General features: G+C 59.1%; 216 protein-coding genes, 8 tRNA genes, 3 rRNA genes, 1 other RNA gene, 4 pseudogenes and 1 riboswitch (2 of these 233 running past the window's edge). Of the genes and pseudogenes, 110 read left to right on the top strand and 122 right to left on the bottom strand.

The window, feature by feature from the left end:
- The 13 genes from murC to rsmI all read right to left on the bottom strand — a co-directional run.
- On the bottom strand, positions 1-1,184 hold the 5' portion of the coding sequence (gene murC / locus AB4N91_RS02235) for a UDP-N-acetylmuramate--L-alanine ligase (protein ID WP_077748991.1). It extends 277 nt beyond the left edge of the window; the window shows 1,184 of its 1,461 coding nt (coding positions 1-1,184); its start codon is at positions 1,182-1,184; its stop codon lies beyond the left edge, outside the window.
- Positions 1,177-2,247 (bottom strand): undecaprenyldiphospho-muramoylpentapeptide beta-N-acetylglucosaminyltransferase, encoded by a 1,071-nt coding sequence (gene murG, locus AB4N91_RS02230; RefSeq protein ID WP_102593544.1) that lies wholly within the window; start codon positions 2,245-2,247, stop codon positions 1,177-1,179. Before murG ends, murC begins: the two co-directional genes overlap by 8 nt.
- Complete coding sequence (ftsW, locus tag AB4N91_RS02225; RefSeq protein ID WP_010458121.1) at positions 2,237-3,454, bottom strand: putative lipid II flippase FtsW; 1,218 nt, start codon at positions 3,452-3,454, stop codon at positions 2,237-2,239. The genes murG and ftsW overlap by 11 nt, the downstream gene beginning before the upstream one ends.
- On the bottom strand, positions 3,451-4,797 hold the full coding sequence (gene murD / locus AB4N91_RS02220) for a UDP-N-acetylmuramoyl-L-alanine--D-glutamate ligase (RefSeq protein WP_102593543.1): 1,347 nt from the start codon (positions 4,795-4,797) through the stop codon (positions 3,451-3,453). The genes ftsW and murD overlap by 4 nt, the downstream gene beginning before the upstream one ends.
- 5 nt (positions 4,798-4,802) lie before the next feature.
- Complete coding sequence (gene mraY, locus AB4N91_RS02215; RefSeq protein WP_010458126.1) at positions 4,803-5,885, bottom strand: phospho-N-acetylmuramoyl-pentapeptide-transferase; 1,083 nt, start codon at positions 5,883-5,885, stop codon at positions 4,803-4,805.
- Positions 5,885-7,252 (bottom strand): UDP-N-acetylmuramoyl-tripeptide--D-alanyl-D-alanine ligase, encoded by a 1,368-nt coding sequence (locus AB4N91_RS02210; RefSeq protein ID WP_154912454.1) that lies wholly within the window; start codon positions 7,250-7,252, stop codon positions 5,885-5,887. The genes mraY and AB4N91_RS02210 overlap by 1 nt, the downstream gene beginning before the upstream one ends.
- Positions 7,245-8,708, bottom strand: a complete 1,464-nt coding sequence (locus AB4N91_RS02205; RefSeq protein ID WP_460112078.1) for a UDP-N-acetylmuramoyl-L-alanyl-D-glutamate--2,6-diaminopimelate ligase — start codon at positions 8,706-8,708, stop codon at positions 7,245-7,247. The genes AB4N91_RS02210 and AB4N91_RS02205 overlap by 8 nt, the downstream gene beginning before the upstream one ends.
- The gene (locus AB4N91_RS02200) at positions 8,708-10,447 is read right to left on the bottom strand and encodes a peptidoglycan D,D-transpeptidase FtsI family protein (protein ID WP_169857918.1); all 1,740 of its coding nucleotides are present in this window, start codon (positions 10,445-10,447) and stop codon (positions 8,708-8,710) included. The genes AB4N91_RS02205 and AB4N91_RS02200 overlap by 1 nt, the downstream gene beginning before the upstream one ends.
- The gene (gene ftsL, locus AB4N91_RS02195; RefSeq protein WP_010458132.1) at positions 10,447-10,740 is read right to left on the bottom strand and encodes a cell division protein FtsL; all 294 of its coding nucleotides are present in this window, start codon (positions 10,738-10,740) and stop codon (positions 10,447-10,449) included. The genes AB4N91_RS02200 and ftsL overlap by 1 nt, the downstream gene beginning before the upstream one ends.
- Entirely contained in the window at positions 10,737-11,684 is a 948-nt protein-coding gene (gene rsmH / locus AB4N91_RS02190; RefSeq protein WP_010458133.1) for a 16S rRNA (cytosine(1402)-N(4))-methyltransferase RsmH, read from the bottom strand. The genes ftsL and rsmH overlap by 4 nt, the downstream gene beginning before the upstream one ends.
- A complete protein-coding gene (gene mraZ / locus AB4N91_RS02185; protein WP_008025967.1) occupies positions 11,681-12,136 on the bottom strand; it encodes a division/cell wall cluster transcriptional repressor MraZ in 456 nt (151 codons plus the stop codon). The genes rsmH and mraZ overlap by 4 nt, the downstream gene beginning before the upstream one ends.
- 355 nt (positions 12,137-12,491) lie before the next feature.
- An RNA gene (gene rnpB / locus AB4N91_RS02180) (RNase P RNA component class A) lies at positions 12,492-12,843 on the bottom strand.
- A gap of 76 nt (positions 12,844-12,919) precedes the next feature.
- Positions 12,920-13,825 carry a 16S rRNA (cytidine(1402)-2'-O)-methyltransferase gene (rsmI, locus tag AB4N91_RS02175; protein ID WP_167362276.1) on the bottom strand — a complete coding sequence of 302 codons (906 nt, stop codon included), beginning with the start codon at positions 13,823-13,825 and terminating at the stop codon, positions 12,920-12,922.
- Positions 13,826-14,000: 175 nt separating this feature from the next.
- Here rsmI and AB4N91_RS02170 point away from each other — a divergent pair, with 175 nt between their 5' ends.
- From AB4N91_RS02170 to AB4N91_RS02155, 4 genes are all read left to right on the top strand, one after another.
- On the top strand, positions 14,001-15,812 hold the full coding sequence (locus tag AB4N91_RS02170; RefSeq protein ID WP_460112077.1) for a penicillin-binding protein activator: 1,812 nt from the start codon (positions 14,001-14,003) through the stop codon (positions 15,810-15,812).
- Positions 15,812-16,174 carry a YraN family protein gene (locus tag AB4N91_RS02165; protein WP_007904371.1) on the top strand — a complete coding sequence of 121 codons (363 nt, stop codon included), beginning with the start codon at positions 15,812-15,814 and terminating at the stop codon, positions 16,172-16,174. Before AB4N91_RS02170 ends, AB4N91_RS02165 begins: the two co-directional genes overlap by 1 nt.
- Positions 16,175-16,278: 104 nt before the next feature.
- Positions 16,279-16,872 carry a phosphoheptose isomerase gene (locus tag AB4N91_RS02160; RefSeq protein WP_008025961.1) on the top strand — a complete coding sequence of 198 codons (594 nt, stop codon included), beginning with the start codon at positions 16,279-16,281 and terminating at the stop codon, positions 16,870-16,872.
- Complete coding sequence (locus AB4N91_RS02155; protein WP_010458144.1) at positions 16,869-17,447, top strand: BON domain-containing protein; 579 nt, start codon at positions 16,869-16,871, stop codon at positions 17,445-17,447. Before AB4N91_RS02160 ends, AB4N91_RS02155 begins: the two co-directional genes overlap by 4 nt.
- A 99-nt stretch (positions 17,448-17,546) precedes the next feature.
- On the opposite strand, the gene AB4N91_RS02150 is transcribed toward AB4N91_RS02155, so the two are convergent.
- The 7 genes from AB4N91_RS02150 to rplM all read right to left on the bottom strand — a co-directional run bounded on the left by AB4N91_RS02150 (position 17,547) and on the right by rplM (position 22,434).
- Positions 17,547-17,960, bottom strand: a complete 414-nt coding sequence (locus AB4N91_RS02150; RefSeq protein WP_010458147.1) for a ClpXP protease specificity-enhancing factor — start codon at positions 17,958-17,960, stop codon at positions 17,547-17,549.
- A 16-nt stretch (positions 17,961-17,976) separates the two neighbouring features.
- Entirely contained in the window at positions 17,977-18,594 is a 618-nt protein-coding gene (locus tag AB4N91_RS02145; RefSeq protein ID WP_007905304.1) for a glutathione S-transferase N-terminal domain-containing protein, read from the bottom strand.
- Between the two features lie 150 nt (positions 18,595-18,744).
- Positions 18,745-19,527, bottom strand: coding sequence for a cytochrome c1 (locus AB4N91_RS02140; RefSeq protein ID WP_010458152.1), 783 nt, complete (start codon positions 19,525-19,527; stop codon positions 18,745-18,747).
- Positions 19,527-20,738, bottom strand: coding sequence for a cytochrome b (locus AB4N91_RS02135; protein WP_083375773.1), 1,212 nt, complete (start codon positions 20,736-20,738; stop codon positions 19,527-19,529). Before AB4N91_RS02135 ends, AB4N91_RS02140 begins: the two co-directional genes overlap by 1 nt.
- On the bottom strand, positions 20,738-21,331 hold the full coding sequence (petA, locus tag AB4N91_RS02130; RefSeq protein ID WP_007905300.1) for a ubiquinol-cytochrome c reductase iron-sulfur subunit: 594 nt from the start codon (positions 21,329-21,331) through the stop codon (positions 20,738-20,740). Before petA ends, AB4N91_RS02135 begins: the two co-directional genes overlap by 1 nt.
- Before the next feature lie 267 nt (positions 21,332-21,598).
- Positions 21,599-21,991, bottom strand: a complete 393-nt coding sequence (gene rpsI, locus AB4N91_RS02125) for a 30S ribosomal protein S9 (protein ID WP_002555064.1) — start codon at positions 21,989-21,991, stop codon at positions 21,599-21,601.
- 14 nt (positions 21,992-22,005) lie between these two features.
- The gene (gene rplM / locus AB4N91_RS02120; RefSeq protein ID WP_007905295.1) at positions 22,006-22,434 is read right to left on the bottom strand and encodes a 50S ribosomal protein L13; all 429 of its coding nucleotides are present in this window, start codon (positions 22,432-22,434) and stop codon (positions 22,006-22,008) included.
- Between the two features lie 245 nt (positions 22,435-22,679).
- Between rplM and AB4N91_RS02115 the strand changes: the two genes are divergently transcribed.
- Positions 22,680-23,720, top strand: a complete 1,041-nt coding sequence (locus AB4N91_RS02115) for an NADP(H)-dependent aldo-keto reductase (RefSeq protein WP_010458157.1) — start codon at positions 22,680-22,682, stop codon at positions 23,718-23,720.
- Positions 23,721-23,823: 103 nt separating this feature from the next.
- Here AB4N91_RS02115 and AB4N91_RS02110 read toward each other — a convergent pair whose 3' ends face one another.
- On the bottom strand, positions 23,824-24,960 hold the full coding sequence (locus AB4N91_RS02110) for an acyl-CoA dehydrogenase family protein (RefSeq protein ID WP_460112076.1): 1,137 nt from the start codon (positions 24,958-24,960) through the stop codon (positions 23,824-23,826).
- A 245-nt stretch (positions 24,961-25,205) separates the two neighbouring features.
- On the opposite strand from AB4N91_RS02110, the gene AB4N91_RS02105 reads away from it, so the two are divergent.
- A complete protein-coding gene (locus AB4N91_RS02105) occupies positions 25,206-26,102 on the top strand; it encodes a GlxA family transcriptional regulator (RefSeq protein ID WP_169857917.1) in 897 nt (298 codons plus the stop codon).
- A gap of 177 nt (positions 26,103-26,279) precedes the next feature.
- Here the strand turns inward: AB4N91_RS02105 and zapE are convergent, their stop codons facing one another.
- From zapE to AB4N91_RS02090, 3 genes are all read right to left on the bottom strand, one after another.
- Positions 26,280-27,374, bottom strand: coding sequence for a cell division protein ZapE (gene zapE / locus AB4N91_RS02100; protein WP_010458163.1), 1,095 nt, complete (start codon positions 27,372-27,374; stop codon positions 26,280-26,282).
- A 91-nt stretch (positions 27,375-27,465) separates the two neighbouring features.
- Positions 27,466-28,821, bottom strand: a complete 1,356-nt coding sequence (locus tag AB4N91_RS02095; protein ID WP_077748996.1) for a tryptophan--tRNA ligase — start codon at positions 28,819-28,821, stop codon at positions 27,466-27,468.
- Positions 28,822-28,845: 24 nt separating this feature from the next.
- Positions 28,846-29,475 carry an alpha/beta hydrolase gene (locus AB4N91_RS02090; protein ID WP_042932570.1) on the bottom strand — a complete coding sequence of 210 codons (630 nt, stop codon included), beginning with the start codon at positions 29,473-29,475 and terminating at the stop codon, positions 28,846-28,848.
- Positions 29,476-29,619: 144 nt separating this feature from the next.
- On the opposite strand from AB4N91_RS02090, the gene AB4N91_RS02085 reads away from it, so the two are divergent.
- Positions 29,620-30,054 (top strand): Z-ring associated ZapG family protein, encoded by a 435-nt coding sequence (locus AB4N91_RS02085; protein ID WP_010458168.1) that lies wholly within the window; start codon positions 29,620-29,622, stop codon positions 30,052-30,054.
- A gap of 173 nt (positions 30,055-30,227) precedes the next feature.
- On the opposite strand, the gene AB4N91_RS02080 is transcribed toward AB4N91_RS02085, so the two are convergent.
- The 8 genes from AB4N91_RS02080 to ehuR all read right to left on the bottom strand — a co-directional run bounded on the left by AB4N91_RS02080 (position 30,228) and on the right by ehuR (position 39,635).
- Entirely contained in the window at positions 30,228-31,613 is a 1,386-nt protein-coding gene (locus tag AB4N91_RS02080) for an aminotransferase (protein WP_460112075.1), read from the bottom strand.
- 11 nt (positions 31,614-31,624) lie between these two features.
- The gene (locus AB4N91_RS02075) at positions 31,625-33,097 is read right to left on the bottom strand and encodes an NAD-dependent succinate-semialdehyde dehydrogenase (protein WP_458724886.1); all 1,473 of its coding nucleotides are present in this window, start codon (positions 33,095-33,097) and stop codon (positions 31,625-31,627) included.
- Between the two features lie 246 nt (positions 33,098-33,343).
- Positions 33,344-33,823, bottom strand: a complete 480-nt coding sequence (locus AB4N91_RS02070; protein ID WP_083375771.1) for an Lrp/AsnC family transcriptional regulator — start codon at positions 33,821-33,823, stop codon at positions 33,344-33,346.
- Positions 33,824-33,891: 68 nt separating this feature from the next.
- Entirely contained in the window at positions 33,892-34,893 is a 1,002-nt protein-coding gene (doeB, locus tag AB4N91_RS02065) for a N(2)-acetyl-L-2,4-diaminobutanoate deacetylase DoeB (RefSeq protein ID WP_010458176.1), read from the bottom strand.
- 3 nt (positions 34,894-34,896) lie between these two features.
- The gene (doeA, locus tag AB4N91_RS02060) at positions 34,897-36,087 is read right to left on the bottom strand and encodes an ectoine hydrolase DoeA (RefSeq protein ID WP_083375769.1); all 1,191 of its coding nucleotides are present in this window, start codon (positions 36,085-36,087) and stop codon (positions 34,897-34,899) included.
- Between the two features lie 42 nt (positions 36,088-36,129).
- Positions 36,130-37,122, bottom strand: coding sequence for a cyclodeaminase (locus tag AB4N91_RS02055; protein ID WP_458724885.1), 993 nt, complete (start codon positions 37,120-37,122; stop codon positions 36,130-36,132).
- A gap of 39 nt (positions 37,123-37,161) precedes the next feature.
- Complete coding sequence (gene eutB / locus AB4N91_RS02050) at positions 37,162-38,133, bottom strand: hydroxyectoine utilization dehydratase EutB (protein ID WP_010458182.1); 972 nt, start codon at positions 38,131-38,133, stop codon at positions 37,162-37,164.
- 107 nt (positions 38,134-38,240) lie between these two features.
- Positions 38,241-39,635, bottom strand: coding sequence for a MocR-like ectoine utilization transcription factor EhuR (gene ehuR / locus AB4N91_RS02045; RefSeq protein WP_042932568.1), 1,395 nt, complete (start codon positions 39,633-39,635; stop codon positions 38,241-38,243).
- 280 nt (positions 39,636-39,915) lie between these two features.
- Here ehuR and ehuB point away from each other — a divergent pair, with 280 nt between their 5' ends.
- The 4 genes from ehuB to ehuA all read left to right on the top strand — a co-directional run bounded on the left by ehuB (position 39,916) and on the right by ehuA (position 43,030).
- Positions 39,916-40,773 carry an ectoine/hydroxyectoine ABC transporter substrate-binding protein EhuB gene (gene ehuB / locus AB4N91_RS02040; RefSeq protein ID WP_460112074.1) on the top strand — a complete coding sequence of 286 codons (858 nt, stop codon included), beginning with the start codon at positions 39,916-39,918 and terminating at the stop codon, positions 40,771-40,773.
- 69 nt (positions 40,774-40,842) lie between these two features.
- Positions 40,843-41,502 (top strand): ectoine/hydroxyectoine ABC transporter permease subunit EhuC, encoded by a 660-nt coding sequence (gene ehuC / locus AB4N91_RS02035; protein WP_010458187.1) that lies wholly within the window; start codon positions 40,843-40,845, stop codon positions 41,500-41,502.
- Complete coding sequence (ehuD, locus tag AB4N91_RS02030; RefSeq protein ID WP_010458188.1) at positions 41,499-42,155, top strand: ectoine/hydroxyectoine ABC transporter permease subunit EhuD; 657 nt, start codon at positions 41,499-41,501, stop codon at positions 42,153-42,155. Before ehuC ends, ehuD begins: the two co-directional genes overlap by 4 nt.
- Positions 42,156-42,235: 80 nt before the next feature.
- The gene (gene ehuA / locus AB4N91_RS02025; protein WP_010458189.1) at positions 42,236-43,030 is read left to right on the top strand and encodes an ectoine/hydroxyectoine ABC transporter ATP-binding protein EhuA; all 795 of its coding nucleotides are present in this window, start codon (positions 42,236-42,238) and stop codon (positions 43,028-43,030) included.
- A 137-nt stretch (positions 43,031-43,167) separates the two neighbouring features.
- Here the strand turns inward: ehuA and AB4N91_RS02020 are convergent, their stop codons facing one another.
- From AB4N91_RS02020 to AB4N91_RS01975, 10 genes are all read right to left on the bottom strand, one after another.
- Positions 43,168-43,899 (bottom strand): OmpA family protein, encoded by a 732-nt coding sequence (locus AB4N91_RS02020; protein WP_010458190.1) that lies wholly within the window; start codon positions 43,897-43,899, stop codon positions 43,168-43,170.
- A gap of 102 nt (positions 43,900-44,001) precedes the next feature.
- Positions 44,002-44,643, bottom strand: a complete 642-nt coding sequence (locus tag AB4N91_RS02015) for an MBL fold metallo-hydrolase (protein ID WP_154912447.1) — start codon at positions 44,641-44,643, stop codon at positions 44,002-44,004.
- Positions 44,644-44,732: 89 nt separating this feature from the next.
- Positions 44,733-45,284, bottom strand: a complete 552-nt coding sequence (gene dcd / locus AB4N91_RS02010; RefSeq protein WP_154912446.1) for a dCTP deaminase — start codon at positions 45,282-45,284, stop codon at positions 44,733-44,735.
- Position 45,285: 1 nt separating this feature from the next.
- Positions 45,286-46,623, bottom strand: a complete 1,338-nt coding sequence (locus AB4N91_RS02005; RefSeq protein WP_154912445.1) for a nucleotidyl transferase family protein — start codon at positions 46,621-46,623, stop codon at positions 45,286-45,288.
- A 90-nt stretch (positions 46,624-46,713) separates the two neighbouring features.
- Complete coding sequence (selD, locus tag AB4N91_RS02000) at positions 46,714-47,748, bottom strand: selenide, water dikinase SelD (RefSeq protein WP_154912444.1); 1,035 nt, start codon at positions 47,746-47,748, stop codon at positions 46,714-46,716.
- A 57-nt stretch (positions 47,749-47,805) separates the two neighbouring features.
- Positions 47,806-50,544 (bottom strand): LuxR C-terminal-related transcriptional regulator, encoded by a 2,739-nt coding sequence (locus AB4N91_RS01995; protein WP_460112072.1) that lies wholly within the window; start codon positions 50,542-50,544, stop codon positions 47,806-47,808.
- A 352-nt stretch (positions 50,545-50,896) separates the two neighbouring features.
- Entirely contained in the window at positions 50,897-52,261 is a 1,365-nt protein-coding gene (locus tag AB4N91_RS01990; RefSeq protein ID WP_010458193.1) for a DUF1329 domain-containing protein, read from the bottom strand.
- Between the two features lie 28 nt (positions 52,262-52,289).
- A complete protein-coding gene (locus AB4N91_RS01985) occupies positions 52,290-54,176 on the bottom strand; it encodes a DUF1302 domain-containing protein (RefSeq protein WP_172791632.1) in 1,887 nt (628 codons plus the stop codon).
- A 336-nt stretch (positions 54,177-54,512) separates the two neighbouring features.
- The gene (locus AB4N91_RS01980) at positions 54,513-56,195 is read right to left on the bottom strand and encodes a fatty acid--CoA ligase (RefSeq protein ID WP_077748998.1); all 1,683 of its coding nucleotides are present in this window, start codon (positions 56,193-56,195) and stop codon (positions 54,513-54,515) included.
- Positions 56,196-56,356: 161 nt separating this feature from the next.
- On the bottom strand, positions 56,357-56,986 hold the full coding sequence (locus AB4N91_RS01975; RefSeq protein ID WP_083375764.1) for a LysE family translocator: 630 nt from the start codon (positions 56,984-56,986) through the stop codon (positions 56,357-56,359).
- 286 nt (positions 56,987-57,272) lie between these two features.
- On the opposite strand from AB4N91_RS01975, the gene AB4N91_RS01970 reads away from it, so the two are divergent.
- From AB4N91_RS01970 to AB4N91_RS01960, 3 genes are all read left to right on the top strand, one after another.
- Positions 57,273-58,238, top strand: coding sequence for a 2-hydroxyacid dehydrogenase (locus AB4N91_RS01970; RefSeq protein ID WP_221107351.1), 966 nt, complete (start codon positions 57,273-57,275; stop codon positions 58,236-58,238).
- 33 nt (positions 58,239-58,271) lie between these two features.
- Positions 58,272-59,270, top strand: coding sequence for a class I SAM-dependent methyltransferase (locus tag AB4N91_RS01965; RefSeq protein ID WP_221107353.1), 999 nt, complete (start codon positions 58,272-58,274; stop codon positions 59,268-59,270).
- A gap of 40 nt (positions 59,271-59,310) precedes the next feature.
- A riboswitch (yybP-ykoY riboswitch) is annotated at positions 59,311-59,435 on the top strand.
- Positions 59,436-59,524: 89 nt separating this feature from the next.
- The gene (locus AB4N91_RS01960; protein WP_010458201.1) at positions 59,525-60,109 is read left to right on the top strand and encodes a TMEM165/GDT1 family protein; all 585 of its coding nucleotides are present in this window, start codon (positions 59,525-59,527) and stop codon (positions 60,107-60,109) included.
- A 136-nt stretch (positions 60,110-60,245) separates the two neighbouring features.
- Here the strand turns inward: AB4N91_RS01960 and AB4N91_RS01955 are convergent, their stop codons facing one another.
- The gene (locus AB4N91_RS01955; protein ID WP_010458203.1) at positions 60,246-61,064 is read right to left on the bottom strand and encodes a M48 family metallopeptidase; all 819 of its coding nucleotides are present in this window, start codon (positions 61,062-61,064) and stop codon (positions 60,246-60,248) included.
- A gap of 273 nt (positions 61,065-61,337) precedes the next feature.
- Between AB4N91_RS01955 and AB4N91_RS01950 the strand changes: the two genes are divergently transcribed.
- A complete protein-coding gene (locus AB4N91_RS01950) occupies positions 61,338-63,479 on the top strand; it encodes a methyl-accepting chemotaxis protein (protein WP_154912441.1) in 2,142 nt (713 codons plus the stop codon).
- 95 nt (positions 63,480-63,574) lie between these two features.
- Here AB4N91_RS01950 and AB4N91_RS01945 read toward each other — a convergent pair whose 3' ends face one another.
- Genes AB4N91_RS01945 through AB4N91_RS01935 form a run of 3 tightly spaced genes read right to left on the bottom strand, consistent with a single transcriptional unit; the run spans position 63,575 to position 64,686 of the window.
- Positions 63,575-64,198 carry an SOS response-associated peptidase gene (locus tag AB4N91_RS01945; RefSeq protein WP_010458207.1) on the bottom strand — a complete coding sequence of 208 codons (624 nt, stop codon included), beginning with the start codon at positions 64,196-64,198 and terminating at the stop codon, positions 63,575-63,577.
- 35 nt (positions 64,199-64,233) lie between these two features.
- Positions 64,234-64,494 carry a putative signal transducing protein gene (locus AB4N91_RS01940; protein ID WP_010458208.1) on the bottom strand — a complete coding sequence of 87 codons (261 nt, stop codon included), beginning with the start codon at positions 64,492-64,494 and terminating at the stop codon, positions 64,234-64,236.
- Between the two features lie 9 nt (positions 64,495-64,503).
- A complete protein-coding gene (locus AB4N91_RS01935) occupies positions 64,504-64,686 on the bottom strand; it encodes a CPXCG motif-containing cysteine-rich protein (RefSeq protein WP_010458210.1) in 183 nt (60 codons plus the stop codon).
- Between the two features lie 139 nt (positions 64,687-64,825).
- Between AB4N91_RS01935 and AB4N91_RS01930 the strand changes: the two genes are divergently transcribed.
- Positions 64,826-65,992 carry a 1-acyl-sn-glycerol-3-phosphate acyltransferase gene (locus tag AB4N91_RS01930; RefSeq protein ID WP_077749002.1) on the top strand — a complete coding sequence of 389 codons (1,167 nt, stop codon included), beginning with the start codon at positions 64,826-64,828 and terminating at the stop codon, positions 65,990-65,992.
- Between the two features lie 231 nt (positions 65,993-66,223).
- On the opposite strand, the gene AB4N91_RS01925 is transcribed toward AB4N91_RS01930, so the two are convergent.
- Positions 66,224-66,502 (bottom strand): hypothetical protein, encoded by a 279-nt coding sequence (locus AB4N91_RS01925; RefSeq protein WP_010458213.1) that lies wholly within the window; start codon positions 66,500-66,502, stop codon positions 66,224-66,226.
- A 192-nt stretch (positions 66,503-66,694) separates the two neighbouring features.
- Between AB4N91_RS01925 and AB4N91_RS01920 the strand changes: the two genes are divergently transcribed.
- Positions 66,695-66,901, top strand: a complete 207-nt coding sequence (locus tag AB4N91_RS01920) for a hypothetical protein (RefSeq protein WP_010458215.1) — start codon at positions 66,695-66,697, stop codon at positions 66,899-66,901.
- 97 nt (positions 66,902-66,998) lie between these two features.
- On the opposite strand, the gene AB4N91_RS01915 is transcribed toward AB4N91_RS01920, so the two are convergent.
- Complete coding sequence (locus AB4N91_RS01915) at positions 66,999-67,583, bottom strand: YajG family lipoprotein (protein ID WP_010458217.1); 585 nt, start codon at positions 67,581-67,583, stop codon at positions 66,999-67,001.
- Between the two features lie 205 nt (positions 67,584-67,788).
- Here AB4N91_RS01915 and AB4N91_RS01910 point away from each other — a divergent pair, with 205 nt between their 5' ends.
- Positions 67,789-68,022, top strand: a complete 234-nt coding sequence (locus AB4N91_RS01910; protein ID WP_010458219.1) for a hypothetical protein — start codon at positions 67,789-67,791, stop codon at positions 68,020-68,022.
- Positions 68,023-68,760: 738 nt separating this feature from the next.
- Positions 68,761-70,269, top strand: coding sequence for a malate dehydrogenase (quinone) (gene mqo, locus AB4N91_RS01905; RefSeq protein WP_154912440.1), 1,509 nt, complete (start codon positions 68,761-68,763; stop codon positions 70,267-70,269).
- Between the two features lie 202 nt (positions 70,270-70,471).
- Here the strand turns inward: mqo and AB4N91_RS01900 are convergent, their stop codons facing one another.
- Together AB4N91_RS01900 and AB4N91_RS01895 are read right to left on the bottom strand one after the other, a co-directional pair.
- Complete coding sequence (locus AB4N91_RS01900) at positions 70,472-70,759, bottom strand: PA4642 family protein (RefSeq protein WP_010458223.1); 288 nt, start codon at positions 70,757-70,759, stop codon at positions 70,472-70,474.
- A 63-nt stretch (positions 70,760-70,822) separates the two neighbouring features.
- Positions 70,823-71,308, bottom strand: a complete 486-nt coding sequence (locus AB4N91_RS01895; protein WP_010458225.1) for a hypothetical protein — start codon at positions 71,306-71,308, stop codon at positions 70,823-70,825.
- A gap of 151 nt (positions 71,309-71,459) precedes the next feature.
- Between AB4N91_RS01895 and dauA the strand changes: the two genes are divergently transcribed.
- On the top strand, positions 71,460-73,181 hold the full coding sequence (dauA, locus tag AB4N91_RS01890) for a C4-dicarboxylic acid transporter DauA (protein WP_010458228.1): 1,722 nt from the start codon (positions 71,460-71,462) through the stop codon (positions 73,179-73,181).
- A 9-nt stretch (positions 73,182-73,190) separates the two neighbouring features.
- Here dauA and AB4N91_RS01885 read toward each other — a convergent pair whose 3' ends face one another.
- Both AB4N91_RS01885 and AB4N91_RS01880 read right to left on the bottom strand, forming a co-directional pair.
- Positions 73,191-73,664 carry a WbuC family cupin fold metalloprotein gene (locus AB4N91_RS01885; protein WP_010458230.1) on the bottom strand — a complete coding sequence of 158 codons (474 nt, stop codon included), beginning with the start codon at positions 73,662-73,664 and terminating at the stop codon, positions 73,191-73,193.
- Between the two features lie 4 nt (positions 73,665-73,668).
- Positions 73,669-74,226 (bottom strand): hypoxanthine-guanine phosphoribosyltransferase, encoded by a 558-nt coding sequence (locus AB4N91_RS01880; protein ID WP_010458232.1) that lies wholly within the window; start codon positions 74,224-74,226, stop codon positions 73,669-73,671.
- A gap of 163 nt (positions 74,227-74,389) precedes the next feature.
- On the opposite strand from AB4N91_RS01880, the gene upp reads away from it, so the two are divergent.
- On the top strand, positions 74,390-75,028 hold the full coding sequence (gene upp / locus AB4N91_RS01875; protein WP_010458234.1) for a uracil phosphoribosyltransferase: 639 nt from the start codon (positions 74,390-74,392) through the stop codon (positions 75,026-75,028).
- Positions 75,029-75,030: 2 nt separating this feature from the next.
- Positions 75,031-76,305, top strand: coding sequence for a uracil-xanthine permease family protein (locus AB4N91_RS01870; RefSeq protein WP_010458235.1), 1,275 nt, complete (start codon positions 75,031-75,033; stop codon positions 76,303-76,305).
- Positions 76,306-76,409: 104 nt separating this feature from the next.
- Here the strand turns inward: AB4N91_RS01870 and hemH are convergent, their stop codons facing one another.
- Together hemH and AB4N91_RS01860 are read right to left on the bottom strand one after the other, a co-directional pair.
- A complete protein-coding gene (gene hemH, locus AB4N91_RS01865; protein ID WP_154912439.1) occupies positions 76,410-77,435 on the bottom strand; it encodes a ferrochelatase in 1,026 nt (341 codons plus the stop codon).
- Positions 77,436-77,448: 13 nt separating this feature from the next.
- Positions 77,449-78,351, bottom strand: a complete 903-nt coding sequence (locus AB4N91_RS01860; protein WP_460112070.1) for a TIGR01777 family oxidoreductase — start codon at positions 78,349-78,351, stop codon at positions 77,449-77,451.
- A gap of 196 nt (positions 78,352-78,547) precedes the next feature.
- On the opposite strand from AB4N91_RS01860, the gene AB4N91_RS01855 reads away from it, so the two are divergent.
- The 12 genes from AB4N91_RS01855 to AB4N91_RS01800 all read left to right on the top strand — a co-directional run bounded on the left by AB4N91_RS01855 (position 78,548) and on the right by AB4N91_RS01800 (position 88,673).
- On the top strand, positions 78,548-79,534 hold the full coding sequence (locus tag AB4N91_RS01855) for an NAD(P)/FAD-dependent oxidoreductase (RefSeq protein ID WP_010458243.1): 987 nt from the start codon (positions 78,548-78,550) through the stop codon (positions 79,532-79,534).
- A complete protein-coding gene (locus tag AB4N91_RS01850; protein WP_010458245.1) occupies positions 79,531-79,746 on the top strand; it encodes a TIGR02450 family Trp-rich protein in 216 nt (71 codons plus the stop codon). The genes AB4N91_RS01855 and AB4N91_RS01850 overlap by 4 nt, the downstream gene beginning before the upstream one ends.
- A gap of 203 nt (positions 79,747-79,949) precedes the next feature.
- A complete protein-coding gene (locus AB4N91_RS01845; RefSeq protein WP_154912438.1) occupies positions 79,950-80,912 on the top strand; it encodes a YbgA family protein in 963 nt (320 codons plus the stop codon).
- On the top strand, positions 80,912-81,853 hold the full coding sequence (locus AB4N91_RS01840; protein ID WP_010458249.1) for a MerR family transcriptional regulator: 942 nt from the start codon (positions 80,912-80,914) through the stop codon (positions 81,851-81,853). Before AB4N91_RS01845 ends, AB4N91_RS01840 begins: the two co-directional genes overlap by 1 nt.
- Before the next feature lie 11 nt (positions 81,854-81,864).
- Positions 81,865-83,310, top strand: a complete 1,446-nt coding sequence (gene phrB / locus AB4N91_RS01835) for a deoxyribodipyrimidine photo-lyase (RefSeq protein WP_010458251.1) — start codon at positions 81,865-81,867, stop codon at positions 83,308-83,310.
- Entirely contained in the window at positions 83,303-83,725 is a 423-nt protein-coding gene (locus AB4N91_RS01830) for a nuclear transport factor 2 family protein (protein ID WP_010458253.1), read from the top strand. The genes phrB and AB4N91_RS01830 overlap by 8 nt, the downstream gene beginning before the upstream one ends.
- Entirely contained in the window at positions 83,722-84,504 is a 783-nt protein-coding gene (locus AB4N91_RS01825; protein ID WP_010458254.1) for an SDR family NAD(P)-dependent oxidoreductase, read from the top strand. The genes AB4N91_RS01830 and AB4N91_RS01825 overlap by 4 nt, the downstream gene beginning before the upstream one ends.
- On the top strand, positions 84,501-85,748 hold the full coding sequence (locus AB4N91_RS01820) for an NAD(P)/FAD-dependent oxidoreductase (protein ID WP_154912437.1): 1,248 nt from the start codon (positions 84,501-84,503) through the stop codon (positions 85,746-85,748). The genes AB4N91_RS01825 and AB4N91_RS01820 overlap by 4 nt, the downstream gene beginning before the upstream one ends.
- Positions 85,745-86,560 carry a DUF1365 domain-containing protein gene (locus AB4N91_RS01815; RefSeq protein WP_154912436.1) on the top strand — a complete coding sequence of 272 codons (816 nt, stop codon included), beginning with the start codon at positions 85,745-85,747 and terminating at the stop codon, positions 86,558-86,560. Before AB4N91_RS01820 ends, AB4N91_RS01815 begins: the two co-directional genes overlap by 4 nt.
- Complete coding sequence (locus AB4N91_RS01810) at positions 86,547-87,818, top strand: SAM-dependent methyltransferase (protein WP_077749013.1); 1,272 nt, start codon at positions 86,547-86,549, stop codon at positions 87,816-87,818. The genes AB4N91_RS01815 and AB4N91_RS01810 overlap by 14 nt, the downstream gene beginning before the upstream one ends.
- Positions 87,811-88,314 carry a DUF2878 domain-containing protein gene (locus tag AB4N91_RS01805; protein WP_077749014.1) on the top strand — a complete coding sequence of 168 codons (504 nt, stop codon included), beginning with the start codon at positions 87,811-87,813 and terminating at the stop codon, positions 88,312-88,314. Before AB4N91_RS01810 ends, AB4N91_RS01805 begins: the two co-directional genes overlap by 8 nt.
- 53 nt (positions 88,315-88,367) lie before the next feature.
- Entirely contained in the window at positions 88,368-88,673 is a 306-nt protein-coding gene (locus AB4N91_RS01800; protein ID WP_102594936.1) for a YkgJ family cysteine cluster protein, read from the top strand.
- A gap of 129 nt (positions 88,674-88,802) precedes the next feature.
- Here the strand turns inward: AB4N91_RS01800 and AB4N91_RS01795 are convergent, their stop codons facing one another.
- The 6 genes from AB4N91_RS01795 to hemA form a co-directional block, all read right to left on the bottom strand.
- Positions 88,803-89,321 carry an acyloxyacyl hydrolase gene (locus AB4N91_RS01795; RefSeq protein ID WP_010458265.1) on the bottom strand — a complete coding sequence of 173 codons (519 nt, stop codon included), beginning with the start codon at positions 89,319-89,321 and terminating at the stop codon, positions 88,803-88,805.
- Positions 89,322-89,438: 117 nt separating this feature from the next.
- Complete coding sequence (gene murI, locus AB4N91_RS01790) at positions 89,439-90,230, bottom strand: glutamate racemase (protein WP_083375757.1); 792 nt, start codon at positions 90,228-90,230, stop codon at positions 89,439-89,441.
- Positions 90,223-90,978, bottom strand: a complete 756-nt coding sequence (locus tag AB4N91_RS01785; RefSeq protein ID WP_154914041.1) for a molybdopterin-synthase adenylyltransferase MoeB — start codon at positions 90,976-90,978, stop codon at positions 90,223-90,225. The genes murI and AB4N91_RS01785 overlap by 8 nt, the downstream gene beginning before the upstream one ends.
- A complete protein-coding gene (gene prmC / locus AB4N91_RS01780) occupies positions 90,972-91,802 on the bottom strand; it encodes a peptide chain release factor N(5)-glutamine methyltransferase (protein WP_154914039.1) in 831 nt (276 codons plus the stop codon). The genes AB4N91_RS01785 and prmC overlap by 7 nt, the downstream gene beginning before the upstream one ends.
- Positions 91,803-92,885 (bottom strand): peptide chain release factor 1, encoded by a 1,083-nt coding sequence (gene prfA / locus AB4N91_RS01775; RefSeq protein WP_010458272.1) that lies wholly within the window; start codon positions 92,883-92,885, stop codon positions 91,803-91,805. It lies immediately after the preceding gene.
- Positions 92,882-94,171, bottom strand: a complete 1,290-nt coding sequence (gene hemA, locus AB4N91_RS01770; RefSeq protein ID WP_010458274.1) for a glutamyl-tRNA reductase — start codon at positions 94,169-94,171, stop codon at positions 92,882-92,884. The genes prfA and hemA overlap by 4 nt, the downstream gene beginning before the upstream one ends.
- A gap of 182 nt (positions 94,172-94,353) precedes the next feature.
- Between hemA and AB4N91_RS01765 the strand changes: the two genes are divergently transcribed.
- The 8 genes from AB4N91_RS01765 to ychF all read left to right on the top strand — a co-directional run bounded on the left by AB4N91_RS01765 (position 94,354) and on the right by ychF (position 101,275).
- The gene (locus AB4N91_RS01765; RefSeq protein ID WP_077749018.1) at positions 94,354-96,078 is read left to right on the top strand and encodes a tetratricopeptide repeat protein; all 1,725 of its coding nucleotides are present in this window, start codon (positions 94,354-94,356) and stop codon (positions 96,076-96,078) included.
- Between the two features lie 4 nt (positions 96,079-96,082).
- Entirely contained in the window at positions 96,083-96,700 is a 618-nt protein-coding gene (gene lolB / locus AB4N91_RS01760; protein WP_102594939.1) for a lipoprotein insertase outer membrane protein LolB, read from the top strand.
- A gap of 2 nt (positions 96,701-96,702) precedes the next feature.
- Positions 96,703-97,554 (top strand): 4-(cytidine 5'-diphospho)-2-C-methyl-D-erythritol kinase, encoded by an 852-nt coding sequence (gene ispE / locus AB4N91_RS01755; protein WP_010458280.1) that lies wholly within the window; start codon positions 96,703-96,705, stop codon positions 97,552-97,554.
- Positions 97,555-97,590: 36 nt separating this feature from the next.
- A tRNA-Gln gene (locus AB4N91_RS01750) sits at positions 97,591-97,665 on the top strand.
- Positions 97,666-97,711: 46 nt separating this feature from the next.
- Entirely contained in the window at positions 97,712-98,653 is a 942-nt protein-coding gene (locus AB4N91_RS01745; RefSeq protein WP_010458281.1) for a ribose-phosphate pyrophosphokinase, read from the top strand.
- 141 nt (positions 98,654-98,794) lie between these two features.
- A complete protein-coding gene (locus tag AB4N91_RS01740; RefSeq protein ID WP_074880258.1) occupies positions 98,795-99,397 on the top strand; it encodes a 50S ribosomal protein L25/general stress protein Ctc in 603 nt (200 codons plus the stop codon).
- Between the two features lie 170 nt (positions 99,398-99,567).
- A complete protein-coding gene (gene pth, locus AB4N91_RS01735; protein WP_010458286.1) occupies positions 99,568-100,152 on the top strand; it encodes an aminoacyl-tRNA hydrolase in 585 nt (194 codons plus the stop codon).
- Between the two features lie 22 nt (positions 100,153-100,174).
- The gene (gene ychF, locus AB4N91_RS01730) at positions 100,175-101,275 is read left to right on the top strand and encodes a redox-regulated ATPase YchF (RefSeq protein WP_010458288.1); all 1,101 of its coding nucleotides are present in this window, start codon (positions 100,175-100,177) and stop codon (positions 101,273-101,275) included.
- A 176-nt stretch (positions 101,276-101,451) separates the two neighbouring features.
- Here the strand turns inward: ychF and AB4N91_RS01725 are convergent, their stop codons facing one another.
- A complete protein-coding gene (locus AB4N91_RS01725; RefSeq protein ID WP_010458290.1) occupies positions 101,452-102,669 on the bottom strand; it encodes an MFS transporter in 1,218 nt (405 codons plus the stop codon).
- A 332-nt stretch (positions 102,670-103,001) separates the two neighbouring features.
- Between AB4N91_RS01725 and AB4N91_RS01720 the strand changes: the two genes are divergently transcribed.
- The 14 genes from AB4N91_RS01720 to AB4N91_RS01655 all read left to right on the top strand — a co-directional run bounded on the left by AB4N91_RS01720 (position 103,002) and on the right by AB4N91_RS01655 (position 114,333).
- Positions 103,002-105,059 (top strand): methyl-accepting chemotaxis protein, encoded by a 2,058-nt coding sequence (locus AB4N91_RS01720; RefSeq protein ID WP_010458292.1) that lies wholly within the window; start codon positions 103,002-103,004, stop codon positions 105,057-105,059.
- A 116-nt stretch (positions 105,060-105,175) separates the two neighbouring features.
- Positions 105,176-105,252, top strand: a tRNA-Met gene (locus AB4N91_RS01715).
- Between the two features lie 169 nt (positions 105,253-105,421).
- Positions 105,422-106,654, top strand: a complete 1,233-nt coding sequence (locus AB4N91_RS01710) for a tyrosine-type recombinase/integrase (RefSeq protein WP_460112069.1) — start codon at positions 105,422-105,424, stop codon at positions 106,652-106,654.
- A 176-nt stretch (positions 106,655-106,830) separates the two neighbouring features.
- Positions 106,831-107,799 carry a hypothetical protein gene (locus AB4N91_RS01705; protein WP_460112068.1) on the top strand — a complete coding sequence of 323 codons (969 nt, stop codon included), beginning with the start codon at positions 106,831-106,833 and terminating at the stop codon, positions 107,797-107,799.
- A gap of 103 nt (positions 107,800-107,902) precedes the next feature.
- Positions 107,903-108,163, top strand: coding sequence for a helix-turn-helix transcriptional regulator (locus AB4N91_RS01700; protein WP_460112067.1), 261 nt, complete (start codon positions 107,903-107,905; stop codon positions 108,161-108,163).
- A complete protein-coding gene (locus AB4N91_RS01695; RefSeq protein ID WP_460112066.1) occupies positions 108,164-108,466 on the top strand; it encodes a helix-turn-helix domain-containing protein in 303 nt (100 codons plus the stop codon).
- Positions 108,463-109,110 (top strand): KilA-N domain-containing protein, encoded by a 648-nt coding sequence (locus AB4N91_RS01690; RefSeq protein WP_460112065.1) that lies wholly within the window; start codon positions 108,463-108,465, stop codon positions 109,108-109,110. Before AB4N91_RS01695 ends, AB4N91_RS01690 begins: the two co-directional genes overlap by 4 nt.
- A 463-nt stretch (positions 109,111-109,573) precedes the next feature.
- Positions 109,574-109,792, top strand: a complete 219-nt coding sequence (locus AB4N91_RS01685; RefSeq protein ID WP_460112064.1) for a hypothetical protein — start codon at positions 109,574-109,576, stop codon at positions 109,790-109,792.
- The gene (locus tag AB4N91_RS01680; RefSeq protein WP_460112063.1) at positions 109,789-110,322 is read left to right on the top strand and encodes a hypothetical protein; all 534 of its coding nucleotides are present in this window, start codon (positions 109,789-109,791) and stop codon (positions 110,320-110,322) included. The genes AB4N91_RS01685 and AB4N91_RS01680 overlap by 4 nt, the downstream gene beginning before the upstream one ends.
- Positions 110,323-110,334: 12 nt before the next feature.
- Complete coding sequence (locus AB4N91_RS01675; protein ID WP_460112062.1) at positions 110,335-110,616, top strand: hypothetical protein; 282 nt, start codon at positions 110,335-110,337, stop codon at positions 110,614-110,616.
- On the top strand, positions 110,616-111,494 hold the full coding sequence (locus AB4N91_RS01670; RefSeq protein WP_460112061.1) for a toprim domain-containing protein: 879 nt from the start codon (positions 110,616-110,618) through the stop codon (positions 111,492-111,494). The genes AB4N91_RS01675 and AB4N91_RS01670 overlap by 1 nt, the downstream gene beginning before the upstream one ends.
- On the top strand, positions 111,481-113,271 hold the full coding sequence (locus tag AB4N91_RS01665; RefSeq protein ID WP_460112060.1) for a DUF927 domain-containing protein: 1,791 nt from the start codon (positions 111,481-111,483) through the stop codon (positions 113,269-113,271). Before AB4N91_RS01670 ends, AB4N91_RS01665 begins: the two co-directional genes overlap by 14 nt.
- Positions 113,268-113,630, top strand: a complete 363-nt coding sequence (locus tag AB4N91_RS01660; RefSeq protein ID WP_460112058.1) for a hypothetical protein — start codon at positions 113,268-113,270, stop codon at positions 113,628-113,630. The genes AB4N91_RS01665 and AB4N91_RS01660 overlap by 4 nt, the downstream gene beginning before the upstream one ends.
- 394 nt (positions 113,631-114,024) lie before the next feature.
- Positions 114,025-114,333 carry a hypothetical protein gene (locus AB4N91_RS01655; protein WP_460112057.1) on the top strand — a complete coding sequence of 103 codons (309 nt, stop codon included), beginning with the start codon at positions 114,025-114,027 and terminating at the stop codon, positions 114,331-114,333.
- A 48-nt stretch (positions 114,334-114,381) separates the two neighbouring features.
- On the opposite strand, the gene AB4N91_RS01650 is transcribed toward AB4N91_RS01655, so the two are convergent.
- Positions 114,382-114,537: a hypothetical protein gene (locus tag AB4N91_RS01650; protein WP_460112056.1), complete on the bottom strand. Its 156-nt coding sequence runs from the start codon at positions 114,535-114,537 to the stop codon at positions 114,382-114,384.
- A gap of 807 nt (positions 114,538-115,344) precedes the next feature.
- Positions 115,345-115,866: a hypothetical protein gene (locus tag AB4N91_RS01645; protein WP_460112055.1), complete on the bottom strand. Its 522-nt coding sequence runs from the start codon at positions 115,864-115,866 to the stop codon at positions 115,345-115,347.
- Positions 115,867-116,149: 283 nt separating this feature from the next.
- On the opposite strand from AB4N91_RS01645, the gene AB4N91_RS01640 reads away from it, so the two are divergent.
- Positions 116,150-116,356, top strand: a complete 207-nt coding sequence (locus AB4N91_RS01640) for a hypothetical protein (RefSeq protein WP_460112054.1) — start codon at positions 116,150-116,152, stop codon at positions 116,354-116,356.
- A gap of 276 nt (positions 116,357-116,632) precedes the next feature.
- Here the strand turns inward: AB4N91_RS01640 and AB4N91_RS01635 are convergent, their stop codons facing one another.
- Both AB4N91_RS01635 and mobV read right to left on the bottom strand, forming a co-directional pair.
- A complete protein-coding gene (locus tag AB4N91_RS01635) occupies positions 116,633-117,142 on the bottom strand; it encodes a Panacea domain-containing protein (RefSeq protein WP_460112053.1) in 510 nt (169 codons plus the stop codon).
- Positions 117,143-117,508: 366 nt separating this feature from the next.
- Positions 117,509-118,459, bottom strand: coding sequence for a MobV family relaxase (gene mobV, locus AB4N91_RS01630; protein ID WP_460112052.1), 951 nt, complete (start codon positions 118,457-118,459; stop codon positions 117,509-117,511).
- A 244-nt stretch (positions 118,460-118,703) separates the two neighbouring features.
- Between mobV and AB4N91_RS01625 the strand changes: the two genes are divergently transcribed.
- The 3 genes from AB4N91_RS01625 to AB4N91_RS01615 all read left to right on the top strand — a co-directional run bounded on the left by AB4N91_RS01625 (position 118,704) and on the right by AB4N91_RS01615 (position 119,989).
- A complete protein-coding gene (locus AB4N91_RS01625) occupies positions 118,704-118,922 on the top strand; it encodes a hypothetical protein (RefSeq protein WP_460112051.1) in 219 nt (72 codons plus the stop codon).
- A 274-nt stretch (positions 118,923-119,196) separates the two neighbouring features.
- Positions 119,197-119,388, top strand: a complete 192-nt coding sequence (locus AB4N91_RS01620) for a helix-turn-helix transcriptional regulator (protein ID WP_460112050.1) — start codon at positions 119,197-119,199, stop codon at positions 119,386-119,388.
- 67 nt (positions 119,389-119,455) lie between these two features.
- On the top strand, positions 119,456-119,989 hold the full coding sequence (locus AB4N91_RS01615; protein ID WP_460112049.1) for a pyocin activator PrtN family protein: 534 nt from the start codon (positions 119,456-119,458) through the stop codon (positions 119,987-119,989).
- Between the two features lie 578 nt (positions 119,990-120,567).
- Here AB4N91_RS01615 and AB4N91_RS01610 read toward each other — a convergent pair.
- Positions 120,568-121,677 carry a DUF2817 domain-containing protein gene (locus AB4N91_RS01610; protein WP_304818012.1) on the bottom strand — a complete coding sequence of 370 codons (1,110 nt, stop codon included), beginning with the start codon at positions 121,675-121,677 and terminating at the stop codon, positions 120,568-120,570.
- A gap of 164 nt (positions 121,678-121,841) precedes the next feature.
- Between AB4N91_RS01610 and ggt the strand changes: the two genes are divergently transcribed.
- The 3 genes from ggt to AB4N91_RS01595 all read left to right on the top strand — a co-directional run bounded on the left by ggt (position 121,842) and on the right by AB4N91_RS01595 (position 124,598).
- The gene (gene ggt / locus AB4N91_RS01605) at positions 121,842-123,674 is read left to right on the top strand and encodes a gamma-glutamyltransferase (protein WP_460112048.1); all 1,833 of its coding nucleotides are present in this window, start codon (positions 121,842-121,844) and stop codon (positions 123,672-123,674) included.
- 246 nt (positions 123,675-123,920) lie between these two features.
- Positions 123,921-124,223 (top strand): type II toxin-antitoxin system HigB family toxin, encoded by a 303-nt coding sequence (locus AB4N91_RS01600; RefSeq protein WP_077749021.1) that lies wholly within the window; start codon positions 123,921-123,923, stop codon positions 124,221-124,223.
- A 3-nt stretch (positions 124,224-124,226) separates the two neighbouring features.
- Positions 124,227-124,598 carry a helix-turn-helix domain-containing protein gene (locus AB4N91_RS01595; RefSeq protein WP_077749022.1) on the top strand — a complete coding sequence of 124 codons (372 nt, stop codon included), beginning with the start codon at positions 124,227-124,229 and terminating at the stop codon, positions 124,596-124,598.
- Positions 124,599-124,674: 76 nt separating this feature from the next.
- On the opposite strand, the gene AB4N91_RS01590 is transcribed toward AB4N91_RS01595, so the two are convergent.
- The gene (locus AB4N91_RS01590) at positions 124,675-125,019 is read right to left on the bottom strand and encodes a gamma-glutamylcyclotransferase family protein (protein ID WP_460112047.1); all 345 of its coding nucleotides are present in this window, start codon (positions 125,017-125,019) and stop codon (positions 124,675-124,677) included.
- Between the two features lie 33 nt (positions 125,020-125,052).
- On the bottom strand, positions 125,053-126,147 hold the full coding sequence (ddlA, locus tag AB4N91_RS01585; RefSeq protein ID WP_460112046.1) for a D-alanine--D-alanine ligase: 1,095 nt from the start codon (positions 126,145-126,147) through the stop codon (positions 125,053-125,055).
- 186 nt (positions 126,148-126,333) lie between these two features.
- Between ddlA and AB4N91_RS01580 the strand changes: the two genes are divergently transcribed.
- Entirely contained in the window at positions 126,334-127,143 is an 810-nt protein-coding gene (locus tag AB4N91_RS01580) for an AraC family transcriptional regulator (protein ID WP_077749037.1), read from the top strand.
- A 76-nt stretch (positions 127,144-127,219) separates the two neighbouring features.
- Positions 127,220-127,588, top strand: a complete 369-nt coding sequence (locus AB4N91_RS01575) for a cupin domain-containing protein (RefSeq protein WP_077749023.1) — start codon at positions 127,220-127,222, stop codon at positions 127,586-127,588.
- A gap of 12 nt (positions 127,589-127,600) precedes the next feature.
- On the opposite strand, the gene AB4N91_RS01570 is transcribed toward AB4N91_RS01575, so the two are convergent.
- The 4 genes and pseudogenes from AB4N91_RS01570 to AB4N91_RS01555 all read right to left on the bottom strand — a co-directional run bounded on the left by AB4N91_RS01570 (position 127,601) and on the right by AB4N91_RS01555 (position 131,016).
- Positions 127,601-128,200 carry a flavin reductase family protein gene (locus AB4N91_RS01570; protein ID WP_221107371.1) on the bottom strand — a complete coding sequence of 200 codons (600 nt, stop codon included), beginning with the start codon at positions 128,198-128,200 and terminating at the stop codon, positions 127,601-127,603.
- Between the two features lie 57 nt (positions 128,201-128,257).
- Positions 128,258-128,695, bottom strand: a pseudogene (locus AB4N91_RS01565) (methyl-accepting chemotaxis protein); the annotation flags it as partial.
- Between the two features lie 150 nt (positions 128,696-128,845).
- A pseudogene (locus AB4N91_RS01560) lies at positions 128,846-129,484 on the bottom strand (PAS domain-containing protein); the annotation flags it as partial.
- A 218-nt stretch (positions 129,485-129,702) separates the two neighbouring features.
- Positions 129,703-131,016 (bottom strand): MFS transporter, encoded by a 1,314-nt coding sequence (locus AB4N91_RS01555; RefSeq protein WP_010458327.1) that lies wholly within the window; start codon positions 131,014-131,016, stop codon positions 129,703-129,705.
- A gap of 202 nt (positions 131,017-131,218) precedes the next feature.
- Between AB4N91_RS01555 and AB4N91_RS01550 the strand changes: the two genes are divergently transcribed.
- Positions 131,219-132,637, top strand: coding sequence for a short-chain fatty acid transporter (locus tag AB4N91_RS01550; RefSeq protein WP_010458328.1), 1,419 nt, complete (start codon positions 131,219-131,221; stop codon positions 132,635-132,637).
- Between the two features lie 35 nt (positions 132,638-132,672).
- Here the strand turns inward: AB4N91_RS01550 and AB4N91_RS01545 are convergent, their stop codons facing one another.
- Complete coding sequence (locus tag AB4N91_RS01545) at positions 132,673-133,017, bottom strand: HepT-like ribonuclease domain-containing protein (RefSeq protein WP_010458329.1); 345 nt, start codon at positions 133,015-133,017, stop codon at positions 132,673-132,675.
- The gene (locus tag AB4N91_RS01540; protein WP_010458330.1) at positions 133,014-133,304 is read right to left on the bottom strand and encodes a nucleotidyltransferase family protein; all 291 of its coding nucleotides are present in this window, start codon (positions 133,302-133,304) and stop codon (positions 133,014-133,016) included. The genes AB4N91_RS01545 and AB4N91_RS01540 overlap by 4 nt, the downstream gene beginning before the upstream one ends.
- 234 nt (positions 133,305-133,538) lie before the next feature.
- Between AB4N91_RS01540 and AB4N91_RS01535 the strand changes: the two genes are divergently transcribed.
- The 4 genes from AB4N91_RS01535 to AB4N91_RS01520 all read left to right on the top strand — a co-directional run bounded on the left by AB4N91_RS01535 (position 133,539) and on the right by AB4N91_RS01520 (position 138,917).
- Positions 133,539-135,236 carry a molecular chaperone HscC gene (locus AB4N91_RS01535; protein ID WP_077749025.1) on the top strand — a complete coding sequence of 566 codons (1,698 nt, stop codon included), beginning with the start codon at positions 133,539-133,541 and terminating at the stop codon, positions 135,234-135,236.
- Between the two features lie 11 nt (positions 135,237-135,247).
- Positions 135,248-136,969 (top strand): J domain-containing protein, encoded by a 1,722-nt coding sequence (locus AB4N91_RS01530; RefSeq protein WP_460112045.1) that lies wholly within the window; start codon positions 135,248-135,250, stop codon positions 136,967-136,969.
- Between the two features lie 73 nt (positions 136,970-137,042).
- Entirely contained in the window at positions 137,043-138,215 is a 1,173-nt protein-coding gene (locus AB4N91_RS01525; RefSeq protein WP_077749027.1) for a hypothetical protein, read from the top strand.
- A 177-nt stretch (positions 138,216-138,392) separates the two neighbouring features.
- Complete coding sequence (locus AB4N91_RS01520; RefSeq protein WP_102594945.1) at positions 138,393-138,917, top strand: SET domain-containing protein-lysine N-methyltransferase; 525 nt, start codon at positions 138,393-138,395, stop codon at positions 138,915-138,917.
- A gap of 6 nt (positions 138,918-138,923) precedes the next feature.
- Here AB4N91_RS01520 and can read toward each other — a convergent pair whose 3' ends face one another.
- Entirely contained in the window at positions 138,924-139,568 is a 645-nt protein-coding gene (can, locus tag AB4N91_RS01515; protein WP_010458342.1) for a carbonate dehydratase, read from the bottom strand.
- Positions 139,569-139,710: 142 nt separating this feature from the next.
- Here can and AB4N91_RS01510 point away from each other — a divergent pair, with 142 nt between their 5' ends.
- A complete protein-coding gene (locus AB4N91_RS01510; RefSeq protein WP_010458344.1) occupies positions 139,711-140,115 on the top strand; it encodes a hypothetical protein in 405 nt (134 codons plus the stop codon).
- A gap of 107 nt (positions 140,116-140,222) precedes the next feature.
- On the opposite strand, the gene rimI is transcribed toward AB4N91_RS01510, so the two are convergent.
- Both rimI and AB4N91_RS01500 read right to left on the bottom strand, forming a co-directional pair.
- Positions 140,223-140,675 (bottom strand): ribosomal protein S18-alanine N-acetyltransferase, encoded by a 453-nt coding sequence (gene rimI / locus AB4N91_RS01505; protein WP_008145534.1) that lies wholly within the window; start codon positions 140,673-140,675, stop codon positions 140,223-140,225.
- Complete coding sequence (locus tag AB4N91_RS01500; protein WP_427701049.1) at positions 140,668-141,414, bottom strand: energy transducer TonB; 747 nt, start codon at positions 141,412-141,414, stop codon at positions 140,668-140,670. The genes rimI and AB4N91_RS01500 overlap by 8 nt, the downstream gene beginning before the upstream one ends.
- A gap of 219 nt (positions 141,415-141,633) precedes the next feature.
- Here AB4N91_RS01500 and mksB point away from each other — a divergent pair, with 219 nt between their 5' ends.
- The 4 genes from mksB to AB4N91_RS01480 all read left to right on the top strand — a co-directional run bounded on the left by mksB (position 141,634) and on the right by AB4N91_RS01480 (position 147,705).
- Positions 141,634-142,911, top strand: a complete 1,278-nt coding sequence (gene mksB / locus AB4N91_RS01495) for an Mks condensin complex protein MksB (protein WP_010458351.1) — start codon at positions 141,634-141,636, stop codon at positions 142,909-142,911.
- The gene (gene mksE, locus AB4N91_RS01490; RefSeq protein ID WP_077749032.1) at positions 142,901-143,602 is read left to right on the top strand and encodes an Mks condensin complex protein MksE; all 702 of its coding nucleotides are present in this window, start codon (positions 142,901-142,903) and stop codon (positions 143,600-143,602) included. Before mksB ends, mksE begins: the two co-directional genes overlap by 11 nt.
- Positions 143,599-146,439, top strand: a complete 2,841-nt coding sequence (gene mksF, locus AB4N91_RS01485) for an Mks condensin complex protein MksF (RefSeq protein ID WP_460112043.1) — start codon at positions 143,599-143,601, stop codon at positions 146,437-146,439. Before mksE ends, mksF begins: the two co-directional genes overlap by 4 nt.
- A 318-nt stretch (positions 146,440-146,757) precedes the next feature.
- Positions 146,758-147,705: an IS110 family RNA-guided transposase gene (locus AB4N91_RS01480; protein ID WP_042932411.1), complete on the top strand. Its 948-nt coding sequence runs from the start codon at positions 146,758-146,760 to the stop codon at positions 147,703-147,705.
- A 124-nt stretch (positions 147,706-147,829) separates the two neighbouring features.
- On the opposite strand, the gene AB4N91_RS01475 is transcribed toward AB4N91_RS01480, so the two are convergent.
- From AB4N91_RS01475 to AB4N91_RS01410, 14 genes and pseudogenes are all read right to left on the bottom strand, one after another.
- Entirely contained in the window at positions 147,830-150,133 is a 2,304-nt protein-coding gene (locus AB4N91_RS01475; protein WP_460112042.1) for a PqiB family protein, read from the bottom strand.
- Complete coding sequence (locus AB4N91_RS01470) at positions 150,126-150,749, bottom strand: paraquat-inducible protein A (RefSeq protein WP_154914030.1); 624 nt, start codon at positions 150,747-150,749, stop codon at positions 150,126-150,128. The genes AB4N91_RS01475 and AB4N91_RS01470 overlap by 8 nt, the downstream gene beginning before the upstream one ends.
- Entirely contained in the window at positions 150,736-151,395 is a 660-nt protein-coding gene (locus AB4N91_RS01465) for a paraquat-inducible protein A (protein ID WP_424478301.1), read from the bottom strand. The genes AB4N91_RS01470 and AB4N91_RS01465 overlap by 14 nt, the downstream gene beginning before the upstream one ends.
- A 150-nt stretch (positions 151,396-151,545) precedes the next feature.
- Positions 151,546-151,661, bottom strand: a 5S ribosomal RNA gene (gene rrf, locus AB4N91_RS01460).
- Between the two features lie 158 nt (positions 151,662-151,819).
- Positions 151,820-154,711: ribosomal RNA gene (locus tag AB4N91_RS01455) — 23S ribosomal RNA — on the bottom strand.
- A 249-nt stretch (positions 154,712-154,960) separates the two neighbouring features.
- Positions 154,961-155,036, bottom strand: a tRNA-Ala gene (locus AB4N91_RS01450).
- Between the two features lie 27 nt (positions 155,037-155,063).
- Positions 155,064-155,140 (bottom strand) — tRNA-Ile (locus tag AB4N91_RS01445).
- Positions 155,141-155,222: 82 nt separating this feature from the next.
- A 16S ribosomal RNA gene (locus AB4N91_RS01440) occupies positions 155,223-156,761 on the bottom strand.
- The 16S, 23S and 5S rRNA genes sit together here with 2 tRNA genes alongside, the layout of an rRNA operon.
- Positions 156,762-157,305: 544 nt before the next feature.
- Entirely contained in the window at positions 157,306-157,926 is a 621-nt protein-coding gene (gene msrQ / locus AB4N91_RS01435; protein WP_010467642.1) for a protein-methionine-sulfoxide reductase heme-binding subunit MsrQ, read from the bottom strand.
- 9 nt (positions 157,927-157,935) lie between these two features.
- Positions 157,936-158,940 (bottom strand): annotated as a pseudogene (msrP, locus tag AB4N91_RS01430) (protein-methionine-sulfoxide reductase catalytic subunit MsrP); the annotation flags it as partial.
- 63 nt (positions 158,941-159,003) lie between these two features.
- Positions 159,004-159,861 carry a CDP-diacylglycerol--serine O-phosphatidyltransferase gene (gene pssA / locus AB4N91_RS01425; RefSeq protein WP_010467638.1) on the bottom strand — a complete coding sequence of 286 codons (858 nt, stop codon included), beginning with the start codon at positions 159,859-159,861 and terminating at the stop codon, positions 159,004-159,006.
- A 145-nt stretch (positions 159,862-160,006) separates the two neighbouring features.
- Entirely contained in the window at positions 160,007-161,023 is a 1,017-nt protein-coding gene (gene ilvC, locus AB4N91_RS01420) for a ketol-acid reductoisomerase (RefSeq protein ID WP_007948647.1), read from the bottom strand.
- A 48-nt stretch (positions 161,024-161,071) separates the two neighbouring features.
- On the bottom strand, positions 161,072-161,563 hold the full coding sequence (gene ilvN / locus AB4N91_RS01415; protein WP_003205610.1) for an acetolactate synthase small subunit: 492 nt from the start codon (positions 161,561-161,563) through the stop codon (positions 161,072-161,074).
- A 2-nt stretch (positions 161,564-161,565) separates the two neighbouring features.
- Complete coding sequence (locus tag AB4N91_RS01410; RefSeq protein ID WP_010467631.1) at positions 161,566-163,290, bottom strand: acetolactate synthase 3 large subunit; 1,725 nt, start codon at positions 163,288-163,290, stop codon at positions 161,566-161,568.
- Between the two features lie 399 nt (positions 163,291-163,689).
- Here AB4N91_RS01410 and AB4N91_RS01405 point away from each other — a divergent pair, with 399 nt between their 5' ends.
- The gene (locus AB4N91_RS01405; protein WP_169858188.1) at positions 163,690-164,103 is read left to right on the top strand and encodes a DUF4124 domain-containing protein; all 414 of its coding nucleotides are present in this window, start codon (positions 163,690-163,692) and stop codon (positions 164,101-164,103) included.
- 18 nt (positions 164,104-164,121) lie between these two features.
- Here AB4N91_RS01405 and AB4N91_RS01400 read toward each other — a convergent pair whose 3' ends face one another.
- Genes AB4N91_RS01400 through mrcB form a run of 3 tightly spaced genes read right to left on the bottom strand, consistent with a single transcriptional unit; the run spans position 164,122 to position 167,532 of the window.
- A complete protein-coding gene (locus tag AB4N91_RS01400; RefSeq protein WP_010467628.1) occupies positions 164,122-164,457 on the bottom strand; it encodes a YqcC family protein in 336 nt (111 codons plus the stop codon).
- Positions 164,457-165,191, bottom strand: coding sequence for a hypothetical protein (locus AB4N91_RS01395; RefSeq protein ID WP_010467627.1), 735 nt, complete (start codon positions 165,189-165,191; stop codon positions 164,457-164,459). Before AB4N91_RS01395 ends, AB4N91_RS01400 begins: the two co-directional genes overlap by 1 nt.
- Positions 165,192-165,207: 16 nt before the next feature.
- Positions 165,208-167,532 carry a penicillin-binding protein 1B gene (mrcB, locus tag AB4N91_RS01390; protein WP_077750439.1) on the bottom strand — a complete coding sequence of 775 codons (2,325 nt, stop codon included), beginning with the start codon at positions 167,530-167,532 and terminating at the stop codon, positions 165,208-165,210.
- A gap of 118 nt (positions 167,533-167,650) precedes the next feature.
- On the opposite strand from mrcB, the gene AB4N91_RS01385 reads away from it, so the two are divergent.
- The 3 genes from AB4N91_RS01385 to AB4N91_RS01375 all read left to right on the top strand — a co-directional run bounded on the left by AB4N91_RS01385 (position 167,651) and on the right by AB4N91_RS01375 (position 170,158).
- Positions 167,651-169,207 (top strand): bifunctional aminoglycoside phosphotransferase/ATP-binding protein, encoded by a 1,557-nt coding sequence (locus tag AB4N91_RS01385; RefSeq protein WP_314641111.1) that lies wholly within the window; start codon positions 167,651-167,653, stop codon positions 169,205-169,207.
- 90 nt (positions 169,208-169,297) lie between these two features.
- A complete protein-coding gene (locus AB4N91_RS01380; protein ID WP_460112041.1) occupies positions 169,298-169,642 on the top strand; it encodes a pentapeptide repeat-containing protein in 345 nt (114 codons plus the stop codon).
- A 243-nt stretch (positions 169,643-169,885) separates the two neighbouring features.
- Complete coding sequence (locus AB4N91_RS01375; protein WP_010467623.1) at positions 169,886-170,158, top strand: TfoX/Sxy family protein; 273 nt, start codon at positions 169,886-169,888, stop codon at positions 170,156-170,158.
- Between the two features lie 265 nt (positions 170,159-170,423).
- On the opposite strand, the gene AB4N91_RS01370 is transcribed toward AB4N91_RS01375, so the two are convergent.
- Genes AB4N91_RS01370 through AB4N91_RS01355 form a run of 4 tightly spaced genes read right to left on the bottom strand, consistent with a single transcriptional unit; the run spans position 170,424 to position 173,968 of the window.
- Positions 170,424-171,275 (bottom strand): ChaN family lipoprotein, encoded by an 852-nt coding sequence (locus tag AB4N91_RS01370; protein WP_460112039.1) that lies wholly within the window; start codon positions 171,273-171,275, stop codon positions 170,424-170,426.
- 19 nt (positions 171,276-171,294) lie between these two features.
- On the bottom strand, positions 171,295-172,062 hold the full coding sequence (locus tag AB4N91_RS01365; protein WP_010467621.1) for a heme ABC transporter ATP-binding protein: 768 nt from the start codon (positions 172,060-172,062) through the stop codon (positions 171,295-171,297).
- The gene (locus AB4N91_RS01360; RefSeq protein WP_077750436.1) at positions 172,062-173,099 is read right to left on the bottom strand and encodes a FecCD family ABC transporter permease; all 1,038 of its coding nucleotides are present in this window, start codon (positions 173,097-173,099) and stop codon (positions 172,062-172,064) included. Before AB4N91_RS01360 ends, AB4N91_RS01365 begins: the two co-directional genes overlap by 1 nt.
- Positions 173,096-173,968, bottom strand: a complete 873-nt coding sequence (locus AB4N91_RS01355; protein WP_460112038.1) for a heme/hemin ABC transporter substrate-binding protein — start codon at positions 173,966-173,968, stop codon at positions 173,096-173,098. Before AB4N91_RS01355 ends, AB4N91_RS01360 begins: the two co-directional genes overlap by 4 nt.
- A gap of 166 nt (positions 173,969-174,134) precedes the next feature.
- Here AB4N91_RS01355 and AB4N91_RS01350 point away from each other — a divergent pair, with 166 nt between their 5' ends.
- Positions 174,135-174,452 (top strand): Rieske (2Fe-2S) protein, encoded by a 318-nt coding sequence (locus AB4N91_RS01350; RefSeq protein WP_102595139.1) that lies wholly within the window; start codon positions 174,135-174,137, stop codon positions 174,450-174,452.
- Here AB4N91_RS01350 and sfsA read toward each other — a convergent pair.
- Both sfsA and AB4N91_RS01340 read right to left on the bottom strand, forming a co-directional pair.
- Positions 174,449-175,162 carry a DNA/RNA nuclease SfsA gene (gene sfsA / locus AB4N91_RS01345; protein WP_010467613.1) on the bottom strand — a complete coding sequence of 238 codons (714 nt, stop codon included), beginning with the start codon at positions 175,160-175,162 and terminating at the stop codon, positions 174,449-174,451. The genes AB4N91_RS01350 and sfsA overlap by 4 nt on opposite strands.
- Entirely contained in the window at positions 175,162-176,334 is a 1,173-nt protein-coding gene (locus AB4N91_RS01340; RefSeq protein WP_010467611.1) for a pyridoxal phosphate-dependent aminotransferase, read from the bottom strand. The genes sfsA and AB4N91_RS01340 overlap by 1 nt, the downstream gene beginning before the upstream one ends.
- A gap of 333 nt (positions 176,335-176,667) precedes the next feature.
- On the opposite strand from AB4N91_RS01340, the gene dksA reads away from it, so the two are divergent.
- The 15 genes from dksA (at position 176,668) to AB4N91_RS01265 (ending at position 196,681) form a co-directional block, all read left to right on the top strand.
- Positions 176,668-177,108 (top strand): RNA polymerase-binding protein DksA, encoded by a 441-nt coding sequence (gene dksA / locus AB4N91_RS01335; protein ID WP_007902025.1) that lies wholly within the window; start codon positions 176,668-176,670, stop codon positions 177,106-177,108.
- Positions 177,109-177,302: 194 nt separating this feature from the next.
- A complete protein-coding gene (gene gluQRS, locus AB4N91_RS01330; protein ID WP_145308748.1) occupies positions 177,303-178,199 on the top strand; it encodes a tRNA glutamyl-Q(34) synthetase GluQRS in 897 nt (298 codons plus the stop codon).
- Positions 178,200-178,276: 77 nt separating this feature from the next.
- Positions 178,277-178,453: a hypothetical protein gene (locus AB4N91_RS01325; protein WP_003176118.1), complete on the top strand. Its 177-nt coding sequence runs from the start codon at positions 178,277-178,279 to the stop codon at positions 178,451-178,453.
- The gene (locus tag AB4N91_RS01320) at positions 178,437-181,391 is read left to right on the top strand and encodes a sensor histidine kinase (protein ID WP_031319123.1); all 2,955 of its coding nucleotides are present in this window, start codon (positions 178,437-178,439) and stop codon (positions 181,389-181,391) included. Before AB4N91_RS01325 ends, AB4N91_RS01320 begins: the two co-directional genes overlap by 17 nt.
- Positions 181,392-181,413: 22 nt before the next feature.
- Positions 181,414-182,850: a sigma-54-dependent transcriptional regulator gene (locus AB4N91_RS01315; protein ID WP_010467604.1), complete on the top strand. Its 1,437-nt coding sequence runs from the start codon at positions 181,414-181,416 to the stop codon at positions 182,848-182,850.
- Between the two features lie 738 nt (positions 182,851-183,588).
- Positions 183,589-184,989 carry a polynucleotide adenylyltransferase PcnB gene (locus tag AB4N91_RS01310; RefSeq protein WP_010467601.1) on the top strand — a complete coding sequence of 467 codons (1,401 nt, stop codon included), beginning with the start codon at positions 183,589-183,591 and terminating at the stop codon, positions 184,987-184,989.
- A gap of 3 nt (positions 184,990-184,992) precedes the next feature.
- Entirely contained in the window at positions 184,993-185,478 is a 486-nt protein-coding gene (gene folK, locus AB4N91_RS01305; protein ID WP_010467599.1) for a 2-amino-4-hydroxy-6-hydroxymethyldihydropteridine diphosphokinase, read from the top strand.
- A 364-nt stretch (positions 185,479-185,842) separates the two neighbouring features.
- Positions 185,843-186,643: a 3-methyl-2-oxobutanoate hydroxymethyltransferase gene (gene panB, locus AB4N91_RS01300; protein ID WP_010467597.1), complete on the top strand. Its 801-nt coding sequence runs from the start codon at positions 185,843-185,845 to the stop codon at positions 186,641-186,643.
- Positions 186,640-187,500 (top strand): pantoate--beta-alanine ligase, encoded by an 861-nt coding sequence (gene panC / locus AB4N91_RS01295; protein ID WP_460112037.1) that lies wholly within the window; start codon positions 186,640-186,642, stop codon positions 187,498-187,500. Before panB ends, panC begins: the two co-directional genes overlap by 4 nt.
- Before the next feature lie 194 nt (positions 187,501-187,694).
- Positions 187,695-188,075: an aspartate 1-decarboxylase gene (gene panD / locus AB4N91_RS01290; RefSeq protein ID WP_003228271.1), complete on the top strand. Its 381-nt coding sequence runs from the start codon at positions 187,695-187,697 to the stop codon at positions 188,073-188,075.
- Between the two features lie 226 nt (positions 188,076-188,301).
- On the top strand, positions 188,302-189,966 hold the full coding sequence (gene pgi / locus AB4N91_RS01285; protein ID WP_200667024.1) for a glucose-6-phosphate isomerase: 1,665 nt from the start codon (positions 188,302-188,304) through the stop codon (positions 189,964-189,966).
- Between the two features lie 230 nt (positions 189,967-190,196).
- A complete protein-coding gene (gene acs, locus AB4N91_RS01280; RefSeq protein WP_460112036.1) occupies positions 190,197-192,134 on the top strand; it encodes an acetate--CoA ligase in 1,938 nt (645 codons plus the stop codon).
- A 175-nt stretch (positions 192,135-192,309) separates the two neighbouring features.
- Entirely contained in the window at positions 192,310-193,326 is a 1,017-nt protein-coding gene (locus AB4N91_RS01275; RefSeq protein ID WP_010467591.1) for a class I SAM-dependent rRNA methyltransferase, read from the top strand.
- Between the two features lie 104 nt (positions 193,327-193,430).
- Complete coding sequence (locus AB4N91_RS01270) at positions 193,431-196,385, top strand: DUF748 domain-containing protein (protein WP_154913025.1); 2,955 nt, start codon at positions 193,431-193,433, stop codon at positions 196,383-196,385.
- Positions 196,385-196,681, top strand: coding sequence for a DUF2845 domain-containing protein (locus tag AB4N91_RS01265; RefSeq protein WP_010467587.1), 297 nt, complete (start codon positions 196,385-196,387; stop codon positions 196,679-196,681). Before AB4N91_RS01270 ends, AB4N91_RS01265 begins: the two co-directional genes overlap by 1 nt.
- 285 nt (positions 196,682-196,966) lie before the next feature.
- Here AB4N91_RS01265 and AB4N91_RS01260 read toward each other — a convergent pair whose 3' ends face one another.
- Positions 196,967-197,320 carry a BON domain-containing protein gene (locus AB4N91_RS01260; protein ID WP_010467586.1) on the bottom strand — a complete coding sequence of 118 codons (354 nt, stop codon included), beginning with the start codon at positions 197,318-197,320 and terminating at the stop codon, positions 196,967-196,969.
- 312 nt (positions 197,321-197,632) lie between these two features.
- On the bottom strand, positions 197,633-198,040 hold the full coding sequence (locus AB4N91_RS01255; RefSeq protein WP_010467585.1) for a pilin: 408 nt from the start codon (positions 198,038-198,040) through the stop codon (positions 197,633-197,635).
- Between the two features lie 225 nt (positions 198,041-198,265).
- Here AB4N91_RS01255 and pilB point away from each other — a divergent pair, with 225 nt between their 5' ends.
- Genes pilB through yacG form a run of 5 tightly spaced genes read left to right on the top strand, consistent with a single transcriptional unit; the run spans position 198,266 to position 202,877 of the window.
- Entirely contained in the window at positions 198,266-199,966 is a 1,701-nt protein-coding gene (gene pilB, locus AB4N91_RS01250; protein ID WP_154913027.1) for a type IV-A pilus assembly ATPase PilB, read from the top strand.
- 2 nt (positions 199,967-199,968) lie between these two features.
- Complete coding sequence (locus tag AB4N91_RS01245) at positions 199,969-201,186, top strand: type II secretion system F family protein (RefSeq protein WP_010467583.1); 1,218 nt, start codon at positions 199,969-199,971, stop codon at positions 201,184-201,186.
- A 1-nt stretch (position 201,187) separates the two neighbouring features.
- Entirely contained in the window at positions 201,188-202,060 is an 873-nt protein-coding gene (locus AB4N91_RS01240) for a prepilin peptidase (RefSeq protein WP_010467582.1), read from the top strand.
- Complete coding sequence (coaE, locus tag AB4N91_RS01235) at positions 202,057-202,680, top strand: dephospho-CoA kinase (protein WP_042932554.1); 624 nt, start codon at positions 202,057-202,059, stop codon at positions 202,678-202,680. The genes AB4N91_RS01240 and coaE overlap by 4 nt, the downstream gene beginning before the upstream one ends.
- Positions 202,677-202,877: a DNA gyrase inhibitor YacG gene (gene yacG / locus AB4N91_RS01230; RefSeq protein WP_154913029.1), complete on the top strand. Its 201-nt coding sequence runs from the start codon at positions 202,677-202,679 to the stop codon at positions 202,875-202,877. Before coaE ends, yacG begins: the two co-directional genes overlap by 4 nt.
- A 3-nt stretch (positions 202,878-202,880) precedes the next feature.
- On the opposite strand, the gene AB4N91_RS01225 is transcribed toward yacG, so the two are convergent.
- From AB4N91_RS01225 to AB4N91_RS01215, 3 genes are all read right to left on the bottom strand, one after another.
- Positions 202,881-203,096, bottom strand: coding sequence for a hypothetical protein (locus AB4N91_RS01225; RefSeq protein ID WP_077750266.1), 216 nt, complete (start codon positions 203,094-203,096; stop codon positions 202,881-202,883).
- A gap of 63 nt (positions 203,097-203,159) precedes the next feature.
- On the bottom strand, positions 203,160-203,849 hold the full coding sequence (locus AB4N91_RS01220) for an energy-coupling factor ABC transporter permease (RefSeq protein ID WP_083375730.1): 690 nt from the start codon (positions 203,847-203,849) through the stop codon (positions 203,160-203,162).
- Positions 203,846-204,313, bottom strand: coding sequence for a hypothetical protein (locus AB4N91_RS01215; protein ID WP_010467572.1), 468 nt, complete (start codon positions 204,311-204,313; stop codon positions 203,846-203,848). Before AB4N91_RS01215 ends, AB4N91_RS01220 begins: the two co-directional genes overlap by 4 nt.
- A 129-nt stretch (positions 204,314-204,442) precedes the next feature.
- Between AB4N91_RS01215 and AB4N91_RS01210 the strand changes: the two genes are divergently transcribed.
- The 5 genes from AB4N91_RS01210 (at position 204,443) to AB4N91_RS01190 (ending at position 207,880) form a co-directional block, all read left to right on the top strand.
- The gene (locus tag AB4N91_RS01210; RefSeq protein ID WP_007970534.1) at positions 204,443-205,069 is read left to right on the top strand and encodes a DUF1780 domain-containing protein; all 627 of its coding nucleotides are present in this window, start codon (positions 204,443-204,445) and stop codon (positions 205,067-205,069) included.
- Positions 205,066-205,593, top strand: a complete 528-nt coding sequence (locus tag AB4N91_RS01205) for an MOSC domain-containing protein (protein ID WP_010467568.1) — start codon at positions 205,066-205,068, stop codon at positions 205,591-205,593. The genes AB4N91_RS01210 and AB4N91_RS01205 overlap by 4 nt, the downstream gene beginning before the upstream one ends.
- Positions 205,594-205,644: 51 nt before the next feature.
- The gene (locus AB4N91_RS01200; protein ID WP_008028730.1) at positions 205,645-205,818 is read left to right on the top strand and encodes a DUF3094 domain-containing protein; all 174 of its coding nucleotides are present in this window, start codon (positions 205,645-205,647) and stop codon (positions 205,816-205,818) included.
- 60 nt (positions 205,819-205,878) lie between these two features.
- Positions 205,879-207,177, top strand: coding sequence for an NAD(P)/FAD-dependent oxidoreductase (locus AB4N91_RS01195; RefSeq protein WP_010467566.1), 1,299 nt, complete (start codon positions 205,879-205,881; stop codon positions 207,175-207,177).
- Positions 207,178-207,481: 304 nt separating this feature from the next.
- A complete protein-coding gene (locus AB4N91_RS01190) occupies positions 207,482-207,880 on the top strand; it encodes an HvfA family oxazolone/thioamide-modified RiPP metallophore (protein WP_010467563.1) in 399 nt (132 codons plus the stop codon).
- Between the two features lie 163 nt (positions 207,881-208,043).
- Here AB4N91_RS01190 and AB4N91_RS01185 read toward each other — a convergent pair.
- The 7 genes from AB4N91_RS01185 to rluD form a co-directional block, all read right to left on the bottom strand.
- Positions 208,044-208,120: transfer RNA gene (locus tag AB4N91_RS01185), tRNA-Pro, on the bottom strand.
- A 95-nt stretch (positions 208,121-208,215) separates the two neighbouring features.
- Positions 208,216-208,291: transfer RNA gene (locus AB4N91_RS01180), tRNA-Lys, on the bottom strand.
- A 5-nt stretch (positions 208,292-208,296) separates the two neighbouring features.
- Positions 208,297-208,373: transfer RNA gene (locus tag AB4N91_RS01175), tRNA-Pro, on the bottom strand.
- Positions 208,374-208,382: 9 nt separating this feature from the next.
- A tRNA-Asn gene (locus AB4N91_RS01170) sits at positions 208,383-208,458 on the bottom strand.
- Between the two features lie 300 nt (positions 208,459-208,758).
- Positions 208,759-211,323 carry an ATP-dependent chaperone ClpB gene (gene clpB, locus AB4N91_RS01165; protein WP_010467561.1) on the bottom strand — a complete coding sequence of 855 codons (2,565 nt, stop codon included), beginning with the start codon at positions 211,321-211,323 and terminating at the stop codon, positions 208,759-208,761.
- A 156-nt stretch (positions 211,324-211,479) separates the two neighbouring features.
- Positions 211,480-212,199 (bottom strand): peptidoglycan editing factor PgeF, encoded by a 720-nt coding sequence (gene pgeF, locus AB4N91_RS01160; RefSeq protein ID WP_154913035.1) that lies wholly within the window; start codon positions 212,197-212,199, stop codon positions 211,480-211,482.
- Positions 212,196-213,158, bottom strand: coding sequence for a 23S rRNA pseudouridine(1911/1915/1917) synthase RluD (gene rluD / locus AB4N91_RS01155; RefSeq protein ID WP_007942311.1), 963 nt, complete (start codon positions 213,156-213,158; stop codon positions 212,196-212,198). The genes pgeF and rluD overlap by 4 nt, the downstream gene beginning before the upstream one ends.
- 151 nt (positions 213,159-213,309) lie before the next feature.
- Between rluD and AB4N91_RS01150 the strand changes: the two genes are divergently transcribed.
- From AB4N91_RS01150 to AB4N91_RS01135, 4 genes are all read left to right on the top strand, one after another.
- Positions 213,310-214,332 (top strand): outer membrane protein assembly factor BamD, encoded by a 1,023-nt coding sequence (locus AB4N91_RS01150; protein ID WP_010467556.1) that lies wholly within the window; start codon positions 213,310-213,312, stop codon positions 214,330-214,332.
- A 113-nt stretch (positions 214,333-214,445) separates the two neighbouring features.
- A complete protein-coding gene (locus tag AB4N91_RS01145) occupies positions 214,446-214,679 on the top strand; it encodes a PP0621 family protein (protein WP_077749386.1) in 234 nt (77 codons plus the stop codon).
- Positions 214,669-216,258, top strand: coding sequence for a sensor histidine kinase (locus AB4N91_RS01140; RefSeq protein WP_010467553.1), 1,590 nt, complete (start codon positions 214,669-214,671; stop codon positions 216,256-216,258). The genes AB4N91_RS01145 and AB4N91_RS01140 overlap by 11 nt, the downstream gene beginning before the upstream one ends.
- A gap of 2 nt (positions 216,259-216,260) precedes the next feature.
- Entirely contained in the window at positions 216,261-217,601 is a 1,341-nt protein-coding gene (locus tag AB4N91_RS01135) for a sigma-54-dependent transcriptional regulator (RefSeq protein ID WP_010467552.1), read from the top strand.
- 129 nt (positions 217,602-217,730) lie between these two features.
- Here AB4N91_RS01135 and thiO read toward each other — a convergent pair whose 3' ends face one another.
- Genes thiO through AB4N91_RS01100 form a run of 7 tightly spaced genes read right to left on the bottom strand, consistent with a single transcriptional unit; the run spans position 217,731 to position 224,499 of the window.
- A complete protein-coding gene (gene thiO, locus AB4N91_RS01130) occupies positions 217,731-218,831 on the bottom strand; it encodes a glycine oxidase ThiO (RefSeq protein ID WP_077749388.1) in 1,101 nt (366 codons plus the stop codon).
- A 58-nt stretch (positions 218,832-218,889) separates the two neighbouring features.
- Positions 218,890-219,291, bottom strand: coding sequence for a type IV pilin protein (locus tag AB4N91_RS01125; protein WP_083375726.1), 402 nt, complete (start codon positions 219,289-219,291; stop codon positions 218,890-218,892).
- 14 nt (positions 219,292-219,305) lie between these two features.
- Positions 219,306-222,416: a pilus assembly protein gene (locus AB4N91_RS01120; protein ID WP_083375725.1), complete on the bottom strand. Its 3,111-nt coding sequence runs from the start codon at positions 222,414-222,416 to the stop codon at positions 219,306-219,308.
- Positions 222,403-222,873: a pilus assembly PilX family protein gene (locus AB4N91_RS01115; protein ID WP_460112035.1), complete on the bottom strand. Its 471-nt coding sequence runs from the start codon at positions 222,871-222,873 to the stop codon at positions 222,403-222,405. Before AB4N91_RS01115 ends, AB4N91_RS01120 begins: the two co-directional genes overlap by 14 nt.
- Complete coding sequence (locus tag AB4N91_RS01110) at positions 222,870-223,583, bottom strand: PilW family protein (RefSeq protein ID WP_077749391.1); 714 nt, start codon at positions 223,581-223,583, stop codon at positions 222,870-222,872. The genes AB4N91_RS01115 and AB4N91_RS01110 overlap by 4 nt, the downstream gene beginning before the upstream one ends.
- The gene (gene pilV, locus AB4N91_RS01105) at positions 223,580-224,029 is read right to left on the bottom strand and encodes a type IV pilus modification protein PilV (RefSeq protein WP_077749392.1); all 450 of its coding nucleotides are present in this window, start codon (positions 224,027-224,029) and stop codon (positions 223,580-223,582) included. Before pilV ends, AB4N91_RS01110 begins: the two co-directional genes overlap by 4 nt.
- Complete coding sequence (locus AB4N91_RS01100; RefSeq protein WP_077749393.1) at positions 224,026-224,499, bottom strand: GspH/FimT family pseudopilin; 474 nt, start codon at positions 224,497-224,499, stop codon at positions 224,026-224,028. Before AB4N91_RS01100 ends, pilV begins: the two co-directional genes overlap by 4 nt.
- 131 nt (positions 224,500-224,630) lie before the next feature.
- Here AB4N91_RS01100 and AB4N91_RS01095 point away from each other — a divergent pair.
- A pseudogene (locus AB4N91_RS01095) lies at positions 224,631-225,158 on the top strand (GspH/FimT family pseudopilin); the annotation flags it as partial.
- Here AB4N91_RS01095 and ispH read toward each other — a convergent pair.
- The 3 genes from ispH to lspA form a co-directional block, all read right to left on the bottom strand.
- On the bottom strand, positions 225,156-226,103 hold the full coding sequence (gene ispH / locus AB4N91_RS01090; protein WP_010467539.1) for a 4-hydroxy-3-methylbut-2-enyl diphosphate reductase: 948 nt from the start codon (positions 226,101-226,103) through the stop codon (positions 225,156-225,158). The pseudogene AB4N91_RS01095 and the gene ispH overlap by 3 nt on opposite strands.
- 157 nt (positions 226,104-226,260) lie before the next feature.
- Positions 226,261-226,698, bottom strand: a complete 438-nt coding sequence (fkpB, locus tag AB4N91_RS01085; protein WP_010467538.1) for an FKBP-type peptidyl-prolyl cis-trans isomerase — start codon at positions 226,696-226,698, stop codon at positions 226,261-226,263.
- Positions 226,699-226,705: 7 nt separating this feature from the next.
- On the bottom strand, positions 226,706-227,033 hold the 3' portion of the coding sequence (lspA, locus tag AB4N91_RS01080; RefSeq protein ID WP_010467537.1) for a signal peptidase II. The gene runs 185 nt beyond the window's last position; 328 of the gene's 513 nt are visible here — the last part of the coding sequence; its start codon lies off the right edge, out of view; the stop codon is at positions 226,706-226,708.

The raw sequence follows: 227,033 nt of genomic DNA, 5'->3' as shown, positions 1-227,033 counted from the left end.
ACGTTGGCATCGGCCAGTACATTGACGAAATCGTCGTACAGGTCGCGGGTACGGCTGTAACGGTGCGGCTGGTAAACCATCACCAGACGACGCTCCGGCCAGCCACCGCGGACGGCCTGGATCACGGCCGCGACTTCGGTCGGGTGGTGACCGTAATCATCGACCAGCATGACGTTGCCGCCATCGACCGGCAGTTCGCCGTAGACCTGGAAGCGTCGACCGACACCCTGGAAGCCGGACAGGCCCTGGACGATGGCTTCATCGCTGACGCCCTCGTCGGTGGCGATGCAGATGGTGGCCAGCGCGTTCAGCACGTTGTGGTTACCCGGCATGTTCACCGAGACATCCAGCGGCTCGCGATCAGGGCGCAGTACGGTAAAGAAGGTCTGCATGCCTTGCTGGCGCACATTGATGGCGCGCACGTCGCAGTCATCGCCGAAGCCATAGGTGACCGTCGGGCGTTTCACCAGCGGCAGGATTTCACGCACCACCGGATCGTCCAGGCACACCACCGCCAGACCGTAGAACGGCAGGTTGTGGAGGAACTCGACGAAGGTTTTCTTCAGTTTGTTGAAGTCACCGTCATAGGTCGCCATGTGGTCGGCGTCGATGTTGGTGACCACGGCCACCAGCGGCTGCAAGTGCAGGAAACTGGCGTCGCTTTCGTCGGCTTCGGCGATCAGGTAGCGGCTGGTGCCAAGCTGGGCATTGGTGCCCGCGGCATTCAGGCGGCCACCAATGACGAACGTCGGGTCCAGGCCACCGGCCGCGAACACCGAAGCGATCAGGCTGGTGGTGGTGGTTTTGCCGTGCGTACCGGCGACGGCGATGCCGTGGCGATAGCGCATCAGCTCGGCCAGCATTTCTGCGCGTGGCACCACAGGGATGCGACGTTCCAGCGCGGTGGCGACTTCCGGGTTGGACGTGTTCACGGCGCTGGATACCACCAGCACGTCAGCGGCAGCGGCGTTTTCAGCACGGTGACCGATAAAGATGTGCGCGCCAAAAGACTCGAGACGCTCGGTCACGGGCGAAGCTTTCAGGTCGGAACCGGACACTTCATAGCCCAGGTTCAACAACACTTCGGCGATGCCGCACATGCCCACGCCGCCGATGCCGACGAAGTGGATGCGACGGATGCGGCGCATTTCCGGTTGCGGCATGGCTTTCTGTTTCTCAACCATGGGCCACCTCCAGGCAGGTATCGACCACGTTACGGGTGGCATCGGGTTTGGCCAGGCGGCGTGCCGCAGTGGCCATGTCGTTGAGTCGTTGTGGTTGCATCAGGACCTCTGTCAGGCGTGCGGCAAGATCCGCTGCGCCAGTCGTTCTTTGCGGCATCAGGAAGGCAGCGCCTTCACGGGCCAAATAATCGGCGTTGCGGGTCTGGTGATCGTCGATCGCGTGGGGCAATGGCACCAGTATCGAGGGCAGACCGGCGGCAGCCAGCTCACTGATGGTCAATGCGCCTGCGCGGCACACCACCAGGTCGGCCCAGCCATAGGCTTGGGCCATGTCTTTGATGAAAGGCTGCACTTGCGCCTCGACGCCAGCCGCGCGATAGCGCTCTGCAGTCACTTCATCGTGATTTTTGCCGGCCTGATGAAACACTTCCGGGCGCAGGTCGGGGGCGACTTGCGACAGGGCTTCAGGCAGCAACTTGTTCAACGGCTCTGCGCCCAGGCTTCCGCCCAGAATCAGCAAACGCGCCTTGCGACCCGCCAGGGCGGGGCGCTGTGTTTCGAGGAACAGCTCGGTGCGCACCGGGTTACCGGTGGTCCGACGGCTGTCCGACAGGGTAAAGGTGTCGGGGAACGCTTCACAGACTCGGGCGGCCAACGGCACCAGCAACCGATTGGCGGTACCGGCCACGGCGTTCTGTTCATGAACGATCACCGGCACGCCGGCCAGTTTGGCTGCAACGCCACCGGGGCCGGTCACATAACCACCGAAGCCGACCACGCACACCGGCCGCAGCTGACGAATGATCGCCCGCGCCTGCCAGACGGATTTGAGCACCATGAACGGTGCCTTGAGCAGGGACAACTTGCCCTTACCGCGCAGACCGGTGGCGTTGATCCGATGCAGCTCGATACCGGCCATCGGCACCAGGTCGTTCTCAATCCCGCGCGGGGTTCCGAGCCAGTGCACGGTGTAACCGCGGGCCTGGAATTCGCGGGCGCACGCCAGCGCCGGGAACACGTGGCCACCAGTACCGCCCGCCATGATCAAGACGTTAGCGCCCATGGGTCGGCTCCTCGGCGAAGTCGCTCTCATGGAACTCCATCTCTTCGCTGCCCAAGTGGGTTCGACTCTCCCACTCGATGCGCAACAACAAGCCGAGACAGGCACCGCAAATCACCAACGAACTGCCGCCATAACTGAGGAACGGCAGGGTCAGGCCTTTGGTCGGCAACAGGCCAACGTTCACCCCGATGTTGATCAGGAACTGGCCGATCCACAGGAACGACAGGCCATAAGCGATGTAGGCGGCGAAGAATTGCTTGGCCTTCTCGGCCCAATAGCCGATGTACATGCCACGCACGCAAACAAAGACGAACAACGCCACCGTGCACAAGGAACCCACGGCACCCAGCTCTTCGGCAAGGACTGAGAACACGAAGTCGGTGTGGGCTTCCGGCAGGTAGAACTGTTTCTGCACGCTGTTGCCCAGGCCAACGCCCAGCCATTCGCCGCGACCAAACGCGATCAACGCCTGCGACAACTGATAGCCGGCACCGAACTGGTCGGCCCATGGATCGGCAAAGTTGGTCAGACGCGCCATTCGATACGGCTGAACTTGAATCAACAGCACCACCGCCCCGACTGCCAGGACCACCATCAAGGAGAAACGGAACAGTCCGACCCCGCCGAGGAACAGCATCGCCGCCGCCGCGCCCATCATCACGACGGTGGCGCCGAAGTCCGGTTCCATCAGCAACAGACCGGCCATGGGCAGCAGCACGATGAACGGCTTGAAGAAGCCCATCCAGCTTTCCCGCACTTCTTTCTGGCGACGCACCAGATAACCGGCGAGGTAGATCACCACGAATACCTTGGCGATCTCGGATGGCTGGACGTTGAAGAAACTGAAACCGATCCAGCGCATCGAACCGTTCACTTCACGGCCGATCCCCGGGATGATCACCATCACCAGCAAACCGAATGCGCCGAGCAGCATCAGCCAGCCCAGGCGCTGCCAGGTGGCGATCGGAATCATCATGGTGACGACGCAGGCACCCAGGCCCAGCACGATGTAGATCAAGTGGCGAATCATGTAGTACAGGGCACTGCCCGACTGCACGGCCGCCACTTCGGTCGACGCCGAGGCAATCATCACCAGCCCGAGACCGATCAAGGCCAGGCAACCGGCGAGCATCGGGAAGTCGAGGTCGATCCCGCGTCCGGTGATGATCGGCGACGGATAAGGCTTGATGATGTTCATCAGGCTCATACCAGATCCTCCACGGCGCGGACGAACTGGTGACCACGGTCTTCGTAATTCTTGAACATGTCGAAACTGGCGCAGGCGGGCGACAGCAGCACGGCGTCACCCGGTTCGGCGACGGCGCGGCATTGGGCAACCGCTTCATCCAGCGAACTGACGCGAATCAGCGGCACGGCATCGCCGATGGCCTGGCCGATCAAGTCGGAGTCACGGCCCATCAGCACCACGGCGCGGCAATTGGCTGCCACCGGGTCACGCAAATCCTTGAACTCGGCACCCTTGCCATCGCCACCGGCGATCAGCACGAGTTTGCCGTCGATGTCCGCACCCAGGCCTTCGATGGCCGCCAGTGCGGCACCGACGTTGGTGGCTTTGGAATCGTTGTAATAGCTCACGCCGTCCAGCTCACGAACCCACTGGCAACGATGTTCCAACCCGGCGAAGGTGCGCAGGCTCGAGAGCATGGCGTCGAACGGCAGGCCGACGGCATGGCCCAGGGCCAATGCTGCCAACGCGTTGGACTGGTTGTGGGCGCCACGAATTTTCAACTCGCGCACCGGCATCAGGTTCTGGAATTCGAAGGCCAGGTACTTCTCGCCGTCTTCTTCGCGGATACCGAAAGCCTTGAAATCGGGCTTGCTCAAACCGAAGGTCCAGCAAGGCTGGCCCTCGCCCATCAGCGGACGGCTCAGGGCGTCCTGACGGTTGACCACAAACTGTTTCGCGCCACGGAAGATCCGGTGCTTGGCCAGGTGATAGGCCGGCAGACCGCTGTAGCGGTCCATGTGGTCTTCACTGACATTGAGCACGGTCGCCACTTCAGCGTTGAGTTGATCGGTGGTTTCGAGCTGGAAGCTCGACAACTCCATCACGTACAACTCGACGTCGTCGCTGAGCAAATCCAGCGCCGGCGTACCGAGGTTGCCACCGACAGCGACACGCTTGCCCGCCGCCACCGCCATCTCGCCGACCAGGGTGGTGACAGTGCTTTTCGCGTTGGAACCGCTGATGGCGACAATCGGCGCCTTCGCGTTACGCGCGAACAGCTCGATGTCACCGGACAATTTCACGCCACGGGCGGCGGCAGCCTGCAGGGCCGGAGTCGCCAGCGCCAGGCCGGGGCTCACGTAGAGTTCGTCGGCACGGCACAGGAACTCGACGTCCAGCTCGCCACAACGCACTTCCACGTGCGGATAGTCACGCTTGAGCGCGGCCAGTTCCGGTGGATTTTCCCGCGTATCGGCCACAGCAAACGACGTGCCCCGGTTCGCCAGGAAGCGAACCAGGGACATGCCGCTCTTGCCGAGGCCGACAACGATGCGGAAGTGGTCAGAAGCGATCAGAGACACTCGTTCTACCTCAGCTTCAGGGTGGCAAGGCCGACCAGTACGAGAATCACGGTGATGATCCAGAAACGGACGATCACACGCGGCTCGGGCCAGCCCTTGAGTTCAAAATGGTGGTGAATGGGTGCCATGCGAAACACACGGCGACCGGTCAGCTTGAAAGAAGCAACCTGGATAACCACGGACAGGGTTTCCATCACGAACACGCCGCCCATGATGAACAGGACGATTTCCTGACGGACGATCACCGCGATGGTGCCCAGGGCCGCGCCCAGAGCCAGCGCGCCGACGTCGCCCATGAAGACCTGCGCCGGATAGGTGTTGAACCAGAGGAAACCGAGGCCCGCACCGATCAAGGCACCGCAGAACACGATCAACTCACCGGCGCCCGGCACATACGGAATCAGCAGGTATTCAGCGAATTTCACGTTACCGGACAGGTAGCAGAAGATGCCAAGACCGCCGCCGACCATCACCGTCGGCATGATCGCCAGACCGTCGAGGCCGTCGGTCAGGTTGACCGCGTTGCTCGAGCCGACAATCACGAAATAGGTCAGAACGACGAAGCCTATGCCCAGCGGAATGCTGTAGTCCTTGAGCATCGGCAGGATCAGGGTCGTTTCCACCGGCGTCGCAGCGGTCATATAAAGGAAGATCGCCGCGCCCAGGCCGAACACGGACTGCCAGAAATATTTCCAGCGGCTCGGAAGGCCTTTGGAGTTTTTCTCGATCACTTTGCGATAGTCATCGACCCAGCCGATAGCGCCGAACAGCAACGTCACCAGCAACACGGTCCAGACATAACGGTTGCTCAGGTCAGCCCAGAGCAAGGTGCTGACGCCGATGGACGACAGGATCAGTGCACCGCCCATCGTCGGGGTGCCCGACTTGGACAAGTGCGATTGTGGACCGTCGTGGCGAACGGATTGACCGATCTGACGGTTCTGCAAAGTGCGGATCATCCACGGGCCATAGCACAGCGACAAAACCAGCGCGGTCAGCACACCGAGGATCCCGCGCAGGGTCAGGTACTGAAAGACCGCGAAGCCTTTGTAGAACTGTTGCAGATACTCCGCTAGCAGCAGCAGCATTAATGTTTCTCCGGACTGGACCCGCACAAAGCGGCGACGATGTTTTCCATCGCAGCGCTGCGCGAGCCCTTGATCAAAATGGTGGTGTTTGTGTCTTGCTCGGCGCCCAGGGCCTTGATCAGCTCAGCCTGAGTGCTGAAGTGAAAGGCCTGTGGACCGAAAGCGTTCACGGCGTGAGCCATCAGTGGCCCAACGGCGTAAAGCGCGGAAACCTTGCCGCGGGCGTACTCACCCACATCGCGGTGCCCCTGTTCTGCCCAATCGCCCAGTTCGCCGATATCTCCGAGCACCAGAACGGTGCGGCCGGAAAAGCCGGCGAGTATATCAACGGCGGCGCACATGGAGGTGGGGTTCGCGTTGTACGTGTCATCGATCACGCGCATGCCATTGCTGGCCAGTTGCGCGACGGTGCGGCCCTTGACCGGTTGCACCGCGCCGAGGCCGGTGGCGATGCCGAACAGCGACACGCCCAAGGCGTGTGCGGCAGCGGCGGCGGCCATGGCATTGGTAACGTTATGGGTGCCGAGCAGGTTCAGTTGAACGCGCTCCACACCTTCAGGACTGTGCAGGTTGAAGGCCGGGCAACCGCGCGCATCGCGATCCAGGTCGCTGGCATAGAAGTCGGCGCTTGGGTTGTTCAGGGCGAACGTCAGGACTTTGCGGCCGGCCGCACGGGCCTTCCAGATGCCGAACGCCTTGTCGTCAAGATTGAGCACAGCGACGCCATCGGCCTCCAGCCCTTCAATGATCTCGCCCTTGGCTTCAACGATTTTTTCCGGCCCGCCGAACTCGCCGACGTGGGCGGTCCCGGCGTTGTTGAGCACGGCCACGTGCGGCTTGGTCATGCCGACGGTGTAGGCAATTTCGCCGAGACGCGAAGCACCGAGTTCAATAACGGCGGAGGTATGTTCCGGCGCGAGTTCGAGCAGGGTCAGCGGGACGCCGAGGTCGTTGTTCAGGTTGCCACGGGTCGCCAGGACCGGACCGCGCGTGCGCAGGATGCTGGCGAGCATTTCCTTGACCGTGGTTTTGCCGCTGGAACCGGTGATCGCCGCGACCGGGTTAGTAAACGCGGCACGGTTCATCGCGCCCAGTTGGCCCAACGCCTGGCGGGTGTCCTTGACCAGCAATTGCGGCAGCGCGCTGTCGGCGACTTCGCGCTCGACCAGAGCGGCAACCGCGCCTTTGCTGGCGACGTCGTTCAAATAGTCATGACCGTCGAAGCGCGGACCGGCCAGGGCAATAAACAGTTGGCCCGGTTTGATCGCGCGGCTGTCGATGCTGACGCCATCGAACGTGGCATCGGCTGCGATCAATCGTGCATTCAGTGCGCCAGTCAGCTCACTCAGTTTCAACGCTTTAAGCATGGGCCACCTCCCATGCGGTCAAGGCGTGATCGGCCTCGACCAGATCGGAGAAAGCGTGACGCTCGCCGTTGATTTCCTGATAGTCCTCGTGACCTTTACCGGCCAGGACAATCACGTCATCCGCCGAAGCACTGGCGATCAACTGGGCAATCGCCTGCCCACGGCCAGCGACAAAGGTGACTTTATCCACAGCGGTGAAACCGGCGCGGATGTCATCGAAAATCAACGAAGGATCTTCGGTGCGAGGGTTGTCATCGGTGACCAGCACACCGTCGGCCAGACGTTCGACCACTTCGGCCATCAGCGGACGCTTGCCGCGATCGCGATCGCCGCCACAGCCAAACAGGCACAACAAACGGCCTTTGGCGTGTGGACGCAGGGCCATCAAGACTTTTTCCAGCGCGTCCGGGGTGTGGGCGTAATCGACGACCACCAGCGGCTGAGTGCCGCCGCCCAAGCGTTGCATGCGACCGGCCGGGCCTTCGAGTTTCGGCAGGACCTTGAGGATTTCGTCCAGCGCGTAGTCCAGGCCGAGCAAGGCGCCGACGGCGGCCAGCACGTTGCTCAGGTTGAAACGACCGAGCAAGGTGCTGCGCAAATGGTGTTCGCCCTGCGGCGTGACCAGCGTGGCGCGCACGCCTTCGTCATCGAACTGCGCTTCACGGCAATACAGGTAAGCGCTGGCATCTTCCAGGCTGTAGGTAATAAGGCGCGACTCACGTTTGTCCGCAGCCAGTTGGCGGCCGAACTCGTCGTCGAGATTGATCACCCGGCACTTCAAATCATTCCAGGCAAACAGCTTGGCCTTGGCTTCGCCGTAGGCTTGCATGGTGCCGTGGTAATCGAGGTGATCGCGGGACAGGTTGGTCATCACCGCCACATCGAATGCCAGCGCGGTCACGCGGCCTTGGTCCAGGCCGTGGGAAGACACTTCCATGGCGACGGCTTTGGCGCCGGCCTTTTTCAGGTCAGCCATGGTCGCTTGCACGGCGATCGGGTTCGGCGTGGTGTGCAGGCCACTTTCCAGTGCACCGTAGAAGCCGGTACCCAGGGTGCCGACAATGCCGCAATGCTGGCCGAGCAAATCCAGTGCTTGTGCAACCAATTGCGTGACGCTGGTCTTGCCGTTGGTGCCGGTCACGCCAACCAGGTCCAGGTGCCGGCTCGGGTCGCCATAAAAGCGACCGGCGATGTCCGACAGCTGCGCCGCCAGGCCTTTGACCGGAATCAGCGGCACGTCGGTGATCGGTAAAACGGTAGCGCCTTCGACTTCGTAAGCCACGGCAGCAGCACCGCGTTGCAAGGCATCGGCGATGTGCGCGCGCCCGTCGAGCTTGCCGCCGGGAACGGCGAGAAACAGATCGCCAGCCCGCACGTCACGGCTGTCCAGGGTCAGCTCGCGGATCAACAGATCGCGGCCGGCGTGGGCGAAAATCTTGTTCAGGCTCAAAGACATTAGCCGCGCCCTCCATTGGCTTTCAGTGGAACGACCGGTGTGGCGTTAGCGGTTTGCGTCGGTGGCAGGTTGTCCGGGGTGATGTTCATCAGGCGCAGCGTCCCGGACATCACTTTGCTGAACACCGGGGCCGATACCAGACCACCGTAGTAACCGGCTTTGGTCGGTTCATCGATCACCACCACGATTGCATAGCGCGGATCGCTCATCGGGCCGAAGCCGGCGAACAGCGATCGGTAGGAATTCTCGGCGTAGCCTTTGGTGCCCACCGACGTCTTGCGCGCAGTACCCGACTTGCCGCCCACGTGATACGCCGGCACTTGCGCACGGAATACACCGCGCGGGGCTTCGATCACCTGGGTCAGCATGGTCTGCATGGTTTTCGCGACGGCTTCCGGCAGCACTTGCGTGGTTTGCGCTGGTTTGTCGGTTTTGATCAGGGTCAGCGGTGCGAGACGACCGTTGTTGGCCAGGGCCGAGAAGGCGTGGACCAGCTGGATCGCGGTCACGGAAATACCGTAGCCGTAGGACAGCGTGGCGGTTTCAGCCTTGCGCCATTCGCGGTAGTTCGGCAGGTTGCCGACGCGTTCGCCCGGGAAGCCGAGACCGGTGTCTTGGCCGAGGCCGACTTTCTGCGCGAGGCGGAAGATGGTTTCGCCGCCGATATCGAACGCGACCTTACTCATGCCGACGTTACTGGAATTGATCAGGATGCCGGTCAGGTCAAGCACCGGGCCTTCGGACTTGGAGACGTCCTTGATGGTGTATTTACCAATCTGCAAAGTGCCCGGGTACACCTCGACGGTGTCGCTCGGTTTCCAGCGCCCGGTTTCGATCGCGGCACTCATGGAAATGGCTTTCATGGTCGAACCCGGCTCGAACACGTCGATCATGGCGCGGTTGCGCATCATCGCCGGTTGCAGGTTGCGACGGTTGTTCGGGTTGTAGGTCGGCTGGTTGACCATGGCGAGGATCTCACCGGTCTTCACGTCCATGATCACCAGGCTGCCGGCCTTGGCACCGTTCTCGATGATCGCGTTACGCAGCTCGCGGTTGGCCAGGTATTGCAGACGCAGGTCAATGGACAACGCCAAGGGCTTGCCGGCCTTGGCGTTTTTGGTGACCTGGACATCCTTGATAAGTCGGCCACGCCGATCCTTGATGACCTGTCGCTTGCCGGGGACGCCGGCCAGCCATTCGTCGTAGGCCAGTTCGACCCCTTCACGACCGTGGTCATCGATGTCGGTAAAGCCGACCATGTGCGCGGTGACTTCACCGGCCGGGTAGAAACGCCGGAACTCTTCGATGCCGTAGACACCCGGCACTTTCAGGTCGAGCACGGACTGGCCTTGCTCGGGAGTCAGCCCGCGCACCAGGTAGATGAATTCTTTGTTGGCCTGGGCTTCGAGACGCTCGGCCAGGGCTTTAGGGTCTTGGCCCAGCGCGGCCGCCAGGGCTGGCCATTTCTCTTTGGCCAGCTGCATTTCCTTGGCGTTCGCCCACAGTGTGGTGACCGGGGTACTCACGGCCAATGGCTCGCCGTTACGGTCGGTGATCAGACCACGGTGAGCCGGAATCGGAATGTGACGAACGCTGCGCGCATCGCCCTGACCTTTAAGGAAGGCACGGTCGACGACTTGCAGGTCGATGATGCGCCAGCAAATCGCCGCGACCATGATGCCGAGCAAGCCCAGCACCAGGCGGAAACGCCATGGGAACAGTGCGCCTTCGAGTTTCATCATGGCGCCACCATCTGCACTTCAGCGGCGCCGGGAATGCGCATCTTCAGTTGCTCGGTGGCCAGCACTTCGATACGGCTGTGCGCAGTCCAGGTGCTCTGCTCGAGAATCAACCGGCCCCACTCCGCCTGCGCCTTGTCGCGCACGCTCAACTCGGCGTACAGCGAGTTCAGCAACTGACGGTTCCAGTGGGCGCTGTACGACACGCCGATGGCCGACACGAGCACGCCAATAAACAGCAGCAGCATGAAAAAGCTTCCGCCGGGAAGAGGCTTGGCGAAAAGCTTGCTCACCGCAGCTTCTCCGCGACGCGCATGACAGCGCTCCGGGAACGTGGGTTGGCTTTGAGTTCGGCCTCGGAGGCGGACTGCGCTTTGCCATGGATTTTGATGATCGGTTCGAACGCGACGTGACGGACCGGCAGGTTGCGCGGCAGGTTGTCGGCTTCGCCTTTTACCAGCTTGCGCATGAACAGTTTGACGATGCGGTCTTCCAGCGAGTGGAAGCTGATGACGACCAGACGGCCGCCGATCTCCAGGCAGTCCAGCGCGGCTTCGAGGCCGGCTTCCAGGTCGCCCAGTTCGTTGTTGACGTGAATACGCAGGCCCTGGAACGCACGGGTGGCAGGGTTCTTGCCCTTTTCCCATGCCGGGTTGGCGACTTTCAGGACTTCAGCCAGGTCGGCCGTGCGCTCGAACGGCTTGATGTCGCGACGCTCGGCTACGGCACGGGCCATGCGGCCGGAGAAACGCTCTTCGCCGTATTCCTTGAATACGCGGGCGATTTCTTCCACCGGTGCGGTGTTGACGAATTCGGCAGCGCTGATCCCGCGGGACGGGTCCATGCGCATGTCCAGCGGGCCATCATTGAGGAAACTGAAGCCGCGCTCAGGGTCGTCGAGCTGTGGCGAAGACACGCCCAGGTCGAGCAACACGCCGCTGACCTTGCCGTGCAGGCCACGTTCGGCCACTTCCGAACCCAGCTCGGCAAAGCTGCGTTGTACAACGACAAAGCGGCCGTCTTCGGCCGCTAGCGTTTGCCCGGTGGCAATCGCTTGAGGATCTTTGTCGAATCCGAGGACCCGACCATCGGGGCCGAGCTGGCTGAGGATCAACCGACTGTGCCCGCCGCGCCCGAACGTACCGTCCAGATAGCAGCCATCAGGACGTACGGCGAGAGCCTCCACGGCTTCGTCAAGCAGTACGGTGATGTGGTTAAAGCCGCTATCAATAGTCACAGGATCAAATCACGCAGTTCATCAGGCATGGCGCCCGGTTGTTGAATAGCAGCCAGGTCAGCGGCAGAAACCGCATCCCAGGCATCCTCGTCCCACAATTGGAACTTGTTCAGTTGGCCTACCAACATCGCGCGCTTATCCAACCTGGCATATTCACGAAGACGCGGCGGAACCAGAAAACGACCACTGCCATCGAGCTCGAGGTCGACGGCATTACCAATCAGCAAACGTTGCAGGCGGCGGTTCTCTTCGCGAAGCGAAGGCAGTGCGCGCAGTTTGGTTTCGATAATTTCCCACTCATCGAGGGGGTAAACACACAAACACGGATCAACGGCATCAATTGTGACGATCAGTTGACCGGAACTACGCGAAACGAGCTCGTCACGGTACCGGCTCGGCATAGCGAGACGGCCCTTTGCGTCGAGACTGATAGCGTTAGCTCCGCGAAACACGTCAGCGTTTCTCCAAATATTAGCGTTTTACGCTCAAAAAACCCACTTCATGCCACTTTCCGCCACTTGCGCACACTATAGGAATGCGGCCACCGCACCGTCAAGGCGCGGTTTAAAGGAAAAGCCTTACAGAACTGAGATTTAGGAGGGTAAACGGAGGGGTAACGACAATCTGACGGCTGAATTTGCCCAATAACTTGAATCAGCACAGAAGGCTGCGTTCGAAAGTTAAAGTAGTTTGTTAAGAGTAAGATTTTTTCGGTATTACGAAAGTGTTCTGGCAACGATTCTGGAAGGAGGGAAAATGCTACTACCAGCGCCCTGCTTAAATGATTAAAGCAGGGAGGAGAAAAAGGTGGAGAGTCGATCTGTAAGCCGGGTTCTGTCTTGAACAGTCATTCGTCTACGATGGCCATCACTGGACATCTTTAGCAACCTACCCGGTCCCAGCGCGGGCCACGCCTTGGGACCCTATTTGGTCTTGCTCCAAGTGGGGTTTACCTAGCCACGAACTGTTGCCAGACGTGCGGTGCGCTCTTACCGCACCTTTTCACCCTTACCGGCGCCGAAGCGCTTAGGCGGTTATTTTCTGTGGCACTTTCCGTAGGCTCACGCCTCCCAGGCATTACCTGGCACTTCGCCCTATGGAGCCCGGACTTTCCTCCCCCCTAATTTTCATAGAGGGCAGCGACTGTCCAATCGACTCTCCGCCGCGAAGGTTAACGGCAGAGCGGCCGAAGAACAAGCGCTAAACGCCTTTGGCTGCTCCTGTGCGTCGGGTTTTTACTCGCCCTTCTGTTTATCCAGCGCCACCTGATAGAGCACATTCTTGCGCTCACCGGTAATTTGCGCCGCCAATGCCGCCGCACGCTTGAGCGGCATCTCTTCAAGCAACAGATTGAGGATGCGCATGGCCTCACTGCTGACCGCGTCCTCGGTCTCGGGTACAGACCAGCCCGCCACCAACACCACACACTCGCCACGCTGCTGATTGCTGTCCGACTCGACGAACTCACGCAGCTCGGCCAGCGGCAGGCCTTTGAGGGTTTCGAAGGTTTTGGTGATTTCACGGGCCAACAACGCCGGACGTTCAGGACCGAACACCAGCTCCATGTCTTGCAGGCACTCAAGGATGCGATGCGGCGCCTCATAGAAAATCAGTGTGCGCGGCTCTTCCTTGACCAGTTCAAGACGAGCACGACGACCAACGGCCTTGGCCGGCAGGAAGCCTTCGAAAATGAAACGGTCCGACGGCAGCCCCGCCGCCGACAATGCCGCGATCAATGCACAGGCACCCGGAACCGGCACCACATTGATCCCGGCGGCACGAGCCTGACGCACCAGGTGATAACCCGGATCGGAAATCAGCGGCGTGCCAGCATCGGAGATCAGCGCCACATCATCCCCCGCCAGCAATCGCGTAATAAAGCGGCTACCCTCGTCGCGCTCGTTGTGCTCATGGCACGCGGCCAGCGGCGTGGGAATGCCGAAATGCTGCATCAGGCGCTGTGAGTGACGGGTGTCTTCGGCGGCAATCAACGCGACGTCGCGCAGGATCTTCAGCGCACGCGCACTGATGTCGTCCAGGTTGCCGATGGGCGTCGCCACCACATAAAGCGAGCCAGCAGCGGAATTCAAAGCACCTGGAGCAGTCAAAGCGCACACCTCATGATCGGTAAAAGGCGACATTGTAGCGCGTAGCGGCGCTTGCGATCGCCCCGCCCTCCTCGGGTTTTTCAGGCGTTTGTGCAGCGCTGCAACATTTGTACGAGCTAAATTGATCGATTCACGCCAGTAACATCGCGCCCCGGCCAGTGCTTGGGTACAATTCCACGCTAATTTGATCGAGTATCAGGAACACTACATGATCGCTTGCCTGCGGCTGTTCACTGCCCTCTGCCTCGCTGCCTTGCTGGCGGCTTGCGCCAGCTCGCCCTCCTCCAGCCTTGGCGAACTTCCACGGACCCCTGACGCCAGTATCGAGCAGCTGCTCGAACAGGCCGCTCAAAGCAAGGACCCGGAAAAAGCTGCGTTGCTGCGCCTGAGCGCGGCCGACCTGGCCTATCGTCAGGGCAATGCCGGCCAGTCCGCGCAAATCCTGCAACAGGTTCCGGTGGAACAACTCAAGCCAGGCCAACAGGTCTTCGCCAGCACCCTGGCGGCTGAACTGGCCATGGCGCGCAATCAGCCCAAGGCAGCGTTGACTGCCTTGAGCCATCCGAGCCTGCAACGCCTGAGCGAGTTGCCGGTCGAGCAACAGGTTCGCACCGGCACTGTCCATGCTCGCGCCCTTGAGGCCGACGGACAGACGCTGGCCGCCGCACGGGAGCGCATTTTCATCGCACCCATGCTCGAAGGTGAAGCCGCCGCCAAAAACCACGAAGCGATCTGGACCCTGATCGCCTCGCTGCCAACCGATCAACTGCAGCCCACCACCAATGATGACCTCGGCGGCTGGATGGGCCTGGCACTGGCGGTGAAAACCGCCGGAACCCTGGAACAGCAGCAAGCCGCGATTGACAACTGGCGCGCCCAGAACCCTAAGCACCCGGCTGCCATTCAGTTGCCTCTGCCACTGACCAAGCTCAAGGAACTGGCCAGCCAGCCCCTGAGCAAGATCGCCCTGCTGCTGCCGCAAGACGGCCCGCTGGCGTCGGTCGGCAAAGCACTGCGCGAAGGCTTCATGGCTGCTCACTACCAGGCTCAACAAGCCGGGCAGAAGCCGCCTGCCATTGAGTTCTATGACAGCTCGAAACTGACTTCGATGGACGAGTTCTATCGCAAGGCCCAGGCCGATGGCGCGCAACTGGTGGTCGGTCCGCTGGAAAAGCCACTGGTCAAACAGCTCAGTGCTCGCCCGCAGCTGCCGATCACCACCCTGGCGCTGAACTACAGCGAAGGTGAACAAGGTCCGGCCCAGCTGTTCCAGTTTGGTCTGGCCGCTGAAGACGAAGCCCGTGAAGTGTCTCGTCGTGCTCGCGCCGACGGCCTGCATCGCGCCGCCATCATGGTGCCGAAAGGCGAATGGGGCGATCGCGTGTTGCGCGCATTCAGCCAGGACTGGCAAGCCAACGGCGGCAGCATTGTCGCGACCGAGCGCGTTGACCAACCGGTTCAACTGGCCCAGCAGATTGCCGACATGTTCCAGCTGCGCCAGAGCGAAGGTCGCGCCAAGAGCCTGCAAAGCACCGTCGGCTCGCAGATAGCAGCCCAGCCTTCGCGCCGTCAGGACATCGAGTTCATCTTCCTGGCTGCCACTCCGCAACAGGCCCAGCAGATCAAACCGACCTTGAACTTCCAGTACGCGGGCGATGTGCCGGTTTACGCCACCTCCCACGTATTCAGTGCCAGCGGCGACGTGAACCAGTACAACGACATGAACGGCATCCGCTTCTGCGAAACCCCATGGTTGCTGGACGCCAATGATCCGCTGCGCAAACAGGTCACCGCACAATGGCCGCAAGCCGCCGGCAGCCTCGGCCGCCTCTACGCAATGGGCGTTGACGCCTATCGCCTGGCACCGCGACTGGGGCAACTCAAGGCACTGCCGGACAGCCGTATTGAAGGTCAGTCGGGCAGCCTGGGCATGACTCAAAACCAGCGCGTGGTGCGCCAGTTGCCTTGGGCACAGTTCGTCAGCGGTCAGGTTCAACGCCTGCCGGATACCTCACGCTGATGCCTGACAGGTCACGCCAGCAAAGCGGTAAAGATGCCGAGCGCCATGCGCTCGAGCATCTTCAACAACAAGGTCTGCGCCTGCTGGCGCAGAACTGGTTGTGTAAACGCGGCGAGCTTGATCTGGTCATGCTTGATGGCGATACAGTAGTATTCGTTGAAGTCCGCTATAGAAAAAACACCCAGTGGGGTGGAGCGCTCGACAGCATCGATGGGCGCAAACGGCAGAAACTGATTTTCGCCGCGCAGTATTTTCTTCAGCGCGAGTCGCGTTGGGCCAATTCCCCCTGCCGCTTCGACGTGGTTGCCATCGACAGCAACCTCGATCAGTTGAACTGGTTGCAGAATGCCTTCGATAGCTGATCGCCTGCACCCCGAAGCGGACACCTTTACCCAACACTTTTGCTCTTTGCTTTGCGGGCTGCACATTCATGTGCCGAGTAGCCGCGCTAATTAAGGTCACACAGATGGACATGCAATCCCGAATTCGCCAGCTTTTTCAGGCCAGTATCGACACCAAGCAAATGGCGATGGACGTACTTGCACCGCACATCGAGCAAGCCAGCCAGGTAATGGTCAACGCCCTGCTCAATGAGGGCAAAATGCTTTCCTGCGGCAACGGCGGCTCCGCCGGTGATGCCCAGCACTTTTCGTCCGAGCTGCTCAACCGCTTCGAGCGCGAACGTCCGAGCCTGCCCGCCATTGCGCTGACCACCGACAGCTCGACGATCACCTCGATCGCCAATGACTACAGCTACAACGAAATTTTCTCCAAACAGATCCGCGCGCTGGGCCAACCGGGTGACGTATTGCTGGCGATTTCCACCAGCGGTAACTCGGCGAACATTATTCAAGCGATCCAGGCCGCACATGATCGCGAAATGATTGTCGTAGCATTGACTGGTCGCGATGGCGGCGGCATGGCGTCGTTGCTATTACCCGAGGACGTCGAGATTCGCGTACCGGCCAACGTCACCGCACGTATTCAGGAAGTCCACCTGCTGGCGATCCATTGCCTTTGCGATTTGATCGACAGCCAACTGTTCGGGAGTGAAGAATGACCCCTAATCGCCTAGGCCTTCTGGCCTTGACCCTGTGCCTCGGCATCAGCGGCTGCACTTCGGTGGTTAAAGCCAGCCGTGAAGCCCCCATTGAAGATGACCGCGGTACGCGCACCTTCGGCAGCAAGATCGATGACTCCCTGATCGACACCAAGGTCGGCGTAAACGTCGCCAAGGCCGATCCTGCCCTGGACAACGATTCGCACATCGTCGTCACCAGCTTCAACGGCGTCGTGCTGCTCGCCGGGCAAACACCGACTGCCGAACTCAAGGCCAAGGCCGAACAGGCTGCCGCCGCGGTCCAGCGCGTGAAGAAGGTGCATAACGAACTGCAGGTCCTGCCGCCCTCCGGTTTCCTTGCCCGTCAGAACGACACCTGGCTGACCTCCAAGATCAAAACCCAGATGCTCACCGACCCGAACATCCCGGGTTCGCGCATCAAGGTCGTCACCGAGAACGGCATCGTTTATCTGCTGGGCCTGCTGACCAAGCAGGAAGCGGCGCAGGCTACCAATCTGGTGCAAAGCGTTTCTGGCGTGCAGAAGATTGTGAAGTTGTTTGAGTACATTGACTGATATGGCTTATCGGCGATGGTGCTCTTAAAGACGCCTTCGCCGGCAAGCCTGGCGCCTACATGAAATAAAAAAGGGTGATCCTTGCGGATCACCCTTTTTTTATTTCACCACTTTCAAACTGGGTCGACCGCTGGGACGCGGTGGTTCGCTGTCGGGCGGCGGAATGTCATCATCCGGCTCGATATCTTCCACGTCTTCCATAGGCGATTCCAGATCGAACACCATGCCCTGACCATTCTCCCGGGCGTAAATACCCAGGATCGATGCGATAGGCACGTACAGAGTGTGCGGCACGCCACCGAAGCGCCCTTCGAAGCTGACCGCTTCGTTGTCCATGTGCAGATGACGCACGGCAGCCGGCGATACGTTCAGGACAATCTGTCCGTCACTGGCAAAACCCTGAGGCACCTGCACCGATGGATACTCGGAATTGACCAGCATGTGCGGGGTGCAATCGTTGTCCACAATCCACTCATAGAGCGCGCGGACCAGATAAGGTCGACTGGAGTTCATAGCGGCTCCTTAAGCCTTAGCGCATATCGCGTTCGACACCAGACAGACTCGCCTGGAAAGCCTCACGCGCAAACGAGCGCTCCATGTAATCAAGCAACGGCTTGGCAGGCCGCGGCAGTTCAATACCCAGAATCGGCAAACGCCAGAGTATTGGCAATAGGCAGCAATCCACCAGACTTTGTTCCTCGCTGAGGAAAAACGGCTTGTCGGCAAACAACGGCGACACGCCAGTCAGGCTTTCACGCAACTCTTTACGAGCCACGACGCGGGCGGCTTCCTTGGTCCGCGAATCCAGGATCAGATCCACCAGACCACACCAGTCACGCTGAATACGATGGATCAGCAGACGGCTGTTGGCACGCGCCACAGGATAAACCGGCAGCAAGGGCGGGTGCGGGTAACGCTCATCCAGATATTCCATCACCACGGTTGACTCCCACAACGCCAGGTCACGATCGACCAGGGTGGGCAGACTTCCGTAAGGGTTCACTTCAATCAGTTTAGGCGGCTGGCGACCAGCTTCCACGTAAATGATCTCTGCGCTGACACCCTTCTCTGCAAGTACGATGCGCACTCGGTGGGAATAGTGGTCGGCGGGGTCGGAGTAACAGGCCAACCGATTGGTCACGCCCATGGCGGTCCTCCTCGCTTGTTGAAATTATCGGAAGCGGAAAAACGCACGCGCCCAGAGGACGCCTCCCGTAACGTCTGGCTTGCCAGACTCGTTACACCTTCAGAGACGCCCCTGGGCGCGTGCGATTAACAGCAATTGCTTACAGCTTTATCAATGGACGTCTTTCCAGTATTCACGCTTGAGCAAGTAAGCGAATACGAAGAAGAACGCCAGGTACAGCAACACATAGGTACCGATGCGCTGATGCTCCAGCTTAACCGGGTTAGCCGAGTAAGCGAGGAAGGTTACCAGATTCTTGACCTTCTCATCGAACTGCTGTTCGGTCAGAGCACCGCTCTTCGGCACGATGGTCAGCTGATCGCACGCTTCATGTGTCAGCGCGTTACCGGTCAGCGGATCATATTGCTTCTTGCCGTCTTCGACGATCGGAACCTGCTTGCAACCGACAACCTGACGACCTTGCAGGCCAACCAGGACGTTAGGCATACCCACGTTCGGGAAAACCTTGTTGTTCACACCCCAAGGACGCGACGGATCTTCGTAGAAGGACTTCAGGTAACCATAAAGCCAGTCCGTACCACGAACACGCGCTACCAGAGTCAGGTCAGGCGGTGCGGCGCCAAACCAGGTCTTGGCGTCAGCCGGCTGCATGCCGATGCTCATGTGGTCGCCAATCTTGGCGCCAGTGAACACCAGCTTCGAGAGCATCAGGTCATGCGGGATGCCCAGATCATCGGCAACACGCTCGTAGCGCTGGAACTTGGCGCTGTGACAACCCATGCAATAGTTGGCGAACGTACGTGCGCCGTCCTGCATGGCCGCTTTGTCAGAAACGTCGATATCGACCTTTTCCAGTTCAGGAGCACCGGCCGTCGACGCGAAGGACAACACAGGCATGGCAGCAAGAATCAGTACAGCAAATAGCTTTTTCATCAGCCAGTCACCCTTTCCGGAACCGGTTTGGTCTTCTCGAGCCTGGTGTAGAACGGCATCAGAATGAAGTAGGCGAAGTACAGGAAGGTGCATACCTGCGACAGCAGCGTACGACCCGGCGTCGGAGCCAGAACACCCAGAATGCCGAGGATCACGAACGAGACGCAGAACACCACCAGCCAGATTTTGCTCAGCCAGCCTTTGTAGCGCATCGACTTGACGGGGCTGCGATCCAGCCACGGCAGGACGAACAGCACAGCGATGGCCGCGCCCATGGCGATAACGCCCAGGAGCTTGTCCGGAACCGCCCGCAGAATCGCGTAGAACGGTGTGAAGTACCAGACCGGAGCGATGTGCTCAGGGGTCTTGAAGGCGTTCGCCACTTCAAAGTTCGGCTTCTCGAGGAAGTAACCGCCCATTTCCGGGAAGAAGAACACGATCGAGCAGAAGATAAACAGGAACACCACCACGCCGACGATATCTTTCACGGTGTAGTACGGGTGGAAGGCAATGCCGTCCAGCGGTACGCCGTTTTCGTCTTTGTGTTTCTTGATGTCCACACCGTCCGGGTTGTTCGAACCGACTTCGTGCAGCGCCAGGACGTGCAGCACCACCAGACCGAGAATCACGATCGGCAGGGCAACAACGTGCAGGGCGAAGAAGCGGTTCAGGGTAATACCGGAAATCAGGTAGTCACCACGGATCCACTGGGTCAGGTCGTTGCCGATGACCGGGATCGCACCGAACAGCGAGATGATCACCTGGGCGCCCCAGTAGGACATCTGGCCCCACGGCAGCAGGTAGCCCATGAAGGCCTCAGCCATCAGCGCCAGGTAAATCAGCATGCCGAAGACCCACACCAGCTCACGCGGCTTCTGGTACGAACCGTAGAGCAAGCCACGGAACATGTGCAGATAAACCACGATAAAGAACATCGAAGCGCCGACGGCGTGCAACATACGCAGGATCGAGCCGTACTCGACGTCGCGCATGATGTATTCAACGGAAGCAAACGCTTCTTCCGCCGATGGCGTGTAACTCATGGTCAACCAGACACCGGTAACGATCTGGTTGACCAGAACGAGCAGCGCCAGGGAGCCAAAGAAATAGAAGAAGTTGAAGTTCTTCGGGGCGTAGTACTTGCTGAGATGGTCTTCCCACATTTTGGTCGCGGGAAAGCGTGCATCAACCCAATCCATGAACTTGCTCATCACGCTTTCTCCGTATCGACGCCAATGACAATGATGTCATCGGTCTCATAGGAATGCGGGGGAACTGGCAGGTTCAAAGGCGCAGGTTGCGACTTGTAGACGCGGCCAGCCAGATCGTAGTGGGAACCGTGGCAAGGGCAGAAATAACCACCTACCCAGTCCTTGCCCAGATCCGCAGGTGCCACTTCTGGACGGAAGGTCGGCGAGCAACCCAGGTGCGTGCAGATACCGATCAGCAGCAGAACTTCTGGCTTGATCGAACGCGTTTCCGGGTCGACATAGGTCGGTTGTGTCGAGTTCTTGGAGGTCGGGTCAGACAGCTGGCCCTCGATCTTTTTCAGATTCCCCAGGATTTCCTCGGTACGGCGGACAATGAACACCGGCTGACCGCGCCACTCAGCAATCATCTGCTGACCTGGTTCGATTTTGCTGACATTCACTTTCACCGGTGCACCTGCGGCTTTCGCCTTGGCACTGGGAAACCATGACCCCACGAACGGGACCGCAGCCCCCACCGCTCCTGCAGCACCCACCACGGATGTGGCTGCTACCAAGAAGCGACGCCGGCCTGCATTCACGCCGTCATTGCTCATTCAGTCCTCTCCCATCAGCTTTGTGGCCTGTTAAATCAGGCGTCTACTAAGTAAAAATCTGAACTTATAAAAATTTTGCCGAATGGTAATGAAAAGCCCCAATTCTGACAAGGTAATTACCGAGGGGCTTCACTGCCAAGCCTTGCAGTATAGGGCTTCTACGGCTGTGGCAAGTTGTCACAGCGCAATTCTTTGATAAATCGCGCCCATAAAAAAACGCCCAGCTTCGCGAGGAAACTGGGCGTTCTTTTTGAACGCGAAAGCGAATTAACGCTTCGAGTACTGCGGACGCTTACGCGCTTTACGCAGACCAACTTTCTTACGTTCAACTTCACGAGCATCGCGAGTAACGAAGCCAGCTTTGCGCAGAGCGCCACGCAGGGTTTCGTCGTACTGCATCAGAGCGCGAGTGATACCGTGACGGATTGCGCCAGCTTGACCACTTACACCGCCACCGATAACGGTGACGTAGATGTCGAACTTTTCAACTGTCTCGGTCAATTCCAGCGGCTGACGAACTACCATGCGGGCAGTTTCGCGACCGAAGAAATTATCCAGGGAGCGGTTGTTGATCGAGATGTTACCAGTACCCGGACGCAGGAAAACGCGTGCGGTTGCGGTCTTGCGACGGCCAGTGCCGTAATTTTGAGTCGCCGACATAATGAACTATTCCGTTAAAACTTCAGTTCTTGGGGCTGCTGAGCAGTATGAGGGTGTACAGCGCCCGCATAGACTTTCAGCTTACGATACATGTCGCGACCCAGCGGGTTCTTAGGCAGCATGCCTTTGACCGCGGTCTCGATCACGCGCTCAGGGGCTTTGGCGATCAGCTTTTCAAAGTTGATCGACTTGATGCCGCCCGGGAAACCGGAGTGGGAGTAGTAGATCTTGTCGGTGGTTTTAGCACCGGTTACACGAATCTGCTCGGCATTGATAACGACGATGTAATCGCCGGTGTCAACGTGAGGAGTGTACTCAGCTTTATGCTTGCCACGCAGACGGCTCGCGATTTCGGTGGCCAGACGACCCAGGGTCTGACCTGCAGCGTCGACGACAAACCAGTCGCGCTGTACTGTTTCCGGTTTAGCAGTAAAAGTTTTCATTCTTTATAGCCTCAGGGGCCGCCCTGTAAATTAGACGGCGGATCTTACTGAATAGTGCGTACTTTGACAAGTCAAAGGCAGCCGGATACAGACGCTTTCGGGGGCTCGGGTCGGCGCGTCCGTTCAACGGCAAGATTCTTCGGCGGCGGCGCATCACTTCCACTGCAGAAAGAGGTGCGCAATTATGCAGATTGCGAAAAATAATTCAACCTGCTTTTATGATTGTTTTGCCCAAGGAGCACCCGATGGACTATCGCCAGCTAGGCCGAACCAATCTGAACGTGAGTGCCATCTGCCTCGGAACCATGACCTGGGGCGAGCAAAACACTGAAGCTGAAGCCTTCGCCCAGATCGAACGGGCCAAGAACGCCGGGATCAATTTCATCGACACGGCCGAAATGTACCCGGTGCCGCCGAAGGCCGAAACCTACGCCACTACCGAACGCTACATCGGCAATTACTTCAAAAGTCGCGGTGATCGCTCCGACTGGATCCTCGCCAGCAAAATCGCCGGCCCCGGCAACACCATCGATTACATCCGCGATAAAAACCTGCGACACAACCGCCAGCACATCACTGAAGCCGTGGACGCCAGCCTCAAGCGCCTGCAAACCGACTACATCGACCTCTATCAGCTGCACTGGCCGGAACGCAGCACCAACTTCTTCGGCCAGCTCGGTTACAAACACCAGACCGAAGCCAACCTCACGCCGCTGGAGGACACCCTCGAAGCGCTGGACGAACAGGTCAAGGCCGGCAAGATCCGCCACATCGGCCTCTCCAACGAAACGCCATGGGGCACCATGCGCTTCCTCGCCCTGGCCGAAGCCCGTGGCTGGCCGCGCGCGGTGTCTATCCAGAACCCGTACAACCTGCTCAACCGCAGCTTCGAAGTCGGCCTGGCGGAAATCGCCATCCGCGAACAGTGCGGCCTGCTCGCCTATTCGCCGCTGGCGTTCGGTTTCCTGTCGGGCAAGTACGAAGGTGGCGCACGCCCACCAAAAGGCCGCCTGAGCCTCTACAGCCGCTTCAGCCGCTATTTCAACCCGCAGTCGGAAGCAGCGTGCAGCCGTTATGTCGCGCTGGCCCGGGAACACGGCCTGGACCCGGCGCAAATGGCGTTGGCGTTTGTCAATCAGCAGCCGTTTGTGACCAGCAACATCATCGGCGCCACAACCCTGGAGCAACTGGAGAGCAACATCGCCAGTTTCGAGCTGAAACTTTCCGATGAAGTGCTGGCGGGGATTGAGGCGATTCACAAGGATCACCCGAACCCGGCGCCTTGATCGACTCATAGTCCCCATCGCGAAAAGCTCACTCCCACAGGTTTTGCACAATCCCTGTAGGAGTGAGCCTGATCGCGATGAGGGCCTGACAGTCACCGCAAAATCAAAGCGACCGCGCAATAATCTCCTTCATGATTTCATTGGTCCCCGCATAAATCCGTTGCACCCGCGCATCGGCCCACGCTCGGGCGATCGGATATTCCCACATGAATCCGTAACCGCCATGCAACTGCACGCATTCGTCGAGCACCTTGCATTGCAGGTCAGTCCCCCAATACTTGGCCATCGCGGCGGTCGGCACATCCAGCTTGCCTTGCAGGTGCAGCTCCAGGCAGCGATCAACGAAGACCCGGCCGATCTGGATTTCAGTCGCCATCTCCGCCAGCTTGAAGCGAGTGTTCTGGAAATCGGCAATCGCCTTGCCGAACGCCTTGCGTTCACGGGTGTAATCGAGCGTCCATTTCAACGCAGCTTCGGCCGACGCCAGCCCGCCAATGGCGACGGTGAGGCGCTCCTGCGGCAACTCCTGCATCAGGTAAGCGAAGCCCATGCCCGCCTGCCCCAATAGATTCTCCTTCGGGACCCGCACGTCCTGGAAGAACAACTCCGACGTGTCCTGAGCCTTCATGCCGACCTTTTCCAGGCGCTTGCCCTTGTCGAAGCCCGGGGTGTTGGCCTCGACCAGAAACAGACTGGTGCCCTTCGCGCCGGCCTTCGGATCGGTCTTGGCCACGACAATCACCAGATCAGCCAAAAAGCCGTTGGTGATGAAGGTTTTCGATCCGTTGATCACGTACTCGTCGCCATCCAGCACGGCGGTGGTTTTCACCCCTTGCAAGTCGGAACCGGCGCCCGGTTCGGTCATGGCAATCGCGGTAACCATTTCGCCGGACACCAGTTTCGGCAGGTATTTGTGCTTCAGCGCTTCACTGCCGTAATGCAGGATGTACGGCGCCACAATGTCCGAATGCAGAGAAAAACCGATGCCAGTCAGGCCGAGACGACCGACCTCTTCGATCACGACAGCGCTGTAGAGAAAGTCCGCCCCCAGCCCACCGTATTCCTCCGGCAGGTGCGAACAAAGCATCCCCGCCTCCCCCGCCTTGTTCCAGAGTTTACGGTCGATGTAGCCTTGTTTTTCCCATTGCCCGTGGAACGGCACGGCCTTTTTTTCGAGGAACGTTCGCACGCTGTCGCGAAACAATTCGTGCTCGGAACTGAACAAGGTTCTGGGGATCATGCGGCACCTGTCATTAATTGTTGGAAGAAGTTGACCTTCAGAGACTAAGCCCCGCATCCGATACAGGACACTGGACACATCAGACAAAAAATAAGACGATCCAGCCGTCTGGTGACCACTTTCCCCTATAAGAATAAAGTTGAATTATGTCTAACCAAGTCTCCACGCCCTTGCGGCGCGTCAGCATCCTGGCTATCGACCGGGTTTTCGCTTCCACCCTCATGCAAGCCAAGGATTTCTTTCATCTGGCCAGCCTGCGATACGGCAAACAACTGGGCCAGGGCCTGACACCGGCGTTCGAAACCCGGCTGGTCAGCCCCGACGGCAAACCGGTGAACAGCTTCAGCGATGTGATCATGCCGGTGGACGGCGGCCTGGAAAATGCCGACGTCATTATCCTCCCCGCCTTCTGGGATGATTTCGATACCCTTTGCCAACGTTATCCACAGGTCCTGCCCTGGTTGCGTCAGCAACACGCTCGCGGCGCCGTGCTTTGCGGTGAGGCCACCGGGGTGTTCTGGCTTGCCGAGGCCGGCCTGCTCAACGGCAAGGAGGCGACCACCTATTGGCGCTTCTTCAACGCCTTCGCCGAGCGTTTCCCACAGGTTTATCTCAATCAGGACAAGCACCTGACGGACGCCGACAACCTGTATTGCGCAGGCGGCACCACCTCGGCATGCGACCTCTACATCTACCTGATCGAACGCTTCTGCGGCGCCAACGTCTCCCAGGCCGTGGCCCGGGACATTCTCTACGAAGTGCAGCGCAGCTATTCACCAGGACGCATCGGCTTCGGCGGACAGAAATTGCACCAGGACGTGATCATCCTGCAGATCCAGCACTGGCTCGAAGAACACTTCGCCGACAAATTCCGCTTCGAAGACGTCGCCCGCGAACACGGCATGAGCATCCGCAACTTCATGCGGCGCTTCCAGACCGCCACCGGCGACAAGCCCCTGCATTACCTGCAACGCCTGCGCATCGAAACCGCCAAGGGTTTGCTGTCGGGCAGCCGCAAGAGCATCAAGACCATCAGCTATGAAGTCGGTTATGACGATGCGAGCTTCTTTGCGCGGCTGTTCCGCCAGCACACTGAGTTGTCGCCGAATCAGTACCGGCAGCAGTTTCAGCAAGCCGCCTAAGCTGAAACCCAACACCCGTCCGATGTGGGAGCGAGCCTGCTCGCGAAAGCGATAAATCAGTCACATCAATGCTGGATGTGCCGCCGCCTTCGCGAGCAGGCTCGCTCCCACAGGAAATCTGCGGTGAACAAAAAAGGGCCTGCATGTGCAGGCCCTTTTTTTATTGTCCGAATCGTCTTACGGCTTGTGCGCCCGGGACAGGAATTCGTGCGACTGCATTTCCAGCAGACGGCTGAGCGTGCGCTGGAATTCGAAGTTCAGGCGACCGCCGGTGTAGAGGTCCTTGAGCTCGACTTCAGCCGAGATGATCAGCTTGACGTTACGGTCGTAGAACTCGTCGACCATGTTGATAAAGCGTCGGGCGATGTCGTCGGTGGTGACGCTCATCTGCTCGACACCGCTGAGCAACACGGCGTGGAAGATCTTGCCCAGCTCGATGTAATCGTTCTGGCTGCGCGGGCCGTCGCACAGTTCGCGGAAGTCGAACCAGGCCACGTCATCGCAGGTGCGCACGGCGCGAATTTCGCGGTTCTCGATCATCAGCACGTCATTCTCGATGGCGGCCGTGCATTCCGGAGTCAGGGCGCGGAAGCTTTTGCGCAGGCTTTCCTGAGCGGCTTCGTCCAGCGGGAAGTGGAACAGCTCGGCTTGCTCGAGGTGGCGCAGACGATAGTCGACGCCGCTGTCGACGTTGACGATGTCGGTGTTCTGTTTGATCAGCGCGATGGCCGGCAGGAAGCGCGCACGTTGCAGGCCATCCTTGTACAGACCGTCCGGCACGATGTTCGAGGTCGCAACCAGGGTCACGCCATTCTTGAACAGCTCTTCCATCAGCGTGCCGAGGATCATCGCGTCGGTAATGTCGGACACGAAGAACTCATCGAAACAGATCACCCGGGCTTCGTCAGAGAAGCGCTTGGCGATGATGGTCAGCGGGTTCTTCTCGCCGCCGAGGGTCTTCATCTCTTCGTGCACGCGCTTCATGAAGCGGTGGAAGTGAGTGCGGACCTTTTCCTTGAACGGCAGCGCTTCGAAGAAGGTGTCGACCAGGTAAGTCTTGCCGCGACCCACGCCACCCCAGAAATACAGGCCCTTGACCGGTGCCTGATCTTTCTTGCCAAACAGTTTGCCGAGCAGGCCCGGCTTGGTGTTCGACGCAGCGACCAGATCGTCGTACAGGCGCTGCAAATGACGCACGGCGGTTTCCTGCGCGGCGTCATGGAAGAATTCCGGGCGTTTCAGATCAGCTTGATATCGTTCTAGGGGCGTCATAATTCGTTAGCAAGGCAACAAAAACGGGCCGTCACTGTAGCGACGGCCCGTGGGAATGGCAATCGGCCCTTGGTCGGGTCGAGCCGTTGATTTATTCCTGAACCGGTGTCAGCGCAACCCGCAGGGCGTCGATGGCGACGTCGCGAGCGGCGTTGTCAGCAAAGGTCGGGCTGTCGGCCACGCACTCGCCTTCCAGCCAGACGCTGAAGCTCTGCTCTTCACTGCGCACATCCAACGGCTGGCCCGATTGCAGCTGCTTGGTCACTTGACCAGCGGTTTTGCCGTCGGCGAAGTTGCGCGACAACAGCAGTTGCTCGCCATCGGCCGCCAGCAGACGGAAGCGGAAACTGCTGTCTTCTTCGCGGAAGCTGACAAAACGCGCGGCTTTCGCAGCTTTCTTCTTGGTGGTGGCAGCGACCTGAGTCTGGGCGACGAAAGAGCGCAGGCCGACCGCTTCGCGCAGTTCGTGGAGGAACGGTGTAGCCACCGAACGCGCTTTTTTCGCGCCGAGTTGCAGCATGTCTTCCAGGTCCGCCGGGCGTTCGATCAGTTGGTGATAACGCTCGCGGGACTCGCCCAGCTCGCTATCGAGCAGTTGGAACAGGCGATTCTTCGCCTCGCCCCAACCCAGGCCCTGCAACAGTTCGCTGCGGAATTCATCGGACTGTGCCGGCGTGGCAAACGCCTGGAACAGGGTGAACAGGTGCGAGTTGTCCGGATCCTTGGCTTCGCCCGGCGCGCGGGAGTCGGTGACGATCCGCGAGATCGCGTCCTTCATTTCCTTGGCGCTGCTGAACAACGGAATGGTGTTGTCGTAGCTTTTCGACATCTTGCGACCGTCGAGGCCTGGCAGCGTGGCGACGCTTTCTTCGATCAGCGCCTCCGGCATGGTGAAGAACTCTTTGCCCTGGCCGAACAGGTGGTTGAAGCGCTGGCCGATGTCGCGGGCCATTTCCACATGCTGGATCTGGTCACGACCGACCGGCACCTTGTGGGCGTTGAACATCAGGATGTCCGCGGCCATCAGCACCGGATAGCTGTACAAGCCCATGGTGATGCCCGCATCCGGGTCTTCGCCGGTCTCGACATTCTTGTCCACCGAGGCCTTATAGGCATGGGCGCGGTTGAGCAGGCCCTTGGCGGCAACGCAAGTCAGCAGCCAGGTCAGCTCGGGGATTTCCGGGATGTCGGACTGGCGATAGAACGTCACACGATCCACATCCAGGCCACCGGCCAGCCAGGTCGCGGCGATTTCCAGACGCGAGCGCTGGATGCGCAGCGGGTCGTCGCATTTGATCAGGGCGTGGTAGTCGGCCAGGAAGTAGAACGAATCGGCATTGCTGTCACGGCTGGCCAGGATCGCCGGGCGGATGGCGCCGGCGTAGTTGCCCAGGTGCGGCGTGCCGGTAGTGGTGATGCCGGTGAGGATACGGGTACGAGTCGTCATGGGTAATCGCTTGTCAGACTGCAATCAATTCGAAAGGCGCGGCAGGATCAGATCCTTGAGATCGGTCAGCTTGCCATGAAAAAAGTGTCCGCATTCTGCCACTTTCAGCAGCTCATGGGGGCGTTCGAGCTTGTCGGACCATTCGTAAACAAGTGGCGGATCGATCACTTCGTCGGTTTCCGGCTGGATCAGGGTCAGTTCACCCTGCTGCGGCAGTTGATCCTGATCGCCCAGGCGCATGACAGCCGGCGCGACCATAAACAGATGCTTGAGCTGTTCGCCCTTGGCTTCCAGGCGTCCGCCGAGACTTGCTGCAACAAAACCACCAAAGGAGAAACCGAACAGGGTCAGCGGCAACTCGGGGTGTTTGGCCCGTAGCCATTCGGCAACGGCTTGGGCGTCGTCGACTTCGCCGGTGCCCATGTCGTGGGTGCCTTCGCTGGCACCGACGCCACGGTAGTTGAAGCGCAAAGTAATCAAACCGGCGTCGCGCGCGGTGCGCTGCAGGGTCGAGACGACTTTATTGAGCATGGTGCCGCCCTGCACCGGGTTCGGGTGGCAGATCAGCGCGATGCCGCGCGGCTGCTCATTATCAAGATAAAGGGCTTCCAGTTGGCCGACCGGGCCATCAATCACTACAGGGGTTTCGCGCATAAGCAAGGAAGGAACTCCGTGACCTCGAATCGGGTCGACTCGTCTAGCAAATTGTCTGTGCCAATCTATTGCGAGTGAATCGCGGTATACAGCGCAGGTTCGAGCCGTTAACGTAAAGCAAAGCCGTTTATAGAGGAAGGACTCGTGGAACACTCGCTCTTAGTTTGGTTGTTGCCGACTCTTGCCCTGGTTGTGGGTGTCGCCATTGGTTTCCTGATCGCTCGTTTGGTGCCGAATGCCGCGCCTAGCAGCACCCAACGTCAGCTGGATGACATTCAGGAACGTTTCGACAGTTATCAGAACGAGGTGGTCACCCACTTCAACAGCACTGCAAACCTGGTCAAGAAGCTGACGGCGAGCTATCAGGAAGTGCAGGATCACCTCGCCGAGGGTGCCAACCGCCTGGCCCTGGACGAGCAGACTCGTCAACGATTGCTGGCCGCCCTGCACGCCGATTCGGCACAGGCTCCACGGGAACGCCTGACGCCACCGCGCAATCAGGAACCGCCTCGCGACTACGCCCCCAAAGCTCCGAACGCGCCGGGCATGCTCGATGAGCATTACGGCCTGAAGAAGTAATCAGGTCTCGCGCGACACAAAAAACCTCGGACGAGTGATTGTCCGAGGTTTTTTTGTTTCTGATCGAGGATTTTTGGTGCCTGTCAGGGCCTCTTTGCGGGCCTGAACAGGCGACGCAAAAAAAGCCCGCCCGATCTGAGAATCGGACGGGCCCTGTTCAACCAGGCTGGGGATCAGCCAAGCACTTCGCTGGCCACCTGATCCACCGCGCTCTTGGTGATGTCGACGATCAGGTCGGCTTCTTCCTCGGTCAAAATCAACGGCGGCGCAAAGCCGAGAATGTCGCCGTGAGGCATCGCCCGGGCAATCATGCCGCGCTCGAGACAGGCCGCCGAAACTTTCGGGCCGACCTTCAAGGCGGCGTCGAACGGCGTGCGCTGCTCGCGATCGGCCATGAACTCGACGGCGGCAAGCATGCCGTCACCGCGCACTTCACCCACCAGCGGATGGCCTTCCAGGGTTTCGCGCAACCGGCGGTTCAGGTAGCTGCCTACTTTCTCGGCGTTGGTGGTGAGGTTTTCCCGCTCCAGAATATCGAGGTTGGCCAAGGCCGCGGCGGCGCAGATCGGGTGACCGGAGTATGTCCAGCCATGGCCCATCGCACCTTGTGATTCAGAGGCTTTTTCGATTACGTCCCATACTTTTTCGCCGACGATCACTGCCGACAACGGTGCATAGGCGCTGGTCAGGCCCTTGGCGGTGGTGATCAAGTCTGGCTGCATGCCGTAACGCTGGCTGCCCATCTTCGAACCCAGCCGACCGAATGCGCACACCACTTCATCGGCGATCAGCAACACGTCGTATTTGTTGAGCACCGCTTGAATCGCCGCCCAATAACCCGCCGGAGGAACGATGATGCCGCCGGTGCCCATCAACGGCTCGCCGATGAACGCGGCCACGGTGTCCGGCCCTTGGGCGAGGATCATTTTCTCCAGTTCGTCGGCGCAATAGCGCACGAACGCCGCTTCATCCATGCCGGCCGGCGCCTTGCGGTACCAGTGCGGGCAAACGGTGTGTTTGACGCCTTCGGCCGGCAGGTCGAAGTGCTGATGAAAAGTCGGCAGGCCGGTGAGGCTGCCGGTCATGATGCCCGAGCCGTGATAACCGCGATCGCGGGAGATGATTTTCTTCTTCTGCGGGCGACCCAATACGTTGTTGTAGTAACGCACCAGTTTGATCTGGGTCTCGTTGGCGTCAGACCCGGACAGACCGTAATAGACCTTTTTCATGCCCTGCGGCGCCCAGTCCATGATGCGGCTGGACAATTCGATGATCGCCTCGGTCGAATGCCCCACATAGGTGTGGTAATACGCCAGCTCCTTGGCCTGCTTGTAGATCGCATCGGCGACTTCGGTACGGCCGTAGCCGATGTTCACGCAGTACAGGCCGGCGAAGGCGTCGATGAAGTCGCGGCCCTCGTGGTCGCGGATGCGAATGCCCGACGCACTCTTGATGATGCGTCCCTTGAGCGCGCCGCTGGCGTGGTCATGGGCGTGGGTCGAGGGGTGCATGAAGTGCGCGCGGTCTTGTTCGAACAGGGTATCGAGCTCTTGGTTCATGACATGTCTCCTTAGAACTGGCCTTGATGGTGCAGGCAAAAGTATTTGGTTTCGACAAAGGCTTCGAAGCCCTCGGTGCCGCCTTCGCGGCCCAGACCCGAGGCTTTCATGCCACCGAACGGAATTGGATGGCCGGTGAACTTGACGCCGTTGACCGCGACCATGGCGTGGTCGAGGCGGCGAATCAGCGGGTAGATCAGGTCCAGGCGATTGGAACAAATGTAGGCGGCCAAACCGTATTCGGTGTCGTTGGCCATTTCGATGGCGTGCTCAAGGGTGTCAAAAGGCATCACCCCCGCAATCGGCGCGAAATTCTCTTCGCGATAGATGCGCATCTGCGGGGTGACATCCGCGAGCACCGTCGGCTGGTAGAACAATCCCCCCAGGGCGTGAGCCTCGCCGCCGACCAAGCGTTGCGCACCGAGTTGAAGGGCGTCAGCCACACGCTCGGCCGTCACCTCGAAAGCGGCCCGGTGCATCAACGGGCCGATGTCGACAGGTTGTTCTTGATCGCCCACCAGGGCCGGACCGACCCGCAGCTCGCGAACCGCAGCGGCAAAGCGCTGGAGGAATTCCGGGTAAATCGAGCGCTGCACCATGATCCGGTTGGCCGCGCAGCAATCCTGACCCGAGGTCTGGAATTTGGCTTCTACGGCGACTTTCACCGCCAGCGTCAGATCGGCATCGGCGCAGACGATGAACGGCGCATTGCCGCCCAGTTCCAGCGAGACTTTCTTCACGTCCTGCGCTGTCGCTTGCAGCACCAACTTGCCGACGCGGGTCGAGCCGGTGAAGCTGACCGAACGCACGCGGCTGTCCTGCACCAGGGTTTGCATGGTCATCTGCGGCTCGCCCAGCACCACGTTGAACACGCCCGCCGGGAAGCCCGCCTCCTCCGCCAGTTGCGCCAGCGCCAACGCTGAAAAAGGCGTTTCATGGGCCGGTTTGATCACCACGGTGCAGCCAGCGGCCAAGGCGGCGGCCGCTTTGCGGGTGATCATGGCCGACGGAAAATTCCACGGTGTCAGCAGTGCACAGACGCCGACCGGCTCCTTGAGAGTGCCCAGATGTGCACCAGGAATGTGGCTGGGAATGTTTTGCCCATAAAGACGCCGTGCTTCCTCGGCGAACCAGGGAATGAAACTCGCAGCGTAAGCGATTTCCCCACGAGACTCGGCCAGCGGCTTGCCTTGTTCCTGACTGAGGATGCGCGCCAGGTCTTCCTGATGCTCAAGGATCAACGCCGCCCAGCGCCGCAAAATCGTCCCACGCGCATCGAGGCTTTGTTCGCGCCAGCCGGCAAAAGCCCGGTGCGCGGCATCGACAGCCGCGACAATCTGCGGCTGATCGAGCATCGGCACGTGGCCGATCAATTTCAGGTCGGCAGGGTTATGCACGGCGACACTGTGACCACTGTCGCTGTGGACCCAATGCCCATCGACGTAACACAGTGCCTTGAACAGCAGCGGATGTTTGTATGTCATGGCGGTTACTCCAAACCGTGTGCGTGGAACCATGCTAGGGCAGCTCGGCTCGGGTTATTGGGTGTTTGGCGGGGCTTGGCAGGCGGTTTTTTCTGATTGAACAGCGCAAAACCGAAGATTTTGCGGTGACCCTTAACGAACACTGTTCTTTCAGTCAGACAAACAGTCATGTGGGAGCGAGCCAGCTCGCGAAAGCGGCGTGTCAGTCAACGTGAGCAAGCCCGCTCCCACACGGATCTGTCGTGTTCAGGGCTCTTGTGCCAGCTCCGCCGGCAAGGCGCCGGCGGTCTTGATGGTCTTGGTCACGATGTAGGTGAAGTAACGCTCGATGCCCAGATCGTCGAGCAGCAGCTGGTCGATAAACCGCTGGTAGTGATCGATGTCCGGCGCCTGGATCATCGCCATGTAATCCACCCCGCCACCGGTGGCGTAACAGAACGCCACTTCAGCCGCCTCGCACATGCGTTGCTCGAACCGGCGCATATCCTGTGCGGTGTGTCGGGCCAGGGTGATTTCGACCAGGACCTGCTGACTTTTGAATACCGCATTCCAGTCAATCTGCGCCCGGTAGCCCTTGATCAACCCAAGCGCTTCCAGTTTGCGCACGCGCTCCCAGGCCGGGGTCACCGATAGATTGATCGCGTCGGCCAGGCTCGACTTGGTGATCCGCCCGTCTTCGGCAAGGATTCGCAGGATTTTCAGGTCGTAGCGATCAAGCTTGTGCATGGGCCGAGGAACTCCTGTGCCATTGGGACCTTGTGGGAGCTGACGTGCCCGCTCCCACAAGGAATGTGTTACGCCAATACTTCGGCGATGACTGCCACGGTGTCACCGCACTGCACCAACCCGGGAAAATGCCGCGCCGCCAGCAAACCGCTGCGGGCCGCACGATACTCCACCGGGGCAACACCGCTGCGGGTGGCGTCATAAACCCGGGCAATCACCTCGCCCTTACTCACGTTGTCACCCAGATCGCGACACATTTCCAGCAAGCCGTCATGTTCGCTGGCAATGAAGCAATCAGCATCCGGCATGTCGAGCATGATCGACGCAGCGGTCTGGACCTCGCCTTCGAGAATCCCGGCATGCACCAGCAGATTGCGCACCCCGCGCTCGGCGATCGCCACACTGCGTGCGCTGGACGAACCACCGCCACCCAGTTCGGTGGTGACGAAAACTTTGCCCTGTCGCTCGGCGGCTGTGTCGTACATCGCCCCCGCATCCAGCTCCAGCATGCGCATGCTGTACGGGGCATTGAACGCGCGCATGCCGGCTTCGCATCGGGCCTGCTGGTGTTTATCGGGCAGCACATGACACGCGGCGAACGGCAGGAAATCCAGGGTGCGGCCGCCGGAATGAATGTCCAGCACGATATCGGCCAAAGGCAACAAGGTCCGGTTGAAGTAATCGGCGATTTTCTCGGTCACCGTGCCGTCCGGCTTGCCGGGAAAACTGCGATTCAGGTTGCCCTTGTCGATGGGCGACGTGCGCCGTCCGGCGTGGAACGCCGGGGTATTCATGAACGGGACGATGATCACCCGCCCGCTCACTTCACCAGCCGTCAGGCCCTGCGCCAGTTTGCTCAGCGCAACCGGGCCTTCGTATTCGTCGCCGTGGTTACCGCCGGTCAGCAGCGCCGTCGGTCCCTGACCACGCTGAATCACCGTCAGCGGAATCATCACCGCGCCCCAGGCCGAATCGTCCCGCGAATACGGCAGTTTGAGAAACCCGTGCTGCACGCCTTCGCGGGCGAAATCCACCGTGGCGCTGATCGGGTTATCAGGCAATTCGCTCATGGCTCAATCCTTCACGAACAGTTGGCGTGGCACGTTGCATAACGTTTCGACACCGGTCTCGGTGATCAAAATGCTCTCGGTGATTTCCAGCCCCCAATCGTCCATCCACAGGCCCGGCATGAAGTGGAAGGTCATGCCCGGTTGCAACACGCTGGTGTCGCCGGGACGCAAGCTCATGGTGCGCTCGCCCCAATCCGGCGGATAACTGATCCCGATCGGATAACCGCAACGGCTGTCCTTGTGGATGCCGAACTTCTCCAGCACTTTGAAAAACGCGACGGCAATGTCACCCGTGGTGTTCCCTGGCTTGGCCGCTTCGAGCCCGGCGGCGATGCCTTCGACCACGGCTTTTTCGCCGTCGAGGAAATGCTGCGGCGGTTTGCCCAGGTAAATGGTGCGCGACAACGGGCAGTGATATCGCTTGTAGCAACCGGCGATTTCGAAGAACGTGCCGGCGCCCTTCTCGAATGGCGTGTCGTCCCAGGTCAGGTGCGGCGCGCTGGCATCGGCGCCGGTCGGCAACAGCGGCACGATGGCCGGGTAATCACCGCCATGACCGTCGGCGCCGAGAATGCCGCTGCTGTAGATCTCGGCCACCAGTTCGTTTTTGCGCATGCCCGGCTCAATGCGTTCAAGGATCCGCGCGTGCATGTTTTCGACGATGCGCGCGGCGATGCGCATGTAGGCGATTTCCTGGGGCGACTTGATCGCCCGCTGCCAGTTCACCAGCCCGACCGCGTCGATCAGCGTGGCCTTTGGCAGGTGTTTCTTCAGCGACAGATAGGCGGCGGCGCTGAAGTAATAGTTGTCCATTTCCACGCCAATGGTCAGCGCGTCCCAGCCGCGAGCGCTGATGACTTCGCGCGACAGGTAATCCATTGGATGGCGTTCCCGGGACTGCACATAAATGTCCGGGTACCCGATGATGTTTTCATGCTGCATGAACACGGTGCGCTTGGCGCCGTTGGCATCTTGCCCGCGCCCGAACCAGACCGGCTCGCCGTCGAGCGCCAGCAACACACATTGATGGACGTAAAACGACCAACCGTCATAGCCGGTCAGCCAGGCCATGTTCGATGGATCAGTGACCAGCAGCAACTCGATGCCCTGAACCTGCATGGCCGCTCGAACCCTGGCCAGACGCTGGGCGTATTCCTCCCGTTCGAACGGGAGATTGACGACTATCTGAGACATGCACATGCCCTCTGATAAATGACGCACGGATGAAAAAACGGCTTAGCTGCCGAACTGGAAACCCTTGCCGGCCGAGCGCGCACGCTCGAAGGCCAGATTGGCGATGGCGGTGTCTTGAGCACCGGTACCGGTGAGGTCACACACGGTGATCTGTGCCGCATCGGTGCGGCCGGGACGTTGCCCGGCCAGCACCTGACCCAACTCGACCAGGCGCGATTCCTCGGCCATGACGCCGGCCGCCAAGGCGTGATGCAATTCACCGAGGAGGCGGGTCTGGCTCAAGCGATCAGCCACGTAGAGGTCGGCCTGCGCCAACGCCTGGGGCGAAATTTCGTTTTTGTGTTCGGCGTCGGAGCCCATGGCAGTGATGTGCAGGCCGGGATGCAAATGGCGCGTTTCAATCAAGGGTTCACGACTGGGCGTGCAAGTGATCGCAATGTCCGCGTCGGCCATGGCCTCTTCGATACTCGCGCAAGGCGTCACCGCCAGACCGCTGCTGCGCGCCAGTTCTGCGCTGAAGCTGTTTGCCTTGGCGCTGTCACGCGCCCAGACCCGCACCGATTTAATCGGACGCACCAGGCGCAAGGCCTGCAACTGCAGCGCGGCCTGCTCGCCGGCCCCGATCAGCGCAACGTTGCGACTGTCGGGCCGCGACAGGGCCCGCGCCGCCACCGCACCCGCCGCCGCAGTGCGCACGGCCGTCAGGTAACCGTTATCCAGCAACAAGGCCTCCAGCAAACCGGTGCGCGCCGACAACAGCATCATCATGCCGTTGAGGCTCGGCAGGCCGAGTGCCGGGTTATCGAAAAAGCCCGGACTGACCTTGATCGCAAAACGCTCCAGACCCGGCAGATACGCGGTCTTCACGTCCACTTCGCCGTTGTGCTCCGGGATGTCCAGACGCAGGATCGGCGGCATTGCCACGGCGGCCGTGGCCAGCAGCACAAAGGCTTGCTCGATGGCTTCGATACTCGGCAAATCCAGCGCCACACAGGCGCGCAAATCCGCTTCGCTCAATAAAGTAATGTCACTCATCAACGCAGCGCTCCAATCGGATGGTTATTGTTGTGGGGTTCACGCATCGGCTCCGGCGAGCACGCGTAAATGCTGATCGACATCGACGTTACGGCCGCTGACCACCACCACGATCGGCCCACGCGGCTCAATCAATCCGTCGAGCAACGCGGCAATACCGACCGCCGCCGCGCCTTCGAGCACCAGACGCTCTTCGCGGTAGGCATGGCGGATGGCATTGGCGATAGAGGCTTCGCTGAGCAAATGCAGGTGGTCGCACAGGTTGCGGGTCATGTTGAAGGTGTAACGATTGTCCAGACCGATGCCGCCGCCGAGCGAATCGGCCAGGGTCGGCAACTCCTCGACTTCGACCGGATGCCCGGCTTCAAGGCTGGCGTGCATCGCCGCGCCGCGCTGCATGCTGATGCCGTGAGTGACGATGTGTGGATTGGCGCTTTTGATCGCCAGTGCCACGCCGGCAAACAGACCGCCGCCGGATAACGGCACCAGCACTTGCGCCACCTCTGGCTGCTGCTCGAGGATTTCCAGCCCGAGGGTGCCTTGCCCCGCGATGATCGCCGGATGGTCGAAGGGCGGCAGCAATGTCGCGCCCTGCTCGCTGGCAATCCGTTCGGCTTCGCGCTGGGCATCGTCCTGAGAGTGACCGACGATGCACACCTCGGCCCCCAGATCCCGAATGGCCTGCACCTTGTTCGCCGGCACCAGGCGCGACAGGCAAATGGTCGCCCTCACACCTTGCCGGGACGCGGCATACGCCAGCGCCCGACCGTGATTGCCGGTCGAGGCGGCCACCACGCCACGGGCCTTTTGCTCGACATCAAGCTGCGCCACGGCATTGCTGGCGCCACGCAACTTGAAGCTGCCGGTCAGTTGCAGGGATTCGAGCTTGAGAAACACCGCCACACCCAAGCGCTGCGAGAGGCTGGGTGAATACTCCATGGGCGTGCGCCGAACCAACGATTCGATCCGCTGGCGAGCGAGGTAAATATCGTTCAATTGCAGTGCTGACATGACCGCATCCCAACCGAGGTGTTGGGCGCAGTCTAAGAGGGCTGGATTGTCGCGATGAATGTACTAGGGCAATTTAGCCGACAAACTTTTCGCGAACTTTTTCTCGCTCAAAAGTCATGGATCTGCGGGTACTGGCCGAAGATCTCGCGCATGCCGATCAGCGCAACACGCATTTCTTCATCACTGCATTCGGCGCCCACACAGACCCGCACCGCTCGCGGCCGAGGCGTGCCGCGCACGGTGAACGGGTCAGGTGAAGTGACGGCAATGTGTTTGTGGCGCAATGCCCGGACCAGGCTGTCGATTTCCCAATGGGGCGGAATTCCGATCCAGGCGTTCAAGGCATAGGGGTGCTGGGCGATCAGGTATTCGTCCAGATACTCAGTGACCAGCGCCTGGCGGCCCGCCAGGAGTTTGCGCTGCAGGCCCACCAGGGTGTCGGCGCGACCATCACGAATCCAGCGCGCCGCGATCTCGGACACCATGGGCGTGGCCATCCAGCTGTTGACCCGCAAGATACTCTCGGTGCGCAGCGCCAGCCGCTTGGGCACGACCAGATAACCGATGCGCAAACCGGTGAGCACCGACTTGGTCATGCTGGTGCAATAGAACGACAGCTCCGGCAGGTAATGACTGATCGGCGGCGCGCGTCGCTCATCGAGCAACGGGCCGTACACATCGTCTTCAATGATGTGCACACCGAAGCGCCGGGCGATCTCGGCGATTTCACGCCGGCGGCTATCCGGCATCAGGCTGGTGGTGGGGTTGTTCAGGTTCGGTGTACAGACCAGCGCGGTGATGCGCTCGTTACTGCACATGTCTTCAAAATGCTCGGGGTCAATGCCGTAACGGTCCATCTCCAGGCCTTTGAGGGTAAACCCCAGCACCTGGGAATTACCGATCACACCGTGGTCGGTGACGCCCTCGCACAGCACCACATCGTCCGGGCCGGCCAAGGAAGCCAGCGCGAGAAAGATGCCGTGGGCCGCGCCGTTGGTGATCAGGATGTCGTCACGCTCGACCCGTAACCCTTGTCGCCCGATCCAGTGCATGGCCGCTTCCCGGTGCGATTCGAACCCGGCAATCGGACGAAATGCATGAATCCACGGCTGATCCTCTTCGGTACTGAGTTCGCGGCAGGTCTCGCGCCAGAACTGGTCATGCTCACGGGTGTGCATGATCCGGGTGATGGAAAAATCCACCAGGGCCCGCTCGGGGCTGTCGAGAATATAGGTGGCGACCCGATCGCTCATGCGTCGCGACACAAAGCTGCCGCGCCCGACTTCGCAACGCACCAGACCCTGGCGCTCCAGCTCCTTATAGGCGTTGGTGACCGTCTGCACGCTGATGCCCATCGCATCGGCGACGTGCCGTTGCGGCGGCAGGCGCTGATCGTTGGCCAACACGCCTTGCTCGATGTCATCGGCGATGGCCTGCACCAGGATCTTGTATTTGGACTCACCGCTGCGAGCGACGTCCAATGCTGCTTTCCACTTATCCATCGGCGCTAAAACCCGCGTAGGTGCCAGTGCGCACAGCATCCCGCGAGAATACATGCAAAGCAATTGTCCTAGTGCAATGCCACGATGCCTGAGGCTTTTGTATGCTCGGTCCAAGGTCGATGCCCGGGCACGTTTCAAGCCCCTACAACAAAACCAATCGACCTGTATCGGAACTGCGTCCCGCGTCATGGATCAGTCCTTATACGTTTTGCTCTTGTCACACTGCCTCCTACCACAGAGCCGTCACAGACGGGTCCACAAGAAACAGGAGATTTTATCGATGAGCAATTTCCCCACCCGCACCCCCCATGTTTTGCGTCGTCTGTTCGTGGCGTGTGCCTTGTTCGGCCTGGCTGCCAGCGCCCACGCCGCCAATACGCTGGAAACCGTCAAACAGAACAGCAGCATTCGCATCGGTTACGCCAACGAAACCCCTTTCGCCTATACCGAAACCGACGGCAAGGTTACCGGCGAATCGCCGGAAATCGCCAAAGCGATCTTCGTGAAGATGGGCATCAAGAAAGTCGACGGCGTGTTGACCGAATGGGGCTCCTTGATCCCGGGACTGCGCGCGGGGCGATTCGACGTGATTGCCGCCGGCATGTACATCACCCCGGCTCGTTGCAAGCAGGTGCTGTTTACTGATCCGCAGTACCAGCTGCCGGACGCCCTGCTCACGGCCAAAGGCAACCCGAAGAACCTGCACAGCTATGAAGACATCGCCAAGAACCCTGATGTGAAGCTGGCGATCATGGCCGGCACGGTGAACCTGGCCTATGCGCGCGACTCCGGCGTGAAGGATGCGCAAATCCTTCAGGTGCCGGACACCACCGCGCAGCTGCAAGCCGTGCGCGCCGGCCGTGCCGACGCGGCAGTGGGCACGCAACTGACCATGAAAGGCCTGGCCGCCAAGGGCGGCGAGAAAGTCGAAGCCGTCACTGAGTTCAAGGACGATCCGTCGCACATCGGCTACGGCGCCCTCGCCTTCCGCCCGGAAGACAAGGACCTGCGTGATGCGGTCAACGCCGAGATGAAAAAGTGGCTGGGCTCCGAAGAGCACCTCAAGGCGGTCGCCCCTTTCGGCTTCGACAAATCCAACGTGACAAGCAAAACGGCTGCCGAGCTCTGCGCTCAATAGTCGAAACAGGCATGGCGCCACGGCGCGATGCCTATTTCCCCTGCTTACTCCGGATGGCCAGGTTGAATCATGGGTGAATTACTTCCGCTGTTGATACAAGGCGCCTGGGTAACCCTCCAGGTGACATTCTTCGGCTCGCTGCTGGCGATTGTCGCCGCCATTCTGGCGGCACTCGGGCGCATGTCGCCATGGCGGGCACTGCGCTGGTTTTCGATTGCTTACATTGAAGTGTTCCGCGGCACGTCGTTGCTGGTGCAATTGTTCTGGCTGTTTTTTGTGCTGCCGTTGCCGCCGTTCAATATTGAGCTGAGCCCCTACAGCGTGGCCATTGTCGGCCTCGGCCTGCACATCGGCGCTTACGGCGCCGAGGTGATGCGCGGCGCGATCAGCTCGGTCGCCAAAGGTCAGTACGAAGCGTCCACGGCGCTGAACTTCAGCGGCTACAAACGCTTTCGGCGGATCATCCTGCCGCAGGCCTTACTCGCGGCCATCCCACCCGGCACCAACCTGCTGATCGAATTGCTGAAAAACACCTCGCTGGTGTCGCTGATCACGTTGTCGGACCTGAGCTTTCGTGCCCGGCAACTCGATCAGGCAACCTTCCAGACCCTGGAAATCTTCAGCCTGGCGCTGGTGATCTACTTCGTCCTGGCGCAAGCCATCAATATCGGCATGCGCCAGATAGAGCGGCGTCTGGCTCGCGGGCGGATGCGTGGAGGTCTGTCATGACACTGTTCGACTGGACCTACGCCTGGCAAATCCTCCCCGATTTGCTGCGCGCTTCGCTCAACACCGTGGGGATTACCCTGATCGGTTTCCTGATCGCCATTGTCCTGGGGCTGTTCCTGGCGATTGGCCGACGCAGCCGCAGAGTCTGGTTGTCGTGGCCGGCAACCGGGGTGATCGAGTTCATCCGCAGCACGCCGCTGCTGATCCAGGTGTATTTCCTCTACTACGTGCTGCCCAATTACGGCGTCAGCATGACGGCCATGCAAGTCGGGATTCTCGGCATCGGCCTGCATTACGCCTGCTACATCGCCGAGGTGTATCGCGGTGGCCTCGACGCCGTGCCGCGAGCGCAATGGGAAGCGGTCACGGCGCTGAACATCGCGCCCTATAGCGCCTACCGCAACATCATCTTGCCCCAGGCCCTGCGGCCGATCCTGCCGCCATTGGGCAACTACCTGGTGGCGATGCTCAAGGACACACCGGTGCTGTCGGCGATTACCGTGGTGGAAATCATGCAACAGGCCAAAAACATCGGTTCCGAGAACTTCCGCTACCTGGAGCCGATCACCATGGTCGGTCTGTTTTTCCTCGCCCTGAGCATCGCCTTGGCTTATCTGGTACGGCGCCTTGAAGTGCGCCTGGAGCTACGCTAATGACTTCTCCACTCTCGACACCTACCGACCTTTCCCGGCGCAGCCATCCGTCACCGCTGCATCCGCAGGAGGCCACGGCCATGCATGAACCCAATCCGGTCAAGCCGATTGTCAGCTTCCAGGACGTCACCAAGAGTTACGGCAATTTCACCGTACTCGACCACCTGAACCTGGACGTTACGCCAGGGGAGAAAGTCGCGATCATCGGCCCCAGTGGCTCCGGCAAATCCACGCTGCTGCGGGTGTTGATGACGCTTGAGGGCATCGATGACGGACTGATCCGCATCGAGGATGACCTGCTGACCCACATGCCTAACCGCAATGGCGTGCTGGTACCGGCCAATGATCGGCATATCCGTCGCGTTCGCGGCAAGATCGGCATGGTGTTCCAGAGCTTCAACCTGTTCCCGCACATGACGGCGCTGCAAAACGTCATCGAAGCGCCGGTGCAGGTGCTCGGCATGAAACCGGCCGAAGCGCGGGAACGGGCGGCAGATTTGCTGGAACTGGTCGGGCTGGGCAGCAAACTGGGGCATTACCCTTCGCAACTGTCGGGCGGGCAGCAACAACGGGTCGCGATTGCCCGGGCATTGGCGATGCGGCCCAAGGTCATGCTGTTTGACGAAGTCACCTCGGCGCTCGACCCGGAATTGTGCGGCGAAGTGCTCAACGTGATCCGCAAACTCGGTGCCGAGCACAACCTGACCATGCTGATGGTCACACACCAGATGGGGTTTGCCCGGGAGTTCGCTGATCGCGTGTGCTTCTTCTACAAGGGCCAGATCCATGAACAAGGCACGCCGCAGCAGATCTTCGAGCACCCGCAACAGGAACGTACTTGCGCGTTTCTCAGCGCGGTAAAAGAAGCCAACTAGGAAAGTCGCGACAGGCCAAAACCAAATGTGGGAGCGAGCCTGCTCGCGAAAGGCGGCGTGTCAGCCCAACCTGATTGTTGTCTGACACGCCGCCTTCGCGAGCAGGCTCGCTCCCACAGTTTTTTATTGCGCAGATGTTACGGGTATTGCTGAACCGTACCTGGCTGTTGCTGACCACCGTACTGCTGACCCGGAATCGCCTTCAGGTTGACTTCAACGCGGCGGTTCTGCGCCCGGCCATTGACGTCGCCGTTGCTGGCAATCGGATTATCCGGCCCGGCACCGCGAGCCGACAGGTTGGCGCCGCTGACACCTTGCGAGGTCAGGTAGGTCGCCACGCTCTGCGCACGACGTTGCGACAGGTCCATGTTGTGCTGGCGGCTGCCGGTGCTATCTGTGTAGCCGACGATTTCGATCTGGTTCTGGCTGAACTCCTTCAGCGAGCCGGCCAGATTGTTCAGCGGCTGATAGAAGCTGGAGGCGATATTTGCCGAATCGGTGGCAAACGTGATGTTGCCCGGCATGATCAGTTTGATCTGGTCACCCTGACGCTGCACCTCGACACCGGTGTTGGCCATGCTGGCCCGCAGCTTTTTCTCTTGCTGGTCAGCGTAGTAACCGTAACCGGCAGCGGAAGCACCCACGACGGCAGCGCCAATCAGCGCGCCCTTGCCCCGGTTATCATGACCGATGGCGGCACCAGCCAAGGCGCCAGCCAGAGCGCCGAGGCCACCGTATTTAGCGGTTTTGCTCATGCCCGTGGAGCCACTGTCAGCCTGGCCCTGGTTGTCATAAGGGTTAGGCGAGGCGCAGCCAGACAGCAAGGCCACAGCCGTAGCGACAATAATCAAACGCTGCTTGGTGAACATGAAGAGCTCCTACTTTTTGCATTCTGGGGTGCAACGGACAAAGGCAATGGACCTTTGCGGGTGTTGGATCGTTTTGGCCGACGAAAATTCCGTCGATTGCCTTCAAGCCCGCACAAACGGGTTCTCGCGCATTTCATCGCCCAAGCGCGTGTCCGGACCATGCCCGGTCACCACCGTTGCTTCTTCGTCGAGCGTATAGAGTCGCTGCTTGATTGACCGCACGATGGTCGCTTGATCGCCACCCCACAAATCCGTACGCCCTACCCCGCGACGAAACAACGTGTCACCGGCAATCAGCAGCTTGGCCTCGGAAAACCAAAAGCTCATGGAACCCGGGGTATGACCCGGCGTGTGCAACGCCACGCCGCAACCGCAAGCCAGCTCTTCATCGTCGGCCAACCAGCGATCCGGCGACGGCACCGGCGTGTAGGGCACACCGAACATCTGGCACTGCATCTCCAGATTGTCCCAAAGGAACTGATCTTCTTTGTGCAGGTGCAGGGTCGCGCCGGTTTTCTCCTTGAGCTGACCGGAGGCCAGGAAGTGATCCAGGTGCGCATGGGTGTGGATGATGCTCACCACCTTCAGGCCCAAGGCATCGAGGCGCGCGAGGATCAGTTCGTGGTTGCCGCCCGGGTCGACCACGATGGCTTTTTTGGTGATCGGGTCGCCAATGATCGTGCAGTTGCACTGCAAAGGGCCGACGGGGAAGGTTTCGCGGATCAGGGTTGGAATTAAATTCATCCTAAACTCCAGGGCATGAAGTAGAAGCCTTATGTGCATATCCATACAGCAACAATAACAACCGACGGCACAGCAATATAAAACGACTATCACCCCATATATTCAGATCCTGAAGGAGCCAGTTCATATTTTCCAGGCACGAAGTCGTCATATCCAATACTGGCAGGCGAAGCCATTTTGTGAAGAACGAGATGACAAATACGCATACCTGGTCGCAAAACGACTGCGAAAGGAGCGTTATTATATACTTCAAGAGTAAATGCGCGAGCTTTATTGCCACCGTAACCAGGGGCAACATGCGTTGAAAGCAAAACATTCAACCCTAATCGTGCAAGTCCTGACAAATTAGAAAGAGAACCGCCTAATGCCTCACTAAGCCCCACTTTTTCAAGAGTGGCGACCAAAACAAATTCACTAGGCTTCAAAGTATATCCATCAACATCACAGATTTTTTTTCTTACTAGTTTCGGATAGGTTTCAGGCCGAGAGAAATCCACGGAACTCAATGAGACCTCATAAAAAAGCAAATCATTCGATAGATGCAAGCAAATAGAACCAGGCCTCACGGTTAGATTTTTTTCACTTTCAACGACTAACGATCCGTCTATAAGCGCCAACTGAAGATCTTTATCAGAAAGCATTTTACTTCCTCGTAGATTTAACCTTACTTGAAATAACCGATTTTGTACCTACAGGAACAAAATCCCGCCAATTCCTATCTGACGCAATCAACTCCCTAACGAGAGTACCTGTAACATTTTTTGTAGAATACTGACTTGATTCACTACGAACTATCTTAACTTCCATACCCGAGTCTTCGAACAGCTTTTTCTTATGAAGTTCCCAGTCACTAAACAACCTCATAAACTGCACGACTCCGCCATACTCACTGCGCAACTTACCTATGGACTCTTCTGGCTTATCTACATCAAAGGGAATAATCTCAAAGCGGTCTTCTTTAACTCCCCACTCCAAAAGAGAGAGCTTAATCATATCAGCACGCTCTTCAAAGGAGTATGGATTCCCCTCAACTGTTCCTCTATGGGGTAACAACTCACAATCAGTGATGCTTCCTATGTTTGGCTGCGTGATGCCTATCACACATTTTTCTGATTTAGACACCCCATACAGAACATATTCAAAGTGCTCATGATGAAATGGCTGAAATCTACCATGAACCATACCAATTTTAACCTGAGAAGAATCAGGACCTTTTTTTTCGAATGATGCTAACGCCATAGATCTTTGGCTCAAATTGAAATTTAAACCCCGCTCCCACAAGTCGTTGAACAGTTCAAAAAAATAAGGAGCCAATGAATCGGGACAATTCTTAGCATCGAATATCAACTGTGCATTTCTCCAGCCATCCGTACCAGGAGAGTAAACAGACATCGCAGTAACTGTATTATCCGAAATCAAAAGTCTCAAAGGGGGAGTTTTTGGATAAAGTCGAACTTCAAATTTATAACCTTTTAACTGAAGGTCGTGCAGCAGTTTTATGGTAGAAATAATTCTAGCCCTGTTCGTACTAGGACTATCCTTCCCCATCGAAAGACGCGACATATCATCGCTAAACGGATCCATAAGCATAATCCGTACAGCTTGCGAGTTTGAGTTCGACCTAAAAAAAATCCCAGTCTCCAATGCAACCTTTAAAAACTTTTCACCTGCAATACCCATGAACTGCATGCTGATTTTTGTTTGCAAGGCGATAGTTTCAGGCGGATTCTCAGAAAGTTTCTTAATAGATATCAGACCAATACTTGTAGAACCTATAATAACCTCTCGAAAATGGGAAAGGGCACCATCCAAACCGGCACTCCTAGCAAAAATAAATGAAAGTATTACGCCTGAAAAAAACAAAAACGCGGATACCCAATACGCAGGCAGATCAGAAATCTTAAAATAATAGCTAGCCACTGCGACAAAAAACATACAAATCATCAGTGCACCCCATAAAGGCCCTGAAGTCTTTGCCACCTTTACCAACCTTCGCCCGAAATCAAACATATGCCCCCCTATCATCAATTTTCCACCACAGGCAAATAAGCAACTTCCTGCTTGGCACCTTCAAACAACCTCAACAGCATGTTCGCCTTGCGCTATGAACTCTCCAATGAAGCTGAGATTCAGCCCCAAAATCCCAGCCTCAACAACAAAATCACCCTCACTATTTTCGTCGACAGCAATTAGCAATCCACCATTTGTTTGTGGATCACACATCAATAAATTCTCACCATCTAAAAATGGAGTAACCCGGCTGCCATAGCTCTCATAATTGCGACGAGCCCCAGAGGGAAGACATCCTTTTCTTAAATAGTATTCAATGCACTCCAATCGCGGCACAGCTGAGTATTTAATACGAGCGGTTAGCCTACTCCCTTCAGCCATTTCTATCAGGTGACCAAGCAATCCAAAGCCAGTAACATCAGTCATAGCCTTGACGCAATCCAACCTACCAAACCTTACACCTGCACTATTAAGCTGGCACATTAGATCACGCGCCGTTCCTTGATCCACAGAACGAAGAAGACCTAACTTTTCCGCAGTAGCAAGAACACCAACCCCTAACGGCTTACTTAGATAGATCCGACAACCTTCTTCCGCAGTATTGTTCCGCTTCATAAACTTTCGATGAACTGTTCCTGTTACACATAACCCGAAAATTGGTTCTAGAGAATCTATGCTATGTCCCCCCGCAAGCGATATTCCTGCCTCCGCACACATACTCCGCCCTCCCCAGATAACTTGCTGAGCCACTTCTGGTGGGAGATCATTAATAGGCCATCCAAGAATCGCTATTGCTACTAGTGGCTCGCCGCCCATAGCATAAATATCGCTGATAGCATTAGCTGCCGCAATCCGCCCAAAATCGAATGGGTCATCGACTATTGGCGTAAAAAAATCTGTACTAGTGACAATTCCGCGCTCTGCATCTAACCCAAACACCGCTGCATCATCTCGAGATTCATTCCCAACCCATAAATTTGAGTCAGAGCGACTTACGTTGCTGTCGGAAAGAATCTTTTCCAAAACTGCAGGGGAAATTTTACATCCGCAACCACCAGCACGACTGTATTGAGTAAGACGGTACTGCTTGTTCATAGTAGCCCTTCGGCATCTGATTCCGTTCATCGTCATCGTAACAGCTTGAGTCGAGAACTACCCCAGAACACCCAACTCCTTCGCCCGCGCCACCGCCTGCGTCCTTCGCTCAACCCCGAGTTTGCTGTTGATGTGACTGGCGTGGGTCTTGACCGTGTGCAGCGAGATGAACAGCTGATCGCTGATTTCCTGGTTCGAGCAACCTTGAGCGATCAGACGCAGAACGGCCAGTTCACGCGCGCTGAGCTGTTCTGTTGCGGGGGATACTTCCAGTGTGGGGCGAGCGGCCATGGCTGGTAGTTTTTCGGTCAGTTCCTGCGAAACGACTGTAGGAGCGCATAGTTGCAGTTGCCCGCGCAGCCAGTCCGGGTGTTCGGCCAGCAATCGGTCGAACGGTTGCAGGACGCCACCAGCTGACGCTTCCAGTGCCTGGGCAAACGCCTTGCGCGCCTCGGGCTCACGCCCGACCGAAAGCAACAGGGTGATTTTCTGCGTCAGCGCCATCACGCTGAGCATTTGCCGTCCCGATTTCTGCCCATGCTCAAGCAGCGCGTTCAAACGCCCCTCGGCCAGCATCGGCTGCCCCTGGATCACTTCCAGCAAGGCTTGCTGCAATTCGATATGCAGCGGCAGCTGTGGATGGAATTCCGGCGGCGCTGCCGCGTGCTCGCCGTTGTAGGTCTGTCCCAATCGCGCCAGCCAGGCTTCGGCCAGATCGGTACGGCCCTGGGCCAGCCAGAGCTCGCATTTGACCAGGGTAATCATCGCCAGGTAGTAGATCGGCGGCACGTCCCAGATGTGCATCAGGCGCTCGGCTTCGGCGAGTTCGGCGAAGGCTTTGGCGAACTCGCCGCTGCTGCCCTCGAGCCGGGCGATCACGCAGTGGCCGATCAACACGCTGATATCGCGACAGGCTCGGGCTTCATTCAAACCGGCTTGTAGACGCACCCGCGCGGCTTGCGGCTGCAAGCGCACGGCCAGCAAAAAGCCCTCGTACAAGGTCAGGCGTGCACGCACGGCGTAAAGCCGTTGCGGGGATAACCCTTGCAGGCGTTGCAGCCCCTGACGGACCTCCTGCAACGAGCGCAGAATTTCTCCGCGCGCTTGCAGAACACGTGCGCGGTCGTAATGGGCCAGCGCTTCGAACAGTGGGTTGCCGACCCGTTGCGCCAATTCCAGCGATTCGCGGTTCAAGCTGCGTGCACGCCACAGGTCGCCGTCGGCGATCGCCAGGTTGGACAGCGTCGAAAGACACATCAGCCGTTGCCCGTAGCGCTTGGCCGGCAGACTATCCAGCGCTTCGGTGCAGTAAAGTTGCGTGAGCGCGCGATTGCCTCGCCCCCGGGCGATGATGCCACTCAGGGCCAGCCATTGCGCTAGCATGGACTTCTGCGCAGTGGCCGACGGGGCTGGCAGGAAACGACTCAAGTGCGCCGCCAGCTCCTCCGCAGCGTCCAGCTGACAGGCCAGTCCCAACGCCCAGCTGTAGAGCACAATCAGGCGCGGCGTGCTGATCAGCAGGCTGTCGGGCAAGTCCATCTTCCAGCGCAGCAGCATGCCGACATTCTGTTCGGCGAGCAGTTGTTCTTCAGAGAGGTTTTGCACCAGGTTCGCTGCAACGTCCAGGTGTCCGGCGCGCAGTGCCTGCTCCACCGCTTCGTCGAGCAACCCCTGCGCATTGAACCAGCGACAGGCGCGCAGATGCAGGCTGGCGGCCGGCACGATTGACTGGGCGGCGGGCCGGGTACGCAGCAGGTCGGAAAACAAATGGTGATAGCGATACCAGTGCCCATGTTCGTCCAGCGGCACCAGAAACACTTGGTGCGCCTGAAGGAAACGCAGGATTTCGGCACTGTCATGGGCCTCGCGGACCGCGTCGCAGAGCTCGCTGCAAAAACGTTCCTGAGGCGCGGTGTCGTACAGGAACGACTGCACTTCGGCGGGCAGGCAATCGATGACTTCTTCGAGCAGGTAATCGCGAATCAGACCTTCTCCGCCGTGCAACGACTGCGGCAATGCACCGTCGGTACCGGCTTCGGACGCCGCCAGCAACCAGAAACGCAGGCCGGCGACCCAGCCTTCACTGCGTTGGATCAGGTTTTCCAGTGCCTCGCCACGCAATGAACTGCTGTGCCGATCGAGCAACGTGAGGGCTTCATCGTGGGTCAGTCGTAGGTCCTGCTCATGCAACTCAAGCAATTGCCGCGACAAGCGCAAACGCGCCAGATGCCAGTCCGGACGCTGTCGGCTGGTCACCATGACCAGCAAGCCATCGGGCAAATGATTGAGGAAAAACTGCAAGCAACGATCCAGCACAGGCCCCTGCGCCAGGTGATAGTCATCCAGCACCAGCAGCAAAGGTGTCATCGGCGAAAGGTGGATGGCCAGTTCATCGAGCAACCCGTCCAGCCATTCTTCGAAGGCGAAGGGCTGATGGCGCTGGCGCATTTTCAACAGACCCAGGGCCTGGCTGCCGAGCTTCGGAAAGTAATCCTGAAGACCTTCGAGCAACCGCTCGAGGAAACGCCCCGGATCGCTGTCTCGAGGACTCAACCCCAACCACAGACTGTGCCAATGGGCCGGCAGCCCCTGACAGAACTCCACCGCCAGTGAGCTCTTGCCGAACCCGGCGGGTGCACTGACCAGCAACAGCCTGCCACCGAGGCCAGCACTCAGGCGCTCGCACAGGCGAGGCCGCAGCACATGGCCGTCGGGCAACGGGGGCCGAAAAAAGCGCCCGTCCAGTGCCGCGACGGCAACGCTTGCAGGGCCCGGGAGTGGGGACAGATCAGTCATGGCCGGCTCTTGTTTGAATTGCGGGTGGCGGCGTTGCAGATGTCCGCAGACTATCGGTAAACGAAGAGGGAATGAAGGTTATTGCTACAAATGGCTACAAAAAGAATACAAGCAGAAGTTGCGGGGCTTGAGATGGCGTTTTCCTGACAGACCGTATCGCGTCTCCATCGCGAGCAGGCTCGCTCCCACAGTTGACGGCGTTCTCATGGAACAGCGCGCTACCTGTGGGAGTGAGCTTGCCCGCGATAGGCCGTCATCGACACTGAAGATCCACAGTGAGAAATCCGGGCAAAAAAAACGCCCCGAACCAGTCGGGGCGTTTTTCGAGGATGCGGCCTCTGTTCAGTGCAGGTTAACGAACCCCGTCCTGACGCAGCGCAGCGGGGGTGAAATCGCTGGTGGTCGCGGTGAAGCCGAAGTCATATGCCGACTTCTCTTCGTTCTTCATGCCCAGTGCCAGGTAACGGCCCGATTGCAGGTCGTACAAGGTTTCCAGGGCGTACCACGGCACTTGCTTGTCGTAGTAGTTCTCGGCGTGAGCTTCCGCCACTCGCCACAGTTGATTACGGCCGTCGTAGTGGTCGATCACCGCGGCTTGCCAGGTGTCTTCGTCGATGTAGAAGTCGCGCTTGGCGTAGATGTGACGCTGACCTTCCTTCAAGGTAGCCACCACATGCCAGACCCGGCGCAGCTCGTAGCGAGCCAGGTCCTGGTTGATGTGACCGGCCTTGATGATGTCGTCGTACTTCAGTTGCGGTGAATCGAGCTTGTAGCTGTCGGAGGCAATGTACATCTCTTTCTTGCCTTCGAGTTTCCAGTCGTAGCGATCCGGCGCACCGTTGTACATGTCCAGGTTGTCGGAGGTCCGCAGGCCGTCAGCCGCAGTACCCGGCCCGTCATAGGACACTTGTGGCGCACGACGCACGCGACGTTGACCGGCGTTGTAGACCCACGCCGAACGTGGCTCTTTAACCTGATCGAGGGTTTCGTGCACCAGCAGCACACCACCGGCCAGACGTGCCGGCGCAGTCACTTTCTGCTTGAAGTAGAACAGGATGTTGCCCGGATTCGCCGGATCGTAGTCCTTCATCTTGTCGCGGAACACGAACTGATCCTGGAAGTACACCAGGCTGTACGAACCGTTCGGTTGCGGCGTCGCCTGGGTCACCAGGCGGGTCACGCTGCCTCCGCGATAACGGGTGATGTGGTTCCAGATGACTTCAACGCCGGTCTTTGGAATCGGGAACGGTACGGCGGTTTCGAAGTTTTCCAGGCCGTTGCCGCCAGACACGAGGTTGGTGTTGGTGGCGTTTTTCTTGATGGAGGCGAACACGGCATCCGGCACGGTCGCGCCACGATGGGACGGGTAAACCGGCATCTTGAAGGTTTCCGGGTAGCGCTTGAACATCGCGTACTGGCCCGGAGCGAGCTTGTCTTTGTATTGGTCGACGTTCTGCGCAGTGATGGTGAACAGCGGTTTTTCACTGGCGAATGGGTCAGACAGGAAGCCTTTGCCGTCGACGGTGCCGGCGTTTTTCGCCATCGGTTTCCAGGCCGGGATCGAACCGTCAGCGTTGCCCGCCATCTCGGCGCCCATCGGCGTCAGGCTCTTGCCCAGTTTGTCCGCTTCGGCAGCAGGCACTGCCGCCATGACGCTGGTCGCCAGCAGCGAAAGCCCCAGAACTCCAGCGTGGAACAGACTCTTTGTTATTTTCATATGTGTGTTCGTCCTGAAAAAACAGTGCTTAGAAGTTCACGCCGAAGCTGAGCGCAACGAAGTCGCGGTCATCGACGGTGGTGTACTTGCCATCAAAGAAGTTGGTGTAGGCCAGGCTCGCGGTGTAGGTGTTCTGGTATTCGGCATCGACACCCAGGCTCACCGCTTTGCGACCTTCTTCGAAGTTGCCGCCAGGGCCTGGCGAGTAACCGTCCACGTCGTGGGACCAAGCCACGTTCGGCTTGAGGTTCACACCGGCGAACACGTCGTTGTATTCCCAGATGGCGCGACCACGGTAGCCCCACGAAGTCGACGTGGTGAAGCCGTCACTGTTGCAGTTGCGGCTGCGGTTGTTGGTTGGAGTGCCTGGGCCGGCACCGTTGATGGTGCTGGTGTTGAGGGCCACACACGTATTCGCCCCGCCAGTGGCTGGCAATGCACCCGGACCGTAGACCGGATCGCGGCCATAACGGAGGTCGGAAGTGCTTTCCAGGCCGCCGACGTGAGTCACGCCCACTTCGCCCACCAGGGTCAGACGGCTTGCGCCCATGACCTGGTCAAAGAAGTGCGTCAGGGTGGTCTGGAATTGGGTGATTTCTTTACGACGATAGCCGTGCAGGTCTTGACCCGGGCCGGCAGAGAGCAGCGAAGCGTTACCCAGGGCACCGCCCAGAGGTCGTACACCGGCGAACAGAATGTCGGTGGAGTTGAGCTGCACCGGTGCGTTCGGACGGTAGCTCAGTTCACCGCTCCACGCCGTACCGGTAGGCAGGGTGGTAGAGAAGCTCAGGCCGTAGAGGCGAATGTCTTCAGGGTATTCGATGAAGTATTTCGAATTACCTGCCACCAGCAGCGGCGCGAGTGCGGCGAACGGTCCTGGCAGAGAAGCCGCGGTGTTATAGACCGACTGCGGCGCACCCGTGGCGCTGAAGATCGGCGCACGGCTGTGGTAGTTCATGAAGTAGGCACCGAACTCGGTGTCCAGCGGCTCGAACATGTACTTGAGGGACGCGCCCCACTGGCCGCTGTCGCGAGCATCACGATCGCCGCCACGCTGGACCAGCACACCTTCCTCGTTGACATTGACGCCGTTGGCGGCCAATGGACCCAACGCCACGGCTGGAATCTGCGAACGCTTGTTCAGCACGCGAAGGTTATCGGTGCAACCATCGGCAACGATGTCCGGCTGCGAGAAGAACGTGCCGCAGTTATCGACAACGGTCTGGTCCCATTCCAGCTGGTAGAAGGCTTCTGCCGACAGGTTTTCGGTCAGGCTCTGGGACACATAGAACATGTTGACCGGGATCAGGCCTTCCTTGATCTCGGCACCCGGACGACGGAACGCAGACACGTCGATCGGGTTGATCGAGTTGATGCCGCCGCCGATGAAGGTACTTTCACCCCAGCTCACTACCTGCTTGCCCAGACGCACGGAACCCGGCTGATCGGCAACGGAGTAGTTGTGGTAGACGAAGGCGTCGAGGATTTGCCCGCCGGAGGACTTGGCGCCTTCCTTGCGGTTGTTGTCGCTGATGTCCTTGAACGGACGGCTTTCGTCCTTCAGTTCAAAGTCGTACCAGTATTTGCCACGGACGAAAACGCCAGTGTCGCCATATTTCAATTCAAGGTCATGGATGCCCTTGAAGATCTTCGAGAAGGTTTTCCCGCTTTCGAAGTTCAGGTGACCGTCATCAGAGGTCTGGGACAGGCCGCTGCCACCGTTGTTCACGCCAATGAGGTTCTTGTTGGGACTCTCGGTAGACCAGCTGGAACCGATCGAGAGGGAAGAATCGAACTGACCTTCGATTTCACCAACGTTGAAACTGACGCCGAATGCAGGCCCGGCGAGCGAAGAGGCGAGACTGACCGCCAGGGGCAATTTCGCCCGGCGCCAGAACGTGTTTACTGATGTCATCGACGCTACTCCATGTGCATTATTGTTATGGCAGTTAGCACTTCTAAAAACGTTGTGGATGACGGGGAGCCAAGGCGTCCCGAAGTCACTCCAAATTGCATCGCCCCGTTTTGTGCGTGCGCTCCGTTCTTAAAAATCCTTGAGCGGACTATAGCCAGCAGGTAGTAGAGCTTGATCCCTCTAAAGTGTGATTTGCAGCTGCCGGCCACTCTGGAACAGTCCTTTCGCCAGTCCGACACATGTCGGCATGCCAAGGATGGCTGAAAATTCGGATTTCACAAGCCAAGCGCTTGCTTGGTGGGGCTGGCGTGCCCTTTCGGGCACACCAGAAGGCGCTTAAAGCGTCGAGAGGAAGGTGCTGTTGTTGGCCTGCCATTCAGTGATGTCTAGGCGGATGCGCTTCTTGTCGAGTTTGCCGACACTGGTCTTGGGAATTTCAGTAACAAGGGCGATCTGGCTCGGGATCGCCCACTTGCTCAGGTGGCCCAACTCTACGAATGGCTTGAGGTGTTCCTTGAGCTCTTTAGCCCCGATCTCATGCCCTTCGCGGATCACCAGCAGCGCAAACGGGCGCTCGCCCCACTGTGGATCGGCGATGCCTACCACTGCTACTTCGCGTACCGCCACGTGACGGCTGATCAGATCTTCGAGGTCCAGGGACGAGATCCACTCGCCGCCGGTCTTGATCACGTCTTTGATGCGATCACGAATGTCGATCACGCCCATGCTGTCCAGCGTCGCCACGTCGCCGGTGTGCAGCCAGCCCCCGGCCCAGAGCTCGGCGCCCTTTTGCGGTTCGTTGAAGTAGCCCTCGGTGAGCCACGGCGCACGCAGCACCAGTTCGCCCTGAGTCTCGCCATCGGCGGGCAGGAAGTTGCCGTCGGTGTCGACGATCGCCGCCTCCACCAATGGCCCCGGTACGCCGGCCTTGATGCGATACGTGGTGCGTTCGTCTTCGGTGCCGGCCATCAGCTCATCGTTGAGGTGGGCACAGGACACCAACGGCCCGGTTTCCGACATGCCATAAGCGGCGGTCAGCTGAATGCCCTTGGCCTTGGCCGCTTCGTACAGTGCACGGTTCAGCGCACTGCCGCCGATGACGATTTTCCAGCCGCCGAAATCGGTGCTCTGCGCCGCCTTGGAATTGAGGACCATCTGCAGGATGGTCGGCACGCAGTGGGAAAAGGTGACCTTCTCCTTGCGCCACAGCTCCACCAGGTACTCCGGGTCGTAACGGCCGGGATAAACCTGCTTGAGCCCAAGCATGGTCGCCACATACGGCAAGCCCCAGGCATGCACGTGGAACATCGGCGTGATCGGCATGTACACGTCGTTGGTGCCCAGCAGCCTCACGCTGTCGATGGCGCCCATGATGGTCGACACGCCCATGGTGTGCAGCACCAGTTGCCGATGGGTGAAGTACACGCCTTTAGGGTTGCCGGTGGTGCCGGTGGTGTAGAACGTGGTCGCGACCGAGTTTTCGTCGAAATCCTGGAAGTCGTACTGCGTGCTCGCGGCCGCCAGCAACTGCTCGTACTCGCCTACCAGGTTCGGCAAGTCGGCGGTTTTTTCCGGCAGGTCTGTCAGAAGCAGGGTTTTCTCGACCGTGGTCAGGTGCCCGGCAATCGCCTGGTACAGCCCGACGAATTCGCTGTTGACCAGCACGAAGCGGTCCTCGGCGTGGTTCATGGTGTAGAGGATCTGTTCCGGTGACAGGCGCACGTTGATGGTGTGAATCACCGCGCCGATCATCGGGATGGCAAACATGCATTCCAGATACCGATGGCTATCCCAGTCCATCACAGCCACGGTATCGCCGGCCTTGACCCCGGCCGCCGTGAGCACGTTGGCCAGTCGCGCGACCCGCTCGATCAGGGTCGGATAGCTGTAACGCAACTGGTCGCGGTAAATGATCTCGCGAGTTTTCTCGTAACGAGCGCCGGACATCAGCAGCCGTTTGATCAGCAGCGGATACTGGTAAGCGCCTTCGGCTGGGGGGATAACGCGAGTCTGCAACATAAGAATCCCTTTTCTGACTGCACGGTGTTGGCTTCAAGAGGCAACCACTCTAGAACCCTTATACGCCGGCCAAATCAGCCAAAGGAATGATTTGCAGAGCCGTACAAATGCTAGCTTTGCGCCAGCATTTGCGGGAGTTCGTTATCCAGGGCGCTGCGCGATCAATGCATCTCGGTAAAAGCGAGTTTGACGCCGATGGCGATCAGCACCACACCCATGGTCCGGTCGAACCAATGGCCCATCCGCGCAAAACCGGCGCGCACGCGCTGCTGGCTGAACAGCCGCGCCACCAGGCAGAACCACACGGCCGTCGCCGCCGCGAGATAGAGCCCGTAGCCTGCCTGTACCGCCAACGGCGTGTGCGGGTTGATCACCACGGTGAACAGCGACAAAAAGAACAGCGTGGCTTTGGGGTTCAGGCCGTTGGTCACGAAACCTGAGGTGAAGGCACCGCGGGGTGTGCGCTCGCCGGCTTCCTTGTGCAAGTCGTCGGTGACGGCTTTAGCCGGTTGCGCGCGCAAGGCCTTGTAGCCGATGTACAGCAGATACGCGGCAGCCGCCCATTTCAAGGCGTTGAACAGCACGATCGACTGCGACACGATCAGGCCGATGCCGAGCAATGAATAGCCGACGTGCAGGAAAATCGCCGTACCGACGCCCAGCGCTGTCCAGGTCCCGGCGCGACGGCCATGAGTCACGCTTTCACGCACCACCACGGCGAAATCCGGGCCGGGGCTGGCGACGGCGAGCAAGTGAATCAGGGCAACGGTCAAGAACTCTGTCCAGTACATGGGGGCTCCTTTGGGGCGGATCGGTTTGATTGATCAATTCTGAAGCGAACTCAATCTCTGTGGCGAGGGAGCTTGCTCCCGTTCGACTGCGAAGCAGTCGTTAAAAAGGATGATGCGGTACTCCTGACAAACCACGCCCACATGGGTTGGAGCTGCTACGCAGCCCAGCGGGAGCAAGCTCCCTCGCCACAGGTTGTGTGTCAATCCAGCTATTGGGTAACCATTTGTTTCATCTGGTAGGCTCGGCAGATTACGCCTTCAGTTCACCGCACAAAAGGTACAGTTGATGACGAACTCTCGCCGCGCCGTTTTCCTCGACCACCCTTCCCTGGACCTGGGCGACCTCGATCTCAGCCCGTTGCGCGACTGCTTTGACGACTTGCAGCTGTTCGCACAGACCACGCAGGAGCAGGTGATCGAACGCCTCAAGGGCGCCACCGTGGCCATCAGCAACAAGATTCTGATCGACGCCAACGCCATCGCCGCCAGCCCTGATCTGAAGCTGATCCTGATCACCGCTACCGGCACCAACAACGTCGACCTCGCGGCCGCTCGTGCCCACGGCATCACGGTCTGCAACTGCCAGGGCTACGGCACACCGTCGGTGGCGCAGCACACGATCATGTTGCTGCTCAACCTGGCCACGCGCCTGGCGGACTATCAGAAAGCCGTGGGTGAAGGCCGCTGGCAGCAAGCGAAACAGTTCTGCCTGCTGGATTACCCGATTGTCGAACTCGAGGGCAAAACCCTCGGCCTGCTCGGCCATGGCGAACTGGGCGGCGCCGTCGCACGGCTGGCCGAAGCCTTCGGTATGCGCGTGTTGCTGGGGCAGATTCCGGGGCGCCCTGCCCGGCCGGATCGCTTGCCGCTGGATGAACTGTTGCCGCAAATCGATGCGCTGACCCTGCACTGCCCGCTCAACGAACACACCCGCCACTTCATTGGTGCCCGCGAACTGGCCTCGATGAAACCCGGCGCGTTCGTGGTCAACACCGCACGCGGTGGCTTGATCGATGAACAGGCACTGGCCGATGCCTTGCGCAACGGTCATCTGGGCGGCGCGGCGACCGATGTGCTGAGCGTCGAGCCACCGACCGCCGGCAATCCGTTGCTGGCCCACGATATTCCACGGCTGATCGTCACGCCGCACAACGCCTGGGGCAGTCGCGAGGCGCGGCAAAGGATCGTCGGTCAGTTGACCGAAAACGCGCAGGGATACTTCAGCGGTAAAGCGCTGCGGGTCGTCAGTTGATAGACTGCGGCACTTTTTTTCACAGGAGCAGTTATGGATCCGCGCAGTGAAGTACTGCTTCGTCAGGCCGACTTATTTCAGGGTTCGGTGCTGCTGGCCGGTTTGCCCGCCGACGACTTGCTCGGCCGTCTACCCGACGCCCATGGCTGGTGCTGGCATGCCGGTGATCAAGCGGCGCTGGAGGCGCGTTTTGCCGAGCGCAGCCATTTTGGTGTGACCGCACCCGAGCGTGAGTTCGAGACGGCGGTGGTGTTTTTACCCAAGTCCAAGGACCTGACCGATTACATTCTCAACGCCCTCGCCTCTCGCCTGGCCGGTCGCGAGTTGTACCTGGTGGGTGAAAAACGCAGCGGCATCGAAGGCGCGGCCAAGCAACTGAACCCCTTCGGAAAGCCACGCAAGCTCGACAGCGCGCGGCATTGCCAGCTTTGGCTGGTCACCGTGGCCAACGCGCCAGCCGCCAAGTCGCTTGAAAGCCTGGCCCAGACCTATGAATTGCCGCTGGCCGAAGGTCCACTGAAAGTCATCAGCCTGCCGGGCGTGTTCAGCCACGGCCGGCTGGATCGCGGCAGCGCATTGCTGCTGGAACACTTGGACAAGTTGCCGAGCGGCCACTTGCTCGACTTCGGTTGCGGTGCCGGTGTACTGGGTGCGGCGGTGAAACGTCGTTATCCGCACAATCAGGTGACGTTGCTTGACGTGGACGCCTTCGCTGCCGCCAGCAGCCGTATGACGCTGGCTGCCAATGGCCTGGAAGCGGACGTGATTACCGGTGACGGCATCGACGCGGCACCGATGGGTTTAAGTGCAATTCTGAGCAATCCACCGTTCCATGTCGGCGTCCACACCGACTACTTCGCCACCGAGAACTTGCTGCGAAAAGCGGCTAAACATCTGAAAAACGGCGGCGAACTACGCTTGGTTGCAAACAGCTTCCTGAAGTATCAGCCGCTGATCGAAGAGCACTTGGGCGTGTGCGCGATCAAGGCCGAAGGACAGGGCTTCAGAATTTATCGGGCCAAACGAGGCTGAAAAATAAGTGCTTGCCTAACGGGTTTTGCCTAGGCAGAATCCGCTCCGTCCTAGGGGAGTAGTCTCCCACGAGCGCCATGCTCGTCCGGCATACGTCAACATACTTGGTCAACAGACCATGGCGTATGCGACCCAAGCGTCCGCATCAGACGGATCGCAGGGTTTGACAAGACCTATGACACGAACACCTTACCCGGGGCGGGAAGGCTGTACGTGTCATAGCCGTGTCGACCCGCCCCTTAGGAAAATCCCTGATGCTGGACTCTTTGCTCGTTCCCACCGCAATCGTTGCCTTGGCCGAAATCGGCGACAAGACGCAACTGCTCGCGCTCATTCTCGCTGCCCGCTTTCGCAAACCCTGGCCGATCATCGCCGGCATCGTCGCCGCGACCCTGGCCAACCATGCGGCGGCCGGTGCGGTCGGCGCCTGGTTCGGCAGTTTCTTCTCGAATGCTGTGTTGCACTGGATCCTGGCGGCGAGCTTCGCCGCGACCGCACTGTGGACCCTGGTGCCGGACAAGATGGACGACGATGAAGCCAGCACCGCCCGCAAGTTCGGGCCGTTCCTGACCACGCTGATCGCGTTTTTCCTGGCAGAAATGGGCGACAAAACCCAGGTCGCCACGGTGATGCTCGCCGCGCAATACCCGGATTTGTGGCTGGTGATCATCGGCACCACCGCCGGGATGTTGATTGCCAACGTGCCGGTGGTACTGGCGGGTAACTTTGCGGCGGATAAATTGCCGCTCACCCTGATCCGTCGCCTGGCGGCGTCGGCGTTCTTTGTCCTGGCGATTGTGGCGGTGTACAAGGCGATGCAGAGCAGCGGGTGGGTTTGACGCCGTAGGTTGATAGACCGCGTTATCGTTCCTCGCGGGCTAGCCTCGCGCCTACAGATTTTGTGTCGTAATCGACCGAAAACCTGTAGGAGCGAGGCTAGCCCGCGAAGGCGTCAGCGGCATCACCGCCTGACCATCAGGATTTCGGCGCTTTCTCGTACAACGGCATCACCTTCGGAATCGCCGCCTGCAACGAAGCAATCCGGCTGGACGAAGCCGGGTGCGTACTCAAGAACTCAGGTGGAGCGCCTTCCGAGGCTTTGCTCATTTTGTTCCACAACGTGATCGCCGCATTCGGGTTGTAACCGGCGCGGGCCGCCAGCTCGAGGCCGATCAGGTCCGCCTCGTTTTCATTGCCACGGCTGTTGGGCAAGGTCATGCCGTATTTCGCCACGGTGTCCGCCAGGGCCAGGCTGTCCTGACCCAGACCGAGCAACGCACCTGCGCCTTGCTTGGCCATTTCGACACCGTATGCCTTGGACATCGCTTCACGACCATGCTCGCGCAGGGCATGGGCGATTTCATGGCCCATGATCGCGGCGATTTCATCGTCGGTGAGTTGCAGTTTGTCGATCAGCCCCGTGTAGAAAAAGATCTTGCCGCCAGGCCCGCAGTTGGCATTGAGTTCGTCGCTCTTGATCAGGTTGACTTCCCATTTCCACTGGGCCGAATCCGGACGAAACACCGGCGCCTGGGCAATCAGCCGATCGGCAATCAGCTGGACGCGTTTGGCGTCGTTACTGGTCTTGTCCAGCACACCCTTGGTGCTCGCCTCTCCGACAGTCTTCTGATAAGACTGCGCGTACATCTGGTTGACTTCGTCGGTGGACAACATGCTGAACATGTACTGCTTACGCTCTACGCCAACAGCCCCACCGCTGGTGGTATTGACCGACTGACAACCGGCAAGCAACAAACCTGCGCTCAGCGCACACACAACCAATGTCTTGTTCATCAAAAAACTCCCTGAAAACATGCCGGGTATCCTAGGCGGGTAACTGTATCCGCACCAGATACAACTGACGTGTAGACGCTCATTTCAGATAAAGCTCTCATTGCCGTAGGAAAAAATTCACATAACGGCGCTCGCCACGGCCGCCAACGCCCGGCAATGATTCATTTACGACATCAACCACTCCAAAACAGCCATTTCGCGCTGCCTCGCTCATGGCCCTCCAGCATCCTGCCGATACACCACCGCAGACGTCCTCTTGCGTGCGGAGCACCCATGAAATTCAAGTCGATCCAGTTTTCCGTGGCCGCCCTCGCCGGCGCCATCGTCCTTAGCGTAGTCGCCGCGCTGGTGCTGTACGCACTGTTTTCCGGCGCCCGGACGCAAGACATGGTCCAGGAGCGGACCCAGGCGCAATTCGAGCAAGTCATCGAGCAGCGCCTGACCTCTCTGGCGCAAACCCAGGTCAGCCAGATCCAGCGCGAACTCGAAGCGCCGCTGCTGATCGCTGGCGGCCTGGTGCGGGTCAACGCGCTGATCGGTACGCCGGGGGCCGATGGCCAGCCGACATTGAGTCTGAGCCGGGAGCAGTTGATCAGCCTGATCAAGGAAAACGTGGCCAAGAACCCGAAAATTCTCGGCACCTATATAGGCTGGGAAAAAGACGCGCTCGATCACAACGATGCGGCCTACGTCGACACCAAGGTGGTCGGCATCGACGCCAGCAACGGGCGCTTCCTGCCGTGGTGGTTTCGCAACGAGGACGGCACCCTGGGCCTGGACAAACTGGTGGACGTCGATGACCAGAAAACCCTGTCCACCGGCGTGCGTGCCAGCGAGTACTACCTGTGCTCGAAAGAAACCAAGAAGTCCTGCGTGATCGATCCGGCGCCCTACAAGGTCGGCGACAAGATCGTCATGCTCGCCTCCTTTATTGAACCGATCATGCTCAACGGCGCCTTCCAGGGCATCGTCGGCGCCGACCTGTCGGTGAACTTCATCCAGGAAATGTTGCTGGGGGCGAATCAGAAACTGTACAGCGGCGCAGGGGAAATGGCGCTGATCGGTGGTAATGGCCGGATCGTTGCCTACACCAAGGACCCGAGCAAATTCGGCGAAAAGGTCAGCGACATTCTCGACAGCAAGCAGATCGCCAACATGGCCCACCTCAAGAGCGGCGAAGTGACTTACACCGTCGACAAGGCCCAGGGCCGGATCGAGTTGTACCTGCCCTTCGGCATCGGCCAGACCGATGCGCGCTGGACCTTGATGCTGCAATTGCCGCTGAACGCCGTGATGGCCGACCTGCAAAAACTCCAGGGCGACCTGGACGCTCAGCGCAAATCCGACACCTTCGGCATGGCCATGGTCGGTTTGTTGATCGCCGGTATCGGTCTGCTGGTGATCTGGCTGGTGGGCCACGGCATCGCCCGCCCGCTCAAGCAAATGGTCGCGATGCTCGACGATATCGCCAAAGGCGAAGGCGACCTGACGCGCCGCCTGACCAGCGACCGCGCCGACGAACTGGGCTCGATTGCCAAAGGCTTCAATACGTTCCTCGCCAAGCTACAGGCGATGATCACCCAGGTCGTGACCTCGGTGCAGAGTGTCAGCGATTCATCGGAACACACCGCCGACATTGCCATCCGCACCAACATCGGTGTGCAGAAGCAAATGGCCGAGATCGATCAAGTGGCGACGGCGGTGCATGAAATGACCGCCACCGCCCAAGACGTGGCACGCAACGCCACCCAGGCCGCGCAAGCCGCCAGCCATGCCGATCAGGCAGCGGCCCAGGGTATGCAAATTGTTCGGGATACGTCGAATTCGATTGGCGTCCTGGCAATTGAAATCGGCAAGGCTGTGGGCGTGGTGCAAACCCTGGCCAAGGACAGCGAGAACATCAATGCGATCCTGACCGCCATTCGCGGGATCGCTGAACAAACCAATCTGCTGGCCTTGAATGCGGCCATTGAAGCGGCACGCGCGGGCGAACAGGGCCGCGGTTTTGCGGTGGTGGCCGATGAAGTGCGCAACCTGGCGCAGAAGACTCAGAAAGCCACTGAAGAAATCCAGACCATGATCCAGCAACTGCAACAAGGCACCCGCGATGTAGTGCGGGTCATGGAGGACAGCCAGAACCGCACAGACGAAAGCGTTCAACATGCGGCGAAAGCGGCCGAGGCCCTGGAGACCATTACTCAGGCGGTGTCGGTGATCAATGACATGAACACCCAGATTGCCAGTGCGGCCGAAGAGCAGAGCGCGGTGGCGGATGACATCAACCGTAACGTGATCAACATCGGGCAAGTGGCCAATGAAGTGGCCGGCGGGGCGGATGAATCCAGTGCGGCGAGTGCGGATCTGACCAAGTTGGCTGAGCAGCAGCGGCGGCTGATCAATCAGTTCAAGGTTTGATCCAAAAAACCCTTCGCGGGCAAGCCTCGCTCCTACAGAACACTGCGGTCCGTAGGAGCGAGGCTTGCCCGCGAAGGCGTCAGCACAGGCAACCTTTAACCAGGGGTCAGACACTCCGGCCCATTCAGCTTCGGATCATTCACCAGATTTGCCAATACCCGCTCGCGCAACGCCGCGGGTTCACTGGCCAGCAACCCTTGCAATACATGCAGCGGCGTCTCGGGATCAAGCCACGCCGCCTGCCCTGCCTCATCCAGAATCAATGGCCGACGCTGACTCGCGGCCGGCTGGGTGATCACCGCCGTGCTCAGCCACACCTGCTCCTGCACCGGATACGCTTCCCAGATCGCCGCAAAAAACAAGGTCGAGCCTTCTCCCGGCGTCAGCCAATACGGGCGCTTGCGGGTCGTGCCGCGCCATTCGTAGAAACCGTTGGCCGGCAGCAGGCAACGGCGTTCGCGCAGGGCCTGGCGAAACATCGGTTGTTCAGCGACGGTTTCGGCCCGGGCATGGGCCGGGGTGCGGGAAAGATCAGTCAGCCACGGCGGCGTCAGCCCCCAACGCGCCCGCGCCAACTCACGCTGAGCGTCTGCGCCGGCACGCAGCATCAGCACCGAATCATTGGGGGAAATATTCCACTGGGCCTGCTGATCGGCGGGGAAGCCAGGCAGGGCCGCGAAGGCGGGGTTCCAGCGAAACAGGGCATAACGTCCACACATGGGGCAACACGACTCTCAATAAAACGAACGCCAGCCTAACAGACCAGCGTGCCGGGAAAGCTGTCCGGTTCATCACCGGGCAGTGGCAGCGCGGCATTGTACGCGGTGATCAGCTCGCGGGCGTATTCGGCCTGGTCGTTGTCCACCGACAAACCCAGCAGGCCGTAGATCGGCAGTTCACCGGTCCCGCCGATCAAATCGCGGCCCACCAGATGCGCCTCAATGCCCTCGCTGGCCAGCATGCCTTGCAGCAACTCCCCTTCCATCAGGTTTTCCGGCTCGTAGATTCGCTGCATAGACGCCCCTTACTCGTTTTCGCTGAACACTTCGAGATGCCATTCCTCTCCGTCTACCTGCAACACAAACGTTATCGGCCGACAGCACACCTGACAGTCCTCGATATAGGTCTGATCGCCACCGGACAGGTCCACCGTCGTCTCGACCTCTTCACCACAATACGGACATTCGTACAACGCAGGTTCCAGCATCGCGGTCTCCCAAGTGACTTGTGCGTATAATCGCCGGTCTATTTGCAGGGCTATTTTTGTCTGGCTAACTTTTCAGACCGTGCCCCGTTGGTTTTCGATCAAAACCTTTACTTACCCTAGCCGTTTCTAACAAGAGAGCATGATGGGCGAATTCGATGCCATCCGACCTTACAATGACAGCGAAGTCCCTGCGGTGCTGGACCGACTGCTCGGCGACAAGGCGTTTCTAGATATCCTCATCCATTTCCGCTTCCCGCGTTTTGCCGGTGCCTTTGGCTGGGCGCTCAAACCTCTTATAGCTCATCGGCTGCGCCGTGAGTTCGCCAGCGTCACCTCGGTGGCGACGTTGCAGGATAAAGTCGAGATGTATGTCGACCACACCATCGAACGAGCCACGGACGGTGTGACGTACACCGGCGTCGAGCAGTTCAAGTCCGGCAGCGCCTACCTGTTCATCGCCAACCACCGTGACATCGTGATGGACCCGGCCTTCGTCAACTACGCCGTGTACCACGCCGGCCTGCCGACACCGCGCATCGCGATCGGCGACAACTTGCTGCAAAAGCCCTTTGTCAGCGATTTGATGCGCCTGAACAAGAGCTTCATCGTGCACCGTTCGATCACCGGGCGTCGCGAGAAGATGGCGGCGTATCAGCTGCTGTCCGCCTACATCAACCACTCGATCCGCAACGATTGCGCCTCCATCTGGATCGCCCAGGCCGAGGGCCGGGCCAAGGACGGTGATGACCGCACCGAGTCGGCGATCCTGAAGATGTTCCACATGAGCCGCAAGGACGAGCCGTTCGGCGAAGTCATCCGCTCGCTCAACGTCAGCCCGGTGTCGATCAGCTACGAATACGACCCGTGCGACCAGGCCAAGGCCCGCGAGTTGTTCATCCGTGCCACCACCGGCAGCTACACCAAAGTCCCGGGCGAGGACGACGTCAGCATCGCCAAGGGCATCACCGGCTACAAGGGCCGGGTGCACGTGAACTTCGCCGCGCCGATCACCGAACTGTTCGACGACACCAAGCAATTGGCGATCGAAATAGACCGGCAGATTCTCGGCGGCTACCGGTTATTCCCGGTGCATTACCTGGCTTACGCGCAGTGGAAAGACGCTGACCCGCAATTGCAGGTGCCAAAAGCTGCCGAGGTGTTTGCGGCCGACGAACTGGCCAAGGCCCAGGAAGAATGGCAACGCCGACTGGAAGCCTGCCCTGAGGAACATCGGCCGTATCTGGTGCTGCAATATGCGACGCCGGTGCGTAATCAGTATCGGGTCAAGGCTGGTTTGCCGCTGTAATTGACTGGATACGACAACGGCGCCTTCGAGGCGCCGTTTTTATTTGCCTCGACGCGGTAGGTGGGCGAGGCACTGTCCCCGTGGCGAGGGAGCTTGCTCCCGCCCGACTCAGCAGCAGTCGAAACATCGGTGCTCGCGGTTTGCCTGACGCTACAAGGATGGCTGGTTGTGGGGCCGTTTCGCAGCCCAGCGGGAGCAAGCTCCCTCGCCACAAGGTTCTGCGTCAAAGATTCAGAACCAGGTGCTGATCCAAGACACCAGCAACGCCAACCCCAGGCACGCGAAGCCGAAGCGGTAGAAGAAACGGTTCATGCGCAACGTCGCCCAATCCAGGGTGGGCTCTTCGTTCGGGCGGCTCTGGCGCTGGGCGACAAGGCTCGCCATGGCGCGTTGTTCACGGCGACGCGTGGCATGCAGCAGCCAACTACCCGGGAAGGCCAACAGCAAGGCCAGCAGGTTGATCAACTTGGCGGGATGGTGGGTGAACAGCGAAATCAAATGCAACGACATCACGGACCTCGGCAAAACAGGTGTGGCAGACGCCGAACCGACGACCGCGGCGCGAATTCTACCGAAAGCCTGTCCCCCTGCCCTGCCTTTCCGACAAATAACGAACCATCTGACCAAATGCTGCCCTGTGTCACGGCTCCGTCATCTGAATACGCCAGTCTGGCGGCCCTCGAAACCGACACGGATACCGTCATGCTGCACGCCGAAAACCAGGACCGCCTCTACCTCATCGCCCAGAGTGACGAACAACAAAACCTCGTAGGAAGCCTCGCCTTTAACGTTCAGGACCGCCATTGGCTGGTTTATTGCGCACTGGGCGGGCATCAGCATGCGGATTTGCCAGAGACGGATTTGCTGACCGGCGTGAGCGTGCTGGATTTCTATTCACAAGCGGCCTGACCCCACCAGCCTCGCGCCTGCTGGTGATCGGTAATCAGCAGGCATGAAAAAGCCCGGAGCCATTGCTGGCACCGGGCTTTTTTGAATCTCGCGAAAGTTACTCGCCGAGAATCTGACCAATCGTCGGGTCCTTGAACAGACGCGTCAACGCATCGCTCAACACGTCGCTGACCAGCTTGGTGTTGGTTTCCTGATTCGGCGCCATACCGAAACGCTGGTCCAGGGATGCGCCGTAACGGCCGCTGTAGCGACGGTTGGCGTTCTGCACATCCGAGCGGAAGGTTGCGCCGATGGTCGCTTCAGTCACGTACATGCCTTCTTTAGGCGACTGATACTTCAACTCGGCCAGGGTCACGGTCAATTGCGGGGCATTCAGCGCATTCGAGGTCGGGGTGAAGCCCAGCAACCGCACGGCCGCCTCGGCCTGTGCCTGCAATTTCGGCAGGATCTGCGCGCCCTGCACGGTGATCGCGCTGGTCTCGGGGTACAAACCACCACGGGTGCCCAGGGTCGGCGACGGACGACCATCCACCACACGCACCACCACCGGCTGACCGCGGCCGACCGGCGCCAGCTGAGCTGTCAGCTTGGGTTCAGGGTTCAGTTGTTGCGGGCTGTGGGCGCAGCCGACGAGGGTCAAACTGGTCACAGTGATCAAACCGAACAACAGGCGTTGCAACATGCTCTTCTCTCCAGAATCAGGCACAAACAGGCCCGCAGTATAGCCGTGCGCCACTGCAGCGAACTAGGGCGCTGCAATGATTGAAGTAATTTCCTACAAACCCATCAGAAACCCCCTCGTGTCACAGATCTGTCATCGCCCATACACTTTCACGTCACGGCTTGCTGGCAACCTTCTCGGCAGGTCACCCACAAGGTACTTTGTCATGCGTTATCTCATCTCGCTGTTCGCGCCACGCCCCTTGCACCGCAGTTTTGCCCTGCTCGACCGCAATGGTCATTGCCAGGCGTTCAAGCAGTGCAGCCTCCAGCCGATGGGCGATGGCTGGGTCGAAATCGAAGAAATCCGCCTCAACTGGTTGCACCATCCCCTGCCCCCGAGTGCCCGTGTCAGCCAGCGCCGGCCACGTGCACGGGTGCAACATCTGTTGACCACCTGACCAGACGCCTAATAAAAGTCATTAAACACGTCCATTTCCCTGCGTTTCTTAGATACAATCTCCCCCCGATTATAAGGACGTCTCCTGATCGGGCCTCGCAGCATCGTCAATGCTTCGGTATTGGCACCCCGCACCGCCCACAGAGAGCCGCCCACACAGATCGAGTGAAGCTGGCGCGCTTGCTGTTCCTTGAGCAAAAACCCCACTTTTCGCGAATCTGCAGAGCTGTCATTACGCTCGGTCACTGAGCTGTTTGCCCGTTTTGCCTGTCATGTACCCCATGACGGCAATCCATCCGGGCACGGTGCCAGGCTGGGACAGCCCTTTTTTGAGGTTCACGTCTTCAAAAGAGCGTGAAAAAAACGGGTTTTCACAACTTCACAAGAGTGTGGCGAGCAAATGAATAGTTTTGCGTCTGAACATGCACCATTAGCGTCTGAAACAGCCCAACGACACAGGACCGAGTACTCCTCGAACACCGGAGCCTGAAGCCTGTCCGCTACGGATTTGGTTGCACAAACGGATGTCTCGACCATAAGTCGAATTGCCAGCCGCGCGCTGAGATGAGTTCATGTAACTCTTTAGGCCCGGCCGCATGCATCCGTCGAAGTTGCGAAAAATTGCGAAGATTCGGACATGGCAACACTGACCACGGGTACCTGGGCATCACTGACACGCCCCGGAACGCCTGGCAGCCATGCCGACAATTTGGTGCTGCAGATTTTGGAGACGCGTTAAATGGCGCATAACGAAGCAGTCGACGTAGTACTGGTTGGGGCCGGCATCATGAGTGCCACCCTTGCCGTACTGCTCAAAGAACTCGACCCCGCGATCAAGCTGGAAGTCGTCGAGCTGATGGATTCCGGTGCTGCGGAGAGTTCCAACCCATGGAACAACGCCGGTACCGGTCACGCCGGGCTGTGTGAGCTCAATTACACGCCGCAGGCGGCCGACGGCAGCGTCGACATCAAGAAAGCCGTGCACATCAACACTCAGTTCGAAGTGTCGAAGCAGTTCTGGTCCTACCTGACCAAAAAAGGCACGTTCGGCTCCTGCAAGACGTTCATCAGCCCGGTGCCGCACCTCAGCTTCGTGCAGGGCAATGATGGCGTTTCCTTCCTCAAGGAACGCTTCAAGACCCTGAGCAAGCACCATGCCTTCTCGGACATGGAATACACCGAAGACAAGGCCACCATGGCCGACTGGATGCCGTTGATGATGCCGGGCCGGCCAGCCGACGAAGTCGTCGCAGCCACCCGCGTAATGAACGGCACCGACGTCAACTTCGGCGCCCTGACCAATCAATTGCTCAAGCACCTGACCAGCGCACCCGATGCCCAGGTCAAGTATTGCAAGCGCGTGACGGGCCTCAAGCGTAACGGCAGCGGCTGGACCGTCAGCATCAAGGACGTCAACAGCGGCAACACCCGTGAAGTCGACGCCAAATTCGTCTTCCTCGGTGCGGGCGGCGCGGCACTGCCACTGTTGCAGGCCTCGGGTATCGAAGAAAGCAAAGGCTTCGGCGGCTTCCCGATCAGTGGCCAGTGGCTGCGTTGCGACAATCCGGAAGTGGTCAAGCATCACCAGGCCAAGGTCTACAGCCAGGCTGCGGTGGGTTCTCCACCGATGTCGGTGCCGCACCTGGATACCCGCGTGGTCGATGGCAAGAAGTCGCTGCTGTTCGGACCTTATGCCGGTTTCACCACCAAGTTCCTCAAGCATGGCTCCTTCATGGACCTGCCGAAGTCGGTTCGCGCCGGCAACATCGGCCCGATGCTGGCCGTGGCGAAAAACAACATGGACCTGACCAAGTACCTGGTCAGCGAAGTGATGCAGTCGATGGAGCAGCGTCTGGACTCCCTGCGTCGCTTCTACCCTGAGGCGAAAGCCGAAGACTGGCGCCTGGAAGTGGCCGGCCAACGGGTGCAGATCATCAAGAAGGATCCGAAAAAAGGTGGCGTTCTGCAGTTCGGTACCGAACTGGTCGCGGCCAAGGACGGTTCCCTTGCCGCCCTGCTCGGCGCCTCCCCAGGCGCTTCGGTGACTGTTTCGATCATGCTTGAGCTGATTGAAAAATGCTTCCCGAACAAGGCATCCGGCGAATGGGCTGCCAAACTGGCGGAAATCTTCCCGGCCCGGGAAAAAGTTCTGGAAACCGACGCTGCGCTGTATCGCAAGATCAATGCGCACAACAACGTCGCCCTGGAACTGGTTGAAGCCAGTAACGAGACCGAAAGCTACGCTTGATTCGGCCCCAAGAAAAACGCCCCGTTCTCAGTGAGAGCGGGGCGTTTTTTTTAGGACGCTGAAATTATCTTTGTGGCGAGGGAGCTTGCTCCCGCTGGGCTGCGAAGCGGCCCCAAAGCTCTGCGAACGGCATAGATTTTGTGAGCGCTGCGCACTCAAGCGGGAGCAAGCTCCCTCGCCACATATTCCGGTGTGTCCGGGATCAGCCGCGCGCCTTGGCAATCAACTCGATGTACTCGGCGGCATTGCGCTGATCCTTGATCAGGGCGACGAAGTCATTGCCGTGCTCATCCTTGCCATCCAGGTCCAGGCCGGCTGCGACGAAGAATGTCAGAAAACGCTCGAAGTCATCGATGCGCAGGCCACGGTAGGCCTTGATCAGCTTATGCAGGGACGGCGAAGTGGCGTCGACCGGTTCGAAATCGAGAAACAACTTGATCTGCTCATCGCCGATCTCGTCACCAATCACTTGTTTCTTATCTTTACGCATTGCCGACTCCAGCTCGCAGACATTTCACGGGGCGGGCAGTTTACCCCTGCCCGGGCACAAGGCTCAACGCGGACGAACAGCGCCCGTGTGCAGATCGGCCCAGACATGGCCGTTGGCGTAGCTGAGGAACTGGCAATAGACCGTGCCATTGCGCAACAAATCGATCACCACCCGGTACTGCGCCATCGGGTAAAACAGCGTCAGGGTTTTGCTTTTTTCGTCATAGATCGGCTTTTTCAGGCTTTTGCTTTCGCCGTCGAAATTGACCAGCACCTGGTTGATGGTCGCGCCCTTGTTCAAGGATTTGCCCTTGAGGCGGATCATCATCGGAGACGTGACCGGAATCGGTTGTTGATTGGACTGACGCTGGCTGCCAACCACCACCGAATATTCGGTGACCTGCAACAACTGTTGCTGCTCGGGCTCCGCGTCACGCAGGGTCAGGTCGTCAGGCGGCAGAAACTGCGCGTGCATCGGCGCCGGGGCGGCCGCCAGAGGCAGGCTGAGGGTCAGCAACAGGACGGCGCAGCTGCGGATCAAAAGGCTCATGACGGGCTCCGAAGACGAGGCCAAGCACTCTAGCATGAGGATCAACCGCGCGAATTGGCGATATAGGTCAATACTTCGCAGTACGAGGTTGGCCATGCTGGACGAGCTTTCAGCCGTCGTTCAACAGTGCATCGTCTTCTAGGGAGTGTGCATGACGTTCTCCGTCCCCCCGTTGTTTGCGGCCTGGCGTCAGACCTGGCGCGCCGGCTACACCCTCAGGCGCTTACGCGGCGACATCAGTGCCGGGGTGACGGTAGGGATTATCGCCATCCCGTTGGCCATGGCCCTGGCGATTGCCGTAGGTGTACCGCCCCAGCAAGGGTTGTATACGGTACTGATCGCTGCGCCCCTGATCGCCCTGACGGGAGGTTCACGTTTCAATGTCAGTGGGCCGACCGCCGCGTTCGTGGTCATTCTGTTGCCCATCACCCAACAATATGGCCTGGGCGGCCTGCTGCTTTGCACCATGCTTGCCGGCGTCATTCTCATTGCCTTGGGGCTGATTCGAGCCGGGCGGTTGATTCAGTACATTCCGTACCCGGTCACCCTGGGCTTTACCGCCGGGATCGGCATTGTCATTGCCACCCTGCAATTGAAGGATTTGCTGGGCCTGACCACCGCCGGCCAGGCAGAACACTACATCGAACAACTGGGCGTATTGATTCTGGCGTTGCCCAGCGCCCGACTAGGGGACGGGATCATCGGCCTCACATGCCTGGCCGTTCTGATTGTCTGGCCACGGTGGGTGCCGAGGATTCCGGGGCATCTGGTGGCGCTGACAATCGGCGCGCTCCTGGGGGTGGCGCTGGAGCACGGCGGGCTGGCGGTGGCGACATTGGGTGAGCGCTTCAGCTATATGGTCGACGGCGTCAGCCATCCCGGCATTCCGCCGTTCCTGCCAAGCTTCGATTGGCCTTGGAATCTACCCGGCCCCGACGGCCAGCCGCTGCACCTGTCTTACGATTTGATCCGTCAGTTACTGGCGCCCGCGTTCGCCATTGCCATGCTCGGCGCCATCGAATCCTTGTTGTGTGCGGTGGTGGCGGATGGCATGACCGGCAGCAAACACGACCCCAACGCAGAACTGCTGGGCCAGGGCCTGGGCAACCTGATCGCCCCGTTGTTCGGTGGCATTACCGCCACGGCGGCCATTGCCCGAAGTGCCACCAACGTGCGCAGCGGCGCCTTTTCGCCACTGGCCGCCATTATTCATAGCGCCGTGGTGCTGATGGCAATACTCGTCCTGGCACCGCTTTTCAGCTACTTGCCGATGGCGGCACTGGCCGCGTTGCTGGTCATGGTGGCGTGGAACATGAGCGAGGCCCGGCACGTGCTCCATACCTTGCGCATCGCGCCTCGCAGCGATGTGCTGGTCTTGCTGACCTGCCTGAGCCTGACGGTGTTGTTCGACATGGTGATGGCCGTCGCCGTCGGCCTGCTGCTGGCCGCCGGGTTATTTATCAAGCGCATGAGCGATCTCACCGACACCGCCGAACTGCCTCGCGGCTTCCATCAAGCCTTGCAGGACATGCCGGAGCACGTTCGCTGCTACGCGATACGCGGGCCGCTGTTCTTTGGCGCGGCTGAAAAAGCGCTGGGGGTGCTACGCAAATTCAACCCGGAGGTCAAAGTGGTGATCGTCGAGATGAGCGCCGTGCCGATGCTGGACATGACGGCGCTGGCCGCCTTCGACAATATCCTGAGGGATTACCGCAAGGACGGCATCGGCCTGATTCTGGTGGCGACCGCTCCACGGGTGCGCCTGAAGCTCAGGCGCGCGGGCATCCATCGGGAACAGCGTCAGCTGGCCTACGTGAACAACCTGGAACAGGCCCGTCGCAAAAGCGAACGCTGGCTGGCCGAGGAAAATTGAGCGCACGGCTCAATCAAACTGTGCGCGCATCCACGCCTGATACTCGGCCACACCCGGCTCGCCTTCACGTGGTGCCCAGTGCGCCAGCTCACCCTCACCGACCGGCCGATAAGGCCCGGCCTTGCATTCGAACATCAGGCTATCGGCTTCCAGCACGACTAGGCCATGGAACACGCCTGTTGGCAGGTCCACGCCGACACAATCACCACCGGCGACGAGGACTTGCTTCGTCACGACCACGCCAGACTCATCAAAGATCAGCAAACCGAGCCGCCCTTTGAGGACCAGCAATGTTTCTGCCTTGTTGTCCCCCAAGTGTCGGTGAGGCGGGATATACGTGTTTGGCTGCAACCCCACCGCCATGCGATGGCAAGCCTCTTCCATCTGATGGAAGTTGTGATGCTGACGCCCGCGAGGACTCGCGGCCGCTTTCTCGGCCAATCCGGCGAACAACGTTTGATCAAGAAAGCTGGGCACGGTCATGTTCTTACATTCCTTTAACAGCAAAAATCCCGTTGGCGTTACGCCAGTAACCTTTGTAGTCCATGCCGTAACCGAAGATGTAACGGTCGATGCACGGCAGGCCGACGAAATCGGCTTTCAGGTCCGGGCGAGCCTTGCGGTCGTGGTCCTTGTCGATCAGCACGGCGGTGTGCACTTTGCGCGCGCCAGCGTGTTTGCAGTAATCGATGATCGCGCCCAGGGTGTGACCTTCATCGAGGATGTCGTCGATGATCAGCACGTCGCGGTCGAGGAACGAAACTTCCGGCTTGGCTTTCCAGAACAGGTCGCCGCCGCTGGTTTCGTTGCGATAACGGGTGGCGTGCAGGTAGGACGCTTCCAGCGGGAAGTGCAGATGGGTGAGCAGCTTGCCGGCGAAAATCAGGCCGCCGTTCATCACGCAGAACACCACCGGGTTAGTGTCAGCCAGCTGTTCATTGATGTGTGCACCGACGCGGGCGATGGCCGCCTCGACTTCAGCTTCGGTGTACAGGCAGTCAGCCTCTCGCATGATTTGACGGATATGCTCGAGATCAGCGGACATGGCGCTCTCCAGGGGGGACGGATTCGGGAAAAGCGGGCAAAGGTACGCATCCCGCACGGCCAGATCAAGCGTTTGTGGACTAACGTACTGTATGTCTATAGGACAACACCCTCGGATAGATTAATCTAGGCCGGTTTTTTTGCCCGCCGCCGGAGCCTTTCCCATGCCCATCCTCGAGATCCGCCATCCGCTGATCCGTCATAAACTCGGCCTCATGCGCCGCGCCGACATTAGCACGAAGAATTTCCGTGAGCTCGCTCAGGAAGTCGGTGCCCTGCTGACCTATGAAGCCACCAAAGACCTGCCGCTGGAAACCTACGACATCGAAGGTTGGTGCGGCACCGTGTCGGTGGAGAAAATCGCCGGCAAGAAAATCACCGTAGTGCCAATCCTACGCGCCGGCATCGGCATGCTCGAAGGCGTGCTGAGCCTGATCCCGGGTGCCAAGGTCAGCGCCGTCGGCGTGGCCCGCAACGAACAAACCCTGCAGGCCCACACCTACCTGGAAAAACTGGTTCCGGAAATCAACGAGCGCCTGGCAATGATCATCGACCCGATGCTCGCCACCGGCAGCTCCATGGTCGCCACCATCGACCTGCTGAAAAAGGCCGGTTGCCGCGACATCCGCGCCATGGTCCTGGTTGCCGCGCCGGAAGGCATCGCCGCTGTAGGCAAAGCGCACCCGGACGTGATGATCTACACCGCCTCCATTGATGAAAAACTCAACGAACACGGTTACATCATCCCAGGCTTGGGCGATGCCGGTGACAAGATCTTCGGTACCAAGCAGAAGGACGCTTGAGCATGCAGCAAGAGTTCAACGATCCGCTCTGGCGCACGGTTCTGTCTGGCGCACAGATGCTGTTCGTGGCCTTCGGCGCCCTGGTGTTGATGCCGCTGATTACCGGCCTTGACCCTAACGTGGCGCTGTTTACCGCAGGCCTGGGGACGATTCTGTTCCAGATCGTCACCGGGCGTCAGGTGCCGGTATTCCTCGCATCGAGCTTCGCTTTCATCACCCCGATCATTCTCGCCAAGGGCCAGTTCGGCCTCGCGGCGACCATGGGCGGCGTGATGGCGGCGGGTTTCGTCTACACCTTTCTCGGCCTTGCGGTGAAGATCAAAGGCACCGGTTTCATCGACCGTCTGCTACCACCGGTAGTGATTGGTCCGGTGATCATCTCGATCGGCCTGGCCATGGCGCCGATTGCCGCCAACATGGCGATGGGCAAGGCTGGCGACGGCACCGAGCTGATTCCCTATCAGACCGCCATGCTGATCTCGATGCCGGCGCTGCTCACCACGCTGATCGTCGCCGTGTTCGGTAAAGGCATCTTCCGCCTGGTGCCGATCATTTCCGGCGTGCTGGTCGGTTTTGCCATGGCGTTCTATTTCGGCGTCGTCGACACCGCGAAGATTGCCGCCGCACCGTGGTTTGCGATTCCGCACTTCACCGCGCCGGAATTCAACTGGCAGGCGATTCTGTTCATCGTTCCGGTAGCCCTGGCGCCAGCCATCGAGCATATCGGCGGGGTAATTGCCGTCGGCAGCGTGACCGGCCGCGATTACCTGAAGAAACCCGGCCTGCACCGCACCCTGCTCGGCGATGGCATTGCCACCACCGCTGCCGGTCTGTTCGGCGGCCCGCCCAACACCACCTACGCCGAAGTGACGGGCGCGGTGATGCTGACCAAGAACTACAACCCGAAAATCATGACCTGGGCGGCGATCTTTGCCATCAGCCTGGCGTTCGTCGGCAAGTTCGGCGCACTGCTGCAAAGCATCCCGGTGCCGGTAATGGGCGGGATTTTGTGCCTGTTGTTTGGCTCGATCGCTGCGGTGGGGATGAACACGCTGATTCGCCACAAGATCGACCTGGGCGAAGCGCGCAATCTGGTGATTGTGTCGGTGACGTTGGTGTTCGGGATTGGCGGTGTGCTGGTCGGCACTGGCACCGGCCCCGATGACTTCGGCCTCAAAGGCATTGCGTTGTGCGCGGTGGTGGCGATCGGGCTGAATCTGTTGCTGCCGGGCAATGACAGCTGGAAGCACAAGAAGGCGGATGAGCCGTTGTTGTAGTCAGCCTTGAGAATGCCTTCGCGGGCAAGCCTCGCTCCTACAAGTTGTGTGTCGCTCGACACAACGACGCAATTCTGTAGGAGCGAGGCTTGCCCGCGAAGCTTTTAAAGCGCCAACGGCGCCCTTTCACACAAGGCACTCAACGCCCGCGCCCACTGCGGATCATCGTTGAGACACGGCACCAGCACCAATTCCTCGCCCCCCGCCTCGCGGAACAATTCCTTCCCGCGATCACCGATTTCCTCAAGCGTCTCGATGCAATCAGCAACGAACGCCGGGCACATCACTAGCACCTTCTTCACGCCCATTCCCGCCAGCTCATCGAGGCGCGCTTCGGTGTAGGGTTCGATCCATTTCGCCCGGCCCAAACGCGACTGGAACGACACCGACCACTTGCCATCCGCCAGCCCCATGCGCTTGGCAAACTCGGAGGCAGTGCGCAGGCATTGGGCGCGGTAGCAGGTCGCCAATACTTCTGGCGAAGCGTTCTGGCAGCAATTATCGCTTTGGAAGCAATGGTGACCGGTAGGGTCGATCTTCTTCAGGTGCCGCTCCGGCAAACCATGGAAGCTCAGCAACAGGTGATCGTAATCCTGCTGCAAATAAGGTTTCGCGCTGGCGACCAATGCGTCGAGGTATTCCGGCTGATCGTAGAACGGCTGGAGAATCGAAAACTGCACATCGAGCCGCTTCTCACGCACCACCCGCTTGGCTTCTTCAATCACCGTGGTCACGGTGCTGTCGGCGAATTGTGGATAAAGCGGTGCGAGGGTGATTTTTTTGTGGCCCTGAGCCGCCAGCTCAACCAGTTTCGTCTCAATCGACGGCTCGCCGTAGCGCATCGCCAGCTCAACCGGCCCATGGTGCCATTGCGCAACCATGGCCTCGCGCAGGCGACGGCTGAGCACCACCAGCGGCGAGCCCTCCTCCCACCAGATCGACGCGTAGGCGTGGGCGGACTGCTCCGGACGCTTGATCAGGATCAGCGACACCAGCAAGCGTCGCACCGGCCATGGCAGGTCGATCACGTAGGGGTCCATCAGAAATTGATTGAGGTAACTGCGCACATCCACCACCGATGTAGAGGCAGGTGAACCCAGGTTAACCAGAAGCAATGCGTGATCGGTCATGCAACGTCCTATTTCAAAGGCGGCTGGACAGGTCGTCCAGGGCCGCGCGCAAATCGGTGAACTGGAACGTGAAACCCGCTTCCAGCAAGCGCGCCGGTACGGCCTTCTGGCCACCCAGCAACAACAGTGACAACTCGCCCAGACACACTTTCAAGGCCAGGGCCGGCATCGGCATGAACGCCGGCCGGTGCAGCACGCCGCCCAATGTTTTGGCGAACTCGCGGTTGCGCACCGGTTTTGGCGCGCAGGCATTATATGGACCGCTCGCGTCAATGCGATGCAGAAGAAAATCAATCAGGGCGATTTGATCGTTGATATGAATCCAGGGCATCCACTGCCGACCACTGCCCAAAGGCCCGCCCAGCCCCAGTTTGAATGGCAGCAACAGCCGCGACAAAAAGCCGCCCTCGGCAGACAGCACCAAACCGGTTCGAATCAGGATCACCCGAATACCCATGGCCTCGGCGCGCTGGGCGGTTTCTTCCCAGGCAATGCACAACTGACTGGCGAAATCATCGATGGACGGCGGAGACGCTTCGGTCAGTTCGCGCTCGCCACTGTCGCCGTACCAGCCGATGGCAGAACCCGAGATCAACACCTGCGGTTTCTGCGCGCGGGTCTCGAGCCAGGCCAGCAAGGTTTCGGTCAGGGTGATGCGACTCGCCCAGAGCAAGGCTTTGCGCCTGGACGTCCATGGCCGATCAGCAATGGGCGCGCCCGCCAAATTGATAATTGCGTCCACCGGTTCTTGCCCGAGGTCTTCGAACAACGCGACGCCGCGAACCTGGGCACCGCAGATTTTCGCGACTTTTTCCGGCGTGCGGCTCAAGACTGTCAGGCGATGTCCCTGACTCAACCAGTGTCGGCAGAGTTGACGTCCTATCAAACCAGTACCGCCGGTCAGCAATATGTGCATGACTTCTTCCTCGCGTGGCGTTTTACCCTGATCACTAGTCTATTTTTATAAGCAGGGATCTTTGGTATCGGGCAGTGTCTGTGTTTAACAATAGGCCAAGCTGTCAGATCGAGAACGCTAAAAGTTATACCAAAAAACAATATTGTACAGGTTTAAACCACGGCGTAGTCTGTACAGAAAGGTAAACGAGGCCCCTATGACTGTACCTATCGCAATCATCGGCACCGGCATCGCCGGGCTCTCAGCCGCTCAGGCCCTGACAGAAGTCGGGCACAGTGTTCAACTTTTCGATAAAAGCCGCGGCAGTGGCGGACGCATGTCGAGCAAGCGCAGTGATGCGGGTGCCTTGGACATGGGCGCGCAGTATTTCACTGCCCGCGACCGGCGCTTCGTCACCGAGGTCCAGCGTTGGCAATCCAACGGCTGGGTCGCCGAGTGGACGCCGCAGCTCTACACCTTCCACGGCGGCCAGCTCAACCTGTCGCCGGACGAACAGACACGCTGGGTCGGGACACCGCGCATGAGCGCCATCACCCGCGGCCTGCTCGGCGACCTGGAAGTGCATTTCGCCTGCCGGATCACCGAGGTCTATCGCGGTGAAGAACACTGGCACCTGCAAGACGCCGAAGGCTTCACCCATGGTCCGTTCAGTCACGTGGTGATCGCCACACCGGCGCCTCAAGCCACAGCACTGCTGGCCTCCGCGCCGAAACTCGCCGGGGCCGCCGCCGGGGTAAAAATGGAGCCAACGTGGGCGGTGGCGCTGGCGTTCGATACGCCGCTGGATACCCCCATGGAAGGTTGCTTCGTGCAGGACAGCCCGCTCGACTGGCTGGCGCGCAACCGCAGCAAACCCGGGCGCGACAACACCCTCGACACCTGGGTACTGCATGCGACGAGCGCCTGGAGCCGGCAACATATCGACCTGCCCAAGGAGGCGGTGATCGAGCAACTGCACGGTGCATTTGCCGAGCTGTTGCACAGCGCCATGCCCGCCCCGACCTTTAGCCTCGCGCACCGCTGGCTTTACGCGCGTCCCGCCAGCAGTCACGAATGGGGTGCCTTGGCCGATGCCGACCTGGGACTGTATGTATGCGGCGACTGGTGCCTGTCCGGGCGTGTCGAAGGCGCCTGGCTCAGCGGCCAGGAAGCTGCACGACGGTTACACGAGCACTTGCAGTGAATAGAATCAATCCGAGTAAATTGCTGCTGTCGAAATGGACAGCAGCCCACCCGCGAAACCGCGAGAAACATTTTCTGGTGACCGAACTGTTCCGCGATGAGGAAGGCACGGTGCTGGACGTCGAATTGCAGGCGGTGCTGACCCAACGCAGTGAGCGTCTCCCATGGCAATCGCTGAAAGCCAGCGACGACTGGATACTCGGCTGGAAATAGATCCTGCCCGCGGATGCGGTGTGTCAGCTACCCATGTGTCGCCTGATCCACCGCTATCGCGAGCAAGCCCTTTCCCACAAGGGAATGCACTCCCCTCCCGAAAACCTATACAAATAATTTGACTTGTACACCTTTGAATCTATGATGAAGACAAAGTTGTACAGAGTTACCGCTCTGTACAGGTCTGGATTCGAGGTGTTCCGATGCATGTACAGCCAGCGACTCTACCGAAAATCGCCATCAGCGCCTGCTTGATGGGAGCGGAGGTGCGTTTCAACGGTGGGCACAAGGAATCGCGCCTGTGCAGCCGAACCCTCACCGACTATTTCGAGTTCGTACCGGTGTGCCCGGAAGTCGCCATTGGCTTGGGCATTCCTCGCGAACCGATCCGCCTGATCGGCGACCCCGAAAATCCCGAAGCCGTTGGCACCGTCAACCCTGAGACTAACGTCACCCGGCAGCTCGCCGAGTACGGTCAGAAAATGGCTGCGGAGCTGGACGATATCTGCGGCTACATCTTTATGCAGAAATCCCCTTCCTGCGGCCTCGAGCGGGTCAAGGTCTACCAGGCCAACGGGTCGCCGGTGGACGGAGGTGGACGTGGTATCTACGCCCAGGCGTTCTGCGCCCTGCACCCCGACTTACCGGTGGAAGAAGATGGCCGCCTCAACGACCCGGTATTGCGCGAAAACTTCCTGACCCGCGTGTTCGCCTACAGCGCCTGGCAGCAGCTATTGCGAGAAGGAGTGACACGACGCGGCCTCATAGAATTTCACTCGCGCTACAAATACTTGCTGATGGCCCATAACCCGGTGCAATACAAAACCCTGGGCAACCTGCTGGGCAACATGGGCCAGACCGATCCTGCGGAACTCGGCCCGCGCTATTTCAGCGAACTGATGGCGGCATTGAAAAAATGCGCGACGCGGCGCACCCACACCAATGTCCTGCAGCACATCAGCGGTTATCTCAAGCAATTCATCAGCCCTGAAGACAAGCAGGAAATGCAGCACGTCATCGGCCAGTACCGGCACGGCATCGTGCCGTTGGTGGTGCCTCTGACGCTGCTCAAACACTATTTCCGTCAACACCCGGATCCGTATATCGCGCAGCAGGTTTACCTTCAGCCGCACCCGGAAAACCTCAGCCTGCGAAACGCCATCTAATGAAAAGCCCAATCGACACCAGCGCCAGCGAAGACCTTGGCGCCGACTTCAAGAAAGCCCTGGACGAAGGCTGGTTGCCGATTCGCGAAGTGGCGCGCCAGACCGGCGTGAACGCCGTGACCCTGCGTGCCTGGGAGCGACGCTACGGGCTGATCGTGCCCCAGCGCACGCCCAAGGGGCATCGCCTGTTCTCTGCCGAACACGTGCAACGGATTTTGACCATCCTCACCTGGCTCAATCGCGGCGTGGCCGTCAGTCAGGTCAAGCAGCTGCTCGACACGCCACAGGCCTTTACCGAAACCGTCGAAAACGATTGGCAAGTGCTGGGCCAGACATTGCTGCAAGCGGTGACCCAGCTCAATGAACGCACGCTGGATGACACCGTCAATCAAGCCATGGCGCTGTATCCGCCTCGTACCTTGTGCGAACAACTGCTGATGCCGTTGCTGGCGGAGCTGGAGCAACGCTGGCAGGGCCAGTTCGGCGCGCAGATGGAGCGGGTGTTTTTCTTTTCCTGGCTGCGTAGCAAATTCGGCGCACGCATCTACCATAACAACCGTCAGTTACGCACCGCGCCGTTGCTATTGATCAATCACTCGGACCAGCCACTGGAACCTTGCCTGTGGCTGACCGCGTGGCTGATCAGCAGCGCCGATTGCCCGGTGGAAGTCTTCGACTGGCCGCTGCCGCCAGGCGAACTCGCGCTGGCGGTCGATCACCTGCAAGCCCGCGGCGTACTGCTGTATTCCAGCAAAGCCATGAACATTTCGCAGCTGCCGAAACTTTTGAATGGCGTCAGTTGCCCAAAAATGATTGCCGGACCAACGGTATGCATTCACCACGCCGAGCTGTCCGCAAAAACGTCTGAGAGTGTTGATTTGTTCCTGGCCGAAGACCCGCTATCGGCTCACCAGGAACTGGTCAAGCGTGGGCTTATTTAATGGACACTTCCATGCATTTGATCTGGTTGCGTAGCGACTTGCGCCTGCACGACAACACCGCCCTGTCGGCTGCTGCCGCTCGCGGCCCGACGGTGGCCGTGTACCTGTTGAGCCCGGCGCAATGGCTGGAACACGATGACGCGCCGTGCAAAGTGGATTTCTGGCTGCGCAATCTGGGTGAACTGAGCGACGCGCTGGGCGAACTGAACATCCCCCTTCTGATTCGCCACGCCCCTCGCTGGGATGAAGCGCCGCAGGTTTTGCTCAAGCTGTGTCAGCAATTAAACGCGGAGGCGGTGCACGTCAACGAGGAATACGGGGTTCATGAAAGCCGTCGCGATACGGCAGTCGCCGAAACGCTCAAGGCCCATGGCATCGACTTCTTCAGCTACCTCGATCAGTTGTTGTTCAATCCGGGCACCGTGTTGACCAAGACTGGCACCTACTTCCAGGTCTTCAGCCAGTTCCGCAAAGTCTGTTACGAACGTCTGCACCGGTCGCTTCCGGGACGGGTGGCCAAACCGGCCGTACAGGATCCGTTGCCCATCAGCAGTGACGACATTCCATCGAGTGTTAAAGGGTTCGACATGCCCAGCGAGAGCTTGCGCCAGCTCTGGCCCGCCGGCGAAGCCGAAGCTCAACGCCGTCTCGACACCTTCGCCGACGCACAAATCGATTACTACAAAAGCGAGCGCGACTTCCCGGCCAAACCCGGCACCAGCCAGCTCTCGGCTTACCTCGCTGCCGGGGTGATTTCCCCGCGCCAGTGTTTGCACGCCGCCCTGCACAGTAATCAAGGCGAGTTCGAAAGCGGCAAGGTGGGCGCGGTCACCTGGATCAACGAGTTGCTGTGGCGCGAGTTCTACAAACACATTCTGGTGGGCTACCCACGGGTCTCGCGTCACCGTGCCTTCCGCCCGGAAACCGAAGCCCTAGCCTGGCGCGACGCCCCGGAAGAACTGCTGGCCTGGCAGCAAGCCCGTACCGGCCTGCCGATCATCGACGCAGCGATGCGTCAATTGCTCGAAACCGGCTGGATGCACAACCGCTTGCGCATGGTGGTGGCGATGTTCCTGACCAAGAACCTGCTGATCGACTGGCGCGAAGGCGAACGCTTTTTCATGCGCCACTTGATCGACGGCGACCTGGCGGCGAACAACGGTGGCTGGCAGTGGAGTTCGTCCACGGGCACTGACTCGGCCCCTTATTTCCGTATTTTCAATCCGCTGAGCCAATCGGAGAAATTCGACGCTGAAGGCGTGTTCATCAAGCACTGGCTGCCGGAACTGGCTGGGCTGAACAAAAAAGACGTGCACAACCCGGCGAACGTCGGCGGTCTGTTCGGCGTGGCGGATTATCCGTCGCCGATCGTCAACCTGAGCACTTCGCGCCAGCGAGCCTTGGCCGCGTTCAAGAACTTGCCCTCGCGACACGATGCCGGAGGCGCTCATGAGTGATTTCCTGCGGCAGTTTGCCCGGCAATTCGCGCAGCTGGATAAAAACAGTTTGCAACGCCTCGGCGAGCTGTACACCGAAGACGTGCACTTCACCGATCCGCTGCATGAAGTGCAAGGGCTCGGACAGTTGCGCAGCTACTTCACGGAGCTCTACGCCAACGTCACCGAACTGCGTTTTGATTTTCACGGTTTCGACCAGACCGGCGAAGGCCAAGGTTATCTGCGCTGGGTCATGAGTTACCGCCATCCGCGCCTGAGCGGCGGCCGGTTGATTCGTGTCGACGGCTGCTCGTACCTGCTCTGGCGCGACAAGGTTTATCGTCACCGGGATTACTTCGATGCCGGGGCACTGCTTTACGAACATTTACCCGTATTGGGTCGGGCGATTGCCTGGCTGAAAAGGAGAATGGGATGAGTCTTACACCTCCACGGCGATACTGGCTGACGGGTGCCAGCAGCGGCATCGGCGCCTCGCTGGCTGAAGAAATCCTCAAAACCGGTGCTCATCTGGCCGTGAGCTCGCGCTCTACAGCGGTGCTGAAAGTCTTGTCCCAGCGTTATCCGGGGCAAGTGCTGGTCGTGCCCGGCGATTTGACCAGCAGTCAGGCGGTGCGCGAAATCGGCGAACAGATCGCCCATGAATGGGGCTCGCTGGACACGGTGATCCTCAACGCCGGCACGTGCGAATACGTCGACGTCAAGCAGTTCGATTCCTCGATCGTCGAACACGTGGTGCGCACCAACCTGCTCGCGAGCGCCTATTGCATCGAGGCCGCGTTGCCCTTGTTGCGCAAGGGCACCGCGCCGCATCTGGTGGGCGTCGCCAGTTCGGTGACCTACCTGCCGCTGCCACGGGCCGAAGCCTATGGCGCGTCGAAGGCCGGGCTGCGTTATCTGTTCGAATCCCTGCGCATCGATCTTGCGCCGGAAGGCATCGAAGTCACGGTGGTCAGCCCGGGGTTTGTCGAGACCCCACTGACGGCGAAAAACGACTTCCCGATGCCGCTCAGTTGGCCAGTGGCGAAAGCCGCCCGGCACATCTTCGCCAAACTCAAGAACCGTCCCCTGGAGATCGCTTTTCCGGGATTGTTCATGGCGGCTCTCTGGCCCCTGTCGAAAATGCCCAATTGCGTGAAACTGGCCATCGGCAAACGCATGGTGCGCAGCAGCCCACCGATCAGGGACGTGCCGTGAACATTGCGATCATTGGCAGCGGAATCTCGGGGCTCACCAGCGCCTACCTGCTCAATCGCAGGCATGAGATCACCCTGTTCGAGGCCAGCGACTGGATCGGCGGGCACACCCATACCGTGGACGTGACCGTGGATGGCCAGCGCTACGCCGTGGACACCGGTTTCATTGTGTTCAACGACTGGACCTACCCGAATTTCATTCGCCTGCTCGGCCAGATCGGCGTGGTGTCGAAACCGACTGAAATGAGTTTTTCAGTGAAGGATCCGGACTCGGGCCTGGAATACAACGGCAATAACCTCAACAGCCTGTTTGCCCAACGGCGAAATCTGTTGTCACCCGGCTTCTGGGGCATGTTGCGCGACATCCAGCGCTTCAACAAAGAGGCGCAGCGTGACCTGGCCGAGGGTCGGATCGCCGCCGACACCACGCTGGACGACTATCTGAAAAACGGCCGCTATGGCGAACGCTTCATCCTGCATTACATCGTGCCGATGGGCGCAGCAATCTGGTCGATGTCCATGGCTGACATGCTCGGTTTCCCGCTGCAATCCTTCGTCAGGTTTTTCAAGAATCACGGCCTGCTGTCCATCAGCAATCGTCCGCAGTGGCGGGTGATCGAAGGTGGCTCGAGTGCTTACATCGAGCCATTGACGGCGACCTTCAAAGAGAAAATCCGTCTCGGCTGCCCGGTGACCCGGGTCGAGCGGGATGAGGAAGGCATCGTTATCCACAGCACCGCCGGAAGCGAGCGATTCGACAAAGTGGTGTTCGCCTGCCACAGCGATCAGGCCCTGAAACTGCTGGCCAAGCCGAGCGATGCCGAACAATCGATCCTCAGCGCCCTGCCCTACGCCGACAACGAAGTGGTGCTGCACACCGACACACGCCTGCTGCCTACTCGAAAACTTGCGTGGGCCAGCTGGAATTACCGCCTCGGTGGCCCGGGTCATACACGGGCCGCCGTTACCTACGACATGAATATCCTGCAAGGCATCCAGAGCGACACCACGTTCTGCATCAGCCTCAACCAGAGCGCAGGCATCGACCCGAGTAAAGTGCTCGCCAGATTCACTTACGCCCATCCGCAATTCAGCCTGGCGGCCGTTGCTGCGCAAAGCCGTTGGGAGGAACTGGACGGCGCGCAACACACTTATTATTGCGGCGCCTATTGGGCCAACGGTTTCCATGAAGACGGCGTGGTCAGCGCGTTGCGCGTTGCTCGCTCGTTTGGTGAAGTGTTGTGAACAGCGCCCTCTATAGCGGCTGGATCGCCCATCGGCGGTTCGCCCCAAAGCCTCATGCCTTCCGTTACCGGATCGGTCTGTTGTACCTGGACCTCGACGAACAGGAGGCCGTGTTCGACCTGTCGCCGTTCTCGGGCAACAGTCGCTTCGCACCGTTCTCGTTTCGCGAGAGCGATTACCTCAAAACCTATACCGGCAGCGGCATGCGCCTGATTGACGCGGTGCGCCAGCTCGTCGGCCAGGCCATCGGTCATGCGCCCCAAGGTTCGATCTGCCTGCTGACCCAGCCGCGCAGTTGGGGTTTGTCGTTCAACCCGGTGAGTTTTTTCTACTGCCATGAGGCTGATGGGCAACTGGCGGCGATTCTTTGCGAAGTCACCAACACCCCGTGGCGCGAGCGTTATCACTATGTATTGCCGGCCAAGGCCCCGGAGAATCTCGGCGATTTCCATCAACATTTTGCCGTGGCGAAGGCGTTTCACGTTTCGCCGTTTCTACCGCCGGACCTGGAATACCGCATGAGTTTCAGCCCCGCCGCGAAAAGGCTCGGCGTGCACATGGCGGACTGGCAGGGCGAGCTGAAGTTGTTCGACGCCACGCTCAGCTTGAAACGCCAGGCACTGGACCGTGCCAGCCTGCATCGTTACTTGCGGCGCTTTCCATGGATGACGGCGAAAACCTGCCTGGCGATCTATTGGCAGGCCCTGCGCCTGCTGCTCAAGCGCGCACCGATATTTGCTCATCAGGCTGCCGTTGGCAGCGTTCAAACCGCCATCGTTCCTCCCAAGGATCACCGTCATGAAATCCTCTAGCGCCTCGGCCAAAGTCAATCTGCTCAGCACCAACGGCCTGACCGGATCGTTGCTGCGCCGTGGTGTACTGCGGCAACTCACGCAGCTCAAACATGGACAACTGGTGGTCATCGAAAACGGCGAACGACAAGTTTTCGGGACCGCAGGCAGCCCATTGATCGGGGAGATCCATATCCTCGACGCGGCGGCGTGGGGGCTGGTGGCGGGTAACGGCTCGATCGGCGCTGGCGAAGCGTTTATCCACGGTTATTGGAGCTCGCCGGACTTGACCGCGGTGGTTCGCGTGTTCGTCAGTAACCTTGAGGTGCTGGATGCGCTGGAGGGTGGCCTGGCGAAACTCGGCCGCCCTTTCGTTCAAGCGCTGCACTGGCTCAATCGCAACACGCGCAAGGGTTCGCAGAAAAACATCGCCGCCCACTACGATCTGGGCAACGATCTGTTCGAACAGTTTCTCGATCCCACCATGATGTACTCCGCCGCACAGTTCCTGACGGACGAAGACAGCCTGGAACAGGCGCAGTTGAACAAGCTGGAACGGATCTGCCAGAAACTCGCGCTCAAACCCAGTGATCACTTGCTGGAAATCGGCACCGGCTGGGGCAGCATGGCGCTTTACGCGGCGCAGCATTACGGCTGCAAGGTCACCACCACCACGCTTTCAAAAGAACAGTACGCCTTCACTGCCCAACGCATTGAAGCCCTCGGCCTGCAAGACCAGGTCACGCTGCTGCTCAAGGATTACCGCGACCTCACCGGGCAGTACGACAAACTGGTGTCGATCGAGATGATCGAAGCGGTCGGCCATCGCTTCCTGCCGGTCTATTTCAAGCAATGCGCGCAGTTGCTCAAAAGCAACGGCTTGATGCTGTTGCAGGCCATCACCATCCGCGAACAGCGCTACGAACAGGCCAAGGGCAGCGTCGATTTCATTCAGCGTTACATTTTTCCTGGCGGTGCCCTGCCCTGTGTGCAGAAGATGCTGGAAGTCATCAGCCGCGACACCGACATGAATTTGCTGCACATGGAGGATTTCGGCCTGCACTACGCCCGAACCCTGCGCCTGTGGCATGAGAATTTTCGCCGAGCCCAGGGCCGCTTGAGCGAGTTGGGCTACGACGATTATTTCCTGCGGTTGTGGGAATTTTATCTGTGCTACTGCGAAGGGGGGTTTCTGGAGCGCACCATCGGCACCGCGCAAATGGTGCTGGCCAAACCGTCGGCAATGCCCGCGCCGCTGCTGGGGCGCTTCGATGCGTGAGCGCTTGGCCAATGCCGCACTGTTTCAGCTCGGCTGGTTTGCCTGTGTGATGGGCGGCGACAGTTTATGGTTGCTGGTGGCGTTGGCGGTACTGGTGATTCATCTGCTGTGGATAAGTCGCTGGGCGGATGAAGGCCGACTGATTCTCAGCGTTGTGCTGCTGGGCACCACCGTCGACAGTTCGTTGCGCTGGCTTGGTGTGTTCGATTTCGCCGACGTCGCGCCCTTGATCCCGCTGTGGCTGATGCTGTTGTGGGCGTTACTGGCAACCACGTTGCGCCACTGCCTGCAATGGACCGCCAAACCTTGGTGGCTCGGCAGCCTGCTGGGCGCCGTGGGTGGGCCGTTGTCGTATTACGCCGGTGGACAACTGGCCGGCGTGCAGTTTCCTTACGGTCAGATGCCCACGCTGCTGGGTATCGGCCTGCTCTGGGCCATGCTGTTCCCAACGCTGCATTTCATGGCGCAACGGCTGGCGGCGGACACCCGCAGCTAAGCGTCCGTCAGGCCTTTAACACAGCCAGGGCGCACTGCCTTACACTGCCCGCCATGAAAACCATTCCCCACACGCAAATCACCGAACCGGCCGTCACGTGCTCGACTTGCGCAGCCTGTTGCTGCCAGCTCGAAGTCATGCTGATCACCGACACGGGCGTGCCTGAACGTTTTATCGATACCGATGATTGGGGCGGGGAAGTCATGCTGCGTCTGGATGACGGCTGGTGCGCTGCGCTGGATCGCAACAGCATGATGTGCACCATCTACGAAAAACGCCCGCTGATCTGCCGGGAGTTCGAGATGGGCGCACCGGAGTGCCTCGAAGAGCGCCAGGGGATTACCACGGCGTATCGCTGAATTTGAAGTCGACGCAGATCCAGTGTGGGAGCGAGCCTGCTCGCGATGGCTTCCTGTCAGTCAACACTGTTGCTGAATGGCAGACCGCAATTGCGAGCAGGCTCGCTCCCACACTTAAAGGAGCGAGTCTCAGAGCGGCATCGTGTAATGCAACGCGTAACTTTCTACACCGTTGTTCGGGCTACTGAGCCCGGCATTGGAATAGTGCGTCGCACGAATGCCGACTTCATGTCCGCCGGTAAAGCGCAGGCCAAAACCGAACCGGTCTTCAAACTGAAAAGCACTGCCGAGTTGATTGTTTTCGACTTCGGTATTGGCGAATACCGCGACGCCGACCCCCAACTCCACATAAGGCTTGACGGTCTGGCCAGCAAATTCGTAAACCAACACCGGCGCGAACGACAGGCTGTGGTTGCTGGAAGTCTTGTCGCCGTCCCAATAGGTGTAGGCACCGCTCCAGTACCCCGTCAAACGACCGATATCACTCTGCAACCAGCTCTTGTCCCAATCGAATTGCATGCCCAATCGATAGGTCATGGTCGACTCGCTGGTCTGTCCGACCGCGAATTCCACACCTGCCGCCTGCGCGGTAAAACTGTGCCCCATCAGTGCGGCCGCAATCGCGGCCAAGCAGAATAGTCGCTTCACTAGAAACATCCTTTTCCGAACGATTTCATATGGTTTTTTTGTTGCTCACCGCTATAGAAGTCGACGATTAATCAGAAGTTCAGCCCAATTATTCGTTTTCGCCCACTTTTTTTTTAGTTATCTATCGAAGCTTTGCACAACACCGCCGCTGTTCCACAGCGTCGGCAAAATAGTCCTGAAATGCTCCGGATCGGCACTCGTCCAGAACTGCGCAGCACGTGCCGGCCCCTCGGCAAGTAACTCACGCTCGGCCAACAAACGCTGGAGTTGCCGCGCAACAGCGGCACCGGTGTCGATCAAGCTGATGTCTTCAGGGATCATCTGCTTAAGCAAAGGCTTTAGGAAGGGATAATGCGTGCAGCCCAGAATTATCGTGTCGCACCCGGCGCCGAGCAGCGGCCCGACGTACCCGGCCAGCAACTGACGCAATGCCTCGCTGTGCAGATCGCCGTTTTCAATCAGCTCCACCAGGCCAGGACACGGTTGAGTGATGACGCGAACATCGGTAGCGAACCGGTCGAGCAAGGCTGCAAACTTGGCGCTCTGCAACGTGCCGGTGGTCGCGAGCACACCGACCACACCACTGCGGGTGGCGGCAGCGGCAGGTTTGACGGCGGGCTCCATGCCGACGATGGGCCACGCAGGGAAATCGCGCCGCAAGTCCGCAACACCGGCGACGGTCGCCGTGTTGCAGGCCAGCACCAGGGCCTTGGCCCCCTGCTGCTGAAAGAATTCGGCCATCACGCTGCAACGCTGCTGGATGAATTCAGGGGTTTTTTCGCCGTAGGGAACATTGCCGCAATCGGCGACGTACAGCAGCGACTCGTTGGGCAGCAAACGCTGGATCTCGGCCAATACCGAAAGCCCGCCGACGCCGGAGTCGAACACGCCGATTGGCGCTTCACGCATGTGTCGAACCACAGACGCTGCAGCCCGGATCACGCTTGACCCGCAATTCACGGAAGCGCGAACCCAGGGCATCGATCAGCAACAGGCGCCCCACCAATGGCTCACCGAAACCCACCAGCAGTTTCAGGGCTTCCAGCGCCTGGAGGCTGCCCACCAGCCCAACCAGTGGACCGACAACGCCGGCCTCACTGCAGGTCAATTCGGCTTCGCTGCCGTGACCGTATAGACAGTGGTAGCACGGGCTTTCCGGGCGGCGCGGGTCAAACACCGACAACTGCCCTTCGAGGCGAATCGCCGCGCCGCTGACCAGCGGTTTGCCGGCAGTAACGCAGGCCGCGTTGACCGCTTCACGGGTCGAGAAATTATCGGAACAGTCCAGCACCAGATCCACCGCCGCCACGGCGGCCGCCAGGGAATCTTCGTCCAGTGCGGTGCGATGGGCGATCAGTTGGATCTCGGGATTGATCGCGCTCAGTCGGCGGATCGCTGAATCGACCTTGCTCGAGCCGACGCTGTCAGTGTCGTGAACGATCTGGCGTTGCAGATTGGTCAGGTCGACCGTATCGAAATCCGCCAGGTGCAGCTCGCCGACACCGGCCGCGGCCAGATACAGCGCCACCGGTGAGCCAAGACCGCCGAGACCGACGATCAATACGCTGCTTTCTTTCAGTCGCAACTGGCCGTCGATATCGACGTGTTGCAACAGAATCTGCCGGCTATAGCGCAACAATTCCTGATCATTCAGCACGGCAGGCGCCCCAGGCTGATACGTTCGTGACCGCCCAGATCGGTGCGGCTGTGGACTGCTTCAAAGCCGCGGCTCAGCAGCAAGTCGCGCACGGCTTCGGCTTGATCGTAACCGTGTTCGAGCATCAGCCAGCCACCGGCCTCCAGATAATCCGGCGCCTGGGCGACGATCAGGCGCAAATCATCGAGTCCGTCGATGCCAGCCACCAGAGCGCTGGCCGGTTCGAAGCGCACATCGCCTTCTACCAGATGCGGGTCGGCGGAGGCGATGTACGGCGGGTTGCTGATGATCAGATGAAAACGCTGACCTTCCAGGGCGCTGAACCAATGGCTGCTCAGCACCATGGCATTGTTCAAGTGCAGGCGCTGACGATTGCGTTCGGCCAGCGCCACGGCCTCAAGTATGCGATCCACCGCAGTGACTTTCCACGCCGGACGCTCGCTGGCCAAAGCCAGGGCAATGGCGCCGCTGCCGGTGCCAAGATCGAGCACTTGGGCCGGTGTGGCTGGCAGCAATTCCAGCGCCGCTTCCACCAGCAATTCGGTATCCGGGCGCGGGATCAGCGTGTGCGGCGCGACTTCCAGATCAAGCTTCCAGAACCCTTGCTGCCCCAGAATGTAGGCCACCGGCTCACCGCCGCGACGACGTAGCAGGTACTCGGCAAACTTCAGCGCGGCTTCGCTCGGCACAATGCGTTCCGGCCAGGTGTGCAGAAAGCTGCGGGACTTGCCCAAGGCCGCGGCCAGCAATAATTCGGCATCCAGACGCGCCGTGGGCGAGTCGGGCAAATCGGCGGCGCGCAACAAACTGGCAATGATCGTCATTTACTCACCTATCGCTGCCAATTGATCGGCCTGGAACTCGGCCAGTAACGGTTCAATCACGGCCTCGACGCCGCCCGCGAGGACTTCGTCGAGGGAATACAGCGTCAGGTTGACCCGGTGGTCGGTCACCCGGCCCTGGGCAAAGTTGTAGGTGCGGATGCGCTCGGAGCGATCCCCCGAACCGACCAGCAGCTTACGCTCGCTGGCGATGGCGTTCGCGGCGGCGCTGGTTTGTTGATCGTTGAGCTTGGCCGACAGCCAGGACATCGCCCGGGCACGGTTCTTGTGTTGCGAGCGTTCTTCCTGGCATTCGACGACGATACCGGACGGCAAGTGCGTGATGCGGATCGCCGAGTCGGTCTTGTTGACGTGCTGGCCGCCGGCCCCGGAGGAACGATAGGTATCGACCCGCAGATCCGCCGGGTTGATCTCGATCGTTTCCTGCTCATCCGGCTCAGGCAACACCGCCACGGTGCAGGCCGAGGTGTGGATGCGACCCTGGGATTCGGTGGCCGGAACCCGTTGCACGCGGTGCACGCCGGATTCGAACTTCAGTTTGCCGTAGACGTTTTCGCCTTCAACACGGGCGATGACTTCTTTATAGCCGCCGTGCTCACCGATGTTCTCCGAGAGAATTTCCACCCGCCAGCCACGCCGCTCGGCATAACGCGAATACATACGGAACAGGTCGCCGGAAAAAATCGCCGCTTCGTCACCGCCGGTGCCGGCACGAATTTCGAGGAACACGTTACGCCCGTCATTCGGGTCCTTGGGTAGCAGCATGCGTTGCAGGCTGGCTTCGATGTCGATCAGTTGCTCTTTGGCTTCGCGAACTTCTTCCACGGCCATTTCGCGCATGTCCGGGTCGCTGTCCTTGAGCAGTGCCTGGGCACCTTCGAGGTCGCCTTGCACTTTGAGCAGCTGTTTATAGGTGGCGACAATCGGTTCGACTTCCGCGTATTCCTTGGAATAGGTGCGGAATTTGTTTTGATCGGAAATGACTTCGCCATCGCCAAGCAGGGCGGTCAATTCCTCGAAACGGTCCTGGAGGATGTCCAGCTTATTGAGCAGTGACGCTTTCATTGCGGTTTCTTATCCGAAAAGCTATCCGATGAGCCCTCATTCAGGGCAAAGAGTTCCTGGGCCATGGCCAGCGCATCGAGGCGGCCTTCGGCAGAAAGCTTTTTCAACTGCACACTCGGGGCGTGCAAAAGTTTGTTGGTCAGGCCACGCGCCAATTGCACCAGCACCTCTTCGGGGCTGCTGCCATTGGCCAGCATGCGCTGGGCCTTCTGCAATTCTTCGTCGCGCATGCGCTCGCTTTGTTGGCGATAGGCCTTGAGCACATCCACCGCCGCCAGTTCACGCAGGCGGACCATGAAATCTTCGGCACCGACCAAGACCATATCTTCCGCCGCCTGGGCAGCGCCCTGCCGGCTCTTGAGGTTCTCGGCGACCACTTCGTGGAGATCGTCGACGCTATAGAGGTAAACGTCGTCCAACTCGCCGACTTCCGGCTCGATATCCCGAGGAACAGCGATGTCTACCATGAAGATCGGTTTGTGCTTGCGCAGTTTCAACGCGCTTTCCACGGCGCCTTTGCCAAGGATCGGCAACTGGCTGGCAGTGGAACTGATCACGATGTCGCTGCGCACCAGCTCTGCCGGGATGTCCGAGAGCAAAACGGCATGGGCACCAAACTGCTCGGCAAGGATGCTCGCGCGTTCCAGGGTTCGGTTGGCGACCACAATGCGCTTTACACCCAGTTCATGCAGGTGGCGGGCGACCAGGGTGATGGTCTCTCCGGCGCCGATCAGCAAGGCCTGGCTGCGCTGTAAATCGCTGAAAATCTGTTTCGCCAGGCTGACCGCGGCAAACGCCACGGACACCGGGTTCTCCCCGATGGCCGTGTCGGTGCGCACTTGCTTGGCGGCGTTGAACGTCGCTTGAAACAAGCGCCCGAGCAGCGGACCGATGGTGCCGGCCTCACGCGCCACGGCGTAGGCCGATTTCATCTGGCCGAGGATCTGCGGTTCGCCCAACACCAGCGAATCGAGCCCGGAAGCCACCCGCATCATGTGACGAACTGCCGCATCATCTTCGTGCACATAAGCGCTCGCACGCAGCTCTTCGAGGCTCAAATGATGATAATCGGCCAGCCAGCGCAAGATGATGTCAGCCGAAAGGTGATCCTGTTCTATATAGAGTTCACTGCGATTGCAGGTGGAGAGGATCGCAGCTTCGCGGCTGTCGGTAAGTCGGCAGAGCTGCTGCAAGGCCTCCACCAGCTGCTCAGGGGTAAAGGCCACGCGCTCGCGGACGTCTACTGAAGCAGTCTTGTGGTTGATACCGAGTGCAAGGAAGGCCATTCAAGGTCGCTGATGGTGACGTGAAGCCGGCAATTGTCCTACTTCGACAGAGCCAGAACAACTACCGCTGACTATTGTCCCAATGACCTGCCTCTATAAAGGCATCCATCGAGACTCGGTTATGTTTGGCCGAAGGCTTGTGTCATGATGATCCGACCGCAGGTTAGTCGTCCTCTTCCTATATGAATAGATCCTCCGCGTTGCTCCTCGCTTTTGTCTTCCTCAGCGGCTGCCAGGTCTTGGCACCCGTTTCGTCGGACGGTACGCCGCCGGTCGAAGACAGCACTCCGGCCCCTGAAAAGCCCAAGGTTTACAGCTCATTCAGTGAAGAAACCGTCTTCAGCCTGTTGAGCGCCGAACTGGCTGGCCAGCGCAATCGTTTCGACATTGCCCTGGACAACTACGTCACCCAGGCCATCAACACTCAGGATCCGGGCATCTCCGAGCGAGCCTTCCGCATTGCCGAATACCTTGGCGCCGATCAGGCTGCCCTGGATACCGCGCTGATCTGGGCAAAAAACGCCCCGGACGATCTCGAGGCGCAACGCGCGGCTGCCGTGCAGCTGGCGCGCGCCGGGCGTTATGACGACTCCATGGTCTATATGGAGAAAGTCCTGCTCGGCAAAGGCGACACGCATTTCGACTTTCTTGCTCTGTCCGCGGCCGATACCGACCAGGACACGCGCAACGGCCTGATGAAAAGTTTTGACCGCTTATTGCAGCGCCACCCGAACAACAACCAGTTGATTTTCGGCAAGGCTTTGCTGTTGCAACAGGACGGTGACGCCAAAGGCGCGCTGACCTTGCTTGAAGACAATCCGCCGGACGACGGCGAAATTGCCCCGATCCTGCTGCGCGCGCGCCTGTTGCAAGTGCTCAACCGTGGCGATGAAGCCTTGCCACTGCTGCAAAAAAGCATCAAGAAATACCCGGACGACAAACGCCTGCGCCTGACCTATGCACGCATGCTGGTTGAACAAGACCGCATGGACGACGCCAAGGTCGAGTTCTCAAGCCTGGTCCAGCAATACCCGGAAGACGACGAACTGCGTTATTCCCTGGCGCTGGTGTGCCTGGAAGCCAAGGCCTGGGACGAGGCCAAGGGTTATCTGGAAGACTTGGTCGCCCGGGAAAGCCACGTCGATTCGGCGCACCTGAACCTCGGCCGTATAGCTGAAGAGCGCAACGACCCACAAGGCGCACTGATCGAGTACGCCCAGGTCGGCCCCGGCAATGACTATCTGCCTGCGCAACTGCGCCAGACCGACATTCTGATCAACAACGGCAAGACCGCCGAAGCCCAAAGCCGTCTGGCTACGGAACGCGACGAGCAACCTGATTACGCGATCCAGTTGTACCTGATCGAAGCCGAGACCTTGTCTGCCAACAATCAGCCCGACAAGGCGTGGAAGGTTCTGCAAACCGCGCTGCAGAAGTACCCGGACGATTTGAACCTGCTTTACACCCGCGCCATGCAGGCGGAAAAACGCAATGACCTGGCGCAGATGGAAAAAGACCTGCGCCTGATCATCAAGCGCGACCCGGACAATGCAATGGCGTTGAACGCCCTCGGCTACACCCTGTCGGACCGCACGACGCGTTACGCCGAAGCCAAGGCCCTGATCGAACAAGCGCACCAGATCAACCCGGAAGACCCGGCGGTACTCGACAGCCTCGGCTGGGTGCACTTCCGCCTGGGCAATCTCGATGAAGCCGAGCGCTATCTGCGTCAGGCCCTGGATCGCTTTCCCGATCAGGAAGTTGCCGCTCACCTGGGCGAAGTCCTGTGGGCCAATGGCAAACAGCGGGAAGCCAGGCAAATCTGGAGCAAGTTCCTCAAGGAACAACCCGACAGCCCCATCCTGCGCAGCACCATCAAGCGCCTGACCGGATCAGAGACTCTTTAAGATTATGTTTTTGCGCCACCTTATTGTTTTCAGCTTCATCGCCCTGCTCGCCGGTTGCGCGGGCTTCGGCGCCCGCGAATCGGTCCAGGGCCAAGGCAACACGGCCCAATGGCGCGATTACAAACAGCAGCTGACCAGCCTTGATGGCTGGCAGATCAACGGCAAGATCGGTATTCGTGCGCCAAAAGACTCGGGCAGCGGCACGTTGTTCTGGCTGCAGCGACAGGATTACTACGACATTCGCCTCTCCGGCCCGCTGGGTCGCGGCGCGGCTCGTTTGACCGGCCGCCCGGGCAAAGTCTCGCTGGAAGTGGCCAATCAGGGCCGTTATGACGCCACGACCCCCGAAGCGCTGGTTGAAGAACAGCTCGGCTGGAAGCTGCCGGTGTCCAATCTGGCGTGGTGGGTTCGCGGGCTTCCGGCCCCGGACAGCAAAAGTCGCCTGACCCTGGACGCCGACAGTCGGCTGGCCAATCTCGAGCAGGACGGCTGGCAAGTCGAATACCTCAGTTACGCCGAGCAAAACGGCTACTGGCTGCCCGAGCGGATCAAACTGCACGGCACCGACCTTGATGTCACGCTGGTGATCAAGGAATGGCAACCACGCAAACTGGGGCAGTGAACATGACCGTTGCGCGCTTGACGCTGCCCTCCCCGGCCAAACTCAATCTGATGCTGCACATTCTCGGGCGCCGTGAAGACGGTTATCACGAGTTGCAGACGATTTTTCAGTTTCTCGATTACGGCGATGAAATCACGTTTGCCGTTCGTGACGACGGTGTGATTCGGTTGCACACCGAATTTGATGGCGTTCCTCACGACAGCAACCTGATCGTCAAAGCCGCGAAAAAACTTCAGGAGCAATCCGGTTGTTCGCTCGGCATCGATATCTGGATCGAAAAAATCCTGCCCATGGGCGGTGGAATCGGTGGCGGCAGTTCAAATGCCGCGACGACTTTGCTCGGCCTCAATCATCTCTGGCAACTGGGTTGGGATGAGGATCGACTGGCTGTGCTGGGCCTGACACTGGGCGCCGACGTCCCGGTTTTCGTGCGTGGGCACGCGGCTTTCGCCGAGGGCGTAGGGGAGAAACTCACCCCTGTAGACCCCGAAGAACCGTGGTATCTCGTGCTTGTGCCGCAAGTATCTGTAAGTACAGCAGAAATTTTTTCAGATCCGTTGTTGACACGTAACTCTTCTCCCATTAAAGTGCGCCCCGTTCCCAAGGGAAACAGTCGAAATGACTGCTTACCGGTGGTAGCAAGGCGTTATCCAGATGTACGTAACGCATTGAATTTGTTAGGTAAATTTACCGAAGCAAAACTCACCGGAACTGGAAGTTGTGTGTTTGGGGGCTTCCCAAGCAAAGCTGAAGCTGATAAAGTCTCGGCCCTTCTTACAGAGACCCTTACAGGGTTTGTAGCAAAAGGAAGCAACGTTTCGATGTTGCATCGCAAGCTGCAAAATCTGCTCTAAAGGAATCGATTACTGGGTAATCGTTGCAACAGATACAGGGGCGTCGCCAAGCGGTAAGGCAGCAGGTTTTGATCCTGCCATGCGTTGGTTCGAATCCAGCCGCCCCTGCCATTTTCCTATACTCATCCAGGTTACCCTCAGCCTTCAGGTACTGCGCGTGTCCAAGATGATGGTCTTTACGGGGAACGCTAACCCCGATCTGGCTCGGCGTGTTGTACGTCAGCTGCATATCCCTCTCGGTGACATCTCTGTCGGTAAGTTCTCCGACGGCGAAATTACTGCCGAGATCAATGAAAACGTCCGCGGTAAAGATGTTTTCATTATTCAGCCGACTTGCGCTCCGACCAACGATAACCTGATGGAACTGGTAGTGATGGCTGATGCCTTCCGCCGCTCCTCGGCTACTCGTATCACTGCTGTTATTCCTTACTTTGGTTATGCCCGTCAGGATCGCCGTCCGCGTTCCGCACGTGTGGCTATCAGCGCGAAAGTCGTTGCTGACATGCTTACCGTAGTCGGCATCGACCGTGTTCTCACGGTTGATCTGCATGCTGACCAAATCCAGGGTTTCTTCGATATTCCGGTAGATAACATCTACGGCTCCCCGGTTCTGGTGGATGACATTGAAGATCAGCGCTTCGAAAACCTGATGATCGTGTCCCCGGACATTGGCGGCGTCGTGCGTGCACGTGCTGTTGCCAAATCCCTGGGCGTGGATCTCGGGATCATCGACAAACGCCGTGAGAAAGCCAATCACTCTGAAGTGATGCATATCATCGGTGATGTCGAAGGGCGTACCTGTATTCTGGTCGATGACATGGTCGATACCGCCGGCACTCTGTGCCACGCGGCCAAGGCCCTGAAAGAGCATGGCGCCGCCAAGGTTTTCGCCTACTGCACACACCCTGTGCTGTCCGGTCGGGCGATCGAAAACATTGAAAATTCCATGCTGGACGAACTGGTGGTGACTAACACCATCCCGTTGTCCGCTGCTGCTCAAGCCTGCACGCGTATCCGTCAACTGGATATCGCGCCGGTCGTTGCCGAGGCGGTCCGCCGCATCAGCAATGAAGAATCGATCAGCGCGATGTTCCGTTAAGGGCCCTGCCCTTCTCGACTGTCTCGCTGACGAAAAGCGCCCCGCCCCGGCATTCCTGCCGGGGCGGGGCTTTTTTGCCCATATCGCCTTTAGCGCTGGTCGCAACCGCTGGGGCGAATGTGGTTATTTTGGAGATACAAAATGAACGAATTTACTCTGAATGCTGAAGTGCGTTCCGACCTGGGGAAAGGTGCGAGCCGCCGCCTGCGTCGTCTCGCAAGCCTGGTTCCAGCTGTAGTTTACGGTGGCGAAAAAGCCCCTGAATCCATCAGCATGCTGGCTAAAGAAGTTGCCAAACTGCTCGAAAACGAAGCGGCTTACAGCCACATCATCGAGCTGAACGTTGGCGGCACCAAGCAAAACGTAATCATCAAGGCTCTGCAGCGTCACCCGGCCAAAGGCCACGTACTGCACGCTGACTTCGTGCGCGTTGTAGCTGGCCAGAAACTGACCGCTATCGTGCCTGTACACTTTGTTGGCGAAGAAGCCCCGATCAAGAAAGGCGGCGAAGTTTCGCACGTTGTTTCGGAAATCGAAGTGACCTGCCTGCCAAAAGACCTGCCTGAATTCATCGAAGTCGACCTGGCTAACGCCGAAATCGGTTCGATCATTCACCTGTCCGACCTCAAAGCCCCTAAAGGCGTTGAGTTTGTTGCTCTGGCACACGGCGATGACAAGGCTGTTGCCAACGTCCACGCTCCACGTGTTGCTCCAGAAGCTACTGAAGAAGGCGCAGCAGAGTAATTCACTCTGTCATGCCGGAGTGATCAAGTAACATCGCGGACTGGAACGTAGCGAGAAAGCGGGCGAGAACGCGGAGTTTACATAATGGTAAATGAGCACTTTTCGTCCACTTTCGCCGCACACACTGATTGCGGCGATGTTATCCACCACTCCAAAGAAGGGCCCCTATCGTGACTGCCATCAAACTGATCGTTGGCCTGGGAAATCCAGGCGCTGAATACGAACAGACCCGGCATAACGCAGGGGCCCTTTTTGTTGAGCGCATCGCGAACGCGCAAGGCGTCAACCTTGTGGCCGATCGCAAATATTTCGGCCTGACCGGGCGCTATTCGCATCAGGGTCAGGATGTTCGTCTGCTGATTCCCACCACCTACATGAACCGCAGCGGCCAAGCCGTCGCGGCACTTGCCGGCTTCTTCCGCATTACGCCTGAAGAAATCCTGGTGGCGCATGACGAACTCGACCTGCCACCTGGCGTTGCCAAGCTCAAACAGGGCGGCGGCCATGGCGGTCACAACGGGTTGCGCGACATCATCGCGCAACTGGGCAATCAGAATACCTTTTACCGCTTGCGGCTTGGCATTGGCCACCCGGGCGTTGCCAGTATGGTTTCAAATTTCGTCCTGGGTCGTGCGCCACGCGCCGAACAGGAAAAACTCGATGCCAGCATCGACTTTGCCCTCGGCGTGCTGCCGGATATCCTCGCCGGTGAATGGAACCGCGCGATGAAAAACCTGCACAGCCAGAAGGCCTGACTCACTCCTCGGGGAAAACACCATGGGATTCAATTGCGGCATCGTCGGCCTGCCTAACGTCGGCAAGTCCACCCTATTCAACGCCCTGACCAAATCCGGGATCGCGGCCGAGAACTTCCCCTTCTGCACCATCGAGCCGAACACCGGTATCGTGCCGATGCCGGATCCACGCCTGGAAGCCCTGGCGGCCATTGTCAATCCAAAGCGCATCTTGCCAACCACCATGGAATTCGTCGACATCGCGGGCCTGGTGGCCGGCGCCTCGAAAGGTGAAGGCCTGGGCAACAAGTTCCTCGCCAACATCCGCGAGACCGATGCTATCGCTCACGTGGTCCGCTGCTTCGAAGACGAGAACGTGATTCACGTCTCCAACAGCGTCGACCCGAAACGCGACATCGAAATCATCGACCTGGAACTGATCTTCGCCGACCTCGACAGCTGCGAGAAGCAACTGCAGAAAGTTGCCCGTAACGCCAAGGGTGGTGACAAGGACGCCGTGGTCCAGAAAGGTCTGCTGGAGCAACTGATCGCTCACTTCACCCTCGGCAAGCCAGCGCGCACGCTGATGAAGAACATGGGCGCCGACGATAAAGCGGTGATTCGTGGCTTCCACCTGCTGACCACCAAGCCGGTCATGTACATCGCCAACGTCGCTGAAGACGGTTTCGAGAACAACCCGCTGCTGGACATCGTCAAGGCCATCGCCGAAGAAGAAGGCGCCATGGTGGTTCCGGTCTGCAACAAGATCGAAGCCGAAATCGCCGAACTCGAAGACGGCGAAGAGAAAGACATGTTCCTCGAAGCCCTGGGCCTCGAAGAGCCTGGCCTGAACCGCGTGATCCGCGCCGGCTACGAAATGCTGCACCTGCAGACCTACTTCACCGCCGGTGTCGAAGAAGTCCGCGCCTGGACCGTCCGCGTAGGTGCTACCGCGCCACAAGCCGCTGGCGTGATCCACACCGACTTCGAAAAAGGCTTCATCCGTGCCGAAGTCATCGCCTACGACGACTTCATCCAGTACAAGGGCGAAGCCGGCGCTAAAGAAGCCGGTAAATGGCGCCTGGAAGGCAAGGACTACATCGTTAAAGACGGCGACGTGATGCACTTCCGTTTCAACGTGTAAAAGCCGCCGCACAAGAAAAAGCCGCGTTTAATACGCGGCTTTTTTGTGCCTGAAATCCGGGCGAGACCTAATCCTGCAGGAGCGAGGCTTGCCCGCGAAGAACGATGACGCGGTGTTCCTGGCAAACCGCGTAATGGCCTTCGCGGGCAAGCCACGCTCCTACAGATGGAGCAGTGCTACGCCTTTTTGGTTCTTGGCAGGAAGATCGCCAGTACGCCAAACAATGGCAGGAACGAGCACAGAAAGTACACGTATTCGATGCCGTGGACATCCGCCAGATGCCCGAGCAACGCCGCGCCAATCCCGCCAAAACCGAACATCAATCCAAAGAACACCCCGGCAATCATCCCGACATTGCCCGGCACCAGTTCCTGTGCGTACACCACGATGGCCGAAAAGGCTGACGCGAGGATAAAGCCGATCAGCACGCTCAGAATGCTGGTCCAGAACAGATCAACGTGAGGCAGGATCAGCGTGAATGGCGCCACGCCAAGGATCGAGAACCAGATCACCGCCTTCCGCCCGATCTTGTCGCCAATCGGCCCACCGAAGAACGTCCCCGCCGCCACGGCGCCCAGGAACAGGAACAGATGCAGCTGCGAACTGGCCACCGACAGGTCGAACTTCTCGATCAGGTAGAAAGTGAAGTAGCTGGTGAAACTGGCCATGTAGAAATACTTGGAGAACACCAGCAGCCCGAGCACCACCAGCGCGCTGATCACCCGGCGTTTTGACAGGCCGTGCGTTGCCGCCTGACCTTGTTTGAGCTTGAACAGGTTTAAGTGGTTGGCGTACCAGCGGCTGATCCGATAGAGCACGAACAGCGCAAACACGGCGAACAATCCAAACCACGCCACATGGCCCTGGCCGAAGGGAATGATGATCGCCGCTGCCAGCAACGGGCCGAAGGCCGAGCCGGCATTGCCGCCGACCTGAAAGGTCGATTGCGCCAGACCGAATCGCCCGCCCGAGGCCAGTCGAGCCACGCGAGAAGCTTCCGGGTGAAAGGTCGACGAGCCGATGCCAATCAACCCCGCCGCCAGCAGAATCAGCGGAAAAGTACTGACCACCGACATCATCAAAATACCGATCAGCGTGCAGACGGTTCCCGCCGGTAGCAGCCAGGGCTTGGGATGGCGATCGGTGTGGTAACCGACCCATGGCTGCAACAGCGAAGCCGTCAGCTGGAACGTCAAAGTGATCAATCCAACCTGGGTAAATGTCAGGCCATAGTTGGCCTTCAACATCGGATAAATCGACGGTAGAACCGACTGGATCAGATCATTGATCAAATGCGCCAGCGCCACCGCGCCAATGATGCGCATGACCAGAGGGCTGCTTTGTGAAGTCGCGGGTGCCGACGTCGTGCCGGTCTGAACATTGCTGATAGCCATGAGAATTTCCGTACAGCAGATGGGTGCACGCAGGCAGGTGCGTCAATGTGCCATTTTTCAGTGCGGCAGCGCCATCCCCTTAGCCTGCTAACGACCTCGACACTCATCGCCAAGAAGGTGATAGCGCAACGCCATGGTCTGAATCTTGCCTTGTTAATCCGCTTAAACGCGGCCCCTTACAAAGGGGACCGAGAATGGGAAGTTTCGCTACAGAGTCGGCCTACAGAGCTGACAAGGGTGAACTTTCGAGGCCTTTTAAAAGGGCACAAGTCGCGGTCGCAACGGCCTCGACGCACGCCATTGGTGCGTGGTGTCCAGAGGAGTCATGGGGCATGCAGGCTTTTTTATCACCGGGGATCGGATTGCTGGGGCGTTTTGGCTTCGCACGCAAATTTCAGTTGTTGTTTCTGCTGTTTATCCTGCCGCTGGCAGGCAGCCTGGTGATGATTGGTCAGGACTATCGCGCCAAACTTAACCTGATCTCCGGCGAACGTGCCGGTGTTCGGCAACTGCTCGCCCTGGATGCGCTCGATAACCTGCTCGCTGCCCAACGCGACCGCGCCGCCCGCTGGCGCGCGACGGAAACCAATCGCCAGCCAACGCCTGCAACCCTTGCCGCGATGGCTGGGTTCGATGCGGTTCAACCCGCCGTCGCCCAAGCCACCTCGGACCTCGGTGATGCGCTGAAAACCGAAGGCGCCGAGGGCGAAACCCTGACCCGTTATCAGGCCCTGCAAACCGCCCTCAACGGCCTCGACTCGAAAAGCCTGAGCAGCGTTGGTTGGTGGCCGGATGGCTACGATCGTTTCACCAATGCCTTGAGTGCGCTGCAAGCCCTGCGCGAGCAGATCGCCATGGACAATCGCCTGACCCTCGCGCCGTGGCTGGAAACCTACTTGCTGACGCAAATCTCGACACAGCATGCGCCGGACCTGATTGAGCGGGTTGGCCGCCTGGCCAGCGTCGGTCAGGCATCGGTGGTGTCCGGGCAGTTCACCCTGCAAAGCCGGCTGCAATTGCGCGATTTGCGCAGTCGTATCGGCGATGCCCGGGAACAGCTGGCGAAAACCGCCAGCCTGCTGGAAGCACGCCTGCCCAGCGCGTTGCAAAGCTGGGCCGGGCAATACCACGACAGCCTCAAGCATCTCGATGCTGAACTGAAAGTCCTCGATGACGGCGTCTTCGGCGGCAGCATCAAGCTCAAGCCGGAAGAATTCGAACGCAGCCTCGACAGCCTGCTCACCGACCTCGCCTCGCTGCGCCAGCAGTCATTGGTTTCGCTGGATCAACGCCTGGATTACTACCATGGCTCGGCGATCAGCCAGTTTATTCTGGTGGCGACGATCTTTGGCTGCCTGCTGCTGGCCGCGCTGTACCTGTTCATCTGCTTGCAGGCCTCGATCCGTCGCAGCGCCAGCGGCATCACCCTGCTGGCCGAAGCATTGCGCGACGGCAACCTAAGCCTGCAAGTGCCGGTGCAGGGGCGCGACGAACTGGCGGCCATCAGCACCGCCCTGAATGTCGCCGTGGTGCAGCTGCGCAACAGTTTGCTGGGGGTCGATCACGAAACCTTGCAGGTGAGCAACGCGGTGCGCACCCTCAACCATCACTCCAGCGGCGCCTTGGGCGAAGTTGAAGCGCAGCAATTGCAGATCAGCCAGATCGCCGCTGCGGCCACGCAGTTGGCCGCGACCTCTCAGGGTGTCGCCCAGAGTTGCGAACAGGCGTCCGGCAGCGCTCAACACACCCAACGCATTGCGGCCGACAGCAGCCGCGACAGCCAACGCACCACGGCGAGCATTCAGCAGCTCAACCAGCGCTTGAACGACACGGCGGCGGCACTCGGCCGGGTCAGCGAACAAGGCCAGCAGATTCAATTGGTGGTCGACACCATTCGCGGCGTGGCCGAGCAGACTAATCTGCTGGCGCTCAACGCGGCGATCGAGGCGGCTCGCGCGGGCGAACAGGGTCGCGGCTTTGCGGTGGTGGCGGATGAAGTGCGCAGCCTCTCGCAACGCACTCAGTCCTCCACCGCGCAGATCGCCGGCACTGTCGACAGTCTGCGCAGCACGGTGAATGAGGCGGTCAGCCTGATGGAAGCGGCCTGTAGCCAAGCGCAAAGTGATGCTCAGTCGGTCACCGGCCTGGGCGAACGCCTCGGGGAAATTGCCCACGCGGTGCAAGGCGTTACCGACACCTTGGCGCAGATCGCCACGGCGGTTGAGGAACAGGCCAGCACCGCCGATGAAGTCAGCGGCAACATCCAGCAGGTCGATCAGGCCGCGGTAAGGTTGCTCGAAGGCGCGCGGGCGGTGAACCTGGCGGCGGACACCTTGAGCCAGGGCAGCAAGGCCTTGAGTGCCAATACCGGGAGATTTCAGCTCAGTTGACGCCCTCACCCGGCCCTAATATTCGGCTCAGGTGGATAAGCGGTTGAAAGCGTAGAGAAATATTTTGGATTTACGCTTGACGCATCTGCATTACCGGTGAATAATGCGCGCCACTTGGCTACATAGCTCAGTTGGTTAGAGCATAGCATTCATAATGCTGGGGTCCGGGGTTCAAGTCCCTGTGTAGCCACCAAGTACCGATTTACAGATGTCTCAGGATGTCTATAAATCAAAACAAGAAGCCCGCCTCGTGCGGGCTTTCTTGTTTCTGGCTGTTCCTCCTTGTATCCCCCTATACCTTCCCTCCTTGTATCCCTCTGTGTATCCTCGACAAATAATTGAACCGAAGGGATACAGGTCAAATGAAGCGTTCAGAGATAAAGCGCCGCCCCCTCTCCGACACCGCTTTGGCCGGGCTAGAGCCTGACGCCAAGGAGTATCGCGAGCTCGATGGGAACAGTCTTTATTTCCGCGTGAAAACTAACGGTCAAAAGTCCTGGCAGCTCCGATACAAGAAGCCCGACGGGGAATGGTCATGGCTCGGGCTGGGCGGTTATCCCGATGTGAGCGGGTCAGTGGCCAGGCAGAAAGCTGCCGAGCTGCGCGCCGACGCTGCTGATGGAAAGAACCCGATCGTCACAAAGCAGGCTCGCAAGAAAGCGGAAAGGAACACTGCCGCCGAAACATTCGAGCCGCTGGCAAGGGAGTGGTACACCTCACGACTCACCAACTGGGACGCAGGCACGTCGAAGCGAATCATGGGCGCCTTCGAGCGACATGTTTTTCCCGTGTTCGGTAAGCGCCCATATGCAGACATCACCCCGCTCGAATGGATGGAGTTTCTTCGGGGCATGGAGCAGCAGGGAATCCTTGAGCAGATGAGCCGGGTTCGCTCGTACTGCAGAGACGTCTACGACTTGGCTAGGGTGACCGGCCGCGCAACTCATAACCCGCTTGAAGGCCTTCAGAAATACCTCCAGTCGGGCAAGGCAGAGAACTACGCCCACGTGTCGCCTGACGAACTACCAGGACTGATCCGCGCCATAGCCGCTTACCCTCATGCCCACGACGTGCGCCTCGGCCTGCGCCTGCTGAGTCTCTTCGCCGTGCGACCCAGCGAGTTGCGCGAGGCACGCTGGTCAGAGTTCGATTTTGCCAAGAAGATTTGGACGATCCCCGTAGAGCGTAAAGGCCGCAAGAAAGGCCTTGAGCACCTAGTGCCGCTCTCTTCCCAAGCGATCGCCGCGCTGGAGGAATTGCGTCATTACACCGGCAGCTATCCCCTTCTCTTCCCGGGTCGTAGCGATCACACCAAGCCACGCAGCGACACGGTGTTCCTGATGGCACTGCGTCGGATGGGATACGAAGGTCGGCAAACTGGCCATGGGTTCCGGCATATCGCGTCAACGGTGCTCAACGAAAACGGGTTCGATGAGAACCATATCGAAGCTCAACTCTCACACAAGAAACCTGGTGTCGCTGGCGTCTACAACAAGGCCCAGTACCTGCCGCAGCGCACGACCATGATGCAGTGGTACGCCGATCACCTTGACACCTTAGCCGAGGACAACGTGGTATCGATTAAGCGGGCCTAATGCGGGCCTTCCATTGCGCGCATAGACAGATATAGACTGACAGCCATCACTGTTCGGATAGCCAGTAGCAAAGTATTTAAAGAGTTTCAGCCAGCCTAGCCCGACGGGGCGAAAATCGGACACCCATCCGCCTGGCTGGCTGATCTATTCAATGGGCAGCGCCTGGGGAGGCGTGAATGGAAAAGCTCTATAGATTCAAAGAGTTCCTCACATCAAAAGAAGCGAGCAATTGGCTTCAGTCATTGACCTCAACACCTATAAGTGCAGCGGACTTTGCGCAGCTATGGTACGACGGGCATTGTGATGTTTATCTGGACTGCTGTGGCGATGCGGGATACCTCAGCACGCCAGATGAGATAGAGAAAATCACTGATGTTATTGGGGCTGATATGGCCCGAGTAGATGAACCTTGGCGACTCTCAGAGATGGGGGCGATTGGTGTGGTTGGATCACTACGAAACAGAGGGGAAAAAGAGGTTCTTTGGTTCATAGATAGGCCACCAGATCAACGCATCCCAAAATTCAGACCAGCAGACATACAAGCCCTTGCCGATAAGATGAACGGTACGGTGCCGCAGCCAAGCGCCGGCGCTGCCGAGTTGGAAAACCTGCGTCTGCAACTAGAGCAGGAGCGCTCAGCTAGGGAGGCTGCCGAAGCTGAGCTTTCTAGGCGCTGCGCCGATGATGGGAAAAGGGCTCTGAATGACATCCGGCACATGCTGATGCATGACCACGCAGAGTTTTCAGCCATGCAAACGCGAGCAGAGCAGGCCGAAAAAATGGTGGTCGCCATGGATAGGCAACTGGCAGAACAAGCCGAAGCCAAGCGCCGAAATGATGAAGCATTTAATGCGATGGCAAAACAGATTAAGGATATACGCACAGTTAGGCCTGACCACCAACCCGAAGCCAATGCAGGCGGCCTGACCTTCCCGTACGCCACCAAAGAGCTTGAGGTCATGTGCAGAGTTGCCCAAGAGCATTGGTCGGGCCATACGCCAGACAAGCGACAACCCAAGCAGGACGCCATTCAGCGGGCAATTTGCAAGGAGCTTGGCCTGGACGTGCCAGCGACTAAAACACCACCCAACAAAGCAATCTATCTGGCAATGGCCATCAAGCCGGACGGCCTACCGAAAGCATGACAAAAGGATCTGACATGGTGTCATGACACTATGTCACCCCTATCTGACATATCGCCTGGCTCTATTAAATCTGTTCCGTCGCTAACAACAACGGGAAACAGATATGAACAACATCCGCTCAATCGAGTTCGCCAGCGCTCCACAGTTCGACCCGTCCACAGTCATCATTCGTATGCCCGAGCTGGAGACCATCACCGGCCTAGCCCGTGCCACTGTGTACAAACGGCTCAAGGATGATCCAGCCTTCCCCCGCCCGGTATCGCTGAGCAACAGCAAATCACGCGGATCTCCTGTTGGATTCGTGTTGGCGGAGGTTCAAGCCTGGGTTCGCCAGCGCATCGCACTTCGTGGGGAGGCTGCGTAAATGACAGACAAAAAAATGGCCGACCAACAGGCCAGCCACGAAAATACTCATGTAGAGAATACCAGCGGAAACGCACAACGTGTTCGCCTTTTGGCTCGCTTGAAAGTCGGGCCGATTGACACCTTCACCGCCATTCGCGAGTTGAACATCGTTCGCCCTGGTGCTCGCATCAACGAGTTGCGCGCCCTGGGCCACAAGATCCTCACACACCGCTTGACCTTGACCGATGATCAAGGTCGTAGTCACGGTCGCGTGGCGCTGTACTACCTCAGCTCCAATCCGCCTGCCGGGGTGACCGTATGAGCGCCCGCATTATTCCCTTCGCCTACGAAGGCCAGGCTGTGCGCTTCAATGCAGACGGCTGGATCAACGCCACTGAAGCTGCCGCGCGCTTTGCCAAGCTCCCACACGAATGGCTGCGCCTTCCCGAAACTGCTGCCTACCTGGAGGCCTTGGTTAAATGCGGGAAGATCCCGCAATTAGTCCGCACTCAGCGCGGACGCAACGGCGGCACCTGGCTCCATCCCAAGCTGGCAGTAGCCTTTGCCCGATGGCTTTCTGTCGACTTCGCCGTCTGGTGCGACGAGCAGGTAGACGCACTGCTGCGCGGCGAATCCAAGCCGTGGGCCAGTGCTCGCCGCGAGGCTGCGATCGGGCACAAAGCCGTCTGTGACGCCATCGCTTTCAACTGCGAAGCCCAAGGCAAGACGCCACAGCGGCACCACTTCATCAACGAGGCGCGGCTTATCAATGAGGCCATCACGGGGGCTTTCGCTGGCCGCAACCGTGACCTTCTGAGCGCTGAGGAGTTGGAGCTTGTCACCATGGTGGAGATTCGCGACGTACTACTCATGGGCCAGGGCCTGAGCTTTGCCGAGCGCAAGGCGGCATTGCTTCAATACGTCCGTCACCAGCAGAGCAAGCACCAACGGAGGATTGCTGCATGACCCTCATGCCTCGCGATCAATGGTCTATAACTTCTCTTGCCAGCAATCACGTCCGCCGGTATCGTTTGATTTGTCACATTGCTGACAACGACCTTGGCGGGTCGAATAGTAAAGGCGCAACAGCGCCCCCATTACGACTGCAGGCGCTTTTTTTACGCCCGCATTCTTGTGTTATGGCGGGTTGCGCAGGAGCACCTTCGGGTGCGTCGGGCTCCTTTACCCCGATCCGCCAATCCTGTGCGACTCGCCACCCTTCCCTGCTTGGCGGCAGAAAGGAGTGGCTCCAAAGTAAAGGAGCTACACCCATGAAACACGCCCTCATTCCGTCCGCAATCCGCGCTTTTGCTCACCGCCGTATGGCCCTGAGCGCTCTCCGCGCGAGCTCGTCCCTGTCTACTCGCCTCGCCCGCTACAACGCCAACATGGTCATCGCCCGCGCTCTTGAAGCTGATGGGGGTGTCGTATGAACACCCCTATCCTCATGCCCACCGCTCCCCAAACCGACGACCTGAGTGACGTGCAGGACATCCTCGTATTGCTGAGTCTCGCCCTTGCCCTCATTGCCTCGCCCACCACCCCCATCATCGTCGCGCGTGTCACCGCCGTCATGGCGCAGCACACGGCTATGGCCTGGGCAGAGCTCCTCGACGATCTGATCGCCGCGCAAGGAGGTGAGAAATGAGTCGCCTACTTTCGGAGTCAATCCACGATGAACGAGAACACGCATCTCTGTGGTGGGGCGTCCTCAATCAGCTCCGCATCTCCAACGAGCTGCCGGAGTGGGTTCGCACCAAGGGCATTGGTACCGATGCCGACTATGAAGAGTCGATGATCGAAAGAGGCATCGTCAATCAGGCCTTATTTGGCATCGACGAAATTCGACTGGGAGACGACCTCCAGCCATGTGCCTTTGAGTATCAGAGTCTCATTGACCTGATGGAGTTGGAGCGCACCCGTTATCTGACCTGGTGGACAATGCTCAATGAAATGAGAGCACGTAAACAGCTGCCGGAATGGGTTGTGACTAACCGCATAGGTCACGGCCCGGATCATGAGCGGTGGTCTGACAAAGCGACCAAGGTCAACCTGATGCTGTTTGGCCAACCTCATGTTCGCCACTTGGCGACGCAGCTTCGGGTACCTGAGGGGCCACGACCAGATTCTCGCCGGGCGCACAGCCTCGCTGACTCCCGTGAATTGCTGATTCGCTAAAGGTTTAAGCACATGAAAATTCAAAATGGCGCGCAAGCGTCAGCGGGATCGGCTTGCCCGAAGAAAGCCACTGAGCTGTTTTACGTGACTCACCCAAAGGCGCCCAAGGCGCTGCTGGGCCCATTCTTGACCGAGGCCGACGCCGAGTGTGGCCGCGTAGTTATGCGTAGTGATGACGCCCAGGTGACCGTGTGCTTGGTGGAATCAATCGACAAAATTACCCACTGGCACGCGCTGAATAATGGGCAAGTTTGTCGGGCCTTTGCTGGCGCTAATCGCGAGGGAGAGGCCTGATGAAAGACATTACGATTTTGTTCCATGAAGCCCTCCAGGCTAGCTATGGGCCACTCGACTGGATGCCAGTGCCGGATGGCGCAATTCATCGTTTCCGCGCGCCAGGCGACAAACCAAACAGCCTCAACGGTTGGTACGTTCTTTTTCTTGATGGCATCGCATCCGGGGCCTATGGGAGTTGGAAAGACGGCAGCTCCCACACGTGGTGCAGTCGAGAGCCAAAAGACGCACATGAAGCCGCGCGAGTGCGCGAACGAATCGAGCAAGCGCGCCGTCAGCGCGAGGCCGAACAGAATCAGCGCCAACAGCAGACCGCCGAGTGGGCCCAACGCTGGTGGGGGGATGCTCGCCGCGCCGACCCTGAACACGCCTATTTGATCGCCAAGAGCGTTCGCTCCCACGGTCTACGCCAGCGCCGTGACGAACTGCTGGTGCCGCTGTACTCCGGCGGCGTGCTGGTCAACCTTCAGCGGATCGCCTTGGACGGCAGCAAGCGTTTTCTGTTTGGGGGCCGAATCAAGGGCGCTTATTCGCCGCTGGGGCGTATGACGCCGGGCAAACCGCTTTGCATCTGCGAGGGCTGGGCCACGGGCGCAACGCTGCACGAAAGCGGCTACACGGTTGCCTGCGCCATGAATGCCGGAAACCTCAAGCCGGTGGCACTGGCGCTTCGGGCTGATCACCCCGACGCGGAAATCATCATTGCATCAGATGACGACCGCCAGACAGTAGGCAATCCCGGACGCACCGCTGCCAATGCCGCCGCTGCCGCTTGTGGTGGGCTGGTAACGTTTCCCGAGTGGCCCGCCGACGCTCCGCTAACCCTTACAGACTTTAACGACCTTGCAGCCTGGAGCCGCCACCATGCGCACGCCTGAAAACAACGTAATCAACTTGCGCCCCGAGGCGCCTACGGTCGAGCCTGAGCGCCCGTGCTGGGGTGTTTACGATCACTGGGTGACGAATGAGAAAGGCCGCAGGCTGCGCCCCGGCGTCTACTGGCATGGCTTTAAACGCTCCGCCACCGACGATGACAGCGACGACGACAAGACAGAACGCCCTATCTCTGACGAGTGGATCGCCACCCCCGTGACGGTCGTCGCTCGCACCACCAATAGCGATGACGGCAGCGAGGGGCGTTTCCTGCGCCTGGTCACCGAGAGCGGCACCAAGGAGTGGATCATTCCCATGGAGGTGTTCGGCGGTAGCGGAGAGGACGCCAGACGCCAGTTGTTCGGCATGGGCGTCATCATCGCCCTCAAGAAGCGGGGCCAGTTCATGGAGTACCTGTTGGAGCAACGCCCCGCCGAAGTGTTCGCCACAACCTGCCGCCCGGGCTGGCATGAGTCGGGCGCCTTTGTACTGCCAGGCCGCACCATTGGCAGCGATAAGGTGCGTTATCAGGCCAGCGGTAAAGGTCAGAACCTGTTCAGCCAGCGCGGTGATCTGGAGGGCTGGAAAACCGAAGTAGCCGCCAAGTGCGAGGGCAATCCGGTACTGACCCTAGCCATCGGTTGCGCACTGGCTGGCCCGCTGCTGAGTCTGGTCGGCGTGCTGGGTGGCGGCGTTCATCTGGTGGGCGACAGTTCGAGCGGCAAGTCACTTGCGCAACTGATCGGTTCTTCGGTATGGGGCGACCCGGGCGTTTTCGCCGCCAGCTGGGACATGACCAAGGGGGGGCTTGAGATCGAAGCGTCGAGCCGTAATGACACCATCCTCCCTCTGGACGAGATCAAACGCGCCGACCCCAAGCGCGTGCAGGAAATGGCCTACTCCCTCGCCAATGGGCAGGGCAAAGGCACCATGACCCGCGAGCGTGAAGGCCGGGCCAAGCTGAGCTGGCGCCTGCTGACGCTCTCCAGCGGTGAGCGCTCCCTATCCGAGCACGCCGCCATTTCCGGCAATGCCGCCCACGCTGGCGCCGAGTTGCGCATGGTGGACGTGAACGCAGGTAATCGCACCCACCGTGCCTTCGATGAATTGCACGGCCTGGCGGGCGCGGACTTCCACCGCCTGCTGACCGTTGCTGTCGGCACCCACCATGGGCACATCGGGCCAGCTTTCGTGGAAAAGCTACTCGCCCGCAATGATCGCCCAGGCCTGCTGGAAGATTTTGCCGGTATCCGCGCTAGCTTCACTGAGGACAACGCTCAAGCCGGACGTGTAGCGGATCGCTTCGCCGTTATTGCCTTGGCGGGGGAAATGGCCATTGCCTTCGGCCTGTTGCCCTGGACGCCTGGAAGCGCCCTTACTGACTGCCAGTTGCTTTATGGCGAGTGGTTGAGCCGGGTTGGCAGTGGTAATGCCGAAGACCGTCAGATCCTGTCCAGCATCCTGGACTTTATCGACAAGCACGGCAGTAGCCGGTTCTCCGATGTGGACGATCAAACGCCCGACACCAAGGTATTCAACCGCGCTGGGTACTGGGCGCTAGCAGCAGGCAAGCGGCTCTACTTGTTCAACAAGTCTGCGCTGATCGAGGCCGCGCACGGACACGGCCTGACTCGCATCATCAAAGCGCTTGAGGGCGCGAACGCTCTCGCAGACCGCAATAACGAACGCAAAACCAAAAACTACCGGCTCCCTGGTGGCGGGCAGGCTCGACTTTATGTGGTTGATCCAGATGCCTTAGACACCGAGGCGCAAAACGCATGATCACCATCAAAGCGCTGCTTATCGAGTTTGCCCAAGTTCACAGGAACTTAGAATTACTGGCAACGCTGGCAACACCGGCAACAGCCTTATGGAACGTGGCTGTCAGCCGTTGCCACCCTATAAAAAAAGTGGCAACAACTGGCAACACACACATCAGTTTCAATATAAGAGGCTGGCCAAATCATTCCACTTGGTTATCACCGTTGCCAGTAAAAAAGCGGTGGCAACAATTTGGAAGCACAGGCAACGCCTGGAAGCCGCGGTTTACGGGGACGTTGCCACTGTTGCCACTGTTGCCGGTGTTTTTGAAATCACAGGAACATTGGATCAGGAGCAATTCGGGCGAGGTGGTGCAATGAGCCTACTTTCTGGCCTGCTCGATCACATGCCGCTAGCCGTTATCGGTACTGACTCGCCAAGAGTGGATAGTCGACCTCGCCCACGCCTGGTGCTGGCCACTCGGGTCGAACGCCCTGCTCGGTTTATCACCGGCCCACACGCAAACGCCGCCACCGCTACGCCTGAGTGGCGCCACGTCCGTGACCTATACCTTAACCACATCATGGTGTGTAGAGCCTGCTACGCGCCCACAGGCCGCCATTGCACGGCTGGTTCTAATCTGCGAATGGACTACGAAAACACACCGATGGAAGCGCACTTCTAGGTGCGCGCGACAACGAGCAATGCCACCGGGGCATTCCGCCCCTACTCAGCCAAAGCCAGCCGCAAGCAGGCGCCCTGTAGGAAACACATATGACTATCCCATCAACGACCAATCACCTTTCGATTCCACTCGGCATCACCGACCCACTGCTACTGCGCGTACTGCGTGAGCACACCAATCAGGTTAATCAGCTCGCAGAAGGGCGCATAACAGCCTTTTACTCTGCGCTCACTGCTGCGCCATCCAGCGGCCCTTGGATGCAGGGCGACTCAGTGAAGAACTCGGCGCCGTCAGAGCTTGGCACCGCCGGCTCGAAATATGTCATCGAGGGTTGGGTCTGTGTCGTCTCGGGCACGCCCGGCACCTGGGTGCAAAAACGATTTCTGACGGGTAACTGATGATGTCTCATGGCGCGGAAAAGGCGAGCAAAGTGGCGCCCCAGGTGGTCAACGACCGGTGAGACCCAGCCAGAAGCCGTAGATAGCTGCTGCAATCACGATCGCAATGCCTTTCCAGATCATGAAGTCGATCATCGTAAAATTCGAGAAATCCACCAAGACCTCCGAGCCCGCCATGTGCGGGCTTTTTACTCGGATGACCAAGACATCGATCCCTCCTTCGATCAAAGCTTTCCACAACAGCGGGCACTACCTGCTCGGACGGCACCGAGTTAGTCATTGAGTCTAGTGGTTCCGCGGCGCCATGAAGGTCAATTAGGTTGACCTTTAATCAGACTGGTCACGCTTCGGTAACCAGTAAAGGTAACCACCTCTACTGGTTACTCTCCGTCGCCCGGTATCCACACTGGTATCCATGGTTCGGCCATTCCAGGGGCGGATACCGAAGATGGTGACCAAGCGCGGTGACCAGCATCAGTGACCACTTTCGCTTGGCGGCCCATCATCGAGACGGATACCGGCGCCGTGGTTAACACAGCGGTTAACAGGGAAATTCGAGTTTTCAGAGGCCATAAAAAGAGATAGCTCCGAAATCAGACCGGTCTAGCTGGCAACCTGTGACAAGGCAGGCTGTTACAGAGGGTGTTACAGCAAAACGTGCTGTTTCACGCAGCCCTTCACTCAGTGATTTCACGCACTTGGATTGTGTGAAATGCCCTCCCGGCCAGATATACACGCCATTGGTACGCAGCAAAAGTACGCATCTTGCTTTGCGTAACGGGCGCAAGATTGCGGCGTTCGCACAGAGGTTCGCACCATAAGTTCGCAGTGCTGGTGCGCGAACCTAGCTGGTGGTTGCCAGTGTGGTTGCCACGGTTGATTGCCACCTAGGAGCGGCAACCAGGCAAGGTTGCGAGAGCCATGGTTTCCAGCAAGGTTTCCACTGAACTGATGCTGTGACCATCGTACGCTCACTGCTTAATAGCGAACTTTTTGATGGTGGGAGCGATATCAAAACTGGGCGGTGGGCGCTTTCGAGCAATGGTAAGTCGGTGGCGCGCGGCTATAGAGCACGCCATCCTCGTAAAAACGATAGTCGCCGTTTAGCCGGCTCAAAGTGTGATGCTCCAACGTTGGCTTGCCAGTCACCGGATTTTGAACGCCAGAAGTCCATTTGACCTCGTCCTCGGTGACGGCTGCGACCAGTCCATTCGCGGCTTTCGAAGCAATATCCAGATGGATCGTTTGTGTAAAGCGCTGTCCGTCAATCACTGCCTCACAAAGCAAGACAAGCGGCCCAGAAGTGGGGACGGCGGCCGAAGAGGCAGAAGAGGCAGAAGAGGCAGAAGTGTTTGGTGCTGGCTCTTGCGAAGAAACTACCAGGCCTGCAGCCTTTATAACGGCGATTGCCTTTTCTAGAGGGATGGGCTTTTCAGCACCCAGTATGCAACTTTGAATGTCGTCAAATTTGTGGTCGCACCCGCTTAGGGCCAGCAACATACAGGCCCCTCCGAGAATAATTATTTTTCTCATGTGATCTCCATTGAAAAATTACGGGCGCAGACCCCACAACCTCCGCCTTTTAACATGTCCGGGGCAGTTGCCCCGGCCTTATTCGGGCCCGCTTTCAAAAGGCCTTTACTACCCATAAAAGGGATCTCCGTTACGGGGGCGCATAAGCAGTTGTTAGCAGGCTGTCGGGCTGATCAGGTGCCGGCGTTTTCAATGTCAGGTTTTGTCAGGTTCATGCGTGTAGAAAACGACACTCTGTGTAGGAATCAACACGGAGCGCCGAACACGAAAAGGTGAGATCTTTATGCTTAAAACCAAGGAAAAACAGGATCAGGGGAACTGCCAAGCGGCAATTGCCTGGCTATTTCACGGTTTGTTTTTACCCTTGCCTTTCCCGCGCTTTTTGGTTTTTGGCTTGCTGGGGGCTGAAGGGAACAAGCCGCGAATTACCCACAGCAAGGCTGCGAAAATATTAAGTGTTACCCCAGTGGTGACAACGGCGATTGTTTGATCAGAGAAAGCCGGCTGGTCGTAATACTTCGTCCAGCCGGCAAACAGCAGGAAGGTAGCCCATCCCCATAAACAGCCCACTACGATGTAACAAGCTTTGTCGGCGTATGACTCTCGAAGAAGTCGGTCGGACTTCAACGAATTGACTCTTTCTCTCCTCTCATCGTCCTTAACATGAGAGGGGTTCTCGTTTATCGGCTGTTCGTCTTCACCGCTGGGAGCTTCTGGAACATTCGATAGGTCGAGGGATAGTAGGCTGCGCTGGGGAGCTGGGTTCTCAGGCACGCATACGACTCTCAGGGTGAATATGTTGCGCCATCTGCTCCCAAGTGATCGCTGAGCCATCGGCCTCGCCATTCACTAGCCCTAGCTCCCATGCCGTACCTGGTTCATGGGTTAGGTAAGACAGCTGCGTACCGGACAGTCCACCGTATTTGCTGATGATCTGATCGATAAGCTTGTGCGTGTCCGCGTCTGATGCCGGAATGGAAGGGGTCACGAGCATAAGCTCGCCATCCTCATCAAGGTCAACATTACTGAGCGTGGATGCAATCGACTTGGCGCCATACGTCTTTAGCTCGTGATAGAGCGACGGAATCACTGGGCCATACTTCCAGCGAGCAAAGTTGTCATCGAAGAGAGGCGTGCTCTCTCCTTTGTTTCGCAGATGCCAAGACTGAGCAAAAAATAGAAGCTTTTGCAGCTTCATCGGCGTCAGATTGGGGATTTTCCCTCTCAGGCCTTGCTCAATGAAGGCGTTCGCTACCGCTAGAGCTGAGTAAGCCATGAGCACCTCCTCTTGGTTGACTGGTTTCCATCCTATAGATGGGGTGTCCCAGTCGGATTGTCAAATGAGCCGCCGATTATTACCACAAGCTAGGTTCTGTCAATGGTAATTCATCTATATCTGTGTCCAGTGTACAGCTACCTATTGCCAAGATATGTAAGCTTTGGGCCGTCGCTGCGTAGGTAACATCTCATCATCCGCTGACGTTAGCAGTCTGCCGGCCACTTTGCCTGGCGCAGCGGGATTTCCTCACTTCGACACTTCGACCTACATACCAGGAATTCCGGATATCTAATCCCCCCTGAATCGGGGTATTTGAATGTCCACCCAATGCCCTCGGGTCTAAGGGCATTGGGTGAGAACGCCTCAGTGTGGCGTTGTTGCCACGTCAGCCTCGGTCATTCGCCTGGTCAAATCGGCGAGCTGCTTGGCCAGCCGGTCAGCGCGTTCCTTTTCCCGCCCAGCTTTCAGCAGAGCTATCTCTAATGCCTGATCAACCTCGGCCAGACTGTTGGCTCGCTTTTCTAGTGTGACCTCCAGATCCTCAAGCGCCCGCTTGGCCTGCCGGAGTTCGACCGCGTGCCGATCCAACCCCGCCTGTCGCGCATGTAGCGCCTCAGCGGCTGAGCGCTGAATCTTTTCCTGTATGGTCGAAGTCTTGGCCTTAAGCAGCAGCGCCTTGAAGTTGGGCGTCTGTATCCCGATGACAGCAGCGGCCAGATCTGACCGTTCAATAACCGGTTCATCAGTAGCGAGCGCCTGGTAATACTGGCTGACCTTCTGGTGGGTGGCTTTCGATCCTTCGATGCCGCGCAGCAGCCCGTAAGGCTTCCCGCACCAATGATGGAAGTCGGTCTGCATCTTGCGCAGCTTGGCGGCACCGCCAAGGAAGTCACGCGCCGACAATCTTCCGTCCTTGGTCAGCGGCAGGACATACGCGATGAGGTGAGGTGTTCTCTCGTCCAGGTGAATGGTTGCGCTGACAATGTTCGCACCGCCGTGCCGAGCTTTTAGCCAAGCTATGGCCCGATCAAAGTAGCCGCCCGTGTCTGGAATCGTTCCGCCATGCCGGGCGAATGCCTCGGGGCTCGCGGTGATCAGATATTCAATGCAGAGCACCGCGCCTCTACGTCTGCGTTCCGGCAGCTTGGCCAAGAATGCGTTGGCTAGACCGGCAGCGGTCGACGCTCCACCAACGTGCACATTGGCCGCGCCATTGGAGTTCGGTGTGGACGTCTCTCGGAATGTGTGTCGGCCTGATCCAAAAATCCCGGCGACCGACTTCAGCTTTTTTGTTCTTAGTATCGTGTAAGGCATGGCAGCCTCCCCCGTGCTGAGTGTTCTCATCTTCAGCGTGCGGGTGGAGCGAAGGCCGGCGCAACTCACCCCAAGCGCAGCTTGTGTACTCACTACACAAACTGCGTTTGTTGTTCGCTTCCTTCGGAAGAAAAGCAGCTCCGTAGCTCACTGCCCCCAAACGACCAGCGTTGAATTAACGCCATGAGCGCCCCCGATTGAATAGCGCTGCTACGCTTTCGTTTTCTCGAATGGAGTCGATGCGATGCCCTACCCTGAATACTCTCTCCCTGATGTCCTGGAACGCATGTATCACAACCAGCTCGCCTTGGAGGCTGCGCTGATGGAGCTGACCTTGCTAGTCGAAAGCCAGGGTCATGCTGAGGTCGGGGACAATATTAGGACTGCCTTGGACGCGATCGGCGAAAACGCCGGGCATATCAATCAGGGGCTGGCCAGACTCAAGTCACAAGGCACTGCTTGAACCAACGTCAGCAGGGAGCGCGTATGGACGATGACTGCGAAGTGTTGTTTGTTGCCGACTTAGCAACGATGCTTGGCCGAACAGAGGCGTCGGTCAGAGAGGGAATGCGCCGGGGAGTGGACTGGCTGCCGAAGAGCTTCAGGATGGGCACCAGGCACTGCTGGCTGAAGGCGGATGTTTGGGAGTTCCTGCGCGCCTGCCGGGACGGCGAGAACAAGGCGCGGAAGGTCGGTAGACCGAGACAGGCACCGCCAACACTGAGAGATATCAGGAGATGACAGCGAGCATCGATCGCTTCATGCGCCTCGACGAGGTACTTCACATCACCGGCCTTGGTCGAAACACGGTTTATCGCCGGATCAGGGAGGGCACCTTTCCCAAACAGGTCAGGATAGGCCCCAACTCGGTGGCTTGGCGTCAGTCAGCAATCGCTAAGTGGATGTTCGATCTGAGCCCAAGCGACTGACGGATTTGACGGCTGGAATTTATCGGTTCGCGCGTGGGTTGACGACGTTGTTGCGAGGAGTAGACCGATGAATACCATTTTCCTTCTGATGGCTCAGTATGACGGCCAGGTCATTGTTCCATTGGATCGTGTTTGCGCCGACTACTTCACTCATCTCACACCTGAGAAGTTAAAAATGAAGGTGGCGGCCGGCCAGATTGACCTCGTAATTGTTCCCATTGAGCAGAGCCAGAAATCTGCGCGTGGAGTACACGTGAACGACCTAGCGGACTATCTGGACATTCAGCGCGATAAGGCCAAAACGGAGCATGATCGGCTGATGGGACGTCGACCCAAAACGCTGCCCCGTCAGTCGGTCAGCAAGGTGGAAATTGGGAATGATCGACCTGCTGAACCTGCTGAACAATCAATACAGTTCATTAGGCTGCCGGAAGTGAAACGGATTACAGGAATGAGCACTACCACGATTTATGAGATGGCCAATGCTGACCAATTCCCCAAACAGGTAAAGCTGGGTGGTCGGGCTGTGGCCTGGGTTAAGTCAGATGTGCTGGCCTGGTGCGCGGACAAGATCGAAAGGGCAAAAGAGTCGGATCTCTAGCCAATAGGTCAGTCGACCGAAATTGTGGAGTGCACGAGATGCGCTACTTGACCGTAAGGAAGTTTTCCAGCGAGTCGGGATACACAGAGGCAGCTATCCGATCAAAGATTGCTGACGGCACCTGGAGAAAAGATTACGTTTGGCGGAAGGCCCCTGATGGGCGCGTGCTGATCGACGTCGACGGCTACGAAGCTTGGGTGGAGGCGGGCAAACAATCAAAAGCCCACCGAGGAGGCAGGTTCCGGCCAGGTAAAAGCCCCGAGCCGCGGATGAGCATAGGGCCAGAACTTGGAAGTCCAAAGCCGCTGGTTTGATACCGTTCGTCGGAGCGAACCACCTTACCAAATGGTCACTTCCGAGCACCTTCTGGTGAGGCGGAAAATGGCAAAAATCGACCTAGCAACGAGCACCGTGTATCCCCACATGTATCCCAGCTAAAAATACGAACAATAAACCCCTTAAAATACATAACGTTAATGCTCAGGTTCAAATGTCTGTGTACCACCAAGTACTAAAAACGGCTTACCGAAAGGTAGGCCGTTTTTTTATGCCTCGCGAAAAGTGCCCCTAACAGCACTTCAAGAACGAACCGTCGGCAACGCCGATAACGCGCGCTCCCAAATCTGCCACGTCCGCAGCCAGACCATCGCCTGCCAGTCGCTGTCGGCAGGATAGAACTGCTCCAGCAGATTCAGCTTGATCTCGCGCCCCACCGCATCACTTGGATTGCCGTGCAGATGCAGCCAGTGGTCATCGCGCAAATGACGATGAACGTCCGGCCCCGGATACGTCCCGCACTCGATCACGAACGGCATCAGTTTGACCTGCGGCAGCGCATTGATCAGTGCCTGCGAGGTGTAGCCCGTCGCGGTGGCCGCCACGCCGGTTTCGCTCAAGGTGTCGGCACCGGTCAGCAACGTGTAGAGCCAGGGTCCATAAATGGCCTGCGCATCGGGTAGCGCCGGATAAGCCGCCTCGGTGATGGTCAGCAACATCGGATGACCGTACTCGCCAGCGCCGGTGTGCAAATCGAAACACATCGCGACCTCGGCGTGAGCAACATGCGTTTGCAGGATTTCGTGCAGCGTGCGGTTCGACCAGCTCGGCGCCAGGCCGCCATAAAACAGGCCATCGGGATGACTGTGCTGGCCGCCCTCGACGATCGACATCACCGCTGGCCAGCCGTGTTCGCGAATCTGTCCGTCGAGCAAGGCGTCGGCGCGCTCACGTTCGGGCCCCCGCAACTCAGTGAACGCATAGATGTCATGCAGCGCTGCGTAAGCCTGATTGTCCGGCAGCGGACGTTCGAAGTTCAGGTGATTGCGGTTCAGATCGATGTTGTCTTCGTTGACCCGACGCAGCCATGCGGTGCCCCAGGGATTGATCAGGTGGATCATCACCACCGCGACATCGGCCGGCAGTGAACGCTTGCCCAACTCCTGCATCCACTTGATCTGGCATCCCGAGCCATAGAAACCTTCCACCCCATGGGTGCCGCTCAACGCAATCAGCAATCGCTTGGCACCTGGATCACCCAACACCGCCACATCGGTGCTCAAGGGTTCACCGAAAGGTCCTTTGAGGGGATGCGGATATTCAGTCAACGTCGCTCCGGCCGCGGTCGCTGCGGCGAGGAATTGCTCACGCTGAGTGCGATAACTCGGCTGGGTGGGAAACTCGGTCTGCATGGCTGCCTCTTGTTGATTTTCTGACCCGTCTGATGCCCTCGACCCTACAGAAAATCCGTCAATTCATGAAGGGTAAAAGCGTCTTGGCTGTCATCCGTGGTTTGCACCACGCCCTGTCGGCCGATAAAGTCCCCTGATCTTTTCCCACGGACGGAGTGCCCAACGTGTTCTCAGCCTTCCGCTTGAGCCGCTATCGCCTGTCAGCCTTTTCGCTGATCGCCACCGCGCTGACCCTTGCAGCGTGCAACGCCCCGCCCACGTCGACATTGCCGATCGCGCCGGAAGTCGCCTCGGGTTATCGCACCGACCTGCAAACCCGGCACGCCTCGAAACACATGGCGGCGGCAGCCAACCCTCTGGCGGCCGAGGCCGGGCGCGAGATGCTGCGTCAGGGCGGCTCGGCGGTGGATGCCGCGATTGCCATGCAAGCGGTGTTGACGCTGGTGGAGCCTCAATCCTCGGGCATCGGCGGCGGCGCGTTCATTGTGTTGTGGGATGGCAAGAACGTGCGCACTTACGACGGTCGCGAAACCGCACCGGCCGGCGCCACGGAGAAGCTTTTCCTACAAGCCGACGGCAAACCGATGGCCTTCACCCAGGCGCAGATTGGGGGTCGCTCAGTGGGCACGCCCGGTGTGTTGCGAGCGCTTGAGCTGGCACATCAGAAACACGGTCGTCTGCCATGGGCGCAACTGTTCGAACCGGCCATCCGACTCGCGGAGCAAGGTTTCGCCATCTCGCCGCGCTTGCATCAGCTGATCGCTTCAGATTCCTCCATGCGTCGCTCGCCTGACATGATGGCGTACTTCCTGAATGCCGATGGCAGCCCGAAAGCCGCCGGCACTCAGCTGAAAAACCCGGCACTGGCCGCCGTACTCAAACGCATCGCCACAGAAGGTCCCGATGCGTTGTACAAAGGGCCGGTTGCGCAAGAAATCGTCGCCAAGGTTCAGGGCCACGCCAACCCTGGCACTCTGTCGCTGAACGATCTCCAAGGCTATACGGCCAAGGAACGCGCGCCGCTATGCACCGACTACAAACGCTGGCAGGTCTGCGGCATGCCGCCGCCGTCGTCGGGCGGGATCGCCGTGGCGCAGATCCTCGGCACACTCCAGGCGTTGGAAGTACGCGACCAGCGTTTTGCCTTGGCCTCAATGAAACCGGTCAAGACCGGCAAACCCGCCGGCACCGAGCCGACGCCAGAAGCCGTGCACCTGATTGCCGAAGCCGAGCGCCTGGCCTACGCCGACCGCGCGCTCTATCTGGCCGACGCCGACTTCGTTCCCGTCCCTGTCAAAGGCCTGGTGGACCCGAGCTATCTGGCCAGCCGCGCCGCCCTGATCGGTGACCGCAGCATGGGCACGGCCAAACCCGGCACCCCGCCGGGCATCAAGATCGCCTACGCACCGGACCGTTCACCGCTGCGCATCTCGACCTCGCAAGTGGTCGCGGTCGATGACGAAGGTGGCGCGGTGTCCATGACCACCACCGTCGAATCCGCGTTCGGTTCGCACGTGATGGTGCAGGGCTTCCTGCTCAACAACCAGATGACCGACTTCTCGTTCATCCCGGAAGAAAACGGGCAGAAAGTCGCCAACCGCGTCGAACCCGGCAAACGCCCCCGCTCGTCCATGGCCCCGACGCTGATCTTCGATCGCCAGAGCGGTGAATTCCTCGCCACCATCGGCTCGCCGGGCGGTTCGCAAATCATCGAATACGTCGCCAAATCCACCATCGGCCTGCTCGACTGGAACCTCGACCCGCAAGCCGCCATCAGCCTGCCCAACTTCGGCAGCCGCAACGGCCCGACGGAACTGGAAGAGGGGCAGTTCAGCGCCGGGCTGATGCAGGCGCTGAAGGACAAAGGGCACAGCGTGAGCGAGATCGACATGACCAGCGGCACCCAGGCGATTGTCCGGGTGAAGGATGCGCAGGGGAAGGCTTCGTTGGCGGGCGGGGCCGATCCTCGGCGTGAGGGGGCTGCGTTGGGGGATTGATTCCTACAGAGGGTGGAAAAGGCTTACCGGGAGGTAGGCCTTTTTTGTATGTAATGAGTCCTGTTCGGCTACCTCGCGCCGACTTTTCCTACCTGCACACCACTGCTTCTTCGATAGAGTTCAAAGATCATTTTTCGCATCAGTTCAGCCACCCGAAGCACCTAGGTACAAAGTCGAGTCCGCACCTCCCATCGGCCACACCTCCACAGACTTGCATCAGTCCCATCACGGGACTAGGATCACGCCATGAGAATTATCGCCATTAGTCAGCTTAAAAGTTTTTGGGAGCGCTACCCGGACGCAGAACAATCCTTACTAGCTTGGATTGACGAGGCAAGAAATGCCGAGTGGAAAACACCTGCGAACATAAAAGCGCACTTTGCTACCGCCAGCATTCTCAAGAGCCGTAGAGTCGTGTTCAACATCAAGGGTAATGACTTTCGGCTGGTAGTCGCTGTGGCTTATCGCTTCGGCGCCGTTTACATAAAATTTGTCGGCACTCACAAGCAGTACGACGCAATCGACGCCGATACCGTCGAGATGGAGTAACCAATGAACATTCGTCCGATTCACACCGACGAGGACTACCGCGCAGCCCTCAAGACTGTATCTGCCCTTTTCGACAATGAGCCAGAGCCTGGCACGCCTGAAGGGGATTATTTCGACATCATGATCACACTGATCGAAGCTTATGAATCGAAGCAGTTTCCAGTTGATCTGCCCAATCCAATCGATGCGATAAAATTTCGCATGGAACAATCAGGTCTGTCCGCAGCGGACCTTGCGCCTGCCATTGGCCGGACAAACCGGGTTTACGAAGTGCTTAATGGCAAGCGTGCGTTGACGCTCCCGATGATATGGAAACTACATGATCTGTTCGGAATACCAGCAGAGAGCCTGATTAAACCTATGAAACAAGCTTGATCAAACGTCGGTCGAAGCGTACTGGCCGACGCTGAAAATCTCCCCTCCCCGGCTCATCGGATATCACGCAGGCACACTACACGCTCACGTACACCCACGCTTCAATCCCGGATTGAAGGACTACGCTGACACGCTTGTAATCCGATACCTCATAACTGTCGGCGGCGGCTAGTTCCTCGGGTGTGATCTGGAACACCATGCCGGGAATCGGGACGCTGCTATCGCTTCCCGGACGAAGAATCGGATGGTGAGTCTTGCCGCTGGTGGCCAACACCTCTGGGTCGGTGATTTCGACCCAGGACTGCTCGTACCCCAGCATCGCATCGGCACTGCCGCTGAGCTCGCGCCCGAAGTTGGACAGTTGCACGACTTTGTCCTGCAAGGTGCCGTAGGAAAACAGGTACTCCGTTTTATCGCTCATCCATAAATCCTTGTTTGAATAGTCCCGAGTAGCTTATCGGGTGATCTTCAACGCTTGCCGTGCCTTGTGCTTCTCCAGCGCCAGATCGATCAAGCGGCTGACCAGCTCGCTGTAAGTCATGCCGGTGGCTTGCCAGAGCTTGGGGTACATGCTGATTCGGGTGAAGCCGGGCAGTGAGTTGATTTCGTTGATCAGCACTTCGCCGCTGTCGGTCAGGAACACATCGACCCGCGCCAGCCCGGAACAGCCGAGCACCTGAAACGCCTCGACAGCCAAGGCGCGGATGCGCTCACTGGCCTCGCTGCTGATGTTGGCCGGCACCACGACCTCTGCCGCTTGAGCGTCGATGTATTTGCTGTCGTAGGAATAGAAGCCGCTGCGCACCACGATCTCGCCACAACCGCTGGCGATGGCATCTTCGTTGCCCAGCACCGCGCACTCGATCTCGCGACCGTTGACGGCGGATTCGATCAATACTTTTTCATCGAAACCCAGGGCCAGTTCCACTGCCGCCGTGTACTCGGCTTCGTCACTGACCTTGCTGACGCCCACGGACGACCCCTGGTTCGCCGGCTTCACGAACAGCGGCAGACCGAGTTTGGCCTGGACCTCGGCGAACCCGGTGCGCTCGGCGCTGGCACGAGTCAGGGTCACGAAGGGCGTGACTGCAATCCCGGCGTCACGCAACAGCCGCTTGCTGATGTCCTTGTCCATGCACACCGCCGAGCCGAGCACATCGGAGCCGACAAAGGGTAAATCCGCCATGCGCAACAGGCCTTGCAGGCAACCGTCTTCACCCAGCGTGCCGTGCACGATCGGGAAGATCACATCGACGTGGCCCAGCATTTCCTGACTCGAGGTTTCGACCAATTGCTGGCTGGCCTTGCCCGGCACCACGGCCAGTTCCCGGTTGGACTGGTTGAGGGCGATCAGGGCCGGATTTTCCTGGTTGAGCAGGAAGTTCGATGGATCATTGAGGTGCCAATGGCCTTGCTTGTCGATACCGATCAGCACCGGTTCGAAGCGCGACCGATCCAGCGCATCGACGATGTTTTTCGCCGATTGCAGCGACACTTCGTGCTCCGCCGAACGACCACCAAAAATAATCCCTACCCGTAGTTTGCTCATACCAGACACCTCGACGAACGATCAAACGCACCCGCGCCTCGATGGCTTACAGGGTGCAGAGAATGCTCGATACCTTGCTACATTTGCATGCGGTTTTCTACCAGCCCCATGGGTTTTGTCGGCCAGCAGACAGGTGGCCGGTCCCTGGGTTACCGTGGTCGACATTGCGCTCAAGACAACGACACCATGGCCAAGCACACGCCTCCCATCGACTGGTTCCATCGCGCCCCCGACGTGGGCGGGGTTCAGCGTTTCGAGGCATTTTTTGCCGGCCACGGCTACGACCTTCACCGCCATGACACCTACGCAATCGGCCGGACCCTGGCCGGCGTGCAGAGTTTTCAATACCGCGGCGGCTGGCGCCACAGCCTGCCCGGCGGGACCCTGGTGCTGCACCCGGACGAAGTCCACGATGGCGAGGCTGGCACCGAGGCCGGCTTCAAGTACCGGATGATGTACATCGAGCCGGCGCTGATCCAGCAGATACTCGGCGGGCAACCGCTGCCGTTCATCAAGACCGGATTGTCGACCGACCCACGCCTGTTCGCCGCCACCGACGTGCTGCTGCGAAGCCTGGATTGCCCCCTCGATCCCTTGGAAGAGCAGGACGCGCTGTTCGATCTGGCGCAGGCATTGAGCACTGTCTCCGGCGCGCCCGGTAAACGCCAACGCTTCGACTACGTGGCGGCGGAGCGCGCGCGGGAGTTCATCCACAGCGCCCTGGATCGCACGGTGACACTGGAGGAACTGGCGCAGCACAGCGGTCGGGATCGCTGGAGTCTATCGAGGGATTTCCGCCTGTTGTTTGGCACCAGCCCTTATCGATACCTGACCATGCGTCGCCTGGACCTGGTCCGCGCCCTGCTGATCCAGGGCCAGTCTCTGGTCAGTGCCGCACTGATCGCCGGTTTCACCGACCAGAGCCACATGACCCGGCAATTCAGCAAGGCATACGGCCTGTCACCGGCCCGCTGGATGAAAATGCACCGCCGCTGAGCGCGCACAATCGTACAAGAAGCCCGCTGCCGTGCTGACTATCGTGGCTTCACGATCAACCACGAGAGCATTCTTCATGAACGCCTACCAAAGCCTGAACTTCGCTGAAAAAATCGCCCGGATCGACTCGCACTGGAGCCCTCGGGTCATCGCCGAGATGAACGACTACCAGTTCAAAGTGGTGAAACTGCTGGGGGATTTCATCTGGCACGATCACCTGGACACCGACGAGACCTTCATCGTGCTCGAGGGGCAGCTGCGCATCGACTTTCGCGATGGCCACGTCCTGCTGAACGCGGGCGAAATGTATGTGGTGCCGAAGGGTGTCGAGCACAAACCCTCTGCCGCGCAAGAAGTGAAACTGCTGCTGATCGAGCCCAAGGGTGTGCTGAATACAGGCAGCGAAGGCGGCGAACGCACGGCGCAGAATGACGTCTGGGTGTAAAAGGCAGCCGGTTTACGGCTGCAGAGTCTTGCCGTCCACCGGCTCGCCGATCGTCAGGAAATGCCCGCCCGCCACATGATGCAGGGTGCGTAGCGCATCGTGTCCCGCGAAGTGCCAACGGCCTTCACTGAACACGCGTTCATCGGCCTGGGCGGCAATCACCTCGGCCAGGAACAGGTCGTATTGCTGATGGTTGTTGGGCTCCGGCAGCAGTCGGCACTCCAGCCAGGCGACGCAACCTTCAAGCATCGGCGCATCGATCAGCTCGCCACTGAACGTCTGCAGGCCGTAGACCTGAAACTTGTCCAGGCCCTGGCCCTGAGTCAGCTCCAGGCCCGACGTCGAGCCCACAGTCTGGGCGATGTCGGCCTGGGCCGCGCAGGGAACGTTCAGCACGAAGGTGCCCGACGCTTCCAGCAGTTGTCGGGTCCAGGTGGACTTGTCCAGCACCACGGCGATTTTCGGCGGTTCGAAGTCCAAAGGCATGGCCCAAGCCGCGGCCATGATATTGCGCTGGCCTTCATGCGCCGCGCTGACCAGCACGGTCGGCCCGTGATTGAGCAAGCGATAAGCCTTGGACAAGGGAACCGGACGGCGGTGAGAAACGCTCATGAGGGCTGCTCCTGGGGAAAACGCCGATTGTAGCGATTTCCACCTAGAGGTCAGTTATCAAGTCGCCAGTTGATTGGCAAACTGCCCGACCGCGTTCACCACTTTCTGCGCGCCGTCCTGAATCTCGACGATCACCGTGCCCGCTTCCGCCGCCAGCGCCAGGCCTTGTTCAGCCTGAAGTTTGCCGTCGGTCATCAGGGCCACGGCATTGCGCGCCATGTCCTGGTTCTGGCGTACCACGCCAACGATTTCATCGGTGGCCTGGCTGGTACGGGACGCCAACTGCCGGACTTCATCCGCCACCACCGCAAAACCTCGCCCCTGTTCACCGGCGCGCGCCGCTTCGATGGCCGCGTTAAGCGCCAGCAGGTTGGTCTGTTCGGCAATGCCGCTGATGGTTTTGACGATGGTGCCAATCACCAGCGACTGCTCGTTCAACGCTTCGATGCCTTCGCCGGCGGTTTGCATGTGCCGGGCTAGGTCACGCATTACGTCCACCGCCTGAGTCACCACGGCGGTTCCACGCTGAGCGCTTTGATCGGTTTGCTGGGAGGTGCTGTAGGCGATGTTGGCCGCTTCGGCGACCGCCTGCTCCTGATTGACCTGATCGGTAATCACCGTGGCGAATTTCACCACTTTGTAGAGCGTGTTGTTGGCATCCACCACCGGGTTGTAGGACGCCTCCAGCCAGACCACACGACCGTGGTTGTCCACACGCTTGAAGCGGCCTGCCACGAATTCGCCGGCGTTCAGGCGGCGCCAGAAGTTCTGGTATTCCGCGCTGTTGTACTCTTCAGGCTCGCAGAACGTACGGTGATGTTTGCCCTTGATTTGCGCCAGGCTGTAACCCATGCCGCTGAGGAACCGCTCGTTGGCCGCCAACACATTGCCATTGAGATCGAACTCGATGACCGCCGTCGAACGCACCAGCGCGCCGATCAGGTTCTCATGCTCGCGGGACGCCTCGATGGTGCGGGTCAGGTCGCTGGAATAAATCGAGAAGTGCTTGATCCGCCCCTCCGAGGACAACACGGGCTGCACAATCGAACGCAACCAGGCTTCCTTGCCATTGCCCCGCAGCAAACGCACGGCGCCGGCAAAGTGCTCACGGCGGGTCAGCGCAGCCTTGAAGCGGAGGTGGAATTCGTCCGATTTCACATGGGGCGGGACGATGTCTTCAATGTGCCGGCCGATCAGGTCGCTGCTTTTGTAGAGCATCTCGCCGAGGAAGTTCTGGTTGACCAATTGAATCCGTCCATCAGGATCCAGGGTCAGGACCAGCATCTCGCTTTCCAGACTGTCCTTCACTTGCTGAAGGCTGGAGAGTTCTTCGCGAAGAGCCGACAGCTCCTGCTTCAAGCGTTTGTTGAACATGGAAAGCACCGATGGACAGGAATGGAAAGCGGCATGCAGCCTAGCCATCGGCCTTGCGGATATTTTCTGAAGAGTGTTTCAGGGTTGTCCTACAAAAATAGTTGCGGCACGCCTGCGTGACCTTGCGCTCATGCCGTGCCAGCGGCCGGGCAATGTTCAACCCGGGGCATCCGTGTACCGAAATAAGCAGCGCTGCTCACGCCCACCGCGCCCATCACCGCACTGAAGATCACGCAAATCCACGGACTCCACGGCATCAGACCGATCAGCAACAACGGTGTGACACTCGCCCACGCTGCGTAGGCAATGTTGTAGGTGAAGGAAATCCCCGAGACGCGAATTCGCGCGGGAAACAGGCTGATCATCACCGACGGCACCGCGCCGACGACCCCGCAACCGAGTCCGGCAATCGCGTAGGCCAAGCCGATCCATTGGCCCCCGGTGATCAGGCACGTATAAAGCACGCCGATGCCCAGCGGCAGCAGCAGGCTATAGAGCATGACCGTGCGCCAGGCGCCGATGCGATCGACGAGCAGCCCGGCGAGTACACAGCCGATGTTCAGGAACACAATGCCCAAGGCACTCAAGGCGAAGGTGTGGCTGGCAGTCATGCCGAAGGTTTTCTGCATCATGGTCGGGGTGATGACCACGAACACCACCACCGCCGACGTCAGTACGCAGGTGAGGAGCATCGCTGGCAATATCGCCAGGCGATGTTCGCGCAAGACCGTGCGTAGCGGCAGTTCGACAGCGGCCTCGCGCTTGGCCTGCATGGCCATGAACACAGGGGTTTCGCTAAGCCAGCGGCGCAGCCAGACGCCAATCACCCCGAACACGCCGCCCAGCAGGAACGGGTAACGCCAGGCGTAATCGAGGATTTCCGTCGGGGTGAACGCCTGCGCCAGAAAGGTCGCGGTCAGGGCGCCGATCAGGTAGCCAAAGGTCAGCCCGGCTTGCAAGAAGCCCAGGGCATAACCGCGATGCCCGGCCGGCGCGTGCTCGGCGACGAACACCCAGGCGCTCGGCACTTCACCGCCGACCGCAGCGCCCTGCAGGACCCGCAGGACCAACAGCAGCAGCGGTGCGAAATAGCCGATCTGGGCGTAGGTCGGCATGATGCCGATCAGCAGGCACGGCAGCGCCATCATCAGGATGCTCAGGCTGAAGACCTTCTTGCGCCCCAGCCGGTCGGCGAAATGCGCCATCAGAATGCCGCCCAATGGGCGCGCCAGATAACCCGTCACGAAAATCCCGAAGCTTTGCAGCAAGCGCAGCCACTCGGGCATTTCCGGTGGGAAAAACAGCTGGCTGAGGGTCAGCGCGAAAAAGACGAAAATGATGAAATCGTAGATTTCCAGGGCGCCGCCAAGGGCCGCCAGGCCAAGGGTCTTGTAGTCCGAGCGGCTGAACGGCGTCGGGCGCGAATCGGTATTGGCAGTCATGAAAAGAACTCTGGCACGGGCAAAAAACCAAGGCGCCCATGGTCTACGCAAACGCGTCCACCGACAACCCGTTAGACCAAAGTCTCAGACGGGTTAATCTTCGTCACAAAAAAATGACCGATTGAATTACTGTTGGCACCTGTCCAGACGGGCCTTTGCCGCCCCAAAGACCACAATAAACATAAAAATTCGAGGTACTCCCGTGGCCGCTGATATCGAAGATACCCGCTCCGCCCGCTTTGCCCTGCGCTGTTCAAGTTTTGCCGAACGCTGGTTCCCCGACTCGTGGGTGTTTGCCGCGCTGGCGGTGATCATCGTGGCCGTGGCGACCCTGTTCATGGGCGCCAAACCCACTGACGCGGCCATGGCTTTCGGTGATGGGTTCTGGAGCCTGATCCCGTTCACCATGCAGATGGCGTTCGTGGTCATCGGCGGTTATGTGGTCGCCAGCTCCCCGCCCGCGGTGAAACTCATCGACCGCCTGGCCCGGATCCCGAAAAACGGCCGCTCGGCCGTGGCCTGGGTCGCGTTGATTTCCATGGTGGCGTCGCTGCTGAACTGGGGCCTGTCGCTGGTGTTCGGCGGTCTGCTGGTGCGCGCCCTCGCTCGCCGCACCGACCTGAAAATGGATTACCGCGCCGCCGGTGCTGCCGCGTATCTGGGCCTTGGCGCCGTGTGGGCCTTGGGCCTGTCGTCGTCCGCCGCGCAATTACAGGCCAACCCGGCCAGCCTGCCACCCTCGATTCTGTCGATCACCGGCGTCATTCCGTTCACCCAGACCATTTTTCTCTGGCAGTCCGGCGTCATGTTGCTGGCACTGATCGTGATTTCGCTGATCATCGCCTACGCCACCGCGCCGGGGCCGAAAACAGCCCGCGACGCCGAAGCCTGCGGCATTGACCCGAGCTTCAACCTGCCACCGCTGCAACCGCGCACCCGCCCCGGCGAATGGCTGGAGCACAGCCCGCTGCTGACAATTTTGCTGGTGCTGCTGGCAGCGGGGTGGCTGTTCCACGAGTTTTCGACTAAACCGGCGATCAGCGCGATCTCGGGCCTGAACACTTACAACTTCCTGTTCATCATGCTCGGCGCGCTGCTGCACTGGCGCCCGCGCAGCTTCCTCGATGCCGTATCGCGAGCGGTGCCAACCACCACCGGCGTGCTAATCCAGTTTCCGCTCTACGGCTCGATCGCTGCGCTGATGACCACGGTCAAAGGCACTGACGCGCAGACCCTGGCCCACCACATCTCGACCTTCTTCGTCAGCATTGCGTCCCACGACACTTATGCGCTGCTGATGGGCGTTTACTCGGCGATTCTCGGTTTCTTCATTCCATCCGGCGGCGGCAAATGGATCATCGAAGCGCCTTATGTCATGCAGGTGGCCACCGACCTGAATTACCACCTGGGTTGGGCCGTGCAAATCTACAACGCGGCTGAAGCCCTGCCGAACCTGATTAACCCGTTCTACATGCTGCCGCTGCTGGGCGTGCTCGGGTTGAAGGCGCGGGACTTGATTGGCTTCTCGTTCGTGCAATTGCTGGTGCACACGCCGCTGGTGCTGTTTTTGCTGTGGGCGCTGGGGACGACGCTGACGTATACGCCGCCGGTGATGCCGTAAACGAAGTTGATTGCACCTGTGCAAAGCAGGTGCAATCAGATTTGATCGGAGGGTAAAACCTTCAACAACTCAGGCAAGGCCGTCTGAACGGTATCCCACACCACTTCGAGATTGATATCGAAATAGCCGTGAGCAATGCGGTTGCGCATACCTCGCATGCTGCGCCATGGCACTTGTGAATTTTCGCTCGCAAAATCCGCATAGCCATCCATTACTTTGGTGGCTGCTTCACCAATAATGATGAGGCTCATGATCACAGCTTGCTGGGTACGTTTGTCTTCGGAAAACTCTTCTTTACTCAAGCCTTCGACAAAAATCAGCGCATCGCTTGCGGCTTGCCGCATATGGTCAAGGTAATCTGCGAGACGGTTAACAGTCATACGGGACGAGCCTGTTCGAGTACCTGCTGACGAAACTTCAACGGAAGATCTCCCGGCGTCAGCAGATCAACACTGACCCCCAGCAAATCTTCGAGCTCGACTTGAAGCCCTCCGAGATCGAAAAGCGTGGCCCCTGGGAGAGCGTCCACCAGTAAATCAAGGTCACTCCCTTCTTTATCTGTCCCGAGTAACGCGGAACCAAATACACGAGGGTTGGACGTACGAAATCGACCGACGACCTCGCGGACGGCTGCTCGTTTTAGATCCAGTGCAGTAGAAGGTTTCATGGGTGACCTTTGCCAAGTCCAATACTGCGCCAGTCTAGCAGTGCTCGAGAACGGTAGACACTGCACCTCTTGTAACCCTCTGTCACATCCCACGCTTGCGGACCAAACCACGTCCCGCCGCAAATAATAGCTCAGTGCCACTACTTTCCTTTACCGTCCCGCTGCTCCGGTAATATCCTTGCGCGAATATTATCTGTATCAACTTTTTGCAGGCCGGAAAGGGAGTTCATCGCCATGATCGTAGGGATTGACCTGGGAACCACCAACAGCCTCGTTGCCGTCTGGCGCGGGGAGTCCAGCGAGTTGGTGCCCAATGCACTCGGCCAGTTCCTCACTCCCAGCGTGGTGGGTCTCGATGATCAGGGCCGGGTTCTGGTCGGTCAGGCTGCCCGCGAGCGCTTGCACACTCACCCGCGCCAGACCGCTTCGCTGTTCAAGCGGCACATGGGCAGCGCTACGGAAGTGCGTCTGGGAGACCGGTCATTCCGTCCCGAGGAGCTTTCGGCGCTGGTGCTCAAGAGCCTGAAGGAAGACGTCGAGCGGGCCTTCGGCGAAACCGTGCATGAAGCTGTGATCAGCGTGCCGGCCTACTTCAGCGATGCCCAGCGCAAGGCCACGCGCATTGCCGGTGAGCTGGCGGGTCTGAAGGTTGAAAAACTGATCAACGAGCCAACCGCTGCGGCGCTGGCGTATGGGCTGCATCAACGGGACAAGGAAACTTCGTTCCTGGTGTTCGACCTCGGCGGCGGCACCTTCGACGTGTCGATCCTGGAGCTCTTCGACGGGGTCATGGAAGTGCGCGCCAGCGCGGGCGACAACTTCCTGGGTGGTGAAGATTTCGACAGCGTGCTGCTTGAGCATTTCCTTGAGCATCATCGCAACACCGACAACTTTCCTGACCGCAACAGCATCATCCAGCCTTTGCGTCGCGAGGCCGAGCGCGTGCGCAAAGCCCTGGGCCAGGACAGCAGCGCCGAATTCAGCCTGCGGGTCGACGGCCAGCAATGGACGCAAACCATCACCCAAGCGCAATTGGCCACGCTCTACACGCCGCTGCTCGAACGCCTGCGCACACCGATCGAGCGGGCCCTGAGAGACGCGCGGATTCGGGTCAGTGATCTCGACGAAATCCTGCTGGTGGGCGGTACGACGCGCATGCCGCTGGTGCGCAAACTGGCGGCCGGCCTGTTTGGGCGTTTCCCTTCGATCAGTCTCGATCCGGACGAAGTCGTGGCCCACGGTGCGGCGATCCAGGCTGCCTTGAAAGCACGCTCCGCCGCGCTGGAAGAAGTGGTGCTGACCGACGTCTGTTCTTACACATTGGGCATCGAGACTTCGACCCAAATCGGCCAGCAGTACGAAAGCGGGCATTACTTGCCGATCATCGAGCGCAACAGCATCGTGCCGGTGAGCCGGGTCAAGACGGTGTACACATTGCAAGATAACCAAGAGCACGTGCTGCTGAAGATCTTTCAGGGCGAAAGCCGCCTGGTCAAAGACAACGTGGCATTGGGCGAACTGGACATCAAAGTGCCGAAACGCAAGGCCGGCGAAGTCGCCCTCGACGTGCGTTTCACCTACGACAACAACGGTTTGCTCGAAGCCCAGGTGGTCATTCCCCTGACGGGCGACAAGCATTCGCTGGTCATCGAAAACAACCCCGGCGTGCTCACACCCGAAGAGATTCAGGAACGCCTGGAGGGCCTGGCGCTGTTGAAGATTCATCCGCGCGATCAGCAGGTCAATACGGTGTTGACCGCACGTCTTGAGCGTCTCTATCAGGAAAGTCTGGGGCAGATGCGTGAACAGATTGCTCATTGGGCCAAACAGTTTCAGCACGTGCTTGATTCGCAGGATGAACGGCGGATCCGTGAAGCGCGCAGTGAACTGACCCAGCAACTGGGCACGCTGGACAACGGTCTCTGGCACTAAGGAGCAGCAATATGGATTGCTGGTCTGTGCTGGAACTGCCCGAAGACGCTGATGCGCGCACCCTCAAGCGAAGCTATGCAAGGCTGCTGAAAACCTTCCGGCCCGATGAAGATCCCGAAGGCTTTCAGCGCTTGCGTGAAGCCTATGAGCAGGCGCTGGGTGTTGCGCAATGGCGAGCCGAATACGCCGCCGAAGAACATGAAGTCGCAACGGTCGACATTGTCGAGAAGCCCAATCACACCGACCTCCAGGCAGGGTCCGATGTGCTCGGCGTGCGTCCGTTGAGCCTTCAAAATCCGCCTCCACTTCGGCCCTTAAACCTTGAAAGTCCGCCCCCTCTGCGCTCGCTGAACCTTGCACCGTCCAACCCCGAGCCCCTTCACGAACCGGTTGCAGCGCCGGACGAACTCGCGGCGCGCACCTTGCTCGACGGACTCTCCGAGCAGAATCTGTCCGAGCGCTGGGCCCAAGCGCAACAACAGCACTGCGCCAAAGCGTTTGAGCAGCGATTACTGGCGTTGTGCTTCGATCATCCGGGCTTGCGCAATTCGATTGCCGCCTGGGCGGTCCAGCACCTCGATTGGCTCGCGCCCTGGCAAAACGTCGAAATGACCGATTGGCAGCGAGACGCTCTCGCCAGCGGCTTGCTGCAGGATTATCGGCAGGTGTTGCAGGAGTTGCTCGAAGCCAGCAAGGAGCGGGAATTCCTGACACAGCTCAAAAGTTACACCGTACAACCCTGGCTGCAGGTGTTCGATCGACGTCAGGAGTGGCAGCGGATCCTCCTGCAATTGTTCAACGACACCGAATGGAGCCTGCCACTGTTCGATCGCGTCGGTCAGGTGTTTGGCTGGGACGATAAAAAAGGCATTCATCCTGAACCGATGTCGCTCTGGCAGGCACTGATTGAGCGCTGCAATCAGGAAAGCTTCTACGCAAGCCTGCAGGCCAAGGCCCAAGACAACCGGACCTGGGCCGCTGACGTTCAAGCCGCGCACTTGCTGATGAATCCGATGCAGCCTGGCCAACAAAAGAAAATGATCGACGGCTTTGGCCAGAACGAATGGCAGGCCTGTCATGACCTTGCGCAAACCCTCAAGTGGCGTTATCCGCAATTGCGTTTGCGGTTGCCCCACGCCGATGTTTTTCACTGGCGACGTTTCCTGCCGCGCCCCATCGCCGACGAAACCTGGGTGCGTGTCTGGGCGGGCATCGCACTGGCGCTGTTTTTGTTTTATTTCCCGACCGAATACAAATCCAAAGGCTTCAGCATCAGCATTCCAATGATATTTATCCCGTTGGCATTCGCCTGCGTGCCGGTCTGGTTCTTCCGTTTCGCCATGAGTTGGTGGGTGCCGATCATCTCGCATGTCGTTGTCCAGGACCTGTGGCTGACCGAAGGCCTGGTCCCCCGCCACTGGAACCCGGATACCCGTTGGTTGGTGATGCGACACGGTGTTCCGCAAGCCGTCCTCACGTTGCTGTTCGGGCTTCTGTTGGGTTGGCCGGGCATGGCGACTTATGTCGGTTTCATGCTGATCGGTCTCTTGCACAAACGCCGTATCGGTCAGCTCGATCCTGAACTGGCCGCTCGGCGTCCCTGGCTGACGGCGCTGCATTGGGCGCACTTCAGTCCGTTGCAGTTGGTGTTTTTGCTGGTGATGGTCGGCGTCATCTTCGTGTGTCGGATGTATTTTCCGGAATATCACCTGACTCATTTGATGTTCAGGTGAGCGATTGCCGGCCGATCTGCTTAAGTAACTATCGCCCGCGATCAACGCGGCCCACGCTGAAAAGGATCTGAGCATGTTCAAACTGACAGGACTTACCCTCGCGGCCCTTACCCTGAGCGCCGCCGCCCACGCCAATGTCGATCTGAAACTGGGCAGCACCGAACGCGTCACGCGGCTGTTCGCCTACCCCAACAACTGCAACGTCGTCTGCTTCCGCAACTGGACGCTTGAGCAAACCGTCGAGCACTACCTGACGCAAAGCGTACAGCGCGATGGCTACAGCACTGCGAAAGTGCGGGTCAAAACCGATAACGGTCAGCTCTACGCCGACATCAGCGGCGTGCCGAAGGGTTACGAAAAACCGTTGTCCGCGCTGCTCAATGCCGGTGATCTGGCCTACACGGGCGCCAAAAAGCTCAACGTTGATGGCAAGTGGGCTTACAGCTGGTATCTGTTCCTGCCACTGGGCATGGCCCTGGAAAACCGCAAGAGCGTCGAGCTGCTGCATTTCCCGCCGGATTACTCCCTGACACAGGCCCAGGATTACCTGCGCTCCGCCACCACGGATCGCTGGGCCACGCTGCTGACCGACAACGGTATCCCCGCCGATCAGACGCCGGGTTACCAGACCATCATTGATATCGCGCCGATTGCGGCGCCAGCCAGTGCAGGCAAGGATCTGGAAGGTGTCTACGACTACTTCAAGGACTACCAGACCACCATGGTCAAGGAAGTCAGCCAGAACGCCAGCGGTGCCACGTTGCCGATGGTCGCGTTTGGCGCACCGGTGCGTAACTGGATCAAGCAGCAATACGGGCCGACCGTGAATGTGCTGGGTCTGGCCACGATCAGCCCGAGCGCCGGGGTGAAGGTGCCGGTGCTGGGCTCCAACCACCCGAGCTACATCTGGTACGCCGCCAACCCAGAGAGCTACACCGGCGACGATGCTCAGGCCAAGGCCGATGCCGCGGGCCTGAAAGTCATGGGCCAGGATTTGAGCGCCGCCTGCTGGCAGGCCGGTATGGGCAGCAAACCCGGGACCGACCCGACCGCTCAGCTGAAAGGCTGCACACAGACGTGGCAAGTGACCCAGAAAGAAAAAACCTGCGAGCTGTTCTACACCTCGATCCGTAACCTGACGCCTGAACAAGCCGTGGCCAAATGCGCGACGACGCCGATCCAGTCCGAGCTCAAACAGCTGCAAGCCCCGGCACCTGTGACTGCGGCTCCGGCGCCTGCGCTGTAAACGCCCTTGCACGTTTGCGTGTGAGCGAAGGCTTACGCGCAAAAGCGCACTTTCCTTCTGTCAGTTCTGACAGTAGACCCGTCGTTTCATTTGCGAGATCTTGAGGTAACCCCCTGTGTTGCAGGGCTGACAGGACGTCAGTTGGGAAATCGCAACGCGCTGCCGACAAGGATCGTTATGAAACCTCATTCCCTGCACGGGCCCCTGGCGCAAGCTCCCGATGGATTCTATCCATTCCCGGAGCTACCGCCAGGCCTTGGATTTCCTTCCCGGGTCGATTTCGAGATTATCTACAACGCGAGTGGATTGGCCGCGGCCATCGTAGCCCTGCGCGAATTTCCACAGATCAGCCGAATCTGCCGCGTGTCGGGGCATCTCGTGCCTTATCGCCATCGACATACCCGGCAACTGGCGCCTGGTATCCACGTCTACGACCCACACTTCAGCGGGCTGCTGAGGCACTCCTGCGACCCCAATGTCTTTCTCGACATGAGCGAAATGTGGTTGTGGGCACTGACGGATATTAATAAAGGCGACAACTTGACGATGGATTACGCCACGACCGAAGACAAACTGCTGCGCCAGTTCGCCTGTCAGTGCGGGTCCCCGGAGTGTCGAGGCTGGATCTGCGGCTACGATGAACAGCCGAACGCCGACGGCCAGTTGTATTTCCACCACTGGCGTCGGCGCAGTCTCTGTTGAACCGTTTTACAGCGTTTCGACCGGACGCAGTCGGTACTGCGGCGGCAATTGCTCAAAACCGCTGATGGTCGTGTTCAGGCTTTTCCACCGGCCATCCTTGATGCCGTAGATGCAACCATGGATCGACAGGTTCTGCCCGCGATGCCAGGCGTTTTGCACAATGCTGGTATGGCCGACGTTGGCCACTTGCTGGATCACGTTGAGCTCGCAGAGACGGTCGACCCGTTCTTCTTCGGTCGGCAACCCGGCCAGTTCTTCACGCTTCTCGTAATAGAGATCACGGATCGAGCGCAGCCAGCCGTCGATCAGGCCCAGCTGGCGATCCTGCATCGAAGCGCGCACACCGCCGCAGCCGTAGTGGCCCGTGACGAGGATGTGTTTGACCTTGAGCACGTCGACCGCGTACTGAATCACCGACAGGCAGTTGAGGTCAGTGTGCAGCACCACGTTGGCCACGTTGCGGTGGACGAACAGGTCGCCGGGCAGCATGCCGACGATCTCGTTGGCAGGCACCCGGGCGTCGGAACAGCCAATCCACAAGTATTCCGGCGTCTGTTGGCGAGCCAGCTTGGAGAAGAAGTCCGGATCTTCCTGTTTGATCGCCTCGGCCCAGCGTTCGTTGTTATCAATCAGATCTTGTAATTCGTTCATGCTGTAAAGCCTCAAGAATGATGCGCTGGTTTGACAGACAACCGCCCGTCGGGGTCACGCGCTTGATGCAAGTAATGCCGGGTGGAATTCTCAGGAGTTCAGCGGGTCCACCCTAGTAAGGCCCACAGTATGAGGAATTGCCATGACTGATTCACGACGTCCGTACGATGCGGTGCAGCCCGAGCCCATCGACGACAACGAAGACCGCATGGGTTCGATGCATGAACTGGATTTCGACGAGGAAGAACCCAGCGCGAAAATAGGCGACGAACTGCCGGAAACCGAGCGCGAACGGCTGATGCCTCGGGAACGTGTGCGTGAAGCGGGCATGACGGGGGCCTCGACCGATGACCATGAGTCTACAGATGATGACATGAGCCCGGAAACGTTGATCCGTGAAGACGGTGCGCGGGATGCCCATGAGGCCGGTGAGGGCAATCAGGCGGATTGGGATTTGAGTATTGTCGATGAAGACGATATTGGCGGGGGCAATGGGCTGGATGAGGCGGAGATGGCGCGGCGGGATCCGATGGACGGTAATCGTTGATCGTAGATGTCAGTCAGGACGCCTTCGCGGGCAAGCCTCGCTCCTACGGGATGGGTAAGACACCAGTCCTGTAGGAGCGAGGCTTGCCCGCGAAGCTTCAAAAAGGCTCAGTCGACCAAAGTGCAGGCCATGACCACGGCATCTTCCCGCCCTCCCACCGCGGGGTAGTAATCCCGCCGCCGCCCAATCTCGTTAAACCCATAACGCTCATACAACTTGAACGCGCCACGGTTGCTGTCGCGCACTTCCAGAAAACATTCCCGCGCCTTGGCGTCATACGCCCGGGACATCAAATGCTCCAGCAGCGTCAAACCCAGCCCACGGCCCTGATTCTCGGGCTTGACGGTGATGTTGAGCAGATGCGCTTCATCCAGAATGATCTGCACCACGCCGTGACCGACCTGTTGCTGCCCTTCGAACATCAGCCAGATCTGGTACTTGCCCAGCCCATCCAGAAAAATCCCGCGGGTCCAGGGATGGCTGTACGCCGCGTATTCGATTTTCAGTACAGCGTCCAGGTCCGCCTCGGTCATCGGGCGGAACGATACAGCGTCACTCATTTGATTCTTTCCAGCGCGCCATCAGCCGACGCATGGCTTGCCAGACATCAGCCTTACGCTGTGGCTCTTCCATTAATAATTCCAGGCCCGGCAGGGCCCAGACCGAGCCCAGGCCTTCGACCTGGAGTTCACGGTTGAAGGATTCGGCGTTCGCCTCACCGGCAAAACGCACCGCTGGCAGGCCGATCAGCCACACGCAAACGCACGGAGCGTCTTCCAGCCGGGCCGAGAGAAAACCTTGCACGAAGTCCCGAGCGGCTTCCGGCCCCTGATCCATGGTGCCCCGGGCCAGCAGCGGCCAGCGCACCGGCTCGCCGATGATCTGCGGGCTGTCCGGCAGACCGGCGGCGCGCAGCATGTCTTTGAGCAGCAGATAGGCTGGATCGCGGGTCTGGAACGTTTCGCCTGTGGGTAACTCGACCAACAGCAGGCACCGACCAGCGCGCAGCAATTGCAGGGAAAAACGCGGTGGCGGCACTGGCACAGACTTGGCGACGACCGGCGCGGCTTCTTCTTCGACCTTGGCGTTCGTGCGGGTGCTGGCCAGCGATGGCCGCGGCACCTCGATCTTGACGCGCTCCGTCGGTGCCATCACCGGCGCAGCGACAGCGGCAGGTGCTGGCGCGGAGGCAGGCACCACCGGCGCGACGACCAACGGCTCCGGCATCTCCATCAGCTCGGGACGCGATGGCGCGGCAAAGGGCAATTCAGTGCGCGGCAGCCAGTTGACCACCTGCATGGCAGTCAAATAGGCGCGGCGACGGGACTCGATTAGCAAAGGTCGGCCACTTGTGGATAACTAAAGTGCGCTGATTCTACCGCCCTTCGCTCAAGATCGCCCGCGCTTGATCGATACTCTTTCCCTTAGAAACAGCTACAGCCCGTCCCGAGAGTGAATCGCATCGGTCCCGATGCAGTACAATCGCGGCTTTTAATCGCCAACCAGCCGGCCATTCCGATGATCGAACCCAAGCGCGTCTTGCGCGCCCTCGCTGAACACTGGGCACTTCTGGAGCCACTGTGCGAGCACTTCGACCAAGGCACATTGAGCCTCAACGAACTGCGTTCACAGTTGGCAGCCCAGCAACTCGACAGTACGCCGCAGGACATCACCAGCCTGCTGGACGTGTGGATCCGCCTCGACATTCTGGTTCCCGTGGCAAAAAGCCCGAACCGTTTCGAGCTCAATGCGCAGATCCACGACTTCCTCGCTTACCTGCGCCGTGAGCACCGTCTGGGCCTGTGCCTGGAAATCGAAGCCTATCTGCGCCACCTCGAACGTCTGGCCGGTTATATTCAGGACGCTTTCGACATTCGCGACGGCCACGATCTGGCGCGCCAATTGCGTTTGCTCGACATGCGCGTACGCGATGTATTGAAGAAACTCGCCAACGACGAACAGGCCCTGGTGGCCGTCGCCGAACGCGCCAAGACCAGCGACCGGCAGATCCCGCTGCGTCAGCGTTACGCCGAAGTACTGGCGACCTGGGACGAATACGTCGAGCCGATGATTCAGTTGGTGAACGCCGACGGCGCCTTCGAGCAAGGCGTGCGCAAGGTCGAGAACGTCCTGCTGCGCATGCTCACCGAACAACAGCGCCTCGGTCACCTGGTCGACGACGACATGCTGCTGCGTACTCACGCACGCATTCTCGAAATGCAGACCAGCGCCCAACTGACCCTGCGCCACGCCCGCGAATTGCTGCTGCCGTTGCGTGAAGAAGCCCGTCGACACAACGCCGTGACCCGAGGCGCTGCGCTGGCCTTGTCGGCCATTCGTCGCAAAGGCATCGATGCGGTGCCGCAAGCGGCGATGCCGATGTTCACCCGCCCGCAAAGCACCTTCCTCGGCAGCGCCAGTCAGGTCGAAGCCTACGTTTATGCGCTGGCCCGATTCGAGCCGAAACCGGCGCGCTTCCCCAAGGCCCACAAAACGCAGAAAGGCGAAGCGCCGCGCGCGCCACGCACGGTTCGGGAAATGCTCGAACGCTGCGAAGACGCCCTGCCGATGCCGGACCTGATGACCTGGCTGCTGGAGCAGGAGCCGGACGGCGCCACCGACGAATTGCTTTACTGGTTCTCGCGCCTGTCGCGGGAAAAACGCTTCACACGCGAGCGTCTGGAACGCCGCGATTACCACACTCACGAGCACCAGGTCAGCCTGCGCTCCTTCGCCCTGCTCTCGGCCCGCGACACCGCCGCCGAGGATTCTGCGAGCACCCCACATGCATCTTGATCTATCCGAACTGTCCCAACTGGCGCCGATCTTTCGCGAGCTGTTCAAGGGCTACCACGTCAGCCGCCGCGACCCGGAGCTGTACGCGCAACTGTCGAACTTCCAGGACCAGTACCGCACGCTGTTCAGGGCGCTGGGCTATGAGTTGGTCTGCGATACCCGTGGTTTCTATTACTTCGTGCCGGACCTTGCGGCGGCAGCGGTGAACAAGACTGCGCAACGTCTGGCGTTGTTCACCTTCATCCTCGTCGAGCACTTGGCGGATCAGGGCCGTGACCCGGTCGCCGTGCTCGACGGTGGCAGCCTCGGCCGCGATGAATTGCCGTCCTTGCTGGAAAAATACCGCGACCTGTTCATCCAGGCCGAAGTGCAGACCGTGGAAGAACTCGAAGAAAAAATCATGCGCCGCATGACCCAGCTCGGTTTTGCCGGCGAAGAAAACGGCATCTACCGCTTCCTGCCGCCGATGCATCGTTTCCTCGACGTTTGCCTGTCGGTTCAACAAGACCGCGATCTGGCGGCCAGCCTGCACAGCGTCTTACCGCTGCCGGTTCCGGTGCTGATCGATGACGACAGCGACGAAAAACTGCTGCAAACCGATGATCCGCTCGATCTGAGTGACTTCGAAGAAGAAAGCGAAGAAGACGCCATGGCCCGCGCCATTGCAGAAGAACAGGAGACCGACGCATGAGCAAGGAACGCTACGGCATTCGCCGCTTTGCCCTTTTGAACACCGCCGGTTACAGCCTCGGCCTGTTTCCACTGGAAGAACCGTTGTCGGTCTACGGCGCGAACAACCTCGGTAAATCCGCCTCGATCAACGCGTTGCAGTTTCCGATTCTGGCGCGCATGTCGGACATGAGTTTCGGCAAGTACAGCCTGGAACAATCCCGTCGTTTCTACTTCGCCTCGGACACCAGTTACATCCTGGTCGAAGTCTCGCTGCCCCATGGTCCGCACGTAATCGGCGTGGTCGGGCGCGGCCCGGGCGGTGGTTTCGGTCACCAGTTCTTTGCCTACGCCGGCAAACTGGACCTGGCGCATTACCAGAAGAACGACACCTGCCTGCGCCAGAAAGAGCTGTTCACCAACCTTGAGCGTGAGGACCTGAAAGCCTATGAACTCAAGCCGGATGAGCTGCGTCGCTTGCTGGTCGGCGGTCACACCTCAATCCCGCTGGACCTGACCCTGATCCCGCTGCGCTCCACCAGCGAGCAGAGCCTGAAGACCTTCCGCGCACTGTTCATCAACTTGCTGCACATGCGCGAAATCACCGCGGCCAAGCTCAAGCAACTGTTCCTCGATGCGTTTGAACACAGCTTGCGTTCCGGCAGCGTCGATTACATCGCCGCGTGCGAAGAAGCGTTCCGCGATGTACGCCGCATGGAGCAGGACTACAACTCGCTGGTCACCGCCGGCCCGTTGGTTGAAGCCCTCGCCGCTGGCGTGACCCAGCGCAATATTCTGCGCGGCAAGTTGCACCGGATCTCTCCGCTGCTCGATTCGTTGCTTGGCACTTGGTCGGATTACGCCAGTGCGCGCAAGGAAGAGCTGACGATTCAGGCCGAGCACTACCGCAACGAACAGGACGCGCTGCAAAACGATCAGCGTGGCGGCACTCAGGAGTTGATGCGCCTGGAGCGGGAAATCACCGGCATCCAGCGTTGGCTCGGCGAACTCTCGGCGTTGAAGAATCGCTTCGCGTTGGTCGATGACGTCAAAGTGCTGGAGCAGCAACTGCTCGCGGCCAAGGACGCGCACGATGAACTGGCCGGTGCGCTGGCCCAGTCGCGGCAGTTCTCTGCCGAAGACCTCGAAGAACGTCTGCGGGACCTGGAAAAACGCCTGAAATCGGTGAAACAGCAACTCGATCACGCCGACAACAACAGCTACGCCCGTCTGCGCGAAGAGTTCTCGCAGCAGGACGTTGAGCGTTTGATGCGTCTGTTCAACAGCGCGCTGTTCAGCCTGCCGCTGGGTGAGCATGGCATTACGCTGGATGAGGACGGTCAGTGGGTCAAATCCCTGGAGCTGATCCTCGACGGCTTCAAAGGCGAGCGTTTCGAAGTACCAGGCCTGGCCATCGACATCTCGCACATTGAGCCGCCAGCCCTGCAAGCCTTGGCCGACCGCGCGGCATTGCGCGATCAGAAAGACCGCCTGGAGAAAGAACTCAAGCAACTGAAAACCCAGGCTGCCGTGGTCGCCGACCGTGCAGCGAGCAAGACCCAGACCGAAGCGCTGTACCAGCAAGTGCTGGATGCGCAAAAAGCCCTGGAAGATTTCCGCCGTGCACAAACCCTGAGCGCCGAAGAAGGCGACAAGCTGGAGCAACTGGCGCAGATGGAAGCGGCGCAGGACGAATTGAAGCGTTCCAGCGATGCCTTCACCGAGCGCGTCCAGCAACTGTCCGCCAAGCTGCAACTGGTCGGCCGGCAGATCGGCGACATGGAAGCCAAGCAACGCACCCTAGACGACGCCCTGCGCCGCCGTCAGCTGTTGCCCGCAGACCTGCCGTTCGGTACGCCGTTCATGGACCCGATCGATGATTCCATGGACAACCTGCTGCCGCTGCTCAACGACTATCAGGACAGCTGGCAGGGTTTGCAGCGCAGCGATGGCCAGATCGAGGCGCTTTATGCGCAGGTTCGCCTCAAGGGCGTGGCCAAGTTCGACAGCGAAGACGATATGGAGCGTCGCCTGCAACTGCTGATCAACGCTTACGCGCACCGCACCGACGAAGCGCTGACCCTCGGCAAGGCGCGTCGTGCGGCGGTGACCGACATCGCCCGGACCCTGCGCAACATCCGCAGCGACTACGACAGCCTTGAGCATCAACTGGCGCTGTTCAACCGCGAGATCAACAAACGTCAGGTCTCCAACCTGCAGAGCTTCCGCATCGTGCTCGCGCCGAACAAGGAGGCCCTCAAGCACATCGACCAGATCATCCACAGCGCCGGTCAGTACGAGGAAGGCGAAACCCTTTCGGTCTTCGACCTGAGCCAAAGCGCCGATCAGGACAACAAGAACGAAGAAGCCAAGGAATACCTGGCGCGTCTGGTGGCGGCTAACCACAACCAGCTGGGCCTCAAGGACTTGTTCGAACTGGCGTTCGAGATCACCAAGGTCAATGGTCAACCGGTTATCCACACTGACATCGATGGCGCGGCCTCCAACGGCACCACGATGACCATCAAGGCGCTGACCAACATGTACTTGTTGCTGCACTTGATGGACCGTGATCAAGCCGGTCGCGTGCGCCTGCCGTACTACCTCGACGAGGCGGCGGACATCGACGAGAAGAACCAGGCTGCGCTGCTGGAAACCAGCCTGCAACTGGGCTTTGTGCCGATCCTGGCGAGTGTGAAGCCGCAGGTCTGTGCCAGTGTGGCGATTGACCTGGAAGGTGGCAGCGGGCCAAACGGGATCTACATCGATGAGGCGGACTGGAAGTACATCCGTCGTCATGATGAGGTGAAGGCTGTGGTCAGCGTTGAAGCAGATGAGCCGGAGCTGGACGCGGTTTGATTTGCGTTAATCGAAGGCATTAAAAAGGCCGCGATCCAATGGATCGCGGCCTTATTTTGGGCATATCTTTTTAGTGATTCAGTGTACTTGAGGGCCTCTTCGCGAGCAGGCTCGCTTGTATGGTAGGACTTGAAGGGAGGAGGAGGGACAAGGCTCGATTCTGACTGTTGACGCAGTACAGACTGTGGGAGATTTCGCCCCTCCTCCTTTCACCCAAGCGCCGATAAAGAATGCATCTGGCTAGACCGACGATAGGAACAAGCCTGCGCCTCTGGGTGAGCCCTTCAAGTGCTCAAACCTTATCTCGGAGGAAATCCTATGGCAATGCCGGTCTCTCTATCAAAACCGATCGTGGGCGTGGATGTCGCCAAGAATGAACTGGTGATTTATCAGGCTGATAACGATTTGCTTAAAGAGATTCCCAACACTAAAACATCCATCAAGCAGTGGCTGAATACGTTGCCGGGGACGGTGGCTATTGCCATTGAGGCGACCAACATCTATCACCTGGACTTTGCTGATCTGGCCTATGAGGCCGGATGTGCGATTTACATGGTGGGAGGCTATGAACTCAAACATTATCGCGAAGGCGTGAAAATCCGCGCCAAAACCGACGCGCTGGACGCCAAGTTGCTGGCCCGTTACCTGAAGAACGAAGCCGAGGAGTTGCGCCCTTGGACCCCTCCATCACCGCTGTACCGCCAGCTCCTGAGCCTCTTCCGCCGCCGGGCTGCCTTGGTCCAGGCTAGGGTTGGCCTGGTGCAGAGTTGGTCGAATGAGCCGCTGCTGAAAGCGGCTTTTGCAGAACAAGTGAAGTCCATGCAGCAGCTTGAAACGCTGATCGAAAAGACGATCAACGATCAGCTCAAAGAAGCCGGTTTACTCGGTCAACTGAAACGTTGCCTGAAAGTTGAAGGCATTGGATTTTTGACTGGGGCTCGCTTGATAACTGCATTTCAGCGCGGGGATTTTAGAAACGCGGATGCGTTTATCGCCTTCCTGGGCATGGATTTACGGGTGTCTAAATCAGGACAGAAGGACGGTCGCCGCAGTTTGACCAAGCGCGGTGACCCCGAGGCCCGCCGGCTTCTGCACAATGCAGCGATGTCGGCTAGCCGTACGAAAGCCTGGAAAGGGTTTTACGAAGCCCAAAGAGCCCGGGGCTTCAGCACCACTGAGGCGCTGGTGATGCTGGCTCGCAAGCTTGCGCGGGTGGCATTCGCCTTGCTGAAAGGGCAAAGCGAATATCAGTCAAAGGTCAGTTGAGGGTTTCCCCTCAACCATAGAATCTCCCACAGGGGGTTGGTGTCGATCACAAATTCCGTGGTCACAGCAAATCCCTTGTGGGAGCGAGCCTGCTCGCGATGGCGGCATCAGGGAAACCAATAGTCTATTTACCGAGTGAAATCTTCGGCGCCCAGGTCAGCCATTCATCTTCAAACTTGTCGAACAGCGGGAACGTCTGCTCAGGCCGCGCCGGATTGCCCATGCGATCACCCTCCGGCGTGGCGAAGGCGATACCGCCCTGAATCAGCGTTTCCAACGATTCGGTACGGACCGTCGCGCCTTTGAACAAGCCGTAGTCGAACCCGAAACCGCTGGTGTTCCAGAAACGCGTGCCGCTGCGCACCAATGGCGCGTATTTCGGCTCGATCAGAATGTGCACCAACACACGGTCAGCGGTCTGACCCAATTCATAGCCCGTCACCTTGCCCACGGTGACCTCGCGGTACGTTACCGGCACACCGGTTTTCAGTGAACCACGGCGAGCGGCGCTCAACACCAGACTCAAACCGGCTTCTTGCTTGGCCGATTCCGGTGGAGTGGCCAGGGCGACGAAGTTCTTCTGCGGCCCCAGATTCTTCGCTGCCGGCTGCACTTCGATGTATTGGCCAGTTACCAGCGTTTCCAGGTTGGAGGTCTTGATCAGGCCCAACTCAGGCTTGACCACCCAGAACTGACTGCCGACCCGGGCAATACGCTCCGGCACTTCGGTGATTCGTGCGGTGAGCATCACCGATTGCAGGTCATCACTGAGTTCGACATCTTCGATCTTGCCGACATCCAGGCCTTTGAATCTCACGGGAGTGCCACTGCGCAAGCCATCGGCGCGATCGACCTTGATCGTAACCACGGCGCCTTTCTGGTTGGCTTCCTCATGGCTGGCAAACAGGCGGAAACGCGGAATGCGTTTTTGCAACGGCGCCTTGGCTTCGGGGGTTTCGAAAGCGATGCCTCCGGCCATCAGGCTTTGCAACGATTCACTTTTGACCTGGATTCCACCGGTCAGTCCGCCTGTGAGCGTGATGCCGCTGGCATTCCAGAAGCGTGTCGAGGCATTGACCAGTCCTTCGTATTCCTTCTCGATGTGGACACCGATCACCAGTTGCTTCTTCTTTTTGGAGAACTGATAGCTCTGCACCGAACCAACCTTGACCTGCTTATAGAGAATCGGACTGCCGACTTCCAGCGAACCCAGGTTTTCGGTGAACAACACCAGGTGCAGACCGGGCGAACGCAGGTCCAACGGCGGCGCCTTGGGTCTGGCCACAAATTCACGTTGCGGCGCGGCCCCTTTGTCGCCCGGTCGCACAGCGATGTAGTTACCTTTGACCAAGGCCTCCAGCCCGGTGATGCCCGCAAGGGAAATCGACGGTTTGACCACCCAGAACTGAGTGCCTTCGACCAGGTAATCCTCGGCCAGTGGATCAAGTGTCAATTCGGCAGTGGCAGCATTCAGGTCCGGATCGACCTTCAGCGCTTTCAGGTTGCCGACCTGGATGCCTTTGTACATGACCGGAGTACGGCCGGCCTGCAGGCCTTCGAAATCGCTGAGTTTGACCTTGACCCGAATGCCGGCAGCGGCGGCATCGAAGTCCTCGTAGAGGCGAAACGGCAGGCTTGGATCGGTGGGCGGGCTGTCCTTGCGGTTCTCCGGCGTGGCGAAGGCGATACCGCCGGCGACGATGCTGGCGAGCGATTCGCTGCGCACTTTCACGCCGGACAGGTTGGCGTCGATGCTGATGCCGCTGGCGTTCCAGAAACGGGTGTGTTTGCGCACCAGATTGGCGTAGGTGGGCTCAATGAACACTTTGAGCTCGACTGTGCTTTGATCTTCCGACAGCAAGTAGCTTTTGACTTGGCCGACCTTGATCTGCTTGTAGAACACGGGGCTGCCGCGATTCAGTGAACCGAGACGATCAGCCTTGATGGTGAGGTGCAGGCCGGGCTGAGAGTCTGACAGCGGGGGCTCTTCAGCCAGGGCCTTGAACTTGCGGGTAGGCTCGCCCTCGCCGGGGCTGATGGCCACGTAGTTGCCGGACACCAGCGTTTCCAGTCCGGTGATACCAGCCAGGGTCACGCTCGGTTTGACCAGCCAGAAACGGGTGCTGGTCTTGAGGTATTGCTCCACGTCCTTGTTCATCTCGACGGTGGCGATCACACCTTTGGAACTGCCTTCATCATCGAGCTTAAGGGTTTTCACCTTGCCGACTGGCATGCCCTTATAGACGACTTCAGTCTTGTTGGCCTGAATGCCTTCACCGCTTTCGAAACGCACCTGTATCTCGATGCCAGTTTCGCTATAGGCACGCCAGCCGAGCCAGCCGCCGATGATCAGGGCGATCAGGGGCAGCACCCAGATGGCAGACCAGTTCGAAGCCGGTCGGGTTTTAGCTGTAGGCAAATCAGTCATGGTCGTCGTCCGACTCCGTGTTATCCCAAATCAGTCGGGGATCGAAAGTAACTGCGGCAAGCATCGTCAAAATCACCACACTGGCGAAAGCGATGGCGCCAAGATTGGCTTCGACGCTGGCAAGCCGTCCGAAATTCACGACCGCCACCAGGATGGCGATCACGAAGATGTCCAGCATCGACCAGCGGCCGATGAACTCGATAAAGCGGTACATCCAGATTCGTTGGCGTGCCGAGAGGGGCTGGCGGCGTTGTACTGAAAACAGCAGCAGTGCGATGCCCACCAGCTTGAACGTCGGCACCAGAATACTGGCGATAAAAACCACGGCGGCGATGGGAATCATGCCGTGCTGAACCAGCTGGATAACGCCCGACATGATGGTGCTGGGATCGCCCTGCCCTAATGAGCTGACAGTCATGATCGGCAGCACGTTGGCCGGAATGTAGAGAATCGCTGCGGTGACCAGCAGTGCCCAGGTCCGCATGACACTGTTCGGGCGACGGGCGTGCACCAGCGCACCGCAACGGGTGCAGGTTTGCTCGTCGGTGTCGGCTTCCTGCTTGTTCAATTCATGGCATTCGGCGCAAATCAGAATGCCTGCATCAATCGCCCGCATGGGCATCCTCTCCTGACAAAGCCTGCCAGATCTGATGAGGCGACATCACGACCTCCAACCAGACCTGGACCAACAACAAACTGATAAAGCAGGCCAAACCGAGACCTACTGTAATGGCTGCCATATCTGCCAGTTTTACGATCGCCACCAGTACGCCCATGAGGTAAACCTCGAGCATCCCCCAGTCCCTTAGATGGTGATAAATACGGTAGAGCAGCAAACCGTAGCTGCGTCCGATATCAAACCGGATGCTCAATAGCACGGCCAATTGGCAGAGCAACTTGAGCAACGGGATTCCCATGCTGCACAGGAACACAATCACCGAGACGCCTTGCATGCCGGTATCGAACAGACCGACAACGCCGGTCCAGACGGTGTCTTGCGACGATTGCCCGAGTAGATTGAGCTGCATGATGGGTAAAAAGTTCGCCGGGATGTACAACAACAGCGCGGCGATGACCAACGCGAGACTGCGCTGCACTACGTTGTGCCGATGGGCGTAGAGTTCGTAACCGCAGCGCGGGCACAGGGCTTTCTCGCCATGGGCAAGCTCAGGCTTGCGCATCAGCAAGTCACACTCATGGCAGGCCACCAAGTCGTCCAGCGGTAATTCTGACAGCCCGAGGGCGTCAACCGGATCTGGCATAAGGGCTCTGGCTCCGAAAAAAGTTGGACCTATTCTAGTGTCATGAGTCGAAAATAACTGTGCAAATTTGTGTTGTAGCTTGAGGAGAACTTTCCTGCGGACAAAACAAAACCCCTACCTGCATACGCAGATAGGGGTTTCGGAATTTAATCTTGACGATGACCTACTCTCACATGGGGAAACCCCACACTACCATCGGCGATGCATCGTTTCACTGCTGAGTTCGGGATGGGATCAGGTGGTTCCAATGCTCTATGGTCGTCAAGAAATTCGGTAGCCAGGTCGTTTGCCTTACGGCGCACGCTCCAGCGAATGGGTATGTGATAGATCTCGGTGTTTGTGAACAATCGAACTTTCGGTTCATTTCGTCTTCACACACCGCAATCTGGTGCCCTTTCAGGTCAGCAAATTGCTTGGGTGTTATATGGTCAAGCCTCACGGGCAATTAGTATTGGTTAGCTCAACGCCTCACAGCGCTTACACACCCAACCTATCAACGTCGTAGTCTTCGACGGCCCTTCAGGGGACTCAAGGTCCCAGTGAGATCTCATCTTGAGGCTAGTTTCCCGCTTAGATGCTTTCAGCGGTTATCTATTCCGAACATAGCTACCCGGCAATGCCACTGGCGTGACAACCGGAACACCAGAGGTTCGTCCACTCCGGTCCTCTCGTACTAGGAGCAGCCCCTCTCAAATCTCAAACGTCCACGGCAGATAGGGACCGAACTGTCTCACGACGTTCTAAACCCAGCTCGCGTACCACTTTAAATGGCGAACAGCCATACCCTTGGGACCGGCTTCAGCCCCAGGATGTGATGAGCCGACATCGAGGTGCCAAACACCGCCGTCGATATGAACTCTTGGGCGGTATCAGCCTGTTATCCCCGGAGTACCTTTTATCCGTTGAGCGATGGCCCTTCCATACAGAACCACCGGATCACTAAGACCTACTTTCGTACCTGCTCGACGTGTCTGTCTCGCAGTCAAGCGCGCTTTTGCCTTTATACTCTACGACCGATTTCCGACCGGTCTGAGCGCACCTTCGTACTCCTCCGTTACTCTTTAGGAGGAGACCGCCCCAGTCAAACTACCCACCATACACTGTCCTCGATCCGGATAACGGACCTGAGTTAGAACCTCAAAGTTGCCAGGGTGGTATTTCAAGGTTGGCTCCACGCGAACTGGCGTCCACGCTTCAAAGCCTCCCACCTATCCTACACAAGCAAATTCAAAGTCCAGTGCAAAGCTATAGTAAAGGTTCACGGGGTCTTTCCGTCTAGCCGCGGATACACTGCATCTTCACAGCGATTTCAATTTCACTGAGTCTCGGGTGGAGACAGCGCCGCCATCGTTACGCCATTCGTGCAGGTCGGAACTTACCCGACAAGGAATTTCGCTACCTTAGGACCGTTATAGTTACGGCCGCCGTTTACCGGGGCTTCGATCAAGAGCTTCGCGTTAGCTAACCCCATCAATTAACCTTCCGGCACCGGGCAGGCGTCACACCCTATACGTCCACTTTCGTGTTTGCAGAGTGCTGTGTTTTTAATAAACAGTCGCAGCGGCCTGGTATCTTCGACCGGCATGGGCTTACGCAGTAAATGCTTCACCCTCACCGGCGCACCTTCTCCCGAAGTTACGGTGCCATTTTGCCTAGTTCCTTCACCCGAGTTCTCTCAAGCGCCTTGGTATTCTCTACCCAACCACCTGTGTCGGTTTGGGGTACGGTTCCTGGTTACCTGAAGCTTAGAAGCTTTTCTTGGAAGCATGGCATCAACCACTTCGTGTTCTAAAAGAACACTCGTCATCAGCTCTCGGCCTTAGAATCCCGGATTTACCTAAGATTCCAGCCTACCACCTTAAACTTGGACAACCAACGCCAAGCTGGCCTAGCCTTCTCCGTCCCTCCATCGCAATAACCAGAAGTACAGGAATATTAACCTGTTTTCCATCGACTACGCTTTTCAGCCTCGCCTTAGGGACCGACTAACCCTGCGTCGATTAACGTTGCGCAGGAAACCTTGGTCTTTCGGCGTGGGTGTTTTTCACACCCATTGTCGTTACTCATGTCAGCATTCGCACTTCTGATACCTCCAGCAAGCTTCTCAACTCACCTTCACAGGCTTACAGAACGCTCCTCTACCGCATCACCTAAGTGATACCCGTAGCTTCGGTGTATGGTTTGAGCCCCGTTACATCTTCCGCGCAGGCCGACTCGACTAGTGAGCTATTACGCTTTCTTTAAAGGGTGGCTGCTTCTAAGCCAACCTCCTAGCTGTCTAAGCCTTCCCACATCGTTTCCCACTTAACCATAACTTTGGGACCTTAGCTGACGGTCTGGGTTGTTTCCCTTTTCACGACGGACGTTAGCACCCGCCGTGTGTCTCCCATGCTCGGCACTTGTAGGTATTCGGAGTTTGCATCGGTTTGGTAAGTCGGGATGACCCCCTAGCCGAAACAGTGCTCTACCCCCTACAGTGATACATGAGGCGCTACCTAAATAGCTTTCGAGGAGAACCAGCTATCTCCGAGCTTGATTAGCCTTTCACTCCGATCCACAGGTCATCCGCTAACTTTTCAACGGTAGTCGGTTCGGTCCTCCAGTTAGTGTTACCCAACCTTCAACCTGCCCATGGATAGATCGCCCGGTTTCGGGTCTATTCCCAGCGACTAGACGCCCTATTAAGACTCGCTTTCGCTACGCCTCCCCTATTCGGTTAAGCTCGCCACTGAAAATAAGTCGCTGACCCATTATACAAAAGGTACGCAGTCACCCAACAAAGTGGGCTCCCACTGCTTGTACGCATACGGTTTCAGGATCTATTTCACTCCCCTCTCCGGGGTTCTTTTCGCCTTTCCCTCACGGTACTAGTTCACTATCGGTCAGTCAGTAGTATTTAGCCTTGGAGGATGGTCCCCCCATATTCAGACAAAGTTTCTCGTGCTCCGTCCTACTCGATTTCATGACTAAGAGATTTTCGCGTACAGGGCTATCACCCACTATGGCCGCACTTTCCAGAGCGTTCCGCTAATCTCAAAGCCACTTAAGGGCTAGTCCCCGTTCGCTCGCCACTACTAAGGGAATCTCGGTTGATTTCTTTTCCTCAGGGTACTTAGATGTTTCAGTTCCCCTGGTTCGCCTCTTAAGCCTATGTATTCAGCTTAAGATAACCATCTTATGATGGCTGGGTTCCCCCATTCAGACATCTCCGGATCAAAGTCTGTTTGCCGACTCCCCGAAGCTTTTCGCAGGCTACCACGTCTTTCATCGCCTCTGACTGCCAAGGCATCCACCGTATGCGCTTCTTCACTTGACCATATAACCCCAAGCAATCTGGTTATACTGTGAAGACGACATTCGCCGAAAATTCGATAATACTCAATTAAGAGCAACTCACAAATTTTACCTTAGCCTGATCCGTTACCAGTGAAAGTAACGTTCAGTCTATCTTTCTATCACATACCCAAATTTTTAAAGAACGATCTAGCCAAAGACTAGAAATCAACATTCACCATCATCACAATGGAATGCTCATTTCTAAGCTTTCAACAAACAGAAGCAGTAGTGGTGGAGCCAAACGGGATCGAACCGTTGACCTCCTGCGTGCAAGGCAGGCGCTCTCCCAGCTGAGCTATGGCCCCGTATTTCTACAGGTTCCCACACAAAATTGGTGGGTCTGGGCAGATTCGAACTGCCGACCTCACCCTTATCAGGGGTGCGCTCTAACCAACTGAGCTACAGACCCAATTTCGGGCTGCTTCTTATCGTCTTCTTCAATGAATCAAGCAATTCGTGTGGGAACTTATGGAGCAGCTGATGTCGTCGATTAAGGAGGTGATCCAGCCGCAGGTTCCCCTACGGCTACCTTGTTACGACTTCACCCCAGTCATGAATCACACCGTGGTAACCGTCCTCCCGAAGGTTAGACTAGCTACTTCTGGTGCAACCCACTCCCATGGTGTGACGGGCGGTGTGTACAAGGCCCGGGAACGTATTCACCGCGACATTCTGATTCGCGATTACTAGCGATTCCGACTTCACGCAGTCGAGTTGCAGACTGCGATCCGGACTACGATCGGTTTTCTGGGATTAGCTCCACCTCGCGGCTTGGCAACCCTCTGTACCGACCATTGTAGCACGTGTGTAGCCCAGGCCGTAAGGGCCATGATGACTTGACGTCATCCCCACCTTCCTCCGGTTTGTCACCGGCAGTCTCCTTAGAGTGCCCACCATTACGTGCTGGTAACTAAGGACAAGGGTTGCGCTCGTTACGGGACTTAACCCAACATCTCACGACACGAGCTGACGACAGCCATGCAGCACCTGTCTCAATGTTCCCGAAGGCACCAATCCATCTCTGGAAAGTTCATTGGATGTCAAGGCCTGGTAAGGTTCTTCGCGTTGCTTCGAATTAAACCACATGCTCCACCGCTTGTGCGGGCCCCCGTCAATTCATTTGAGTTTTAACCTTGCGGCCGTACTCCCCAGGCGGTCAACTTAATGCGTTAGCTGCGCCACTAAGAGCTCAAGGCTCCCAACGGCTAGTTGACATCGTTTACGGCGTGGACTACCAGGGTATCTAATCCTGTTTGCTCCCCACGCTTTCGCACCTCAGTGTCAGTATCAGTCCAGGTGGTCGCCTTCGCCACTGGTGTTCCTTCCTATATCTACGCATTTCACCGCTACACAGGAAATTCCACCACCCTCTACCATACTCTAGCTTGTCAGTTTTGAATGCAGTTCCCAGGTTGAGCCCGGGGATTTCACATCCAACTTAACAAACCACCTACGCGCGCTTTACGCCCAGTAATTCCGATTAACGCTTGCACCCTCTGTATTACCGCGGCTGCTGGCACAGAGTTAGCCGGTGCTTATTCTGTCGGTAACGTCAAAACAGATACGTATTAGGTAACTGCCCTTCCTCCCAACTTAAAGTGCTTTACAATCCGAAGACCTTCTTCACACACGCGGCATGGCTGGATCAGGCTTTCGCCCATTGTCCAATATTCCCCACTGCTGCCTCCCGTAGGAGTCTGGACCGTGTCTCAGTTCCAGTGTGACTGATCATCCTCTCAGACCAGTTACGGATCGTCGCCTTGGTGAGCCATTACCTCACCAACTAGCTAATCCGACCTAGGCTCATCTGATAGCGCAAGGCCCGAAGGTCCCCTGCTTTCTCCCGTAGGACGTATGCGGTATTAGCGTCCGTTTCCGAGCGTTATCCCCCACTACCAGGCAGATTCCTAGGCATTACTCACCCGTCCGCCGCTCGCCACCAGGTACAAGTACCCGTGCTGCCGCTCGACTTGCATGTGTTAGGCCTGCCGCCAGCGTTCAATCTGAGCCATGATCAAACTCTTCAGTTCAAACATCTTTGGGTTTTTAAGAAACCCTAAACTTGGCTCAGCAATCGTTGGTTACATCTTTGATTTCTCGCGGAGTAACTTGTGATGCTGATAATCTTGTTGACTATCAGTCTGACTCCACAAGCACCCACACGAATTGCTTGATTCAGTTGTTAAAGAGCGGTTGGTTAAGATCTTTCGTCTCAACCGAGGCGCGCATTCTACAGCAGCCTCTGTTGCTGTCAAGCGGTTATTTTCAGAAGTTTTCAAAGTTTCCTTTGCAACTTCAACCACTTGCGCTTCCGATCTCTCGTTAGCGGGAGGCGAATTCTACAGCGTTACTCGCTGCTGTCAACACCTCTTTTTCTCCGCTTTCGACCGAGAAGATCGAACCGTCAATCAAGCCAAACAACCCCGCCTGATCAACTCCTTCTGGACTTCGATGACCTGAAGCAACTCGCTGTCGAAAACTGCGTAACTCTTTGTTTACCAAAGAGTTTTCCGTTTCGACTGCGCCGGAAGTGGGGCGAATTATAGACTTCCAGAATCTGCCGTCAACACCTATTTATGCTTTTCTTGCAGAAGGCGCTTTTTTGGCTATTAAACGCGGGATTCGACGGGCCACAGGCGGAATGCGCAACACTAATAACAGCGCACCTATAGAAGCATAGATCGCCCATTCCTTGAGATCGGCACGAACGATCCACAACATATGCAGCAATCCAAGCCCGAGAATGACATACACCAGCCGATGCAGCTTCTTCCAACGAACACCCAGCCGGCGCTGACTGTAACGATTAGAAGTCATCGCCAATGCCAATAAACAGAGAAAACCCAACGTCCCGACAATGATGTACGGCCGTTTGCGCAACTCGACACCCAGCTGCGACCAATCAAATCCAAGAATAAACGCCGTGTAGCCGCTCAGATGCAGAACCACATAAGCGAAACACCACAACCCCAGCTGCCGGCGCACAGCGATCCACCCCGCCCAACCGGTGAGTTTCTGCAGAGGCGTCATGCTTAACGTTATTAGCAGCAGGATAAGCGTCCCCAGCCCCAGCCGATCAACCAGGACCTTGCCCGGATCGGGCCCCAACACATCCTGCCAGGCCTGATACAACCAAAGCAGCGGCCAGACCGCCGCCGCTATAAAGACGCCAATTCGCCAAAACGGATAACGCATCAGTAGTTCTTCCCGCAGATCGAGCCCTGTATAGAGAGAAGCGACTTCATCCGAGTAGCCGTTGAACATCTGTGTGTCCCGAACATTGGGCTTGAACAGGCCGCTCGGCAAACGACGCTCACGAGCCTGAGTCCAGCGCGGGTGATCGACTGTAGGGTTCACGTTGGCGTAAAAGCCGTATTCATCCGCGGCAATGCTCTGCCAGGTGGTTTTCGGCTGTTCGCTGACCAGACTGATCCGCACGATGGATTTGACGCTCTTGAAGCCATACTTCCAGGGCACCACCAAACGCAGAGGCGCCCCGTTCTGATTCGGCAGTTCACGCCCATACATGCCCACCGCAAGAATGGCCAATGGATTCATCGCCTCATCCAGGCGCAAACCCTCTACATAGGGCCACTCGATCAAGGCAAAACCAGAGCGCTGCCCAGGCATGCTCTTGGGATCTTGCAGCGTTTCAAAGCGGATGAACTTGGCCTTCGATGTCGGCTCGACTTGCTTCAGCAACGCCGAAAGAGGAAAACCAATCCAGGGAATAACCATCGACCAGGCCTCAACACAGCGAAGACGATAAATACGCTCCTCCAGCTGATAGGGCTTCATGAAGTCTTCCAGCGCATACCGACCCGGCTTACCTACCTCTCCATCCACCACCACGGTCCAAGGCTCAGTCTTCAGCGAACCGGCATTGGCGGCAGGGTCACCTTTATCAGTGCCGAACTCGTAGAAGTTGTTGTAGTGGGTCGCATCCTTGAATGGCGTGATCGCCTCATCCTTGACGTTGACTGCCCCCCATTTAGTAGCAGGAAGCTTTTCGGCAAACCAGGAAGGCGCCTTGCCTGGTTCGACATCTGCGTAACGAGCGGCTTCGTCAGCACTGGCCCAGCGCGGCAGACTGCTCACGGCCAGACCGGCAACGGCTGCACCCAGTAGATTGCGTCGAGAAAGATAGAAGGATTCAGGCGTGACGTCCGACTCGTGACAGTCAGACGCTTTGGGGACTTTGATCAGCATGGCAACTCCGCAGCATTGGAGGACAGATGCACCAATAGACTGCGGAGTATGAGGGAAATTACATCACTCGGCGTTTTTGTGCCGACGAAGATGCAACAGGTATTGCACCGGACCAGACGCCGCGTAAGCGAGGAAAACCAGCAGTAGAATGCGCGGCGGATCACTGAAGACCACGGCAAACACCAGGACTACCGCGAGGATCGCGACAAAGGGCACTCGCCCCTTCAAGTCCAGCTCCTTGAAGCTGTTGTACTTGATATTGCTGACCATCAGCATGCCGGCGGCGGCCACCATCAGCGCAACCAGGAACGACATCTTGGAACCCTGAATGCCGTAGTCACTGAACGCCCAGACAATCCCCGCGACAACACCCGCCGCAGCCGGACTGGCCAGACCGATGAAGTAGCGTTTATCCGCGGTGCCGACTTGCGTATTGAAGCGTGCCAGGCGCAACGCTGCACCCGCGACATAGATGAAGGCAACCATCCAGCCGACCTTGCCCATGTCGCCCAACGCCCAGCCAAACGCCAGCAACGCCGGCGCGACACCAAAGGCGACCATGTCCGACAGCGAATCGTACTCGGCGCCGAAGGCACTCTGGGTATTGGTCATGCGGGCAACGCGACCATCAAGGCCGTCGAGCACCATGGCGACGAAAATCGCAATCGCGGCAAACGCAAAATACTTGCTCGCGCCAATCGAATCACCGGCACTCAACGCACTCTGGGCGCTCATCGAGCTGATGATGGAATAAAACCCTGCGAACAGGTTCGCGGTGGTGAACAGATTCGGCAGAAGATAGATACCACGATGCCGGACTTTACGACCTTCAGCGTCATGCCCTTCCTCGATGTGTTCATCGATGGGCAGCAGGCTTTCGGCGTCAGAAGCCTTGTTTGGCTCTTCGGGACGTTCGCTCATGGACATTACCTTGCAACGGGGTGGAAAGTTTCGACAGGTGTCTGGGACGACGGTTCGGCCGCAAACGATGCAGCTTTATACCAGAACCTTTCAGCCCAAACGAAAAAACGCGGCCTAAGCCGCGTTTTTCGTACAAGTGCGCGACTTAGTTTTTAGCTTTGTCGACGATCTTGTTGGCACCGATCCACGGCATCATGGAGCGCAGTTGCTCGCCGATGATTTCGATACCGTGAGCGGCGTTGTTACGACGCTTGGCGGTCATCGAAGGATAGCCGGTCGCGCCTTCGCTGATGAACATCTTGGCGTATTCGCCGTCCTGAATACGTTTCAGGGCGTTGCGCATAGCCTGACGGGACTCGGCGTTGATCACTTCCGGACCCGTCACGTACTCGCCGTATTCAGCATTGTTGGAGATCGAGTAGTTCATGTTGGCGATACCGCCTTCGTACATGAGGTCAACGATCAGCTTCAGTTCGTGCAGGCATTCGAAGTAGGCCATTTCCGGCGCGTAGCCAGCTTCAACCAGGGTTTCGAAACCGGCTTTGACCAGCTCAACGGTACCGCCGCACAGAACGGCTTGTTCGCCGAACAGGTCGGTTTCGGTCTCGTCCTTGAAGGTGGTTTCGATGATGCCGGTACGACCGCCACCGACGCCTGCGGCGTAGGACAGTGCAACGTTTTTGGCGTTGCCCGAAGCATCCTGATAGATAGCGATCAGGTCAGGGATACCGCCGCCTTTGACGAACTCGGAACGCACGGTGTGGCCCGGTGCTTTCGGCGCGATCATGATCACGTCGAGGTCAGCACGCGGAACAACCTGGTTGTAGTGGATCGCGAAGCCGTGGGAGAAGGCCAGGGTGGCGCCTTTCTTGATGTTCGGCTCGATTTCGTTTTTGTACAGGGCAGACTGGAACTCGTCCGGGGTCAGGATCATGACCAGGTCGGCAGCTGCAACAGCGGAAGCAACGTCGGTCACTTTCAGGCCGTGAGCTTCGGCTTTGGCAACAGTGGCCGAACCTTTGCGCAGACCGACAGTCACGTCAACGCCGGAGTCTTTCAGGTTGCACGCCTGAGCGTGGCCCTGGGAACCGTAACCGATGATGGCAACTTTCTTGCCCTGGATGATCGACAGGTCGCAGTCTTTTTCGTAATAAACTTTCATGAAATTCCCCTATATATCCAGGCCGTTCAGGCCGTTCGCTAATTTGGTTTAGATGCTGAGTACTTTGTCGCCGCGAGCGATACCGGTTACGCCGCTACGGACGGTTTCCAGGATCGAGGCGGTGCCAATGGACTGAATGAAGCTGTCGAGCTTGTCGCTGGTACCGGTCAATTGAACGGTATAAACGCTGGCGCTGACATCGACGATCTGTCCACGGTAAATATCGGTGGTGCGCTTGATCTCGGCGCGCTGGGCGCCGGTAGCCTTGACCTTGACCAGCATCAGTTCACGCTCGATGTGAGCGCTCTCCGACAGGTCGACCAGTTTGACCACTTCGATCAGCTTGTTCAGGTTTTTGGTGATCTGCTCGATGATTTCATCGTGGCCGACAGTGGTCAGCGTCAGACGCGACAAGGTCGGGTCTTCGGTAGGGGCCACGGTCAGGCTTTCGATGTTGTAGTTGCGCTGCGAGAACAGGCCGACTACACGAGACAGAGCGCCGGGTTCGTTTTCCAGAAGCAGGGAAATAATATGTCGCATGATTAAGTACGCTCCGTCTTGCTCAGCCACATATCGCGCATGGAGCCGTCTTTGATCTGCATCGGGTAGACGTGTTCAGCTGCGTCGACCTTGATGTCGATGAACACCAGACGATCCTTCATCGCGAAGGCTTGCTCCATCATCGGCTTCAAATCCTTCAAGTCCGTGATGCGCATGCCGACGTGACCGTAGGCTTCAGCCAACTTGACGAAGTCCGGCAACGATTCCATGTAGGAGTGCGAGTGACGCGCGCCGTAGCTCATGTCCTGCCACTGACGGACCATGCCGAGCACGCCGTTGTTGAGCAGGATGATCTTCACCGGCAGGTCATGTTGCAGGCAAGTGGACAGCTCCTGGATGTTCATCTGGATGCTGCCTTCACCGGTCACGCAAGCCACATCGGCTTCCGGGAAGCTCAGCTTGACGCCCATTGCTGCCGGGAAACCGAAGCCCATCGTGCCCAGGCCGCCGGAGTTGATCCAGCGATTAGGCTTGTTGAAGCGGTAGTATTGCGCCGCGAACATCTGGTGCTGACCCACGTCGGACGCAATGTAGGCATCGCCCTTGGTCACTTCGTGCAGGGTTTCGATAACGGTTTGCGGCTTGATGATGCTGCCGTCCCCTTTGTTGTAAGGGAACATGTCGCGATCACCGCGCCACTCTTCAACCTGCTTCCACCAGGCAGCCACCGAGTCCTTGTTCGGGGTCTCGCCGATTTCCTTGAAGGTAGCGACCATCTCGGTCAGTACGCTTTCCACCGGGCCTACGATTGGAACGTCGGCCTTGATGGTTTTGGAGATCGAAGCCGGGTCGATGTCGATGTGGATGATCTTGGCGCTTGGGCAGAACTTCGATGCACCGTTGATAACACGGTCATCGAAACGCGCGCCCACGGCCATGATCACGTCCGCATGGTGCATCGCCAGGTTGGCGGTGTAGCTGCCGTGCATACCGAGCATGCCGAGGAACTGACGGTCGCTGCCCGGATAGGCGCCGAGGCCCATCAAGGTATTGGTGACCGGCACGTTCAGCAGTTGCGCCAGTTCGGTCAATGGCGCGGAGCCGTTGCCCAGAATGACGCCGCCGCCGGCATAGATGATCGGCCGCTTGGCCGCCAACAGCATTTCCACCGCTTTGCGGATCTGGCCCGAATGGCCACGAACCGCTGGGCTGTAGGAGCGCAGCTTGGCTTTTTTCGGGAAGATATATTCGAACTTCTCGGCCGGGTTGGTCATGTCTTTCGGAATGTCGACAACGACAGGACCAGGACGACCCGATTGCGCGAGGTAGAAAGCCTTTTTCATGATCTCCGGGATTTCCGAAGCATGCTTGATCATGAAACTGTGTTTCACGATCGGCCGGGAGATACCGATCATATCGGTTTCCTGGAAGGCATCGGTCCCGACCATGGTGCTAGGCACCTGGGCGGTCAGGATCACCATCGGAATCGAGTCCATGTACGCGGTAGCAATGCCGGTAATGACGTTGGTCGCACCGGGACCGGAGGTCACCAGTACAACGCCTGCCTTGCCGGTGGCGCGCGCATAGCCGTCAGCCATGTGAGTGGCAGCCTGCTCATGACGAACGAGAATATGTTGAACGGCTGGTTCTTTGAACAGCGCGTCGTAGATATGCAATGCGGCACCACCTGGGTACCCATAGATATATTTAACGCCTTCGTCACGCAAAAAGCGGACGAGCATCTCACCGCCAGATAAAAGCTCCACGTTGCTCACCTCTAAAACGCCAGAATACCGCCCACATAAACGGGGACGGGTCTTAATAGGTTTACTTCTCAGCAGAGCATGAGCGACGGTGGTCGCCGACTACGTCAGCACTGACTGAGCAAGTATTGGGATCGTCCCAAGTGTTGCGGGCCTTTCCCACCCAGCGCGAGGTAACGCGTTGCGGGTGTAACAGGTCGGCGCGGATGTGCGCCTCATGATCTGCTGAGTGGGTCTGCTTCTGGCAGTCCCTCTACAGCGGACTTTGGATTCTTCTGTTTCGTCCTCTGCAAGTCAAGCCGTCTATGTGCTTTATTGAAGTAAGCACATGAGAAAGCAAGAAAAAACCGCTAAACCGCAACTGTGTTAGCTTCAATTGCGCAACTCTGGCAAGGAAATGGCATGCGAACGTTCTTAATGGTCACTTTGCTGATCAGCCCTTTGTGTATGGCCGCTCAGATCTATAAATGGGTCGACGCCCAAGGCGTTACCCACTTCGACGCGCAACCGCCTCAAGGCCAGGAGGCCACCACCGTGGTGACGCCCTCCCCGCCTGCTGGCAAACCCGCCGCACCAACGCGCAGCACGGCGATTAGCGATCAACAGGCCATCGACAACACAGTGAAAAAGCAGGTTGCCGAGCAGCAAGCCCAGCTAAAGGTATTCTGCGAGCAGGCGCGAACGAACCTGGCCCAGCTGCAGAACAATCCGCGATTGCGTGAGGACGTGGACGGTGAGAGGCGCCGCCTGACCGATGAACAACGTCAGGAGCGCACTACCGAAGCACAGAAACAGATTGCGGATAACTGCCAGTAGGCACTGGCAGTATCCGATTCAGCGAGAGGCGGTGATCAGCAGATCGAACTCTTTGAGCAAGACCTGCAACTGCCGGTCCCTGCCTTGGACATTGCGGGCGGCGAAGACCATTTCGGCCATCTCCTGAATCCCCGATGCGTTGGGCAGCGGTAGATCCTGTTCGAGGATGACCTTCATCTTCGGCAGGAAGATCCATTGCAGCCACTGCTCGAAATCGAGCGTATCGACCGAAAACGGTTCAACGCTGGATAACGCTTCAGCGGATGGCGAAACGTCATCCCACCAACCCTGAACCCGTAGCTCACGTTCGATCAACAGCAGTTGCTCGGCAATCTTGGGGAAGCGTGCGTCCATCACGACACAACCTTGGCCTTCTGACGGGCCAGTGCCGCACCTGCGGAATCACCCTGTTTCTCACGCGCCTGGGCGATCAGTTCCCACAGGCTGGCCTGAAGCGCCGGACGACCATTGGCGAACGTCAGGCCACGACGGGCGAACTGTTCAGCCTGTGGCGCATCGCCTTGGGCCATGCGCACCTGAGCCAGGCGATAAAGCACTTGCGGCTCACGCGGTGCAACTCGCTGGGCGCGCTCGAGGCTGGAGGACGCACCGTTGAGATCGCCGCCGGCCTGTTGCTGCTGAGCAGTGGTCAACAGCGCCAGCACCGGACCGTCCAGTTGCTCATCGGCAGACAATCCACCGGAGCTCGCCGAAGGAATCCCGCTCGGCGTCGACGGCATGCTGTAGCTGCCCTGATTGATCGGTGCCGACTGTACCGGCGAGGTGTCGATCGGCCCTGGGGTAATCGGGCCAGGCGTAATCGGACCGGTGCTGATCGGGGCCGACGCCACTGCGCCGCCACCTGGCACCATCACGACGACACCCGTGTCACCTTGCGGGATCGCTTGAGTCTGGGCTTGCACAGGACGTTTAGTCGTCGTCTTGCGGAATCCGCCATTTGCCGACACTCGCTCACTGTTGGAGACAGCACTGCCAGAGTCCACAACCGGAATCGAACCGCGTTGTACGGAGGAACAACCGCTGAGCAAAGCCACGGCGGTAACCGCTGGAATCAACCACTTGTTCACTTGAAACCCTCTTTGCTTAATTCATCCAGCCCTTGACCCAATCCATCACCGTTTCGCCGGATGCGGGACTGTCGCCACCGCAAGCCGCGCCGGGAGGCGGTTCGCTGCCGCGAATATACGGCATCTGCACGGCACCTGGGCAGCTGCCGTCGGAACCTTGCCCGGTCCGCGAATCGACCCAGGCCTGAACAACATTGTCCGGTTGCGGCATGTCCAGCGGCAATGGATCGGCCTTGCGCATGAAACTGGTCCAGACCTGCAATGCACCGGTGGCACCGGTGAACGGGGTCTTGCCGTTGTCATCGCGTCCCAGCCACACCACCGCCAGCAAGTCCTGGCTGAAACCGGCGAACCAGCTGTCTCGCGAGTCGTTACTGGTACCGGTTTTACCCGCCAGGGTCAGGGTTTTCGGCAGCACGTTGTAAACCGAACTGCCGGTACCTTCACGCATGACTCGCTGCATGGCGCTCTGGATCAGGTAGATGGAGGCCGGATCGAAACGCTGCTCGATCTGGAACGGATAACGCTTGAGCGGCTCGCCTTCGGCGGTCAATACGCTACGAATCCCGCGCATCGGCGTATTGAAGCCGCCGTTGGCCAGCGTCTGATACATGGTCGCCACTTCGATCGGAGTCAGACCACCGGCCCCCAGCAACATCGAAGGGAACGCCGGGAACTCGCGACTGACACCCAGGCGCGCCAATGTCTTCAGGACATTCGGCACGCCAACCGCCAACCCGAGGCGCGCCGTTGACAGGTTGTAGGAATGGGCCAGGCCTTGGTACAGGAAAACCGTACCGTGGGAACGGCGATCGTAATTCTGGGGTTTCCAGACCTGACCGTCCGCGCCTTTGACCGAGAAGGATTCGTCCGACAGCCAACTGGTCAGCGTGTACTGGCTCGGCTTCTCAAGGGCTGTCAGATAAACCGCAGGCTTGATCAACGAACCGATTGGTCGCACTGCATCCAGCGCCCGGTTGAAGCCGGCGAAACTTGCCTGACGGCTGCCGATCATGGCCTGGACTTCACCGGTTTCCGGGTTGGTCACGACCATCGCCGCCTCAACCTCATCGGAACCCTTGCGTCCGGACAAGCGTTTAAAGGTGTCGTTGACCGACGCTTCGGCTTTCATCTGCAGGATCGGGTCGAAACTGGTGAAGATCCGCAGGCCTTCTTCGGTCAAGTCTTCGTCGCGATAGTCTTCGCGCAGCTGACGTTTAACCAGGTCGAGGAAGCCCGGGAATGAACTGTCCGCCAGCTTGCCGCGCGTCGTCACGCCCAGTGGCATATTCTTCGCCGCTGCGACCTGCTCGGCGGTGGCGACGCCTTGTTGCTCAAGCACATCGAGCACCAGATTGCGCCGCTCCAGCGCCCGTTCCGGGTTGCGACGCGGATTGTAATAGGACGGCCCCTTGACCATCCCCACCAGCATGGCGACTTGATGCAGTTTCAGCTCGGACAATGGCTGCCCGAAGAAGAACTGGCTGGCCAGGCCGAAACCGTGCACCGCGCGCTGCCCATCCTGACCGACGAACACTTCATTGAGGTACGCCTCAAGAATTTCCCGTTTGTCGTAATGCAGCTCAAGCAGCATCGCCATCATGGCTTCGGTGAGTTTGCGGGTCAGGCTGCGTTCGCTGGTCAGGTAGAAATTCTTCACCAACTGCTGGGTCAGCGTACTGCCGCCCTGGGTCATCTTGCCGCCGGATGTGTTGACCCACACGGCGCGGGCAATCGACTTGGGCGACACGCCCCAGTGGCTATAGAAATCCCGGTCTTCCACGGCGACCAGGGTTTCCAGCAGGTACGGTGGGACCTGATCGATTTTGATCAGAATGCGGTCTTCAAGATTTTTCGGGTAAATGCCGCCGATCAGCAGAGGCTCCAGACGCACGACAGAAAGCTTCGAACCGTTGGTCGCCGAAAGGTCAGCCACGTAATCGCCGGAGAAACGCACGCGCACCGGCTGAGCTTTTTCCAGGCCTTCATAGAACTGGAAGCCACGGGTATTCAAGTCGACGGTGTTGCCGTTGACCGCCGCTGCGCCGGGGCCGTTGCTCACGGCTTCGCGGCGATAGCCCAAGGCGTCGAGCTCGGTAAGGAAGTCTTCCTTGCTCAGCTTCTGGCCGGTGAACAGCTCCAGCGGGCGCGCATACACCTTGGCCGGGATGGTCCAGCGCTTGCCGGAGAACTTCTCCTGGACCACGGCGTCGAGGTAAACCGCGAACCCGGCGAGCACCACGAGGCCGACCAGACTGAGTTTAAGGGCCCAGCCCAGCCAGGGGCTCAAGCCCCGGGAAGGTGGTTTTTTGGGGGTACGGGGGGATCGAGTACGAGTCATGGCGGCGGATTATACGCACTTTATTCATACTCAACAGGAGCCCTCCGAGGTTTGCGTCAGACGGACTTGCAGCCATAATGGCGGCCGTGAATTTTCCCCAGACTCTGAAGGATCGCCTGTGAGCCAGTCCCTGATCGCCGCCCTGCAAAACCCGGCCCTCTACCCGCATCCTGTCGATGGGTTCCAGGTCATCGAGACCCATATCTCCTGGGTCATCCTCACCGGTCCCTTTGCTTATAAAGTGAAGAAGCCCGTGAATTTCGGCTTCCTCGACTTCACCAGCCTCGACGCTCGCGAACATTTCTGCGGCGAAGAGCTGCGCCTCAACCAGCGCCTGACCCACGATTTGTACCTGGAAGTGTTGCCGATCACCGGCAGCGAAGCTGCGCCACAACTGGGCGGCGAAGGTCCGGTTGTCGATTTCGCACTGAAAATGCGTCAATTCCCACAAAGCCAGTTGCTCAGCACCCTGCAAGCCAATGGTGAGTTGACCACCGCGCACATCGACGAGATGGCCGCACAGATCGCCCAATTCCACCTCACTGCACCGAAAGTGCCTGGCGAACACGAAGCCGGCACCCCGGACAGCGTGATGGCACCGGTACGCCAGAACTTCGAACAGATCCGCCCGTTCCTCAGCGACAAGGCCGATCTGCTGCAACTTGATGCGTTGCAAGCCTGGGCCGAAAGCAGCTTCGAACGCCTGAAGCCGCTGTTCGCCCAGCGCAAGGCTGAAGGCTTCATCCGCGAATGCCACGGCGACATCCACCTGGGCAACGCCACCGTGATCGATGGCAAGGTCGTGATCTTCGACTGCATCGAGTTCAACGAACCGTTCCGCTTCACCGACGTTTATGCCGACACCGGTTTCCTGGCCATGGACCTGGAAGATCGCGGCCTGAAAAGCCTGGCGCGTCGTTTCATCAGCCAGTACCTGGAACTGACCGGCGACTATCAGGGCCTTGAGCTACTGAACTTCTACAAAGCGTACCGCGCACTGGTTCGCGCCAAGGTCAGCCTGTTCAGCATGCCGGCCGAAGCCGACCCGGTGCAACGCGCCACCACCCTGCGTCAGTACCGCAACTACGCCAACCTGGCAGAAAGCTACAGCACCATTCCTTCGCGGTTCATGGCGATTACCCACGGCGTTTCCGCTGTCGGCAAAAGCCACGTCGCCATGCGTCTGGTGGAAGCGCTGGGCGCCATTCGCCTGCGTTCGGATGTTGAACGCAAGCGTTTGTTCGGCGAGCAAACCGTACCGAATGACCCGCAGGCCGGCATTTATAGTGCCGATGCGAGCGCCGCCACCTACAACCGACTGCATGAGATTGCCGCGGTGATCCTGCACGCCGGTTTCCCGGTGGTCATCGATGCGACATACCTCAAGCGCGCTCAGCGCGACGGCGCGGCGAAAATCGCCGAAGCCACCGGGGCACCGTTCCTGATCCTCGATTGCAATGCACCACAAGCAGTCATCGAGAGCTGGCTGGCCTTGCGTCAGGCAGACCAGAAGGATCCGTCCGACGCCAACCTCGCCGTTATCGCCGCCCAGCAGGCGAGCCGTGAGCCCCTGACGCCAGCAGAAATTCTGTGCAGCAAACGCGTCCAGACCAATGAAAGCGGGACGCTCGACACCGTTGTTGCCCAGATTCGCCAGCGCATGCCGGGTCTGTAAAAACTATTTCAGCCGTGAAGCCATCGCCGGCTTCACGGCTGCCAAATAGTGGCACTATACTGGCGTCATAAAACCATCAGGTGATGCGACATGAGCCAGCCGAAACTTCTCGACACCCCGCTTTATGCCTTGCTGCACAAAGACGACATCGCAGGCTTTAATGCCGAGCGCGCCAGTCATGCCTCTGTCGACATGGTCGGCGGCGATTTTCGTGGTCTGGACCTGCGTGAGCTGAACGCCGATGGCGTCGATTTCACCGATGCCTATTTCCGCTCCGCTGATTTGCGTGGTATCGACTTCCGCAACTCCTGCCTGGAAGGCGCGAGCCTGGCTCACGCACAGATCTCCGGCACCTACTTTCCACCAGAGCTGAGTGCTGACGAGATCCTGATGTCGATGAATTTCGGTACTCGCTTGCGTTATCGCACCCGCTAAAAACGACGTTCTACCTGACAAGTCCAGCGCCCCCGCTTCGCGCTGGGCGCTGGGTTTTTTGTCGGGAAAGTTGATTCCTCCGCGCTTCCTCCGACTGCTCCCGCAGACCTTCACGCAGCTATCTGAGTCTTCCTCTTAGAAGCTTTTGCGTCGAAACCGACCAAACAATCACGCTTTTCCTACTGATGGCTACACTCCTGAGAGGCTCGCCCACGCACCGTTCGGCCGTCGCAAGGAGGCTTGATGAATGATGAACTGCAACACCTGAAGAATCTTGGCAAGACGTCGGCACAGTGGCTGCATGCCGTGGGCATCCACAGCGCGTCGGACTTGCGCCGCCTGGGAGCGGTGGATGCTTATCGGGCCGTGCGTACGCGCGGGTTCCGGGCGTCCAAGGTGTTGTTGTATGCGATCGAAGGCGCGCTGATGGACGTGCACTGGAACGACATTCCAGCTGATCGCAAAGAAGCCTTGAACAAACAACTGGAAGCCATTTCATCCCGTCACAAGAACTGAACAGGCAGATTCGCCTCAGGATTACCGACTCAGGCGCAATGATTACGGGCTTTCGCGCAAGGAAAAAGGGGATTGCAAAGAAATCAAAAAAACAGCGGTTGACTTGGTAATGAGAATCGCTATGATTATCACAACTGGTCGCGAGGCTGGTCGATATTTGAAAAGCCCTTGGTTCGGACTCTCAGATATCTCCTCATCAGGCTAATCACGGTTATTTGACCCGGCTCTTGCCGGGTCTTTTTTTGCCTGTGGAAAAGTCGTCTGTTTACTTGCCGAACTGCTTACGCATTTGGGCGCAGTAATCCTGAGCCGGCGTGGCAGGCGTGTACCAGACGTAATCAGCCATGGCCGACGTGACCTCACCCCCCTCCTCCGCCAGCATCAACACCGTCGGTGCTTCAGGCTCGCCAAGATCAAGGACGTGGATCGGCACGCCAACATCCTTGCGCGCGTGGTAAGCGCCGGCAAACAGCAGCGAAGGCGTCGGTGCCGACAACAAGCGCTCGGCCATCCGACGATCACGTTGTTGCTGGACCGCCAGCATCGCGGGCATCTGCGAGGTGGGCAGCAAGCCGCAATGGGAGTCGTTGATCTGCGCCAGCAACTCATCCTTGACCGACGGAGCATTGGAAAGCCGACCGTTTAATGTCGGGGGCTTGGCATAAACGGTACGGACTTCAAGAGTGTCCAGATTGGCCGCCAACAGCGGGTAGGGTTGAGTCAGCACAAAGCGCACGATCGGCCCGTACAGATTCCAGTCCCACCCCGGCTGCCAGTTCAACGCGCCGGGAAGATCTGCGGGTAGCGTCGAGGCACGGCGAATGTCATCGACGCGCGATTGTTGATCCGGCGTGAGCATTTCCAGCAACAGACTGCCTTGGGGTCGACGTTCGCCCAACGCCTGTAGCAACCACAATTGCAGTTGATGGTGACCCGAATTGTCGTGCTGCTCACCGACGATCAGCCGCGACGGCACGGCCAACCGTTCGACCAATTCCGCGGGTGTCAGGATCTGGCCACTGCGCAGGTCCTGAATATCACCGACGACCGGAGGCGGTGCCGAAACGTGCTGGCAGGCACTCAACAACACGACCGCCAGTAGCAAAATTCCTCGCATGCTCACCTCGATGTCATTCTCAGCGGGCGATGATCAGCGGATGACCACGCTCCGGATGCCGCTGCACCAGCACTTCCAGCCCGAACACCGCTTTGAGTGGTTCCGGGCGCAAGACGTGCTCAGGGGTGTCCAGCGCCACGGGCCGCCCACCTTCGAGCAGTAACAGGCGATCACAATAGCGCGCCGCGAGATTCAGATCATGCAGGATCACCAGCACCGCAGCGCCATGATCGGCGAACTCGCGCACTGCTTGCAGGGTGGTGTGCTGGTGCAGCGGGTCGAGCATCGAAGTTGGTTCATCGAGCAACAGCGTCTGCCCCACCTCCCCCGGCCAGAGCTGCGCCAGTACCCGCGCCAGGTGTACCCGCTGCCGCTCGCCGCCGGACAGCGCCAGATAGCTGCGGCCACTCAGGTGTCCCGCATCGGCAGCGTGCAAGGCGGCGGCGACGATCTCGTCATCCCGGACCCGCCCGCTTTGATAAGGCAAACGCCCCATGCCGACCACTTCTTCCACACGGAAGGCGAAGTCCAGGGTCGACACCTGCGGCAAGACCGCCAGTCGCTGGGCTCGCTGCGCGCCGGTCCAATGGCTCAATTCGCGCTCATCGAGCCAGACGCTGCCGTGGTCAGCCTTCAACTCGCCGCACAAGGCGCCGAGCAAGGTGCTTTTGCCCGCGCCGTTGGGGCCCAACACGCCGAGCACTTCGCCCGGCCTGAGCTCAAGCGTGATGTCCGTCAGTACGATTTTTGCGCCTCGACGGATTTGCAGGCTCTGGGTTCGCAACATCAGGCACGCCCTCTGAGCAGTAAATACAGAAAGAACGGCGCACCGATGAAGGCCGTGACAATTCCGATCGGCAACTCTGCTGGCGCCAGGGCCAGCCGTGCGACCAGGTCGGCAAACAGCAGGAGACTGGCACCCGCCAGCACCGAGGCCGGCAACAACACCCGATGATCAGGACCGGCCAGCAGGCGCACCAGATGCGGCACCACCAGACCGACAAACCCGATCATCCCCGCCGCCGCCACGGCCGCGCCAACCCCCAGCGCGGTGCAAAACACCAATTCGCGCTTGAGCCCTTCGACGTCAATGCCCAGGTGACCGGCCTCCGACTCGCCGAGCAGCAACGCATTCAAGGCCTTGGCCCGGCGCGGCAACCAGAGCGCCACACCGGCGCTCACCAGCAGCAACGGCCAGAGCCGTGAATAGCTGGCGCCGTTCAGGCTGCCCAGGTTCCAGAACGTGAGTGTGCGCAAGGTCGCGTCGTCGGCCAGATAGGTGAACAAACCGACCGCCGACCCCGCCAGCGCCGTTAACGCAATACCGGCCAGGAGCATGGTCGCGACGTTCGTCTGCCCGTTGCGCCGCCCCAGCCGATACACCAACGCCGTCACACCCAACCCGCCGAGAAATGCGCACACCGACAACAGATAAGGCCCGAACGATTCAGGCAGACCACCAAACACCGAACCACCGACAATCGCGATAGCGGCTCCCAGCGCAGCACCGCTGGACACCCCGACCAACCCCGGGTCAGCCAGCGGGTTACGAAACAATCCCTGCATCGCCACGCCGGACAACGCCAGTACGCCGCCCACTGCCAGGCCCAACAAGGTTCGAGGCAAGCGTATTTGCCCGAGGATCAGCTCGGCCTGCTCCAGCCCATCAGGGGTAATGGGCAGGCCGATCATGCGCAACGCCGCACGTAGGGTATCGAATAAAGGCAGGCTGACCGGCCCCAGCGCCAAGGACAGCCAGATCGCCACTAAACACAGCAGGCTCAGGCCAATGAACAACGCACGGGGTTTAACCAAAACGGTCATTGGGCCGCATTGCCTGGGAAGAAACCATCAGACAGCGTTTTCAACGCATCGGGCAAACGAGGCCCCAATCCACCTACCAACAAGGTCGGATCGAGCTCCATGACGCGCCCGTCCCTGGCCGCACGGGTCGAGGACAGAATCGGGTTTTCCTTGAACAACGCCGCGCGCGCGGCATCGCCGGTCATCGCTCGGTCAGCAAACACCAGCACGTCGGGGTCAAGACTGACCAGCGACTCAACGGAAAAGGGTTTGTAGCCAGTGTGCGTGGCCAGATTGTGCCCGCCGGCCTTTTGGATGAGCCAATCGGCGGCGGTGTCTTTGCCGGCGATAAGCGGCTTGCCGCCCGCATGGCCCAGCAGCAACAGCACGCCCGGCGATTTTTCCTTCAACTGCGCGCGAGTGACCCGGACCTTCTGCTGTTCGAGTTGCTGCTGGTAGGTCTGGAGCAATTGCGCAGCCCGGTCTTCAGCACCGAGCAACTTGCCCAGATGCGCCAGATTGCCCTGCAGCGTCGGCAGATCAGGCTGGGCCGAGAACAGTTCGACCTGCACGCCCGCGCTACGAACCTGCGACAGCACCGGCGGCGGCCCCATTTCTTCGGTGCCGACCAGGATCTGCGGGCGTAAGCTCAAGATGCCCTCCGCCGACAGTTGCCGCTGATAACCGATGCTCGGCAGCGCCTTCAACGAGACAGGATGCTGACTGGTGGTATCGACGCCGACCAGTTTTGACTCACCGCCCAGCGCGCTCACCCACTCCGACAAGGCGCCACCGGCACTGACCCAACGCTGTGGCAACTCGGCCGCTGCGGCGTGGTGGCTGACGAGGAGTCCAACACACAGCGCAACAACGCGGGTACTCAGGCGCATAAACAGCTTCCTTTTAAGTTTTCCCAGGCATCGAGATGACAGGCCAAGTATCCTCGGCATCCGGCACCTGCACCCGACGGGGCGAAGCGGCCATTTGATAATTGTTTGCATTTGAACGTCAAGCTCGGACATATCCGGTCACGAGCCGCCGAAACAGAGGATAGACATGAAGTTGATTTGTACAGGTGCCGAACTGGCTGACAACAGCAGTCGCGGATTCGACATCGACAGTCAGAAACTTTTTGCTGTGCGCCGGGGCGGCCAAGTGTACGTCTACATCAATCGCTGCCCGCACCGGGGTGTCGGGCTGGAATGGAAACCCGATCAGTTTCTCGACCCCAGCAACAGCCTGATCCAGTGTGCAACCCACGGCGCACTGTTCCTGATCGAAGACGGCGAATGCGTCGCCGGCCCGTGCGCCGGACAATCCCTCACCCCCGTTGCCTGCCGCGAAGACGAACAAGGTATCTGGATCAACCTTTAACTGTTCAGCAGCACCTCCAGGCGTCGATCGACCACCATCTCTTCATGGGTCAATCGCACGCCATAGGCCATTACCTCGACGCCGCATGCCACCGCCTCTCGCAATGCCACTGCGTAGGCCGAATCGATCTCTTCTGCCGGACGCACCGCTTCAATGCCGGTCAGGTTGACGCAATACAACTGCACCGCGCGAATCCCGTCCCGAGCCAAGTGAGCCAGTTCCCGCAAATGCTTGGCGCCCCGTTGCGTCACTGCATCGGGAAATGCCGCCACCGATGAACCGTCGAAGCCCAGGGTCACGCTTTTGACCTCTACATACGCCGGCCCGCCCGGGTAATCGAGACGGAAATCGATGCGGCTGCTTTCCTGTCCGTAGGCCACTTCGCGTTTCAATTCGGTAAAGCCGTTCAGCTCGGTAATCACCCCCGCCCGCAACGCCTCTTCGATCAACCCGTTGGCGCGCCCGGTGTTCACGCAAAACAACCGGCCTTGCGGGGTTTCGCCGACTTCCCAAGTGCCGGGCAATTTGCGCTTCGGGTCGTCGGAGCGGCTGAACCAGACCTGCCCACCTTCCACCTGGCAATTGAGCATCGAGCCGGTGTTCGGGCAGTGAATTGTCAGCAATTCGCCGCCAACGGTTTCGATATCGGCGAGAAAACGCTTGTAACGACGGATCAGGCGACCTTCTTCGAGGGGAGGATGAAAACGCATCAGCCTTGCCAGCTCCGCAATCCACGTGCGATCCGCTCGACCGCTTCTTCCAGGCGCGGCAGGCTTTGGGTGTAGGCAAAACGCACATGGTGCCCGGCCTGATAACGTCCAAAGTCCAGGCCCGGGGTAATTGCAACATGCTCGGTTTCGAGGAAATGTCGGCAGAATGCGAAGGCATCGCCGCCGAACTTGCTGATATCGGCGTACAAATAAAACGCGCCTTCCGGCTCGACGGCGATCCCGAAGCCCAGTTCTCTTAGGGCCGGCAACAGGAAATCCCGTCGACGACCGAATTCGGCACGACGCTCTTCCAGAATGCTGATCGTGGCCGGCTCGAAGCAGGCCAGTGCGGCGTGCTGGGCCATGCTCGGGGCGCTGATGTAGAGATTTTGCGCAAGTTTTTCCAGCTCGCCGACTGCCGCTTCAGGGGCGACCAGCCATCCCAGCCGCCATCCGGTCATGCCGAAATACTTGGAAAAACTATTAAGGACGAAGGCGCTGTCATCGACTTCCAGCACACTGGCGGCATCGGTGCCATACGTCAGGCCATGGTAGATCTCGTCCACCACCAGATGACCGTGTCGCTCCTTGATCGCAACCGACAAGCCCGCCAGTTCGTCACGGGTCAGGATGGTCCCGGTCGGGTTGGCGGGTGAGGCCACCAAGGCGCCGACGCTGTCTTGATCCCAATGGCGCGCCACCAGGTCCGGCGTCAGCTGATAGCGAACGTCCGGGCCGACCGGCACCAGTTGCGCGGCGCCTTCGACCAACCGCAGGAAATGCCGGTTGCAGGGATAACCCGGGTCCGCCAGCAGCCAATGTTTGCCCGGATCGACGAGCAAGGCGCTGGCCAGTAACAAGGCGCCGGAACCGCCAGGCGTGATGAGGATTCGCTGCGGGTCGATGTTCAACCCGTAACGCTGCTGATAAAAGCCCGAAATGGCCTCACGCAACTCGGGGATACCGCGCGCAGCGGTGTAACGGGTCTTCCCCGCCGTCAGTGCTGCCTGGCCGGCCTGGATGATCGGCTCGGCGGTGGTGAAGTCCGGCTCGCCGATTTCCAGGTGGATCACATCGTGACCCTCGGCTTGCAGTTCATTGGCCCGCGCCAGCAGCGCCATGACATGGAAAGGTTCGATCGCGCGACTGCGGGCACTGTAGGACTGAGCCATTAGCCTTCCTTACAACGGAGAAAAAAATCGATTCTACCCAAGCGTTGGAACGAGCGAGAACCTAAAGCGGTCAGACGCGTTATAACTTGGCCGTAAACGACTCAAGCGTGTACCTCAGGTTTGACTAAAATCAATAATTGATCAGGTCTCCATCGCCGCCAGACAAGGCTTTGCGATCATTTGCAAGCCCTTTGGGCCACTACCTCGACATCCGGGAGTAGCGCGGCCCGATTTGATCTGGTAAGTTCGCCCGCTTGCAGCCGCAGGGCCGGCAGGTGTCGGTGATGGAGCAATCCTGCGCAATGGATTACAAGAGTAGAGGCGGTCCATTTCATGCCCACCCAAGCAAAGCAGCAAAACCAGTCGATCAGCGGCTTCGAACCCTACAAAGAAGTTAAGGGCGAGGAGTACATGGGCAAGCCCATGCGCGCTCACTTCACCAAGATCCTGAATAAGTGGAAACAGGACTTGATGCAGGAAGTCGACCGCACGGTTGATCACATGAAAGACGAAGCGGCCAACTTCCCTGACCCGGCCGACCGTGCCAGCCAGGAAGAAGAGTTCAGCCTTGAACTGCGTGCCCGCGACCGCGAGCGCAAGTTGATCAAGAAGATCGACAAGACGCTGCAGCTGATCGAAGACGAAGAATATGGCTGGTGCGAGTCCTGCGGCGTCGAGATCGGCGTCAAGCGACTGGAAGCCCGCCCTACCGCCGACATGTGCGTTGACTGCAAGACCCTGGCGGAAATCAAGGAAAAGCAAGTCGGCAAGTAATGTCGCCTTGAACGAAGAACGGAGCGTGCGAACGCTCCGTTTTTGTTTCTGATATTTATTGCGTCTTCGGCATTGCCTTCGCGAGCAAGCTTCGCGCCTACAAAGGCTGGCACGATCTTCTGTAGGAGCGAAGCTTGCTCGCGACGGCGGCTTCAAGCCATGCTCGAAACGATTGGACAGCCTGACACCGCCTTATGACCGCCATTGCCTCCCCCACCTACATCGGCCGCTTCGCCCCCACGCCCAGCGGCCACCTGCATTTCGGTTCGCTGGTCGCAGCGCTGGCTTCGTACCTCGACGCGCGTGCGGTGGGCGGTCGCTGGTTGATGCGCATGGAAGACCTCGATCCACCACGGGAAGAACCCGGCGCCCAGGCAGCCATCTTGAAAGCCCTGGAAAGCTACGGTTTCGAGTGGGACGGGGAAGTGGTCCGCCAGAGCGATCGGCATGACGCCTACGCCTTAGTCCTCAATCGCCTGTTCAATCAAGGCCTCGCTTACGCCTGCACCTGCTCGCGCAAGCAATTGGAGCCGTATCACGGCATTTACCCGGGCCTGTGCCGCAACGCCGGCCATGGCACCGAAGATGCCGCGATTCGCTTGCGCGTTCCCGAACTGGAATACCACTTCATCGACAGGGTGCAAGGCGAATATCGCCAGCACCTGGGCCGGGACGTCGGCGATTTCGTGATCCGCCGCCGCGACGGGCTCTACGCCTATCAACTGGCGGTAGTGCTGGACGACGCCTGGCAAGGCATCACCGATATCGTCCGTGGCGCTGACCTGCTCGACTCCACGCCGCGCCAGCTTTACCTGCAAGAACTGCTCGGCCTGCCACAACCGCGTTATCTGCACATCCCGCTGATTACCCAGCCCGATGGCAATAAACTCGGCAAGTCCTACCGCTCACCGCCATTGACCGAAGATCAGGCAACCCCTCTGTTGCTGCGTGCGTTGCGCGCATTGGGGCAAAACCCCGGTGCTGAACTGGTTTACGCCACCCCCCGGGAAGTGCTGGATTGGGGCATCGCCCACTGGGATGCGCTATTAATCCCGCGCACACTGACCCTGCCCGAAGCGCAACTACAGTGATCACACTTGCAGTGGCGCGCCCATCCGTTACCATCGCCGCACGTTTTCGGGCACGCGCATAAAAAAGAGAGGCCGGGATGTACATCTATCGCTTGGTCCTGCTCCTGGTAGTGGGGATTTACCTGTTCTCCCCGGCCATCATGGATTGGTGGATCGACGCCACTGGCGCCTGGTATCGCCCTTATCTGCTCTGGCTGATTCTGATCGTCGTGACCTTCATCCTGCAGAGCCAAAAAGATGCCGATGAGCTTTAGCCTGACCCAGATGATCCTGATCAGCGCCGCGTACCTGGCGGTGCTGTTCGGCGTCGCCTGGATCAGCGAACGGGGCATGATCCCCCGGGCGATCATTCGCCACCCGCTGACCTACACCCTGTCGCTGGGGGTGTACGCCAGTGCCTGGGCGTTTTACGGCACGGTGGGCCTGGCCTATCAGTACGGCTACGGTTTTCTGTCCAGTTACCTCGGGGTCTCCGGGGCGTTTTTGCTGGCGCCGGTGTTGCTGTACCCGATCCTGAAAATCACCCGCACCTATCAACTGTCGTCGCTGGCCGACCTGTTTGCTTTCCGTTTCCGCAGTACGTGGGCCGGGGCGCTGACCACGATTTTCATGTTGATCGGCGTGCTGCCATTGCTGGCGTTGCAGATCCAGGCGGTGGCCGACTCCATCGGCATCCTGACCCGCGAGCCGGTGCAGCATCGCGTGGCCTTGAGCTTTTGCGCGCTGATTACCCTGTTCACGATCTTCTTCGGCTCGCGCCACATCGCCACCCGCGAGAAACATGAAGGCCTGGTGTTCGCGATTGCCTTCGAGTCGGTGATCAAGCTGATCGCCATTGGCGGTGTCGGCCTCTATGCCCTTTATGGCGTGTTCGACGGCCCGCAACAGCTGGAACTGTGGCTACTGCAAAACCAGACCGCCCTCGCTGCCTTGCACACGCCCTTGCAGGAAGGCCCGTGGCGAACGCTGCTGCTGGTGTTCTTCGCCTCGGCGATTGTGATGCCGCACATGTACCACATGACCTTTACCGAGAATCTCAACCCGCGCTCGCTGGTCAGCGCCAGCTGGGGTCTGCCGCTGTTCCTGCTGTTGATGAGCCTGGCGGTGCCGCTGATTCTCTGGGCCGGACTGAAACTCGGCGCCACCACCAACCCTGAATATTTCACCCTGGGCATCGGCATCGCCGCCAACAGCAAAGCCTTGGCGTTGTTGGCGTATGTCGGCGGGTTGTCGGCCGCGAGCGGACTGATCATCGTCACCACCCTGGCGCTGTCCGGGATGGCGCTGAACCATCTGGTGCTGCCGCTCTACCAGCCGCCGGCCGAAGGCAACATCTATCGCTGGTTGAAGTGGACCCGCCGGGCGCTGATCGTTGCGATCATCATGGCCGGTTACGGTTTCTACCTGTTGCTGGGCGCCGAACAGGACCTGGCCAACCTCGGCATCGTCGCGTTTGTGGCCACGCTGCAATTTCTTCCGGGGGTCCTGTCGGTCCTGTATTGGCCGACCGCCAACCGCCGCGGCTTCATCGCCGGTTTGCTGGCGGGGATCCTGGTGTGGCTGGTGACCATGCTGTTGCCGCTGGTCGGCAATCTGCAGGGCTTCTACATTCCGCTGTTGAACATGATCTACGTGCTGGACGACACCAGTTGGCACATGGCCGCGATCGCGTCCCTGGCCGCCAACGTGCTGATGTTCACCCTGATCTCGCTGTTCACCAACGCCAGCCCCGAAGAGGCCAGCGCCGCCGAAGCCTGCGCCGTGGACAACGTGCGTCGCCCGCAACGCCGTGAACTGCACGCCGCCTCGCCTCAGGAATTCGCCACGCAACTGGCTAAGCCTCTGGGCGCCAAGGCCGCACAGAAAGAAGTCGAGCAGGCCCTGCGTGATCTCTATCTGCCATTTGACGAGCGCCGGCCTTATGCCTTGCGCCGTTTGCGCGACCGGATCGAAGCCAACCTCTCCGGCCTGATGGGCCCGAGCGTGGCGCAGGACATGGTCGAGACCTTCCTGCCGTACAAGGCTGGCGGCGAAAACTACGTCACCGAAGACATCCACTTCATCGAAAGCCGTCTCGAGGACTACCACTCCCGCCTCACCGGCCTTGCCGCCGAACTCGATGCCCTGCGCCGCTATCACCGCCAGACCCTGCAGGAATTGCCGATGGGCGTTTGCTCGCTGGCCAAGGATCAGGAAATCCTCATGTGGAACAAAGCCATGGAGGAGCTGACCGGGATTGCCGCGCAGCGTGTGGTCGGTTCGCGCCTGAGCACCATCGCCGATCCGTGGAAAGAACTGCTGCAAGGCTTCATCAATCTGCCGGACGAGCATTTGCACAAACAGCACCTGGCCCTTGATGGCCAGACCCGCTGGCTGAACCTGCACAAAGCGGCCATTGATGAACCGCTCGCACCGGGTAACAGTGGCCTGGTGTTGCTGGTGGAAGATCTGACCGAAACCCAGATGCTCGAAGACAAACTGGTGCACTCCGAGCGCCTGGCCAGCATCGGGCGACTCGCGGCGGGTGTGGCCCATGAAATCGGCAACCCGATCACCGGCATCGCGTGCCTGGCGCAGAACCTGCGCGAAGAACGCGAAGACGATGGCGAACTGAAGGAAATCAGCGGCCAGATCCTCGAACAGACCAAACGCGTGTCGCGCATCGTCCAGTCGCTGATGAGCTTCGCCCACGCCGGCAGTCACCAGCACAGCGACGAGCCCGTCTGTCTGGCTGAAGTGGCTCAGGATGCCATCGGTTTGCTGGCCCTGAACCGACGCAATTTCGAAGTGCAGTTCTATAACCTGTGCGACCCCGATCATTGGGTCGAAGGCGATCCGCAACGCCTCGCCCAGGTATTGATCAACCTGCTCTCAAACGCCCGTGACGCCTCGCCTCCCGGCAGCGCGGTGCGGGTCAAGAGCGAAGCCGGCGAACACACGGTCGATCTGATCGTGGAAGACGAAGGCAGCGGTATTCCGAAGAACATCATGGACCGATTGTTCGAACCTTTCTTCACCACCAAGGATCCTGGCGAAGGCACCGGTCTGGGCCTTGCACTGGTCTATTCCATCGTTGAAGAGCATTATGGACAAATCACCATCGACAGCCCGGCTGATGTACAAAGCCAACGCGGCACCCGTATTCGGGTGACCTTGCCGCGTCATGTCGAAGCGACGTCCGCTGTGAACTGAGACCGTCGAGAGTATCGAATCAATGCCGCACATTTTGATCGTCGAAGACGAAACAATTATCCGCTCCGCCTTGCGCCGCCTGCTGGAACGTAACCAGTACCAGGTCAGCGAAGCCGGTTCAGTGCAGGAAGCACAAGAACGCTTCACCATTCCCACGTTCGACCTGATCGTCAGCGACTTGCGTCTGCCGGGCGCTCCGGGCACCGAGTTGATCAAACTCGGCCAGGGCACTCCGGTGCTGATCATGACCAGCTACGCCAGCCTGCGTTCGGCCGTCGACTCGATGAAGATGGGCGCGGTCGATTACATCGCCAAGCCTTTCGATCACGACGAAATGCTCCAGGCTGTCGCCCGTATCCTGCGTGACCGCCAATCGCTGCCGGCCGGCGGTGAACCTGCCACCGGCAAAGCGGCCAATGGCGCGGCGAAACCGGGTGTTGATAACAGCAACGGCGAAATCGGCATCATCGGTTCGTGCCCGCCGATGCAGGACCTGTACAGCAAGATCCGCAAAGTCGCGCCGACCGATTCCAATGTCCTGATCCAGGGTGAATCCGGTACCGGTAAAGAACTGGTGGCCCGCGCCCTGCACAACCTGTCCAAACGCGCCAAGGCACCGATGATTTCGGTGAACTGTGCAGCCATCCCGGAAAGCCTGATCGAGTCCGAACTGTTCGGCCACGAAAAAGGCGCGTTCACTGGCGCCAGCGCCGGGCGTGCCGGTCTGGTGGAAGCGGCGGACGGCGGCACCTTGTTCCTCGACGAAATCGGCGAACTGCCACTGGAAGCCCAGGCCCGCTTGCTGCGCGTGTTGCAGGAAGGCGAAATCCGCCGGGTCGGTTCGGTCCAGTCACAGAAAGTCGATGTGCGCCTGATCGCCGCGACTCACCGGGACCTCAAGAGCCTGGCGAAGATCGGTCAGTTCCGTGAAGACTTGTATTACCGCCTCCATGTGATCGCCCTGAAATTGCCGGCACTGCGCGAGCGCGGTGCCGACGTCAACGAGATCGCCAATGCCTTCCTGGCGCGACAGAGCGCGCGGGTCAACCGCACCGACCTGAAATTCGCGGCGGATGCCGAACAGGCGATCCGTCATTACTCCTGGCCGGGTAACGTTCGTGAACTGGAAAACGCGGTAGAGCGCGCCGTCATCCTGTGCGAGAGCCCGGAGATTTCCGCCGAGCTGCTGGGGATCGACATCGAACTGAGCGACCTGGAAGACGACGACTTCATTGGTCTGCCGCCGCAACAGGGCAACGGCGCCAGCAACAACAATCATGAGCCGACCGAAGACCTGTCGCTGGAAGACTACTTCCAGCACTTCGTGCTTGAGCACCAGGACCACATGACGGAAACCGAGCTGGCCCGCAAACTCGGGGTGAGTCGCAAGTGCCTGTGGGAACGTCGTCAGCGCCTGGGTATCCCGCGGCGCAAGACCGGGGTTGCCAGCGAGAGCTGAACCGCGCCTGTCTGATGTGCGGGTAACACATGACTTTGTGAAAAAACTGTTACCTCAGTCGTTTCACGTAACAGAAGCCGGGGCTTACGGTAACGAAGTCCCGGCTTTTTTTCGGCCTCGAAAACCCTGCCAGCCCGCCTAACCCCTTGTTTTGCTGGACCTCACAAAAGTTGGCACGCACCCTGCTATATGTTTAGTACAAGAACAATAACAAGCAATGCACAAGACAATAAAAATAAGACAAATCGACTCACGCACAATAAAAACAAGACGGCGAGAGGCGCAGCTAACTGATTCTTTTGGAGAGGCGTTGTATTTGGGGCTTGCCCCACGACCAGGCCGAGAATAATAAAAAACTGTCCCAAGACAGTGCCTGAACTGGTTGGATCGAACGATCACTGCAGCACAGCGACCAAAGCAATCCGTTTGCTCTTGGCTCCCGATTGGGAGGGCCATGAAGGAAACACTTCATGGCGAGGGCACTTAATAAAAACAAAAAGCCCGACTCAAAAATAAAAATAGAGCATGCAACTACTTTCTTGGGGAGCTTCGGCTCCCCTTGTAGTTTCTACGATTCGAAAAACCTACCCAAATCTGCTTTGTTCTCCGCTTGAAGCCTGCGGCTTACAGCTCATATCTGCTGTGTCCTACACCATCCCCTGACTAAATGCTAGAATCCCCGCCCATCATGCGGTCATTCTTCGTTATGGCCGAACATTCCTTCAAACAGTGCATCCCATGCTGAAGAAGTTGTTCCAGTCATTCCGTTCTCCCAAGCGTCATACGCAACACATTCGCAGTACGCCTGAAGTGCTCAACAGCGGCCAACATTCGCTGCAAAAGGCCCAATTCAGCCGTTACGCGGTGAACATCGTCGAACGCCTGCAGAACGCCGGTTACCAGGCCTACCTGGTCGGCGGCTGTGTGCGTGACATGCTCCTTGGCATCACGCCAAAAGATTTCGACGTCGCCACCAGTGCCACGCCTGAGCAGGTGCGGGCCGAATTCCGCAACGCGCGGATCATCGGTCGCCGCTTCAAGCTGGTGCATATCCACTTTGGCCGCGAAATCATCGAAGTCGCGACCTTCCGCGCCAATCACCCGCAAAACGACGAGGAAGAGGACAGCAACCAGTCTTCCCGTAACGAGAGCGGGCGCATCCTGCGCGACAACGTCTACGGCACGCTGGAAGAAGACGCGCAACGCCGCGACTTCACCATCAACGCCTTGTATTACGACCCGGTCAGCGAGCGCATTCTCGATTACGCCAATGGCGTACACGACATCCGCAATCACCTGATCCGCCTGATCGGCGACCCGAAGCAACGCTACCAGGAAGACCCGGTACGGATGCTGCGGGCCGTGCGTTTCGCCGCCAAGCTGAATTTCGGCATCGAAAAACACAGCGCCCTGCCGATCCGCGACCTGGCGCCGATGCTGCGCGAGATCCCATCAGCCCGTCTGTTCGAAGAAGTGCTCAAGCTGTTCCTCTCCGGCCATGCCGCGGACACCTTCGAGATGCTGGTCGACCTGCAGTTGTTCGATCCGCTGTTCCCGGCCAGTGCCGAGGCGCTGGAATACAACCCGACGTACACCCACACCTTGATCAGCGAAGCGTTGATCAACACCGACCTGCGGATCAAACAGAACAAACCGGTGACCCCGGCGTTCCTGTTTGCAGCCCTGCTGTGGCCTGCCCTGCCGGCCCGCGTCCTGCGCCTGCAAGAACGGGGCATGCCACCGATTCCGGCGATGCAGGAAGCCGCTCACGAGCTGATTGCCGAGCAGTGCCAGCGGATCGCGATTCCGAAACGCTTCACCATGCCGATCCGCGAGATCTGGGACATGCAGGAGCGGCTTCCTCGCCGCAGCGGCAAGCGTGCCGACCTGTTGCTGGACAACCCGCGGTTCCGTGCCGGTTACGACTTCCTGCTGCTGCGAGAAAGCGCTGGCGAGCAGACCGATGGCCTGGGCGAATGGTGGACCGACTATCAGGACGCCAATGACAGTGAGCGTCGGGACATGATCCGCGACCTCAGCGGCAAGGATGAAGGCACCGGCGCACCACGCAAACGGCGTCGCAGCGGTGGCGCCAAGCGCAAACGCGCGGCCGGCGCACCGAGTGCTACGGGCGAGTAATCCATGGAACGCATCTACATCGGCATGGGCAGCAATCTGGCTGACCCCGCCGAACAATTGCGCAGCGCCGTCGAGGCGCTGGCGCAGTTGCCGCAAACCCAACTGGTCAGGGTGTCCGGGTTTTATCAAAGCGACTCGCTTCTGCCCGGCCAGCCGCGTTACACCAACGCGGTCGCCGCCCTCGACAGCACGCTCCCGCCACTGGACCTGCTTGATGCGCTGCAAGCCATCGAGAACGGACAAGGCCGCGAGCGTCTTGAGCGTTGGGGTCCACGAACGCTGGACCTCGACATCGTGCTGTTTGGCGACAGGCTGATCGACGAACCGCGCCTCAAGGTGCCGCACTACCATATGCAGGAGCGGGCCTTCGTTCTGTATCCGCTGGCCGAACTGGCGCCTGCGGATTTGCGTCTGGCCGATGGCCGCAGCCTGAAGGCATTACTCGCAGCCTGTCCGTTCGTCGGCCTGGAACGCCTCCCTCCGAATTAATGCAAATCCCCTGTGGGAGTGAGCCTGCTCGCGATAGCGACTTAACATTCACCGAAGATGTTGACTGTCAGGACGCAATCGCGAGCAGGCTCACTCCCACATTGGTTTTTGTGTTGAACATAGAATCCGCTGCTGAATCGCATCAGTTACCCCGGTAACACCCCCCGCGTAACAATGCGGTAACACATGCAATTGACTTCCCGAGTTCTCCTCACGACTATAGGCGTCCCGCTGCCGCCAACACGGCGTTGAAGGGCGCAATCCAGGCCTTAAAAGCACGACATCAGAGCGTGCGCCTGTATTTAACGAAGAATCACGCGCGTTACTCGCAGTAGTTTCCAAGCGCCTGAATGAGGAACTTTTCATGCCAGCCATCACCCTGACCACTCTGCAAGGTTTGAAGCAAAAAGGTGAAAAAATCACCATGCTGACCTGCTATGACGCGACCTTCGCCCACGCCTGCAATCAGGCTGGCGTCGAAGTGCTGCTGGTGGGCGACTCCCTCGGCATGGTTTTGCAAGGTCACGACAGCACCCTGCCGGTGACCACCGCGGAAATGGCTTACCACGTGGCAGCCGTCAAACGCGGCAACGCCGATGCGCTGATCCTCGCCGACCTGCCGTTCATGGCCTACGCCACCACCGAACAAGCCATGAGCAACAGCGCCCTGTTGATGCAGGCCGGTGCGCACATGGTCAAGGTTGAAGGCGCATTGTGGCTCGCCGACTCGATCCGCCTGCTGGCCGAACGAGGCATCCCTGTGTGCGCGCACATGGGCCTGACACCGCAATCGGTGAACATGCTGGGCGGTTACAAAGTCCAGGGCCGCAGCGAGAACCAGGCGCGACAGATGCGCGCCGACGCGATCGCGCTGGAACAGGCCGGTGCCGCCATGCTGTTGCTTGAGTGCGTACCGAGCGAATTGGCCCAGGAAATTACCCAGGCAGTGGGCATTCCGGTGATCGGTATCGGTGCCGGCAGTGACACCGATGGCCAGGTCCTGGTCCTGCACGACATGCTCGGCCTGTCCATTACCGGTCGCGTACCTAAATTCGTAAAGAACTTCATGAACGGCCAGACCAGCATTCACGCAGCTCTGAGCGCCTACGTCAGTGAAGTCAAAGCCGCCTCTTTCCCTGGGATCGAACACGGATTCTCTGCATGAACACCGTAAAAACAGTACGCGAACTCCGGGCCGCCGTGGCCCGCGCCCGCAGCGAAGGCAAGCGCATCGGCTTCGTGCCGACCATGGGCAACCTGCACAGCGGTCATGTCGCGCTGATTACCAAAGCGACCCAACGGGCGGATTTCGTAGTCGCCAGCATTTTCGTCAACCCGTTGCAATTCGGCGCCGGCGAAGACCTCGACAAGTACCCGCGGACCCTGGCGGCTGACCAGGAGAAACTGCTCCAGGCCGGTTGCCACTTGCTGTTCGCGCCCACCGTCGAAGAAATGTACCCCGACGGCATGGCCGGCCAGACCCGCGTCAGCGTCCCGCAACTCTCCGAAGGCCTGTGCGGCGCCAGCCGTCCCGGGCATTTCGAAGGTGTCGCGACGGTCGTCAGCAAGCTGTTCAACATGGTCCAGCCGGACCTGGCGGTCTTCGGCCAGAAAGATTTCCAGCAACTGGCGGTGATCAAATCCCTGGTCCATGACCTGAACATGCCAGTGCAGATCATTGGCGAACCGACCGTTCGGGCAGCCGATGGCCTGGCGCTGTCGTCGCGCAATGGTTTCCTCAACGAAGAGCAGCGCGCCATTGCGCCGGTGGTGTATCGCGGCCTGTGCCAGATTGCCGAGGCGATCAAACAGGGCGAGCGGGATTTCCCGGCGCTGATCGACGCACAGATCAAGCAGCTTGAAGCAGCCGGGTTGCGCCCCGATTACCTGGAGATTCGTCACGCGCAAACCTTGCGCCCAGCGACTCCGGAAGATCGGGACCTGGTGATATTGGTTGCGGCGTTCCTGGGCACCACACGGTTGATCGACAACCTGCACCTGAACCTCGACGCCCCCGCCTAAGCACCGCCCCCCATGTAGGAGCGAAGCTTGCTCGCGAAGAGGCTGTCACATTCGACATTTGTGTCGACTGATACGCCGCGTTCGCGAGCAAGCTTCGCTCCGACAGAAAATTGCGTGGCTTCGCTCCCTTATTGCTGCCTTTTATGCCTTCGGGCAAACTGCCCGCCGTTCGATTCCGACCTGGGAAAACACTCATGCACGCCATCATGCTCAAAGCCAAGCTGCATCGCGCCGAAGTCACTCACGCCGTACTCGATTACGAAGGTTCCTGCGCCATCGACGGCGAATGGCTGGACTTGTCCGGCATCCGTGAGTACGAACAGATCCAGATTTATAACGTCGACAACGGCGAACGCTTCACCACCTACGCGATTCGTGGCGAAGAAGGCTCGCGGATGATCTCGGTCAACGGTGCTGCCGCGCACAAGGCCAAGGTCGGTGACCGTGTGATCATCTGCGCCTACGCCCATTACAGCGAAGCCGAGCTGCTCAACTTCAAACCGCGCATGCTTTACATGGCGCCTGGCAATGAACTGAGCCACACCAGCAATGCCATTCCGGTTCAGGTCGCCTGATCGAACCGACGCCCCCTCCCGTTTGTCGAACCGTTCCCTGCTTTGTGTATAAAAAAGTACCGGGAACGTGTTAGACAAAGTCAAGACAGATCGCAGCGCGAGGTTTACTGTATTCGCCCTGTGTCATTGAAATCGTGTCGACGCAGTTGACCGGACGCCTGCCTACGGCGCGCCGGGATTTTCAGTGTTCAAAAAAGCCGTTCAAGTAAAAAGGAAACCCGCAGCGATGGCGTACTACCGCACTCCTCACGACGTGACCGCTCTGCCCGCCTGGCAAGCGTTGAATGACCACCGCCAAGCCATGCAGGATTTCAGCATGCGCGAGGCCTTCAATGCCGATCCGCAGCGTTTTACTCAATTCACCCTCAGCAGCTGCGGCCTGTTTCTCGATTACTCGAAGAACCTGATCAACGCCGAGACCCGCAATCTGCTGGTGGGCCTGGCCAATGAAGTCGACCTCAAGGGCGCGATCAAATCGCTGTTCGACGGCGAAATCGTCAACTCGTCGGAAGGTCGTCCAGCCCTGCACACCGCACTGCGTCGCCCGGTTGGCGACAAGCTGTCGGTGAATGGCGTCAACGTGATGCCAGAAGTGCACAAAGTGCTGAACCAGATCACCGACCTCGTCGGCCGCATCCATGACGGTCTGTGGCGTGGCTACACCGAGAAGCCGATCACTGACGTGGTGAACATCGGCATCGGTGGCTCGTTCCTCGGCCCTGAGCTGGTGTCTGAAGCGCTGCTGTCCTACGCCCAGAAAGGCGTGCGTTGCCATTACCTGGCGAACATCGATGGCAGTGAGTTCCATGAACTGACCATGAAGCTGCGCGCTGAAACCACGCTGTTCATCGTGTCGTCGAAATCCTTCAACACCCTCGAAACCCTGAAAAATGCCCAGGCCGCTCGTGCCTGGTACCTGGCTCAGGGCGGTTCGGAAGCCGAGCTGTATCGTCACTTCATCGCCGTATCCAGTAACAACGCGGCGGCCGTGGCGTTCGGTATCCGCGAAGAAAACATCTTCCCGATGTGGGACTGGGTCGGCGGCCGTTACTCGCTGTGGTCGGCCATCGGCTTGCCAATCGCGCTGGCCATCGGCATGTCGAACTTCAAGGAACTGCTCTCCGGTGCCTACACCATGGACCAGCATTTCCAGAGCGCGCCATTCGAACAGAACATGCCGGTGCTGCTGGCGTTGCTCGGCGTGTGGTACGGCAACTTCTGGGGTGCGCAAAGCCACGCGATCCTGCCTTACGACCACTACCTGCGCAACATCACCAAGCACTTGCAACAGCTGGACATGGAATCCAACGGCAAGAGCGTGCGCCAGGACGGTACGCCAGTGTCCACCGATACCGGCCCGGTGATCTGGGGTGGCGTGGGTTGCAACGGTCAGCACGCGTATCACCAGTTGCTGCACCAAGGCACCCAACTGATTCCGGCCGACTTCATTGTGCCGATTGTCAGCTTCAACCCGGTCTCCGACCACCACCAGTGGCTGTACGCCAACTGCCTGTCGCAAAGCCAGGCGCTGATGCTCGGCAAGACCCTTGTCGAAGCCGAAGCCGAACTGCGTGACAAAGGCATGAGCGAAGAAGACGTGCATAAAATCGCGCCGCACAAGGTGATCCCGGGCAACCGTCCGAGCAACACCCTCGTGGTCGAGCGCATCAGCCCCCGTCGTCTCGGTGCGCTGGTGGCGATGTACGAACACAAAGTCTTCGTGCAAAGCGTGGTCTGGGGCATCAATGCCTTCGACCAGTGGGGCGTGGAGCTGGGCAAGGAGCTGGGCAAAGGCGTCTACAACCGCCTGGTCGGCAGCGAAGAAACCCCGGCTGACGATGCTTCCACCCAAGGCCTGATCAACTACTTCCGCGGTCGTCACCGCGGTTGATCTGGCGCCTGCCCACAGGGTTTGTGCCAAACACAAATGCTGTGGGCAACACCAATCCCTGTAGGAGTGAGCCTGCTCGCGATAGCGGTTTTTCATTCAACATCGATGTTGACTGACCCACCGCTATCGCGAGCAGGCTCACTCCTACAGTTGTTTTGTGTCTGGCTTGAACCCTTTCGCTACTCGGCGCATCTTTATTACTTGTCGCAAAACAAGAATAAGGAACCGTCATGTTCGATATCAGCACGTTCCCCAAAGCCGATGCCGTCCGCCGGGCTGCACACTTGAGTCAAGACGACTACCACCGCCTCTACCGTCAATCCATCGAGCACCCCAGTGAGTTCTGGGCCGAGCAGGCCACCCGCTTTCTCGACTGGAGCACGCCGTGGGACACCGTCCAGCGCTATAACCTGAAGACCGGCGAGGCCAGCTGGTTTACCGGTGGCAAGTTGAACGTCAGTTACAACTGCATCGACCGTCACCTGGAAAAACGCGGCGATCAGATCGCCATCCTCTGGGAAGGCGACGACCCCGCCGAATCCGCGCAGATCACCTACAAGAAACTCCATCACAACGTCTGTCGCCTGGCCAACGTGCTCAAAAGCCGTGGCGTGAAAAAGGGTGACCGCGTGTGCATCTACATGCCGATGATTCCCGAAGCGGCCTACGCCATGCTCGCCTGTACGCGGATTGGCGCGGTGCATTCGGTGGTGTTCGGCGGCTTCTCTCCAGACTCTGTGCGCGACCGGATTCTCGACGCCGACTGCCGCACGGTGATCACTGCCGATGAAGGCGTGCGCGGCGGCAAATTCGTGCCGCTCAAGCAGAAGGTCGACGAGGCGCTGCAAAGTTGCCCGAACGTCAGCACCGTCATCGTCGTCGAGCGCACCCAAGGCAAAGTGGACTGGGTTGAAGGTCGCGATCTCTGGTATCACCAGGCGCTACGCGACGTCAGCGACGATTGCCCGCCAGAGCCCATGGACGCCGAAGACCCGCTGTTCATCCTCTACACCTCCGGCAGCACCGGCAAACCCAAAGGCGTACTGCACACCACCGGCGGCTATCTGCTGCAAGCGGCGATGACCTTCAAGTACGTGCTCGACTACCGCGATGGTGAAGTCTTCTGGTGCACCGCCGACGTCGGCTGGGTCACCGGCCACAGTTACATCGTCTATGGCCCGCTCGCCAACGGCGCGACCACGCTGATCTTCGAAGGCGTGCCAAGTTACCCGAACAGTTCGCGCTTCTGGCAGGTGATCGACAAACACCACGTCAACATTTTCTACACCGCCCCGACTGCGCTGCGCTCGCTGATGCGTGAAGGCCCCGAGCCGTTGAAGGATACTTCTCGCCAGAGCCTCAGATTACTCGGCAGCGTCGGTGAGCCGATCAACCCCGAGGCGTGGGACTGGTACTTCAACGTCGTCGGCGAACAGCGGTGTCCGATCGTCGACACCTGGTGGCAGACCGAAACCGGCGGCATCATGCTCAGCCCGCTGGTCAGCGCGCAACGGATCAAGCCCGGCTGCGCCACCCAACCGATGTTCGGCGTGCAACCGGTGCTGCTGGATGAAACGGGCAAGGAAATCAAAGGCGCCGGCAGCGGCGTGCTGGCGATCAAATCCAGCTGGCCGGCGCAGATCCGCAGCGTCTATGGCGACCCGCAACGGATGGTCGACACCTACTTCAAGCCCTACCCCGGCTACTACTTCACCGGCGACGGCGCGCGGCGTGATGAGGATGGCGATTACTGGATCACCGGGCGCATCGACGACGTGATCAACGTCTCCGGGCACCGCATCGGCACTGCCGAGGTAGAAAGCGCGCTGGTGCTGCACGACAGCATCGCCGAAGCAGCGGTGGTCGGTTATCCCCACGACCTCAAGGGCCAGGGCATCTATGCCTTTGTCACGCCCATGAACGGCACCGAAGCCAATGACGAACTGAAGAAGGAACTGCTGGCTCACGTCAGCAAGGAGATTGGCAGTTTCGCCAAACCGGACTTGATCCAATGGGCCCCGGCCTTGCCGAAAACCCGTTCGGGCAAGATCATGCGGCGCATCCTGCGCAAGATCGCGTGCAACGAACTGGACAGTCTGGGGGACACCTCGACACTGGCCGATCCAAGCGTGGTGCAGGGGCTGATCGACAAACGTCTGAACCAGTAACGCACCTGACAGCATCGCGAGCAGGCTCGCTCCCACATTGGCTTTGTGCGAAACGCAAAACGCTCAGCCAACAATTAGCTCTGTGGGAGCGAGCCTGCTCGCGATGGCAACACCTCGACTTCCCGTCAATGCTGTTAAACTCCCGCGCCAAATTCCCTCCTGCAAGGCGCACAGCATGTCTTCCTTGAATCAGGCGCTGCGCGCCGCCCTCGATCATCGCCAGGACCTGCTCGCCGAGCTGCATCAGCAAGGCACCGATTGCTATCGCCTGTTCCACGGCAGCCAGGAAGGCGCCGGCGGCCTGACCATCGACCGCTACGGCCCGCAACTGCTGGTACAAAGCTTCCACCAGGCGCTGGAACGTGACGCACTGCTGCAACTGCACGAGACCGTCAATCAACACCTGGGCCTCGATACGCTGCTGGTCTACAACGACCGTTCCCGGGGCAACTCGCGTATCGACCGCGAAGACACCGTCTACCGCGCCGACGAGGCAGCCCTGCAAGACTTGATCGGCCACGAATGGGGCCTGAACTATCGGGTTCGCGGTCGTCATGCCGGCCAGGATCCGCTGCTGTTTCTCGACCTGCGCAACACGCGCGGCTGGGTCAAGGAGCACAGCAAAAACAAAAGCGTGCTCAACCTCTTCGCCTACACCTGTGGTGTCGGCCTGAGTGCTGCGGCCGGCGGGGCAAGTGAGGTGTGCAACCTGGATTTCGCCGAGGGCAATCTGGCGGTCGGCCGCGAGAACGGTCTGCTCAATCCGCAATTGCCTGCAATGGAGTTCATCCAGTCCGATTACTTCCCGGCCATCCGCCAACTGGCGGGGCTGCCGATCAGTCAGCGACGCGGGCAGAAACTGCCGAGTTACACGCGTCTCGACCAGCGTCAGTACGACCTGGTGCTGCTTGATCCACCCGCCTGGGCCAAGAGCGCGTTCGGCACGGTCGACCTGCTGCGCGACTACCAAAGCCTGCTCAAACCCGCGCTGCTGACCACCGCCGAGAACGGCGTGCTGATCTGCTGCAACAACCTGGCAAAGGTCAGCATGGACGATTGGCGCGAGCAGGTTTTACGTTGCGCAGAGAAGGCCGGGCGGCCGGTGCGTGAGTGGACCGTGATGAAGCCGGGCGGTGATTTCCCGTCGATGGATCAACAGCCGCCGCTGAAGACGTTGATTCTGCAACTCTGATCACGCAGGAAATTTCCTACGCAAATTTCTGAAAAACCAAAAGAGTGCGTTCACTTCGGAACCGGAATCGCGTGCCATACTCCAACGCACTCCGATTCAGACAGATGAAGCCACACATGCCCAAAGGATTGATTCGCGCTATTGGCGCATTGTTGACTGCTCTGGCCCTTTATAGCCTGCTGGGGTTTCTGATTTTGCCGGGCATCGCGTTGCGGGTCGCCAACCAGCAATTGGCCAATTACGCCACGATGCCCGCGACGATTTCCCGGATCGAACTCAACCCTTTCAGCCTGGAAGTGACCCTTTGGGGCCTGGTCATCGGCGAGCCGGGCAAAGAACAGGTCGGTTTCGAACGCCTGTACGCCAACCTGCAGATCGACAGCCTGTGGACCAAGGCGCTGCACCTGTCCGATATCGAAATGGACAAACCCAAGACCGAAATCCTTTTCGGCAAGGACGGCAAACTTAATCTGCTGGGCCTGTTCAAGATCCCCGCCAGCGAACCGACCCCGGCCGACCCGGATGCCAAGCCGTTCCCGTTGCGTATCGAGCGGATCAAACTGGCGGGCGGCAATGTGCACTTTCAGGATTTGCGCCCCAGCGAACCCATCGAATTCCTCTACGACAAACTCGACTTCGAGCTGAAGAACCTCAGCACGCTGCCGGAAGACAGTGCCGACATGACGTTGGTAGCCATCGGCCCGGGCGGTGGGCAGCTCGACTGGACCGGTAACTTCAGCCTGATCCCGATTGCCTCCGAAGGTAAGCTCAAGATCACCGACGGCAAGATGAAAGCCTTCTGGCCCTATGTGCGTGACGCGTTGCCCCTGGTGCTCGAAGACGGGGTCGTCAACCTGAGCACTGACTACAAGCTCAACTTGTCCAAGGAAACCGAGCTGCTGCTGAGCAACGTCGCCGTCAGCGTCGCGCCATTTGCCATCAAGGCCCCGGACGGTCGACCACTGGCCAAACTCGAGCGCCTGGACATCAGTGAAACCACGGTGGACCTGGCCAAACAGCAAGTGGTGGTCGGCAAGATCCGTAGCAATAAACTGGAAACCTGGGCCGCCCTGGAAGCCGACGGACAACTCGACTGGCAAAAGTTGTTCGCCAGCCAACCATCCAAAGCTGCAGTAAAAGCCAACGCCGAACCGGCGAAAACGCCGGCGGCAGCCGATTCGCCTGAAGCCGAACCCGCGCCACCGAGCAAACCGTGGCAAGTGCTGCTCAAAGACGTGCAACTGCGCAATTACCAGGTTCATCTGGCCGACCGCAAGGCACAACCGGCCGTGGCACTGGATGTCGGTCCGCTTAACCTCGATTTGCAGAATTTCGACAGCCTCAACGGCTCGCCTTTCAACCTCAAGCTCGACACCGGCGTGGGCAAACAGGGCAAGCTTATGGCCGACGGCGTGGTCAATCTGGCACCGGTCAGCGCCAAACTGAATGTGCAAACCAAAGACATCGACCTGCGTGTCGCCCAGTCCTACATCAACCCGTTCATTCGCCTGGAGCTGCGCAGCGGCATGCTCGGCAGTGATCTGGCGGTCGATCTGAAAAGCACCGAGCCATTGGCATTCAGCGTCACCGGTAAAGCGCAGGTCGATCAACTGCACACCCTCGACACCCTCAAGACCCGCGACTTCCTCAAGTGGCAGCAGCTGGTGCTCGAAGGTCTGAACTATCAGCATGGCGACAGCCTGTCGATCGACAAGGTCAACCTGTTCCAGCCTTACGTGCGTTTCATGATCAACGATGACCGCACCACCAACATCGATGACCTGCTGATCCCGCAACCGGCCGACACCGCAGCTGCCAAGACAGCCGTCAGCAAACCCGCCAGCAAGGACAAACCGCTGGGCATCCACATTGGCGGCATTGCGATCAATGACGGTTCGGCGAACTTCGCCGACTTCAGCCTGACCCCGAACTTCGCCACGGCGGTGCAACAACTCAACGGTCAGATCGGCACCATCGACAGCCGTCAGGCGAAACCGGCCAGCGTCGATATCAAAGGCAAGGTCGACCGTTACGCGCCCGTGACCATCAAGGGTTCGGTCAACCCTTTCGACCCGATGGCCAGCCTCGACATCGCCACCAGTTTCAAACGTGTGGAACTGACCACGCTGACGCCCTACTCCGGCAAGTTCGCCGGGTACCGCATCCGCAAGGGCCGGCTCAATCTCGACCTGCACTACATCATCGTCAAGGGCCAGCTCAGGGCCGAAAACAAAGTGGTGGTCGAGCAACTGCAACTGGGTGAAAAGGTCGACAGCCCGGACGCCGTGAGCCTGCCGCTGAAACTGGCGATCGCGTTGCTCAAGGACGTCGACGGCAAGATTTCAATTGAGCTGCCGGTGACCGGCGACCTGAACAACCCGCAGTTCAGCGTCATGCCGATTGTCTGGCAAACCCTGCGCAACCTGATCGTCAAAGCGGCTGCCGCACCGTTCAAAATGATAGGTGGGCTGGTCAGTGGCGGGGGTTCAGAAGATTTGGGCACTGTCTCGTTTGCGCCGGGCTCCAGTGAGCTGAGCAAGGACGCCGAGGGTTCGTTGATCAAACTGTCCCAGGCCCTCAAGGAACGTCCTGCCCTGCGCCTGGAAATCGAAGGCACCGCAGCCGCCAGCAGCGACGGTCCGCTGATTGCCGAGCAACGGCTTGAGCGCGAATACCAGTACAACTACTACAAAATGCTCCAGCGACGCGGTGACAAGGTTCCGGCCCAGGCTTCATTGCTGCAAGTGCCGGACGGCGAGAAAGGTCCGCTGCTGGAAGGGATCTACCGCACGCGCCTGAAGACCCAGCCACCGGCTGAGTGGAAGGATCTGGGCAAGGAAGAACGCACCGCAAAAATGCGCGCAGACGTGATCAAATTCTGGAGCACCAGCGACGTGTTGCTGCGCCAACTGGGTCAGGAACGCGCCAGCAGCATCAAGGATTACCTGGTGGACAAGGCCCAGATGGCCGATGACCGTGTCTACTTCATCGACGCCCAACTGGGCGAGGCGGAAAGTGACGGTCGGGTGGTAACGCCGATGCACCTGGATGCCGAGTGATGATCAGACGAGTGCTGATCAGCCTGACCCTGGCGCTGGCGGCCAGTCAGGCCTCGGCGGCCGATACACTGCGCTGTGGCAGTCAGTTGGTCAGCGTCGGGGACAGGTCCAGCGAAGTGCTGCAGAAGTGCGGTGAACCGGTCAGCCGCGATCTGCTGGGCTACAAGCGCAGCGCCAACCGACGGGAAGAGTTTCAGGTCGAAGAATGGACGTACGGGCCCAATGGCGGGATGTATCAATACCTGCGGTTTGAAGGTAATCGCCTGAAACAGATCACCAGCAAGCGCGGTAACTGAACCTCCGATCCGGAGTGGTTACATCACAAAATGTGGGAGCGAGCCTGCTCGCGATAGCGGTGTGTCATACAGCATTGATGTTGGCTGACACACCGCTATCGCGAGCAGGCTCACTCCCACATTGGTTTGTGCGACGCCCACAATAGAACAGGCCCCCGACACGAATGTCGGAGGCCTGTAATGGCCACATCCTTGTGGCCTTTCGCATGAACTCTCCAGATGCGGCTGGCGTATTGCTCGGCCCGCCTGCCGCGCCTTCTCCCAGTCCAGGCGAGAAGTCTTGCCTTACTCGGCTTTCAGGCCGTCAGCGGAGACCGCCTGGACGCCTTTGATTTTCTTGGCGATGGCCACGGCGGTGGTTTTCTGTGCTTCAGTCACTGCAACAGTGGACGACAGGGAAACAACACCTTTGTTGGTCTCAACCTTGATGTCGGTACCAGGAATGCCTTTTTCGGTTACCAGGTCTGCTTTGACTTTGGTGGTGATCCAGGTATCGGAGGTAGCTTCTTTGGCTTGGGTCACTTCACCGGCGGCCAGGACCATTGGAGCCTGAGTCGCTTGGGTTTGAGCGAATGCAGCGTTGGCCATGGTCAGGGTCAGCGCGGTAGCAGTAGCGGCAGCGATAGCGAACTTCTTCATACGAGTAACTCCTGTTTTTCTAGAAAGTCTGCTGCGTGTCTTGTCAGCAGGGTTACTGGGTATATTGCGAACGCTGTGCCAACTTTGAGACAGCCAATAAATCCTTATAAAACAACAACTTATAAAACAACCAGATTTTCGGAATCATGCAAAATGCATGACTTGGTGATTCTCTACATGCAAGTTGCGGGTTTTGACGTGGGCCTAAGGCCATGAATTGTCGAGAATTTCTTTCTTTAACGAGTTTTTCCCTTCAACAGACAAAAAAATGCCCCACCTCGTGAAAGGCGGGGCATTTGTTAACCGCGAGTATCAGACGCCTGTGCAGCCTTTAGGTGCGTACTCCTGAGCCACCGTGGTGGCGCAAGTCCAGCCAGTCAGAGAGCGCGTCAGGGTAATGGTTTTGCTCAAGACCGGACCTGGAGCGTTGAGGATCGTGCAACCGATGGTGCCGGTACCATCAGTCGCGACACCCGCTGCCGTGGTTGTGCAATTGGAAGTCGTGGCGGTTCCGCCCACTTTTGTCAGATCCGGATTGGTACCAGAGTTCATGAGGTCCTCAAACGGGACTTTCAACGCCGTGATCTCTGCCAGACCGGCCGTCACCTTGGCACGCGCTTGATACTTCGAATAAGCCGGCAACGCAAACGTCGCCAGAATCCCGATGATCGCCACCACGATCAGCAGCTCGATCAGGGTAAAACCTTTTTGAGTATTCATAGACAGGCTCCATGCATGAGTCGAAATCTCATGATCTGAATGAACTTCAGCACAGCCCGTGCCAAGCGCTGCGCCCCCAGTTGGCGGGGCGTGAAGCCAGATCAGGGACCTTTCCTACCCCCAGGATCCGCACTATCTGACACTATTTGTCACCTGACGGCCGCTGGTTTGGCTCAGCGCCTTGACTAGGCTATAAGTCATGAACTGTCTGCGTCCGGTATCCCCATGAATGACATCGCCCTAAGCGGTCTGGCCAAGCAACTGGTCATGGCCGAACTGCTCACTGAGCAAAGCGCGCAACAGGCGTATCTGCATGCCCAACGCAGCAAAATCTCCCTGGTCAGTTACCTGGTGCAGAACAAGCTGGTGAAGAGCCGGCAGGTTGCCGAGATTGCCTCGGAGCATTTCGGCATGGCGCTGCTCGACCTCAATTGCCTGGACAAGGAAGCCCAGCCTCGAGGGTTGGTCAGCGAGAAACTGATCCGTCAGCACCACGCCCTGCCCCTCTGGCGCCGTGGCAACAAACTGTTCGTGGGGGTTTCCGACCCGACCAATCATCAAGCCATCAATGACATCCAGTTCAGCACAGGTCTGAACACCGAAGCCATTCTGGTAGAGGACGATAAGCTCGGCGATGCCATCGAGAAGTTCTTCGACAGCCAAGCAACCGGCCTGGAAGACATGGCCGATGTTGACCTTGACGGGCTGGACATCGAGTCGGTCGACGACAACAAAAAGGACGCCATCGCCGGCCAGGATGCCGATGACGCGCCGGTGGTGCGCTTCGTCCACAAGATGTTGCTCGATGCGATCAAGAGCGGCTCTTCCGACCTGCATTTCGAGCCCTACGAAAAAACCTACCGGGTGCGGATGCGCACCGACGGCATGCTGCGAGAAGTCGCCAAGCCGCCGAGCCAACTGGCCAACCGCATTGCGGCGCGGCTGAAAGTCATGGCCAGCCTCGACATCTCCGAGCGGCGCAAACCCCAGGACGGACGGATCAAGATGCGCCTGTCCAAGACCAAGTCCATCGACTTCCGGGTCAACACCCTGCCGACCCTGTGGGGCGAGAAAGTGGTGATCCGGATCCTCGACCCGTCCAGCGCACAAATGGGCATCGACGCCCTCGGCTACGAGCCTGAACAGAAAGCCTTGTACATGGCTGCGCTGAAGCAGCCACAGGGCATGATCCTGGTCACCGGGCCGACCGGTTCGGGCAAGACCGTGTCGCTCTACACCGGGCTGAATATCCTCAACACCGTGGACATCAACATCTCCACCGCCGAAGACCCGGTGGAGATCAACATGGAAGGCATCAATCAGGTCAACGTCAATCCCAAGCAAGGGCTGGATTTCGCCCAGGCTCTGCGCTCGTTCCTGCGTCAGGACCCGGACGTGATCATGGTCGGTGAGATCCGCGACCTCGAAACCGCCGAAATCGCCATCAAGGCCGCCCAGACCGGGCACATGGTGCTTTCCACCCTGCACACCAACAGCGCCGCGGAAACCCTGACCCGCCTGCACAACATGGGCATTCAGGGCTTCAACATCGCCACCTCGGTCACCCTGATCATCGCCCAGCGGCTGGCGCGCAAACTGTGCAGCCATTGCAAGAAACCCATCGAGATTCCCCGCGAGGCGTTGCTCAAGGAAGGCTTCCCCGAGGAACGCATCGGCTCGTTCACGATCTATGAGCCGGTCGGTTGCGATCAGTGCAATGGCGGTTACAAGGGGCGAGTGGGGATTTATGAAGTGGTGAAAAACACACCGGACCTGCAACGGCTGATCATGGCCGAAGGCAATTCCCTGGAAATCGACATTCAGATGCGCAAGGACGGCTTTAATGACTTGCGCACCTCGGGCTTGATCAAGGCCATGCAAGGCGTCACCAGCCTTGAAGAAATCAACCGGGTCACCAAGGACTGAACATGGCGGTCAAAGCAGCAAAAATCAGCGTCTACGCCTGGGAAGGCACGGACAGGAAAGGATCAAAGATGACCGGCGAGTTGAGCGGTCTCAACCCGGCCTTGATCAAGGCTCAGTTGCGCAAGCAGGGGATCAACCCCGGCAAGGTGCGCAAGAAATCCGCCTCGATTTTCAGTTTCGGCAATCGGATCAAGGCTCAGGAAATCGCCCTGTTTACCCGGCAAATGGCAACGATGATGAAAGCCGGCGTGCCGCTGCTGCAATCGTTCGACATCATCGGTGAAGGCTTCGACAACCCGGCCATGCGCAAACTGGTGGACGAGGTGAAGCAGGAAGTCGCGGCGGGTAACAGCTTCGCTGCGTCCTTGCGTAAAAAACCGCAGTATTTCGACGAGCTGTACTGCAACCTCGTCGACGCAGGTGAGCAGGCTGGCGCTCTGGATACCCTGCTGGAACGGGTGGCGACCTATAAGGAAAAGAGCGAAAGCCTCAAGGCCAAGATCAAGAAAGCCATGACCTACCCGCTGGCCGTGGTCTTTGTGGCGATCATTGTCACCGGGATTCTGCTGATCAAGGTGGTGCCGCAGTTCGAGTCGGTGTTCAAGGGCTTTGGCGCCGAGTTGCCGGCCTTCACCGTGATGGTCATCGGCTTGTCGGAGTTCTTGCAGGCCTGGTGGTGGATGATGCTTGGCGCGTTGATCGCCGCGATCTTCGGTGTGCGCCACGCCTTTAAAACATCCGAGGCCTTTCGGGACCGCACGGACACCTGGCTGCTGAAGCTGCCGCTGATCGGCACCTTGATGTACAAGTCCGCCGTGGCCCGTTACGCCCGCACCCTGTCGACCACATTCGCCGCCGGCGTGCCGTTGGTCGAAGCCCTGGATTCAGTGGCGGGCGCGACTGGCAACATCGTGTTCAAACGGGCGGTGCTGCGCATCAAGCAGGACGTGTCGACCGGCATGCAGCTGAATTTCTCGATGCGCACCTCCGGCATCTTTCCCAGTATGGCGATCCAGCTGACCGCCATTGGCGAAGAATCCGGCGCTCTGGACGACATGCTCGATAAGGTCGCGAGCTTCTACGAGGACGAAGTGGACAATATGGTCGATAACCTCACCAGCCTGATGGAGCCGTTCATCATGGTGGTGCTGGGTGTTATTGTCGGTGGCCTGGTGGTTGCGATGTACCTGCCCATCTTCCAACTCGGCTCAGCGATCTGACATGCCCTTGAACGAAGTCCTGATCCTCTACCCGCTGGTGTTCGTGGTCATCGCCTTGGCAGTCGGCCTGCTGGTAGGCAGTTTCCTCAACGTGGTGGTCTGGCGCCTGCCGAAAATGCTCCAACGCGAATGGCGGCTGCAAGCCCATGACGTGTTGGGTGTTCCGCCCGAGGCACCGGGCACCGCCTACAACTTGATGCTGCCTCATTCCCACTGCCCGCAGTGCGACCATCGAATCCGCGCCTGGGAAAACATCCCGCTGCTCAGTTATCTGTTTTTACGGGGTCGATGCTCGAACTGCGCCGCGCCAATCAGCAAACGTTATCCGCTGACTGAACTGGCCTGCGGTCTGCTCTCGGGGTTTATCGCCTGGCATTTCGGCTTCGGCTGGCAGGCCTGCATGGTGCTGGTGCTGACCTGGGGCCTGCTGGCGATGAGTCTGATCGACGCTGAGCATCAACTGTTGCCGGATGTGCTGGTACTGCCATTGCTGTGGCTGGGGTTGATCGTCAACAGCTTCGGGCTGTTCGTGTCACTGCATGAGGCATTGTGGGGCGCAGTGGCCGGTTATATGACCTTGTGGTCGGTGTTCTGGCTGTTCAAGCTGCTCACCGGCAAGGACGGCATCGGCCATGGCGATTTCAAGTTACTGGCCCTGCTCGGGGCCTGGGGCGGCTGGCAGATATTGCCGTTGACCATTCTGCTGTCATCGCTCGTGGGGGCCATCATCGGGGTGATTTTGCTGCGACTGCGCAACGCGCAAACCTCGACTCCGATCCCCTTCGGACCCTTTCTGGCAATTGCCGGCTGGATTGCCTTGCTCTGGGGTGGTCAAATAACCGGCTTCTATTGGCAGTTTGTCGGTTTGAAATGAATACCCCTGTGGAAAAACCCTGGATTCTCGGCCTGACCGGCGGCATCGGCAGCGGCAAAAGCGCGGCTGCCCAGCACTTCATCGACCTGGGCGTGCACGTGGTGGACGCCGATCACGCAGCCCGTTGGGTGGTGGAGCCGGGGCGCCCGGCGCTGGCGAAAATCGCTGAACATTTCGGCCCCGGCGTATTGCAAGCCGACGGACAACTGGATCGCGCGGCGTTGCGCAAACTGATCTTTGAGGTGCCGGAGGAACGCCGCTGGCTCGAAGCGTTGCTGCATCCGCTGATCGCCAAGGAAATCACCGATCACCTGGCCAAGGCACAATCGCCTTACGCGATTCTGGTTTCGCCGTTGCTGATCGAGTCCGGGCAGTACGCCATGACCCAACGGGTCCTGGTGATCGATGCCCCGGAACAGCTACAGATCGAACGCACCTTGCAGCGTGACCAGACCAGCGAGCAACAGGTCCAGGCGATCCTCAAGGCGCAATCCAGCCGCCAGGACCGCTTGAGCCACGCCGACGATGTGGTGGTCAACGACCGCGACCTCGCCTGGCTGCACAGCGAGGTCGAACGCCTGCATCACTTTTACCTTACTTTGCGTGGAGGCCAGTCATGAGCCAGATCCCAACCGTCGAATGCCCAACTTGCGGCGCCCCCGTTGAATTTAGCCCGGAGAGCAAATTCCGGCCATTCTGTTCGGACCGTTGCAAACTGATCGACCTGGGCGCCTGGGCGTCGGAAGAACACAAGATTCCGGTCAGCCCGGACGCCGAAGACGAGATGTTCAGCGAAGACTTCGACCCGCGTCACTGACACTCAAGGCCGCATAAAGCCGTAGTCCTGGTCTTCATCGAGGTTTTCCGCCAGAAAGCGCAACTCGTCGGCCAGGTCTTCGGCACTGCGCACCGCTTTGCTCTGCTGCACCACCGCGCTGAGCAAGGCGCGCAGGCTCAATCCCGGATCAAACCCCACTTCCTGTGCACTATCCAGACTCTGACGCAGTTCCTGCCTTGCCCATTCGTACACACTCATATCGATGCTCCTGTAGGTTTTGTGGAGCATGAAAGCGTCAGCGTTTTATCGATTTGATGTGGATCAAGATTTGGGATCGTCGTCTTTCCAGGGCGCCGAAAGGTAGCGTGTGCGGTTGAAGGTCTCCAGCCATTCCGGACTGAACACCACCAGCGCGCTGACAATCATGCCGTTGATGAAGGCTTCGGGAAAAATCAGCAGCCACAGATAACCGACAAAATCCTCAAGCCAGTACGGCATCTCGAAACGTTCGTTGAACCACAACAGCCACAGCGCCAGTAATAGACACAGCAACGCTGACAACGCCGCGGCGAAGAAGCCGGAAACGAAGATATACACAAAGGGATTACGTGGCTGCGCGCGTTCGACCAGGATCGCACAGCATTCGGTCACCAGCACCGGCAGCACAATCAGCAGCGCACCGTTGACCCCGACGGCCGCCAGGTCCTGACGCCCGAGCAGCACCAGCCCGCATTGCGCCACCAAGGCACCGACGATCGCCAGTGGCCAGTCCAGCAGCAACGTCACAGCCGTCATGCCGATGAAGTGATACGACACGCCTGTATCGAAATCACGTCGCACCAGCCACAGCATGAACAGCGCGAACACTGTGCCAAACAGCAAATGCTGACGGCGGCTGTCGGTGAACAGCTCAACCCAAGGCGCACGCCAGAGGGCCCAGAGCAGCACGGACACATAAATCAGCCAGCCGACTGTCAGCGTTTGCTGGGACAGCAGCTCGGCACCGATCATGGTCCAGCCTTCTCCAGCGCCTCATGCAACTGCGCGGCCGTGGCATATTCGTGTTGCGCAACCAATTGGCCATCTTTGAGTTGCAGCCACAGCACTTTATCCACAGCCCCGGGATAACGCGGCGCCACACGCCCCTCGCGGTCCAACATGACCCGATAGGAGTAATCACGCATGGCCGGAACGGCAAACATCTTCGCGATCAGCCGTGGCATGCGCTGGATGTCCGCTAAAAACACAACGTGGCGCGCCTCCAGATAACCCTTGGGCTCGCCTTTCAGCGCAGCGTCAACCAGTTTGGCGGCGTCCATGCTTCGCGCCACCAGCAACGTCTGAGTCTGGTGATCGAGCGTATAGGCCTGGTCGAATTGATCGAGCAAGGTCCAGGGCGCGAGTCGCTCGCCCACCTCCACCGCCTGGGCCCATAAGGGCAGAAGCCCCAGTAGCAACACCGGCCAATATTTCACATTCACCCCCTTGTCGGATCAATTACACACAGTGGCCATCAGTCTACACCGCCCGATCCGACTGCCCAGTGACGTCCTTTACCGGTAAACGCTTTCTGCTTGTCGCATTTGAACGCTAAGCTTGGGCCTATGGATGACTCAGATTATTTACGCCTGCTGACCATCGCGGCCGAGCAAGCCAACGCCTTTCTGTCCAATGCCCGCAAATGGGAGCGTGAGCGTTGGGTTTGTCAGCGCCTGTTGCAAGGCCTGAACATTCCCTATCGCGCCGACGAGTTCGCGCCTGCCGGGGAGCCGCCGGACGTGCTGTTCCGCGACGCCAGTTTCGAGGTGTTCTTCGTCCTCGACGAGGGACGGCGTCTCAACGACGAATGGCGCGATGAACTGCAACGCCGGCGCAGCGCGTTTTCCCTGAGCCAACTGGTGCGTCGCGAGGCCAAGCCCCGACGCATTCCCGCCAATGAATTCCTGCTGAGACTGGCGCCGACCTTGCGTAAAAAAGCCCACAACTACAAAGAACGCGGCATGGACCTGGGGGAACTGGACATCATTGCGTTCGCCAGCCTCAAGCGTGAAGTACTGGACCTCAACAGCCATTTTCCGCCGCCGACCGAATATTTGCGCCAGGGCTGGCGCTCGCTGTCGTTGGTCGGTCCGACCTTCGCCCGAGTGCTGTTTGCACATCCGGACGCTCCGGACTTCCTGCGCAGTAACCTTGGCCGCAGCATCGTTTTCGACGTCGGGATCAGCCTGTGAGCCCATTGCAGGCATTAATCGCCGAAGTCCCGCAAGCCGGCCGCGTGCGCTGGATCGGCGTGCGCCCGGAGCCTCACGTGCCAATGATCGAACTGGATGCCGTTGAGGCGCGACTTGAAGCCGGCCTGACTGGCGATCGAGCCCGCCCGGGAGTCCGTAACGCACGGCAAGTGACGTTGATTCAGTGGGAGCATCTGGCGGTGATCAGTTCGCTGATGGGCCGCCCGCACGACAAACCGGTCTTGCCTGAAGATTTGCGGCGCAACCTCGTTATCAGTGGTATCAACCTGTTCAGCCTCAAGGGTCGTCGCTTCCGCATCGGCCAGGCGATTTTCGAAACCACCGGCTGGTGCCAGCCTTGCGCGCGCCTGCAAAACAACCTCGGCCCCGGAACGTTTCAGGCTGTGCGCGGACATGGCGGAATCACGGCCCGAGTGCTACAAGGTGGAATCATTCGCCTGGACGACAGGGTGAGCGTCGAGCCCATTCCCGACAGCGGCTATGCTCCGTTCAACGTTCGTTAATCAGCCTGTAGCTTCTACACCTTCAGCAACGTCTACCTGACGAGGCCCAATATGACCAGCCGCCTGAACCCCGACGACCAGAAGCATGTCGAAGAGTACCTGCACCTGTCCCAGCACCGAGTCGAGCGCCGGCCTTTCCGGCCGTGGATGCTCCTGGTGGTGGTGTTGGCAGTGACCATTGGTTTAGGCCTGTTGAGCCGATTTATCAGTTACCTGACGCTATGAGCTGCCTCGCGCTCGCTCGGTTGACTGCACCGATTTCTTTTAGCCTTGCGAGATATCCCTATGACTCATCGTATTGTCATCGTTGGCGGCGGCGCCGGCGGTCTGGAGTTGGCTACCCGTCTGGGTAAGACTCTGGGCAAACGTGGCACTGCCAGCGTGATGCTGGTCGACGCGAACCTGACCCACATCTGGAAGCCGTTGTTGCACGAAGTGGCGGCCGGGTCGCTGAACTCTTCCGAAGACGAACTCAACTATGTTGCCCAGGCGAAATGGAACCACTTCGAGTTCCAGCTGGGGCGCATGAGTGGCCTCGACCGCGAGCAGAAGAAAATCCAGCTGGCCGCCACTTACGACGAAGCCGGCCTGGAACTGGTACCGGCGCGTGAAGTGGCTTACGACTCGCTGGTGATTGCCGTCGGCAGTACCACCAACGATTTCGGCACGCAGGGCGCGGCGCAGCATTGCCTGTTTCTCGACACCCGCAAACAGGCCGAGCGTTTCCACCAGCAACTGCTCAATCACTACCTGCGCGCCCATGCCGGGCAGACCGACAAGGTCGAGCAGATCAGCGTCGCCATCGTTGGCGCGGGTGCCACCGGTGTCGAACTGGCAGCAGAACTGCACAACGCCGCCCACGAGCTGGCGGCCTATGGCCTGGACCGGATCAAACCGGAAAACATGCACATCACCCTGATCGAAGCCGGCCCACGAGTGCTGCCAGCCCTGCCGGAACGCATCGGCGGGCCTGTGCATAAAACCCTGGAGAAACTCGGGGTCAATGTGATGACCAACGCCGCCGTCAGCGAAGTGACCGCTGATAGCTTGATCACTGCCGATGGCAACGTGATCAACGCCAGCCTGAAAGTCTGGGCCGCCGGCATTCGTGCGCCGGGTTTCCTCAAAGACATCGATGGCCTGGAAACCAACCGCATCAACCAGCTGCAAGTGCTGCCGACTCTGCAAACCACCCGCGATGAAAACATCTTCGCCTTCGGTGACTGCGCGGCCTGCCCTCAACCGGGCACCGATCGTAACGTACCGCCGCGCGCGCAAGCCGCACATCAGCAGGCCTCGTTACTGGCAAAATCGCTGAAACTGCGGATCGAAGGCAAGGCGTTGCCGGAGTACAAATACACCGACTACGGCTCGCTGATCTCACTGTCGCGTTTTTCGGCTGTGGGTAACTTGATGGGCAACCTGACCGGAAGCGTGATGCTCGAAGGCTGGCTGGCGCGGATGTTTTACGTGTCGCTGTATCGCATGCACCAGATGGCGCTGTATGGCGCGTTTCGTACGGCGATGTTGATGCTCGGCAGCAAGATTGGGCGCGGGACTGAGCCGCGACTCAAACTGCATTAACATCTTCAGCGTCCATTAGGGCCTCTTCGCGGGCACGCTTCGCTCCTACAAGTTAACCACCGATCTGTAGGAGCGAGGCTTGCCCGCGAATGAGGCACCTCGGTCCACTTGTGTGTCCCACTGTATCTCCCCCCACGATTCCTCCCCTTCGCTTACAAACTCCCCCTTGCGCGACACAGTAGCGATACACCCCGCCCTTTAAATGGCCACATCCGAGCAAGGCAACTCGCCCGCTACGGTTATCGCCGCACTCACGTGGCGTCCTTTATCGAACGGTTGTGTCGTGCAACCCAGGAGTATTGAAATGTCCCGTACTACCAAAAACACTATTGGCCTGCTCGGCGCTGTTTTAGCCGGCGGCATGATGTTGTCCGGTTCCGTATTCGCTGCACAGCCGTTGACCCAAGGCTATTTGCTGGCCTCGGCCGAACAGGTGGTGAAAACCCCTGAAGGCAAATGTGGCGAAGGCAAGTGTGGCGATGCGTCGATGGCGAAGACCGATACCGATGGCGACGGCAAGGTCTCCCGCGCCGAATTCCAGAAAGTCGCGCCGAAGTCCAATTTCGACAAGATCGACACCAACCATGACGGCTTCATCGACGAGCAAGAGGCTTACGACAACGTAAAAGCCAACTTCGAAGCCAATGGCAAGAAAATGCCAAAAGGTCTGTTCGAACACCTGAAAGACCAAGACGGCGCTTAAGCCCTTCAGGAATCAAACCGCGTTTTTCTTTCGGGAAACGCGGTTTTTTTTCGGCTGGCGATTTACACCTGGAAGCGCTGCCCTGGAGTTATACGATAACTGAAGTGTTGTTTTTTGCAGACAAAAAAAATCCCCGTATCTTTCGATACGAGGATTTTTAATATGGTCGGGGTAAGGGGATTCGAACTCCTGACATCCTGCTCCCAAAGCAGGCGCGCTACCGGACTGCGCTATACCCCGGTAAAAAAAAGGCACCTTTTAAAGGCGCCTTCTGCGAACAGAGCTTTTGGCGTCTGATCTTAAGATCTGATCCCAGCGTTAACTGGTTTCAAAAATGGTGGGTCGTGTGGGATTCGAACCTACGACCAATTGGTTAAAAGCCAACTGCTCTACCAACTGAGCTAACGACCCAAAAATGGTCGGGGTAAGGGGATTCGAACTCCTGACATCCTGCTCCCAAAGCAGGCGCGCTACCGGACTGCGCTATACCCCGGTTTGAAATTGGCTCCGTGACCAGGACTCGAACCTGGGACCCAATGATTAACAGTCATTTGCTCTACCGACTGAGCTATCACGGAACTACATATTTCAATTACAACGTTTGACGCTTTGTTGCACTCTCTTCGACCCGTTCGCATCGCTGCGTTCGTGTGTCTGAGGCGCGCTATTCTACAATCTTAAGCACCTCTGTCAACCCCTTAAATTGCATTCAAGTTAATGATTTGCAACTTATTTCAGATTTCTGCTTGGGGAGCAGAAACCCTTACGGGCGACTTACTGCGGGGCGCACTTTACAAGCCTTTTCCTTTCAGTTCAACAACCTGACGAAAAAAAGGCCTCGCAATGCGAGGCCTTGTTTATTTCACCGCCGTGACGGGTCAGGCAAATACGATCTCGTCGTTCTCCACCTTGCCGACAGCCGTGTCGCCAGGCATGAATCGACCGGACAGAATCAGCTGTGCCAGCGGGTTCTCGATCCAGCGCTGAATCGCTCGTTTGAGCGGTCGTGCGCCGTACACCGGGTCGTAACCCACCGCGATCAGCTTGTCCATGGCCTCTGGACTCAGCTCCAGTTTCAACTCGCGCTCAGTCAGGCGACTGCGCAGACGACCCAACTGGATCTCGGTAATGCCCGCGATCTGATCCCGCGCCAACGGCTCGAAGATCACCACTTCGTCGACCCGGTTGATGAACTCCGGCCGGAAGTGCGTGGAAATCGCATCCATCACCGCCGCACGTTGCGCCTCCCGATCACCGACCAGTTCCTGGATCTGCACCGAGCCCAGGTTGGAGGTCATGACGATCACGGTGTTCTTGAAATCTACCGTGCGGCCATGGCTGTCGGTCAAGCGGCCATCTTCCAGCACTTGCAGCAAGATGTTGAACACATCCGGGTGGGCCTTCTCGACCTCGTCCAGGAGGATCACCGAGTAAGGCTTGCGACGCACCGCCTCAGTCAGGTAACCGCCCTCTTCATAGCCCACGTAGCCCGGTGGCGCACCGATCAGCCGGGCCACGGAATGTTTCTCCATGAACTCGGACATGTCGATCCGCACCATCGCCTCTTCCGTATCAAAGAGGAACTCGGCCAGCGCCTTGCACAGCTCGGTTTTACCGACACCGGTCGGGCCGAGGAACATGAACGAACCGCTCGGACGATTCGGGTCGGACAACCCGGCCCGGGAACGCCGCACCGCGTTGGAAACGGCGATCACCGCTTCGTCCTGACCAATCACACGCTGGTGCAACAGGCTTTCCATCTTCATCAGCTTGTCGCGCTCGCCTTCGAGCATTTTCGACACCGGAATGCCGGTCCACTTCGAGACGACTTCAGCGATTTCTTCTTCAGTCACCTTGCTGCGAAGCAACTGGTTTTCGCTTTTGCCATGCTGGTCGACCATTTGCAGGCTGCGCTCCAGGTCCGGGATCACCCCGTATTGCAGCTCGGCCATGCGGTTCAGGTCGCCTTTACGGCGCGCGGCTTCCAGTTCCTGACGGGACTGTTCGATTTTCTGCTGGATCTGCGCAGAACCCTGTACCTCGGCTTTTTCCGAGTTCCAGATTTCTTCGAGGTCCGAATACTCACGTTCGAGTCGAACGATTTCTTCCTGCAACTTCTCCAGACGTTTCTTCGCCGCGTCGTCGCTTTCTTTCTTCAGCGCCTGGGATTCCACCTTCAGCTGAATCAGACGGCGCTCCAGACGGTCGAGGACCTCCGGCTTGGAGTCGATCTCCATGCGGATACGGCTGGCCGCTTCGTCGATCAGGTCGATGGCCTTGTCCGGCAATTGACGGTCGGTAATGTAGCGATGGCTGAGCTTGGCCGCGGCAATGATGGCACCGTCGGTGATCGCGACTTTGTGGTGAACCTCATAACGCTCTTTGAGGCCCCGCAGAATCGCGATGGTGTCCTCTTCGCTCGGCTCGTCCACCAGGACTTTCTGGAAGCGTCGTTCGAGTGCCGCATCCTTCTCTATATATTGGCGGTACTCGTTCAGCGTGGTCGCACCAACGCAATGCAATTCGCCGCGTGCCAATGCAGGTTTGAGCATGTTGCCCGCGTCCATCGAGCCTTCGCCCTTACCGGCGCCGACCATGGTGTGCAGTTCGTCGATGAACAGAATGATCTGACCTTCCTGCTTCGACAGCTCGTTGAGCAGCGATTTCAGGCGTTCTTCGAACTCGCCGCGGTACTTGGCACCGGCAATCAGCGACCCCATGTCCAGGGACAGCAGGCGCTTGCCCTTGAGACCATCCGGCACTTCACCGTTGATGATGCGCTGGGCCAGGCCTTCGGCAATGGCGGTTTTACCCACGCCAGGCTCACCGATCAGCACCGGGTTGTTCTTGGTGCGACGTTGCAGGACCTGGATCGTCCGGCGAATTTCGTCGTCACGGCCGATCACCGGGTCGAGCTTGCCTTCTTCGGCACGCTTGGTCAGGTCGACGGTGTATTTATCCAGCGCCTGGCGCGACTCTTCGTGATTGGCGTCATTGACCGCTTCGCCGCCACGCAGGTTAGTGATCGCGTTTTCGAGGGCTTTTTTGCTGACGCCCTGACCGAGCAGCAATTTGCCGAGCTTGCTGTTCTCGTCCATCGCGGCGAGCAACACCAGTTCACTGGAAATGAACTGATCGCCCTTCTGCTGGGCCAGGCGATCGGCCTGGTTAAGCAGGCGCGCCAGATCCTGCGACATGTTCACGTCGCCGGTCGGGTTCTGGATTTTCGGGAGCTGGTCGAGCTCTTTGGTCAGCTCTTTACGCAAGCTGTTGACGTCAAAACCGACCTGCATCAGCAGCGGCTTGATCGAACCACCCTGCTGTTCAAGCATGGCCTGCATCAAGTGCGCCGGCTCGATGCCGGGATGGTCAAGGCCGACGGCCAGCGATTGGGCGTCGGATAGAGCTAACTGCAATTTGCTGGTTAAACGATCTATGCGCATGGGTCACCTTCCTTTTGAGCAGGCCGGACCTATAAAACATCCTGAATGAAGAAACCTGCCAGATACCTCATTAGATGTGGTCGATTCTGGGAGATTCAAGCGTCTTGGAATTGATGTAGATCAGAGAAGTCTAGCGTTCGTACCCCAGACAGGGCACTACAGCCAGATAAGAGAGGCAAACCGACCCGTGCGTGGATTGCGGCGGTAAGAAAAGAAGCGAGGATCGGTCACGGTGCAGAAACCGCCACCATAAACAGCAGTGACACCGCGCACAGCAAGGCGCAAACGCGCCAGTTCGTAGATGTCGGCCATGAACTTGCCAGCGTTTTGGCTGAGCACAAAGGCTTTGGCCGCTTCGGGCAGTTGCTGGACGAAGGTCTCGCGCACTTCCGGGCCGACTTCAAAGGCTTGCGGGCCAATGGCCGGGCCCAGCCAGACCAGCACGTCTTCTGGAGGCACCGCCAGGCTGTCGAGCGTCGCTTCGAGCACACCTGCCGCCAATCCACGCCAACCGGCATGGGCCGCCGCGACGCGAGTACCGGCACGGTCACAAAATAGCGCTGGCAGGCAATCGGCGGTCATTGCCGCGCAGGCAATGCCGGGGGTTGTCGTCCAACTGGCATCAGCGGTTGCCGTGATATTGGGGTCGGCATGGGCCACGGCAATGCCGTGAACCTGCTTTAACCAGGCCGGCTGAATAGAGAAATGATCGGTGAGGCGTCGGCGATTTTCGGCAACCGCTTCCGGGTTGTCGCCGACGTGATCGCCAAGGTTGAGGCTGTCGAACGGCGCCAGACTGACGCCGCCCGCACGGGTGGTAACGCAGGCTTTCACCCCGGCAGGCGCAGGCCAGTCGGGAATCAGCCAGTCACTCATCCGATGAACGCCTCGCGGTCTTGCTTGAGCAGCGTCAGTAACCAGACGAAATCATCCGGCAATGGCGATTCCCAGCTCATGCGTTTACCGGTGGTCGGGTGATCCAGCTCCAGGAACCGCGCATGCAGTGCCTGACGCGGGAACGCCTTCAACGATTCGACCATGGTCACACTGGCGGCCGGTGGAATGCGGAAGCGACCGCCGTAGGCAGGATCTCCGACCAACGGGTAGTTGATGTGGGCCATGTGCACGCGAATCTGGTGTGTACGACCGGTTTCCAGCTTCACCCGCACGTGCGTGTGAGAGCGGAAACGCTCAAGTACGCGGTAATGGCTGACGGCTTGCTTGCCCCCTTCCATCACGGCCATGCGCTGGCGTTGCTGGCCGTGACGACCGATCGGCGCATTGATCTTGCCGCCGGCCGTCACCACACCGATCACGATGCATTCGTAGATCCGGCTTACGCTACGGCTCTGCAATTGCGTGACAAGCTGTGTCTGCGCCTGAATGGTCTTGGCCACCACCATCAGACCGGTGGTGTCCTTGTCCAGGCGATGCACGATACCGGCGCGCGGCACATTGATAATGTCCGGCACGTGGTGCAGCAGGGCGTTGAGCAAGGTGCCATCCGCGTGACCGGCGGCAGGATGCACCACCAGGCCCGCAGGTTTGTTGATCACCAGGATGTCATCGTCTTCATAGACGATGTCCAGCTCGATGTCTTGAGCGATCCATTCGCCCTGAGCTTCCTGCTCGGCAGTCAGTTCAAGAATGGCGCCACCATGAACGATGTCTCGCGGGCGGATAACCGCCCCATCCACAGTCAGGCGGCCGTCTTTGATCCAGGCGGAAAGGCGCGAGCGCGAGTGCTCAGCGAATAATTGTGCGGCGACTTGATCGAGGCGTTGGCCGCCCAATTCGGACGGCACCTCTGCGCGAAGTTCAATTTTATCGGACATGCTCAGACTAGGCGTCGGCACAGCCTTTGGTTTCGGCTGCGCGCTTGTGGTTAAATACGGCGTCTTTTGCCCCGAGGCTATTCAACGGGGCGCTCATCATAACAGGACGGCCCCGCCCAAGACAGCGGCCGTCATAGGGACGCAAGCCGCCATGCAAGTGAAACACCTGCTGCTGATCGCCATCCTCGCATTGACCGCTGCTTGCTCATCGAAGGAAGTCGTAGACGAAAACCTTAGCGAAGTCGAGCTGTACCAGCAGGCTCAGACCGACCTGGACAACAATAGCTACACTGCCGCCACAGCCAAGCTGAAGGCGCTGGAGTCGCGTTATCCGTTCGGGCGCTACGCCGATCAGGCTCAACTCGAGCTGATCTACGCCAACTACAAGAACGCCGAGCCTGAGGCTGCGAAGTCTGCTGCCGAGCGTTTCATTCGTTTGCACCCACAGCATCCGAACGTGGATTACGCGTATTACCTCAAGGGCCTGACCTCCTTCGACCAGGACGTCGGCCTGTTGTCGCGCTTCCTGCCGCTGGACATGACCAAGCGTGACCCGGGTGCGGCCCGCGACTCGTACAACGAGTTCGCCCAGCTGACCAGCCGTTTCCCGAACAGCCGCTACTCGCCGGACGCCAAGCAGCGCATGATCTACCTGCGCAACCTGCTGGCGGCCTACGAGATTCACGTTGCCGACTACTACCTGACCCGTCAGGCCTATGTCGCCGCTGCAAACCGTGGCCGTTACGTAGTGGAAAACTTCCAGGAAACCCCTTCGGTCGGTGACGGCCTGGCGGTGATGACTGAAGCCTACCAACGTCTGCACCTGGACGACCTGGCAGCCACCAGCCTTGAAACCCTGAAGCTCAACTACCCGAACCACCCAAGCCTGGTAGACGGTCAGTTCAAGCCTTCGGTCGACGAAGCCGACAACCGTTCGTGGCTGAGCAAGGCCACCTTGGGCCTGATCGAATCCCGTCCTCCTCTGCCACCGGGCGAAACCCGCGCCAACCAGGACGTGCAGAAGCAGTTCCAGGATGCCAAGGACGCGATTCCGAACGATCTGAAGCCTAAAGATGCAGATGGCGACGTGATCGAAGAAGAGGAACACGAGTCCGAAGCCAACAGCGAAGACCGCTCGTGGTTCAGCTACATGACCTTCGGCGTGTTCGACTGACACATCGGGTTATGCAAAAAGGGAGACTCTTGAGTCTCCCTTTTTTATTGCGCTGTGCGCAGGTCAGGTCCTTGGCTAAACTGCCTGCTCATTAGCCAATAAAGCAGCTCACCATGCTTCGTTTACTGTTCTGGATCGCCCTGATTGCCGCTGCGGTATGGTTCTGGCGCAAGTTCAAGGCTTCGAATTCCACGCCCAGGTCCTCCGCCGAGCTGGATGCCGCACCGATGGTCCGCTGCGCGCATTGCGGCGTACACCTGCCCCGCGATCGCGCGCTGAGCCTTCAACAACAGTGGTATTGCAGCCAGGCTCACCTAGAGCAAGGCCCGGGCCCAAGTGGTCGCTGAGACGTCCACTCCCGGCGGCAAACAGGCACAGCGACTGCTGCGTCTTTACCATCTCTACCGTTTAAGCGTCGGCATCACCCTCGTACTGTTGATTTCCAGCAACATGGACAACCAGCTGCTGGCCTTCGCCCAGGATGACCTGCTGCGCAGTGGCAGTTGGTTGTACCTGGTGCTGAACATCCTGCTGGTGGTCTTTTGGCAAAACACCCGACGGCCGGCACAGCTTTTCAGCCTCGCATTGGTCGATGTCCTGCTGCTGTGCGGCCTGTTCTATGCCGCGGGCGGTGTGGCCAGCGCCATCGGCAACCTGCTCATTGTCTCGGTGGCCATCAGCAACACCCTGTTGCGCGGACGTATCGGCTTGTTGATCGCGGCGGTCGCCGCCCTTGGCATCGTCGGCCTTGGCTTCCTCCTGAGTTTCAGTCACCCGATCAGTCCCGGCGAGTACCTGCAAGTCGGCACTCTCGGCGCGCTGTGTTTTGCCGCGGCGTTGCTCGTGCAAGGTCTGATCAGGCGACTGGAAGTCAGCGAAAACCTCGCCGAACAGCGAGCCAGTGAAGTGCTTGGCCTGGAAGCGCTCAATGCGCTGATCCTGCACCGCATGCGCACGGGCATTCTGGTGCTGGACGACCAGCGGCGGGTGCGACTGGCCAATCAAAGCGCCTTGACCTTACTGGGGCAGAACGACCTCGATGGTCAGTTGATCGACGACTATTCGCCGGCCTTGGTCGAACGCCTTCAGCTGTGGTTCAACAATCCATCGCTGCGACCGCAAAGCCTGAAAATCGCCAGCAGTGGCATAGAACTGCAACCCAGCTTCATTGCGTTGGACCAAAGCCCGAACCACCACACCCTGGTATTTCTGGAGGACCTCGCCCAGATCGCTCAACAAGCGCAGCAACTGAAGCTCGCCGCACTCGGGCGCCTGACGGCGGGTATCGCCCATGAAATCCGCAATCCACTGGGCGCCGTTAGTCATGCCGCGCAGCTATTGCAGGAATCCGAGGAACTGAACGGCGCGGATCGGCGTCTGACGCAGATTATTCAAGACCACTCTCAGCGAATGAATCGGGTTATCGAAAACGTCCTGCAACTGTCCCGCCGCCAGCAAACCGTACCGCAACGGCTCGATCTGAAGCCGTGGCTGGAGCATTTCGTCGCCGAAACCCGTGAAGGCGCGACCGATCGCCAGTTGATTCACCTGCACATCGGCCCGGGCGACTTCAAAACCCTGATGGACCCGAATCAGCTGACTCAGATTCTCGACAATCTGTTGCGCAATGCCTGGCGCCATAGCGCCCTGAATCACGACCTGGCGCAGGCCTGGCTCGAGTTGTTTGTCGAGCCCGACAGCCAGTTGCCGACGCTCGAAGTCCGGGACAACGGCCCCGGCGTGGCGCCGGACCAACAAACGCATTTGTTCGAACCGTTCTTCACCACCAGTAGCCAGGGCACAGGCCTGGGGCTTTATCTGTCCCGTGAGCTGTGCGAAAGCAACCAGGCCCGCCTAGACTTCAAACCACGCCAAGGCGGCGGCTGCTTTCGCATCACTTTTGCTCACGGACGGAAACAAAGTTGAACATGAGCCCACGGCCAAAAGTCCTGATCGTCGACGACGAACCGGATATCCGCGAACTACTGGAAATCACCCTGGGACGGATGAAACTCGATACCTACAGTGCCCGCAACCTTGGCGAAGCCCAGGCCTTGTTGATGCGCGAGACATTCGATCTGTGCCTGACCGACATGCGCCTGCCCGACGGCACCGGCCTTGAGTTGGTGCAGTACATCCAGCAGCGTTACCCACACGTGCCGGTGGCGATGATCACCGCTTACGGCAGCCTCGAAACAGCGATCAACGCCCTCAAGGCAGGGGCTTTCGACTTCCTGACCAAGCCGGTTGACCTGACGCGCCTGCGCGAACTGGTCACCAGCGCCCTGCGCTTGCCGGCACCGGGTGGCGCCAGTACCGCCATCGATCGCCGGTTGCTGGGCGATTCACTGCCCATGCGCAACCTGCGCAAACAAATCGACAAACTCGCACGCAGTCAGGCCCCGGTGTACATCAGCGGCGAATCCGGCAGTGGCAAGGAATTGGTCGCCCGACTGATCCACGAGCAGGGCCCGCGGGCTAATCAACCGTTCGTCCCGGTCAACTGCGGGGCAATTCCGTCAGAGTTGATGGAGAGCGAATTCTTCGGCCATCGCAAAGGCAGTTTCAGCGGCGCCATCGAAGACAAACCAGGGCTGTTCCAGGCCGCCCACGGCGGCACACTGTTTCTCGACGAAGTGGCCGATCTGCCCTTGGCGATGCAGGTCAAACTGCTCCGAGCCATTCAGGAGAAAGCCATTCGCAGTGTCGGCGGTCAGCAAGAAATGGTGGTTGATGTCCGCATCCTTTGTGCCACCCACAAAGACCTCGATGCCGAAGTCACCGCCGAACGCTTTCGCCAGGATTTGTACTACCGGTTGAACGTGATCGAACTGCGCGTCCCCCCTTTGCGCGAGCGCCGCGACGACATCGAACCGCTGGCCAGCCATGTGCTCAAGCGCCTGGCGGCCGGCAGCGGTCAACCCGCCGCAAAACTCCATCCACTCGCCCTGGATGCGCTGAAAAGTTACCGTTTTCCGGGCAACGTACGGGAGCTGGAGAACGTGCTGGAGCGGGCTTACACCCTGTGCGAGGACAAACAGATTGAAGCCAGCGACCTGCGACTGGCCGAAGGTAACTGCACGGCAGAGAGCGGCGTGCCGGACCTGACGCAAATCGACAACCTGGAAGATTATCTGGAAAACGTCGAACGCAAACTCATCCTCCAGGCACTGGAGGAAACCCGCTGGAACCGCACGGCGGCGGCTCAGCGGTTGAATCTTTCATTCAGATCGATGCGATATCGGCTCAAGAAGTTGGGTCTGGATTGAGGGCCCCTTCGCGGGCAAGCCTCGCTCCTACAGGGAGTGTGTCGTTCGCAAATGTATTGAACGACTCAACCCTGTAGGAGCGAGGCTTGCCCGCGAAAGCGATCTGGCAGGCGATAAAGAATCTTGCTGTCAGATCCGCCCGGTCGGCGCATACGGCGCAGGATCAATAATCGGCGCCCTGCCCAACATCACATCCGCAAACAACTGACACGACGCCGGCGCCAGTACCAGCCCGTTACGGTAATGCCCGCAGTTGAGCCAAAGTCCATCGAACCCCGGCACTCGGCCAATGTAGGGAATACCCTCCGGCGAACCTGGGCGCAATCCAGCCCAATGCCCCACCACTTCGGCCTCTGCCAGCGCAGGAATCAACTCTACCGCTGATGCCTTCAGACTCTCAAGCGCCGAGTCGGTCGGCGTCTTGTCGTAGCCTTCATGCTCCAGCGTACTGCCTATCAGAATGTGTCCGTCGCGCCGGGGAATCGCATAACGCCCCTTGGCCAGCACCATGCTCGGCAGGAAGTCCGCCGCGCACTTGTACAGAATCATCTGCCCTTTGACCGGCTCGACCGGCAACTCAAGGTCCAGACTCTTGAGCAAGTCACCACTCCAGGCGCCAGCCGTCAGGACCACCTGATCACCGTGGACGGGGCCCACCGAAGTCTGCACGCCGACAACCCTGTCGCCTTCGCGAATAAACCCGCTGACTTCGCACTGCTCACGAATCGTCACGTTCGGCAGCGCCAACAATGCAGCCTTCAGGGACTTTACCAGCCGTGGATTACGCACGTTGGCCACATCAGCCATATAGATCGCCCGGGAAAACCCGGGGCCCAGCACTGGTACGGCATCGTGTGCCGCCGAGATATCCACAGCCCGCAACGGACGGTTTTCCCGCTCGGCCCAGGCCAACGCCTCGGCCTCGTCATCCAGATCCAGCCAGTACAGGCCGGTGGTATGCACTTCGGGATCAACCCCGGTTGCGGCGAACAGTCGCTCACCGAGCTGCGGATAAAAATCCTGGGACCAATGCGCCAGCGCGGTGACTGCCGGACTGTAGCGCCATGGATAGAGCGGGGAAACAATCCCGCCACCGGCCCATGACGATTCCTGCCCCACGCTCGAACGATCCAGCAACACAACACTTTGCACTTCAGATGCGAGATTGAACGCTGTCAGCAGCCCAATCACGCCGCCGCCGACAATCACCACTTGCTGTTGCCTGCTCATGTTCTGATCCAACCGGTAAATAGACAGAGGGCGCAAAAAAGGCGCCCGAAAAGGGAACTCAGCGACCCCAGCAATCTTTGGTCACCAACCCGGACGTCGCATTGACCATGCTTCTGACGCCGGTGTTGGTGAGGGTGAAATCCCCGCACTTGTCAGTCGCCATTGCAGCGCCGGTCTTGCGCGTTGCCGTCAGCAAAAAGGTTTGATCGGTCAGGGTCGGGGTGATGGTGTAAAAATCGTTGCCGGCGCTCAGTCCGGTGGCAGCGGTATAGACATTGTTCTTCGAGTAGAACCGCTCAAGGATCTGTGCCTGCTCGGAGAGCAGCCCGGCCACTTCGGTGCGGCGGCCCTTTTTCACGTACTCGGTGAGGCTCGGGGCACCAATGGTGATGACGATCCCGATGATCGCAATCACGATCATGATTTCGATCAGGGTGAAACCTCGGTTGGATCTACGCATTCCTTCACTCTCACTTACTGTATTTGTCGCCACATGATGCGACGGCTGCCGCCGCCGGATTTTTCCACCAGGGTGCTGATGCCGCCACTGGAATCGTTCACAACCTTGCGGGTCGCGCCGTTGACGATGGCGTTCAGGGTCGGGATGCCACCGGTAAAAATCACTCCGCTGGACACCGTGTCCGTGCTGTCGACCGTCCCGTCGTTATTGGTGTCGAGCACCGCATAATTGAGCATCTTACCGCTGAACGCATCCAGTTCGACCAGTTTGCCGGTACCAAAGCTGGCACACGGGTCAGTGGTGTCCACACTCGCCGTGGTAAAGACGATCCGTCCCAGCACCAGGCTGGCCTGATTGATCACCCGCTCCCCCGTCAACACGCTGTTGTACACCAGCGGCAAGTACCAGCCCTTCTCCCCCGGATAGGTCACGTCGTTCTGGCTGGTGGTGATGAACTGTCCGGTGCTGCCCGAGAACACACCGGTCACCGCTTGTGCCTGCAAACTGGACACGGTGATCTGACCCGCGCCGCCTTCCGCATCCCACACCGCGTAGAACGCCTGCAAATCCTTGTTGGTCTTGTCGGCAGTCTCGTTGAATTTGCCGGTGCCGAAAAACACTTCCTTGCCGCCCAATGAATTGTCCGCCAGTAACGGCTGCACAGTAATGGGCTGAGTGGCACCGCCCGCCGTGGTAAACAGCGGCTTGCCGGAGAATGCCACGCCCCAGGAGTCGGGGGCGGTAGCGCTCAAATCGAACTTCCATAACCGCCCTTTCAGGTCGCCACCATAGGCGGCCTGCACCACATTCTGCGAGTTGACCCTGAGCTTCACCGACGATAGGCCATTGTTGGTGTCGGCGCTGTCGACCACGATTTTCTTGATCAACGAGCCGTCACGAACGTCAACCACGTACAACGCCGCCACTCCGGAGTTACTGCCATAGCCGTTGGAAATGAACGCGGCCCAGCGACCGTCGGCCAAGCGTGCCACTTCCGGCCGTGCATAGGCATAACCCAGATCATTGAAAGCGTTCGCAGTACTGGCCGTGGCCGGCGCACTGATTTCCCACAGCGCCTTGAACACGTTGCCCGCTGACGCATCGAACAGCTGCAACGCATAAAAAGTCCTGCCGCCAGCCCCGGTTCCGCCAATGGCCAGGGTTTTCCAGACGCTGCTGAACTGGGCATCGAACACCCCGACCTGACCGTCGACCAGAAACTTGTGGCTCACACCGTTGATGTAGGTCGGGTCGGCGATGTAGCGCAGTGATGGCAACACGCTGGACGGCATGTAGGCATAACGCCGGGTGCCATTGGCCGAGTTGATGACATTCACAAACCCGTCGTTGGCATTCACCACCAGGCTGGGACTCATGGTGGCGGCTTTGGTGGTCAGGTAGGTGCTGTAAGTGGTGTCCCCCACCAGATCAGAGGCGGTCTTGTCCGTGGGTGACGCCAGTACGAGGGGTGAATTGATGATGTCGCCGAGCAGCACGCTACGCACCTTGAGCCCGGTTTTGTTGGTGCCCTTGCTCCACTCCACCAGATCGCTGCCGGTAATGCCGGTGGGCAGGCTTTGGCTGAGGGAGGTCTGTTGTGCCGGGGAAAAACTGGCATACGCCAAGGTGACTGCGGCGTTGGTCAGGGTGTTCCAGGACTGGTAAGTCGGCGCTGTGGCACCCGGGACGATCGTGGTGTCGGTGGTCCAGAGTGCCGCAGAGGTATTCACGATACCCGCCGAGGTGAAGCCAAAGGACTTGATCGTGCCGCGCCAGTCCTTGGGGTCATAAATGGTCTGAAAGTAACTCGAATTGCTGGCCAGGGTGGTGCCGCTGGTGACGCCGCTGCCACCGGAACCGGCCTTGGAGGTGATGTCGCTCAGCGCCGAGGACAGCGCACTGCTGAGTCCTGCGCTGTCGGTCGCCTGGTAGTACTTGCCCTGTCCGTAGTTGGCGGCGTCCGACAGCATTTGGTTCGCGGCGGTGAAGCCCACGGTATAGGTGTTGATGTTCTGCTTGGGAAAATCCCCAGCGTTCCAGCTTTTGCCTGCCAGATCGGTTCCCGTGGAACGCATGTCGATGTCGAAGCCAAACTTGGCGATGTCGTCCAGATACAGCGTGTCGCCTTCTCCATCACCATTGAGGTTGTCGCCATCGTTATTCACGCCATCCCAGTTTGGAAGGCGAGCGCCCGCCAGTGGGTCGGTGCCCGGAAAAGTCCGGTCAAAGGTCGGCAAGCCATCGGTGATCACCACGCCATAGTTTTTCTGGCAGCGATACTGGATCGGGCTGCTGTAAGTCGCCGGTGTCGAGTTGTAGACCGGCGCCAGGCCTCGAAAATAACGGTTTATTTCATAGTAGGTTTCCGCCAGCGGTGTATTGGCCACGGCACTCAAGCCGTTGATGGCAGAGATCAGGTTGTTGTAGTTGGTATCCGCCTGGGATTGGGTGACGCTGCCGCTCACCGCAGAGAGATCGCTGATCGATCGGGCGATGAAGCCACCACCACCGGAGTTGCTGGTTGTAGGCGGATTGAACGTCGCAAGACCGATACGCAGCGAGCGATTGCTGGAGACCAGGCTTGTGGAGACATCCTGGGCCACGCTGATCCGGTATTCATTGGGGATCGCGCTGGCGCCCGTGGTGAAATCCTTGCTCGAACCGTTGGCCACCCCCAGCAGATAAGCCAGGTAGTCGGCGGTGTAGCGCGTATTTTCATTACCCACCGGGTCCGGCAGCTTCAGGCAGATGGGCGTCAAGCCGAGAAAGCCGCGATAAAAACCGTACCAGTTGCCGTTGGTCGAGCAACCGCCGCGATTGAGGCTCGACAGCAAAATATTGGTATCACTCATGTTCAGGTTCTGACCGCTTAAACAGGAGGTGTTGGAACTGCAAATCGCGATCTGCCCATAGTTGGCCGCCGGATTGAACCCCGACGCCCAAATGATGTTGTTCATGCTCCCCGAGTCGTCGATCAGCAGCATGACGTTCGGAGGGACGGCTGCGCCGCTCAACAGCGGTGAATCCGACGGCGTGAAGGCATACGCCGGTGCGGACAGGTAAAGGCCCAATACAACGCCGCAAAACAGCTGCCACACGCCACGGCGCCCTTCAGTACTTCGCATAAATACTCTCCACGACGCTGCGCGAGTTGCCCGCGATGCCGACGGCGGTCACCCGGTAAAGCGTCGCCGAGGTGTTGCTCGGCACATTCACGGCGTTGACCGTAGTGCCGATATTCTGCACCCCGTAAAAGCCCTTTCCCGAGGCGATCCAGGTCACGCCGGGGGTCGAACCGGGGCCGGCGGCAGTGACCGTCAACGCGTCCGACGGTGGCGCGCACTGGCTGCAGACCGGCAATGAATAGCTGTCCAGCTGCACCGCGCTTTCTCCCACGCGTAATGCAGCTTCGGCGCCCTGGAACGACTGGTTGCGCAAGCTCACGCTGCCGGCCATTTTTTCCTGCAGCGTGGCGTTCTGCATCGATGAAAGACCGATCAAGGTCAGCAACAGCAGAAACACCAGGCTGACCAGCAGCGCCATACCCCGCTGGGCATGAAACTTCATGGAGGCCTCCTTCATGGCAACCTGTTGCGCAAGGCGGCAACCACGGTGAAGGTTTGATTTTTAACCCGACTGTTCGGGTCGTAGAGAGTCATCGTCAGGCGCACACTGCGAATTCGCGCGGGGTCGGACGGGTTGGCGCTGTAGCTGGAAGCGGCTACATCGGTGGCCGAATTGGCGAGGCCGAAGAGCACGCTGAAGGCACTGACGTTATCGACCAGTACGAACTGGGCCGGCGTGCCGGGACCGGAGCCCATCATGATTTTGTTATTGCTGAAGCTGTAGATCAGCCGCCGTATCGGAAACGCCAACTGCCCCGATGTCAGCGCCGGTGGATTCGTATACGCCGTCGCCGTATTTCGACAGTCGGAAACCACTGTCCAGGCTGGCGCCCCGCCACCCGCTCCCACATCGGCGGCCACCAGGGTCAATTTCTGGTTGGCATTATCCCAGCTGATCGGCGTTATCTGACTGGCAGCGAAGCTCCCCCCTGTACTTGAATCGGTGATCGTCCCCAGGCAGCCAAACATGCCGACCATGCGGATTTCCTGAATCATCTTGCTGAGCACAAAACGCGCATCTTCCTGCATGGCGGCGGCGGCGTTCTGGCTGATGTAGGTGTTCTTGGCGGCGATGAAGATCTGCGCCACGCCCAGCACCACAATCAAACTCAACGCGAGGGCAATCAACAACTCGATCAGCCCGAAACCTCTGCTGGACCGCCTCATGGAGTTGCCACCGGGTCGACCGTGGCGCGACTGGTCAAGACAAAGCTGCGGCGCGAGTTGGCGATATTGGCGGCGCGCGAGTCATCCCAGGTGATGGTGATGGTGTACACGCGCTGATTCAGCGTAATGGTGCCAGTGGCCGTCGCACCGCCGAAATTGACGATATTGGTGGTGAAGTCGTAGAGGTCCTGATCGCGGGCGACGTTCAGGTTGCCCGACGTCGGAGGCGTCACAGTGTAGTCGGCGCCGGAATTGGCGCGGATACGGTCCATCATGTCGTAGGCGATAAAACTCGCCTGGCTGGTCATCCGCGAGCTGTCGGTGTATTTCAGCGCATTGAGCTGAATCGCCGCCGCGCCCAGCAGCCCCACGGTCAGAATCACCAACGCGACCAGCACTTCAATCAGCGTCATGCCCTCCTGTGCATGTTTGCCCCGTTCCCTCATCCGCAACTTCCACCCAATAGAATTCGTCCGTTCAAACACACATTCAGCGTCCTGGTTTGCGCCCCCAATACATAGCTGATCACCACGGGTGTGGCTGGCGCTGACAAACCACCCAGATTGTTGAAATCGATGGCGGTCACTCCTGAGGGTAGCGTCAGACTCGCGCCGCTGCTCAGTGCTGGAACAACCCGCAATACATTGGCCGGGGTGTTCGTACTGTCATATACCGCCAAGTCACCGGTCCAGGCGCCACCAACAGCGATCGGACGAACCCGAATGGAGACGCCCCGGTCGATGGCCTCGAGTCGTGCGAAATTGAGTCCGCGTTGCAGGTCGCCGATTTCGGTGTCTGCCTTGGTGCCTTGCACCGACCGGGTGAACGCCGGTACGGCCAGGGTGATCAGGATCAAAAAGACCGCGAGCGAGACCAGCAGCTCGATCAGCGTGAAACCTTTTGTACGATGATCCATCGATGCCCTCCGTTGCCGTCGGCTATACCTGCTTCTACACGCTAGAACATTCGACCGCCCGGCGTGCGGTTGATTTGCCATTACTCGCGCACGGAATGCGCGGGCCGCAGCACTCCACGGAGGGAGATGACATGCATCAGCGAGGTTTCAGCCTGATCGAACTGCTCATGGGACTGACAATTGCCGGGATTGTTCTGCTGTTGGTCAGTCCGGCGTTCGCGGCCCTTACAGAATCGAATCATCGCGAGGCGGCGGCAAAGTCTCTTGCCAGTGGTATTCGCAGCGCCAGAAGCGAAGCTCTCGCGCGAAATCAGACCATCGTCATTCATGGCATCAACGACGACTGGGGTCAGGGCTGGCGCATCATTCTGGATATCAGCGGCAAAGGGCCGGAGGACAGCAGCAATCCGCTGCTGATTGAGCGCGTGAGTGGCGCTCGGGTGCCGATTGTTGGCAATTGGCCGGTCAGACGATACATCCGTTTCAGCCGTATCGGCGAGCCACAGATGCCTGGCCGGGCGTTTCAAGCGGGGACGCTGCACGTTTGCACAGTCCGCGAACCGGTTAGCCATCTTCAGGTGGTGCTGGCCGCGACCGGTCGCGTCAGCCTGCGCAGCGATAAGGCTGAGCAGGCGCTATGTCCGGGAGGAAAAAAGTTAAAGCAGGGAGCGCACGCGCAACTCTTTAGGCATGGAGAACGTGATGTTCTCCTCGCGACCCGCCAATTCATCGGCCCCGGTAGCACCCCAGGCCTGCAACTGCTGGATCACGCCACGCACCAACACTTCCGGTGCGGAGGCGCCAGCGGTGATGCCGATACGCTCGACACCGTCGAACCAGCTTTTTTGCAGGTCTTCGGCGCCGTCGATCAGATAAGCCGGGGTGGCCATGCGCTCGGCGAGTTCACGCAAGCGGTTGGAGTTGGAGCTGTTCGGGCTGCCCACCACCAAGACCACGTCACATTCGTCGGCCAGTTGTTTGACGGCGTCCTGACGGTTTTGCGTGGCGTAGCAGATGTCGTCCTTGCGCGGACCACCGATCGCCGGGAAGCGTGCACGCAGAGCATCGATCACGCGGCTGGTGTCGTCCATGGACAGTGTGGTCTGGGTGACGAACGCCAGTTTGTCGGGATTGACCACCTGCAGCGCGGCGACGTCTTTCTCGTCTTCAACCAGATAGATGGCACCACCGTTGCTGCCATCGTACTGGCCCATGGTGCCTTCGACTTCCGGGTGACCGGCGTGGCCGATGAGAATGCATTCACGGCCGTCACGGCTGTAACGCGCGACTTCGATGTGCACCTTGGTCACCAGCGGGCAGGTCGCGTCGAACACTTTCAGGCCACGGCCAGCGGCTTCGGTCCGCACAGCCTGGGAAACCCCGTGGGCACTGAAGATCACGATGACATCGTCCGGCACCTGATCCAGTTCTTCGACGAAGATCGCCCCGCGAGCACGCAGGTCCTCGACGACGAATTTGTTGTGGACCACTTCGTGGCGCACATAGATAGGCGGCCCGAAGACTTCCAGGGCGCGGTTGACGATTTCGATCGCCCGGTCCACGCCGGCGCAGAAGCCACGGGGGTTGGCGAGTTTGATTTGCATGCTGTGCCTCGTGTCTTGCGCGCAAGAAATTAGAACATTACATCCCTGTAGCAGCGAAGCTTGCTCGCGAAAGCGGTGTGTCAGTCGACATTGATGGTGAATGTGATGACGCCTTCGCGAGCAAGCTCTGCCCCTACATTGGACCGCATTCGGTCAGTTACAGCGATTTGACGCTGATGATTTCTACGTCAAAGGTCAATGTCTTGCCGGCCAGCGGGTGGTTGAAGTCGATGGTCACTTGCTCGTCATCGAATTCCTTCACCACGCCAGGCAGCTCAGTATTGGCCGCATCGTTGAAGATCACCAGCAAACCCGGCGAAAGCTCCATGTCCTTGAACTGCGAACGCGGGATGATCTGCACGTTTTGCGGGTTCGGCTGGCCAAACGCGTTTTCCGGCTGAATCGTCAGCGTGCGCTTGTCGCCTGCCTTGAAGCCGAACAGCGCTGCTTCGAAACCTGGCAACAGGTTGCCATCGCCGACCTGGAAGGTCGCCGGGGCTTTGTCGAAGGTGCTGTCGACGGTGTCGCCGTTCTCCAGGCGCAGTGCAAAGTGCAAAGTGACTTCCGTGTTCTGGCGGATGCGTTGCTCAGCCAATACCTGTTCAGTCATGAACGGCTTCTCCGGTCTTTTTACTTTTGAACATGTCCAGCGCGAGCATAACGGCGCCGACGCTGATGGCGCTGTCGGCAAAGTTGAACGCCGGGAAATACCAGCGGTTCTGCCAATGCACCAGAATGAAGTCGATCACATGGCCCAGGGCGATGCGGTCATACAGATTGCCCAGCGCCCCGCCCAGCACCAGCGCCAAAGCGACGGCCAGCCAGGTTTCGTTGCGCCCCAGACGCTTGAGCCACACCACCAGCACCGCACTGACCACCACGGCGATCAGGGCAAACAACCAGCGCTGCCAGCCGGAGCTGTCGGCCAGG

The organism is Pseudomonas sp. H3_D04 (assembly GCF_054669175.1).
The sequence above is the reverse complement of the archived record's forward strand: the minus strand, read 5'-3'. Positions and strand labels throughout refer to the sequence as shown.

Excerpts from the sequence above, each read along its gene's own strand:
- AB4N91_RS02150 (WP_010458147.1), bottom strand. The coding sequence starts at position 17,960 with ATGAACTCCAGTCGACCTTATCTGGTCCGCGCGCTCTATGAGTGGATT.
- pssA (WP_010467638.1), bottom strand. The coding sequence starts at position 159,861 with ATGAGCGAACGTCCCGAAGAGCCAAACAAGGCTTCTGACGCCGAAAGC.
- AB4N91_RS01210 (WP_007970534.1), top strand. The coding sequence starts at position 204,443 with ATGGATGACTCAGATTATTTACGCCTGCTGACCATCGCGGCCGAGCAA.
- ilvN (WP_003205610.1), bottom strand. The coding sequence starts at position 161,563 with ATGCGACATATTATTTCCCTGCTTCTGGAAAACGAACCCGGCGCTCTG.
- AB4N91_RS01930 (WP_077749002.1), top strand. The coding sequence starts at position 64,826 with ATGATGGGCGAATTCGATGCCATCCGACCTTACAATGACAGCGAAGTC.
- AB4N91_RS01840 (WP_010458249.1), top strand. The coding sequence starts at position 80,912 with ATGAAAAGCCCAATCGACACCAGCGCCAGCGAAGACCTTGGCGCCGAC.
- AB4N91_RS01660 (WP_460112058.1), top strand. The coding sequence starts at position 113,268 with ATGATCACCATCAAAGCGCTGCTTATCGAGTTTGCCCAAGTTCACAGG.
- AB4N91_RS01510 (WP_010458344.1), top strand. The coding sequence starts at position 139,711 with ATGACTGATTCACGACGTCCGTACGATGCGGTGCAGCCCGAGCCCATC.
- AB4N91_RS01985 (WP_172791632.1), bottom strand. The coding sequence starts at position 54,176 with ATGACATCAGTAAACACGTTCTGGCGCCGGGCGAAATTGCCCCTGGCG.
- mraY (WP_010458126.1), bottom strand. The coding sequence starts at position 5,885 with ATGCTGCTGCTGCTAGCGGAGTATCTGCAACAGTTCTACAAAGGCTTC.
- AB4N91_RS01255 (WP_010467585.1), bottom strand. The coding sequence starts at position 198,040 with ATGAATACTCAAAAAGGTTTTACCCTGATCGAGCTGCTGATCGTGGTG.
- rluD (WP_007942311.1), bottom strand. The coding sequence starts at position 213,158 with ATGTCCGATAAAATTGAACTTCGCGCAGAGGTGCCGTCCGAATTGGGC.
- AB4N91_RS01805 (WP_077749014.1), top strand. The coding sequence starts at position 87,811 with ATGCGTGAGCGCTTGGCCAATGCCGCACTGTTTCAGCTCGGCTGGTTT.
- AB4N91_RS02200 (WP_169857918.1), bottom strand. The coding sequence starts at position 10,447 with ATGAAACTCGAAGGCGCACTGTTCCCATGGCGTTTCCGCCTGGTGCTG.
- AB4N91_RS01665 (WP_460112060.1), top strand. The coding sequence starts at position 111,481 with ATGCGCACGCCTGAAAACAACGTAATCAACTTGCGCCCCGAGGCGCCT.
- AB4N91_RS01670 (WP_460112061.1), top strand. The coding sequence starts at position 110,616 with ATGAAAGACATTACGATTTTGTTCCATGAAGCCCTCCAGGCTAGCTAT.
- AB4N91_RS01580 (WP_077749037.1), top strand. The coding sequence starts at position 126,334 with ATGGCCAAGCACACGCCTCCCATCGACTGGTTCCATCGCGCCCCCGAC.
- hemA (WP_010458274.1), bottom strand. The coding sequence starts at position 94,171 with ATGGCCTTCCTTGCACTCGGTATCAACCACAAGACTGCTTCAGTAGAC.
- pilV (WP_077749392.1), bottom strand. The coding sequence starts at position 224,029 with ATGAGGGAACGGGGCAAACATGCACAGGAGGGCATGACGCTGATTGAA.
- dcd (WP_154912446.1), bottom strand. The coding sequence starts at position 45,284 with ATGCTTTCTGATAAAGATCTTCAGTTGGCGCTTATAGACGGATCGTTA.
- AB4N91_RS01720 (WP_010458292.1), top strand. The coding sequence starts at position 103,002 with ATGCAGGCTTTTTTATCACCGGGGATCGGATTGCTGGGGCGTTTTGGC.
- AB4N91_RS02090 (WP_042932570.1), bottom strand. The coding sequence starts at position 29,475 with ATGCGCGAAACCCCTGTAGTGATTGATGGCCCGGTCGGCCAACTGGAA.
- lolB (WP_102594939.1), top strand. The coding sequence starts at position 96,083 with ATGTTTTTGCGCCACCTTATTGTTTTCAGCTTCATCGCCCTGCTCGCC.
- AB4N91_RS01145 (WP_077749386.1), top strand. The coding sequence starts at position 214,446 with ATGCTTCGTTTACTGTTCTGGATCGCCCTGATTGCCGCTGCGGTATGG.
- AB4N91_RS01310 (WP_010467601.1), top strand. The coding sequence starts at position 183,589 with ATGCTGAAGAAGTTGTTCCAGTCATTCCGTTCTCCCAAGCGTCATACG.
- acs (WP_460112036.1), top strand. The coding sequence starts at position 190,197 with ATGTTCGATATCAGCACGTTCCCCAAAGCCGATGCCGTCCGCCGGGCT.
- prfA (WP_010458272.1), bottom strand. The coding sequence starts at position 92,885 with ATGAAAGCGTCACTGCTCAATAAGCTGGACATCCTCCAGGACCGTTTC.
- AB4N91_RS01570 (WP_221107371.1), bottom strand. The coding sequence starts at position 128,200 with ATGAGCGTTTCTCACCGCCGTCCGGTTCCCTTGTCCAAGGCTTATCGC.
- mksE (WP_077749032.1), top strand. The coding sequence starts at position 142,901 with ATGCATCTTGATCTATCCGAACTGTCCCAACTGGCGCCGATCTTTCGC.
- AB4N91_RS01920 (WP_010458215.1), top strand. The coding sequence starts at position 66,695 with ATGCTGCACGCCGAAAACCAGGACCGCCTCTACCTCATCGCCCAGAGT.
- AB4N91_RS01100 (WP_077749393.1), bottom strand. The coding sequence starts at position 224,499 with ATGGATCATCGTACAAAAGGTTTCACGCTGATCGAGCTGCTGGTCTCG.
- AB4N91_RS01860 (WP_460112070.1), bottom strand. The coding sequence starts at position 78,351 with ATGCACATATTGCTGACCGGCGGTACTGGTTTGATAGGACGTCAACTC.
- AB4N91_RS01535 (WP_077749025.1), top strand. The coding sequence starts at position 133,539 with ATGATCGTAGGGATTGACCTGGGAACCACCAACAGCCTCGTTGCCGTC.
- AB4N91_RS01360 (WP_077750436.1), bottom strand. The coding sequence starts at position 173,099 with ATGACCGTTTTGGTTAAACCCCGTGCGTTGTTCATTGGCCTGAGCCTG.
- AB4N91_RS01635 (WP_460112053.1), bottom strand. The coding sequence starts at position 117,142 with ATGGCTTACTCAGCTCTAGCGGTAGCGAACGCCTTCATTGAGCAAGGC.
- AB4N91_RS01135 (WP_010467552.1), top strand. The coding sequence starts at position 216,261 with ATGAGCCCACGGCCAAAAGTCCTGATCGTCGACGACGAACCGGATATC.
- AB4N91_RS01700 (WP_460112067.1), top strand. The coding sequence starts at position 107,903 with ATGAACAACATCCGCTCAATCGAGTTCGCCAGCGCTCCACAGTTCGAC.
- AB4N91_RS01935 (WP_010458210.1), bottom strand. The coding sequence starts at position 64,686 with ATGCTGGAACCTGCGTTGTACGAATGTCCGTATTGTGGTGAAGAGGTC.
- ispE (WP_010458280.1), top strand. The coding sequence starts at position 96,703 with ATGACCGTTGCGCGCTTGACGCTGCCCTCCCCGGCCAAACTCAATCTG.
- AB4N91_RS02115 (WP_010458157.1), top strand. The coding sequence starts at position 22,680 with ATGGACTATCGCCAGCTAGGCCGAACCAATCTGAACGTGAGTGCCATC.
- AB4N91_RS02140 (WP_010458152.1), bottom strand. The coding sequence starts at position 19,527 with ATGAAAAAGCTATTTGCTGTACTGATTCTTGCTGCCATGCCTGTGTTG.
- AB4N91_RS01620 (WP_460112050.1), top strand. The coding sequence starts at position 119,197 with ATGACAGCGAGCATCGATCGCTTCATGCGCCTCGACGAGGTACTTCAC.
- AB4N91_RS01220 (WP_083375730.1), bottom strand. The coding sequence starts at position 203,849 with ATGATCGGTGCCGAGCTGCTGTCCCAGCAAACGCTGACAGTCGGCTGG.
- AB4N91_RS01150 (WP_010467556.1), top strand. The coding sequence starts at position 213,310 with ATGCAAGTGAAACACCTGCTGCTGATCGCCATCCTCGCATTGACCGCT.
- AB4N91_RS01365 (WP_010467621.1), bottom strand. The coding sequence starts at position 172,062 with ATGTTGCGAACCCAGAGCCTGCAAATCCGTCGAGGCGCAAAAATCGTA.
- AB4N91_RS01640 (WP_460112054.1), top strand. The coding sequence starts at position 116,150 with ATGCTTAAAACCAAGGAAAAACAGGATCAGGGGAACTGCCAAGCGGCA.
- AB4N91_RS01525 (WP_077749027.1), top strand. The coding sequence starts at position 137,043 with ATGTTCAAACTGACAGGACTTACCCTCGCGGCCCTTACCCTGAGCGCC.
- panD (WP_003228271.1), top strand. The coding sequence starts at position 187,695 with ATGCACGCCATCATGCTCAAAGCCAAGCTGCATCGCGCCGAAGTCACT.
- AB4N91_RS01680 (WP_460112063.1), top strand. The coding sequence starts at position 109,789 with ATGAGTCGCCTACTTTCGGAGTCAATCCACGATGAACGAGAACACGCA.
- AB4N91_RS02075 (WP_458724886.1), bottom strand. The coding sequence starts at position 33,097 with ATGACATACAAACATCCGCTGCTGTTCAAGGCACTGTGTTACGTCGAT.
- ehuC (WP_010458187.1), top strand. The coding sequence starts at position 40,843 with ATGGGTGAATTACTTCCGCTGTTGATACAAGGCGCCTGGGTAACCCTC.
- AB4N91_RS01195 (WP_010467566.1), top strand. The coding sequence starts at position 205,879 with ATGACTCATCGTATTGTCATCGTTGGCGGCGGCGCCGGCGGTCTGGAG.
- AB4N91_RS01725 (WP_010458290.1), bottom strand. The coding sequence starts at position 102,669 with ATGGCTATCAGCAATGTTCAGACCGGCACGACGTCGGCACCCGCGACT.
- AB4N91_RS01325 (WP_003176118.1), top strand. The coding sequence starts at position 178,277 with ATGTACATCTATCGCTTGGTCCTGCTCCTGGTAGTGGGGATTTACCTG.
- msrQ (WP_010467642.1), bottom strand. The coding sequence starts at position 157,926 with ATGCGTTATCCGTTTTGGCGAATTGGCGTCTTTATAGCGGCGGCGGTC.
- mksF (WP_460112043.1), top strand. The coding sequence starts at position 143,599 with ATGAGCAAGGAACGCTACGGCATTCGCCGCTTTGCCCTTTTGAACACC.
- AB4N91_RS01855 (WP_010458243.1), top strand. The coding sequence starts at position 78,548 with ATGACTGTACCTATCGCAATCATCGGCACCGGCATCGCCGGGCTCTCA.
- AB4N91_RS01915 (WP_010458217.1), bottom strand. The coding sequence starts at position 67,583 with ATGTTGCAACGCCTGTTGTTCGGTTTGATCACTGTGACCAGTTTGACC.
- rplM (WP_007905295.1), bottom strand. The coding sequence starts at position 22,434 with ATGAAAACTTTTACTGCTAAACCGGAAACAGTACAGCGCGACTGGTTT.
- AB4N91_RS01275 (WP_010467591.1), top strand. The coding sequence starts at position 192,310 with ATGTCTTCCTTGAATCAGGCGCTGCGCGCCGCCCTCGATCATCGCCAG.
- sfsA (WP_010467613.1), bottom strand. The coding sequence starts at position 175,162 with ATGCGTTTTCATCCTCCCCTCGAAGAAGGTCGCCTGATCCGTCGTTAC.
- yacG (WP_154913029.1), top strand. The coding sequence starts at position 202,677 with ATGAGCCAGATCCCAACCGTCGAATGCCCAACTTGCGGCGCCCCCGTT.
- panC (WP_460112037.1), top strand. The coding sequence starts at position 186,640 with ATGAACACCGTAAAAACAGTACGCGAACTCCGGGCCGCCGTGGCCCGC.
- AB4N91_RS01270 (WP_154913025.1), top strand. The coding sequence starts at position 193,431 with ATGAAGCCACACATGCCCAAAGGATTGATTCGCGCTATTGGCGCATTG.
- ddlA (WP_460112046.1), bottom strand. The coding sequence starts at position 126,147 with ATGAGCAAACTACGGGTAGGGATTATTTTTGGTGGTCGTTCGGCGGAG.
- AB4N91_RS01120 (WP_083375725.1), bottom strand. The coding sequence starts at position 222,416 with ATGCGAAGTACTGAAGGGCGCCGTGGCGTGTGGCAGCTGTTTTGCGGC.
- AB4N91_RS01810 (WP_077749013.1), top strand. The coding sequence starts at position 86,547 with ATGAAATCCTCTAGCGCCTCGGCCAAAGTCAATCTGCTCAGCACCAAC.
- AB4N91_RS02080 (WP_460112075.1), bottom strand. The coding sequence starts at position 31,613 with ATGAACCAAGAGCTCGATACCCTGTTCGAACAAGACCGCGCGCACTTC.
- AB4N91_RS01500 (WP_427701049.1), bottom strand. The coding sequence starts at position 141,414 with ATGCAGGTGGTCAACTGGCTGCCGCGCACTGAATTGCCCTTTGCCGCG.
- AB4N91_RS01900 (WP_010458223.1), bottom strand. The coding sequence starts at position 70,759 with ATGCGTAAAGATAAGAAACAAGTGATTGGTGACGAGATCGGCGATGAG.
- AB4N91_RS01895 (WP_010458225.1), bottom strand. The coding sequence starts at position 71,308 with ATGAGCCTTTTGATCCGCAGCTGCGCCGTCCTGTTGCTGACCCTCAGC.
- rimI (WP_008145534.1), bottom strand. The coding sequence starts at position 140,675 with ATGAGTGACGCTGTATCGTTCCGCCCGATGACCGAGGCGGACCTGGAC.
- AB4N91_RS02205 (WP_460112078.1), bottom strand. The coding sequence starts at position 8,708 with ATGTCTTTGAGCCTGAACAAGATTTTCGCCCACGCCGGCCGCGATCTG.
- AB4N91_RS01980 (WP_077748998.1), bottom strand. The coding sequence starts at position 56,195 with ATGTTGCAGACTCGCGTTATCCCCCCAGCCGAAGGCGCTTACCAGTAT.
- AB4N91_RS01765 (WP_077749018.1), top strand. The coding sequence starts at position 94,354 with ATGAATAGATCCTCCGCGTTGCTCCTCGCTTTTGTCTTCCTCAGCGGC.
- AB4N91_RS01340 (WP_010467611.1), bottom strand. The coding sequence starts at position 176,334 with ATGGCTCAGTCCTACAGTGCCCGCAGTCGCGCGATCGAACCTTTCCAT.
- doeB (WP_010458176.1), bottom strand. The coding sequence starts at position 34,893 with ATGAGCGAATTGCCTGATAACCCGATCAGCGCCACGGTGGATTTCGCC.
- ilvC (WP_007948647.1), bottom strand. The coding sequence starts at position 161,023 with ATGAAAGTTTATTACGAAAAAGACTGCGACCTGTCGATCATCCAGGGC.
- AB4N91_RS01845 (WP_154912438.1), top strand. The coding sequence starts at position 79,950 with ATGCATGTACAGCCAGCGACTCTACCGAAAATCGCCATCAGCGCCTGC.
- AB4N91_RS01600 (WP_077749021.1), top strand. The coding sequence starts at position 123,921 with ATGAGAATTATCGCCATTAGTCAGCTTAAAAGTTTTTGGGAGCGCTAC.
- AB4N91_RS02210 (WP_154912454.1), bottom strand. The coding sequence starts at position 7,252 with ATGCTTAAAGCGTTGAAACTGAGTGAGCTGACTGGCGCACTGAATGCA.
- rsmI (WP_167362276.1), bottom strand. The coding sequence starts at position 13,825 with ATGTCGCCTTTTACCGATCATGAGGTGTGCGCTTTGACTGCTCCAGGT.
- murG (WP_102593544.1), bottom strand. The coding sequence starts at position 2,247 with ATGGGCGCTAACGTCTTGATCATGGCGGGCGGTACTGGTGGCCACGTG.
- AB4N91_RS01265 (WP_010467587.1), top strand. The coding sequence starts at position 196,385 with ATGATCAGACGAGTGCTGATCAGCCTGACCCTGGCGCTGGCGGCCAGT.
- AB4N91_RS01530 (WP_460112045.1), top strand. The coding sequence starts at position 135,248 with ATGGATTGCTGGTCTGTGCTGGAACTGCCCGAAGACGCTGATGCGCGC.
- zapE (WP_010458163.1), bottom strand. The coding sequence starts at position 27,374 with ATGACGCCCCTAGAACGATATCAAGCTGATCTGAAACGCCCGGAATTC.
- phrB (WP_010458251.1), top strand. The coding sequence starts at position 81,865 with ATGCATTTGATCTGGTTGCGTAGCGACTTGCGCCTGCACGACAACACC.
- murI (WP_083375757.1), bottom strand. The coding sequence starts at position 90,230 with ATGCGTGAAGCGCCAATCGGCGTGTTCGACTCCGGCGTCGGCGGGCTT.
- clpB (WP_010467561.1), bottom strand. The coding sequence starts at position 211,323 with ATGCGCATAGATCGTTTAACCAGCAAATTGCAGTTAGCTCTATCCGAC.
- mobV (WP_460112052.1), bottom strand. The coding sequence starts at position 118,459 with ATGCCTTACACGATACTAAGAACAAAAAAGCTGAAGTCGGTCGCCGGG.
- AB4N91_RS01830 (WP_010458253.1), top strand. The coding sequence starts at position 83,303 with ATGAGTGATTTCCTGCGGCAGTTTGCCCGGCAATTCGCGCAGCTGGAT.
- panB (WP_010467597.1), top strand. The coding sequence starts at position 185,843 with ATGCCAGCCATCACCCTGACCACTCTGCAAGGTTTGAAGCAAAAAGGT.
- upp (WP_010458234.1), top strand. The coding sequence starts at position 74,390 with ATGCCCATCCTCGAGATCCGCCATCCGCTGATCCGTCATAAACTCGGC.
- mksB (WP_010458351.1), top strand. The coding sequence starts at position 141,634 with ATGATCGAACCCAAGCGCGTCTTGCGCGCCCTCGCTGAACACTGGGCA.
- AB4N91_RS01910 (WP_010458219.1), top strand. The coding sequence starts at position 67,789 with ATGCGTTATCTCATCTCGCTGTTCGCGCCACGCCCCTTGCACCGCAGT.
- AB4N91_RS01350 (WP_102595139.1), top strand. The coding sequence starts at position 174,135 with ATGAAGTTGATTTGTACAGGTGCCGAACTGGCTGACAACAGCAGTCGC.
- AB4N91_RS01870 (WP_010458235.1), top strand. The coding sequence starts at position 75,031 with ATGCAGCAAGAGTTCAACGATCCGCTCTGGCGCACGGTTCTGTCTGGC.
- AB4N91_RS02095 (WP_077748996.1), bottom strand. The coding sequence starts at position 28,821 with ATGACGACTCGTACCCGTATCCTCACCGGCATCACCACTACCGGCACG.
- AB4N91_RS01990 (WP_010458193.1), bottom strand. The coding sequence starts at position 52,261 with ATGAAAATAACAAAGAGTCTGTTCCACGCTGGAGTTCTGGGGCTTTCG.
- AB4N91_RS01655 (WP_460112057.1), top strand. The coding sequence starts at position 114,025 with ATGACTATCCCATCAACGACCAATCACCTTTCGATTCCACTCGGCATC.
- ftsW (WP_010458121.1), bottom strand. The coding sequence starts at position 3,454 with ATGAGCCTGATGAACATCATCAAGCCTTATCCGTCGCCGATCATCACC.
- AB4N91_RS01955 (WP_010458203.1), bottom strand. The coding sequence starts at position 61,064 with ATGAACAAGACATTGGTTGTGTGTGCGCTGAGCGCAGGTTTGTTGCTT.
- prmC (WP_154914039.1), bottom strand. The coding sequence starts at position 91,802 with ATGACGATCATTGCCAGTTTGTTGCGCGCCGCCGATTTGCCCGACTCG.
- AB4N91_RS02170 (WP_460112077.1), top strand. The coding sequence starts at position 14,001 with ATGATCGCTTGCCTGCGGCTGTTCACTGCCCTCTGCCTCGCTGCCTTG.
- AB4N91_RS01405 (WP_169858188.1), top strand. The coding sequence starts at position 163,690 with ATGCGAACGTTCTTAATGGTCACTTTGCTGATCAGCCCTTTGTGTATG.
- AB4N91_RS01200 (WP_008028730.1), top strand. The coding sequence starts at position 205,645 with ATGACCAGCCGCCTGAACCCCGACGACCAGAAGCATGTCGAAGAGTAC.
- AB4N91_RS01465 (WP_424478301.1), bottom strand. The coding sequence starts at position 151,395 with ATGCCAGATCCGGTTGACGCCCTCGGGCTGTCAGAATTACCGCTGGAC.
- coaE (WP_042932554.1), top strand. The coding sequence starts at position 202,057 with ATGAATACCCCTGTGGAAAAACCCTGGATTCTCGGCCTGACCGGCGGC.
- AB4N91_RS01110 (WP_077749391.1), bottom strand. The coding sequence starts at position 223,583 with ATGAGGCGGTCCAGCAGAGGTTTCGGGCTGATCGAGTTGTTGATTGCC.
- AB4N91_RS02165 (WP_007904371.1), top strand. The coding sequence starts at position 15,812 with ATGCCTGACAGGTCACGCCAGCAAAGCGGTAAAGATGCCGAGCGCCAT.
- dauA (WP_010458228.1), top strand. The coding sequence starts at position 71,460 with ATGACGTTCTCCGTCCCCCCGTTGTTTGCGGCCTGGCGTCAGACCTGG.
- AB4N91_RS02135 (WP_083375773.1), bottom strand. The coding sequence starts at position 20,738 with ATGAGCAAGTTCATGGATTGGGTTGATGCACGCTTTCCCGCGACCAAA.
- AB4N91_RS01475 (WP_460112042.1), bottom strand. The coding sequence starts at position 150,133 with ATGACTGATTTGCCTACAGCTAAAACCCGACCGGCTTCGAACTGGTCT.
- AB4N91_RS01315 (WP_010467604.1), top strand. The coding sequence starts at position 181,414 with ATGCCGCACATTTTGATCGTCGAAGACGAAACAATTATCCGCTCCGCC.
- AB4N91_RS01965 (WP_221107353.1), top strand. The coding sequence starts at position 58,272 with ATGGATCCGCGCAGTGAAGTACTGCTTCGTCAGGCCGACTTATTTCAG.
- AB4N91_RS02160 (WP_008025961.1), top strand. The coding sequence starts at position 16,279 with ATGGACATGCAATCCCGAATTCGCCAGCTTTTTCAGGCCAGTATCGAC.
- can (WP_010458342.1), bottom strand. The coding sequence starts at position 139,568 with ATGAACGAATTACAAGATCTGATTGATAACAACGAACGCTGGGCCGAG.
- AB4N91_RS02145 (WP_007905304.1), bottom strand. The coding sequence starts at position 18,594 with ATGGGCGTGACCAATCGGTTGGCCTGTTACTCCGACCCCGCCGACCAC.
- AB4N91_RS02070 (WP_083375771.1), bottom strand. The coding sequence starts at position 33,823 with ATGCACAAGCTTGATCGCTACGACCTGAAAATCCTGCGAATCCTTGCC.
- AB4N91_RS01645 (WP_460112055.1), bottom strand. The coding sequence starts at position 115,866 with ATGAGAAAAATAATTATTCTCGGAGGGGCCTGTATGTTGCTGGCCCTA.
- selD (WP_154912444.1), bottom strand. The coding sequence starts at position 47,748 with ATGAACAAGCAGTACCGTCTTACTCAATACAGTCGTGCTGGTGGTTGC.
- dksA (WP_007902025.1), top strand. The coding sequence starts at position 176,668 with ATGCCCACCCAAGCAAAGCAGCAAAACCAGTCGATCAGCGGCTTCGAA.
- AB4N91_RS02155 (WP_010458144.1), top strand. The coding sequence starts at position 16,869 with ATGACCCCTAATCGCCTAGGCCTTCTGGCCTTGACCCTGTGCCTCGGC.
- gluQRS (WP_145308748.1), top strand. The coding sequence starts at position 177,303 with ATGACCGCCATTGCCTCCCCCACCTACATCGGCCGCTTCGCCCCCACG.
- AB4N91_RS01355 (WP_460112038.1), bottom strand. The coding sequence starts at position 173,968 with ATGCGCCTGAGTACCCGCGTTGTTGCGCTGTGTGTTGGACTCCTCGTC.
- ehuR (WP_042932568.1), bottom strand. The coding sequence starts at position 39,635 with ATGGATAAGTGGAAAGCAGCATTGGACGTCGCTCGCAGCGGTGAGTCC.
- pgeF (WP_154913035.1), bottom strand. The coding sequence starts at position 212,199 with ATGAGTGACTGGCTGATTCCCGACTGGCCTGCGCCTGCCGGGGTGAAA.
- AB4N91_RS01115 (WP_460112035.1), bottom strand. The coding sequence starts at position 222,873 with ATGAAGGAGGCCTCCATGAAGTTTCATGCCCAGCGGGGTATGGCGCTG.
- AB4N91_RS01625 (WP_460112051.1), top strand. The coding sequence starts at position 118,704 with ATGCCCTACCCTGAATACTCTCTCCCTGATGTCCTGGAACGCATGTAT.
- ehuA (WP_010458189.1), top strand. The coding sequence starts at position 42,236 with ATGCATGAACCCAATCCGGTCAAGCCGATTGTCAGCTTCCAGGACGTC.
- AB4N91_RS01710 (WP_460112069.1), top strand. The coding sequence starts at position 105,422 with ATGAAGCGTTCAGAGATAAAGCGCCGCCCCCTCTCCGACACCGCTTTG.
- AB4N91_RS01825 (WP_010458254.1), top strand. The coding sequence starts at position 83,722 with ATGAGTCTTACACCTCCACGGCGATACTGGCTGACGGGTGCCAGCAGC.
- AB4N91_RS01675 (WP_460112062.1), top strand. The coding sequence starts at position 110,335 with ATGAAAATTCAAAATGGCGCGCAAGCGTCAGCGGGATCGGCTTGCCCG.
- AB4N91_RS01470 (WP_154914030.1), bottom strand. The coding sequence starts at position 150,749 with ATGCGGGCGATTGATGCAGGCATTCTGATTTGCGCCGAATGCCATGAA.
- AB4N91_RS01800 (WP_102594936.1), top strand. The coding sequence starts at position 88,368 with ATGAAAACCATTCCCCACACGCAAATCACCGAACCGGCCGTCACGTGC.
- AB4N91_RS01245 (WP_010467583.1), top strand. The coding sequence starts at position 199,969 with ATGGCGGTCAAAGCAGCAAAAATCAGCGTCTACGCCTGGGAAGGCACG.
- AB4N91_RS01740 (WP_074880258.1), top strand. The coding sequence starts at position 98,795 with ATGAACGAATTTACTCTGAATGCTGAAGTGCGTTCCGACCTGGGGAAA.
- AB4N91_RS01575 (WP_077749023.1), top strand. The coding sequence starts at position 127,220 with ATGAACGCCTACCAAAGCCTGAACTTCGCTGAAAAAATCGCCCGGATC.
- AB4N91_RS01190 (WP_010467563.1), top strand. The coding sequence starts at position 207,482 with ATGTCCCGTACTACCAAAAACACTATTGGCCTGCTCGGCGCTGTTTTA.
- AB4N91_RS01885 (WP_010458230.1), bottom strand. The coding sequence starts at position 73,664 with ATGACCGTGCCCAGCTTTCTTGATCAAACGTTGTTCGCCGGATTGGCC.
- AB4N91_RS01950 (WP_154912441.1), top strand. The coding sequence starts at position 61,338 with ATGAAATTCAAGTCGATCCAGTTTTCCGTGGCCGCCCTCGCCGGCGCC.
- AB4N91_RS01555 (WP_010458327.1), bottom strand. The coding sequence starts at position 131,016 with ATGACTGCCAATACCGATTCGCGCCCGACGCCGTTCAGCCGCTCGGAC.
- mrcB (WP_077750439.1), bottom strand. The coding sequence starts at position 167,532 with ATGACTCGTACTCGATCCCCCCGTACCCCCAAAAAACCACCTTCCCGG.
- ehuD (WP_010458188.1), top strand. The coding sequence starts at position 41,499 with ATGACACTGTTCGACTGGACCTACGCCTGGCAAATCCTCCCCGATTTG.
- thiO (WP_077749388.1), bottom strand. The coding sequence starts at position 218,831 with ATGAGCAGGCAACAGCAAGTGGTGATTGTCGGCGGCGGCGTGATTGGG.
- AB4N91_RS01610 (WP_304818012.1), bottom strand. The coding sequence starts at position 121,677 with ATGCAGACCGAGTTTCCCACCCAGCCGAGTTATCGCACTCAGCGTGAG.
- AB4N91_RS01595 (WP_077749022.1), top strand. The coding sequence starts at position 124,227 with ATGAACATTCGTCCGATTCACACCGACGAGGACTACCGCGCAGCCCTC.
- AB4N91_RS01970 (WP_221107351.1), top strand. The coding sequence starts at position 57,273 with ATGACGAACTCTCGCCGCGCCGTTTTCCTCGACCACCCTTCCCTGGAC.
- AB4N91_RS01225 (WP_077750266.1), bottom strand. The coding sequence starts at position 203,096 with ATGAGTGTGTACGAATGGGCAAGGCAGGAACTGCGTCAGAGTCTGGAT.
- AB4N91_RS01945 (WP_010458207.1), bottom strand. The coding sequence starts at position 64,198 with ATGTGTGGACGTTATGCCCTGTTTCGCTGGAACCCCGCCTTCGCGGCC.
- ychF (WP_010458288.1), top strand. The coding sequence starts at position 100,175 with ATGGGATTCAATTGCGGCATCGTCGGCCTGCCTAACGTCGGCAAGTCC.
- AB4N91_RS01695 (WP_460112066.1), top strand. The coding sequence starts at position 108,164 with ATGACAGACAAAAAAATGGCCGACCAACAGGCCAGCCACGAAAATACT.
- AB4N91_RS01590 (WP_460112047.1), bottom strand. The coding sequence starts at position 125,019 with ATGAGCGATAAAACGGAGTACCTGTTTTCCTACGGCACCTTGCAGGAC.
- AB4N91_RS01705 (WP_460112068.1), top strand. The coding sequence starts at position 106,831 with ATGGAAAAGCTCTATAGATTCAAAGAGTTCCTCACATCAAAAGAAGCG.
- AB4N91_RS01880 (WP_010458232.1), bottom strand. The coding sequence starts at position 74,226 with ATGTCCGCTGATCTCGAGCATATCCGTCAAATCATGCGAGAGGCTGAC.
- AB4N91_RS01400 (WP_010467628.1), bottom strand. The coding sequence starts at position 164,457 with ATGGACGCACGCTTCCCCAAGATTGCCGAGCAACTGCTGTTGATCGAA.
- AB4N91_RS01375 (WP_010467623.1), top strand. The coding sequence starts at position 169,886 with ATGAATGATGAACTGCAACACCTGAAGAATCTTGGCAAGACGTCGGCA.
- AB4N91_RS01480 (WP_042932411.1), top strand. The coding sequence starts at position 146,758 with ATGGCAATGCCGGTCTCTCTATCAAAACCGATCGTGGGCGTGGATGTC.
- ispH (WP_010467539.1), bottom strand. The coding sequence starts at position 226,103 with ATGCAAATCAAACTCGCCAACCCCCGTGGCTTCTGCGCCGGCGTGGAC.
- pgi (WP_200667024.1), top strand. The coding sequence starts at position 188,302 with ATGGCGTACTACCGCACTCCTCACGACGTGACCGCTCTGCCCGCCTGG.
- mqo (WP_154912440.1), top strand. The coding sequence starts at position 68,761 with ATGGCGCATAACGAAGCAGTCGACGTAGTACTGGTTGGGGCCGGCATC.
- AB4N91_RS01690 (WP_460112065.1), top strand. The coding sequence starts at position 108,463 with ATGAGCGCCCGCATTATTCCCTTCGCCTACGAAGGCCAGGCTGTGCGC.
- AB4N91_RS02015 (WP_154912447.1), bottom strand. The coding sequence starts at position 44,643 with ATGAATTTAATTCCAACCCTGATCCGCGAAACCTTCCCCGTCGGCCCT.
- AB4N91_RS01320 (WP_031319123.1), top strand. The coding sequence starts at position 178,437 with ATGCCGATGAGCTTTAGCCTGACCCAGATGATCCTGATCAGCGCCGCG.
- AB4N91_RS02055 (WP_458724885.1), bottom strand. The coding sequence starts at position 37,122 with ATGAGTGACATTACTTTATTGAGCGAAGCGGATTTGCGCGCCTGTGTG.
- AB4N91_RS01960 (WP_010458201.1), top strand. The coding sequence starts at position 59,525 with ATGCTGGACTCTTTGCTCGTTCCCACCGCAATCGTTGCCTTGGCCGAA.
- AB4N91_RS01615 (WP_460112049.1), top strand. The coding sequence starts at position 119,456 with ATGAATACCATTTTCCTTCTGATGGCTCAGTATGACGGCCAGGTCATT.
- rpsI (WP_002555064.1), bottom strand. The coding sequence starts at position 21,991 with ATGTCGGCGACTCAAAATTACGGCACTGGCCGTCGCAAGACCGCAACC.
- AB4N91_RS01520 (WP_102594945.1), top strand. The coding sequence starts at position 138,393 with ATGAAACCTCATTCCCTGCACGGGCCCCTGGCGCAAGCTCCCGATGGA.
- folK (WP_010467599.1), top strand. The coding sequence starts at position 184,993 with ATGGAACGCATCTACATCGGCATGGGCAGCAATCTGGCTGACCCCGCC.
- AB4N91_RS01545 (WP_010458329.1), bottom strand. The coding sequence starts at position 133,017 with ATGACTGTTAACCGTCTCGCAGATTACCTTGACCATATGCGGCAAGCC.
- doeA (WP_083375769.1), bottom strand. The coding sequence starts at position 36,087 with ATGTCTCAGATAGTCGTCAATCTCCCGTTCGAACGGGAGGAATACGCC.
- AB4N91_RS01925 (WP_010458213.1), bottom strand. The coding sequence starts at position 66,502 with ATGTCGTTGCATTTGATTTCGCTGTTCACCCACCATCCCGCCAAGTTG.
- AB4N91_RS02110 (WP_460112076.1), bottom strand. The coding sequence starts at position 24,960 with ATGATCCCCAGAACCTTGTTCAGTTCCGAGCACGAATTGTTTCGCGAC.
- AB4N91_RS01975 (WP_083375764.1), bottom strand. The coding sequence starts at position 56,986 with ATGTACTGGACAGAGTTCTTGACCGTTGCCCTGATTCACTTGCTCGCC.
- petA (WP_007905300.1), bottom strand. The coding sequence starts at position 21,331 with ATGAGCAATGACGGCGTGAATGCAGGCCGGCGTCGCTTCTTGGTAGCA.
- AB4N91_RS01240 (WP_010467582.1), top strand. The coding sequence starts at position 201,188 with ATGCCCTTGAACGAAGTCCTGATCCTCTACCCGCTGGTGTTCGTGGTC.
- AB4N91_RS01260 (WP_010467586.1), bottom strand. The coding sequence starts at position 197,320 with ATGAAGAAGTTCGCTATCGCTGCCGCTACTGCTACCGCGCTGACCCTG.
- hemH (WP_154912439.1), bottom strand. The coding sequence starts at position 77,435 with ATGACCGATCACGCATTGCTTCTGGTTAACCTGGGTTCACCTGCCTCT.
- AB4N91_RS01995 (WP_460112072.1), bottom strand. The coding sequence starts at position 50,544 with ATGACTGATCTGTCCCCACTCCCGGGCCCTGCAAGCGTTGCCGTCGCG.
- AB4N91_RS01370 (WP_460112039.1), bottom strand. The coding sequence starts at position 171,275 with ATGCGAGGAATTTTGCTACTGGCGGTCGTGTTGTTGAGTGCCTGCCAG.
- AB4N91_RS01125 (WP_083375726.1), bottom strand. The coding sequence starts at position 219,291 with ATGCGTAGATCCAACCGAGGTTTCACCCTGATCGAAATCATGATCGTG.
- AB4N91_RS01685 (WP_460112064.1), top strand. The coding sequence starts at position 109,574 with ATGAACACCCCTATCCTCATGCCCACCGCTCCCCAAACCGACGACCTG.
- eutB (WP_010458182.1), bottom strand. The coding sequence starts at position 38,133 with ATGTCAGCACTGCAATTGAACGATATTTACCTCGCTCGCCAGCGGATC.
- AB4N91_RS01940 (WP_010458208.1), bottom strand. The coding sequence starts at position 64,494 with ATGCAGCGAATCTACGAGCCGGAAAACCTGATGGAAGGGGAGTTGCTG.
- AB4N91_RS01540 (WP_010458330.1), bottom strand. The coding sequence starts at position 133,304 with ATGAAACCTTCTACTGCACTGGATCTAAAACGAGCAGCCGTCCGCGAG.
- AB4N91_RS02020 (WP_010458190.1), bottom strand. The coding sequence starts at position 43,899 with ATGTTCACCAAGCAGCGTTTGATTATTGTCGCTACGGCTGTGGCCTTG.
- pilB (WP_154913027.1), top strand. The coding sequence starts at position 198,266 with ATGAATGACATCGCCCTAAGCGGTCTGGCCAAGCAACTGGTCATGGCC.
- ehuB (WP_460112074.1), top strand. The coding sequence starts at position 39,916 with ATGAGCAATTTCCCCACCCGCACCCCCCATGTTTTGCGTCGTCTGTTC.
- AB4N91_RS01380 (WP_460112041.1), top strand. The coding sequence starts at position 169,298 with ATGAGCCAGCCGAAACTTCTCGACACCCCGCTTTATGCCTTGCTGCAC.